We start from the raw sequence: 185,511 nt of genomic DNA, 5'->3' as shown, positions 1-185,511 counted from the left end.
ACGCGGCGTCGAGCGAACGCTGGCCGAGCTCGGCGAGCATCGTCTGGTACATGAGGTCGATGGGTTTCATCAACTCGACTCCGAGTTATACTGTTTCTCAAAAACAGTATAACCAGCGAGAGGGCGCGAAACAAGATGGGTGCTCAACAGCCCTAGCTGCAGGGTGTCGCGTGGCACATACCTGTGTGCTGGTCCTTCCGGGAAGGCAGACACCGAACTGGGTCGCCCTCCCAGGCCTAACCGTATCCAGCGACAACGTTGTCGAGAGCTTCCAGGAAGTCTGGCGCAAACAGCCGCCGCGGGAGGTCCTTGTCAGCGTCAAGCTTGTAAAGAATCACTCGCCTTTATGAATACTGACCGGAACGCATCAGCCACCAGCAAATATCGATAGGCGACACTACCTATTGCACCTTCGCGGCGATTTCAGCGCCAGTGGACGGACAGATTTCAGAAGCTGGTTAGAAGCTTTTTACGCCTTGATAGGACTCGAACCGGCGCCCGACCGGCCCAATTTTTCGTAGTCATCCGGCCGCATATCGTTCTTTCGTTCTGAAACAATAGTCGCTCGCCCGACCAGAAGGCGGCGACAGCAAGCCGGCAACGCCGCCATTGACCCAGAGTGGAGCGGGCACACGTCCTGGGCTGGGCTGAGATCTCCGATGGGTGAAAGTGAAAATTAGCATCGCCTACTGCCTCAGGTTCTTCAGATAGATCGACAATAACTGGGTCTGCGATGATATGCCGAGCTTGCGGTAAACGTTGCGGCGGTGAACCTTTACGGTTCCGGTGGATATGCCGAGCCGCAGACCTATCGATTCCGATGAATGGCCTTGCAGCACAAGCTCGATGATCGAGGCTTCACGCTCCGTTAGATTAAGATTGCGCCAGACCCGGTCAGCTGCCGGATGCGCCGATTTTCGTCCGCCGTTCTTACGCTTTGCCAGTGCCGCGTCGAACCGTCGCCCGAGTTTCGGCCAGGCGTGATGGACGAGCCCGGCCACCATCGGCTCGGCCTTTTTCAAAAGCGCGAATTCGGCGCCGGAAAACACGCCCGATTTTTCCCCGCGCATTAAGGACAGCACGACCGTGATTCCATCCTCCAAAGCAATGAAAAAGCCGATTTCCTCCGCCAGCCCCGTCTGCGTGTAGTAGCTGCGGAAATACTCGCTCGAAAAGAAGCGATCCGGGGCAAGTTCGCGCATGCGCCAGACGCCCGGCTTCGGCTCCCGGGCGGCGTGATAGAACGGGTCGAGCAGGAACGGCCCGGCCTGGTAAAGGCTGACGAAAACAACATGCTCTTCCGGCGTGAACGTGCTGTAGACGTTGATCGGCCGCTCCTTCTCCCGGTAGGCGAAGATTACGGCATAATCGAACGTCACCAAGGACCGCATCAGCGAACAGAAAACGCCGCCGGCCTCTTCGTCGCCGGTGCCGGTATTGCCGATAATCGGACCGATCGTCCTGAACAATGCTTCCAGATCAATGCCCATGTATTCAAGTCCAGCTTTGCAAAAAAAGTGCGGCAGTTGCTTATTGGGTATACACCTTCCAGAGCAGCAAACGTCTTGAAATACCCCTTTCGGGGTATATACCGTAAACAGCCAGCTTGAATAGGTTGATGACAGACGGTGAGAAACGGGGCAGTCGCAGGATTGTCCGGTATTCTAAAAAACAACCGCAGGGAATTAAGACGTGACATCCGCTTCAGCGAACGACATCGAGTTCCGTTCGGTCACAAAGCGCTATGGCAGCGTGACCGCCGTATCGGACATCAATCTGGCCGTGCCCAAGGGCGCGTTTGTAGCGCTGCTTGGTCCTTCCGGCTGCGGCAAGACGACGTGCCTTCGAATGATCGGCGGCTTCGAGCAACCAAGCGATGGCACCGTGCTGATCGACGGTCGCGAGATGAACGGCGTGCCGCCCTACCGTCGCGCCGTCAACATGGTGTTCCAGCACTACGCGCTCTTTCCCCATTTCGACGTCGAGCAGAACGTCGCCTATGGCCTGAAACAGGCGCGGCCGAAGCTGGCCGCATCCGAGATTTCCACCCGGGCGCGAGAAGCGCTCGAGATGGTGCGCCTCGGTGGCTTCGAGAAACGCCGCATCCATGAAATGTCTGGTGGCCAGCAGCAGCGCGTGGCGCTCGCCCGCGCCATTGTCAACAAGCCGTCGGTGCTCCTGCTCGACGAACCTCTGGCGGCTCTCGACAAGAAGCTTCGCACCGCCATGCAAATCGAGCTCCAGACCTTGCAGCGCGAACTCGGCATTACCTTCGTGCTCGTCACCCACGACCAGGAAGAGGCGCTGTCGATGAGCGACATGGTCTGTGTGATGAATGCTGGCCGCATCGTACAGATGGCCAAGCCGCAGGACGTCTACGACAAGCCTTCCGATCTCTTCGTCGCCGATTTCGTAGGCAAGACCAACCGCATCATGGCGACGATCGATGCTGATGGAGCGACGCTGCGTCTGTCGAACGGTATGGCGCTTCAGGCTGGATCCGGCCTGAAGCCGGGCGTTGCGACCGTGGCGCTACGCCCGGAAGCGATCGGACTGACACGACAGGCGGGCAAGGCCGACGGTACGCTTACCGGCACCGTCACCCACCGCATCTTCCTCGGCTCCACTGCCGAATACCAGATCAGCGTCGATGGCATTGGCGAATTCCTCGTCACGGCCGACCGGCGCAGCGTGCAGGAAAGCGACCTCGTCGAACCGGGCGAACGGGTCGTGCTCACTTTCGACCCCGGCAAAGTGCATGTTTTTCCGGCCTGAGGAACGGCCGTACACGTCAAGACAAAAAAGGGAACACAGTCATGACAAAGTGGTACAGAGAAAATGCCCCGATCACTGCCGAAATCCTCACCGATGAATGGATGCGCCTGAAGCGCGGCTCGGTTACCCGCCGCCACTTCCTCGGCGTCACTGGCCTTGGCCTTGCGGCTACGGTGCTGGCCCGCCAGCCTGGTTTGTTCAATTCCGCCGCCTATGCCGAAGACCTCGGCACGACCATGTCGCTCGCCACCTGGCCGAACTACCACGACCCGGCAACCTTCGAGGCCTTCACGGCTGCGACTGGCGTTGCTATCGAAGTCAACGTATTCGGCTCGAACGAGGAAATGCTCGCCAAGCTTCAAGCCGGCGGCACCGGCTGGGACCTGTTCGTCCCGACCAACTATACTATCTCGACCTATGTCAAACTCGGCCTGATCGACCCACTCGACATGTCGAAGCTGCCGGCCTTTTCACAGGCCTCGGAATCCGTCCGCTTCACCTCCGAAGGCGCCGTCGAGGGCACGACCTATGCCCTGCCGAAGAACTGGGGCACGACCGGCATGGCCGTCAATACTTCTAAGATCAAGACCAAGATCACCTCTTGGAAGGACTTCTTCGAAGTTGCCATGACGGAAGCTGACAACCGCGCCATGGTCCACGACTACCAGCTGACCACGATCGGCAGCGCGCTCGTCTCGCTTGGCTATTCCTTCAACTCGATCAAGCCGGAGGAACTGGCCAAAGCCGAGGAACTGCTGATCAAAGTCAAGCCGCATCTCTACGGCATCAGTAGCGACTACCAGCCCGGCATGCGCGCGGCCGACGCGTGGATGACTATGTGCTGGACCAATGACGGTGCTCAGCTCAACCGCGACATGCCGGAGATCGCCTATATCCTCGGCACCGACGGCGGCGAGATCTGGACCGATTTTTACGCCATCCCGAAGAGCGCCGCCAACAAGCCGGCGGGCTACGCCCTGCTCGACTACCTGATGACGCCGGCAAATGCCGTCAAGGAGCACATCGCCAACGGCGCGCCGACGACCGACAGCCGCGTGCTCGCCCTGCTGCCGGGCGACGTCACGTCGAACAAGATCGTTTATCCGGACGAAGCGTCGCTGACCAAGCTTGAATTCGGCGCTGCCGTTACACTGACCGACCCGGCCCGCGCGGAAGTGATGGCCCGCTTCAAGTCGGCTTGATTTCTCTTCTCCCCAGCGGGGATAAGGCCACTATCTAAACACGAAGCGTGGCTCCGGCTACACCGTCGCCCCTCATCGAATCCCTGCGTTCTGCACTTCTCCCTACTGGCGAGAAGTGGCAGTTCGCAGCTGACATCCAATTCATATAACCGACACCAAAGACACATCCCGAAAGTCGAAAAACGCCATGGCCCTAACCCCGGAAAGAAAACGACAGCTGACGACCGCCGCGCTGGTAGCGCCGGCCGGCCTGTGGCTGTTTGTCTTTCTCGTCCTGCCGTTCATGGCCATGGTGGTCTTCGCCTTTGGCGAGCGGGCGCCGGAGGGCGGCTATCGGGCGGCATTCACCTTTGCCCAGTTCGTCAATCTTCCCTCCCGCGCGGCCGCGTTCTGGAACACCCTGATGATCGCGCCGGTCGGTGCCTTTCTCTGCCTGATCGTTGCCTATCCCGTCGCCTATTATCTGGCGATCAAATCCAATCCGAAATACCGGCTCGTGCTCGTCTCTCTGTCGGTCGTTCCCTTCTGGACAAGCCTGCTCGTGCGCACCTATGCCTGGATGTATATCCTTGGCTCGCGCGGCATCCCCAATCTGCTTGGCATGATCGGCATCGAGGATGTACGCTTGCTCAACACGCCCGGCGCCGTGCTGCTAGGCATCGTTTATGGCTACCTGCCGCTGATGATTATGCCGATCTATGTCAGCCTCGAAAAGCTCGACCGCCGGCTGCTCGAAGCCTCCGCCGATCTCGGCGCCAAGCCGGTCTCGACCTTTCTGAGTGTCACCCTGCCGCTTTCGCTTCCCGGCGTCATGACCGGCGTGGCGCTGGTGACCATTCTCCTGCTTGGCGAGTACCTGATCCCGCAGCTTCTTGGCGGCGGCAAGGTGTTCTTCATCGGCAATGCGTTGGTCGATCTCTTTCTGCAATCGCGCAACTGGCCGTTCGGTTCGGCGATCGCGGTGACGCTGGTCGTCGTGGTGGTCATCGTCCTCAGTGTTGCCATGCGCATCGCCTGGAAAGTCTCCGGCTCCAGACAGGTGGATCTCGTCTGATGCGCGCGCTCGTTACCTTCGTCTACCTCTTCCTCTACGCGCCGATCGCGCTAGTGGTGCTATTCTCGTTCAACGCCGGCCGCAATGCCAGTGAGTTCACCGGCTTCTCGACCATCTGGTACGGCAAGGCACTCGGGAACACGTTCCTGATCACCGCCCTGCAAAACAGCCTGATGATAGCCTTCACAAGCGCGGTGCTGGCAGCGGTTTTCGGCACGATGGCAGCGCTCGGCATGCAGCGACTGAGCAGCCGTGTTCGCGCCGTCTTCGACGGGTTGTTTGCCGCAGCCATTGTTGTTCCCGGCGTCGTCATCGGCATTGCCACGCTGGTGGCGCTGGTTGAGGTCTTCTCCTTCCTCAATCCGGCATTGGTTTCGATTTGGCCCGGCGAAAAGCCACCGCAATTCGGCCTCGGCTATGGCTCGATTATCGCAGCGCATGGCCTGTTCTCGCTGGCGCTCGTTACCATGATCGTGAAGGCCCGCATTGCCAGTCTCGGCCACGATATCGTCGAGGCCTCAAGTGATCTCTATGCCACGCCCTTCACCACGTTCCGCCAGATCGTGCTGCCGCAGATCCTGCCTTCGATCCTCGCCGGCTTTCTGCTCGCCTTCACCTTCTCGTTCGACGATTTCATCGTCGCCTTCTTCGTCGCCGGCTCGAAGACAACGCTGCCGATCTATGTCTTCGCATCGATCCGCCGTGGCGTGACGCCGGAAATCAACGCGATCGCCACAATGGTGCTGGTCGCCTCACTTCTGCTCATCCTCATTGCCCGTGTGCTGATGCGGGACAAGACAACAAAAGCGCAGGCCGGGGAGTAGACCATGATCTTGAAAGACCGGGTGGCCATCGTCACCGGCGCCGGCTCCGGCATCGGCCGGGCAGGTGCGATCATCATGGCCAGGGAAGGCGCCCACGTTGCCGTTGCTGACCGTAGTGCTCCGGGTGCCGCCGAGACGGTATCGATGATCCGCGACGCCGGCGGCAGCGCCGAGAGCCTGATCCTAGACGTCACCGACGACATATCGCTGGAGGCCGGCATTGGCGCCGTGCTGCGGCGCCATGGCCACATCGACATTCTTCACAATCATGCCGGTGCGCAGATTGCCGGCGACCTGGAACAGGTCGAAGTTGACGGTTTCGATCGGTCCTGGTGCTTGAATGTCCGGGCCCACTTCATGGCCGCCCGCTTCGCTATGCCGGCGATGAGGGCGCAAGGCTCCGGCGTCATCCTAAATACATCCTCCTCCTCAGGTGTGCTCTACGACCGCGAGATGATTGCGTACACAACCACCAAGCACGCCGTCATCGCCATGACCCGGCAGATGGCTGGCGACTACGCGCGGTTCGGCATCCGTGTGAACGCGCTCTGCCCTGGCTGGGTCGATACGCCATTCAACGGCCCCTTCATCGCCCAGATGGGCGGGCGCGATGCGATCGAAGCCTACGTGCGCGAAAGAGTGCCGATGGGACGATGGGCCCAGGTCGATGAAATAGCCGAGTCGATCCTCTTTCTTGTGTCGAACCGTTCATCCTACATGACCGGCCAAATCTTGGTGGTTGATGGTGGTGAAGCCGTAGTCTGACATTCTGTTTTATTGGCTATCGGCTAAAGCCGCAGCTGCTTTGACGGGATTGAACCGTTGGCCCTCTCACTCAATTCAGCTAAAGTATTGTTTTCATTCGAGTATTTTCACTTTTTTGTGATCGCCAAGTCCGCTACCCCGACAATCCCTGCCCTTAGCCCCAGACTTGCCGCATGTAGTTCCGGCATTGCCAAAGGGCCAATGGCTGCGATCTCAGCCCTCACTCTATCAAGGAAACCTGTGGCAAGACCGACGCCTGTGCCTCCGAGGATCCGTGATGGATTAGCGCTTGCTTGGCCGCAGCCGCGGAAGCTGTAAAGCTTCGATGGAACCAATGCGCTGACTTTCAGTTCAGATGCATCACAAACACGTGAGCGCGAGGAACCAAGGTCAAGACGGCTCCTGTACCAATCAACCTCTTCCATGATCCAGGGTGGGGGCTGCATCATCGGCAAGCGCCGCCCGCAACAAGGTTTCTTGGATATTCGATGTTTCTGCTCGCGACATCTTGCAATTACCAGCCGCTCGCATTGTGCCGGTGGCCTCAACCAAAGAACGGAAATTCCAGTGGCCGAAGCAAAAAAACTCCGAGATCTATTTCTGGACACCCTTAAAGACGTTTACTTCGCCGAACAGAAGATTGTTGAGACGCTTCCCAAAATGGAAGAGGCTGCCACAAGTGTGCAGCTCAAGGACGCTTTCACAAAACACCTTGCTGAAACAAAGGTTCATGTCGAGCGCCTCGAGCAGGTCTTTGAGATCATCGGTGAGGAGCTGGAAGCCAAGACGTGTGACGCAATTCTCGGCATCACAGACGAAGGCGCGGAAATCATGGAGGAATACGAAGGCTCCCCTGCCCTGGATGCGGGCCTTCTCGCCGCAGCTCAAGCGGTCGAACACTATGAGATGTCGCGATACGGCACTCTCCGAACCTGGGCGCTTGAGTTGGGCTTGAACGATGCCGCAGGACTGCTTCAGACGACCCTCGATGAAGAGCAGGCCACCGATCTGGCGCTGACCTCCATCGCGACATCTGTTGTCAATCAGAAAGCCGAAGGCTGAACGACCAATTCCTTGGATCCACCGTTTTGGCGGTGGATCCTCTCATGGAACTTATTGACCGTCCGCGCTGAAGCCCTGTCGAAGTGCAAAAGGGAGGCTTGCGTAAAGGTCCGAGTTGCTGATGACAAACCATTGATCCCTCCTGTCGCTATTGTTTCGCTAAACAGTACATCTATGACGATATCGCCAGGCGATTCAAGGCGTTGGGCCGGTACAGCATTTAACGACCGAAAGAATGCGAGAACGCTCTTACAATATTCTTGTGCAGTGCAGCAACAATCTGGCCTATCCCGCGTTGAGCAGACACGTGGCAGTCGTCCCCAGCCGCGAGGGAGACCTAAGATGCGATCCATTTCCGATACAATCGCACGGTTAAGTAAATTGCGCGGGTCACATGGCCAAACACACGTCCCTGACCACGTATTGGCGGACATTGGGCCTTTCGGCGCCGACCCTGGTGGATTGGAGGCGCTTGCACACATTCCAGCGAGATTGCAGCCCCAATCCGCACTTGTCGTCGTCCTTCATGGATGTACCCAGACTGCCAGCGTCTACGATCATGGCTCTGGATGGTCACGACTGGCAGACGACTACGGCTTTGCGGTTTTGTTCCCTCAACAGACCCGGAGCAACAATGCCAACACCTGCTTCAATTGGTTTGTCCCTGGCGACACCGGGCGCGATCGGGGAGAAGCCGCATCGATCCGCCAGATGATCGAGGCTGCTGCGCTCCGCTACAATATCGACCGCAGCCGAATTTTCATCACCGGCTTGTCAGCAGGCGGTGCCATGGCGAACGTGATGCTCGCAACATACCCCGAAGTGTTCGCCGGAGGCGCAATAATCGCGGGCCTTCCATATGGCACGGCAACAACAATTCCAGAGGCGTTTGACCGGATGCGGGGTCATGGCACTCCCGACGCAAAGACGCTGCAATCTCTTCTGCGCAACGCATCAGTGCATAAGGGGCCATGGCCGGCGATTTCGGTATGGCAAGGGACGCGGGACGTAACCGTCGTTCCGTCCAATGCGGGGTCCATAATTGATCAATGGCGCGGCGTTCATGAGGTGCCTCAGAAGGCCGATCTCATCGAGACGGTTGATGGCCATATCCGTCAAGCATGGAAATCGTCCGACGGAAGGGATGTTATCGAGCATTACAGCATTAATGAGATGGGACATGGCACACCAATCGATCCGAGGTCCGGTTATGGTAAGAGTGCGCCCTATATGCTCGATGTCGGGATTTCCTCTACCCTCCGTATCGCCCGGTCCTGGGGATTGGTCGCATCGTTCGACAGACGAAAGGAGCAAGATCTCCATTTGGATCAACCCAGTCCGTCCATATCTATTACCACGCCAGCGTCGCCGTCCGGCCCAACGAACCGGATTCAAAAGACGATTGAGGATGCGTTGCGTGCAGCCGGTTTGATGAAATAAGCTTCCCCCAAGCGCAGGGAGAAGGTTTCCTGCAAACGTCTCGCAGCGGCTGGTGCATGTTACCTTTGACCTTCAACTGAACACACGTATCGATGAGGCGATACCATTCGCGATAAGAACCGCCTCCCGCCTGGTTTGCATGAAAAAACTGGTCAGTGTCGGCGTCATACCCGTAAACCATAAGCCTGCAACGTCCCCAACCACCTTGCCTTTAAGGTTGGGCGGCGATCCATTGTCACCCAAGACCGGAAGCGAACCGAGCAAAGAGGGAAGCATTGATCCGTAGCCTGAAGCAGCGATGACGATATCGGGTCTAACTTCACTTCCATTGGCGAGCACAACTCCATGTGATTTGAATTCAATTACCTCCGGCACGACGGTTACTCTACCTTTTCGTATCGCCGCTACTGTTCCATCATCAACCGGGATGGCGACATGTTCGCGTTGAAGCCTTGTCGCAGCGTCGGCTTTGCTTGGTGGGAAGCCGAGCAGCTGGAGCTTGCCGAACGCAATAAATTGGGTTAACGCGATGAATTGATCCACAACAACAGTCGGCAGTCGCGCCATGACCGGTGAGAGACGGTGAACCGCGAAACGTCCGAACCGCCTTGGGAGGATCGAGGGTCCGCGCCGCACCGAAAACCACAGCGGCCCGGTGTCCACGCGGCTCAGGTGATTGAGAATATCGAAACCTGAGTTGCCGCCTCCGATAACCAGGATGCTGCAGCTGGCGTACTCTCGAGCATCCCCGAAATTTGCGGCATGAATAACCTTCCCTCGGTAGAGTTCGAGACCCTTCCATGCAGGAATGACCGGCTGCACATCTCTGCCTGTGGCCATGACGACGTTCTTGGCGGAGATTTCTCCGAGACTGGTCTTAATTCTAAAGTGGCCGCTGGACTGGGTGATCGAGATAACCTCGACGCTAAAGCTGATCTTGAAAGCATGTAGGCGGGCAAACTCCTCTATATGCGATACAACGTCATCTCTTTTCGGAAATGCAGCCGTGCCTGGCGGATACCTCAATCCTGGTAGCGACGAGAGATCACGATGGGTGTTAAGCGTGAGACGTGGGTGCCGTCGCGACCAAGAAGCGCCCACTTGCTGATCTTTATCGAGCAAAAGCGGATCCAACCCTCGTTTCTTGAGCATTAAAGCGGTCGTCAAACCAGCCAGCCCAGCCCCGATCACAACCGCGTCATGTATTTTGTCGTCCAAATTCATGTCATTCCACACAGCGTCGAGGCCACGGCTGTTCAAACCGTTTGTTAGCTGTCAATGATACAATAAAAGGACCGCGCGGCATCAGGGTTCGTTTGCTGTGCAACGCAAATACACGAACTTTGGTCTTACGGGAACAGCAGTGCATGATAAGCCTCCGTAAAATGCTGGACGCGCTCCTAGATGCGAGCCTTCCAAAGACCGCCGCGTTTGCTCCCGACGAAGCGACCAAGCTTGAACTCTGTCGTCAATATGGCGACTTTTCACTTGCTTACTCGACAGCAGTTCAGCCGGATTTGAAATATTTTGGTGACGCAGAGGGTTATATCGCCTATGCGACAAAGATGGGACACACCTTTGTCCTGGGCGATCCAGTTGCACATATCGATTTGAGACCAGACTATATCAGGCGTTTCGTAGCATTAACGAACCGGCCCTGCTTCGTCCAGATCGGGCATGAGACGGCGACAGTCTTGGCCGGCCTTGGATATCGTATCAACCACATGGGCGTTGACACAAAACTGTCGTTAACCGGCCATTCTTTCGGCGGGAAAAGAAACGAGACAGTCCGCTATTCGGAGAAGTGGCTTTTAAAAAGAAACTATCGGATCGTTGAATGCGATGGCACAATCGCTGATGCCGAGCAGATTAAGCAAATCTCTGCAAATTGGCGCAACGGCCGCATAGTTAGGCGACGAGAGATGCGGTTTTTGAATCGCCCATTTCTTCCCCAAATCACGCTGCACATGCGGCGTTTCCTCATCATCAATCCAGACGGCCAGCCGACCGCGATTCTTGACTTTGACCCCATCTTCCGCGACGGCATCGTCATCGGTTACACGGCCGCCTTCAAGCGAAAGCTTACCGGAACGACACCGCATGCGGAAATCGGCCTCACCAAGTTCGCGGCCGACCGGTTCAGGGAGGAAGGCCGGACCATCGTAACTTTCGGGCTTTCGCCATTGGCTGCCATCGGCAAAAGCGGCTTTGCTGAGAGCCGTATTTGGCGCGCATCCTTTGAAAGGGCATATCGCTCCAAACGCATCAACGAGAAAATTTTTAACCTACAAGGCCAAGCTGCGTTCAAGCAACGTTTCCACGGTGAGGAAATGGCGACTTACATCGCATTTAAGCGCGGCACCCCACTGGAGATCGTTGCGTTGTTGAGATTGCTCAAGACGCTTTGAATGAGGACAGATAAGAAATAGGTCCTCCTTTCAGCGGCTGGCATTCCTGTTGGACGGCATTTTCGGCATCCCGGCGGCGGAGCTTGGAGTCCCGGTGCTTTGCTCTCTTTAACTTCACAGCTGCAAAATGCTCATGAAGAGCGCATCATAATAGCCCGATGGCGATGCGGTAGGTGGATTCATTCTGCGTCTGAGAGCGTTTCGACCAGGCGCTGTAGTTCCGGCGATAGCGAAGCTGCATCGATGATGTGTGCTTTAAGTCCGCTTTTGTCGGAACCGTTGTCCTGATACCAGTGAATCAGACCGGCCGCCACCTCTTGAGCAGCCCGATCATCGAGGGGCACCGAATTCTCCAAACACCATGCCTCAAGAACGGTTTGCAGGAGAGACAAGTCATCAGGCGCAAGGAACTGGCTGGACGAGATGGCGGAGATCATGGTGGACCCTTGTCGTTAAACCAATTTTTCTGCAATGAGCGCAGGGTCCGACAGCGCGAGAATAGGCCAATAGCAATTGAAGCTTGCGCTACGCTTGGTTCGAGGCAGTAAAGGCCATTGCTCCAGACATTGATGTAAGTGCATTCGCGCCATTTCCCTAGTGAGGATTGCCGGAGCGGGACCATGCCGGCGGCGACCACAACGAGGGTAGCCGTCGAGATCGAGGAAAGGCAGTCCCGTGGTTTGCGGCGGTCTGTGGTGTTTCCTGTGTGAGGACCACGTCAAACCCATCAGCCTAATCGATTTCTCGCGCGCAATCGAGATGCAGGCTGTCCAGTGCTCCCTGCCGTTGCTGTCGAAGATCGTCCCCGCAGTTATTGCGATTTCTCGCCGACCAGTCGGCGCAACCGCCGTTTGCATAGTGCATAAGACAGTCTTATTTGGGCCCTGCCCTAACCGATGATCTCATTAAATTGTTGGTAATTTGCGCTCCTGCTGACGTCGATGGTCCGTTTATTTCAGTAAGAATTGCCGACGCGACGATATCGCCGAGCTCCGCAGCACTGGTAATACCTTGAACAAACGGCAGCTTGTGGAGGAGAAAGGGAATCGACACACAGTATAGATTGTGACACAGCGGCTTTTCGAAACGGGGTCGGAATTGGCTGTCCAAGTCGATCCCGCCTGTTGCGATCATCTCCATGTCTTCCTTGGCTGCCAAGGCCGATGACGTGGTTTGCGTCAGTGCCTCGCGCACCGCGCCTTGACGGATTAACGAAGGAAATGGCACGTCCCAAGCCGACACGGCCTGTTGGCCCGTGGCATCAATAAAGGCTTTAAATGTGTGCTTTTCCCCGCCGATGTCGATAACGGCCCCGCGCTCAACCGTGTCGCTGTCGAGCTTGTACTCTGATCCGAGTTTGAGCACCGATAGTCGGCCAGCACGGTGCAGGGCAAGCAGGCGCTCAATGGACTGATGCGGCACAGTGGCGTAATCATCGACGAATAGCGTTTTGAAGTACTTGTGAAAGCGCTTGAGATCGTTCTCACAAAAATGGGGAACGGCACGCAGCAGCACTTCATGCATGCGCAGGATCGAATAGCGCCAGGCGACCGTCGTGCGGCTCGCCTTATTCATTTTTGCTTCGCCGAGGTTGAGAGACGCCCAGGTGAAGGGGTCGTATGTCTCGCGATCGGCGAAATACGCGTCCGCGACGGTTTCCACCATCAGCATACCGAGCCCTATATGTTCGGCGTATTGCGGATCGTCTGCGAACAGCTGTGCCCGAAACAGGTCGAATAATTCATCGAGAAGTCGATCTGGTTTGGTCTCGATAAGCTCGTCCACGGCTCTTTCAGTGAAGATTGTCGTCGGGACGTAGGGGACGATGCAATAGAAGTCGGCTTCCGGCAATAACCCTTTGCGCGACATCATGGTGATATGGAAGTCATCAGCCGCCGACGTGTGGTATTGCAGCAGGCCGGCCTCATCCAACATGAAGGAGCCGTGCGAGGTTGTCACCGACACAACGGCATCGATGCCGCTAAGCGACGTTCCAAGAACTCCAACCGAAACATCGCCAATAGTATCAAGGTTTGCTGCGGGCCATGGCGAGATGTAGAAGCCCGGTTTCGTCTCAGTCGTTTCAGGCCAATCGTGACCGGTCGCCATTACCACGTGATCGAATGCCTGATGGCTCTGTGCCCCATCGGCTTTCTGCACCTTGACGGCGATATCGGCTTCGCCAAGCGCGATATCGACCACCCGGTGGTTCGCCTTGATGTTGATGACATGGCCGCGGTCGATGGCCTTGGCGAGCAGTCCCTGAAGCTGCGATTGGAAATACTCTCCAAGCACAACGCGTGGGTAAAACTCGCGCTCTCCTATCGTCTCTACACGCACACCCAGCAGTGCCAGTTCAGCTGGGGTCTTGCTGCGCAGCCAGGATACCAAGCTCTCGCCAACGGGAGGAAGTTCAATGCTGGCGATATTTGCAAGCATTGCGCGGTCATTGGCGCGAGGATGGTAGGGCGTGCCCTTACCTGGGTCGGCATTGGCTTCGTAAACGGTGATTGACAGCGGCGTATCGCTCCCGATCAAACCTTTCAGTGTGTAGATTCCTGTCGGCCCGGAGCCGATGATTGCGATATTTGGCAAGGAACACTCTAAAACAGAGGGAAGAGGACAAGGCGGAAAGTTACGGAGCTCGCCTGGCTTTCCATTGCCTGTTGAGAGCATTCGGAGAAACCACGTCGTCAACATCTTCTTCTTAATCGATTGATACGCCGCGAACTCTTGTTGCCCAACCCTCTACAGACCGACTTGTTCCGTCTGTATACTTGATCGGTCTGCGTTATTTTCGACTCTCATCACATAGATGAGTGCAATACCAACGAAGGCGCGATCAATTGGAAAACCTTTTGCCTCGCAATGATTGAGAGAAGCTTTGCACTCCGCCGGGCATCCGATACAGCCAGAAATAGCCCCTCTTTACAACGCTGGCTGCGGTGCGTTGAGCTTTCAAATACGTCAAATCGATCATCAGGCTGCGTTTGCATGTTTTTTCTGCAACTGCCTCAAAATTCGGTTCAAACGCCGAGCTACCCGCAATGAACGAAACAATCAAAAAGCGTCTTCAAGACACCGATCATCCTGTCCGCGGTCAGAAGGCAATAATATTTTCGCGAAGCTCCTGTGGCTATTCCAGCGCACCCAGATCACTGAAGGCCTGCATTTGATCGGCAGAATGCTCGCCATAGGCAACGACGCGAAAAGCTTTGCTCTGATCCTTAAGTTGCCGAGCAGTCTTCAGCGCGTCAGGATAAAGCAGTTTCGGTTCGTCTAACGTGTCGCGTCCGTCCGGGTCTCGTGAACTGAGGGCGATGACGTGAAATGTGGCAGCCATGATTGTAATCCTTTAACTGTGAGGCCAACTCAGCCTTCGTTTCCGTCGGACACGAAATTTTCTGGAGTTTCAGCACGCGCCCGTCTCAGCGCCGTTGCCTGATCGAGCCAGTTAGCTTTCAGCACGTCTTCGATCGCAAAGGCGATTTCGTCGATCTTGAAGTTAGCTTCTTCCAGTTCGAGCACAAGGGATGCGAGTTTAGCCTCGACGATGTCACGCAGATCGTTCTCTGGTCCGAGGGTAGCGTCCGTCATCATTACCACTCCCTTTCAGCGACCGGACACGCGGGTTGCGCCGGCGTCCCCGAAACTGCGTTGTACGGCTGGAATCTGATTGGTCGTTATATCAACCGAAACCTCGATCTCGCCTTGGAGCGCAGCATCATCACGTGCGCCGTCAGGACGGGCGACATCACCTCCGGACGCTGCTGTCCCGGCAGTATTCTGCTCGCCAACGGCTTGAACGAAGATGTCCGGCCGCGACACCCCATGCTGCTGCACCAGGCGCTCGATCGCTAGCTCAGCCGCTTCGCGCGTTGCAAAGCTCGCCCTAATGGTCGTCGTGCTGATGTCTGCCATAGTGGTCCTCCAAATTGAATTGTAATCCGGGTGTGAACGCGCTCGAAGCCTGAGAGTTTCCAGATTTAGCTCCGCCGCCATGTCATAAGCCGAGATCGCTCAACACCGCCTTGGCTTTGCGGACGATCGCATCGACGGTCATATCGAACTTTGCGTAGACGTCACCGATCTTGCCGGATGCGCCGAAGCGATGCATACCGACAAATCCGCCATCAACGCCGATGTACCGGTCCCACGAATCCTGCATCCCCGCCTCGACGGCAACGCGTGCACGTGTCTCACCAAGCACCGATCGCTTGTATGTTGCGTCCTGCTCTTCGAACAACAAACTGCAGGGCATCGAAACGACCGCAGTTGCAATGCCTTCCTTTTGAAGTTCAGCTCTCGCTTCGACAGCCAGATGTAGCTCAGAGCCAGTCGCGAGCAATGTCAGTTGGCGTTCGCCGCCTTCGGCTTCAACAAAAACGTAACCGCCCTTGGCTGATCGGTTTGCGGAGCCGCCCTCCCGCCGCAGGAGTGGCATCGGCTGACGCGACAGGGCGATCAACGCTGCCTGTCGTGGTCGATCGAGGATAGCCTCCCAGCATTCCGCTGTTTCAATCGGATCACCGGGGCGATAGACGGCAAGGCCAGGAATAGCGCGCAGGGCCGACAGATGTTCGACCGGCTGGTGGGTGGGCCCATCCTCGCCAAGTCCGATGGAGTCGTGGGTCATGACGAAGATCGTCCGGACTTCCATCATCGCAGCAAGCCGGATGGCGGGCCGGCAATAGTCGGAGAATGTCAGGAAAGTCCCGCCATAAGGGATGAGGCCGCCATGCAGCGCAATGCCATTCATCGCGGCAGCCATGCCGTGCTCCCGCACCCCGTAATGCAAATAGGAGCCAGCGTACGATTGGGGCTTGATCTCTACCTGATCCTTAGCCTTGGTGTTGTTCGACGGGGTCAAATCCGCCGAACCGCCGAGCAATTCGGGGATTGCTTTGAAGAGGTGGTTGAGAACGGCGCCGCTCGCTTGTCTCGTCGCCAAGTCCTTTTCGCCCGAGAGGAACTCTTGCCGAGCCGTCGCGATCGATGACCGCCAACCATCCGGCATCTCGCCCTCTATCCGCCGCTTGAAGTCCGGGCAATGCTTAGATGACGCGTCCAGACGCGCTTCCCATTGCTGTCTGGCCGTGCGGCCTCTACGGCCAATCCCTCGCCAGTTTTCGAGAAGGCCGCTCGGGATTTCGAACGGTTCTGCCGACCAACCAAGTAGCTTCCGTGCCCCGGCAATTTCTTCCTCGCCCGGTGCGTCGCTATGAGCCTTCTGCGTGCCGGCTTTGGTCGGAAACCCGAAGCCGATGATCGTTTTGCAGGAAATCATCGACGGTCTGTCGTCGATCCGCCGAGCCTCAATAATCGCTGCACGAATTGCGTCGGTGTCGTGGCCGTCGATTTCCTGAACGTGCCAGTTCGACGCCCGGAACCTGGCGCTCTGGTCGTCGGACTCGGCGAGGCTGGTAGCGCCATCGATCGAGATCGAATTGTTGTCGAAGAACGCGATCAGCTTTCCGAGCTTGAGGTGGCCGGCAAGAGAGATCGCTTCCTGGCTGATGCCTTCCATCAGGCAGCCATCGCCAAGGAACACATATGTATAATGATCGACAAGGCTATCCTCAAACTCGGCATTCATAATCCGCTCGGCAAGCGCAAGTCCGACCGAATTGGCAAAGCCTTGCCCGAGCGGGCCGGTGGTCGTCTCGATGCCCGGTGCGAAATGGTATTCCGGGTGACCGGGCGTCTTGCTGTCGATCTGGCGGAAACGCTTGATCTCGTCGATTGTCATGTCTTCGTAGCCGGTCAGATATAGCAGGCTGTAAAGCAGCATCGATCCGTGGCCGTTTGAGATCAGGAAACGATCCCGGTCGAACCATTTTGGATCTTCAGGATCGAACTTCATGAAATCGGAGAACAATACCGTGGCGATGTCCGCCATGCCCATCGGCATGCCGGGATGACCGCTTTCGGCTTTTTGGACCGCGTCCATGGAGAGAAACCGGATGCAATTCGCCAAGTCGCGAAGATGTGGATCCTTGGCTGTTGGCACGGTGGCAGCTGTGTTTGGTTGATCCAGCATTGGGATCTCCTTGGGAATTTGGGCTTGTCAATACGAAGTCCCTAGGGAGATAGAAGTTCCAGTTGGTCGAACTCTCTTCGGAGATAAGATCTGAGGTACTGTCTTTTTCAGCAAGGCGAGGGACAACAAATCGGTGCTGACCCGTCCGGAAGATCACAAAAACCAGTCCGCGGAATGGCATCAATCCCAACATCGCAACACCGGTGAGTGAATCATCATGGACAATCCCCTCCTCCGGCCCGACTGGTCTCCGTTCCCTCGCGCCAAAAGGCGACAAATTTGTGCGATGTGAAAAACCGGCTTCTTGTCAAAGCGTGTTATTGGCTCATTTACAGCAACGTAGACATGTATGGAGCAATTGATGTTCGAACGCCCGGTGGACTGGACGAAAGTGGTCGGCATGATCGGTGACATCGCGAAGGGCACCTCGGCGGTGTCGCTCCGTCAGTACGCCAAATCTTCGGTCGAAAACGAGAATTTGCCAATTCCTGTGTTTGGCTGGGACTATCATCGCGTTCAAGCTCATGGCGCCGATACATCGACCTTGCCAGCCCTGGTCAGCGATGAGCGATTAGCAGATATCCTGATGGGCATGACGGCAGGTGCCATAGAGTCGTTCGTATACGAGGTGGATGGCGCGGAAAAGGTCGATGTCGGCGCTCAGGCGCTCCTTCGGGAATTTACAGCAATCAGGATAACAACTGTCAGTCTATCGGTCGGGGCTGTTTATCTTGGCTGGTTCCTCGTCTCGCTCAACAGCAGTCGCGATATTGTCCACTGGAAGATGCGCTACCACGAGCGCGCACTTAGACCGGGATCACAATCCTCGGCTGAAGCGTGACTCTTGCCGTTATGGCGCCGTTGTGCAGACAAGAATTTCAGCGAGCGAGACGAATTTGCCCTGGGGGTAAGGCTGGATGTAAGCACGAATCATCGCCTCACTTTCGCTGTCGCGGGCAGTTTCCCAAAAAAGAAACTCGATGGCAGGCTCCTCCAACTCAGCTGGGTCACGATCCAATCGGCGTCCGGGCGAAATCGGCGAACGCGCCGCCTGGTTAGTGTTTAAGGGCTAAGCGCAACTCCGTGCCGTCGTCATCATCGCGGATCGACTTACAGAAAGCGACCTCTGTCAAATTGTCATCGCTGGCCAGATTCACTTTCGTTGCCGATTGCGGCACTGGGCGGAGCTGTGACCGAGGCACGCCAACGCTGCGGGTGACGCATCCCACCCATTTCGGCGAGAGCCTCAAGTCGAGCCGCAATACTAACGCAGTTCCCGAAAAGGTCGCCGTTCTTGACCAAGACATCAACGACATTGATGCCAATGCGGAAGTTCATCTAGATTCAACTGGAATGTCCGCGTTGACGCGGGCGATGGCGAGCTGGATGGCAATTGTGCAGTTGAAGGTTTGCACGACGCTCGGGAACTCGGCGAGCACACTGTCCCGGCAGTTCCGAATATCTCGCCATTAGCGCTTTCGATCAAGGCATCGACGATGGTCCATGATTTGTCAGCTGTGCCAGAGGTTATCTCTTCATCGACATGCATAAGGCGAGAGTAGCCTTCGACGCCAGCGGAACGTATGGCGGCAAGCTTTCGTTGCAGTGGGGGCGCTTCCACGATCTCCCAACCTCACATTCTAGAGGTTTGGATCGAACGATAAGCGGGATTAAAGCTTCGTTGTTCCGTCCTCCCTCCACCCGCGTAACTGTGGATGGCATTTCCGAAGCATTAACCATTTTCAATGATCGTCAGCTTTGGCAAATTGCGCCATGTCTCAAGGATTACTCTGATGTCCGGCACGTTTGGCCTCATCGCGCTTGCAAGCTCTATCGCCTATGCATCCATCGCGGCAGCATCCGCAACAAATCTGACAGCAGAGGCAATCAACAGTGCGCCTCTTGACGTCATCCCCGCTGCCTACACACCAACGCCAACGAACGTCGATCCGACGATAACGGCGAGCACCACATCGACGGCGGTCGATCCGGCGACGGTCGCGTTGCCATTCGATACCAACATTCCGTCAGCATCAGTCGCACGACTGCAGGTGCTGCTTGACAGAGCTGGCGCCTCTCCCGGTGTAATCGACGGCCTCGACGGCGGCAATCTCCGCAGCGTGCTCGCTGCTTACGAAACAATGCGCGGCCTTCCCGCCGATGGAAAGATCAGTCCACAGGTTATCGGTGCCATCGAGGACGCCAATCAGGTCATCGGCAGCTATGTCATAACAGCAGCGGATCTGTCTGCGATCGCAGGTGCTATCCCGAAAGATTATGCGCAGATGGCGCAAATGAAATATCTGGGCTATGCCACGGCGACGGAGGCATTGGCAGAGCGTTTCCATATGGGCGAAGACTTACTGAAGGCGCTCAATCCACAGGCCAAGTTCGTAGATGGCGAGACAATTTTTGTTGCCGATCTCGGTGCCAACAAAAAAGGCGCTGCCGTTAGCGTCGAAGTCGATAAGAAACTGGGCCAACTTCGAGCCTATGCCGCCGATGGGTCTCTTTTAGCTGCCTATCCCGCAACGATCGGCAGTGAAACGAACCCGTCGCCGTCGGGCACACATACGGTCAAAACGGTGGTGCTTAACCCGGAGTATACCTACAATCCGAAGGTCAATTTCCAGCAGGGCAGCAACGACAAGGTCCTAACTTTGCCTCCTGGCCCGAACGGTCCGGTTGGAACCGTCTGGATTGATCTTTCCGAACCAACCTTCGGGATACACGGCACACCCGAACCGAGCCGTATCGACAAGACCGGCTCTCACGGTTGCGTGCGCCTTACCAACTGGGATGCTGAAGAGTTGGCGAAGTTGCTGGCGAGAGACGTGCCCGTGAAGTTCATGTGAGCGTGCCGTTTTGGCAAAACCTCAAAGCCTGCTTCAACTCGTTTTTGCAAGCTGATTTCAGCCGGTCAAGGCAAAGCATTTTCGATCCGGCAACTCATTGAAGCTATAGTGGCGCCTTATGATGTTTGACAGGAAGCGTGTTTTTGTCGCCGGTGGCGCCATGGGCAACGTCATGTTCGCTTTGCATCGGGACGTTTTCGCTGGCGATACCGGGTAACGGAAAAGGTCTATGAATCTCGAAACAGCAATCAAGCTCGCCACCGACGCGCACGCCAGCCAGGTCGATGAGGCCGGCGAACCTTATATCCTCCATCCACTCCGCGTCATGCTAGCCATGAAGACTAACGACCAGAGAATTGTCGCCGTCCTGCACGATATGGTCGGTGATAGCCACTGGACTTGCAATGACCTTTCTTCGCAGCACGGCTTCAGGGCAGAGATCGTGGAGGCGGTGGCCGCTCTTACCCGTTTCCGAGGCGAATATTATTTCGACTTCATCCGGCGGCTAGCACCGAACCCAATCGCGCGCGCGGTGAAAATTGCTGACCTCCGAGATAAGCTCAATCACAGCCGGGAAATTTTAGGCGATGCACAGTTGCGTTTTCGCCGGGAAAAGTATCGCTGCGCTCTGGATATGCTCCTGGATATCTGAGCACGGTTATCCCCACGGTCCGGACATAAAAGAATGGGTCTCAACTCCTCAACCAGAAAAAACATTTAATGAGGATGTCGAACGCTGATTTGAGAAATACCACGCATTCGACCATCGCTCATGCGTGGTGGAAAAGAAAACCAGTGAATTCGATTAGTGCCACCTACCCCAAGTTGCCGTCGCCGCAGAGTGGTCACACCGTCCTTTTCTTCGGACGTTGGGCGGTAGCTTCGCGCGCCTCTTCCTGTGCCATCTCGATGAGGTACGCCAGCATCAAATTGTTTTCAGACCTAGCCAGTAACTTTGCACCTTCAAGTAAATCAATGATTGTGCTCATATCGATAACCCGTCTATCAAACGTTGAAATCGTCACCCGTCTTGGTAAACAAACGTCTAACAGACATCCCGTCACATCTTACGGGACGCGCGCCATTTTTGGGGCGATTGCTGTGTTGAGGCGCCCGTTTTGCTAAGTCACAGATTATCGATTGGCCGTGGCTAATGGTCTACATCTGTACGCGTTAGGCTGGGCCGGATATAGCGCAACTGGCTGAACGGCCGATCGGAACAAAAATTTAAAGAGAGCAGAGGATCGAGCTCTTACTGATCATTTGCGCAGGCCTTGGTTGATATGTTAAAAAATAAACACGACATGCGCGCTCAATCTGCCATTGGGGGTTCAAATGATGTCAGAGACAATTCGTTTGTTGGTCTACAAGAATGGACGCCTAAGTCGTAGGCCCGTCACGTTGACAAAAGTCACACTTCGGAAAGTTTTGTTGCTCGCCTCCCATGACTCAGCCCGCGTAGACTTAATTTGTAGGAAGATCGAAGAGGGCGGACGATGCGAGATGCGGGGAACGCCATCAAATGTCCGGTATGTATTGGAAAAAGTACTGCACGCCTGAGAGGCAGGGACCCGCAGCACCGCATCGTCAATCCGGCGCTACAACGTTTTTCTTGGCCTATGTCGATCTGTTCGTCCTTTGTGACCGGAACGCTGGCAACATGGACGAGAATAACCACGATCGCGGACAGGGCCAGTACCGCCAGCACTGCATGATTATAGTTGCGCACAAAAAGCACGCCGTGCAATGCCAATTTAGGCCAACGTTAGCGTGCGCGCGGTCAGCTTGTTTCCATCTGGATCACGGAGATAGGCCACAAAAGATCCATTTGGTCGTTGGCAAGGAGGTGTCTCTGTGGATCGACCTCCATTTCTCACGCCAGCGTCGTGCCATGCTTTCACATGCTCCTGGCTTGAAGCGACAAGACCAATCGTTCCACCATTTGCGACGGTCGCGGGTTTCCCATCAATCGGCACAGTTATCATTAGGCGGCTTCCGCCATGTCCGTAGACAAGCCTCCCTCTGGCATCAACCTCCCCGGGTGCGCCCCCAAGGGCCATGAAGGTGGCGTCGTAGAAGGCTTTGGATCTCGTAAGGTCATTGCTGCCGATCATCACGTGGGTGAACATCGTCTGTATCCAGTGCTGGTTGGGGTGTGCGATGGCACGATTTTAGGTGAAAAAGCATGGAAATGTTAGTTTTCGTGTAAATTTGATCCATTAGGTGGGAAGACTTATCCTGAGGGCGCTTCATGGGCGTAAAGTTTACTCCGTGTGGTCCGCAATCTGTCGATCTGGCCGGTCAATTGGAAAACCGCTTTCAAGACTTGCCGATGATTCCAGATGCCTTGAACCAGTTAGAACCACCGCCCAGTTGTTCTCGACACCGGATAAAGTCTAGCTCGTGGGCAAGGTGTCTGGCCATTCCTGCGCACCATGGAGGACGCGAAGAATACGGACCGCAGTTTCCGTGACTGCATACGGCGCGCCTTACGGCATGCCGTTAATGTCCAGTTCGCGGGTGCCGACAATTCTGCCAACACGACCGCTTGCGGGGAAATCCATCTTACCGGCGGACGGCAGCAACGATCCGCTTAGCACGAGCCACAATACGGAAACCTTTGAAGATTTTACGCTAGCAACAATCGCTTTTCCGTCTTCGCGTCAAACAGATGCAGTTTGCCAACGTCCGGCGCGATGGCCAGTGTGTCGCCAGCGGCAAGGTTTAGCCGTTCCCGGACGGTCGCGATCAGGTGGTTCGATCCAAACTTGGCGGTCACCTGGGTTTCAGCTCCGGTCGGCTCGATCAAAAGGACGTCTGCTGTGACCGGGCCTTGCCCAATCGTCAGGTGTTCCGGTCGGATGCCATAGACGACTTCGGCTCCACGCTCCAAGTCTGCCCCGGCAGGTAATGGCAATTTGCCGCCGCTGTCGGCGATAAAGGCCAGCGGACCGGTGGCGCTGATCCTTCCACGAATGAGGTTCATCCCCGGCGACCCGATAAATCCCGCGACAAAAAGATTTGCGGGGCGGTCGTAGAGGTCGAGCGGTGTGCCGATCTGCTCAACGAAGCCATCCCGCATCACCACAATCCTGTCGGCCATCGTCATCGCCTCGATCTGATCGTGGGTAACGTAGATGGTCGTCGTCTTCAATCGCTGGTGCAACTGCTTGATCTCGGAGCGCATCTGAACGCGCAGCTTTGCATCAAGGTTCGACAAGGGTTCGTCAAACAGGAAAACCTGGGGATTTCTGACGATAGCGCGGCCCATTGCAACACGCTGGCGCTGGCCGCCTGAGAGATTTCGCGGATATCTGTCGAGCAGATGCTCAAGTCCCAGAATTTGCGCGGCGTCCAGGACTCGTTTCCTGGTCTCTTCCTTCGCCGCTTTTGCCAGTTTCAGCGAAAATCCCATATTCGCTTCGACCGTCAGATGTGGGTAAAGCGCGTAGGACTGGAAGACCATTGCAATATCGCGTTCCTTGGGGGCGACATTGTTGACCACCTTGCTACCGATCGAGACCGTTCCGCCGGAAATCTCCTCAAGCCCTGCAATCATGCGCAGCAATGTCGATTTTCCGCAGCCGGACGGGCCGACGAGAATAACGAATTCGCCATCCTCGATATCGACGTCCACCCCATGCAGAACTTCGAAATGACCGTAGCTCTTGCGGACATTCGTAACGCTTACTGACGCCATAACTTTCTCCGGCTGTGTCATCGTATGTTCGTGTATCCGGCAGCAAGCAGCCACCGTTCGTTTATCGGGCTGTTGTGGCATCAAAATAGGGAGCCAATGCCGCATCGATTGCGGCCAGGCAGAGGTCGCGCGGCCGGGGTGCGACACGCTTTTCCACGGCGTCGGCATGAAGCCTTCCCAGATACTGACTGATCAGCGTTTCGGGAATGTCGCCGGTGAACCGGCCGAACAGGTCATCGACTGCAGCAGAGGCCTTGGCGTCCGGCCAATAGTAGCGGATCCGGTCGCTATAGCTGAAATGCCGCTGCAGCAGCTCTTCGTCCGCTCCGCCGCTGTAATGGCCGGCCCAACTTGCAGGCTGCTCGACCATAAGCGCTTCCATGGTTGTCACAAGGTTGGCTTCACCGGCTCTCCGGTCGATCACATCGGCGATCGCGTCGACACCGTATAGAGCTTCACGCAGCGCAAACGTCAGTCCCGGTCCGACCTTTAGGATTGCAAAGCCTCCATCGACAAGGGCAGATAGGGCGGCGGCGGGCTGGTAATCGGTGGAATGCGCTTCGAACAGCAGTCCGGGCATCTCTTCCAGCGCCGCAATCAGTTCGTGCGCCCGGTCCGGCTTGTAAAGCGCCACATTTGCGTTGCCGAATTCGACACCCGGTTGAACGACGATCCCGATGACGCGCTCCATTGCCGAAGCCACCCCGGCTCGAGTAAACGCAGCTCGGTGAACAGCCAGCGTCTTCATGGCGGCATCCGCGCGCGTGACCTCAATTTCGTCGAGCTGGTGCGTCGCTCCGCCGGGTGGCGGAACTTCGGTTCCGATGATATAGACGGGCGGACGCCGTCCCGAGCGAAGCGCTGCATCTTCTGCAGTTTTCGCCAGGCGGGCGGCTCGAGCCGAAGTCAATTCGTCTTCGAGCGCCAGAGGTTCGCCCGCGCAGCCCATCGAGGTATCGAGATGTATCTTCTCGAACCCGGCCTCGACATAGGCTGCAACCATCGCCTCCGCCCGCACCATCGCGTCTTCTGCCGGAAGTTTCCTCCATGGATTGGGACCGAGATGGTCGCCGCCAAGAATGATGCGCTCAACAGGAAAACCTATATCGGCGGCTATGCCTTCGATAAACCTTCGAAAATCCGAGGGCTTCATCCCGGTGTAGCCACCTTCCTGATTGACCTGATTGCAGGTGGCCTCGATAAGCGCGACCTGATCCTCTGCAGCGGCGCGACGGAGCGCTGCCTCTATGACAAGCGGATGCGCCGAGCAGACGGATGTGATGCCACGCGGGAGAGGCAGATGTCTGACGCCGAACAGCTTTTGAAGCGCTACTTCGCGATTGTCGTCGATCGCACTCATGCCAGCGTCACAACCTTGGTCAGGTGCCGGGGGGAGACCGTCTCGATGCCTCTGGCTTGGGCTGCGCGCTCCCCAAGGATCTGCAGCGCCGGAAGCACGGCAAGACCGGCGAGCGAAAGACCGGCGTCAACGGCAAACTCGATATCCCCCGGTCCGCCGAACCCGATGACCACCGCGCCCTTATCCCGCAACTCTTCGACCAGCTTTATTTCGGCCTCCTTCTGATCTGAGCTGTAGAGCATGATGGCGGCCGTCTGTTCGTCAACCAGACTGATCGGGCCATGGCGGTATTCCAGCGGATGGAAGGCCTGAGTCATGATCTGGCTCATTTCCATCAGTTTAAGCGCCCCTTCCAAGGCGACTCCGAACAGCGGGCCACTGCCGAGGAACACGAAATGCGAGCGATCCTCAATGATTTTGGGCAGCGCAGCATCGAGCTCGTCAGCGAGCCGGCGGGCAGAGCCGACCAAAGATGCGGGAATTTCCTGCCCGATCATCTGCAAGCCTAGAAGGACCATGAGGCTGGCGGACACGGTCATGACGATGCCTTCGTCCGGATGGGTCGCGGCCGCGATCAACCGGTCGCAGTTCTTGGCCAGCGCGCTCTCTGCTTCGACGGTAATCGCTGTGACGAACGCGCCGGCGGCCCGGCTTGCCTTGGCGGCGGCCACCGTTTCCGTCGTCTCGCCGCTGCGGGAAAGGGCGACAATGTGGGTCTTGCGCCATTCGGGCCAGAAAGCCGATGGGCGGTTTAGCCATTCGGCACCGGGTGCCGCTATGGCTCTGCGTCCAGCCATATTTGCATAGGCGGCAAGAGAAAGTGCGAGATTGTACGAGGTGCCGCAGCCAACGAAGACGAGCAGTTCCTCACCGCTGGTCTTGACGTTCGCGCCGATGGCTTTTTCCCAATACGGGAATTGTTCGAAAATAACCTTTTCGGTCGTGTTCATGGGGTCTCCGATTATTTAACCGAACCAGCCAGCAGGCCGCTGACGAGGTAACGGTTGAGAAAGATGACGACGAGGGCTGGAATGATGATCGCGATCGAGCCGCTCGCCGTGATCAGGCCGTAGTCGATGAAATTCTTGGTCACGAATTCCGGGATCAGAACCGTCAGGGGCTTTGTTGCCTGCGGCGAGAAGATGAGCGGAACGAGATATTGGCCCCAGGCGCCAAGGAAGGTCAGGATCGCCGCGGCGGTCAGGCCAGGGCCGGCCAGCGGCAGCACGATGTTGAAGAAGATATAGAGCCGGCCCGCGCCATCAAGCTGGGCTGCCTCCTCCAATGCAATGGGAAGCGCCTCAAAGACACTTTTGAGCAGCCACAACGATAGCGGCAGGAATGCCGAGACATAGATGAGTGCGACACCGACATAGGTATCAACGAGATGCAGCTTGATCATGATCTGATAGAGCGGGATCAGCACGGCATATGCGGGGACTGCCAGCGTTGCCACGACGACGATGAACAGCGCCTTGCGGCCGGGAAACTGAAGCCGCGTGAACGCGTAGGCACCAAAGGCTGAAATCGCTACGCAAAGACACGTCGCCGCAACCGACGTCACTACGCTGTTGATCAGTGCCGCGCGGAACTGCTTGAAGACTTCGACGCCGCCGATCCGGGCGATGTTGATACCGAGCAGCCGCGAATAGTGATCGAGCGTGAAGTGCTGCGGAAAGAAGTTGAGCGGCCGGGTCGAAAAATCGGCGCTCGGCGTCACGGAGCTTGCAATCGTCCAATAGATCGGCCCGAGGGACCAGATCAACAGGACGGCAATGCCGGTCCAAATCAAGATTTTATAGGACAAAGTGGTTTTCATCAGTCGAACCGTGTGTTGCGGTAAACGCGAAGGACATAGACAAGCGAGATCAGCAGAGACACGAGCGTGACCACAACCGAGAGCGCCATCCCATAGGAAAACCGGAGGTTCTGGAACGTTTCGAGATAGATCTGAACGAGCACCGGCCGCGTCTCGATGCTCGCTCCGGCAAGCACCCAGGCTTCGTCGAAAAGGTTGAAAGCGTTGACGGTCGCATTCGTCATCGCAACAGCGATCGCGCTGCGAACAAGAGGTAAAGTGACCAGTCCGAACATCTGAACACGGGTCGCGCCATCGATGCGGGCGGCCTCATAGAGGTGCGCCGGAATGCCCTGCATGGCCGCAAGCACGATGACGATCGTCAGCGGCATCATGCGCCAGACGTGCACCACGGTGACTGCGATGATCGCGCTGGTGCGGTCGTTGAACCAGACATGGTTCTCGAACGGCAGTCCCAGAGCCACGAGAATGCCGTTCAGCAACCCTGCGCCCGGCTGATAGATCCAGAGCCAGATGACCGAATTGACGACGCCGGGGAGAGCCCAGGGCAGGATGACTGCCGCCAGCACCCACTGACGCCCGGTCTTGATCTGGTTGATCAGGGCTGCCGCCAGAACACCGAGAATAATTTCCGCAAGAACGGCAAGGACGACATAGGTGAGCGTATTGACCCAAGTCGTTGCAAGCTGTGCGTCGGACAGCATCCGGCTGTAATTTTCCAGACCGACAAACGGCGTGCCGACCTGCATGGGATTAACCCGGTGGAGACTGTCCCAGACGGTTCGCCCCATCGGATAGAAGACCAGGGCCACCATCGTGATCACGATCGGTGACACCAGCAGCAAGCCCAAGGTGGTGTCGGCGTTGAAGCCGACCCCACGCTTTTTTGCAACATAGCCGGAAGCAACCACTCTCACTGCGCCATCGCCTGCTTGGCGGCAGTGGCAATAGCCTCCATTGCCTGGTCTACGTTCATCTGGCCCTTGGCTGCGCTGTTGATCGCGGTGTTGACGCCGCTTGAGAACTGCGGATACCAGGGTGGCGTGCCTTGAGGGAACAGCGCTTCGACAGTCTTCGACTGCGCAACAAGCGCATCGCCGCTGTTTAGCTTTCCGGCTTCATTAAGTTCTGACAAGGCAGATGTCCGTGTCGGCAAGAACCCGTTGACCGCGTTCTTCTTCTGAAACTCCCTGCTTGTAAACCATTTGACGAAAGCGACCGCCGCCTCCTTGTTTTCCGACACGTTCGGAATAGCCAAAGCTTCCGGAAGGCCGAAGCTGCGGGTTTCGCCGCTTTCCGTCGGCACGAGGATCGCTTCAACCTGGCCAGCCACCTTCGACTGCTTGGGGTCGTTCATCTGGCCAAGACGGCCAGGTTCACCTGAAATCATGATGCTGGTGAGGCCTTGGGAGAACATGCTCTCGTTGATTTGGCTATCCTTCAGCCCGGTCGAAGCGGGATCGACGAGCCCGTCCTTCAGAAGCATCAGTTCGAAGGCCAGCGCCTTGTAGCCAGCCGAGTCTGGCTGCAGGAACAGAGGATTGAAATCCTTGTCGAAGAGCTCGCCGCCAAACGCCTTGGTCAGCAGGTACCAGCTTGTGGAAGCGCCTTCCGTCGCCGAAACCGGCAGGCCGATCGGATATTCGGTGATGCCTTTTTCCTTGATCGCCATGGCTGCGGCCACCAGATCGTTCAACGTCTTTGGCATGTTTGCAACACCAGCATCGGCAAAATGCTTCTTGTTGACGAGCATGACGCGGAAGTCGTTGGTGTAGGGGATACCAAGCAGCTTGCCATCGACGGTGAAGATCTTGGCAACACCGATATCTTCAAGTGTGTCGGCATCGATGACGTCGTTCAGCGGCATATACCAGCCGGCGGCACTGAACTGCCCGGTCCATGACCAGTCGAACTCGGTCACATCTGCCGGGGCGGTTCCAGCAACCAGAGCCGTGACCAGTTTGGGCCGGATATCGTCCCAGGACAGCGTCTGCAGATCGACATGAATGCCGGTCTCGGCCTCGAAATCCTCGGCGATATTCGGCCCTTGCGGCGAGGGCATGAGGACCGTGATCGATTGGCCCGCGAGCGGTTTTGCGTCTTGACCAAACGCCGGCATGGCGATGACCAGGGCCGCTGAAGCAAGTAGAGGCAAGATGAATTTATGCATGTTCCCATCCTTATTTGTTCTTGAGCTCAATTCACTTGGATGCGCGGTCACAACCTTTTGCCGTGGCCGTGATTTGCCCGAACCAGCCTTCTTCCAAGGGCCAGTCGAGACGTTGGGCGGCCACAAGGAGCGCGCCGCCGATGGGGGGAAGTTTCGGCTGCACTGGGGGGCTGCCGATGTGACGTTCGAGCGCATCGAGGAGGAAATGGCTTGAAAACGTGCCGCCAGCATACGTCCAGCGCGCATCCGGACCGCAATGCCCGGCAACGGCGCGACAATGTTTGGCGAGTTCGTCCGCAGCCCTTTCGACAAGCCCGGCGGCGCCCTCGTCGCCCTTCATCGCAACCTGATCGACAAGTCTCGAAAGCGCTGCGATTTCGGCGCGCGGATTGGTGAGCGTGCTCACCCATGCACCCAGTCCGTTCATCGGAGCGGCATGGTCGATACACAAATAATCGAGCAGGGCTGCTGCAAGCGCGGTCGGTGGCGCGCGCCCGTCCAGGCTTTGACTGACGAGGCTAAGCGCCTGCCGTCCAATCCAGTGACTGCTTCCCTCGTCGCCGATCACATCGCCCCAGCCACCGCTTCTTGTAGACGCACCTTGGTCGTTGCGCGCCCAGGACATGGAGCCTGTGCCGGAAAGGACGAGGATGCCCGGCCGGCCGGCAAAGGCTCCCTGATGCGCTGCATCGACATCGTTAAGAACCTGCCGGGGAATGCCCGGAAAAGCCTGATCGATCGCGTCGCGCTGCAGAGCGGAGAGATGCGAAACCTCACCATAGGCGGGCAGCGCGGCAGCAACGGCCGACAGCCGCGCTTCATGGCGGAAGGGTTCTAGGTGCCGCTCCAGTTCCTGCCTCCAATTCGGGTTATCCATGGGATTGACCCCACCCCCGATCGATGTCCTCAGGATGCGGCCACTGTGGTCGGCAAGCGCAACCAGTACCTTGCTTCCACCACCGTCGATACCGAGGATCAGCTCGCCGCTCACTCCTTGCCCCCCAGATCCGCAATCGTCATATCGACGCCGAATTTGCCTAGTTCGTCGTGCCAATGCGGCGTCAACCCAGAATCGGTAATGACCTTCGCGGCATTGAGCGGCGCGACTTTGTAGGTTGCCATCGTCCCGAATTTCGAGGAATCGGCGAGCACGAAACGGTTGGCCGATCGCGCAAGCATGCAGCGATTGAGACTGGCCTCAGCGCTGTCTACGCTGTAGATCGCGCCATCTGGGCTGATTGCGCTTGCGCCGAGGAAGAGCTGGTCGAACCATATTGTTTCCAGCATCGCCTCAGCCTGCGGCCCGACAAGCGAGGCGTTTTCGCTGCGCAGCTGACCGCCAAGGACCACCACTTCCAGATTGGGGATATTAAGAAACTCCTGTGCAACCGTCAGGCCGTTGGTGAAGATGCGAAGCGGCACGGGATTGATGCGAATGAGGCGCGCGAGCTGCAGAACCGTCGTTCCCGCGTCGAGAAAGATGGCCGTTCGTGGATGAAGCAGGTCGTATGCAGCAGTCGCGATAGCACGCTTGGCCGACAGATGCCGCTTTTCGCGCTCCTGAAATGCGACTTCGACCGAGGATCCCTCGGCTATCCGCGCTCCGCCATGCACCCGGTCGATTGCGCCTTCCTGCTCAAGGATCTGCAAGTCTCTGCGGACGGTTGCAAGCGACGCGCCAATCGCGTCCGCCAGCGCTTGGATGGTTGAAAAACCGTTCGCGTAGAGATGGCTTCGGATGGCATCGCGGCGATCGACTTTCACTTCCACCACCTGACTCATCCAAAGATTCTCCCGCAAAGCGCATCACAATTTCCATCATATTTTCATTCAAGATAATCAATGTCAATCATGATCATGACGTTTTATGATTTTTTTGTACCTACTTTGTTTGAATTCTCTAAAAGACAAGAGGCGCGCCATCCGATGATGGCGCGCCTCTCGTGAGGACGGTGGATGTTGGTTCAGTGATATTTGGGCAGAAGGTCGCCATGCCGCTCGATCAGGTCATCCACCAGCTTCCAGATCTGGTCGGGCGACAGTTCGGCGGAGGTATGCGGGTCTAGCAGTGCGGCCTGGTAGATACGGTCACGGCTCTTCGTCAAAGCCGCCTCGACAGTAAGCTGCTGCACCGAGATGCTCAGATTCATGACGGCAGACAATTGAGACGGTATACGTCCGATCCGCATCGGCTGGATCCCGTTTCTATCGACATGGCAAGGTACTTCGACGATGCACGCGTCAGGAAGGCTCTCGATCAATCCGTTGTTCGGCACATTGCCGTAGATTAAGGCCGGGTTACCGGTCACGGCGGCGTGAATGATGCCGGCGGCATATTCGTTGCTGCGGCAGACCTCAATCGGCTTGTCGCCTTCTAGGTCCTTGCGCAGGGCATGCCATTCGGTGATCTGCTCTTCGCAGCGGCGGATATATTCATCCAGCGGGATGTTGAGCTGCTCGATGAGGTCCCCCCGTCCTTCTTTGATGTACCAGGACGTATATTCTGAAAAATGCTCACTCGATTCCGTCACAAAGTGGCCGAGCCTCTTCAGGACGTCGAACCGCACCCGATCGTCCTCGGGAACGCGGCCCTCGGCGGCCAAGGCTTTCAGCCGGGGGTAAAGATCCTCGCGACGGCCGTCACGATGCAGCTTTTCGTATTTCAGGAAAAACGCGACGTGGTTGATACCGGCCGACGTGTAGTTCACGTCGGCAACGTCCTCGTCAAGGCATTTGGCAAGATGGGCGGCGGTGTGCTGCACGCTGTGGCAAAGGCCGACCGTGCGGAGTTCCGGGGCAAGTTCCTTGATCGCCCAGCAATTGATGGCCATCGGGTTCACATATTGCATCAGAAGCGCTTGCGGGCACACCTCCTGCATGTCGCGGCAGATCGTTTCCAGAACTGGAATCGTTCGCAGCCCGCGAAAGATGCCGCCGATCCCGAGCGTATCAGCGATCGTTTGTCGCAGACCATATTGTTTCGGGATTTCGAAATCGGTTACGGTAGCCGGTTTATAGCCGCCAACCTGCATCATCAGGATCACGAAGTCGGAGCCCCGCAGTGCCTCGCGCCGGTCCAAGGTAGCTTCGACCCTTACCCCTGAAAGACGCAGCGTTTCGCAAATCCGCCGCGCGACGATCTCTGAGGTTTTCAGGCGTTCAGGATCGATATCGAACAGGCTGATGACATAATCACCGCCTGCTTGAGACGACAGGACATCTCCCAGAATATTCTGAGCAAAAACGGTGCTTCCGGCACCCACCAAGCAAATTTTCGGCATTGCAATCTCCAATCAAATGGTGATTGAGTCATGCTCCTTCCAAATAAGAGTTTCTTCCTGATATTGGGCTATTAATTCCGGGATCTGAGCATGGCAGTGGACAGCAAACGCCAGGAATGGATCTATCCCAAAGACGAATTTATGATCGAACGTCACACGGCAGATACGATGACGGCGGCGCACTGGCACGATCACGTCGAAATAAACCTGCTCCTTGAAGGCACAATGACCTATCTTTTCAATGGCAGACAGGAACGGGTCGATGCGGGGCGCCTGATTACATTCTGGGCGGCCATTCCCCATCAAACAATCGCGGTCAGCGACAGCGCTCCAATTGTCTGCATCTATATTCCCCTTGCCGATTTCCTATCCTTGCCGATCTGCCGGGAGGCAAGGCAATCAATCATGCAGGGACGATTTCTGGTGGAACGGGATCTGGAAACGGTGGATTTCAAGGTTATCCCACGATGGGAGGCCGAGTGGCAGTCGGGAAGCGCGGCGCGGCGCAGACTGATCGCCGACGAAGTGCGCCTGCGGATGCGGCGACTCATCCTGGACAATGTCGAGATGAAGAGCGCGGAGAAAATAGCGTCACCCGCGTCTCTGGCAGGGCACGCGGTCCGCCATGTCGAGCAACTGATCGACCTTATCAATTCCCGGTATGCAGACGAAGTCAGCGTCCCTAAGCTGGCAGAACAGGCGGGCATGCACGCGAGCACCGCCAACAAGGCTTTCCGCACTGTTTTGGGAATGTCGGTATATGAGTATCTGATGCGATACCGGATCACGAGGGCGATGCAGCGCCTGACGGACACCGATGATCCCATTCTCCAAATCGGCTTCGACTGCGGTTTCGGTTCGAGCAGCCGTTTTTACGAGATTTTCAAACAGCGGACGGGAACCACACCACGTCAGTTTAGGGAAGCGGTAGCGTCCCCACCCACATGACAGGAGAATCCAAGGCGTTTATGCGGCCCTTGGGTCTTTGCCACTGAAAAACGATGCCAAATTTTATCGATCGTGATTGAAAAACTCGATCTCAACTTCCCGTCTACGGTTTACGATCTCGACGGTTCGATCGGGTTGAATCTGATAGGTCTCGATCCAGCGGGTGCCATTAGCGCCAAGAAAACGGTGATCAAAGGTGCTGCCGACGGGCGACTTTGTCAGCTTTGTTCGCGGTTGGCCGCCGTACGTGATACTGCCTGGGATAGGCTCGAGCAAACGCGGTTGTGTTGTGCATGACGCGACAAAAGCCGCCATGGCGAAAATGGTAATTGTCTTCATTATGTCTCTCCTTCCAAGCGAGAGAACCAGCACACCGCAAATAGGTTCCGACTATCAGTAAGCCATGCCGCATGGCGCCGACCGGGAGATGGCTTTGATCGACGGTTCCTGTCAAACGAAAAGAAGAGCCGGCGCAGAGGGCGGCGGCAGTGGATGTTGTTTTGGTTAGCGCCACGGAGACTTAGTAGTGATATTTGCGGGCGCACGCCATGGATTCATGTGTCTGCTGAGAGAACACGTACAGTGTCTTCGAAATGATGAAGCGTGCCAACAAAACGCTTCACGATGACGCGTGACGCCAATGTAATTTGGTGACAGAGCGGATGATTTATCTCCGTTGGTGCAACACAACTCCAAGCTCATGCCATTCGCGGCCATCTTTTCGGATCAGATCATCGGCTGAGGCTGGTCCCATGCTGCCGGGATTATAAGTTTCGGGCATTGTATTGTCCAAAGACCATGCGTCCAGAAAAGGCTGAACGGCCGCCCATCCGGCTTCGATGCTGTCTGCGCGCTGAAACAGTGTCTGATCGCCGGCAAATAGATCATAGATCAAGGACTCGTAGCCTGTCGTGTGCCCGATATCGAACCTATCAGCGTAACGGAAATCCAGCGACACCGGGACTGTCTCGACAGATTGCCCCGGACGTTTGATTGAGATCTCCATGCTCATTCCCTCGTCTGGCTGAACCTGGATGACGAGCCTATTTGGTGGCAAACGTCTGGTCACGTCGGTTTCGCGGAACTGAGCAAATGGCACTTTGTTGAACGTGATAACAATTTCGGTGTCGCGCGCAGTCAAAGCCTTTCCGGTTCTTAGATAGAACGGCACGCCAGCCCAACGCCAAGTGTCCGCATAGAGCTTGAGGGCCACGTAGGTTTCGGTTCGACTATCGGATGAGACATCTTTTGTCTCCCGATAGGCGCTCAATGGTTGGCCGTCGATATTTCCGGTGCCATAGGTGCCACGCACGCTATTTGCCGCAGCCTCCTCCTTCGAATAGACACGCAGAGCCTTCAACACTTTGCTCTTTTCATTGCGCACGGCTTCGGCATCGAAACTGTTCGGCGGTTCCATAGCGATCATCGCCAGAAGCTGGAACAAATGGTTGGGCACCATATCCCTTAGTGCCCCAGTCGTGTCATAGAACTTGCCGCGGCTACCGACATCCACGGTCTCTGCGGCCGTGATCTGGACATGATCGATGTAATTGTTGCTCCAAAGTCCTTCAATGATCATGTTGGCAAAGCGTGCCGTCATCAGGTTCTGGACTGTTTCCTTGCCGAGGAAATGATCCAGCCGGTACACTTGTTTTTCGGCAACCTGCGCCAGTATCTGGGCGTTGAGTGCGCGCGCAGACGCATAGTCGGTACCGAACGGTTTCTCGATCGCCACGCGACGGAAATGGACTTCACTTTCCTCCATCAAGCCATGCGTAGCAAGCTTCTCGACAATCGGCCCAAATAAACTTGGCGGCACGGCAAGATAGAAAGCAGCATTTGCAGCCGATCCAATCTGCAATTTAATAGCCTCGTATATCTCGTCCTGAGTGAAGTCCCCCCTGCGATAGGAAATGCGCGATCTCAGCCTGTCCCAAGCTTCATCCCTAGTCGTCGCAAATTCTGCCTGGGGGTTGAGGTGGCTCAAAAACTCGTCGAGGCGTCGCCGAAGGAACTCGTCATCGCCGTCATCAATGCCGACTCCGAGAATAGTCAGATCATCCCCTACAAGGCCACTGCGGGTCAGGTTGATTATCGCCGGAACAAGCAGACGACGAGTGAGGTCACCGGTGGCCCCGAATATGACCAGAGTAACAGGCCGTGCCGATTTTGTGACCATTTACAAAACTCCGTTCCGTGAAACATGCAAGAGATGTAGTGCTGCGTCAACAACCGGCCATGCCTTTGAAAATTGGGATTCCGTAAAGATGTCCAATCTCCATCTTGGACCGGACACACATGCGGTGGGATGCGCGATGCCGACGCTGCCACAACCCTGCTGACCTTCATAGAGCCGTCATGTTCACCTATTTCCCCGCTGCGTCATAAAGAGCATTTTGAGTCGGTTTTACCTGTAAATTAGCCCCCTCATGTGGATGGTAAGCTCTACAGGGAGCTGCTGAGTCCTCTAAAACAGCTGCGACCCAAGTCGCTGACCTCAGTCCTGGTATTTCTCTCCTTCACTCCATTGACGCGAGCGATGTTCAAACGCCGTCGAGCCAGCCGCCGGTAAAGCCGGCTCGACGCAGTCCATTGATGATGTAGGGAGAACGCGACACGATCCCCCAGAGAAGATTGGATCGGTAATTTTCGATCATGAGGGCGATTGGCCCCTGATTGACCCCTATATGCTCTGGTGCGACCCAGCCGCGTTCTGACCCGTCGTCACAGAGGGTCGGGTTGAAACTGGCCGTAAACCCGTAAGGGTGATCGTCGCGCAGTCCGATCTTGTGGAAGTGACGAAGTGCCGGCATCACGATCTCAGGCGCAAACGGAAGGGACGCGGCTGTTGCCCACGGCGACAACGTACCGTCGTCCGGTCCATTGGGCGCACCGCGCGCGATGTACCCATGAAATTCGCGATCTTTGCCATTGATCGTTCGGCGAAATGGACCCGGGCCATCGCTCGCCGTCACACCCCAGCTGTTTTCGTGATAACCGCTGAACCCCTGCGGATTCTCGCAGGCATACCGACGCTGGGCATAGGTTGCGCGGCGGCTGTTTTCGAAATAATCGATGCCGACCTCACGCATCGGCGCGTCCTGGATTCCCCGGAAATCGATCCAGATATGCGACATCTGGTGAATGAAAAGTGGTCCGGCGTGAAAATGCTCTTCACCCCCGACTTCGGCCCATTCGTATCCACTGGAGCGGGCTTGGGGGCAGGTGTCGTGTGGGATGGAATGCGTCGGCGAGCCCAGCGCGAGAACATACATGATCAGGCTCTCGTCAAAGCCGGTCCATCGGTGTCGGAGAAAACCTTGGTCCGGCATCCATCCATGAGTGAGCGTGGCCTCCCCGTTTAGCGCCCAGGCCCAATCGACACGCTGATACAGACGGTCGGCATAGTCGCGGATCAAAACTTCGGTCTCGTTGTCCTCTTGGTAATACGCTCCCGCAGTGACGACACCTGCCATGAGCAGCGCGGTATCGATTGTGGAGAGTTCGCAATCCCACACCCTGCGACCCGTGTCGATGTCGAGAAAGTGGTAGAAGAAGCCCTTATATCCAGCGGCATCAAGCTCACGGCCCTGAGGCAGCTCGTACAGGAAGCGAAGGACCTTCAGCGTGTATTCCGCCGCTTGCTCGCGTGTCACTACGGAGCGAGCGACACCGACTGGGAGGGCGCTCAGCCCCATGCCAGTTGCCGCGATGGAGGCTGGCGTGCCGTTTCGATTTCGGTCGCGAACGAGACCGTTCTTTGAATTGACGACTTCTATGAAGTACTGGAAGGAGGCATCTTGAAGATCGGCGAGCAGGGCTTCGTCTGACCATTCACAGCGCTTGTCCGGTTCGACACCATGATGAAGCAATTTTCGCCACCTTTCGTAAGGGATCCGACTTAAAACTTGTTTGGCGCCCGCTGCCCTGTCATACACCGTAAATATCTGGACACGATTTCCGACTTAACAAGTGTGCGAATGTTGATGGTGAGGATATCGCCGGAGCAGTAGCCTGCCGGGGGCCGGGACGCGGTCAGTCCCGGGTGCGGTCGTAGTCATCCTGCGCACGCTCGAGCTCTGGCCCGTAGGTCATGGACCATTCATAAAGCGCCTCGAACGGTTGCCGAAGCGAGTGGCCGAGCGGGGTGATGGTGTATTCGACACCGACCGGCGTCGTCGTGGTCAGCACCTCACGTCGAATGAGACCGTTGCGCTCGAGACGCTTCAGCGCGTCGGCGAGTGCCTTGTGCGTGATGCCGTCCAGGCGGCGCATGATCTCGTTGAAGCGCGACGGCCGGGTGCACAGGACGGTCAGGATCAGAACCGACCATTTGTTGGCAATCTGCTCAAGCACTGGGCGCGCCTTCTGGACGTCCAGCAACGCTTCGACCGAAACGGGCTTGGGACGACGCGGCAGGCTGACTTTGACGGTCAGGTCTTCGATTATGGCGGACATAGGTATACTCCTCGATATCTGCTTTACTTGTAGTGCGTAATTGATCGTAGGTATAGAGTGTATATCTTAGCTTCATCACATTGATGGAGTTCATATGAGCAGATTAGCAAACAATATCGCCCTGGTTGTCGGCGGTGTCGGCGGTATCGGTGGGGCCGTTTCACAACGGTTTGCCAGAGAGGGAGCGCAGGTTTACGCGACCAGCCGCAAAGAAGCAGATGGTGCGTCTGCAGCGGCGAGCATCGGCGGCATTCGCGCCGTCCAAGCGGATGCGAGCAGTAGCCGCGATTTGAACCGCGTCTTCGAGCAGATAAAGTTGGAACAGGGTCGCATCGACGTCCTCGTGGTGAATGCCGGCCTTTCCGAATACGCTCCCCTGGAAGACATATCCGAGGATCATTTCGATCGGACATTTGGCCTGAACGTCCGGTCGCTGGTTTTCGCGGCGCAAGGTGCCATTGATCTCATGCAGCCCGGCGGGACGATCGTGCTGATCGGCTCCATAGCGGGCTACATCGGCACAAAAGGATACGGCGTCTACGGTGCCACCAAAGCCGCGGTCCGATCGTTCACGCGGACATGGGCCAACGAACTCGCTCCTAAAGGCATCCGCGTCAACGTCGTCAGCCCCGGCCCGACCGATACCGCGATGATGGCCGCGGCCTCGAAAGAAATCCGGGATGCGCTTTCCGGCATGATCCCACTCGGGCGCATGGGCCGGCCGGACGAGGTCGCTGCGGCTGTTCTTTTCCTTGCCAGCGACGAGAGCAGTTTCACAACCGGTGCAGAACTGGTCGTCGATGGCGGAATGGCGCAGGTCTGACAACAGCGGACAATCAACGGTGGGTTTAGGTGAATACGCTGAAGCCCCGCCTTCAAATTGGCTGACCAAGGAACGTTGTTGGTGTCATGGCCGTAACCTGTCGGAAAGCGCTTGAGAAAGAAGCCGTGCTGGAAAAGCCGAATTCCACGGAGACGTGGGCGATGGCATTGCCCCTTGCAAGCCAGTCCATCGCCTGCACGATCCGCGCCCGTTGTCGCCAGGCCTTGAAGGTCATGCCGGTCTCCACTGGAAAGAGCCGACTCATCGTGCGGACGGAAGTCGCGGCGCGTGACGCGAGCTCATCGACGTTCAACCGGTTCTGGCGATCCTCGAAAGCCAAGTCGGCTATACGCCGCCCGACTGGGCTGGTGGGTAAGGGCAGAAAGGTTGGTGCGTGAGCTGTACCCGTCAGTTCATGAAGCATGAGCCTGGCCACAAGTTCGGCCTTTTCCGGCGTGATATCTCCTGTAAACGCCGTCGTCAGCAGCGAATGCATCAGCGGCGTAACCCGCAGGGCAAACGGCCGGTCCAGTTCGGTTTGCGGTGCCCAGGCCTTAGCCACCGATGGTTGCCAATGCACCATCCAAAGTTCTGCATCCGTCAGCACTTCGACCCGGTGCAAAACGCCTGCCGGAATCCACGCGGCAAGCTGAGGCGGGACGAGCCAGCGTCCATCATCCGTATGGACCTGTACCATTCCGGATGCGGCAAAAGTCAGTTGAGCGTCGTCATGAGAATGGGTCGGCATGCCCATGCCGCGCTGCTTGAACCCGCGTTGTAGTGTGAAGGGGTGTTAGGACACGTTTGGCCTCTGCGCGATGCCGATTGGCGTCACATCGGTGAAGCGCTCGTTTATCATGCAGGTTATCAACGGTCGAGCACACACCAAGGGCTAAGCAAAATTATGAGCGAAGAAATGAAAGCAGTCGTCATCAACGAATATGGCGAGAACGACGTGGTCGAATACATCGATGTCGATCGACCGGAACCCAAGGCTGGCGAGGTGCTGATCAAAGTCCACGCAGCGGGGGTCAACCCGGTGGACTGGAAAATCCGCGGCGGTCTGGGCCAGCGCCTGGGTATGTCCTTGCCAATCCACCTCGGCGGTGAAATCGCCGGCACCATCGAAAGGCTCGGAGAGGGTGTCAGCGAGTTTCAGGTCGGCGATGCGGTTTACGGCATCATCACTTCTGGCGGCTTTGCCGAATACGCCGTTGCCAAGGCTGAAGACCTGTCGCCAAAACCCGCCAACCTCGACTTCGTCCAGGCAGCAGCCATACCGCTTGGTGCGCTGACTGCATGGCAAGCGATATTCGACCTGGCCAAGCTCTCCAGCGGTCAACATCTCTTGATCACCAACAGCTCCGGCGGCGTCGGCTCGCTTGCCGTGCAACTTGCCAAGGCTGCCGGCGCACATGTCACCGCCATGGCCTCGGCGCACAACGAGGAATACGTCCGCAGCCTGGCCGCCGACGATTTCATCGATTATCGCACGCAGCGTTTCGAGGATGTGGCCCATGATATGGATGTGGTATTCGACACGGTCGGCGGGGACACGTTTGAGCGGGCATTCTCGACGCTCAGGAAGGGCGGATTTCTGGTGACGGCAGTGGCATTTCCCAAAGACGAGGCGCAACAGCACGGCGTTGATGCTGCCCGCGTCTTCTGCAAGCCCAACGCAGATCAGCTCGCGTCCATCTGCGAACTCGTGGAGGGCGGCAAGTTGAAAAGCCATGTCGCCCAGGTTTTCCCTCTTGCCGACATCAAGGAAGCGCTTGCGTTATCTGAAGCTGGTCGAACACGGGGCAAAATCGTCTTACAGATGATCGCGTAAATCGACGGCATGGCCAACATCGGCCTCGCCGTTGCATCTCGGTATGGTGCTTCGACGAGGCGGGCGCCATGCGAAACCGTCCACCCGTGTCCTTTTTTGATCGAAGATATCCGCCGAGCTTACGGTTCAGATACGACCACTGCCAGATTGGCCCATCGAATGTCGGCGAGCAAATTGCGTCGGCGGGCATCCGACATCTCTCGCAAAAGCCGAGCTGAACGCGCTTGAAGATTGGAAACCGACAGCGTACGCGATCTCCAGAACGCTTTTCAGGCCAGAGCAGAGTTCGTCTTTCGCCAATGCCATTCGCCATTGCAGCAGATATTCAATCGGCCCTAGCCCGATGACGCGTTAAAACCTCGTCGCGAATGTCGATCGAGAGACGCCGCAGAGTTTCGCTAGATCCGCAACTGTCCAACTCCGTGCAACATTTTCATGGATTCCGACGAGCGCATGCCGTGTGACCTTGTCTGCCATGCCTGCGAGCAGACCCTTTCGGTCGTCGGCTGATTGCACCTGCCCCTTGCGAAGGATTTCAAGGAAGATCAGCTCGACCAGCCGAACGATGACGAATTCGCTGGCAGGTCCCGGCTGACGCGCTTCCGTCTCATTCATCTCCAACAGAGATCGCACGCGTCCAAGCGCGGGGTCGCCGGCGGCAAGGTGGATCAGTTGCGGCAGCAAGCCAGACAACAGGCCTTCGTTTACCGATTCAACGACAAACTTGCCGGCATGAAGCGTGACAGGGCGCTCGTCGCCTGAGCCAAGTCGAAGCCTTTGACGTCTGGATGCCAATACGGCCGCCTCGCTATCGATAGGCTCGATCGACCCCATCGACGCAAGCGTAAACGGGGTCACTGTCCGGATCAGAACGAAGTCTTCCTTGCGGACGCGCACGGGCTCGTTGCCCGGCCGTAACAGTTGGCACTCGCCCTCCTCAATCCAGCAGAACATAAGATCGTCGCGTTTTTGGAATGACAACGCCCATTCGCCAGACGCGTCGAAGCCCGCGCCGAACAATGCGCCTCGGGGGCGAAGGACGCGGATAAGGTCCAGTAAGAGATCCACGTCAGTTTGGATGCACGATAATTTGTTTCGGGGCTTTGATTATCGACCGTGTGATGATTGCCACTTATTCTCAAAAGCATTCCGACGTCAACGCTTCGCCCAAGCAGTGCGCAACGGGTCACCAGACCGAACTAAGTAAGGCTCAATTCATGGACACACAGACACTCGAGCAAAACTGGACCGCGTATCTTGCCGCGTACAGCGACATTGCCGACGATGAACGCAAGCAGCTTCTCGAACACAGCGTCTCCGACGATATGGTTTTCACCAACCCAAGCGGACAAGGCGAAACTCGGGCTGGGTTGATCGCTCATATCGAGAATTTTCAAAAGATGATGCCTGGGACATATTTCAGCACCGAGAAGATCTTTGTCCACCATGACGAACTGCTTGCCATCTGGGCAATGCATAAGCCGGATGGCACAAAGGCCGCAACTGGATATAATTTTGTTCGCCCGGACAATGAGGGCCGGTTTATCTATATGGCCGGCTTCTCTTGACGAACCGGCTGGCATCCTCCCGTGATCCAAAGTCATTGAAATGGAGCTAGCGTAGCAGTCGACTCGGACATGGCGCGGGTCTGAGCCCTGCGCACTTCACCAACTCCGAAGCAACGATACCGCATCAATTATTGATGCGGTATCGCTCGCTACCTTAGCTCATGCAGGATGCCAGGCTCCTAGAGCCGCATCCAACCGCCGTCCACCACGAGCGTCTGGCCGGTGACGAAGCGGGCATCGTCGCTGGTAAGGAAGGCGACGGGCCCGGCGATATCGGCCGGCGTCCCAAGACGCTTGATCGCCTGCTGCATGTAGACCTGTGCTTTCTGCTCATTGGGCATGCCGCTCGCACCTTCCGTATCAGTGATGCCGGGATGAACGGCGTTGACGATGATGTTGTCGGTGGCAAGCTCGTTTGCCAGCGCGCGGACAAGGCCGATGACACCCATCTTCGATGCCATGTAATGCGAGAAGCCCATGCCGGGCGGCGTGACCATGCCAACGGCATCGGAGCCGATCGCGACGATCGAACCACCGCCAGCCTTGCGCATCAGGGGCACGATGGCGCGAGCGCCAAGCAGGTGAGCGTCCAGATTGATCGCCATGACCTTGCGCCATTCTTCGGGGGTCATCTGATCCAGGCTCGCCATCGGATAGATGCCTGCGGCATGGACGAGAATATCGGCCCGGCCGAACGTTGCCTCGACTTCTTTCGCGACGTTTGCCCAGTCTGCCTGCTGCGTGACATCGGCTGCGATGGCGATCGCGTTATTGCCGATCGACGACGCGGCATCTGACGCCTTTTCACGGTTGACGAGAACGACCTTTGCACCGCGCTTGGCGAGCAGATCGGCAACGCCGCGGCCGATCCCCTGCTTGCCGCCGGTGACGATCGCGATTTTTCCTTCGTGTGTGCTCATTGTTTTGTTCCTTTTAAGTTTGATGGTGTGGCAAGCGCACGCAGGCGCGGCTCGCCGATTTCGGACAACATGTCCGTATGGCGCGGCGACCAGCCGAGGGCCTTGCGCGTTTGCGCATCGCGCACCCGGCTTGAGACACTCATGATCAGCGCGCCAAAGTCGCCCCAGATATTTGCAGCTTCGGACATGGAGACACTGCGGGTCTCACAGCCAAGGTCGCGGGCAACTGCTTCTGCTATCCAGCGATTGGGGATTTCGCCTGAAGCGGCATGATAGATGGCGCCGGCTTTGCCTTTGGTCACAGCAAGTTCGAACAGCCGGGCGATGTCGTCGACATGGACGTTCGAATAGGTGGCAAGGCCGTCGCCGATGTAGCAGGCAGCACCTGTCGCAGCGACCGAACGATAGACCATCGAGACGTGGCCATGATCGTTCGGTCCCCAGATGAGCGGCGGTCGCATGACGATGCCAAGGATGCCGTGGGATGAGGCTGCGCGAACCAGGTTCTCTGCATCGACGCGGGCGGCGGCCAACGGTTCTGGTGCGAACGCATCGTACTCGCCGAAACTTTCAGAGCTCCACGCCCCTTCCGTGCGCTGGCAAAGCACACCGGAGCCGGACAGGAAAACCAAGGTCTTGCCACTGTCCTTCAGCGTATCCAGCAATGCCTTAACAGCTTCGAGCTCGACCTGAGGCGAAACCTGCGCCGCGAAGACGACGACATCCGCCTGTCTGGCGAATTCGGTGACCGCCAGCAAGCGCTCGGCCAGGTCGCCGATTTGCACTGCCATGCCGGCAGCACGCAGACGCCCTGCGGCCTCGCCGCTGCGCACCAAACCCGTGACCCGGAAACGACGCGAAACGAAATGGCGGGCAATTGCGCCACCGACAAATCCGGTCGCGCCGATGATGAAAACGTGCTGAGCCATCGCAATGTCTCCTTTCGTGACGAAAGATAGAAATTGCAGAACAAGAGCTGTAGCCTATATCATCGGATAGGACCTATCTGGAAAGCGGATACATGCTAGACGGCGTTTCTCTCGATCACCTGCGGACGTTCGTCGCAGCCGCCGATGCCGGCAGCTTCTCGGCAGGTGGGCGAGCGATCGGCCGCGCCCAATCGGTCGTCAGTCAAAGCATTGCAAATCTTGAAGGGCAGCTTGGTGTCAGGCTTTTCGAGCGCATCGGCCGCTATCCTGAATTAACACAGCAGGGTGTCAATCTCCTGGAAAATGCGCGGCGCGTTGTCCTTGAAGCCGACAAGATGAAAGCCAAGGCCAAAAGCCTTTCGGCCGGGCTTGAGCCGGAACTGTCGATCGTTGTCGATGTCATGTTCCCGCACAGCCTCCTCACAAAGGTTTTGTCAGGGTTCAAGCTGGAATTCCCGTCGACCCCACTACGCCTACATGTCGAAGCGCTGGGTGCCGTCTCCCAGACCGTGTTGGACGGACGCTGCAGTCTCGGGATTACCGGCACCCTCCCCTTCCCGCCGCCGACGCTTTCGACAGAACATTTGCTTAGCGAGCCGCTTGTCACTGTGACCGCTCCCGCATCCCGCCTTGCTGGCCTTGACCAGCCGATTCGGCTTCGGGATATCACAGACGAAACCCAGCTCGTATTGACCGATCGCTCGGCGATTACTCAAGGGACGGACTACGGCGTTCAGGGCAAGAACATCTGGCGGCTGGCGGATTTGGGCGCCAAGCATGCGCTGCTACGCGCGGGCCTCGGCTGGGGACATATGCCCCTGTGGATGGTCAAGGATGATCTTGCCTACAAACGGCTCGTCGCGATCATCTTGGAAGGACCGGCCGCCGGGATCATGCCGTTTCAGGCGATCTATCCAACCAACACTTTGCCGGGGCCGGCTGGGCGGTGGTTTCTGGATCGCGTCAAGTCGATTAGTAACCAGAGTTATTAAACGACCCTAATCGTGAGGCATGGAATCGTAGCGCCGCTTTTCTAAACTCGCGCTCGGCAACAATTTCTCTCGCCTCGAACCAGTTCGAATCACCGACCTGGTGTTTCTCAGTACCGAGAACAAAGTCTAGCTCGCGGGCGAAGTGTCTGGCCATTCCTGCGCACCGTGAAGCACGCGAAGAATACGGACCGTAGTTTCGGTAATTGCATACGCCGCGACGTACGGCGTGCCGTTAATAACCAGTTCGCGGGTGCCGGCAATTCTGCCTACACGACCGCTTGCGGGGAAGTCTACCAACCGGCGGACCGCAGCAACAATGCGCTCATCGACCAGAATGGCCGCTGACGGATTTTCGGATTCTATGTACGTAAAGATGGCATCGCGATCCGATAACGCGAACGCAGACCAGGTAAGCCTCACGATTTGCGCTCACCCGCGTTGAGACGGGCTGCGGCTCGGCGTTCAGCGAAATGAACCTCGACTTCCTCATCCGAGACGTCCGGTCGAGTATCGTTCAGCGCTTGAAGTACCTTGGCACGAAACCAAGCGTCATGGGCCTCGCTGCCTGAAAGAAGCTCCAGCGGGAGCACACCCTCGTTGGCAGTCCGGGTGAGTAAGATACGGACCGCGTCCGATACGGTCAGTCCCATATTTCCAAGCACTACGGATGCACGATCCCGAACCTCGGCATCAATACGAGTTTGTACCAGTGCATTTGCAGCCATATCGATCTCCATTTTGGCTGAGACTATAATGCAAATGAATGACAGCGGCCATAGTCTAGAGGGCTATCTTCGCCAATTCTCCAGACTATGAATTGCTCTTGAAGACTTGGGGCAATTTCTTGCAGCTGCCTCAAAACCATTTGTTAAACGTCTGCTCCTATTCCCGCCCGCCCTCGGCACTGGCGCCAGGAGAAATGGAATGAGCATGCCAAAACACGATCTTTTATCCAGCAATTTTCAACGCAAAATATCCCAATTCTGCGAGGTACGCATTGCCCCGATCACATCAAAAAAAGTTCTCGAAACCATCCGCCCATATTTGATAAGCTTGGTCATCTATCGAAAGTTGCCACCTCGCCTCAATGGCCGCATCGACTGGACAACGCTCGGGAAGGCTTGCGGGATCGAAGACGAATTGACGCCCGAGCTGAAAAAACAACTCCGCTTGGGACTGGATGCAATCATCAGATGGCTTGGAGCACCGCCAATTGCCGAAGACGTACGGACAACGAGGCAGGCCGCTCGGTCAGGCAAATCAGAAGTAACTGCTCCTTCCACCAGGAAACCGCAACGCGCAGCGGCGGACGGCGTTTTTGCCCGCAACACGTCCACGCGACGCGGCCCCGCAGCGAAACCGATCAGTGAGTTTCCTGAGCCCCTGTTCGACGCGACCGACGATCCGCCGAATTTTCAGGATGCCCTCATCTATCACATGCGGAGGTTCGGGGACAGCTACTGGCAACTATATCGCGCCGTAGTCCGGTTGCACGAAACTTTCGACAGCAAGACGCTACTGTCTTGGATACAGGGTGAACGTGTGCCGAGATCTGTGGCGAGTTGCGAGATCCTGTCACGCATCGAGCGGCGATTTCGACTGGCGCCAGGCTATTTCCAGGCGAAGTTGCCGCACCAATCCCGTTCCCTTTACGGCCATGATATGGGTGACATCAGTGCTGCGGAACGGCGACGGCTCGCTTGGCATCTGCCGGACGATTTCAGCAGCCTGCCATTCCTCAAGCGGGAGGAAATCATCGAATGGGTGCGCAGGGCAATCATCTCGGGCTCAACCGACTATCGTCGCTACCAGGCGGCGGCAATAAAACAGCGTTATGCAATTCGGTTTCCAGGCGTCACCTATGGCGGAGGCACCCTGTCTCCACGACCACAAATGAACCCGGACAGCACGAGCCACAATCCCGAGGCCATTGAAGATCCTGATCTCCTGTCCGGCGTCGTCGATGCGCCAGGGCGGTTGGCTATGGAGATGGCCGATCTGATCCGCTTCAAGACATCGACGCTGACGGCAATTGGATTTCAACGCAACGGGGTATGGGGCGAGGAAACGGCATCGCAGAAGGTAGAGCATCTCGGGCTGATGTTCGGTGCGCTCGCCGCCTCGCCCGCTGGCATTGTCAAAGGGCGCGGCGTTCCTCTCAGCCAACTGACCTTTGGCCTGCTGATCTTCCCAGGTGTGTGGGATTGGTACCTGCAATGGCGCGAGCAGCGGCGTGGCTTCTATACCAAATGGGAAGAAGACATGCTGATGGTGGCAATGGCGCTAACCCGCGCCGAAGTCGGCTGGATCCGTCAGCATCCGGAATTGTTGAAGAAGGTTCAGCCAATCGAAGGGCTGATCGCGCCAGAGGAGATAGACTTTGCGGCGCGCGACTGGCACAGCGCCTGCGACGCATTCCACCGGCATGCGGCCAATCGCTCGAAGGAAATCCAGCGTGTCATGCGCGTGCATCGCGATCCGTTCGAGCCGATCATGGTGGTCCTTGAGGCAGACAGCCCACTGTCGGAGTATCGCAAGATCACAGATGAGATCTTGAAGCGCATGCCGGATGAACATCGTTATCCTCGAGCAGCAGCCGAAGCGGTACGCTCTTTCCTTTTGCTGCGCCTCGGCCTGCATCTTGGCCTTCGACAAAAGAATCTTCGCCAGCTTCGCTTGTGCCCGCGCGGGCATTTTCCGACATCGGAGCGGCGGCTGGAAGACCTGAAATGCGGCGAACTGCGCTGGAGCGATCGAGAGAGCGGATGGGAGGTGCTCATCCCGTCAGTCGCCTTCAAGAACTCAGCCTCATCCTTCTTCGGACAAAAGCCGTTCCGGCTGATCCTGCCGGATCTGCTCGACCTCTACAAACACCTCGAAGCCTATATCGATCGCCATCGCAGTGTGCTGCTCGGTCCGGCAAACGATCCCGGCACCCTGTTCGTCAAGACGGTGAAGACAACCAGTCTGGACGCGGCATACGATTCCACCAAATTCTATGAAGCTTGGCGAACCGTTATCCAACGCTATGGAATCTACAACCCTTACACCGGCCGCGGCGCGATCAAGGGATTGCTCCCGCACGGACCGCATAATCTTCGGGATATTCTGGCAACGCATATCCTCAAGCAGACCGGATCCTACGAGCAGGCCAGCTATGCCATCCAGGACACACCGGATGTCGTTCAGCAGCATTACGGCCGATTCCTGCCGCAGGACAAGGCGGCGCTTGCGGCGAAAATCCTCAATCAGGTTTGGGAAGCTGCATAGCTGGTCCGATGAACAGCTGATCCAAATCGTCCAGGCAGATGCGGAAACAATCTCCGCATCTGCCTGGACGTCAATCGTCTTCGCCTTGATGGGATTGGACCTCTGTGTGCTGATCTCCGCTAAGAACTGATTTGATTTAAATTTCAATGCTGGCCGTTATAGCGTAAGTTGCGTCCGCTGGCACGATCGAACAGGTGGATGCGAGATGCATCAATCGTCAGCGGAAGCCTGTCGCCGGGATTGAAAACTCCACGTCCCCGATAGGAGACCGTCATTTTGCCTCCGGGATAATCTGCAAGAATCAGAGTTTCCGATCCCATCGGCTCCACGACCGATACAACGGGCGCAAAGTCACCGCTGCTGTCACGACCCGTGAAATCGATGTGTTCCGGGCGCACGCCATAGACAACGGCTTGCCCCTCCCGTGCTGACCCCGCGGCCTCGACCGTTATCGGCAACGCGAAGCCGCCGTTTGCTCTAAACATGACTATTGCGTCCTGCCGTTCTAACTTTCCATCGATGAAGTTCATGGACGGCGAACCAATGAAGCCGGCGACGAAAAGGTTGGCGGGACTGTCGTAGAGATCGAGCGGTGTGCCGACCTGTTCAATGATGCCGCCGTTCATCACAACGATACGGTCCGCCATGGTCATGGCCTCGACCTGGTCATGGGTAACATAGATGCTGGTCGTGCGTAGTCGCTGGTGCAGAGCCTTGATCTCGGCGCGCATCTGCACCCGCAGCTTGGCGTCAAGGTTCGAGAGCGGCTCATCAAAGAGAAACACCTTCGGATCGCGGACGATCGCACGGCCCATGGCAACACGTTGGCGCTGCCCGCCTGAAAGCTGCTTGGGATAGCGGTCCAATAACGTATCAAGGTTCAGCAAGGTCGCAGCCGCGCTGATCCTTTGGTCTGCTTCCGCTTTGGGCGCTTTTGCGAGCCGTAGTGAAAATCCCATATTTTCGGCGACGGTCATATGCGGATAAAGAGCATATGTCTGAAAGACCATGGCGATGTCCCGCTCTTTCGGTGCAATGCCGATCACGCTTTTTCCATCGATCCGGATATCGCCGCCGGTTGCCTGTTCGAGACCCGCCAGCATGCGCAGCAGCGTCGATTTTCCACATCCGGATGGCCCGACGAGAATAACGAATTCACCGTCCGCCACATCAAGGGAGACACCTTTCAATACCTCATGGGCGCCGAACGCCTTGCGGGTTCCTTGAAAACTTACCGTTGCCATATGCCTGCTCCCGTCCGCGCTTCTATTTCCGTTTACCGATCATCGTCAAAAAACGAAGACTGCCTTTTCCGTCTTGCGTTCGTCGAACAGCCGGAACGCCGTTTCCGCCTCGTCAAGCGGGAAGGTATGGGTTGCGAGTTTTTCCAGATCGATATTGCCGACGTCAACGATGCGCAGGATGTCCTCGTATTCGGCCACGCCGAAATACCAAGAACCCATCAGCGTCACCTGCTTGCGAATCAACTGATCGCTCGGCCGGATCGTTGCCTCAAGGCTCTCCCCGACGAAAGCGACCTTCGCGAAGGGCGCAGCAGCATCGAGCGCCATATTCTGCGCCATGCCGTTGCCTGAGCAATCGATGGCCGCGGTCACGCCCTTTCCGCCGGAAAAGTCCATCAATTGCTCGAATGAAGTTCTGTCCAGGGGGTCGAGGACGAGATCGGCGCCAAGGCTGCGTGCGAAGTCCCGGCGCTCTTCTATCGGATCGAGGGCAACGACCTGTCCGCCCAATGCCTTTGCGGCAAGCACGCCCGCCGAGCCCATCGGGCCGAGCCCCCAGATCCCCACGGTGGAAAGACCGTCGATGCCGAGCTTTCGCGCCGCGCTACAAAGCGTGCCGAAGGCGTCCGTGGAAATCGCGCCGGCGACGTAGGACATCGTGTCGGGCAGTCTCAGCAGATTGCGCTCCGGAACGGCGATGTATTCCGCATTGCCTCCATCGGCAGTGAAGCCGATACATTTCCATTCAGAGCAGAGATGAAAGTGGCCCGCCCGGCAATGGCTGCACACGCTGCAGCCAATGGCGAGATGGATGGCGACCCGGTCGTCCTTCTTGAACTGACGGACGGCCGAGCCGACCTCGACGATGATGCCGGATGGTTCATGACCCGTGACACAGCGCCCCGCTGCCTCGCCCCCGACCACGGCATTGCCGTAGTAGAGACTGAGATCGCTGCGGCATATGCAGGATGCCTTGACCTGGACCAGGACCTCGTCCTGCCGCGGCTTGGGGACTTCGACAGCGCGAATTTCGACGCGCTTGTTGCCGGGGAGAAAAACGGCTTTCATGGCGATACTCCAGCTTGATAAGGTTTACTTCACGGCACCGGCCGTCAGGCCGCGGACAAAAGAGCGTTGCAGGACAAGGAACAGGACGACGATCGGCGCGAAGGCGATGATCCCCGCAGCCGCGATCCCGCCGTAATCGACGCCGTAGCGCCCCTGCAGGGTTGCAGCCCCCACCGTCAGCGGTTTGAGGGTCTCGTCCTGTATGACGACCAGCGGCAGCAGATATTCCTGCCAGGAAAACAAAAACGTGATCAATGCAAGCGACAGGAGGCCCGGTTTGACAATAGGAACAACCACTTTCGTAAAAGTCTCGAAAAGCGTTGCGCCATCGATTGTTGCGGCCTCCAGAAGATCGTCGGGCAAATCCTCCATGACCGTGCGCATCATGAAGATGGAAAACGGGAGAAGGAGCGCTGCCTGGGGGAGGATCACGCCGACCCGCGTATTCAGAAGACCGAGCAGCTGCAGATCGCCGTACAGTGCCACGATCACCGAGGGAGCGGGGACGACAAGGCCTGCCAGAAACAAACCGAACAGGATTTCCTTGCCCGGAAATTTCAGTTTTGCGAAGGCGAAGCCGGCCAGCGGCGCCGTTAGCATGACGAGCAGGGTCGAGCCGGTGCTGATCATCAGGCTATTGACGAAAAACTGCGAAAAGCCGCTTTCGAACCAGACACGACGTAAGTTGCCGATATCGATAGGCCACGGCAGTGTAAGCGGTCCGGAAAACAGATCGGCTTCGCTGCGCAGAGAGGCCAGCACCACCAGATAAACGGGAACCAGCGCATAAAGCGCGAAGATTAGAAGCACGGCGTGCTGGAAGAAGCGGGATGTTCTGGTCATGACTGCCTCAGGATGCGGTAGCTCAGCCCGCCGATGGTGAGCACGATGACAAGCAGCACGACCGAAAGGGCCGCCGCGTAGCCGAAGTCGCCGACAAGGAAGAAGGTCTTGTAAATGTGCGTGGTGAGGACTTCGGTGTCGTAGCCCGGCCCCCCCTGCGTGGTGACCCAGACCAGGTCGAAGAAGCGCATGGCTTCGATTGCCGCATAGAGGCCCAGAAAGAGCGTGGTGCTTTTCAGGAGCGGCACGGTGATGAACCGAAACCGCTGTCCCCAGCCGGCCCCATCGAGCGAGGCCGCCTCGTAAAGCGAGGGATCGATAGACTGGATGGCCGACAGATAGATCAGCACGCAGAATCCGTAAAATGTCCAGGCACCGGCCGCATTGAGAGACAGGAGCGCAGAGCCGGATTCCGCGAGCCATGCGCCGCCCAGCGAGCCGAGGCCGATCAGATCGAGAACATAATTCAAAAGGCCGAAGATAGGATTGTAAATCCAGCCCCAGATGATGCCGGCAACGACAAGCGGAATGGTGCGCGGCAGAAAGTAAAGCGCACTCATAAGCCGGATGGTTCGCGGCGACCGTTCAGCGAGTATGGAGGCGAGGACGAGACCGATCAACAGCGGGAAACAGAGCGTCAGAATCGCCCAGATCGCGTTGTGCCCGAGCGCCGTCCAGAACACGCCGTCCGACGTCAGACGCTGATAATTCGCAAGGCCGCTGAAGGCCTTGATCGACCCGTTGTCCCAAGAAAACACGCTGTAGGCTGCGACCTGCAGGATTGGCACCGCGACAAAAGCTACATAGAGCAGCAAGGCCGGCAGCACGAACAGCAGGGCTTGGCGGCTGTTGTACATGAACTTGTCCCAAGGTTGGGGATGGCAGGGGAAAACCGCCACCATCCCATATGGATCCGGGTGACGGGTTAAGGCACCCAGCGCTCGCCATTGGCAATTGCTGCCTGCCACGATGCCTGAATGGCCGCGAGGAAAGAGTCCGGCGTCTCGTCACCGCTCGCGAGCTTCTGCAATTCCGGATAGAGGACCTGAGTCACGCTTTCCGGCACGGTGGTGTGCAGGTCGTAGAAATTCGTATCCGGGGTTTTCAGGCCTTCCGCATAAAAATCCTTGACGACCGGCAGTGTATCCCAGGCTTTCAGGTCTTCGGCCGTCGTGCCGATCGGAACAAGATAACCCTTCTCCACCCATGTCTTGCGGTTTTCCTTGGAGGTCAGGCAGTTGATGTAGCTGGCTGCGGCATCCTTGGCGGCATCGCTCGCCGCTGCGGAAACCTGCCACTGAGACCCTTCGCCCCACATCGTGCCGGGGGGGACGCCGTCGGAGATCGGCGGCAACATGAACACGCCGAGATCGAATTTGGCGCCCCGCGCCATGTCCTGCAATACCCACGTCCCGGTGATATTCATCGCGGCACGCCCGCCGAGGAAAAGCGCATTGGCCTCATCATAACCGATGCCGTTGAAGCCCTTGGGGAAATATCCATCCTTGCCCCATTGCTGGAAGGTCTCCGCAGCCAGCTTGAACTTGGGGTTCGTCCAGGGTTCCTCGCCGAAGAACACTTTTTCCTCTTCCGCCCGGCCGGCCGTCAGACCGAGAATCAGGCTCAGCGTGTTGGTAGCGGGCCAGCGGTCGCGATTGCCGAAGGCGATCGGGATCTTGCCGGCTTCCTTGATCTTGTCCACGACCGTCTTGAATTCGGCGTAGGTCTTGGGGACTTCGAGACCGAGTTCGGCAAACATCGCCTTGTTGTAGTAGACACCCATCAGGTCCTGTTCCATCGGAACGGCGTAGAGCTTGCCCTGATAGGAATTGCGGCCGCGATAGAAGGCGTTGACGTTGTCCCAGCCGTATTTGTCATAATAACTGTTGAGTGGCGCCACTTTTCCGGTACGGGCATAACCCGCCAGAACCGATGCTGCCGGCCAAGTATAACCGAGATCCGGTGTCTTGTCTGCGGAAACAGCGAGACGATAGCTCTCGCGTATGCCGATCGACGGAACCACGGTACGCTCGATGTTCACGTCCGGAAGTGCCGCCTCGCAGACCTTGATCAATTCCTCCATGGCTGGCCCCGCGGCCGTGATGCCGGCATTGGAAAACTGGTCCCATTGCACTACCGGCACTGATTCCGCCATGGCGCCCGATGCTGTCGCCATCACCATGAGGGATAATGTCGCCTGCAGTCGTCGCATATGTGTCTTGTTCGTCTTCATGTGGGTTTCCTCCTCCCGTTGATTGTCATTTCAGTGATTGTTATTTCAGGCTGGCTTCGACCGACTTCAGGTAGGAGAGCGCACTGCGCGCCACGCGATCGGGGTCGAAATTCCGGCCGCTGAAGCCTATTTCCATCGTCAGATATCCTTGGAAATCGATCTGTTTCAGCGCTGCCAGCACACCGGCCCAATCGACCACGCCCTCGCCTGGCGCCAGACGGTCGATATCGGCAAAGTGGACATGGTCCAGATGCCCCGCCATCTCGTGCACATAGTCGGAACTGACCTCGTTGCGGTAGAGCGCGTGGTAGGTGTCGAACATCACCTTGACCGTGTCGGAGCCGACCTGCTCACGCAAGAGCAGCGCCTGACCGGGGGTGTCGATGAGATTGGAATCGGCCGATGTCGGCTCGATGCTGATGCCGACGCCCTTTTCCCGGGCATGGGCGGCAATTTCCCTGAGCGCCGCGAGGCTCCAGTCCCAGGCTTGCTGATAACCCGTGCCGAAGGATCGCCATCCAGCGATGTAAAGCACGCGGTCTGCGCCGAGATCATGGGCGAGGTCTACCACCTCCTTGTAATGCGCGATCGTCGCCTTGCGCTCCTCCGGCATGAGCGATGCCACGTTGTGGCCAGGTCCGCCGCCAGGGGCCGGCAGCAGGCTGACCGGCTTCAGATTGAGATCATCCATCAGAGATTTCAGGTCGCGGCGATGACTGGGCGAAAGATAGGCGGGCCATGCGTGTGGCGCCGCGCAGCCAATCTCAATGCCGTCATAACCGAAACCGGCGATGCGGCGGATCGTTTCCTCGATAGAATACGACGGTACCCAACACGGAAAACTGGAATACGCCCAGGTGTTGAACGCGTATTTGAACGCCATTGATCTCACTCCTCTCGACACGACAGCGCGCTCACCCGGCGTCGCATGCGGCCCGATTCAAATTGCGCTCCCGGCGCAGACATGTTTGTTGAAGATTTACGGTGCCGGCTTTGGGCTCATTGTCCTCAGCGACACCATCTTCCTCCTGATCCCCGCACCTCCCGTGCGTCTGCTCTGAAGCAGTTTGGATGAGGTAAAGCTTAATCGATGCTGATCATCGCACCAGCCGGAGTTTTATCCATTCTGGATGTTTTTGGGGACTTCCGGAGAGGAAGGATCAATAATGCCCTCTTTCCCGCATGATGGCATCTGCCCTGTTCTGAGCGCGGACCAACGCTGCCTCCATGGATTTCCATCCATTGAGCAAATCATGGACTTCCTCCCCCGCGATGGAAATGACGTCCGGAATACCGGCAATGGGCGGACGGGGCCACATGCGCAGATATCCTTTGGCGGCGTAGGCATCGATGGTGCCGATATAGGGCGAGATGGCCTGTACCTCCGGATCGCGGCTGACGCTCGCCCGCGAACTGGCGAGGCTGCCGTTCAGCAGGTAGAGCTTGACCGATTCCGCCGAGGTCAACGTCATCAGCGCCTTCCAGACGGATGGAATCCGTGCTGGCGCGACATTCGAAGGAATGGACAGGGCATACCCGCCGACCGGAACGATCGGCCGCCCGTTGGGACCGGTCGGATGGGGCAGATAGCCGGTTTTGCGATAGGCCGGCGATTGCGGCACCGTTTCGTAGAGATGAGCGAGGAGCGAGTGCGAATAGGCCATTGCTGCATGGCCGTTGGCGTAGGTGCTCGCCCGCTCGTACCACGTCACGTCCAGAACGTTCGGCGGGGAAAATGCCATCAACTCCTGCATGTAGGCCGCGGTCTGCCGGGCCTCTTCGGACAGAAATGTCGGTCGTAGATCTTCCCCTCGGGCGCCGGCGACGTCGAAGCCGTCTTGAGTACGACGAAGGTCCACGATCGGCCGGCCGAAGGCTCCCATCATCATGATGAAGCTGTGCCCGAGCGCCGTCCCACGACCGCCGTTCCAGGTTATGCCGGAAACTCCCCGCTTCGGGTCGTGCAGTTTCCGCCCCGCTGCGATCACCTCATCGGACGTCCTCGGCGGGACGATCGACCGTTCCGCCAGAAGATCCGTCCGATAGGCCAAAACCTCCCCCGTCGTCAGCACGGGAATGCCGAATTGCTGGCCATTATGACGCGAACTCGCCAGCGCATCGGCGTAGATATCGCTGCAATCCAAATGGTTTTCCTGAATCAGCTTGTCCAGGGGCAGGAGACGGCCGTGATGCGCCATCTCCCCGAACCAGGGCAAATCGCATGCGATGATGTCGTAGCGCGACTGCGACCGCCGACTGTTGCCGACGATTTCCTCTTGCAGGCGATCGATCCCCAGCGCGCGCGCCTCGACGGGGACGCCCAGAATGAGCTCGAATTGCCGCTTCAAAGCGCTCATCGCCATGAACGTCGTGTCGGCATGGACGAGGATGCGCAGCCCTCTGCCCAGGGACAGGGTTTCCGTCAGGACCGCGGGCGGCGGGATGATGCTGGCGGGAACATCCAGCTTGGGACGGCGGCCGGCCGGCGTGCGCAGCGGTTCAGTCGCGGCGGTCGCCTCGCGCAGCAGTTTCTCGCCACGATGCGAGAAGGCATGCCAGCGGGAAATCAGGTCGCCGGACGGGTGGAGCGAGTACGACAGACCTGTGGCTGTGCGCGGACGTGTGACGATCAGGCCGCTTTCGAGCATGCCCTCGATCGCCCGCATCGCCGTTCCGTAGGACAGCCCGGATGACGCGACGAGAGAGGACTTGGTAACGGGCCTGCCTGAAAAGTGGCTGCGCATGAGATCGATGACCATGCGCGTGTCCCGCTGCGTGACCCGCGATCCGAAGATTCTGGCGCTTTCGTCGTAAAGCGCGATGACGAAGTCGAGAAACTGGTTGAGGTCACGATTCTGGAGGCTGCCGCGCGCCTGTTCGACGGCAATCTCGTAGGGGCCCTCTGGCGCGCCCTTGATCCTGGCCTTGGCTATGTTTTCCCGTTCCGTCACATCCGCTGCGCCTTTGGTACGATCAGGCGATACCAAGCATCATGTCATACTCGCGTCAATGTCGCACGACAGGGAACCAGGATGAACCGACGCCGCTCGCAATCGGTGCCTTGCGTCAATGCGCCTACTTGGTCCCGCTGAGCATTTGCAAATGGCGGATTTCGACGGGGCTGGAGAGCAGCCTGTCTATCGCGCTCAGGAGCGGCCGCAGATGGGGCATCGTCATATGAGCATCGAGGTCGGCCTGGCTGCGCCAGTTCTCGTAGAATACGAAGACGCAAGGGTCGTTCGCATCCACATGGAAGTCATAGTTGATGCAACCGGGTTCGGCGCGCGTCGGTGCCACCTGGGCCGCGAGGAGCGTTTGCAACTCCTCGCGCGTTTCGGGCTTCGCGATGACAGTACCGATAATCGTTACAGGGGACATGGCTCAGTTCCGCTTCTGCGACAGGGCAACGGCGAGGATGATGATTCCGCCGCGTGCTATGAGTTGCTGCGAGAATTCCAGCCCCATTAGGATCAGGCCGTTGTTGATCATGCCGATCATCAGGGCTCCGACGATGGTGCCGATGATCGTGCCCTTGCCGCCGAACAGGCTGGTGCCGCCAAGAACGGCGGCAGCGATCACAGACAGTTCGTCCCCCTCGCCCAGTTGGAACCGTCCCGACTGGAGCCGCCCCGCATAAAGCATGCCGGCGAAGGCTGCGGCGGTCGAGGAAATGACGAGCACACGGAATTTGATAGCCTTGGTGTCGATGCCGGAATAGCGCGCCGCCGTTTCGCCGCCACCGGTCGCCAGAACGCGTCGGCCGAAGCTGGTGCGGCGAAGGACGACGTGACCGATGGCGCCGAAGATAACCATCCAGAATAACAGCACAGGAACCTTGAAGAGCGATCCACCGCCGAACAGCCAGGAATAGCCGGGACTGAGGATCGGGACGGCAGCGGTGTTGGAAATCCACATTGCTACGCCCTTGGCGATGCCCATCATCGCCAGCGTCGTCAGAAACGACGGTATGCCGACGCGCGTCGTCAGCCAGCCGTTGAACATGCCGACGGCAATGCCCGTCGCAAGCCCCGCAAAGACGCCGGCCACCGGCCCGGCCACCGCAATCGCCATGGCAACGGTAACCGTTGCGAGCCCTGCGACCGCGCCAACCGATAGATCGATTTCGCCGGCGGACAGCACGAAGGTCATAGCAATGGCCATGACGGCGATCATCGCTGTCTGGCGGACGATGTTGAGCAGGTTGTTGGGGTTGAGAAAGCCCTTGTCGGCCAAAGTCAGGGCGAAGATCACGAAGATCACCGCGAAGCCGATATAGATGATGTATTGCCGCCAGTTGGCCTTGAAGCTCTCAGCGAGCGTTGGATTTGCGGTCGTCATGTCAAACCTTCTGCCCTTGCTTCAGGGCCTCCTGAATTTCGATCTGCAGGCGTTGCTCGGCCGCCTGAAGACGGTGGGCCGTGTCGTGTGCATCGATGGCCGGATCATCGAGCCGGTCACGCGGGATATCGGCAAACATGCGGCCTTCCGACATGACGACGATGCGATCGCAGGCCGTCAGCAGTTCGCTCAACTCCGAGGAAATGAAGACGATCGCCTTGCCGGCCGCAGCCAGATCGCGCACCAGCTTGATGATTTCGGATTTCGAACCGATGTCGATGCCAGCGGTCGGCTCGTCGAGCACCAGGATATCGGGATCGGTTGCGAGCCATTTGCCGATGACCACCTTCTGTTGGTTGCCACCCGAGAGCGTCGAGACCGCATGGTCGCGGCTCGCGGTCTTAACCGACAATCTCTTGATCATTCCGTCCGTAACGGACCTGACCCTTTCCGCATCGACGAAACCCGCCGCCGAAATGCTGTCGAGAACCGCAAGCGTCATGTTGGATGCGACGGAATGAGCAGGAATAATCCCTTGCGTTGCCCGCGCCTCCGGCACCAGCGCCACGCCGGCGGCGATCGCATCGCCGGGCTTGTGGATCGCCACAAGCTTGCCGTTGATCAGGATCTCGCCGGACTTTGCCGGCTCGACCCCCGCGATCAGCCGCGCAAGCGCTGACCGGCCGGAGCCGAGCAGGCCCGCAAGGCCGACAACCTCGCCGCGATGGACCGCAAAGGATATGTTCTCCGGCTTGTACTTGCCCGAGACGTTGCGCAGCTCCACCAGAACCTCGCCCTTGACGGCATTGCCGCGCGCCACATCGGAGAGGCCCTTTGAGCGCGTGCCGACGATGTGCTCGATCATCGTATCGATCGGTAACTCCGACAGAGGTGCCGTAATGACATGGGCACCGTCGCGCAGGATGGTCGCCCGGTCGCTGATGCGAGCGATCTCGTCCATCCGGTGCGAGACGTAGATGATGGCGACGCCTTTTGCCTTCAGCTTGCGCAGGAATGTGAACAGGCGATCGACGTCGCTGACGGCCAGCGCCGTCGAGGGCTCGTCGAGCACCAGCACGCGGGCATCCTGCGAGATCGCCTTGACGATTTCGGTCAGTTGCTTCTGTCCGGCGCCGAGATCGCCAACCAGCGCTTTCGGATCGACATCGACCTCCAGCATCGCAAATAGTTCGGCCGCGCGCCGCTCCGCCGTCCGGTCATCGATTAGTCCCAGACCGCCCCTGGTTTCACGCGTCAGGAACACGTTCTGTGCTACGGTCAGCGTCGGGATTAGGCTGAGCTCTTGAAAGTTCATGGCAATGCCGGCCGCGCGCGCCGCCTCCGGCGTCACGTCCTCCAGCAGGTTGCCGCAGACCGTGATCGTGCCAGAATCGGGCTTATGAACGCCGTTGAGCACCTTGAGTATAGTGGATTTTCCCGCACCGTTGCCGCCTAGCAGTGCGTGAACTTCGCCCTGCCGGATATCGAGACTGACATCGTTCAAAGCCCGCACACCGCCAAAGGCCTTTGAAATTCCCTTCATGCTGACGGCCAATGGCTCGCTTGCAGTCAAGGGCATGCTGACGGCTGCGGCTTCGGTGCTCATCTGCCCACGCGCTCCCACGCTCCGGTTTCTCCCGAGCGAATGAGGGCATCCGCGACCAGTTCCGTCAACAGACCGTCGTCGAAATTCGGCGATGGCTGTTTTCCCGTCTTGATGGCCGTGAAAAAATCGAAGCACTCGACAATCTTCGTCTCGGAATAGCCTATGCCGAGCGCCGGGATGGGCCAGAGGCCGTGACCATAGGGGTGCGCCGGACCGGTATAGACCGTGCGAAAGCCGCGACTGTCAGCCGGATCGTCGGCAAACATCACCTGCAATTCGTCACGGCGCTCATAGTTAAAGTGGATCGAGCCCTTGGTGCCATGGATCTCCAGCGTGATGAAGTTGTTGCGGCCATACGCGTTGCGTGTCGCCTCGAGGCTGCCGATTGCGCCGTTTTCGAAGCGCAGCATGCTGATGACTTCATCGTCCACATCCACCTCGCCGCGCTCGACATCGCCGGATGCTTTTTCAGCCGCACCCAGCTTGTCGATCCCGCCCTGCTGCAAGGGTCGCGTCTTGTTATAGGTGGTGGTGATAGCATTCACCGTCTCGATCGGCCCCACGAGATAATGCGCGAGATCGACCACATGGGTGGCGATGTCGCCGACCGTGCCGGACCCGGCGATCTTCTTCTGGAAGCGCCATGACAGTGGGCCGTCTGGGTCGGCGGACCAATCCTGCAGATAGGTGCCGCGAAAATTGAGAATTTTGCCGATCCGGCCGTCTTCGATGTATTTCTTGGCAAGCGCAACAGCCGGGGTGCGGCGATAGTTGAAGGCAACCATGTGGGTCACGCCGGCCTTCTTGACGGCGGCGGCCATGGCGCGGGCTTCCTCGACCGTGCGGGCGAGCGGCTTTTCGCAGATGATGTGTTTGCCGGCTTGCGCTGCTGCAATGGCGATTTCGGCGTGGACATTGTTGGGTGTGCAGATATCAATCACGTCGATATCCGGCCGGGCAACGACGGCGCGCCAGTCACTGGACGCTTCCTCGAAGCCGTAGCGGTCGCGGGCAGTTTCCGCCATCGCGTCCGTCACGTCCACCACGACCTTGCGGTGCGGAATGGCAGGCGCCGGCCAGAAGAACATCGGCATGGAAGCATAGGCCATGGCATGCGCCTTGCCCATGAAGCCGCCACCGATCATGGCGACGTTCATCACTTTGGTCATCGTCTTTCTCCGTCAAATGAAGGGGGGGCCCTGGCCCGATCTGTTCGGAAAGGCCCGTGGGCCTTCCAGGGCGGGCGGCGCAAACGCCGCCCGCAAGAAGGTAAGCGGTGATGGAACCGGCTTACTGTCCGAGGCTGGTTTTCACATTGGCCGTCGGTTCGGTATTGTAGACGGCCTTCCATCCCTCGACCAATGTTTCCTTGGTGACGGGAAGCGCCGGCAACGCCACAAACGCCGGGGCTTCTTTGCCGAGCAGACCGTAACCTGCCAGCATCGCCTCGGTCACGCCCTGTGAATAGGGGCGCTGTGCACCGAGACCCTTGATAAAACCGCCCTGGGCCATGGAGATCGCGACGTTTTCGCCGAGATCGATGGTCGTGATGACGAGATCGTCGCGGCCAGCGGTGCGGGCCGCCGAAATCACGCCCTCGGCCGGCACGTCCCAGACAGCCCAGATCCCATTCAGATTGGGATTGGAGGTCAGCATGGCGCTTGCCGCCTTGTCGGCATCACCGGAAAAATCCGGACCGCCGATGCCCTGCTCGGCCACGATCTTGATGTCCGGGTAGTCCGACGCGATAGTTGCCTTGAAGGCCTCGTAGCGCTGCTTAGTGACGAAGAAGTCAGCGGCGTGAAAGACGAGACCAATCTCGCCCTTGCCGCCGAGCGCTTTGGCCATCAAATGCGCTGAAGCGACACCGTTGCCGTAATTGTCTGCCGAAACGGAGGATACGTATTCCTTGCCGGCAGTGAAGCCGGCCGGCACGTTGTCCATGAACACCAGTTTTACGCCGGCGTCGGCAGCCGCCTTGTAGGCGACAGCCGTTGCAACGGGATCAGTCGGGATCGACACGATGATGCTGGGCTTCTGCGCCATGATGGTTTCCAGGTCCGCCACCTGTTTTTCAGGCTTGAAACCGGCGTCGGTGACGGCGATGACCTTGATGCCCATGGCTGCGAACTGTGTCTGCAATCCGTTGATCTGTGCCTGGCTCCAGTCATTGCCGCCGTAATGCATAACGATGGCCGCCGTGGCATTCATGCCCTTGATCTTGGTCAGTTCCTCATCGGTCAACGTGACCGAGGAAGCGGCGGCAGGCTCTTCGCCGTTCGGCCCCTTCGACAGAACGGTCTCCTGCAGCTTGGCAAGGGCAGCATCCGGATCGGCAAACGCCGGTGCGGCGATCGACAGTGTCAGTGCAAAGGCTGCGCTGGTTGCAAGCAGGGTTCGTCTGGTTATCATGGTTCTTCTCCTCCCAAGAAGTCGAGGCATCATTGCCTCGAAGATTGCCGGGCCGTAACGCCCATTTCAGGTCACCCAGGCCGTCAGGCATGTTTCAGATAATCCATGCTGATGCGGGCGCCTTCGGCGGGATCGGACCATGCATCGAGTTCGGTGCAGACCCAGCCCTTGAATCCCGTCTCCCGCAGGGCGGTAAGGATGGGACCGGTCGGCACATCGCCGCGATCGAGCGGCGTGAAAACAAACGGTTCCGTCTGGAGGCCCTTCAAGTGAACGTAGGAAATGCGCGACGCGTGATCGCGAATAAGCCGCGCCGGATCGCCGCCGGCGGCCGCGAGGTGCGCCGTGTCCGGGCAGAAATCGATCGACGTCAGGCCGAATATCTGGGCCACCGTGTCTGGCCCTTCGACGATCGTCGAAAGATGCGGATGATAATGGCCGCGCAGCCCACGGGCTTCGGCTATTGCCTTGACCTTGTCCAGGGCCGCACCGAGCTTCACATAGTCCTCGTCGCGGATACCGTCGAAACGTTTGGCGCCTCCCCCGACGACCAGATGCGGCGCACCGAGTTCGGCGGCGCGGTCGGCGGCACGGGTAATCCGGGCCAGCTCTTCCGGCAGGATATCGTCGAAGATGAAATTGCCGCCGGCATAGGCGGCCACCAGCGTAAGGCCGGTTTTGGCGAGAAGGTTGCGAAGGTCGGCGGCGCTGTAGTCAAGCAGATTGCCATCGAACAGTTCGACGCCTTCATATCCTGCCGCGGCAATGTCGTCGAAGGCGCGGTCCATGTCGCCGAATGTGCGATAGGTGAGCTCCGTAATCGAGGTCACGCCCTGCGCATTGCCACCAAGCATGCCCCAGCAATTGGCGTGATAAGCCAGCTTCCAATCCGACATTTTGAATTCCTCCGCTGCGGGTCGGATGGGTTCCCGCCCCGCCCGAAATCTCTGCGACACCGCCGCTCTCCGACTGTAACGTTATGAGTGTTTAATTTCGAAGTCAATATTATTTGCGCATAAGTCAGCAAACTTTTGCATATTTACGACATAAGTTTGCACTTGCCCCACACATGCAATCGATTTATCCAATGAAAAGGGGCTGACGGTGCTGAATGACGAAGCCTCCAACGCGAACGCCGAAGGGAATACGGCAACATGCCCATTGCCTCGTCATCCCGAATACGTGGAAAAGGCCGACCGACGACCCGCGACTCGGCTGCAGCGAGCCTTGGTGCGGTCCTCAATCTTATCCGGTCGGGCAAGGCCACGACGCGACAGGAACTGGAACGGGAAAGCGAGCTGGGACGGGCTGCGGTGGCAGACCGCTTGGCAACCCTTTCGGAAATCGGGCTGATCGTCGAAAGCGAACTCGGCATTGCCAGTGGCGGACGGGCGCCGCGCCTCGTCCGGTTCAGGACGGATCTTGGCTGTATTCTCGTCGCGACGCTGGACCAGTCAGCTTTGGGAGTCGGCATCGCCGATCTTTCGGGCCGGCTCTTTACGGAGCACCACGAGGCAATCGATCTGGGCGCGGATGCGGCATCGACCTCTCTTCGCATCCTGTCTCTGTTCGACTGGCTGATCGCCAAGCACGCGCCGGATATGCCGGTATGGGGAATTGCAGTTTCGGTCCCCGGGCCCGTGACCGAGGGCGACGAGATGCCGTTCATGGAACAGACGCCGTCCTTCCTGCCGGCGTGGGAAGGTTTTCCCTTCGTGGAAACCCTTGTCGATCGATTTGGCGCGCCGGTGTGGTTGCGCTCCAGCATTGAGACCATGACGATGGGCGAGCGCTTTGCGGGTGCGGGACAAACTGCTCGCAATATGCTGTTCATCAAAGTTGGAAAACGGATCGGGGCCGGGCTGATCTTCGACGGCCGGCTCTATCGTGGAGCGCAGGGCGCTTCCGGGCTGATCGGCCAGATGCCGGTGCAGGCCGGCGACCGTGCCTCGACGCTCGACGCGCTCGCCGGCAGCGACATGATCGCGCGCGAGGGGCTGGCGGCCGCGCAATCCGGCAAAAGCCCGTTGCTCGCCGATACGTTGCGCCGGGGTGGCGATGTCGGCGCGATCGAAGTCAGCCAGGCCGCACAATCCGGTGATCCGGCCTCCATGGAGATCCTTGGGCTCAGCGGACGCATGATCGGCCATTCGGTCGCGATGCTCGCCAACATGCTCAATCCGGACCTGATCATTCTGTCCGGCACCATGGCCCAGACCAATGACCTCCTTCTGGCCGCCGTTCGTGAAACGGTCTATGGAGAGAGCCACCCCTTGGTGACACGCGACCTGATCATCGCTAAATCGCAGATGGGCAGTTCAGCGGGCCTGGTGGGTGCGGCGATGGTGGTCGTGGAAAGTTTGTTCGAGCCGGGCTGCCTGAAAGACTGGATCGTGCAGGGCACGCCACTCGCCCACCCCGTGTTCCTGGCGCTGCGCAAGTCGTGCGCCGCACGCCGGGCAGGCATTGCTGGCGAGCAAGACCGAAAAGCGATTGCACCTTAACGCATGTCGCCCGAATGTGTCCTACGGTTTCGGAAAAGCCGGTTTCCGACCCATTAAGCTCTTGCCAACTTCCCATTAACAACGAGATCCATACTATGACGATATCTGGATTGGGGCCACATGGGGAACGGGCAGCGCCTCCCGAACGCATCGCGCTGCTTGCCGATGACATTGTCGCCGCTCGTGCGGGGCGCTTTCGTGTTGCGATCGTCCTACACACCATGGCCAGTGATTGGGCAAAACAACAAATTGCCGGCATCATGGCAACTTTCGGCGACTGCGAAACAGCCGTGATCGAGGTAGTCGATTGCGGCTTTGCTCCGGAAGCTCAGGTTGCCGCGCTCGAGCGCTTGCGCGGCGAAAAACCGGACGCGATCATTTCCATCCCGGTTGCCAATTCCACCGTCGCCGATGCGCACCGGCGCATTTCTCGGGATGGCATCCGGCTGCTTCTCCTCGACAATGTCCCGACAGGCCTTCTTCCGGGCTCAGATTACGTCGCGCTGGTTTCTGCCGACAATTTTGGCCTCGGCACGATCGCGGCCGCGTTTCTGGCGAAACGGCTGGCTGACGGCGCTGCCGTGGGCGTGCTGTCCTACCATGCAGAATTCTTCGCCACCAATGAACGCGAAATCGCGTTCAACAAATGGATGCTGATGAACCGCCCGGATATCCGGTTGGTCGTGCGCAAATTCGATAGCATACAAACAGCCGGCTCAGATGCTTCAACGCTGGTATCCGATCACGACGACCTCGCGGGCCTCTTTGTGGTCTGGGACACGCCTGCCATGGAAGTGGTTAAGGCGCTGGAACGGGCAGGCCGCCACCTCCCGGTGGCGACCGTCGATCTCGGTCGAGAAGCCGCTATCAACCTCGCCTCGGGTGGTATGATCTGCGGCATCGGTGCTCAGCAGCCATATCTGCAGGGTGTCGCCGTGGCACAGACCTGTGTGCTGGCCCTTCTGGGAAAGCAGACACCAGACTGGGTCGCACTTCCAGGCCTTGCCGTATCCAGCGACAACGTTGTCGAGAGCTTCCAGAAAGTCTGGCGCAAACAGGCACCTCGGGAAGTCCTTGTCAGCGCCAAGCTTGTAAAGGATCACTCGGCTTCATGAATACTCCCCAGAACGCATCAGCCACCCGTTAATATCGATAGGCGACGCGTTGTCAGGGATGCGAAGGAACACCGCCGAGCTTGCTGATACACGCCGCAAGGTCGACATAGCGAAGACCGCGCTCGGCGAGCGCGGCCCCGTCTGGTGGGTCGATAGGGCGCCGGATGTCAAACGGCATCTCGTTGCGAATACGCCCTATGCCGCCTGGTATGCTGGTTTGGACGAATAGCAGAGGTTGGGATCGTTCAGATTCGGGCTCCACCCGTCGCGTCGATAATCTGCCCGGTTGTCCAGCGCGCGTCATTCGACGCCAGGAAGGCGATGACATCGGCAATGTCGTCGGCTCGGCCAACACGCGAGAAGACTGAAAGCGCCTCGGCGCCGGCGCGTGCATCCGGCGATGCCAGCCATTCGGCGTTCATATCCGTTTCGGTGACGCCTGGCATGACGGCATTGATCGTAATCCCGCGGACCGCAAACTCGGGCGCCAGTGCCAGTGTTAAGGTCTCAAGCGCTCCCTTGGAGGCCGCGTAGGCTGGATGGGTTGGTGCTGCGATCCGGGTGAACCCTGTTGAGACGTTGATGATGCGGCCCTTGTCGCGAATGTGGTCCGCTACCGCCTGGATCAGGAAGAACGGCGCCTTGTAGTTGATGGTCATCACCTCGTCGAAGACAGCCTCGCTTGTCTGTTTCAACGGGACTGCAGGAGCAATGCCGGCATTGTTGACGAGAATATCGAGAACAGCCGATCCCGTCTGCGCACGCGCCGCGTCGCTGAACTGTGCCCAGAGGCTATCGGCAGCTTCCTTGCCCTGTCGCAGATCGGCCCTCACTGCGACAGCCTTGACGCCCAGTCCCTCGATATCGCGCACGGTGGCTTTGGCGGCATCCGGATTAGCGGTGTAGTGCACACCGATCAGCCCGGCACCTTCCTTTGCAAAGGCGAGCGCGACCGCCCGTCCAATACCCCGTGAGCTTCCGGTGATAAGCGCTGTCTTGCCTTCCAATTTCTTAGACATATTTCTTGCTCCGTTGCCAATTAAAATAGTGATCGCTATATTAAGAGTTGAAACCTGCCTGTCAACAATTAAATAGGGATCACTATTTTAATGGAAGAGTCGGTTCGCAAACGAGGAAGGCCGCGCGTACTCGATCGAGACACCGGTCTCGACATCGCGGCGCGCCTGTTCTGGGAGCGTGGCTACGAAGGCACGTCGACCGCCGACCTGACCAAAGCCATGGGGATCAATCCGCCGACGCTCTATTCCAACTTCGGCTCGAAGGAGGAATTGTATCGCCAAGCACTGGATTTCAGCATCGCCCGCGAGAGTGGCTGCCAGGGTGAAATCCTGGCATCCGCCCTACCCGCCTATGAAGCGCTCAGCCGCTACCTCTACAATATTGCCGATGGCGACACGCAACCAGGCAAGCCCGCAGGCTGCATGGTCTCGACCGCGGTCCTGCAGCATGCGGAAGAAAATGCGTCGGTCGCTCGAATGACTGCAGCTCTTCGCGAGGCATCGATGCAGGTTCTGAAAGCCCGCTTCGATCGCGCCGTCATTGAGGACGAATTGCCGGTCGGGACCGACACGGACACGCTCGCGCGCTTCTACGGTGCGATCATCCAGGGCATGTCGGCCCAGGCCTGCGATGGTGCCTGCAACGCACTCCTGAAACGGTTGATCGACCTTGCCCTGACGGCTTGGCCCGGGAATCGCACGACTGCCACCGGAAGTTCGGATTGAAGATGCGTCGGCTACTCATCGTCACCGCGAGGGTTTCCCGATTGTTTCGTTACTTTCTGACGACCGCGGATTCCACTATATAGCTTTGATACAGGACGGTATTTGGAGTGAACGTGACGATCAACGAACGAATGAACGCCTTGGACGAAGCGCGCTCTGATGCAGCTTCGCTATTTTCGGGTCCCGGCGAAGTGCGTTCGCTCGCAAGAGAATTGGACTGGTCGAAGACGCCCATGGGGCCGACCTCGGGATGGTCGCCTGCTGTCCGGCTGATCGCGCGGTCGATGTTCGACTCTCCCTTTCCGATCTGCCTCTGGTCCGGTCCCGACTTCGCTCTCGTCTACAATGATCCATATCGACGAATCCTGGCCGCCAAACATCCTGCGGCGCTGGGGCAACCTGGCTCCGTCGTTTGGGCAGAAATCTGGGACCAGCTCAAGCCCCAATTCGACGACGTCCGCTCCGGCGGCGACACCGTTTACTTCGAGGACGCGCCGTTCGTCATGGCGCGGCTTGAAGGCGGTGGCACGGAGACCGCCTGGTTCAATTATTCCCTTTCTCCGTTACGGGACGAGGACGGGAGTATCGCCGCCGTCCTCAATATTACGCCCGAGAACACGTCCCGTGTCCTCGTCGAGCGACGCCTGATCGAAGAGCAGGCCGCTTTGGCAGCCAGCGAAGAACGTCTACGTCTTGCGGTCGCCAACGCCGATGTCGGCCTCTGGGACGTTGACCTGGTCGAGGACACGCTGATCTGGCCCGAGAGGACCAAGGCGATGTTCGGGATTTCCGCCGATGTTCCGGTGACCTTGGACGACTTCTACAACGGTCTGCATCCTGCCGATCGGGAAGCCACCACGACGGCTTTCCTCGCCGCCGCCGACCCTGAACTGCGAGCCCTATACGACGTTGAATATCGAACGGTAGGTAAGGAAGACGGGGTTGAGAGATGGATCACCGCCAAAGGCCGCGGAGTGTTCGACGCCTCGGGGCGGTGTCTGAGGGTAACCGGGACAGCGCTCGAGATCACCGCCCGCAAGTCAGCTGAAATCCGCCGCGCCGCACTTGCCGATCTGACGCAGGCCATCCACGATCTGGAGGAACCGGGCGACATCGCTTACGCCGCCGCCAAGGTTCTCGGGGAAACCCTCGGCAGTAGCCGGGTCGGCTATTCGGCTATCGATCCCGATGACGATACGCTTCATACCGATCGCGACTGGACCGCGCCCGGGGTGGATTCGCTTACGGGCATCGTGCCGCTTCGTGATTACGGCTCCTTCGTTGACAATCTCAAGCGCGGTGAATTCACCGTCATCAACGATACCCGCTCGGACGCCAGAACAGCTGGATCCGCTGCCGATGGCTTGGCGGCGAAGAATACGCGAGCCTTCGTCAACGTGCCCGTTCTCGAGCAGGGACGGCTCGTCGCGGTGTTCTTCGTCAACCACGGTAACAAACGCAACTGGAGCGACGGTGATTTCGCACTGATCAAGGAATTCGCTGAGCGCACCCGGAGCGCCGTCGAACGCGCACGCGGCGTGCATGCATTACGGGAAAGCGAAGCGCGTCTGCGTGAACTCAACGCGACACTGGAAGCACAGGTCGAGGCCCGCTCCGCAGAGCGTGATCGATTGTGGAACCTGTCCCAAGACTTGCTGGCACGCGCCGACTACAGCGGAATGATGTCGGCGGTCAGTCCCGCCTGGACGCAGGTACTCGGTTGGAGCGAACGTGAGTTGCTGACAAGGGGCTACGCGACGTTCATGCACCCTGACGACGGGCCGCCGACTCTCAAGGCTATCGGCCGTATGGCGGAGACGCGTCTGCCGACCCGGTTCGAAAACCGCATCGCCACCAGCGACGGTGGCTGGAAGCATGTTGAGTGGACCGTCGCGCCGGAGCCAGACGGCATCAACTTTGTTGCCATCGGTCGCGACCTTAGCCATGTGAAGGCCCGCGAGGCGGAACTGGAGCAAGCGCAGGACGCGCTTCGCCAGAGCCAGAAGATGGAAGCGGTCGGACAGCTCACGGGCGGCCTCGCCCATGACTTCAACAACCTGCTGGCGGGCATCTCCGGCTCTCTCGAACTGATGGAACGGCGCATCGAGCAAGGCCGTTTCGACGAAGTCGAACGCTACATGAGCGGCGCGCAGGGAGCGGTCAAGCGCGCGGCCGCGCTGACACATCGACTGCTGGCATTTTCCAGGCGGCAGACGCTGGAGCCCAAGCCGACGGATGTGGATAGGCTCGTGGCTGGCATGGAGGATATGGTCCGCCGTACCGTCGGCCCGCAGGTAGCGGTCGAACTGCATGGCACCGAAGCCCTGTGGCCGACGCTCGTCGATCCCAACCAGCTCGAGAACGTGCTCCTAAACCTCTGCATCAACGCACGTGACGCCATGCCTGACGGCGGCCTCATCACTGTCGAGACGGCCAATCGGACGATAAACAGGGCCGCGGGCAGCCTTAGGGAAATGCCTGCGGGAGACTATGTCTCGCTGGCGGTCTCAGACAACGGGGTCGGCATGACACCGGAGGTCGTGAAGCGCGCTTTTGAGCCGTTTTACACCACAAAGCCGATCGGTCTCGGCACTGGTTTGGGTCTTTCCATGATACACGGTTTCGTGAACCAGTCGGGTGGACACGTCAGAATCCACTCGTCGGTCGGCCAAGGCACGACGGTGACGGTGTTCCTCCCGCGCCATGCGACCGCCGAAGCCGCCCCAGCCGCCGTCGAGGCAGAAGCTGGAGACCTTCACGCAGACAGCGGAGAGACCGTATTGGTCATCGACGACGAGGCCCTGATCCGTATGCTCGTCACCGACGCCTTGGAGGAAGTGGGATACCGCACGATGGAAGCGGGCGACGGTCCCGAAGGATTGAAGATACTGCGCTCGGACGCCAGGATCGACCTGCTGATTACGGACGTCGGATTGCCGAACGGGATGAACGGCCGACAGGTGGCCGACGCCGCGCGGGAGTTGCGCCCAGGCCTCAAGGTCATGTTCGTGACCGGCTATGCCGAGAACGCCGTCCTCAGCCATGGTCATCTTGATCCCGGAATGCAGGTCGTCACCAAGCCCTTCGACATTGGCGCTCTGACGAAACGGGTCCAGGAGTTCATTCGGGACTACACGATGTAATCACACGCCTTGAACGGAATCGAACCACAGGCCCGATGTGGGGAATTTGACTCGTACTAAGACCTGATAATCGGCTGTGTGATACACCACCTGCACTCCTGAAGAGGAGCGCTGATTCATGGGTTGGAAAACGCCGAAGATCGAATACGTGAACGGCTACAAGATTATTGAAGTCGATGGCCCTGCCTTCAAGGTCTACGAGGGCGACCGACAGCTTGGGGATGATTTCCCTTACTCCGGCGAAGCTGCTGCCCACGCGAACTCCCTTCCAAAGCGGGATCCTCCACGCGACTGATAGATCATGGATCACACGATACGACGGTCCAGCCGGTCACAGCAGCGGGAGTGCGGCAAAACTGCATGCAGTGCCCGACCGTGATCAGGATCGTTGGGACGCCGAAAGCTTCGGCCGCCTTCGCCAAGCCCACAGTGTTGTTGATCATCATTTGCGGCTCGTGGCTGTTCAGGTTCGCAAGCTGGTAACGCTGGTGGTCAATCAGAGCGGGTACCGAGTCTTCGAGGCGAAGGAGCGACGGAAGGCCGTGACGAAAGGTCATGAAAAAATACTCTACACTCATTTTGTCAGTGTGGTTTGTGACGGCAGTGCGCCAGATCGAAACACGATGGGGAAACGCAAGGTTTTCTGGACACCATGTTTGCGCTCTACCGATATGACATGCGGAATGATCGCGACTTTTCAATTCTACACCCCATACTGCTTAGACAATTTGTCTCCGACCACACCGGAGACTGCGACGGTTCTCCCACTGGATATGGCATTTGGTGAAAATCGTGCCCTCTTCTCAGGGGGTCTGTCCAACGCGGGGGACATTCCATGCCGATGAAGGAAGCCTACACAGGCGGCTGGTGGCTGTATTCGGGCCTAACGGCCGATCAACTCGGTGCAAAACTATCCGAGCATGACGCACATATCAGCGACATCGAGGCCTTTATGGATGGCAACATCCTCCGGTTTTCGGCCATTCTTCTCAAGAATCGAAATACCAGCCACTGGTGGTACTTTGGCCTAACCGGAGATCAGGTCGGCGCCAAGCTTGGCGAGCACGGGGCTGTTCCGACCAGCCTGTGCGCTTATGGACAAGGAAGCAATGTACGCTTCGCGGTGGTCATGCAGAAGCGTCCGGAGCAGGGTTACTGGTGGTATTTCGGCCTTACCGCTGACGAGCTTGGAGCTAAATTCGGCGAACACGACGCCATGCCGGTCGAAATCACCCCTTACGACACCGGCGCCGGTCTCCGTTTTGCAGCGATCATGGTGCCGCGTGGAACGTCTGGTTCATGGTGGTATTTTGGGCAAAAGGCTGCCGATATCGGCGAGCGTCTGAATGAAACCGACGGACAGCTCGATCTTATCCGTTCATACCCAACGCACGACGGCAACCGCTATGTGATCGCGATCAAGAAGCCGGCATCACCGCCTGCTTGGTGGTGGTACTTCGGACAGTCCATTGACGACATCTTTACTAACGCACGCATCAACGGGACCTATGTCAGCGATCTGACAACCTATTTGGAAGGATCGAACAGGCGCTATGCTTGTGTTATGCATCCCCGGACATTTGCGACAACCAATCCTGCGCAGCACGCAAAGATTCGCGACATGCTGGGAGCGAGCCATACAGGCGGCTGGCACGGTTTCTATCTGCGGCGTATCGGTGGACACGTCATTCAGGCGTTCAACGAAACCACCGTCTTCGATCCTGCAAGCGCGATGAAATCGCTCGTCTACGCCCACGCGATGCGGGCGGTTCAGGACAAGCAGACGATCGGCAATGCCGTGGTCACCCTCAACACAACCATCCCCGTGCCACCTGGCATCGGTTCATTGCCGACGCAGGGAACCGATTGCCCGTTCGACGAAGTCAACACTGCGGCGGCCGACCAGATACCCTGCGCCTTGTCGACAGCGATGGAATCGATGATGCAACGATCGCGCAATGCGACTACCGAGGCAATCCGGCGCTACTTCGGAATCGCAGCGGTCGCGGCGACGGCGGCCGAATTCGGTATGGGCAACACGCGGCACAATGGACCAACCGGCTGCGCGAGGAATGAATCGACGCTTGTCGACTTTGGCAAGCTATATGAGAGATGCAGCAACGGCTATCTCGATGCCACGCATTGGCAAGCCTTCCAGACCCACGCACTTGGTCAACCGCTCAACGAAGTCGTCGATATCTGCCGCACACTTGCTACCGCTGCAGGACTACCTTCATCCTTTGGCAACGCCTATCGGGCCCAAATGCTGAGCGTTCACAAGGGCGGCCGCGGAGCGGATTCGATCGAGAAGAAATGCGTCGTCGGTTACATCGCCATCCCCTTCTGCGAGAACGGCCACGTCACCAGACGAGACTATGTCTACGGCGTCTTCGTCGACTATGCCGACAGCGGAAAAATCGACGACGGTTTCAATCAAAACCTGATCGCCGCTGAGATGTTGCGCGATGAGATCGAGGCCTCTGTCGCTTCCTTCGTCAGCGGCACGTGTACAATTTGATCCCAATCAGAAGAAGGGGCTGCTACCCTGTTTCGGCACGGCTATCTGCTCATGGTGTGATCACGGGCACGCTGCCGGGCCGCCTAGCCGATCGATGGCTCGGAACGAGAGTACCCCTCACCAGTTCATAAAGACGATCCGCCAGTGCCTCGTTGGCCCCATCAGATTATCGATGGCTGATCACTGCCTGTCGTTCAGCGCCTTGGCGCGACGATGGCAGCGGTAGAAATACGTGGGCGATATCGTCCGCGATCCGGCGCGGTCGCCGCGTCGAAGCGTCCACGCAGCACCATGAACTGTGCACCTCCGCCGCGAGATCGTCACCGCGTTTAAACATCGTCGTAAAGGATGCCCTTGATCCGCGTGTTCCAGTGGCGGTGACCTTGTCTCCAAGGAACAATGGCATCCGATACTTGATTTCGTGCTGGAGTGCGACCCAGAGAAGCCCGCCTCGTACGGCGGAAGGAGATACCTGTTGCCAGTATTGTACCACGGCGTCCTGTACCCATTTAAGGTACACCGTATTGTTGACATGGCCCATATCATCGATATCGGCTGCAGATAGGTGTCGATCGCAATAGGGTAAGAGCATGGCAAAACACGATCTTTCACATCATTTTCAGCGAAAAATCTCGACTTTTGCGCTGTGCGCATTGCACCGATCGTATCGAAACGGTCGCTGGAGAAAATCAGGCCGCACCTCATCGGCCGGGGTCGCCCCGCCTGAATTCACCATGGTCGATGCTTTGGTGCACGACCATGGCACCTATATGCACAACTAGGGTATCATTGACGAGTGGTCGTTGACCTGGACGGAGTTTGTCGGGATCCCGAGGTGGTCGAATAATCTGCGGTCAGGTCGTTGCACTATCACATTGTGACTTTGGTTTTCGCAGTTAGATCTGTTCGATTTTGACCGCAGCGTACTCCCCGGCATTCTTTTCCAAACGAAACGATCTGTGATCGGTCTGGTAGCCGATGAAAATAACGACCTCAAAGACCCGTGAAAACGAGTGATGTCCAACTTGGGCCCGAATCGCCTCTCCGCGTTCGTTTCACCACCGATCTGTGATTGTGGACCGATAAATTGCTGGGGCGTTCAGCGGAAAATCTTATCGCGAGAAAATGCCACTTTATCTCCAGCAACAGGCGGGAAAAAATGAATCATAAATTTGCCTTGGTTACCGGAATAGAGCCATCACGTTCTCGGAGTTAGAATTCGCGATCTGCAAAGCCTGAATGCCCAACTGCTGTTGCGTCTCAAGCGCCTTTAGTCGGGTCGATTCCTCGTTCATGTCGGCATCGACCAGCCGGCCGATGCCCTTGTCTATTGTGTCCATAAGCTCTGCGGAAAACTTAGACTGCATATCGATACGGGACTGCAAGGCACCCAGGACCGAGGCGCCAGAAACGACGGCTTCCGTCATAACGTCTACGGCGGAGATCAGGTCATCGATGTCCGTAATGGGATCAGTAACGTCGATGGACAGGAAGTCGAACCCACTTATGGTGACATAGGTGGAGGTCGTTTCTACGGTCAGGATATCGGTGACGGTCATGTTCGATACGCTGAAGATCGCATGCCGACCGATATGTGGACCGGACGGATCAGGCGATATCCAAAGATTACCACTGCTCTGAGAGAAGGTCAGGTCGCTTACCACCGAACCAAGAACCGTCGTGAAATCGGTTAAGTTGCCCACGATACCGTCACTGGTGCCGAGGGCGGCATCCACGTCGGCCTTTGTCACAGTGTAGCTCTGGCTTGTGCCCGCCGTTGGGAAATTCACGTCAAAGGAGAACTGCGAGGTGGCGGTCATCTGGAACTGGAAGCCGGCCGTGAATGGTACGTAGGCGGAAGGCGTGATGTTGTTGTGGCTGCTGATTTGGGACATGCCGAAGTTATAACCGCCAGCAAGCGTCGAGGTTACATTGCTGATCGAGATGCTCGATCCCAGACCCGGCGAAAGTGCCTCGACTGAGAAAATATCTACGAGGCTACTACCGCTGGACGTTGGCAAGTAATGATAGTCACGGGAACTGTCCGCAGGCGCTCCCGCAGCCGCCAGGGCAGACTTGAGGGCGATCGACATTTCGGAGGAGTTTGTGATCGATCCGTCGCTTTTGCCCAGCGCCGCGTTCACCAGTGCCTGGTCTATCGTCACACTATAGCTGCTGCCGGCGGTATAGGCGCCGTTGGCATCAACCGAAATGTCGAAGGCAATCTGGTCCGTAGCACTGAGGCTGCGGGCGCCAGAGAAAATGAACCACGAGTGCCCGTAGTGGGGCAGATCGGAGGCCGCACCATTCTGAAGGCCGCCAATATTGGATACCAGGCCACCCGGAGTGCTGACCGTCTTGGTGATCTTCGCTGACTGCAGAAGGCCACCGCCCGTCTTGTTAAACAGTGATATTTCGTCGAGGCCGAGGTCAGCAGTCTCCACTGCCACGGAGCCGCCGCGCGATCGAACAAAGGAGGAAACGAACGATACCTTGTTTAGGGTGGGGTCAACGAGTTCGGCGATGTCGGTGTTCAGCCAATTTTGCCCGCCGAAACTGGCCGACGTGGAGATGCTAACCACCTGTTCTTTGAGTTGCTCCAACTCCTTCTGAATTTTGGCCTTGTCAACGCCCGGCTCCTTCGCTGCGACGAGCTTAGCCTTAAATTCAGACATGACGTCGATCACCGCATCCATACCAGAATAGGCCACATCGATTTTCGCTGCCCCAAGCCCAAGCGCGTCGGCCACTGCGGAGAGCGCCTTATTATCCGACTTCATTGTTGTTGCGATCGACCAATAGGCAGCGTTGTCGTCTGCGCTTTCAATTCGTAAGCCCGAAGACACTTGACCCTGAGTAGCTGCCATGCTGGCATTGATTGATCGCAGTGTTTGGAGCGCAGAAATTGCGCCGACATTCGTGAGAATGCTCGTCATTTTAGCTCATCTTAAAATTGATTGAAGATCCCATCATGGGCGGTGTAGTTGCACGGAATATGTTGCCGCAATGGTTAATCTTTTACTAACAAGCGAAAATTACTCAACGATTGCATTATTTTAGCCGATTCTTTATTTAACTCTTGCTGATATTATGGGTTGGTTGGTCGCAGCGTTTGGTGTGGTCAGAGAGCCGGTGGGCGAAACCTGCTCCCTTTTTGTCATGAGCCAAACGAGCTACCTGGCAGCTCTACTCTGAATAATGTTGGGTGACGTATTGTCGGCAAAGCCCTAGCCGAGACTTTTATATTCGAATAATCTAATACTGCCGAAACCAAACTATGGGATGTAAAACCCACCAGCCCGGAGTGACAACATGGCAGAGATACACATCGACGACATTCAACGACTTGCCAGGCTATCGGAGGAAGTCCGTGGGCGCTTGGCGGAAATTTCAATGATTTTGTCCAGAGCTACTGGAGAAGCCAGTGTCGAAAAGGGACAAATCCTCAAGTTCACCCCCAAGGGTGTGAGGAACAAGACGACCAGTAACCGAAGCGGCGACTGGATGGAGATCATCGACGTGGATGGCGTCGAGGCATGCTATGGCGTGATAGACGGCAAACCATTTGCTGAAAGCCCTTGCGGCGGCTGAGTAACAGCTCCTGCGCATGCCTCGCACTTCGCTGCGAGTGCGAGGCAACCCGAACGAACTACGCGCGACTCCCTTCAAGGGCGGCGGCTGCGTTGGGGTCTGCACGATTTTGAGCTGGCAGGGAAGCCTGCAGCTGGTCGACCCTCATCAACATATGCATGTTCCTTTGGTTGGAGGCGTGAGCACAACCAGTCGTCGAAGCTATTGTTCCGCGTCCACCGAGCAGAAGGATCAGGCGACCACCTTCCGCACAACGTCGAGACCGAACTCGGTGCTCGCGGCATCCTCCAAGATGGCCTTCGCCACAAGGCTCCCGAGTTCCTCGGCGCTCGTAATTCCCTGGACAAACGGCAGTTTGTGAAGAAGGAACGGTATCGACACACAGTAGAGATTGTGACTGAGCGGCTTTTCGAACTTTGGCCGGAACTGGCTGTCGAGATCGATGCCGCCCGTCGCGACAGTGGCCGTGTCGTCGTTGGCGGCGAGTGCGGTGGATGCTTTCACCGTCCGCGCTTCGCGCACGACACCCTGCTCTATCAGACTTGGAAATGGGACATCCCATGCGGAAACGGCGTGCTGACCCGTCGCGTCGATGAATGCCGTGAAAGCGTGCCGCTTATCTCCGATCTCAATCACGGCTCCCCGTTCGACGGTGTCGTGGTCGACCTTGTAGTCCGGTCCAAGTTTGAGAACCGACAGCCGCCCAGCCCGATGGAGCGCCAGAAGCCTTTCGATCGACTGGTGCGGCACGGTCGCATAGTCGTCGACGAATAGCGTCTTGAAATGCTTGTGAAAGCGTTTCAGATCGACGTCGTTGAAATGCGGGACGGCCCTTAGCACGGTCTCGTGCATGCACAGTATCGCGTATCGCCAGGCAACAGTGTTGCGCGTTGCCTTATTGGCCTTGGCTTCTCCAAGGTTAAGTGCGGCCCAGGTAAACGGGTCGTAAGTCTCCCGTTCCGCGAAGTATGCGTCGGCCACGGTCTCGACTGTCAGCATGCCGAGCCCGATGCGCTCGGCATAGGCCGGGTCGCTGGCGAACAGCTGGGCACGGAAGAGTTCGAACATCTCGTCGAGTAGCCTGTAGGGAACCGTTTCCACCAGGCGGTCCACGGCCGCCTCCGTAAATATCGCGAGCGGTTCGTAGGGGATGGGGCAGTAGAAGTCAGCTTCAGGGAGAAGGCCTTTCCTCGACATCATCGTCAGGTGGAAGCCGGGGCCGGAACCAGAGTGAAACTGCATCGTTCCCGAGTTATCGAGCAGGAACGACCCGTGGGACGTGGCAACCGACACGACAGCGTCTATACCGCTCAAAGACGTTCCAAGTACGCCGACCGAGACATCTCCGATCGTGTCGAGATTTTTGGCTGGCCACGGAGAAACAAAGAATCCCGGTTTCGTCTCGCTTTTCTCCGGCCAGTCATGACCCGTCGCCACCACGACATGGTCGAACGCGTTGCGCTCGGTTGTGCCGTCAGCGCTCTCGACCTCGACATCAATGTCGCGTTCTCTGAGCTGAATATCCACGACCCTGTGACTTGCCTTGACGTGAACGACATGCCCGCGCGACACCGCCTTCGCCAAAAGGCCGTTGAATTGCGCCTCAAAATACTCCCCAAGAACGACCCGCGGATAAAACTCCCGTTCGCCGATGGTCTCGACTGGAACGCCTAGCATCGCGAGTTCGGCCGGGCTCTTGACCCGGAGCCAGTTCGCCAGGCTCTCGCACACGGGTGGTAACTCGATACTTGCGATGTTTGCGAGCATTGCCCGATCGTTGGCGCGTGGGTGATATGGAGTTCCCTTCCCCGGATCGGCATTGGATTCGTAGACGGTTACAGACAGCGGTGTATCGCTTTCCATCAGCCCCTTTAAAGTATAAATTCCGGTCGGCCCGGAGCCGATGATAGCGATGTTGGTCATTTTTGAACCTATTTGTTCGACGCAGTTACAAATCGTCGGCTCTGGCAAATCGCTTACGGTCTCGAATTGCCGTCGGTAAGGATTGCTGGTTTGCTCTCCTCGATCTCTACCTCTTCTTCCATGGCAGAGAGTCGCGGGTTCGCCGCGTCCATCACTACTGTGAGGAATTCGATCCGTTGCCATCCGACAGATGTGCTTCCTCCACGAGTAATTGGACCACGTAGTCCACGGCCTGAATGGATTCGAACAATCGCCCCGTTCCAGAGATCTGCTAAAATATTTGTATTTCGTATTATTACTACCGCCGACCTTCAATGCTCGTTTTTCATCCGAACACACAGGCCTAATCTGGTTTCAATAACCACAGCTTGGCAGTGTTTAATGTTTTGAAGCATGCCAAATCTTCACGCGTGATCGAAGGCCCTCCGGGCGCGCTCACCACTAGGCTCTCGTGTATTTTATCTGAATTACGTTTGCTCCAATGCGGCGGCTTCCCCGAGGTCGATCAGCGCCCGCAGTTCACGACCTTGTCCGACCCGCTGGCCCAAGCCGGGCGAGGTGTCAACCGTCATGGTTGATCAGGATTGGGAGCTCCGGTTTTGTGTCCTGAGGGTCAAGAGCGTGACGAGCCTCTCGTCATCCTCGGGGGTACCGTCGACTTGCGCATTCCGTAGCGTCGGAAGCGCAGCTATTTCCCGATCTTTTTGAGCCGCGCCTACATTAAGCGATCGCGCACCATCCGAATTTGCCAAAGCTAGCGATCAAAGGCAGGTCGAGGCGGCAAGTACCGGCATCATGGTCCACACCGCCGCGATAACGGCGGTCGCAGCAAGTGCTGTGGCCGCCGTCTGCACAAAACGGGCAGGGGATGGAGCGTAGAGGACTGCAATCAGCGCTATAAGCTGAAGGACAATCGCAATAGCCCAGGCGGCAAGCAGAACGGGGCGCGCCTCGAGGTCCGCGGGCCAATGGCGCGAACAAGACAGCCCCTGCAGCGCGTAGACTGCGCTAAAGCCGGTAAGCCAAACTGTAATCGGCAGCGAAAGGCGCAGGATTTCGATCATGCAAATGCTCCTGGTAACTACGCCGCCGCCAGCGCTACGAGCCCGGTGGCGACGGTAAAATCCGCCCAGAGCCTCACGATCCGTGCCTCGCCAATGCGAGCGGGCGAGGCATACCCCGCAGCCCCCCTCGCAGCCAGATAGAACAGCATGATTGAGGACAGGAATGTGTGCAGCCCCACATGGCCCGCTAGTAACCACAGCGTGGCATCATAGGCATGGCTGGCAGGGTCGGGCCGATCCAGTATCACGCTCGCCGCACCGATGGCCAGTGCCAAGGCACCGACAATTCCAAGGGTGATCGTGGGCCACACAGCGCCGCCCCTCGCAATCGCACGCACCGCAAGGCGCGGTCCCGCGGTCAGCGCCAACGCACCCGTCAGCGCAAGGATGACGGCCCATAGCTGTGGCTGAAGATAGGAGTGTGGAGGCCAGTTCGGAGCAACGGTCCACAGGAACGCGTAGCCAAACAGCAGTGATCCGAAATGCACGCCGTCCGCAAGCAACAGGAACACCGATCCCCACCACCCCGGCGGGTCGGGACTTTCGGATGCCAGCGGCAGCTTCGCTCCATGTCCCGCGTCAACGGGCCCTTCGTCCGCACGCGCGCCCAGGCCCCATGCCCAGACAAGCGCAAGCGCAACCACGCCCACAAGCGCAAGACCCGCGACGATATAGGCGTCGAACAGGGGGGCCAGAAAGGATGTGCTGGTGACCACGGCCAGAAGGAAAGGCAGCACCGAATTGCCTGGCAGCACCACCACTTGCGATGGCTCACCGCGCGCAGTTGAAACGATCAGCGTCTCGCGCCGGTTCCGGGATGAATCGCCCAGATAGCCCTCGCCCCGCGCAATGTGCAGTGCAAGGTCCGGTTCGTCGTGCAGCGGGTAGCGGCCTTCCACGATGGGGATTGACGCAAAGCCGTACGCAGGCGACGGGATTGCCGCCGCCCATTCCAGCGTTCCCGCCCCCCACGGGTTGCGCCGCCCCCGCACGGCGACAAACGCATTCACCGCCACATCAAGGATGATCAGCGCAAAACCGATGGCCATCACGAAGGATGCGATGGAGGCGACGAGGTTCAGTGCCGTCCATCCCTGATCCGCGTCATAGGTCCAGGTCCGCCTTCGCTGACCCAGCAACCCGCCATGTGAATCGAAAAAAACGTGATGTGGAACGACGGCACCACCAACCAGAACGCCGCCTCTCCGAGTTTGAAAAACCGCGTCCGCCCGGTGAGCAGAGGCATGAAGTAATAGATCGCCGCGACCATCGGAAAGACATAGCCGCCGATCAGCACATAATGCAGATGCGCCACCACGAAATGTGTGTCGTGGACCTGCCAGTTGAACGGCACCACAGCCAGCATCACCCCTGTCAGCCCGCCTATCACGAAGGTTGCAAAGAATCCCATGATCCACAGCATCGGCAATTCCATCCGGGCGCGGCCTTTCCACAAAGTTCCAATCCACGAAAAAATCATGACCGAAGTTGGCACCGCGACGAGCGTGGACGCCGCTGAAAAGAACGCGAGCCCCATATGCGGAATACCGGTCGTGAACATGTGGTGGACCCAGAGGCCAAAGCTAAGCACGGCCAGCGACACAGCCGCCGCCACAACCCAGCCGTAGCCCAGCAAGTTGGTGCGCGCCATCACCGGCAAGATGGTGGCTATCATGCCCGCAGCGGGCAGAAAGATGATGTAAACCTCAGGGTGACCGAACAGCCAGAACAGGTGCTGCCACAGCAGGGGGTCGCCGCCGTTTTCCACCTTAAAGAACGGCCAGTTCAGCGCGCGTTCCACCTCCAGCAGTAGCGAGCCAAGGATCATCGGCGGAAACGCCGTCAGAATCATCACCGACACGACCAGAATATACCACGCAAAGATCGGCATTCGCGACAGACTCATCCCCGCTGCGCGGTAGCGCAGCACAGTCACGATCACCTCAATCGCCGTCGCGATAGCCGAAACCTCGATCGATGTAATACCCAGCAACCAGACATCGGCCCCAATCCCCGGCGAAAATGCCGCCGAGGACAGCGGCGGATACATGAACCAGCCACCATCGGGGGCAAGGCCCATCAGCATGGCGATAATGACCGCACTGCCGCCGAAGATATAAACCCAAAGTCCGTAGGCCCCAAGGCGCGGGAACGCCAAATCGCGGGTGCCCAGCATGCCCGGCAGCAGTAGCATCGACATCGCCTCGAAGAACGGGATCGCGAACAGGAACATCATCACAGTGCCATGCATCGTAAAGATCTGGCTGTAGACCTGCGGCTCCATGAAGGCCGAGTCCGGTGTCGCAAGCTGTGTGCGGATCAACATGGCAAGGATGCCGCCGATGACAAAGAACGAAGTGGCGACAATCAGGAACAAGGTGCCGATGTCATTGTTGTTGCTGGTGGTAAACCAGCCACGAAAACGCTGATCGGACCCCCATATGCGCGCAAGGCCCCTGTGTAGGCGTAGCGCCTTCCCACGCGGCTGTGAGACGGATGAAGGACGGTCATCGGTCATTGTGTGCCTCCTACCAGGAATGTGGCCCAGGACGCCGCATCATGCGCCTCAACCTTAAACACATGCTCCCGGTATCCGCGTCCGCTGAACTCGGCACTTTGACCGTCATATGTGCCCGGGCGTGCGGCCTCGATACGCAGGACGTTCACATGGCCAGGTATCGCATCAAGCTTGCCCGCCAGACGTGGCACCCAGAACGAATGGATCACATCAGTGCTGGTGATCTCGACATTCACGGGGCGGCCCGCAGGAATGTGCAGCACGCCTTCGGTTGCAATTACTTGGTCCTCGCCATAGCGAAACGTCCACGCCCATTGCCGCGCCTCGGCCTGAACGGTCACTAGATCGAGCGCCTCGCGTGGTAGCAATCGCTCACCGATGGAAAGACCATATCCTGTCAGCGCAGCCAGCGTTACCAGCGGAAAGCCAAGCCCAAAACCCCAAATCCAGACACGGGTTCCGCTCTCGTCCTTGCCGTCAACTGACGGATTGGCAGGGCGATAAGAGGCGGCAATCAACAACGCCATAACCAAAAGAAAGATTGCCAACCCGCAAGCCAGCATGACCCACCACAAATCTGCAATAGTATGTGCTGCCGGTCCCGCAGGATGCAGCATCGAAAGCCGTGCTTGGCAACCAGTTGCGATCTGAAGCATTGTCACAAATGCAGCACCGCGAAGGAGTCTCTGGTGACACAAAAGATGAAGCAAGTGGCAGAGGATATTGCCCCGTTGGAAGACCCGATCACCAGCGATCCCGCATTTCAGCAAACCGAAAGCCGCGTCGCGATCTGGGGTCATCCGTTGCATGCCATGACCGTGGCCTTCCCGGTGGCGCTGACGTTTTGTGCCTTTGGGGCCGACGTGCTTTACTGGTGGTCGGGGCAGGAACGTTGGGCTTGGGCGGCGCTTTGGGCTACAGGCACCGCCTTTCTTTTCGGCCTGCTGGCAGGGGCCAGCGGCACGATGGAATTGCTGATGGTCCCCGGCATCCGAATTCGAGCTGCAGCCTGGACGCATTTCGTCATCGCCGTCATGCTGCTGTCCGTGCTGGGGCTGAACTGGGGGTGGCGGCTGAACGGATACGAGTCCGCCATTCTGCCTTGGGGTATCCTCATGTCCGGCTTTGCGGTCATTGTCGTGGCGGCAACGGGGTGGCATGGCGGTAAGCTCGTTTTCGACTATGGTTTGGGGGTATCAAAGGGCAACTGACGACCGAAAGGTTGCAAAAGCCACGACGGCATCGGCATTTCGCCCAGTTCGGGCTTGGCCAGAACAAGAAACAGAACGCCGACCACCAGACCGAAAATAAAAATGGTTGGAACCAGAGGCTCGGGAGGTTCGTGCTCGCCTTCCGTTTCGGCCACGGCAACGATCGTATGCCCCACCCATGCGTGCATTCCAACAAGCCCTGTGACAAGGATGAGTTTTCCAAAAATCCACACGGTGAAAACCTCACGAATGAAGATCAGGGTTGATCCTGTGACAATTGCCAAAACCGCCACTGGCGTGATGATCCAGACATATCCGAAATGGGTGGCGCGGCGGATTTGCGCGAATTCGGCCTGCACGATCGTGCGGTCGTGGCGGGCTAACATGCGGGGCAAGGCGATCAGCCCGGCAATCCAGACCGCGACGAAACTCAGGTGTAGCGCCTTGAGATGTGGAACCAGTCCTTCAAACCAGATCACTGGAGTTCTCCCATCTCGCGCCACGCCCGTTGTGCCAGCATCCACCCCCACACAGCAAAAGGCAGGCCCGCGGGCATCCACATCAGGAGCCCGCCAAGCTGCTGGTCAGACAGCGGCGACAGCCCCCAAAGCAGCGGTGCCGTTGCGTGGGTTGCATAGACCGCATTCGGCGCAAGGGTCAGGATCGCGCCCAACAGTCCCATCGCAAGATAGGCCAGAAACACCCACCCCACGCCCGACCCTCCGGGTTGCGAAAACACTGCACGCCAGAAGAGATATGCAGACCCAAACAGGGTCGCCTGCATGGCCCAGAAAACCGCCATATGCCCCAGAGCCGCGTCATAAGCCATAGGCGCATGCCACAGCCATAGCGCGACCGTGGCTTGAAGAAATGGCAGACCCACCCCCGTTGTCGCCCGCGCGGGGCGCGAGAGTGCAAAAAGCGGGGCTGCCACCGCCACCAGAAGAACATGATGTACCACCCGCGCTGAAAACAGCGCCGAGGACAGAGCGCAAAGCGGTGATAGGAACGCAAATGCCAACACGACTATGGCCGCAGCACCGGGGCGGTTCCGCCCTGCCCAAAGTGTCAACGTGACCAAGATTGCAAGTGCCCAAGGCTCGATATTCCAGCGTGATAATAGATCCGCGGGTACCGGCGCAGGGCCACAATAGCTGCCCTGCCAATTGCTCACGTCGAAGCCGGAAAAGCGGGTGTTGCGACACTCATTTCTTTACTCCTGTGCGGGGAGGCTGTCTGCAGCCATATCATCGTCTACCTGCGGCTTTCGAATTTACCCCCAACGCCCCAGATCACTACAGCATGTCAGTGCGCGGATCGACTGCCGCACCGCCCCAAATGTTGCCTCTGCGGTCGCGCAGCACAGGAACCTACCTTGAACAGACGGCGGGGTATAGAGCCAAAGGGCAGTGCGTCGGGCAGCGTCCAAAGCTCGGCAGCGTCGTGTGATTGATGGTCGCCTCAAGCACATCGGCAAAGGGCTGCGCTGGCGACAGTAGCTTGCCCTCAGCCTCGCTAGCCGCACGGCGCGCTCCTCAACAAGGAACAATAGTTCCCCGGTGCTGCAATCCAGGACGAAGGTGACACTTGCTTCGTCGTCTGCACCGGCGCGGTACGCTCACGCCGTCGCGCATGATGGACCCTCATTGCTCGCCGAGACAAGGTCTTCGACCAGCGTATGTCCAGAACATGGTCAAGCTTGTCGCCGCCGGCAATGACCGTGCCAAGGTCCTACAGCATTCCAGCATTCGCTTCGAAGAGGGCGACGCGAGCGATCTGGTCAACCTCGAAGATGGGGAATTTGACGTCGTCTCGATCTTCGGCGCCATGTTCGCACCCAGGCCAGGCGATGTAGCCCCGGCGATCCCACCCTCGTGGCGCAGATACTCAGGATCAGCTCTGGCTACTCACCGCCGCCGCCGGAAGGCTTCGTCAGTCCGATGACCTGGGGCGTGGAAGCCAGTGTGATCGAGCGCTTCGAAGCCGCCGGCATTCCCCCTAATAACATCACCTGTGAGAAAGATACTTACATATTCAATTATATTAGCATTCACGCGCACATCATGCCGAACCGATCGTTTTTCACCCGAAGCTGACAGCTTCGAAATTTGCGACGTGGCCTGTTCGAGATCCCTTTGGGAATTATGGCAAACTCGACTCTCTCTAGTGACAGTGTGATTTCACGTAGGTGGCGGAGATACCGATGGGTTATGAGTGGAATGACAAACGCGCAAGACGAGCGCGGTCCCGCAAAAGCTGCCGCGATCTGGATCGCAGCCGTGGTGGGTGTGCCCACGTCCATGGTCATGGCATTTGCACCACCTCAATCAAATGCCATGCTCACCGATGTCCAAGTAACCCCCCCAACTAAATTAATGACAAGCTGAAAACATGCCTCTCTAGAATGTCTGGTTTGGGGCTGGTGGCAGACTGCCCGCTTCTGGGTGCTTCGAGCAAGAAGCCAAAGATGTACCCCTAGCGCCGAGTGCGGTGACTAAGCGTCTTCAGCGGCTGGCGTCAATCGATTTGGTTTTCGACAATTTCATATCCAAGAGCGCCGCCAGAAAAATTCTTATTTTTTCGCCTCTGCCGGCGCCAGTTTCCAGCTCGTCAACCCCCACATCGTCCCGAAGTTCACGCAAGCCTGCTTATAAGTCTTGCCGCCGTCGAACCAACGCGGCAGAAAGTATGCATTTCGGATCAAGCGCCGTCACCGATTCCCCAAGACGGGAGATAGGCGAAACTGGCCATATGACGAGGTGAATTTTGTTTGCAATCAAAGATCAGCGAATATTGCAGGAAGCTTCGCCAGCCACCTAAACAGGCCTCATTGTGCCAGCCGCGTGCTTTGAACAATGCTGAAAGGCGCTACATTGGTGGCGTTCTTTATGGGAGGAAAACCTCCGTGCGCACGAACGGGGCCGATCAGGCCCCATTCGCTTAAACTTAAACAATCTGGATTAAACAGATGATGCGCGGCCCGCATAACGCGCGCGCTCCTCATCGATTTCCGCCTTTGAGTAAGGATTGGCGCTGTCGTCGAAGGCGGTCCAACCCTGACCTTCATAAGCAGTACGCCGCGCCGAAAGATCGACCCAGTTCGAACGCTTGAGAATGGCTTCTGCCTCGGTGGCACGGGCATCATCGACCTTAGCTGTGACGAGGGTACCGCCACGACGCACACCTTCAGCGTAAACATGGGCGTCTCGTTCGTCGACGCCGGACTCCGTCAGAGCTCCTACGATGCCGCCCGCCGCACCACCGACGACCGCGCCGGCAACAGCGCCAGCAGCCGTGGCGGCAAGCCAACCTGCGGCAACGACCGGGCCGACGCCTGGGATGGCCATAATGCCAAGACCAGTCAGAAGACCGCCTACGCCGCCAACGGCAGCGCCGATCCCTGCCCCTGTTCCTGCATCCTCGGCGACATCATTGTCATTGTCGTCGTCGTTGTAGCGTCCGTCTGAATTGTTAGAGACGATGCTGATGTCACTGTCGGAAATACCTGCCGCCTTGAGCTGATCAACTGCTGAGGTCGCATCAGAGTAGTTGTCGAAAAGACCTGTCACTGTTTTCGTCATGGTGATTCTCCTCGTTATTGTTCTTGATCGCGCTTACTTGGCGACGACGTTGCCCTGGTAGTCCAATGACACCACTACGGCCTTGCCGTCCTTGGTCGCCTTGCCCTGCCAAACTCCCTTGTCGTCGAGCTTCAGCTCGGTGACGTCGGCATAACCGGCTTCGGTAATGCGCTCTTTTGCCTGATCTTCCGTGAAGCTGTTCGCCCCTTCGACGGGTGCGGTTGCGTTCTGCTCGGAAGGTGTGGCGACGGCCGGAGTATCGCCGTCCGGATTCGCGGCAGGCTTGGTTTCCTGTGCAAATACCGAGGTCGCGGAAAAGGCGATGGCCGCTGTTGCGATAAGAAGTTTTTTCATGAGGTTCTCCTGTTGGGATCGTTGGTTGATCCTGGCGATCACAACACGCCTGATATTATATAGTTCCAGTACAACAGGCCGTCGAACCGCCACCGAGACCTATGCCTTACGTGTCGTAGACCAAAGTCCTACATTAGAGTCGGATCATTCCAAAGATCTGACAAGAAGTCCTTTGGAACTGAACAGACAGAGCGCGTAAAGCTGAATGGGTCGGCAACAAATCCGTCGCCATAAAGGTTATGCATAGGGCCAATATCTGAGGAGGTCGGTGTCGCTTCAACATTGGAGGGAATGACTGTGGGGATGGCGGCGTCTTTCGCCTCGATATTATGATGCCTTTCTTAATATGTTACGGCGGCGGCGTGAGCGACAAAGCATCGCATTAGAACTTCGCCTGGAGCATTGATTAGGGCAATCAATTGCAGGGCCGACATGATTATCCAAGCTGCGCGGACAATCGGGCAATACGCGTTAAAACCAGCGACGTGATCCAGGGCATCATCGCCGAGGGTGATGAGGTCAGGGAAGCACCGTCGCGCTCGATGCTGACCTGACTTCCTCGGCATAGCCTATTGAGCGCGACGAGATCGTCCATTAAGTTGCCCTCCAAGTCTTAGGCTGAACAGTTTGGGTACACAGAAACCGTTGCGCTGCACGACACTATGCACTCGTAAGTTGCTGAAAATGCAACCTTCACCCCGCTGGGCAAAGACTCTGCGATCCTAAAAAGGTGCAAAACAGAGGTTCGTCTGATACTTTCTCGGACAAGGGAAGCGCGGGCCCGCCCCGGCGGGCTTTTTTGTCTATGAGGTATCCATGAGCTTAGAGAGCCGACGATCAACGATCCGAAAGCTGATCATCAGCGAGGGCATCGCTGGACGCCCGATCGAGGATGACGCGGACTTCTTATCGCTGGCGGAACGTTGGATCCACCGCGAAATCGACATGATGGAAATGCGTAGGCTGTATAAGGGCGTTCGGGATGAACGGCGTCGACGAAAGTGGGGTGGTGCGGACAGTGCAAGCGCAGTTTCCCCCTCGGTGAACGAACCGCCATCGTCGACTAATGAACTGTTGCCTGAGATCGCGCGGATCACACGAGCCATTGAGGAAAGGTAATGCCCGTAAGCTCGCTGCCTTTCCGTGCAGCACGGCTATCAGGCCCGGCAGACTATGCCGGGACCATCGCCGCAACCGGCTCCAACGCTATGCAAATCTCACGCGTTTGAAAAGCTTCGTGAAGGACTTTGACGGGAAGCATAGCCCGTATCTTTGCTGGAGGTACCGAAAGGCGTGACAAGAAAACGTCACGTCTCAGGCCCGGCCGCGAGGTCTGGAGATTCTGAGATTGTTCCTCGAGATTTCGTAACGCGTGTGAAAACCTCGCCGCCGTGCGCCGCCATATTGTCCCAACATCGTGGCGCAGTGCAGATAAGAGTTGCTGAACTGCTGGCCGGCTTCGTCCAAAGGGTGGCCACAGATCCTCTTTCGCGGTGGAAAGGATGGCTGTATCGGTTGATTGCGCAACCTCAACGCTCGCGGGCTGCGACTTTTCGGCTTCTTCAGGACCTGTTTGCGGTGTACCCGACTTCCCGGAGTCAGGCCCTCCGCGACGACGTTTTGGCTTTGAATCGTCCTCGGTGCCGGGCATTCATATCACTTTCATGTCTCTACATCCAATCCAGTGCCTAATGCGCGTCTGGGAAGGCATGCAGTTCTGCAATGATTTTTTTCGTGACCAACGTGGGATTCGTTTCGGCTCGGGTCGAGCCTAGCGACTAACAGGTCGCGGGCATCGGTCGATGCTGCACCGGACTAAGGTCTTGTGCCGGAAGCGCAAAGGTCCCGGACGCTGGATTTAAGGAACATAGGCGGAAGTGGGTCGTTCAAGTGGCGGTGAAGTAAACGGCATATAGAAAGGCTAAAACGATGCAAATATTAGGTTTGAATATCGCTCCCCTCGCGCTTTCGGTAGCATTGTTCGCGACCTCATTCTCGCCCGCAGAAGCTTTTACGGGACCTCAGCATACTCAAATCGCTCAACTCGGGCAAGATGTTGAAATTGTACAATATCGCCGACGCGATGGTGACTGGCGCCGACGGGACGGATTTTACCGTCGTGGGAATGAGGCTTACTATAATGGCCACCGTGGATATTACGAGCGTCGCCGCGGTTATCGTCGATATAACGGCGTATGGTTTCCCTTGGGTGCGTTTGCCGCCGGCGCCATTATTGGGGGCGCGGTTGCAGATCGGCCGGTTCGATACGGAGGGAGCCATGTGGAGTGGTGCGCCAATCGTTACCGCAGCTACCGGGCATATGACAATACTTACCAGCCCTACAACGGGCCGAGGCGCCTGTGTAATTCCCCATATTGAACAGCATCAATCGCAAAAGATGAAGAACGGCCGGGGATAAATTCCGGCCGTCGAATGCGTAAAAAAGACATTCCGGACTGCGTGCTGCTGACGCGTTATTCGGTCATCGTCTTCTCGGAGATTTAGCCTCGAAATCGGTGCGCGGTTATCGACACACCTGCGTGTTTCACATCACCATGAGGCTAATGGCGAGCGTTGGAAACGCAGTTGCGGGGGGGAGCCTCTATCAAGCATGACGAACCAAGAGGGCTGAAGGCCTGCGGTTTACCCAAACCCCGAAGAAGGAAATATAATGACCATTCGATCCAGACTTTTTGCGACCGTCGCATTTCCACTGCTGACGATGGTTGTCGCGATCGAGCCTGCTCTAGCAGACAGCCTGATGAAGCCGTTTGAGGTCGCGCAGGAAGGCGGCATCTCAAAGGACGGCGGTGAAGAGGCACCGGAGGAACCGTTGCGCAAGAAGCGCAAGCAAGGTGCCGAACGTTCCCAAGAGGAGCCGGCTGCCGAGGACGTTGAGACGAGCCGCGCTGAGCCAAAAAAGCGCCAGCGGCCCGAGCAGCGGCAGGAAGCAAAGCCGCCTGAAGAAGAACAACCGAGCCATGCCGAGCGGAACAAGCGCCAGCGGGCGGAACAGCAACAGCAGCAAGAAATCCAGTCCTCCGGCGACAACGACGTAGGCAAGGCAGCTGATAAGAACGCCAAGGCGCGTGCTGAACGCGAGAAGTCTCAAAATGCCGACCAGCAACAGCAGGAGGAACCCCTGCCCGCCCCCGACGACGAGGCGGCCAAGACTGCAAAGGAACGGGCGACGGCACGTCCCGAACGCCAGGAGCGCCAGGATGCAGAAGGCCAGCAACAGAAAGATGCTCAGCCTTCCAGTGAGAATGAGGCTGCTCAGAAGACTGCCGAAGAAAATCGACGTATTCGCGCCCAGCAGAAAGCCCCGGCCAAACAAGAAGATGGACAGCAGCCGGTGGCTGAAGGCGATCTGCGCCCGGCAATTGACGCCGATGCGAGTGAGACTCGACCCAAGCCTATCCCGGATATCGTAGATACGCGCAGCAATGGAGAAAAGCAGAAAGTTGCTCGCGATCCCGCAGCTTCCGACGATACGATTGTGCTGCCCGTCGACAACGGTGCCGCCGTTCTGGACAGCGACAAGGATGCCGACAACGCCGACGGCGATGCCCGCGAAACGCGCCGCACGCAGCGTGAGCGTGCCCGCGCCAAAGAAGAGAATGTGGAGGTTCCGAAATCGGATGAGGAAGCTCAGTCGAGCCTCAACGAACGTAGTCCAAGCCGCGAGGAATTGGACGCAAACATCAAGGAACAAGGTCGCCGTGTCGATGGCGTTCCCGAATTCAACGCCAAAGACTTAATTGATGCCTTTACCGGCAACGACGGCCGTCGGCTGCGGATTGACGACAGCCGCGACAACAGGTTGGTTCTCGATTTTGACAACCAGCTCATCGTGCGAGGCGACGACCGTCCGCGCCTGCGCCTCAACGCCCGCGAAACCTATTATGAAGAACTTTCAGGCGGGCGGTCCCGCGAGGTCATCCAACGGCCGAACGGTATTCGCATCGTGACGATCTATAATCGCTACGGCGATATCATTCAGCGTACGCGCATCGCCCAGGACGGGCGCGAATATTTGATGATCTATGCGGCCGAGACCGACAACGATCCACGTCCGCCACTTTACGATGTCGGCCAGGACCTGCCCCCGATGCGCCTGCGCGTGCCGGTTCGCGACTACATCATCGACACGTCGAGCGAGCCAGATCGTGACTACTATGACTTCCTTGCGGAGCCGCCGGTGGAACAAGTCGAGCGCACTTACTCGATCGACGAGGTGAGGAACTCCGCCCGTATCCGTGACAAAGTGCGTCGTATCGATCTCGATACAATCATCTTTGCCACGGGCAGCGCGGAAGTGCCGATGTCGCAGGCGAATACCCTGCGGAAAGTCGCAGACGCGATGCTGCAGGTGATCAAGAAAGACCCCGGTGAAACCTTTTTCATCGAAGGTCATACCGATGCGGTCGGTGGCAACGAGCCGAACCTCGTACTCTCGGACGAACGTGCCGAATCGGTCGGTTCTCTGCTGACCGAAGTCTACGACATCCCGGCTGAAAACCTGGTGACGCAAGGTTATGGCGAGCGCTTCCTCAAGGTCCGCACAGAGGAAGCCGAACAACAGAACCGCCGGGTGACTGTCCGTCGCGTCACGCCGCTTGTGCGTCCCGTAGCCCAGAATTAGGGAAGGCATTTCAAACGGACACAACCGCGAAACATTCCCTGCGGTGGATGGGCAGCGCGGTGTCCGCTAACTGCGCTGCAGGACAGGCACCGTTCACCAAACTTATTTTACCCAGTCGGCGAGGCAACCGGATTGACCCCTCACAATTCAAGGAAGAACACATGCATATCGAAGCCCCGAACCTACGCGAAAACCATCCTGATCGTGACCTGCAATGTCAAGACTGCATAGAAGGTATTGTGCAGGAGATCATCGCCGAAGCGACAAGACAGGGGTGGGAGTCGGTCGAGACGGTGCAGGCCATGCAAGAAGTACTTATGAGATTGCGTCTCGGCTTTGCCGGAGGTCTTGATCCGGAAGATCCACTGAACCTGGCGCCCCAGCCATACTATGATGAAAAAATCGAATCTTCGACCCTTCCACCGGGTCGTCAATTATCGGGTTACCATCTCCGCAAACCTGCCTTGAGGCGTCAGCAAGATCTCCCTCTAACCTGAAAGCGAGGTTCGCATCGTAGACCTAGAGTCAATCCAGAAAGCTGGCAGTCTCGAAGCGACTACCGAGTAGTTTTGTCCATGAAACGTATGTTGTCCGCAGATTCCGAAATTAGCCGTCAAGGCGACGACGAAACACGCTTTACGAGCCTCGTGAGACGCCGAGCCAAACATGCTTGAAGTAACTCGCCACAGGAGTGTTTTATGAACACAACGATTTGGGACGCAAACGTCGAGGTAAAAAAGGAGTGCGTGGATCATTTTGACGTTATTCGGAATCCGCGCGAGGCACTCGCCTACTTGTTGTCGCAGTGGCCAGAAGGCAAAGGAGCTAGCCATGCCAATGCCAAGCGGGCGTGCTTGGGTGCTCTGGCGGGAACAAACACGAACGCCGAAGCTCGAGCTGCATTTGAATTCGCTGCGCGTGAAGCCGGCATTCTCCGGCGGAACTGAAGGCGGGCCTCTTGTCCGCGTGTGTGACGGCCGTGTCTGCTCACTACGATTTCTCGGCTAAAGTGCCGCTTAAACTAGCGAACGATTGGGGGGCGTTCGATCGGAAGGCGGCGGGCGCCGTTCACCGAAAAATAGAACCCCCGTTGGCGCCGGTCCTGCAGACATCGAGCCCGCCTGAACTCGACTGGAGCCGTCGGTACACTTCGGTGAATTTAAGTCTGCGACGATATTTCCGCGATCGATGCTGACAGCGTCAACGCATGTAGCGGGGATCGCCGCCTTCACCCCGGCGAGAAAAACCGAGTTTATAGCAGCGCTTCCTCAAGGTCCGGACACGAAGGCCAAACTCCAGAGCCGTCGGTAGACCATCCGTCGCCCGACGCCGCTGGTCCGCACCATGGCCTAGGATGAGACACCCTCGACCCCCACTGGCCATCAGCTGCGCTGATGGGTAAACAAAGCTAATCGCGAAGTATTCTTCTGCATGTAGGTACGAGGTAGCATCAGCGGGAAATCCCTAACCGCCCTAGCCCGGTTGCTGACGCGGCAACATCGCCTTTGCCGGTTGCTGGGAGGCCTCTCCTATTGATGTTGCGACCGGGTGCGATGATGCTCAGACACGCCATGCCAAGGAATGGCTGTATCAGACCATCTTGATAATGGTTGGCGATGACGTTCAGTAACCGTCGATGACTCGTACCAATTCGCCGGTGACATAGCCGAAACATCGTGGCGATGCGAGGAGGACATATACGGGACGATCTCTTCCGGGTGCGCATCGAAAGCACCGGTGCCCGGTGGATGATCAGCGGCCGGCATTTTACTTTGAATGCGTCGGACCTTTCGCGGAAAATCGACCAGACCTAAGCCCTAGACACAACAGTAATGGTCTGGGGCCGGTAGAAGCAATCCCCCGCACCAACTAGTCTCCCGGTGAAGGTGTCCCGTCCTTACAGAATGGTTCGGGAAACCTGAATGGAGAGACTTATGTCTATCACGAAAATAATCGGCCGTAGCGTCCTCGCGTTGACCATCGCGCTGGCCCCAGCCGCAGTCGCTACATTTGGCGGCACAGGCGTAGCCTACGCAAAAGATGGTACCGGCGGCGGAGGCGGACGTGGCAACGGCAACGGTGGAGGGCGCGGCAGTAGCGCGAGCTCCGACCACGGTAAATCGGGTGACACCCGCTCAGAAAAACAAGGAAAGGCCGACCGCACCGACCGCACTCCGACGCTTAAGTCGTTTTTCACATTCGGAAAGAAATCCGACAAAGCAATCGAGGCGGAAAAATCGGTGAAGACGGTCAACGTAAATGCAGCCCACTCCAAGACTGCCGGAATAAACTCGCTCAACCGCAACTATCACGCATATCTGAATTCGAATGATCCTCGCATGGCGGCCGTTTCAGCCTATGCAATCGCCTATGCGGCGTTTGAAGCCGAGAATGGCACGGACGTTGTTCCGACTGATCCGGCCTTGAGCGACGAGGCATTGCGCGACGCGCTCGCCACCTTCACGAAAGACGGTGTCGTAACCGACTACACTCTGTATAGGGCCAAAGATATTCTCGGTGTCGGACCCGAGTTTGGCAAAATCGATCAAATCCGCGACACGTTTCCGAAGCAGGCGCCCTATGCCGAACCAAATACTGTGGACTAAAGCTAATGTGACCAGACGCTGATTAAGCTGCTCAGGACAAAGTTCGGCAGAATTCGCCCGACGGTCTCAGGGTCCGCCTCAACGCTCTCCATGTCACCACGACACGGAAGACGGAAAATGCAATGGGCGGCCAGAACAGCACTGGCGGGTGGGCGCTGTAGAGGAGAGTGTCTGATGGAAGCTGATCGCCGAGGGGTGTCATGCTGAATACACAGGACCGGCAAGTTGGATGGGCTTCGGGCCATTATCGTCACGGTGGTGCTATACGCACATCTTTACGCTGCTGCGCTCGGCTCTCTTTCTGGCGGCGGTCGTGATGGCTGTTAGAGCTGGCTCGGGAAATCTGCACAGCGGGGATAAGTGGAATTTCTGCCTGACTTCGGCTTAGATGCCAGGAACAGGAGATACCATGACGAGACGACCGCGCCGGAACCATAGCCCGGCTTTCAAGGCAAAAGTGGCGCTCGCCGCCATTCGAGGCGAGCAGACGCTGGTGGAACTGTCCCAGCAGTTTGACGTGCACGCCAACCAGATCAAGCAGTGGAAAGACCAGCTCCTTGAGGGGGCGACAGGCGTTTTCGGCGATGAAGCGAAGGCGGAACCGGCGGGTCCAACCGTCGATGTCAAAACGCTGCACGCCAAGATCGGGGAGCTGACGCTGGAGAATGATTTTTTAGCCGGAGCGCTCGGCAAGGCGGGATTGCTGAGCGGAAAGAAATGATCGACCGCGAGCATAAGCTATCCGTCGTGCGCCAGGCGAAGCTTCTCGGCTTCAGCCGTGGCAGTGTCTATTATTCGCCGCGTCCGGTGCCTGACGGCGATTTGGCTCTGATGCGCCGGATCGACGAGTTGCATCTCGACTACCCATTTGCCGGAAGTCGGATGTTGCAAGGGCTCTTGAGGGGAGAAGGGCTGGAGACTGGGCGGCTTCATGTCGCCACGCTGATGAAGAAGATGGGCATCGAGGCGATCTATCGTCGCCCGAATACCTCCAAACCCGCGCCAGGGCACAAGATTTACCCTTATCTCCTACGCAAACTGGCGGTCACAAGGCCCAACCAAGTCTGGGCGATGGACCTGACCTATGTTCCGATGGCTCGCGGATTTGTCTATCTTTGCACCGTTGTGGACTGGTTCAGCCGGAGGGTTCTGTCGTGGCGACTGTCGATCACGATGGAGGCAGCCTTCTGCATCGAAACAGTCGAGGAAGCGCTGGCCCGTTATGGCAGACCCGACATATTCAATACCGACCAGGGTGCGCAGTTCACCTCGATGGACTTCACGACGGTGCTGAAGAAGGCGGAAATCGCCATCTCGATGGATGGCAAGGGTGCGTGGCGGGACAACGTCTTTGTCGAGCGGCTCTGGCGTTCGATCAAATACGAGGAAGTCTACCTCCACGCCTATAAAACAGTGTCCGAGGCCCGCGCTGGCATCCGCCGCTATCTGACCTTTTACAATAGCCGACGCCCACATTCATCCCTTGACCGGAAGACGCCGGATCAGGCCTACTTCAACGCGCTGGCACCAATGATGGTGGCGGCATAATCGAGGCGGAAATCCACTTAGCGAAACGCCCGAAACTGTTCAGACAAACCGAGCCAGCTCTGTTGGAGGTGAGCTTTTCGGTCATCGTCGCTTTCGTCGTCCTGCTCTACCGGTGGCAGCCGCACATGCGTGCCATGCAGCTGTCATGGAGCCAAATGCAGGATTGGAGCGGCTCTTTAGAAAGGTCCGATGGCTGTTGGATCTCTCCGACAAGCCTCCGCCGCCGGCAGGCGAAGAGTCGGCCCGGGACTTACCCAGCAGATCAAATTTGACGGTGCAACGTTCAAATATCCCGGCTCAGTGAACAGCCGGTGGTACTGCACGCCGCCACATTTTACATCCGTCCGGATTGCTCGACTACGATCATCAGTCGATCTGGTACGGGGAAAATGATGATCGTCAATCTTCTGTGTCGGCTGTTGAGCCCGACCAGCGACATATTCTCGTTGACGGATACCGCTGGACAGAATCGACCCCAAGAAGTGGCGGCGCCAGACTGCCCTTGCCAGACATGATCTTGAACTGGTGGATTGAACCATTCTGGAAAGATCACCTGTCGCGAGAGCTCTTCGATCCGGGATGCAAAGCGTGCTGCCGGCCCTGCGAGCGCACGAACTTATCGAAAGAACCGCCGCAAGGGTATGTAACGATTGTCGGGTACCGTGGCGCCGGTCTATCGGCCGGTCAGCGCCAGCAGATAAAGTTTACAAGGGCTTGATGCCGGATCCCGAGATCGTATTGACGAAGCGACAAACGCCACGGATGGCCTGTCGGAAGAAGCCATCATCGACATCCTGAGATCAAGGGTAGCCCGCCGCACGACCATCGTGATCAGCCACCACCGCAGCAAGATCTCGTTCTGCGACGACGTCTTCATTATCGATGAAGGCTACGAAGCTAACCAGGCTCCTTTCGGCGAATGGCGTTTACGGGCACGGATCATCGTACGAGCACGCAGGGCGACCGGCGTCGTTAGGTTTTAGAACTGTTCGCCCGAGCGCGACACGTTGTGGCTTCCCCGTCGCACAATCGTAGGCTTGGCATGCCGGCGATTAGTTATCGGGATCGAGTATATAGAGGTGCGTTCCGGGTCGGCCTTCGCTTTGACTTTACAACTTCCCAGCTCAGTTATGAAACGCCACAACGCCTCGTCGATTTGGCGTTGCGCATCGGCCAGAACCCTGGCGCTTCTTCCGCTGTAGCGTAAGCAGCTATAGGTGACCGCGTTGCTTATCGCGACATCGGCAAAACGGCGACAAGCAGGCGAGACTTCCACCAGTCGCAAGGCCGCCCGGATGTTGATGGCAAAAGCCAGTTCGAATTCGATCGCAGTAAAATCCCCGTCGAGTGACGCTGGATGGAAGCGCTCCAGGAAGAGGCACCAGGATGGATCGGCTTTCATCAGCATGACTTGCCTCGGTTTCTTGCCATTCGAGGTATATTGGCCGATATCCAGCCAGCGCGCCTGAGGCTTTGGTCGTGTGCGGGCGGTGACATTAGTCCAAGGATCGAGCTCGCAGTGCGCCGGGTCCCGCTGACACGAAAGTGTCAGCGGATATTGCAGTCTGGAAGGTGTGTGCTCACAAGCGATGACCTGGAAGATATGCAACGGTCTTTAACATGCTGAAAGTTCAGATCGTCTCCATGGAGCGACGCGGAAACGGTACACAAGTTTAGGACGGCAGCCTCGCCAGCAATTCCCCCATTCGACGTTGCAACGAATATTTTTTTCTGTCGGTCCGGCATTATTGACGAATAGCGTCGACGCCTTATTTTGTGACGCTTGATAGCGCGCCGGAATAAGAGAGTGCGTTTGGGAGCTGAATCGATCATGCGGTTGTTCGCGGAGCGTTACCGCTGGAATACCCCCAGTCTGGCCCAACAATTTCTCCTCATCGGAGGTTTGGTGTCGCTTGGGGCGACGATCATAGTTGGAGCGTTCGTTACCAGTCTGATTGAAGCTGCCGTCACCAGGAACACCGGGGCTGCGACCGCTCTATACGTCGACAGTGTCATTGCGCCCCTCCTACCCGACATGCAAACCAACGACGATCTCAGCGAATCGGTGCAACGAGCACTCGACGAGACTTTGGGCCAGGGAACTCTGGGGAAACGGCTATTGTCGTTTCGTCTTTGGCGCCCCGACGGCACCATTCTCTATTCAAACGAAAAAGCTCTGATTGGAAGAAAACTACCGATCAGCGATGGGCTACAAACGGCACTATCTGGGACGATGGTTGCTGAGTACGACCATTCCGACGATGTCGGCAGTGAAACTGTTCGTGATAGCGGCTTTCCGGTGCTTGAAATTTACAATCCGGTCCTACAGCCGTGGTCCGGTGAAGTCGTCGGCGTCCTCGAATTTTATGAAATCGCCACCGACTTTCAGCACAGTCTGAACCACGCCCGCCTGCAGAGCTGGCTCGCGGTTGTGGCATTCACGACGTCTTTTTTCGCAATTCTGTCGGTCCTCGTCTTTAAAGGCAGTAGGACGATTGACAGTCAAGACAAAGCGTTAAAGCAGCGAATTCGCGAACTGTCTGAACTTCTATTGCAGAACGGCGAGCTTAGCGCGAAGCTCCAGCGAGCAAGCCAGCGCACAACAGCGCTCAATGAACGATACCTCAGACGCCTTGGAGCCGAACTCCACGATGGCCCGGCGCAGCTAGTCGCCTTGGCCGCACTGAAGGTCGACAGCGAGGCCATCAGCAATCCTCGAACTTCGCGTAAGGCACGAGATGGCGAGATCGCGTCAATCAAATCCAGTCTTGATGACGCAATGCAGGAGATCCGCACAATTTGCAGCGGTCTCGTCCTGCCGCAGATCGAAGGCGCCAATTTGCGGGAAGTAGTTGAACGCGCCCTCAAAGCCCATGCTGAGCGAACAGGCGCACTGGTCGAGCTTTCCCTATCACCCGCGTCTCCTCAGCTCTCAATCTCAGCGAAAATCTGCGTGTTTCGGTTTTTGCAGGAGGCGCTCAACAATGGGTATCGTCACGGCGGTGGCGCTGAGCAATATGTCACCCAGACCTACGACGGTCGAATTGTCTCGGTTACAGTCGGCGATAGCGGTCCGGGTTTTGACCCAACTAAAATCAAGCATTCAAGCCTGGGCTTGTCGGGTCTGCGAGAACGGGTTGAAAGCCTTGGGGGAATATTTGAATTGAAGACGTCTCAACGGGGAACCGAGCTGTTTATGTCCTTAAATCTAGATGAAATGGAGCCCTCATGATGGGAGAAATTACGATCGCAGTCATCGACGATCACCCGCTTTTCCGTGAAGGCGTCATGCGGATTCTTTCGGACATCCAAGGTTTCAAAATACTTGGTGAAGGCTCAACAACGGAGGACGCGCTTGAGATCTGCGCCACCCTGAAGCCCGATATCCTGCTCATGGATATCTCGATGCCAGGAGGTGGGCTGAATGCGATCCTGCCTATCCTGGAAATCAACTCCGAGCAAAAGATAATGATGCTGACAGTCTCGGAAACAAGCGACGACGTCATGAGCGCCCTAGACAAGGGGGCGAAGGCCTATGTTTTGAAGGGCGTCGGATCACGGGTGCTGGCGGACATAATTAAATCGGTCGCCGCAGGAGAGACATATGTTTCCCCGACTCTGTCAGCTCGGCTCCTCTCTGACATGTCATCGGCGGCCGCCTTGGCAAAGCAGCCCAATCCAATCAATGAGCTGACGAGCCGAGAACATGAGGTCCTGAACCTAGTTGCGGAAGGGCTTAGCAACAAGCGGATAGCGCTCCGGCTTGGGGTCCATGAGAAGACCATCAAACAGCATATGACCCATATTTTCGCAAAGCTCGGGACAAGCAATAGAACGGAAGCCGCAATGGTTCTGCGCAATCGCACTGTCGTTTAGAGAGCTTCGGTTCAACCTGCAACAGTCCGGTTGCCAACATCGTAGAAATTAGGCCTTCGACCGGCATTAGAAACCATCGAACTTCATGCAAACTCGTGTCCATTGTCGCCTCCTATGTCCAATCGAGCTTGAGTCCAACGCGCCGGAAGGTGCTCCCCAAGATGGCGTGCAAGCCACTCTTACTGTGTTACTACAGGACTTTAGACCTACCAGTTTCCGCCGATCGTCTCAGAGAATTCGGACTGTAGCCCTAAGCGGGAACAGCTTTCTAAATATGGCGTTTTGCTGGTGTAAACGAAAAAAGGAGACTGTCATGAAATCGAAACTCATTCTCGTATCAACCCTCGTCACAGTCGCGCTCACTGGCACCGTGCTCGCCGAGGACGCAAGCGGAACAGTCACAGGCGCCGCCGGTGGTGCCATCACCGGTGCGATCGTAGGTGGCCCCGTGGGCGCTGCAGTCGGCGGTGTGGCCGGTGCAATCGCCGGCACGGCTATTGATCCGCCGCCAGCCCGCGTAGTCACCTATGTTCAGGAGCAGCCTGTACAAAATTCGGTCGTGGTCAAACAACCGATCGTCGTTGGTAAGCCGGTGCCCCAAGAGGTCGTTCTAATGCCGATCACTGAAGATCCGCGCTATTCCTACACTATTGTCAATGAGCAACGTGTCATCGTCGATCCGCAGACACGCACCGTCGTCCAGGTGATCCAGTAACTGTGGCCACCCAGCCCCACGGTCATCTTGAAGGAGTGAAGCTATGAACAGTTTGATCTGGCTCATTGGAGCAATTGTGATCGTCGGCGCAATCCTGTCGTTTATCGGGTTCGCGTAAATCTTGGCAGGGCGATACGCAACGTACCGCCCTGCCTTCCCGCCCCAATGAGACCCAAAAAATGTCTTATCAACACACGCCGAAGTCCGGTGCCCCACTAAGCGGGGTTTTCATCTTTGTTTTTCTGGCCATGGTTGGATTGACCCTCACGTGTTCTCCACGAGCATGGCCGGACGGTCTCAACGGCAGGTAACGGTGGTTTTGCCGGTCGATAGCACTCAGTTGAGCCAGGAGAAATGATATGCACCATTCACAGCTCGTCCTCGCGTAGTCCAGCGCCCGGTTGATAGTGGTTCTAACGAGACATGACCTAGCAGCACTGCACTTTCGCTTGAGCTGACATTTAAAACACATAAAAATACATAAATGAGCGTTAGTCAGCTGATTGTCATTTATCCGGTAGACAAAAGACCAACTCACGCGGATTCTAACGTCGGGGGGGGCCGCCCACTATCAAGGATCTGATGGCATTTCTCCAGTGAAAGCTTGAAGGTGCGGGCGGCAAACAGTAATCCATCTTGCTGCAATTCCCTACGTTTAGGGCCGGATGTCTTCGAGACGCACGCCAACAGCTTTTAATGCAGAAATCTCAGACGGATCTCATCTGCGAGGGTGGCCTGACGGTTCACGATAGTGCGACCTTTCGAATCCTTCATGATATATCGGCCATCGCGCACGACTTCGCTGATCCCGTCGCTATGGCGAACAGATAGTCCGGCAGAACCGGTCTTGCCTTGCGAACCCTGACCCTTTGCGCCTTGAGAGTTTCCCCGAGTTTCGCTTTTGCCCGCGCCAGAATTGCCATTGCCGCCGCCGTTCCCGTTACCCCCACCGTTTCCATTGCCGCCGCCATTTCCATTGCCGTTATTGCCATCTTTTGCAAAAACAGAATGGGAGGCAAGCTCCGGGGTAAAATCCGAAACCTTTATTGTGTAGGGGGTTGCCGCAAGCAATACGCTCAAGAGAATGCCGAGTTGAGGGTGAACAATTTTTCGGCCCGTCGTCATGTGGGACTCCTTAAAAGCGAATCTATCTAGCGTCCATCGCCTAAAAGCACGCAGGCATGCGTGTTATAGTACCGTATACTCTGAATTTGATCACTCAGATCGTCAACTTAATGAGATCGTTGTCGTCCTCCCTACCACTTCTCCATCTCGCCCAGGCATAAGCGGTTTCTGTTTGTGTTGATTTTCGGGCAACGATAAGAGCATCTGTCGTTCACGCCGATTTCGAGGCAAAACTTGTTGTTCGCAGCATAGGTAGGACCTTTGCTCTGATTTTGTTCCAAAGGTCTTGGTTCGTTATAGGGCCGAAGCCGGATGGCGGCATGATCTACGAGAGCTATATCGATAGAAGCCTGTCTTGCGAACTAGCTAGCGCTGAATAAATTGCTGGTTGTTACGAGGGTCTGAAATGCCCGAGGGATATACGATTTACGCTCACACCTTGAAATCTGGGAGTTCCTCGTTGGACGAAGCTAGGGACTATGAAAATCGTCGTCACTGTCTCTTCCTTCTCGAAGATCCTAATCGAAACCTTCCGGCGTCTACGCTTGTCTATAGGGTTTTGCTTCACCCGTTCGAGATTGGAGCCCTCCTCGGTATTCTGAATGACGGAGGGTGTGCGTTGAGAGGTTAATGGACACCATAGTGCCGGTTGGGGAGGTCTTTTGATCATGCATCACATTTTCGTTGGTGAGCATCTTCCAGGCCCAGACCGTTTACACAGGGACGCGAAGGTGGTTGCCTCCAGGGAGAGAATCGGCGAGCGGTTGGCCTGTCGCATCTTGGATGTCCGAAACGATTGAAGTTCTTCACCCAACGCCAGCCCAATACTCCATTCCCGCGTCGACATGGAAGGAAACTGCACGATGACGCATTATGCCTGGACAATTCGAGGCAGCGGCTTGCAAGACTTACAAAAGGTCACCACGCTGCCGGAGCTTCACGACGTTCTTCAGTTGTTGAAGCTACCGGGAATAGCGCCGCCGGCATGGCTGACTATGGATCCTTGGCGCGAAGAGCTTTCCGGGGATGGCCGCTACGTCTATGATGAAGGTGGCTCAGATGAATGGTCTGTTGTCTGGACAAAAGTCTACTACGGGCCCGGTGACGTTGCCTAAGAGTGACGCTGTTTACGAAATCTCATCGGCTCTATCCTACAGGATGACCCGCCGCTCGAAAGAACGCCGGGTCTGGCTGGGGTGGCAGTGCCGCCGTGTCTGTGCAATCCACCGGCGAAGGTTGAAACAGGAACTTACGACTCGATTCCTGCGTGAGCGACGCACAGGACCTTTGCCAGTCCAGGATGGACTTTGGTCCGGCCCTTAAAGCCACCTTTTGGATGTCAGAGTTTGCTATATCGCCCAAGGGGTCATCGAATCGCTCAGTCGGATGATAAACGTACGCACTTTTAACAGGTTAAATTCCAGAGGTGAGGCATCTATCGTTCTCGAACATCAACGATGGAGGAAAAAATGCCCACTCCCCGCGATCGCTCACTCAAAACGCAGCTGGCACGGCGCCATTTCTTGGGCATTGCTGCAGCCGCAGGCGCCAGGGTCGCCGCAGCAACAGGTGCGGCAGGTGCGATTCTATCAGCTTCAAGCGCCCACAGCATGGGGAGAAACTGGGGCAAGCGTGGGGGAAAAGGACAACACGGGTCAAATTGCTTTCTGCGCGGGACCACCCTCTCCACGCCGACCGGCGAGGTAAATGTCGAAGAGCTTGCCATCGGCGACATGCTAACGACGGTGACTGGGGATGCGATGCCCATCCGGTGGATTGGTCGTCGGACCTACAAGCCAACCCGTTACCCTGCGACCGAAACCGTAATGCCAATTCGGGTCCGACGGCATGCCTTGGACGGACAAGTCCCTCATTGCGACCTCTATTTGTCGCCGGGGCATGCTTTGCTCGTTGACGGGGTTTTGATCCGGGTGATGGACCTCGTTAATGGGGTGTCCATCGCTCCCGCTCTTCCGGAGGGCATAACGACCATTGAATACTTCCATATTTTACTCGATGGTCATCAGGTAATCCTTGCTCAGGGTGCCCCAACCGAAACTCTGCTCTTAGACGGGCAAAATGACGAACACTTTGCCAACTTCGCTGAACTGCGGCACCTGATTCCGGGGATTTTGAATACTCCAATGAAGCCTGTAGCGCCGATCGTTGGCTACGGAGGGAAGGAGCATCTGACGGCGCTCTTACGGATTGCGGCTAGCCTAGTCGGGGGACGTCGAGTAATATGGGATAACTACGAAAAGATCGCGGCTCGTGCGTATTCGGTTGACCAGCACTGAACTCTTTCGAACGCGTTGGCCTCTTTCGCCGTGGAACTGTTTGTTGGCAAGACTGGAGGAAAAATTAATCTATTGGCTGCAGTTGGTCCTGCGGCATTCATTCTCGCTTTTCAAAAATTCAAGTTTACCTATATCGCAGAAGACGTCGGGCTATAAGACCGAAAACAATAAACACTCCAATCTTTCCTGTGAAGCCAGTGAGCGATTTGACAGAATTGTGCTTCTGGTTCGCGTGCAAGGAGATCGCGGGCTTACCCGAGACTATTTCTCGAAGCCGGGCGACGGAAGCTATCAGCCGGCGAATCTCTTCAATATCGGAGAGGCCAATCTTGCCTTGAACCGGTTGAGAGACATGGCCAGTATTTAAGGCCTCGCTCTTCAATTCTGCGAAGTATTCGTCGATCTCGTTTTCACCCTTCGAAAGAACGCGCTTAAATCGTTTGTCATCGCTGTGCACGATTGATTTGCTCCAAAATAAATGTCTGAACTCCTAGTAAGACAAAGGATTTACAAAGAGTCTGCCCCACACCGTTAGGCACCGAGGGGGCACCTCACTGTCCGTGTCTACGCGCTGGGTTTGTTTGTCCTGATATCCTTTACTACTTCTTCGACCGCCATCAGAGCCTCCTCTACGGTCCAGCCAGATGATGTGGCTGCAGATACGATCGCGTCTATAAGGGGGTGGACAAGCTCTTCGCACTCCATCGTACGCTGCATTTCGCCAAGTTCATGAGTCGGTGGGGGGATTTGCATGCTGGTCTCCTTCGCATGGAAACCCCGGGCTAGATAGAAGGTTCCTCAAAGGTTAATTCGATCCAATCGATGTATATTGTGCGGCTAAGGCGCAGAACTTGACAAAGAAAGGCCGCGCTATGCGCGACAATATCCGGATAGCGGCCGACGACGAGAATCTCACGATGATACCGGTGACCAATAAGACAATCCGTCCCCGGCAATCGCGCCAAAAATTGCTGCGGCCGACCAGAGCCTCAGGACCAGAACACTGCTCGGCACGTACGCGCGTGCGGCAAGATGTCTACCGTTCCCGAACAGCGAAGCCAAGGATTGGGATGGCCTTAAGCGCAAGCAGGAACTCCCCGCGATCTAGGCAATGTTGGGACGCGCTCAGCCATTGAATCACCGAAACAAGAGACGCGACGATGCCGGTGGTCCTACAGGATGTTGGTGGTCAGCGGCGGCTCTACTGAAAGCTGGCTCCCAATATTAAGCCGTTGGCCCCTGCTTTCCATGGAAAGGCAAGATTTTCTTGCAGGGTGTTTTTTCGCTCGTCCCGGACCCTCAGCCGCGGCGCTCGACGAAATTCCCTGGAAGCCACCCTGCCGACGGACGCGTCTTAAAATCTGCACGACAGTTGACCCCGGATGAAAGAAGCATATTCCAATCAACCCCGCCCATGTTTCGCGTTGCCTGTATTAACAAGCGCCATGACCTCTTCACGAGCTATTGGGCGAGACATCAGAAATCCCTGAACGTTGTTGCAGCCCAACGACTTTAGTGCTTCCCTCTGTTCGTTCGTCTCGACCCCTTCTGCCGTTGTCTGAAGGCCTTGCGCCCGTGCCATATTGATGATCGCTTCCACAATCGCGCTGTTTTGACCTCCGCTTATCCCTTCTATGAAAGATTTGTCGATCTTGAGCCTGTCCACGGTGACGTTCTGAACCCGGGAGAAGGAAGAATATCCTGTACCAAAGTCATCGATGGCAAACTTTACGCCCGCAGTTCTCAACATGGTAATGTTTCGCTCAGTTTCCTGTTCGCCATTGATGGCAAGGCTCTCTGTGATTTCGATCTCGAGTCGACTCGGTTCGACCCCCCATTTTGCCAACGTGGAGAGAACGCGAAGCGGGTAGCCGGGCGAGCTTAGTTCCGCTGCGGAAGCGTTTACGGCAGCACTGATTGACGGCAGAAATGCAATCAGGCTGCACGCGTCTTCAAGCACCAGACTGCCGATTTTGTGGATGAGGCCAATTTCCTCTGCGAGCGGAATGAAAACGTCAGGACCGATTGGGCCCAACTCCGGGTGTATCCACCGTGCGAGCGCTTCAACTGAGCAAGGTCCCGAACTGTCTGCTAGGTAGACAGGTTGATAAGCCACCTCGATCTGTGTCCCCCCCGCGAGTGCGTCACGAAGACTATGTTCAAGTTTTCGTCGCGTACGAAGAAGTTCGTCCATATGATCGCCGAACACGGCATATGCGTTTCGCCCGGCAGCCTTGGCATGATAAAGTGCTATATCGGCCTGGCGCGTTAGTTCGTTCGCCTCGGCGCCCGGACCGGTTGCAGTCGCTACACCGACACTCGCCCCTATCGTAATATAAACGCCTTCTATCTCAAACGGCTCGCGCAGGCTCGCCACTATTCGATTGGCTGTGTCGGCAACTTCACTGCTCCCTATCATTTCGAGTAAGACAGTGAATTCATCGCCACCGATCCGTCCGATCAGGGCGTTCGGTAGAATATCTCTCATTCTCTCTGCAACGAGAGCAATCAACTTGTCACCTATCGGATGTCCGTACGTGTCATTCACTGCTTTAAACCGGTCAAGGTCTATGAAAAGCACGCTACGGACATCTTCGGGCTTTGAACGCTGGAGCCGCACGACAAGTTCGTTTTGGAAATGAGCCCTGTTTGCAAGTCCCGTTAGAGTGTCACGAAGCGCTAGGCTCTGAAGTTCCTGGCGGTTGGAATTGAGTTTGACCGAGCGCCCCCAGATAGCATGGCCGGCCAAACTTGCCGCGATAAATATAGCAACGACGGAAAGACCTATGACCGGCAAGGTCGCGTCCAACACGTTTGTTCCGGGTTCAAATGGATGCCAGTTGAAATACCCGATGATCTCCCCCGATTTCGACCTGAGGGCGATCTGCGAGTGACCCTTGTCGTGAGGCATTGTGGTCATGAACTGCATTTCGGCGAATTGATATTCGCCACCGATCTGGATCGGGAGATCGCGATCAAGGAACCGTACGGCTATATGAAGGTTTTCTTCGCCGGCCCGCTGCTTGATCTCGCCAGTGTCGGAAACAATCGGTTTGACGCTGATCACAGCAGGTCGTCCACCCACGAATGTCAGATCGCTTTCGCCGATCGAAAGAACCCTGTCCGATATGCCCTCCTGATCTGCGGCAGCAAGTCGTTTATGCAGACGACTGGCCAATGGACTATAAGCCCGATAAAAGTCGGTCGCCGTGGAGGCGCCGAATGGCTTCGCAATGAACTCGTAGATTGGCTTTCCATCCGCTGAGAGTACGAAAGCAGCGTCATGGCCGAAGTAGGTGTTCATCCATTGTCCGAGGTTAACGTCAAGCCACTCGAGATCACGCTCCCTCGTCTTGACCACCGCGTCGTCCCAGACGGTAGCGCTCTCTTGATCATGGGCGACCGATGACTGCAACTTCGACACAATGAGCGTGACGAGATCTTTCTGCCGCGCCGCGGCCACTTCATCCGTTCTGGCTGCCGCCCAGTATAAGGTGCCGAGTAGCATCGCCCCTACCAATGCCGATACGCTTGCGGGAACAATCCATTTCACCAACAACTGCGACTGCTTCATGATGCGCTATCTGCCTTTTCATTGGGCAGGAACCTAGGGCCTCTGAGTTAAACCGGCGGGAATGGATACGGTTAATAAAAAATAATTTGTCACTTTACGTGTTACACAGTGAATTGCGGCGGCGATACTGGTGCTGGTTATCCACTCACGAATGAGCTTTGCCCCGACATGGCTCACCGATGGATTTTATTCAGCGGCGACGTCATCATCTCCTGTCGCAAGCGCTTTGCTCTGCGGCTTGCAAGGATAATCCTCGGCGCATGGAACCTCAATGAACACCTTTACACTGAATTCTTTAAGCTGACGGCATAGACCAATTTTGGACGAGGCGAGTTACCGTCACTGGCCTGTAGGGTAATCTAGAACGGTGGAACCTGGGTACAGCACAAGAGTTGTCGGGGTGTGGCGATGCATTGCCGTATTGATTGCTTAACCCAGTGAGGTCCCATGCAAATCCAGTCACCGTTGATATGGCTTTCCCGATCCGGCTATGCCGCACGCGGCCTCGTCTACGTGCTCGTTGCCGGGCTCGCGCTGTCTTCATCAATCGGTGGCGGTGAGCCAAACTCGAAATCCGCTCTCAACGTAGTGCTTGGACAGCCATTTGGACGTGTCTGGCTCGGGGTGATCACAGTAGGGCTGTTTGGCTTCATCGCGTGGCGTTTCGCACAGTCATTAGCCAACTCTGATGGTCACCCCGCGACCCTCAAAGGGTATGGCATACGAGTAGCCCTACTGATCAGCGCAGTGACCTACAGCAGCTTAGCAATTTATGCAGCGAGTTTGGCCCTTGCTTTCGACAAACAAGGAGGTTCTGAAGGCGAGGCGACCCTCGCTGCCTGGCTGTTTGAACAACCCTTCGGTCGATATTTGGTGACGGGCGTGGGCTTGGCTATCGTCGGCGCGGGAGCGGCACAGATCGTTAAAGGGGTAGGCCACGGATACCGGAAATACCTAGAAATCCCCGATACCGCCAGAACTGCCGTAGATTGGATTTGCCTCTACGGCCTTGCGGCCCGCGGCGGCGTATTTATCATCACCGGGATGTTCTTCATCTATGCGGCCTTCACAGTAGATCCAGGCCAGGCAGGCGGCATTTCGGAGGCCTTGTCATGGGTCCGCCAACTTCCCTTCGGTGCTGGCCTTTACGCCATCGCTGCAGTTGGTCTCCTTGCGTTCGGCATCTACGGCTTCGTAGAGGCAGCCTACAGACGTATCCGGCCACACGCCGTTGCGGCGATGGCGATATCTTATTAGCGGTCTATTGCCTGACTCCGATAGTCAATCCGTCATGGAACAGCCCGCCCCCGGTTGACAGTCGGTGTCAAACACATCGAGCCCTTATGGTCCGTTCGATCTAGGACTTTAGTCCTGCTTTGCCGCAGCAAAGGACCAACAGACGCGGTATCGACACTTCAAGGCGGAACTCCATAACAGCAGTTGCGTTTGATGGCCCAATGACCACGCTATCAGGATGCGGCAGCTCGTTTTGAGACATTCTGAAGCCTTACCAGCATGACCGTTCTCCCTCGCCTCTACTCGGGACCAGTCGGAACGCAGGAGCTAAACGATGAGCTATCCAATCGCGCCCGTGTTGGGCATCGCACTCTCGCTGACCGCAATTGCCGGGAGTGTCATGGCCATCCCCAATTACCTTCCGGAGCGTGAAATCGAAAAGCTGGGGAATATTGACATCACATCATTTTGGACATCCCGTCCAGTGTCAGTCGATCCCAGCAAGCAAAATTTTGAGCGCCTTCCCGCTCTCGTCGTTGAACTGCCGAAGTCGGCGGTGATGAGTTTCAGCGCGGACAACATCGTCGCGAAAGAGATCCAACCTTCGATGCGCGATGTACGACCCGGCTCAACCGACGAGGGCGAAATGGCAGGCGTTGGGCTGACCTCAAATTACCAAGCCGACACGGAAGTGGCGGCATGGTGCGCAGAGCGTTACAGGTCGTATCGCGCCTCAGACAACACATATCAGCCCTACATAGGTGTACGCCGTGAATGTGAGCCTCCTTTTGCAGCTTCGGTTCATAACCCTGCGACAAACGCTGAGGTCGACCACGCCGCTGACATCAGTGACCTCAGATACACCGGAGACACCCATTCTCAATGGTGCTTCGCGCGCTATCGCTCCTATGACCCGGACAACAATACTTACCGGGCGTTCAGCGGGGAAATTCGCGCTTGCGTTTCTCCTTACATTTGACAGCAAACGGCGACAGTGTGTCGCGTCGCGTAATTACCTCCACCTTCGCGCCATAAGCTGCATTGGCAGTGAGCTGGCCTATCTAATCATCGATCTGATCCAACAGGGCAACAGTTGCGAGGCATCTCCAGCATCCAATCATCTCGCCATTGTCGGCATCATCAGTAAGGTGCAGTCTTCCCCAGCTACGTCGAAACTTCGCTCCGTGCGTTTCTTCCAGCCATTGGCCCGCGCCATAGACTTTCAGCCCGGTACCGTCGACCAGAACGTGAATGGCGCCGTCCGGAGGATGCTGCCGGTCGTTGCCGCTATCCAGTGGCTGCCAGCCATGTTTGGATCTGCTGCTGAGCGTGGCGTGATCGTGCACACGCAAATCCAATCCCAACATATCAAAGACAAAACTCAAAAGCCCTCCGCTCGGGCGCAGCCGTAGCCCACACACAATGCTCAGCACCAGCGTCGTTTCGATAGCCAGATCCGAACGGAGAGGCTGTCCCCGCGCGGTTTGCGCGCCGTGGAGATGCCCCACACGCCACTGCGTTCGTCTTTCTCCAAAGGGTTAAAATGCCAAGGCGGCGAAGCCCCCTCATACTGCTGCCAGTTCGCCACCTTAACTTCATCTTGCCCATGGCATGACGGCGGGCGTCGTTATCTTTGTGCGGCATGCGGGATCGATCACGCTATTTTCTCATCTCGGCCGCATAGATGCAGAACGTTGAATATGGTCTTTGCACACTTTAGCCTAAGACACTCTGCCGTGGAATAGGACGTGGTGGGCCTGGGGCGCTGCCCCAAGCCCACGTTTGGCTTATTTCGCAGCCTTGATCTTGGTGACCTCTTCGGCACTCAGTTCGCCTACCGTTCTCACATCGCCATTGGTTATCTTCCAAAGGCGGAACGGGCCGGTGATATCGCCATACTGGTCGAAGCTTACTGGACCGATGACGCCTTCGTACTTGACGGGCTTGCCGTCTTTGATCAGCTGCAGGGCCTTTGCAAACTCTTCCTTACCGGCATGGATGGGGGATCCACCTTCGGCGACTACTTCAGGCATCGCGGCCTTGATGGCAGCAGCATCCGACTTGCCGGCCTTCGCAATGGCGAGCGCAACGATCGCACCTGCATCGTAAGAACGATCCGCAGCCGGCGCGGTCGGAGAAATGCCGCCTGAGAAAGCCTCGTAGTTGCTGTTGAAATACTCGGTCGATGCTGTCGGGCTGGTACCGGACGACGTGCCATAGGCATTTTCGAGATACTGCGCACCGACGCTCTCGATGAAGTCCTTTGAGTTCATGCCGTCGTTCAGGAGGAAGGTCTGCTTGCCTCCGCCGGAGATCCATGCGCGAGCGATCGTTGCGCCGTCAACCGGAGTGCTGACGAGATAGAGCGCATCCGGCTCACCCGCCATGGCAGCACTGGCTTCAGACGCATAGCTCGACTGCTTCTCGTTGTAAGGCGTGGTCGAGCTGATGGTGCCGCCAAGCTTTTCGTAGGCGGTGATGAATTCTTTCACCATATTCACGCCAAAATCGTTGTTGACGTTGATGATTGCGATCTTCTTCAGGCCTTGGTCCAGTGCATACTTGGCAGCGGCGGTCCCCTGGAGGGCATCTGATGTGATGGTGCGGAAGAACACACCATTGGTCTTGCCCTCGCGGCCAAGCTCGGTGAGCGTTGGCGACGACGAAGCCGGCGAGACCTGCACGATGCCGGCCGGTGCGGTGACCGAGGTCAGGATCGGGATGGAAACTGACGAGATGATGCCGCCGATGATGACGGGAACTTTCTTGATGTTAACCAGCTGGGTTGCCTGATCGACGGCGACGTTGCCCTGGCTCTGGCTGTCGCGCGTATCGGCCACAATCTTGCAGCCGTCGACGCCACCGGCATCGTTAAAATCGCGAAAGGCCATTTCGACGGACTTGGCACCCGCCTGGCCATATTCGCCGGCAGGGCCTGTCAGCTCCATGACGAGACCGACGGTGATGTCGCAGTCGGCTGCGAAGGTTGGCGCCGTGGATGCGGCGAGGGCAGCGACCATGGCGGAAAGCAGAAATGTGGTTCTCATTGTTATTCCCCTTTGTTGAGATTGTATTTCATGATGCTGCCGTGGCGGCCCTCCCGGTCCCGCTCCAGCGTATAGACGTCGCCATCCAGAGGATGTGCTTGGCTTCGGATCGCCTCGATCTCCGCCAGATCGGTTACCGTAAGCGCGATATCGGCAATCGCGAGATTCGATGGCAGGTGATTGCGATTGCGGGCGCCGACGATGACTGCGGCCGCGCCCGGCTTGGTGAGCATGGCAGCGCTTGCAACGGTGGCGATATCCACCTGATGGCGGTCGGCGATTTTTCTGAGCGTCGAGAGCAGCGCCTGGAACAGGTCCCAGCCGCCAAAATCGTCGATAATCAGCTTGTACTTGGTCAGTGACCTGTTTTCGAGCGGATGATCCGGCTCAGGCTTGCCGAGCCAGCGATCGCCGAGGAAGCCGCCGGCCACCGTGCCATAGCAGAACAGCGCGAAATTCTTCTCGGCCGCTAGCTGCACCATGCGCTTTTCCGGGCGCCGGTCGAGCAGCGAGTATTGTAGTTGCAGCGAGGTGAATGGCACGCCAGCGCCAACGATTGCCTCAATATGGTCGCTGTCGAAATTGGTGCCGCTGATCTTGCCGATCTTGCCGGCCTGGTGCAGCTCCTTCAGCCAGCCTGCCGTTTCCAGCCAGCCCGGGATGTCATAGGCCCACCAGTGAAACTGCACGAGATCGAGGCAATCAAGATTGAGCCGCTGGCGCGATGTGTCGATGACACTCTCGACATAGGCCTTGCTGATAATGGGCAGCACCGCCAGATCCGGCACGAATTTGGTGTGTACGCGGATGCGCGCCAGCGCCTCGGCGCCGCGCAGGTTCCTGTAGGCCAAACGAAAGCGACCGATCAGTTCCTCGACGCCGGTGTAGATATCCGCACAATCGAACGTGGTGATGCCGGCATCGGCAAAAGCGATCATGTCCTCGACGGCGCGGTCGGCATCAACAGCGCCATGCCCGCCCGCCAGCTGCCAGCCACCGCGTATGACGCGGGAGATGTCGTAGTTAGGGGCGATGGTAATGCGTTGCATGATGTCGGTCCTATTCGTCAATCAAGGGAACAGCCGTCGTCGCGGCATGGCTGAAACGGCGGATGCCCGTGCGGGTGATCCTCAGCCGGGTAGAGCAATTCGGGTCCGGGCAGGCGATATCGGCATCCGTGGTCATCCAGTCGTTACGATGCGTCGGGCGCTGCTTGGCGGCCAGAAGCGGCAGGACGGACGACAGCGAGTAGAGGGAGATGCCCTGCCCCGGCGGCAGGTGCAGCATCTCGCCCTGCAGCTCGAAATGATCGCCGGGCTTTGCGCCGCAATAGACGTTACCGCCTTCGGGAATGATGATATCGACACGCAGGTCGAACAGGTCGAAACCATCGTCCACGGGGTCAGTCATGGCTCGCGCCCTCCACTGTGATATAGGGTGCCCTATCAAGCCGACCGCGGATAAGGTCGAAGGATCGACTGATATCGTTGGACAACGACTGCATCGCGCTTTCGACATCGCGCCTCTCCAGTGCATCTATCAGGGCCCAGTGGTGGTTGGTCGCCGCCAATCCCCCCTGTTCATCATGGATATGCGCCGCCTTGCGAATTATGGCGCCCGATTGCAGCCAAAGGCTCTCGACGATCGGGATCAGCACCTGCGAGCGCGCAGCTTGATAAATGTGGAAATGAAAGCGCTGGTTCAGTGCCGAGGTGACATGCCCGATGTCTTTGCCATGCTGATCGAAGGCTTTGTCGCAATCGACGTTGATCTGTTTCAGTATCGCGAAATCGTCATTGGTGAGATTGGGCAAAGCCAGCGCCACCATCTGCCCCTCGATCAAGATACGGGCGCGGGCGAGGTCGTTGAGGCGGTCACGGGTGATCAGCGGCACGCGCACCGACCGGTTGGGCAGGGATTCCAGCGCCTGCTCGGAAACAAGCCGCCCCAGCGCCTCGCGCACCGGCATCGTACTTGTCTGCAGCCGTTCAGCGAGATCGACGATGCGCAGAACATCTCCGGCGTCGAACATACCGTTGATCAGCGAATTACGCAGCTGCGCATAGACTCGGTCCTGCAGAGTCTCGCGACCGACCGGCGACAGGGCGTCGTCGCGATCAGGGCCAGCAATAACAATTTCGGAGGCTTTCCTCATTTGGACAGACATCCCACCAGCTCCGGCCGCTTTTTTGGGTTGCATTTCTCTATGCAGTAAAGTTTGATCAAACATCACCGATCAAATCAAGAGCCTTCTTTCAATCATGCCCTCTCCCGTGTCACAAGCAACATTGAACGCTACGCCCACTGCCCGGGCGGTGATCGATGCCCTCAATCTGGTGAAGACATTCGAGGGCAACACTGCGGTTGCCGGCATGTCGCTCAGCCTCGCCGCCGGCGAGATGGTCGGGCTGATCGGGCCGAACGGCGCGGGCAAGACGACGCTCTTCAACCTGATCGCCGGCAGCCTGAAGCCGACATCGGGCGAGATTTGGGTCGACGGTTTGGATGTCTCGCAGGAAAGCCCTGAAAAGCGCATCAGCCGCGGCGTCGGGCGTACCTTCCAGATTCCCAAACCCTTTCTCGACATGAGCGTGCTCGAAAATGTTCTGGCCGGCGCGCAGGCGCAGGACGGCGAAAACCTTCTCGCAAACTTCCTGCGCCCCGGTCATGTCCGTCGGCAGGAAAAGCTGGCGATCGACAAGGCGCGCGCACTGCTGGAATTCGTGACGCTGTCGGGCCTCGAGGCGCAGCCTGCCAGGGTGCTTTCCGGCGGCCAGCGCAAGCTTCTGGAACTGGCGCGCATCCTGATGGCCGATCCGCAAGCCATCCTGCTTGACGAGCCGGCCGCTGGCGTCAATCCTGCGCTGCTTGAGATCATCATGGAGCGCGTTATTTCGCTCAATGCCGAGGGCAAGTCGATCCTGCTGATCGAACACAACATGGATATGGTCTCGCGGCTCTGCTCGCGTGTCGTCGCCATGGCGCTGGGCAAGCCGCTGGCCGAGGGTACGTGCGCCGATGTCGCCTCCAATTCGGATGTGATCGAGGCCTATCTCGGTGCGGTGGCATGACGGTGCCCGCTCTTGAAACCCGCGCACTTGTTGCCGGATACGAGCCCGACCTGCCGATCGTGCGCGGTGTCGATCTCTCTGCCTCGCCGGGCGAACTGCTGGTGCTTCTGGGGCCGAACGGCGCCGGCAAGTCGACGCTGGTCAAGGCGATCGCCGGCGTCGTGCCCTTGCACTCCGGCAGCATATGGCTCGGCGATCGCGACATCAGCCGCGTCGCCGCCCATCGCAAGATCGGTAAAGGCCTCGCCTTCGTGCCACAAACGGAAAACATCTTCGCAACGCTGACCATCCACGAAAACCTGCAGCTTGCCGTCGCTATATTGCCGAAACCTCTGCGGGCGGAAAAGATCGCGGCGCTCTACCGGCGCTTTCCCGATCTAGCGACAAAGCCGTCGCGACTGGCGGGAGCGCTTTCCGGCGGGCAGCGGCAGATGCTGGCTGTCGCCCGGGCGCTGGCCGTCGATCCGACGGTGCTCATTCTCGACGAGCCCTCGGCTGGCCTGTCGCCGAAGATCGTGGCGGAGGTCTTTGCCATGCTGAAGCAAATCAATGCCGGTGGCGTTACCGTCATTCTGGTCGAACAGAATGTGAAGGCGGCGCTGGCCATCGCCAGCCGCGCCGTCATCCTGGTAGAAGGCAAGATCCGCCATGAGGGCGAAGCGTCTTCCCTGCTCGGCGATCCGCTGATTGCCAGGCTCTATCTCGGCACATCACAGTCGCAGGAGGCGAAGCGGCCATGAACCCGCAATTTCTGATGGACGGTCTGATCGCCGGTGCGATGATCGGCCTGGGTGCGATCGGCGTGACGTTGACCTATTCGATCCTGCGATTTGCAAATTTTGCCCACGGCGAAATGCTGTCTTGGGGCGCCTATCTTGCGCTGGCGGTAAGCGGTGGTCTCGGACTGCTCTCGACCACGCTTACGAAGCCTATCGGCCCGTTCTCCTTCGGCTGGTCCCTGCCGCTTGCGGCGATCCTTGCGATTCTTCTGACTGGCTTACTGGCGCTCGCCGTCGACGCCGTTCTGTTCGGTCGCCTGCGGGCGCGCGGCGGCGTCGTGATCATTCTTGTAATGGCGAGCTTCGGCGCTTCGCTGGCGTTGCGCAGCCTGCTCGAATTCATTTTCACGTCCAAACCCGCCTACTACACCAAGGCGCTGCAGATAGCCGTCCAGATCGGCGGCGGCCTACGCGCGACGCCGGATCAGCTTCTATCGCTCGGCGTCGCGCTCGTCGCCGTCATCGCGATTCATCTATTGATGACGCGTACCGACATCGGCCGTTCGATGCGGGCAGTAAGCGAAAACCCGGCGCTTGCGGGCATTGCCGGCGTGGATGTGCGGCGGGTGATCTGCGTGGTCTGGTTCGTCGGCGCAGTGCTCGCCTGTATCGCCGGCATCATGACCGGGCTTCTTGTGCAGATCCGCCCATATCTCGGCCACGACCTGCTGCTGCCGCTGTTTGCCGCAGCGATCCTTGGCGGCATCGGCAGCGTGCCCGGCGCGATGATTGCCGGGTTGATCGTCGGACTGTCAGAGGCAGCAGCCGTGCAACTGGTCGGTGCGGAATGGCGCGCGGCCGTCTCTTTCATTATTCTTGTTGCGGTTCTGCTTTTGCGTCCCCGCGGCCTGTTCGGGAGAGCGGCATGAGCCTCGACCTGATAGCCTATGTCTCTTTCTTCCTCACGATGGCGCTGACCTATGCCATTATGTGCCTCGGCCTTAACTTACAATGGGGCCAGACGGGCCTGTTCAACGTCGGCATCGCCGCCTTTGTCGCTATCGGCGCCTATATATCGGCACTGCTGACAACACCCGATGCCGCCGATCGCGTTGGCGGCTTCGACCTGCCGATTGCCGTCGGCTGGATCGGAGGAGCGATGGTTGCCGGCTTTGCTGCCTGGCTTGTCGGCGCGCTCACCATCCGGCTGCGGTCCGATTATCTTGCAATCGCCACGTTCGGCGTTGCGGTCACCGTGCAGCTCTGCGTCCTTAACCTTCAGCCGCTCACCGGTGGCGCCTTCGGCATCGGCTTCATACCCCGGCCGTTCAGCAGTCTGGCAGGAAATCCACTCGCCTTCGGCCTCTCCAATCTCGCGCTGATGGCAGCCGTCGTACTGGCGCTTTACCTTGCGCTGCAGCATCTGGCGAAAAGCCCTTGGGGGCGTGTGCTCCGGGCAATCCGCGAGGATGAGGCGGCAGCGCAGGCGCTCGGCAAGCGACCCATCCGTTTCCGGCTGCAGGCCTTTACCATCGGTGGCGCAATTATGGGGCTTGCAGGTGCCGCGCAAGGGCACTTCATCGGCTTCATCGCGCCGGACAATTATCTGCCAATCCTGACCTTCCAGGTCTGGGCGATGCTGATCGTCGGCGGCTCTGGCAACAATCGCGGCGCGATCCTCGGCGCCGTGCTTGTCTGGGGTCTCTGGGCGCTGTCGGCGGCCGCCGTTTCCGCTTTCGTACCACCGGAGCAACAGGCACGTGCCGCATCGCTGCAGATCGTCATGATCGGGGTCGGCCTTTGCCTGATCCTCCTGATGCGCCCCCGCGGCATCCTTGGCGCTTCCAGCGCGCTGGCATCGCAGACGCGCAAGCTCGCACAAAAATCCAAGGAATAAAACCATGCCTCACCTGCCCGACCGCGTCGCAATCACCGAAGACCTCACCATAAGCCGCGTCGTCTGCGGGCTCTGGCAGGTGGCCGACATCGAGAAGGGCGGCACGACCATCGATCCCGACAAGGGCGCCGATGCGTTGCAGGCCTATGCCCGTGACGGATTCGACACCTTCGACATGGCCGATCACTACGGCTCGGCCGAACTGATCACCGGTCGGTTGCTGGCGCGTTATAAAGGCGGCAACCGACCGGTTGCATTTACCAAATGGTGCCCCGAACCGGGTCCGATGACGGCGGATGTGGTACGGCGCGGCGTCGAGGAGCGCCTGATCCGGCTTGGTGTTGACAAGGTCGATTTGCTTCAGTTCCATTGGTGGAGCTTCGAGCACCCCGGCTGGCTCGATGCCCTGCACGAAATGCAGCGCCTGCGCAAGGAAGGCCTGATCGGCGCGCTGGGGCTTACCAATTTCGACGCCGGGCATCTGGCACTGGCGCTGGCCGACGGCATCGACATCGCCACCAATCAGGTCTCGTTCTCGCTGGTCGATCGCCGGGCGGCTGAAGCATTGTCGGATCTCTGCGCCAAAAGCGGCGTCAGGCTGCTCGCCTATGGCACGCTCTGCGGCGGCTTTCTCTCGGAAAAATGGCTCGGCCAACCGGAGCCCACGACCATCGCCGACTGGAGCCGCTCGAAATACAAGCGCTTCATCGATACCGCCGGCGGCTGGAGTGCGTTTCAGGGTATTCTGCGCACAGCCAGCAGTATCGCGGCAAAGCACGAGGTCTCGATCTCGAACGTCGCCAGCCGCTGGGTTCTCCAACATCAGGCAGTCGCAGCGACCATTGTCGGCGCGCGCATCGGGGAGAACGAGCATCGCGACGACAATCTCAAGGTATTTTCCTTCGCGCTGGATGGCGATGACCACGCGGCCCTTAACGCCGCCTTTTCGGCGACACGGCCAATTCCGGGCGATTGCGGCGACGAATACCGCAAGCCACCTTTCCTCACCGCATCGGGCGACCTCAGCCATCATCTGGACGCGATCCCGTCGATCTACACAGCGCAAGCCGTGCCCGGTCGGCCCGGCCGTTCCCGCGTTTCCTCCCGCAGCATCTGGGAGCCGATCGCCGGCTACAGCCGCGCAGTCCGGATCGGCAATCGCATCCTCGTCTCCGGCACCACCGCCACCCACGGCGCCGACCGCTGCGTCGCTCCCGGTGACGCAGGTGCGCAGGCAACCTACATCCTCGACAAGATCGCCGCATCCATCTCGGCGCTCGGCGGCAGCATGGAAGACGTTATCCGTACCCGCATCTATCTGCGCGATGCCAACCAGTGGGAGCCTGTCTCCCGCGCCCACGGCCGGGTTTTCTCATCCGTGCTGCCGGCCAATACGCTGCTGGAGGCCGGCAACCTGATCGGAGACTATGAAGTCGAAATAGAGGCGGAAGCGCTCTGTGACTGAACGCGGGGCAATTCAAATATGGCAAGCCGGAAACTTGCTCTTCTGGCTATTCTCAACTCCGATTGATGCCTTCACATCATCTCAATATTGCCACCTTGGACGCTTGCAGAAAGTTGGTGCGGCATCTAGTTCGTGCGGCATCTTGGATTTTCAACACTTGCAAGTAGCCTATTGGTAATCGAATCGCGGCGCAGTGTTGCGACCAAATCAAAATACACCTCTGCCCGCCTTGAAAGGATGTGAACCATCGGCCCTGTTATTGTAAATGAGCTAGCATACCGAAATTCCTCAACGCGGCGTCTGTTCGCCTCTCGCGGTCATTGGCATCGCATGAATTCCGGTATCGACAAGAAGAAGCCGCCATCAAAGCAGCAGCGGTGCCTCGGGTGCAGACTTCTTTTTCGCCCACAGCTCGTTGGTCCGCTCCATTGTCACCAGCTCAGGCGGAAATGTCCGTTTTTGAAATGCCAGCGCATCATCGAATGTACCGTGCAGCCATTGTTCGTACTCATCGGGCTGTAACAGAACAGGCATCCGGTTGTGCACGGGTTGGATCGCCGCATTGGCGTCCGTCATGACCCCGGAATAGACCGGACCCCACTCGTCACTGATCCGCCACAGCCCTGCCCACGCGAAGACCGGCTGGTCCTTCAGGGAAAACCAGGTGCGGGTCATCCTGCCCTTCTCCCCCTCGGCTTCGGCAAAACCCGTGACTGGAATCAGGCATCGCCATTGGGGTTTTCGGGCAAGACCGATCCACATCCCTTTCGCGAGGTCAGCGATGTTATTGACCGGCTTTGGCTTGGCTTCTGGTTTCATGCCTTTGAGACGCAGGGGAAAGCCCCAGACCATCGAGCGAAGCTCTCGAACACCGTCATTCTCCGTCACCACCATCCCGGGGGTGCCCGGATAAACTTCCTCGGGCGCGTTCGATTGCATCGGGTTCGGCACACGAAAGTGCGCAGCCACTTCCGCGGCGGAAAGACGGACGGTGTACAAGTTGCACATATGGCAGACCTTTCAACACGAAACCCCAACGCCAACCCTTGTTACATAAGCATGTTGTCCCGACGGGGTGAAGCCTTGGAGGGTGAAACGCCGCTTTGCCAGCGGTCGCGGCTATGCAGGATTTCGAAGTCATCGGATGATGGCGGCTCGCGAAACTGGAAGGCGATCACATCTTCGATTGAACCGCGAAGCCAGCGCTCGTATTCTTGCCGCTCGAGCAAAACGGGCATCCGATCGTCGAACGGCCTGATCTTTTCGTTTGCGGTCATGGTCATGCCGGCGAACACCGGGCCGAAGTCTGGAGTGTTCTTGGCAAACCCCGCCCAGGCCATCAAGGGTTGCCGGTTCTTCGAGAACCACGATCGGGTTTTCTCGCCTTTGACACCGTCGGGGTTTGCAAAATGCGTGAGCGGGATCAGGCAGCGGTATTTGGGGTCGACGACGATCCGGTCCCAGAGCGGATTGGTAAGATCCGCAACGAGGCCGATGCGGCTCGGTGGCTCGCCTTCACGCCTCATGTCGCGTGTCTGTCGCGGAAAACCCCATGGGACCGACTTCAACAGCCGCAATTCGTCCTTCTCAAGGACCATCAGTCCTGGGGTGCCTTCGATGGTTTCGTTCGGAACATCAAGCGCCGGCGCGATGTCGACCGCGAAATGGGCGACAATCTCCTCCAGGCTTTTGGTGACTGCAAACAGACGCGACACACCGGCCTCCTCAGTGGAAGTTTCTGGATTTGATCTTCAGATTATCGATGTGAAGGTCAGGAATATAGATGTCGCGCGCCTGCACTGCGGGCTTGGGATTGTCCCGTGTATCGGGGCCTCCTCCGTGCTTGACCTGGTCGCCGCGACCGTGCGGAAGCGGGAAGTCGCCGTCCCGATTACCAACGCTCGACAGGTCGGCGGAGAAATCGAACAGGCGCTGGGCTACGAGGTGAACGACCTCACCTTCCCGCTGGATACGGCCATTGATGGCCATCATGCTCGCTGTCATCAGAATCCGCCGCTGGCGTTCGAACAGGGATGGCCAGACCACGGCGTTGACGATGCCGGACTCGTCTTCCAGCGTGAGGAACATGACGCCCTTTGCTGATCCTGGCCGCTGTCGCACGAGAACCAGACCAGCAGTCCAAAGCCACCTCCCGTCTCGTTGTCCCATCGCCTCTGCGCAGGTGACGATACCTTTCCGGTCGAGGTCTTTCCGGAGAAACGAGATCGGGTGTGCTCGCAGGGTGAGGCCCGTGTGTGAGTAGTCCTCGACGACCTCCCTGCCCTCGGTCATCGACTTCAGCGCCACGTCGGGCTCCTGCATCTCGGCGATCACCTTGGCTTCGCGCTCAGCGGCGGCCGCCCAAAGCTCCAGGGGTTCATCCCGGAGCGCCTTGATATCCCAGAGTGCCTGGCGCCGCTCCAGTTGCAGCGACGGCAGGAAAGCATCCGCCTCCGCAAGCTTGACCAGCGACGACGGCGATACGCCGGAACGCCGCCACATGTCATCGGCCGATGCAAACGGCTGTTCGGCCCGCGCCAGGATAATGCGGGCGGCCTCGTTGGTGGACAATCCCTTGACAACACGCATGCCAAGCCTGACGGCAAAGCGGTCGGAAGTGCCGATCCGTTCCATGGTGCAGTCCCAACGCGAGCGGTTGACGCAGACCGGCCGGACTTCGACGCTGTGGTTCCGGGCATCCTGGACGATCTGGGCAACGCTGTAGAAACCCATCGGCTGGCTGTTGAGCAGGGACGCGCAGAAGACATCTGGATGGTGGCATTTCATCCAGCTGGAGGCATAGGCGATCAGCGCGAAGCTGGCGGCGTGGCTTTCCGGGAAACCGTAGCTTCCGAAGCCTTCGAGCTGGGTAAACGTCTTCTCGGCAAATTCGCGGGTGTAGCCGTTCTTGACCATGCCCTCGACAAGCTTGTCCTTGAACTTCGAGACCCCGCCCGTGAACTTGAACGTCGCCATTGCCCGGCGCAACTGGTCGGCCTCGCCTGCGGTGAAGCCCGCGCAGGTCATGGCGACCTTCATCGCGCTCTCCTGAAACAGCGGTACGCCGAGCGTCTTTCCGAGAACAGCTTCGAGCTCGGGCGTCGGATATTCAATTTTTTCCTTGCCCTCACGCCGCCTCAGATACGGATGGACCATGTCGCCTTGGATGGGTCCCGGCCGGACGATGGCCACCTGCACGACGAGGTCATAAAATGTGCGAGGTTTCAGGCGCGGCAGCATCGCCATCTGGGCGCGGCTTTCGATCTGGAAGGTACCGAGCGTATCGGCCTTTCGGATCATAGCGTATGTGGCCGGATCCTCCTGCTCTACATCAGACAGGCCCATCGGAATGTCCTTGTGGTCGCGCAGCAGCTCGAAGGATTTCGCCATGCAGGTCAGCATCCCGAGCGCCAACACGTCGACCTTCATGAATTTGAGCGCCTCGATATCGTCCTTGTCCCATTCCACCACCTGACGATCCTTCATCGAGGCCGGTTCGATCGGCACCAGATCGTCCAGCCTGTCCTGGGTCAGAACGAAGCCGCCCGGATGCTGGCCGAGATGGCGGGGGGCACCCATGAGCTGGGACGAAAGATCCAGCGCCAACTTCAGGCGGTAGTCGGCGGTGTTCATATTGTTTTCTTTGAGCTGCTTTTCGCCCACGCCTTCCGACCAGCCCCAGACTCCCGAGGAAAGCTGGGTGATCAGATCTTCCGGTAGCCCCAACGCCTTGCCAACATCCCGCAGCGCGCCCTTGGCTCGGTAGCGGGTGACCGTAGAGCAGAGCGCCGAGCGTGAGCGGCCGTAGGTCTCGTAGATCCACTGGATGACCTCCTCGCGGCGGGCGTGCTCGAAATCGACGTCGATATCCGGCGGCTCGTCTCGTTCCATCGAAACGAAGCGCTCGAACAGCAGATCACCCGTTTCCGGATTGATGCTGGTAATACCAAGGCAGTAGCAGACCGCCGAGTTCGCTGCCGACCCCCGCCCCTGGCACAGAATTCCCTGAGACCGGGCAAACCGGACGATGCTGTAGACTGTGAGAAAATACGGTGCGTATTTCATCACCCGGATGAGTTCGAGTTCGTGCAAGATCGCCTTGCGGACCTTGTCGGGGATTCCCTCTGGGTATCGGGTGGTAGCCCCTTCCCAGGCGAACTTCGTCAGCGACTGCTGCGCGTCGAGACCCGGCACAAGGGCTTCTTCCGGGTATTGATACTGAAGCTCGCTCATGTCGAAGCGACAGCGTTCGACAATTTCTCGCGTTCGCGCCAGCGCCTCCGGATAGTCCGAAAACAGCCGATGCATCTCCTCCGGTGTTTTTAAGAACCGATCGGCGTGCCGCTCGCGATCGAAGCCGACGCTGTCGATGGTGGTGCGGTTGCGGATGCAGGTGACGATCTCCTGCAACTGCCGGCGACCGGGATCATGAAACAGGACGTCGTTGGTGACGACCGTTTTAACCTTGTGACGGGCGGCCAGGTTCGACAGATTGTGGAGCCGCAAGCGATCATTCGGACGACGTCGCAGGCAGAGCGAAACGTAGGCCCTGTCTCCGAAGATCGCAGCGAGCTTCCTAAGCTGGCCTGCAGTGGTCTCGTCAGCCTCATCAGGGATAAGGATCGCAATCAGTCCGCCGCTATAGGCTTCCACATCGGAGAGATCGAGGATGCACTTGCCCTTGCCGCCACGGCTCTTTCCAAGCGAAAGCAACCGGGTCAATCTCGAATAGGCTGGCCGGTCGGTTGGATAGACCAGGATAGAGATGCCGTCGGAAAGATCGAGACGACAGCCGACAACCAGTCGCACGCCCGTGGTTTTCGCGGCTTCCCAAGCGCGCACGATCCCCGCGAGCGAGTTGCGATCGACAACACCCAAGGCATCGATGCCAAGCGCTGCAGCCGCGGCGAACAGCTCCTCCGCCGAACTCGCACCGCGCAGGAACGAGAAATGTGTGGTGACCTGCAGTTCGGCATATCTCATCCGAACACCCCGTGGAGGAACCAGAGATGCGAGCCCGTGTCGGTGTCCACGCCGTCGCCGGCGCGGTATACCCAGTAGCGTTCACCGGCCTCGTCCTCGACGACAAAGTAATCCCGCACCGCATTGTGTTCTCTCGGGCGAACCCACCATTCGCCAAAGATACGCTCGGGTCCGTCTGCCCGTTTCACCCGCCGGCGCTTGCCGCGCCAGGTGAACACGGCAGGTGGCTGGTCGGGGAGCAAAGCGGTTACGTCGATGCGTTCCGGGTTCGCCAGCAGCCGCGACGGCCGTGGCCATTTTGCGGCCCATGTCGCGCCGGTCTCGTCGGCCGTCGGACCGACGCGCATCACCGATCGCTCGGGCACATCGGAGGCGACGGGCGTGACCCGGTAGAGACGTTGGCCGCGGTTGCCGAGAATGTCGACGAGCGGTGTGACATCGACTACCTGCTCCTCGATCAGCGAGGATGCGACCTGTCGCTCCTCCAGTGGCTCGGCCAGGATCGCGACAAGCACGAGCCGCTCTATCCCGAAGCCCGGGTCGATTTTTTCGATGCGGTCGCAGAGGAGCTTTGACAGACGCGCGGAGTCTCGGACCGGTTTTGCCAGCCCGGCTCGAATGCACTGCCGCGTGTTGTCGACGCGGTGGATGACAAGATCGGAACGTCTGACGCCAAGACCGCGTGTCTCCAGTTTGGAGGTCAGCTCGCCAACCAGTCGGCGCACATATTTGGCGATCGTCTCGGCGGCGCCGATCGGCTCCTGAAAGTTCTTGGCCACCTCGACCAGCTCTGGTGTCCGCAGAGGCTCGATAGGTTCTGCCATCCGGCCGAACAGTTGGTCCAGCCGCCGACCGACCTCCGGGCCGTATCTCAGCGTCAACGGGGCGCGCGGCATCGCAGAGAGCTCACCGACGGTCTCGACGCCGATCACCCGAAGGCCGTGGATCGTGTCCGGGGCGAGCCGGAGACAGTGAATCGGCAGGCGCGCGACTGCTTTCGCAATGCCGCCTAGCGAAACAACGGTCGTCTCCGCCGAGGTCAGTCGGGTGATCGCGTGCGCTGCTCCCCACGTATCGGCGACCGCTGCACGAGCGGTGAGGCCTCGTCCTCTCAAGCCGTTGACCAGCCCGGAAATCAGCAGGGCTTCGCCGCCCTGAAGGTGATCGGCACCTTCGGTGTCCATGACGATACCGTCCGTGCCGTCGACGGCAACGACAGGGCTGTATTGCCGGAGCGCCCACAGCGCCAGGCGTTCAAGGGCAGCCGCGTCGGCGGCAGGATCTGCATCGATCATGGTCAGATTGGCAACGACGGCCTGGGCTTTGCTCGCCGGCATACCGAGCTTGAGGCCAAGTTTGCGCGCGGCGGTGTCGGCAGCAGAGACCCAGCGTTTCGAGCCCGATTTCGAAATGACGACGAGAGGCTGGTCAACTGGCACGGTTCCCTCTCCATGCCGACGTATCCGGTCTGTTGGCAGAGTGGGGAAGTAGACACAGACGACCCTTGGCATCACAGGCTCCAATTTCGAACTCGGCACACTCGCCTGCTTTCACGCGCATCAATTCCGCGAGCCACCTCGGTCGGCCAACGCCCGCGACTGGCAACGCCTCCGACGGCAGCACGCTCACCCTCCATCGTGTCGTCGAGGCTGTGGGATTGCCGAAGTCCGACGCCTCCGTCTGTCGCCGCCATCGGCGGACAACGAGGCCCATGGTCCCTGTCTTCTCGGCAGCCAACTGCAGCCGCCGGGATGCGACCATCGGCAGTCGGACCAGTTCCCCGACCACTGCTGCCAATCCACCGAAGGAAAGTCCGTCTTCCATGGACGCCAACACGTCCTCCTCCTTGTCGCCTTCGCAGAAGATCACCCGGTCGGGATGCAAGCCTGCCTGGGCGATAGCGGGGAAAAAGAGATCGGGCCTCGTCAGGCACCAAAGCACCTTGCCCTTTGAGCGCGCGGCAATGCCGGCGGCGAACAATGCTGCCGCTGCTCCATCCACCGTGCCGGGCCCGCCACCCGCGATCTCATGGAGAGCCCCATAAGGCAGGCCGCCTCCCGGCAAACGCTCGTCCATCTCGCGAACGCCGAAGGGCAGCACCACGGCCTTTTTCGTCGCGCTGCCCTCAAGGTGCGCGATACGGTCTCTAAGTTCCTCGATGACCCGAGGATTGGTGGCGCGCGACATCGTTCACGGACCTCCCCGGCTCGCGTTGCATGGACTTCATGTCCCCGAAAATTGTTGGCGTTCGTCTTTTGTTCCGACCCCTTGAAAGAGTCAAGGCAGTCCTAGCGGGCTTATTTAGGCTCCGCTAAAGCGCTGTCGGGGCAAATATTGAGACGAATCAGGCGTCTAGGTGGATCCTAGCTAAGTAACTCCGCCGATTCATTTATTTACAATTTCTCTGAATTCATGCGATCCGAAACGAAGGGTTGCGAAACCATCCGTGCTGCAACGTGTCAACGGCGCAGGTAAAAGCCTTCAACTCGGTGTCTAAATCTGGTGTGGTTGGCGATCGGCGGCTGGAAGTCCAGTCGGAACGGAATTGACACAACGATCGACAGGATCCGGTTACACTGCCTCGCCCACCGTTGGGAGGGAGCCTGAAAAGAGCTTTCAGGATAGCGTCGGTCAGAAAGCCGGGAAAGCGGGAACTCGCAACGCGTTTTAGCCGGGAGATGGGTAGCCTTTACTGTGAGGCTGCAAACAGGGTCCGGCAGGCATTTGGGCGAGGAGAACAAAGTGACGGCATTCGACTGGCATAGCGGGGAAGTCACCCGTGCCACCCCAATTACGCACTCGTATAGGAATACTCAGAAGGTCCGACGATTTTTCGTGGCAGAATGCGGCTCCGATTTCAAGTTTGACCGTGAATTCATGGGATGGATGAAATCGGCCGTGGGTAAGACGATGGGTGACGCGATCGATGAATGGAAAGCTCGCAAAGCCAGGAAGCGACCGGCATAGTTGCGGCCTCCGCAAGGTCGGTATCGACGTCCAGTTCGAGCCAAGAGCAATATCAAGCGGGGCGAACGCCGCAAATGACCTCAAGTTGGATGTCTGTACCGAAACGTATCTCGTATTCGTTATCAACTCGTACGCGAAAACATACCAACGATATGAGTCACCCGCTCTTTGCGGAACGCCGCCCTGATCCGACCATGGCGCTCAAGTTCTGCTAGACCATGAAGGGTAGCCCAGAAGGCCTCGGTCGCGAGTTCAGCATTTGCGCAAAATGGCTCAACGACCGCCATCATGGCCCCGAATGTATCGCGCAACGACTGAGGTGTATCGGACTTTGCAAACCGCAGACCGCTTGGAAGGACGAACATGGCTTCGTACAAAGCCGGCCGCTCAAAGGCGAATTCCAGGTAGGCCATAGCAATGTCCTCAATTGCTTGCGCTGCACTTGCGCCGCGGCGAACCGATGCCCGCAGCACCGGCCCCAGTTCCCCAAATCCTTCCAGAGCAACCGCCCCGACAATCGCGTCGCGGTTTTCGAAATGGGCGTACAGGACCGGCTGACTGTATTCGATCTCCTCAGCAAGTCGACGAACTGTCACCGAAGCCCATCCGTCTTTTTCCGCAAGCATCTTTGCCGCGCCGATGATCCGCTGCTCTCGCTCGGCTTTCTCCCGCTCTTTGCGTTCACTTATGCCCATAACTTCACCTTCATTCGTTTCAAAGCATCATAGCGACACAAATAATTTAAGGCAACGGTTGACAATCTAGCATTGCTATATTTATTTATAACGCTATCGGCTTCGCGACGATCGCGAGCGTCACCGTTAGGATTGTCCAATGTCCAACTTCATATCGCTTTCAGTCGCCAATGCTGCAACGCTGCTGGCCGCCGCCGCATTCCTTCTCGGTGCGGCCATCAACGCGTCCGGGCGCAAGGCTGTTCAAGGCGAGTTCGTTCGTTACGGATTTCCATCGTGGTGGTGTTGGATCACCGCAATCCTGGAATTCCTGACGGCAATTTTGTTGGTCTTGCGGCCAACCTTCGTACCCGGCGTGGCGCTCGGAGCCTGCATCATGGTCGCCGCCATTATCGCTATCATTAGGGCCCGCGATTTCCGCCATCTCCCTCCGCCATCGGTGTTCCTCCTGCTGCTCATTATTGCAGCTCTCGTCCAGTTCTCAATTTAGCTGCGCGGAAACCGCCAGCTCAATCACAGCAATCGCTAAATCCGAACCGCGCTGAATTCCATCGGCGAGGCGCATAACCACGGCATAAGGAGCCAGTCATGACTACATCGAGTTCCGTCCCAAGCACCGTTATCGTCTACCATTCCGGCTACGGCCATACGCACCGCATGGCTGAAGCCGTCGCAGAAGGGGCTGGCGCAACGCTTCTCGCCATTGACGCGGAAGGCAACCTGTCAGACGACGCATGGGCGGCGTTGGATGCCGCCGACGCGATCATCTTCGGCTCGCCGACGTATATGGGCGGACCGAGCTGGCAGTTTAAGAAATTCGCTGATGCATCTTCAAAGCCATGGTTTTCCGCGAAGTGGCAGGACAAGGTCTTTGGCGGCTTCACCAACAGCGCCAGCCTCAATGGCGATAAGCTCAACACGCTGCAATACTTTGTCCTTCTTTCCGGGCAGCATGGCGGCCTATGGGTGAGCCTAGGCGTCAAGCCGTCGAACGTGAAAGCGTCTAAACGCGATGATGCGAACCGCATGGGATCCTATATCGGCCCGATGGCGCAGTCGGACGCTGACGCAGCCCCGGATGAAATGTCCTCGGGCGATTTAGAAACAGCGCGTCTCTATGGGGCACGGGTCATGAAAGTCGCTCGGCGGAACCGTGTATCCGATCTCGATTAAGTCGGGTACATCGAAAATTGTCGTGCGTCCTGTTTCCGTCTCGGCGTTTCAACAGGCTGAGTTGGAACAAAATGCAGGCTGGACGCTTCTGAGTTCCGAGGTCGCGTGCCGTGTCAACCGGACGTGACAGGGATGATGAACGCGAGGATTTTTCCGGTTTCTCCTTGCGGCCAACGAATTGGCAGTCGAGCGTCCCACCTGTCCGGCCCGCGCCTCAGCTCCGCGTCATTCGATGCGGATGGCGGAAGTGTATCGGGGACCGCGATGGCCAGCGACAAGCTCTCAACCTACAAGCAGAAACGTGATTTTCAGAAGACCCAGGAGCCGAGCGGTCAGGCAAAGCTGAAAGCGTCCGACCGTCGGCGCTTTGTCATCCAGAAACATGACGCGACACGTTTACACTACGATCTTCGGCTTGAGCTCGATGGCGTGTTCAAATCCTGGGCCGTGACAAAAGGGCCGTCGCTCGATCCACACGACAAGCGTCTGGCCGTCGAGGTCGAGGACCATCCGCTCGACTATGGCGACTTCGAAGGCACCATCCCGAAAGGCCAGTATGGCGGTGGCACGGTTATGCTCTGGGACCGTGGTTACTGGGAGCCGGAGGGTAACAAAAGCCCGGAACAGGCTCTCGCCAAAGGCGACTTCAAGTTCACTCTGGAGGGCGAGCGTCTGCATGGCAGCTTCGTCCTCGTGCGGATGTGCAACGATCGTGACGGCGGCAAGCGCACCAACTGGCTGCTGATCAAGCATCACGACGATTTTTCTGTCGAGGAAAACGGCGCGGCTGTCCTTGAGGACAACGCCACCTCCGTCGCGTCGGGCCGGACGATGGAGGCGATCGCTGCCGGCAAGGGTAAGAAGCCAACGCCCTTCATGATCGAAAGTGGTGACGTTCAGGCGGATGCCGTCTGGGACAGCAATCACGGTCTTGCTGCTGAGGAGCGCAAAGCCGAAACCAAAACCAGGAAGAAAGCCGCGCCGGCCAAAGCTGCCAGGCAAGCAAAGTCCACAATGCCCGACTTCATCCCACCGCAGCTCTGCGACACGCGCGAACGCCCACCCACGGCGGACGGCTGGATCCATGAAATCAAGTTCGACGGCTACCGCATCCAGATACGTATCGAGAATGGCGAGGTGACGCTGAAGACCCGCAAGGGCCTCGACTGGACAGCAAAATATCCGGCCATCGCGGCCTCCGCCGCAAACCTGCGCGATGCCATCATCGATGGCGAGATCTGCGCGCTTGACGAACACGGCGCGCCGGACTTTGCCGCGCTGCAAGCGGCATTGTCGGAAGGTAAGACCGATGCGCTGGTGTATTTCGCCTTCGACCTGCTGTTCGAGGGCGATGAGGATCTCCGGGAGTTGCCGCTGACTGAACGCAAGGAACGGCTGCATAAGCTACTTGATGACGCAGGCGAAGATCCGCGGCTGCGCTTCGTCGAGCATTTCGAAACTGGCGGCGACGCAGTTCTGAAGTCGGCCTGCCGCCTGTCGCTGGAAGGCATCGTTTCGAAGCAAGCCGACGCGCCCTATCAATCCGGCCGCACCGAGACCTGGGCGAAGTCCAAGTGCCGGGCCGGCCATGAGGTGGTGATCGGCGCCTATGCCAAAACCAACGGAAAGTTCCGGTCGCTGCTGGTCGGTGTCTTCAGGGGCGATCATTTCGTCTATGTCGGCCGGGTCGGGACAGGTTACGGCGCGAAGGTGGTCGACACGATCTTGCCAAAGCTTCGCGAGCTGGAAACCACCAAGTCGCCATTCACAGGCATCGGCGCGCCGAAGAAGGATCCTGACATCGTCTGGCTGAAGCCGGAGCTTGTCGCCGAGATCCAGTTCGCCGGCTGGACGGCCGATGGTCTCGTGCGTCAGGCGGCGTTCAAGGGCTTGCGGGAAGACAAGCCGGCCGGCGAAGTCGTCGCCGAGAAGCCTTCCGCACCCGCAGAAGCCGATGTCCTTGATCCCGAGGCAGAGGCCGAAAAGCCAACCCCGGCCAAGTCTTTCCGGAAAGGTGGCAAGGCAAATGTGATGGGGGTGCTCATCTCAAATCCGGAGAAGCCGCTGTGGCCGGATGCCAGCGACGACAAGCCGGTGACCAAGGTCGAGCTTGCGCAATATTACGAAGCCGTCGGCCCGTGGCTCATCGACCACATCAAGGGTCGGCCGTGTTCAATCATCCGAACCCCCGATGGTATCGGCGGCGAGCAGTTCTTCCAGCGCCATGCCATGCCCGGAACATCGAACCTGCTGGAGCTGGTGACCGTGTTCGGCGACAAAAAGCCTTACCTGCAGATCGATCGCGTCGAGGGGCTTGCGGCAATCGCCCAGATCGGCGGCGTCGAGCTTCACCCTTGGAATTGCGAGCCAGACCAGCCAGAAGTTCCGGGCCGCCTGGTCTTCGACCTGGATCCCGGTCCGGACGTCCCCTTCTCCACCGTCGTTGAAGCTGCCCGCGAGATGCGCGACCGGCTGGAGGAGCTTGGTCTTGTCAGTTTCTGCAAGACCACCGGCGGCAAAGGGCTGCACGTGGTGACGCCGCTTGCGGTGGCTAAGGGAAAGAAACTGGCCTGGCCAGAGGCGAAGGGTTTCGCCCATGACGTCTGCCTGCAGATGGCGCGCGAGAACCCCGACCTCTACCTGATCAAGATGGCAAAGAACCAGCGCAACGGCCGCATCTTCCTAGACTACCTACGCAACGATCGCATGGCGACCGCTGTTGCGCCTTTATCTCCGCGTGCCCGTCCCGGTGCCACCGTATCGATGCCGCTGACCTGGGCCCAAGTGAAGACGGATCTTGATCCGAAGCGCTTCACGATCCGCACCGTGCCGGCTCTTCCTGAGAAGACGAGTGCCTGGCAGGATTATTGCGACGGAAAGCGCTCGCTGGAGCAGGCAATCAAGCGGCTGGCCAAGTCGATGAAGCAGGCCGCCTGAACGCACAGTCCATCAGACACCATAGCGCCGATCGAGCGCCTTGAGGGCAGACTGCACGTCATCGATCGAGACCGGCTCCGGTGTACCCGGCAGTTGACGGAGCGCCGGCCTGGAATCAACAGCGTAAAAGTCAGACGCCCAGGCCGCGAGAATCGCGCGCTTGTCGTCGATGGAAAGAGCCGACGCTCTCACCACATCGGTTGGCCGCCGAAGCTGCATGCCCTGAAGCAGGACCGTTGGTCCCATCGCGATCGCACTGTCGGCGGCCTGCTGCAACATATCGTGCCTCATCTGACCACCTCACCGCACGTGCGGATCTCTGTCCCGCCGCAAGCGCGATGCGACGATCTCGTCGATTTCCGGGGCCAGCAGGTCGTGTTTCTCGGCAAAAGCAGTAAACAGACCGCGTGCGGTTTCTGCTTCGATCTCACCGCGCAGCGCAGCACTGCATGCCTTTAGCGCAATTGAGTGCGCGCCATCCCTTTGTGAGGCTGGCCATTCGACGAGATGCCGGTAGGCGTCCATGGCACTGCGGACCTCTGCCGGAAAGCCAAGGCCAACAAGAATGGAAACAGGTTGTCTGAACATATCGGGTTTCATCGCTCTCTCCTTTCCAACCCGGAATGTCGATGGGCGCCGTCGCAACGGCGCCCTCTTTGAGCGGACGATGTCGATTAAGCTGCCTTCTGCGCTTCGATCTGCGCCGGAGCAGCCGACGTCAGTGCGGGTCCGCTTTCGATGGTGATTTTCCGAGGCTTCAGTGCCTCGGGGATCTCGCGGAGAAGATCGATGGACAGCAAGCCGTTACTCAGATCCGCTCCGTTCACCCGGACGTGGTCGGCCAGCTCGAACCGATGTTCGAACGGCCGGCCGGCGATGCCGCGATGCAGGTAGCCTTCATTTGCTCCCTCCTGCTTCTTGCCGGTGACGGTCAGAAGGTTGGACTGGAAGGTGATGTCGAGATCGTCCTGGGAAAAGCCAGCCACCGCAATGGAAATCCGGTAGCTGTCGTCGCCGGTCTTGACGATGTCATAGGGCGGCCAGTCGCTGATGGAGCGGGCGCGCTGGGCGTTTTCCAGAAGATTGAAGACCCGATCGAAGCCGACGCTCGAACGGAAGAGAGGTGCGTAGTCATAAGATGTTGCCATAGCCATATCCTCCTTGAAGCAACATGGGGGTACGGAAGCGCCGAAAGACGGTGCCTCCAGCAAGGCCAGCCCTTCATCAGCGGCTGGCGACAATCGATTTGGTTTTTGGGATTTTCGGATTCAAGAGAGCGGCCGGAAAAATTTGTGGTTTTTTTGCTTCTGCCGGCCCAAGTCAATCGAGCTCGAAAACCGCGGCGTTATCCTGGACTTCGCGCAAGCCTTTGTAAGAGGCATGGCGCAGATTGCCATCGTCGGTCCAGCCCCGGAATTCGATTTCGGCGATCAGCGTCGGCTGGGCGAAGACATAGTTCTTGCCCTTCAACGGAACGACCGGCGTCCTCGTCTTCAGCGTGTCGAGCGTCTTCTTGAGATAAATGGCATCTTTTTCCTTGAACCCCGTGCCGACGGCGCCGACATAGACCCAGTCATGACCACGACGAGCGGCGAGCAGCAGGCTGCCAATCCCCCCGCGCGCGGCGGCCGACTGCTCGTAGCCGACAATCATGAAACTCTCGCTCTGGACGCATTTGATCTTCAGCCAATCCCCGGTACGCCCGGATCGGTACCGGCTGTCGCGGTGCTTGGCGATGATGCCTTCAAGTCCGAGAGAGCGGGCATTTTCCAGAAGTGCGGCGCCATCGCCTTGCACTTCCTCCGAAAGCTGGATCGCGCCAACCGCACCCTCGAGCAGATCAGTCAGCAGATGCCGTCGGACCGAGAGCTCAGTCTTCGTCAGATCATGCCCATCGAAATACAGGAGGTCGAAAGCAAACAGGATGGACTCCGTCGAGGCTTTCTTGCCGCCGCGTCCACCGAGCGACCGCTGTAGGGCTCCGAAGTCGGATCGGCCCTCAGCGTTGAGGACGACAGCCTCCCCGTCGAGGATCGCTGTTCCAACGCCAAGGTCCCTGGCGGCCGCGGCAATCGCCGGAAAACGGTGGGTCCAGTCATGGCCGCCACGGGTGATAATCCGCACGCCCTTGGGTTCGATATGGATGGCGAGCCGGTATCCATCCCATTTGATTTCGAAGGCCCAATCCGGATCCGTCGGCGGGACCGTCTTCAATAGCGCCAAGCAGGGTTCGACGCGATCGGGCATGGGGTCGAACGGTAAGTTGGGCTGCGCCGGATCCCGCTTGCGTCTCGGCTGCGACTTTGCGGTGAAACTATCGTCCTGAAGAAGGGGCTTAGCGCGTTTGCTCATTTGCCGGCCCGGGTTTCGGCTGCGACCGACTTCTTCAAGGCATCCATGATGTTGATGACGTTGCTCGGTGCAGGCGCCGAGGCGGGTGCTTTGCCCTTGGTCTTCGACGGCTTTTTCAGTGCCTTTTTCTTATTCGCGATGATATCGAGCAGCCGGTCCTGAACCGGGTCGATGACCATTTTCGGGTTCCAGTGCTGGGTCTGCTTTTTGATCAGTTGCTGGATCAGCGGCATCATATCGGAATCCGCTGTCTCATCACCGATGTCCTCGAAATAGGTCTCTTCATCGCGCACCTCGTCACCATAACGCAAAGTCCACAAAACGATACCCTTGCCGCGTGGCTCCAGCATGACGGCGCGCTCGCGTCGCGTGATGACTAGCCGCGAAATGCCGACCATATCCTGGGATTCCATCGCGTCGCGGATGACCGAGAACGCTTCCTGCCCGACCGGATCGTTCGGCGAGAGATAATAGGGCGTGTCGAGCCAGATCCACTCGATCGTATCGCGGGGGGTAAAAGTGGAGATGTCTATGGTCTTGGTGCTGTCGAGCGCGACGTTCTCGAGCTCCTCGTCCTCCAGCATGACATAGTCGTCCTCGCCGCGCTGGTAGCCTTTGACCTCGTCCTCTTCCGGCACTTCCTTTCCCGTGACCGAGTCCACATAGTGGCTGACGACGCGGTTCTGGGTCTCGCGGTTGAGCGTGTGAAAGCGAACCTTCTCGTTCTCGGAGGTCGCCGGCATCATCTGCACCGGGCAGGTGACCAGAGACAGCTTGAGATAGCCTTTCCAGTAGGGACGGACTGCCATGATATCCTCCGATCAGCTTGCGCGGCGCGCTGGCGTCGTCGCGGCCTTCGACTTCGCTGCAGTCGCAGGTTTCGCAGCCTTTTGACGGCTGGTGCCTTTGTTGGCATTGGCGGCGGTGCGTTTCGGCTCGGCTTTGGCTCCGAGCCCGGCACTTTCGCGCAGTGCCTGCAGCAGATCGCTCGGCTTGGAAACAGCGGGCGCCTTCTTCTTCGGCAGTGAGCGGCCTTCGATCTTGGCCTTCACCAGTTCGGCGACCGCGGCCTCGTACCGGTCATCGAAAGTGCTGGCGTCAAAACTGCCCTTCTTTTTCCCGATGATATGTTCGGCGAGTTCTAGCAACTCGCCCTCGATCTTCAGATCCGGCAGTTCCTCGAACGCTTTCTCCGATGAGCGAACTTCGTAGTCGAAGTTCAGCGTCGAGGCGATCAGGCCCTTGCCGTGCGCGCGGATCAGGACTGTGCGCATCCGGCGAAAGAGGACGGTGCGAGCGATGGCGGCGACCTTTGCTTTTTTCATTCCGTCGCGCAGAAGCACGAAAGCATCCTTACCCATCCGGTCAGGCGCCAGATAATAGGGCTTGTCGAAATAGACGTCGTCGATTTCGTTGCAGGGAATGAACGCGTCGATCGTCAGGGTCTTGTCGCTCTCGGGTACGGCGGCCACGACTTCATCGGGCTCCAGAACGATGTACTGGCCGTTCTCAATCTCGTAGCCTTTGACCTGATCATCGCGCTCGACGGGATTGCCGGTTTCGCTATCGACGAATTCTCGCTTCACCCGATTGCCAGTCTTGCGGTTCAGCGTGTTGAAGGCAATTCGCTCCGACGAGGAGGCGGCGGTGTAGAGCGCCACCGGGCATGAGACCTCTCCGAACTTGATGAAGCCTTTCCAATTGGCTCTTGGGGAAACCATGACGCTGAACTCCTAACGCAACTTAGGCGATTCAAGCGAATCAGAGGGCAATTGTTCCGAGTCGAAACGAATCATTTTTCAATGGCTTAGCCCCCCGGACGTGCCCGTTTTACGAGTCCCAGTTAGGCGGCTGATTCTATGCATCTTTTAGACGCTAGGTGCGTTTATGACCAGCAGCAACCATGAAGGAGTCCCGCCATGACCAAACGCGAACTGATCGATACAGGAAGCGACAAGCGGTATGTGCGCCGCGACGAAGAGGGCAAGTTCAAGGAGAGCGTTGACGTCTCCCGCTCCCTCTCTGCCGACGCTCGCCACGATGCCAAACACGACGCAAAACCCGGTCAGGGTGACAAGGGCGACCATAAGCGCTGATCCCGCCGTGAAGCCCGCTAGATGATGATGAGCGGTGCGGCAACATGTTTTTGCCGCCAGCAACTACAGGAACTCTTGATGTCCGAAAACATCTCCTACCGTGACCCTCCGCCGAAGATCATTACCTTCGACTGCTATGGCACGCTCGTTCAATGGTATGAAGTTCTGTCGCGAGAGATCGATGTCACGCTCCAAAAGCTCGGCGTGACAGACGTGAGCGCGACGATGGTAATCGACAGCTTCTCGGTGCAGGGCCGGCGCTTGACGGCCGAAAAACCCCACCGTCTCTATAAAGACATCCTGCGGGTCGGCTTTGCCGCCGCGTTTGCCGAGCACGGCCTGACCCCAGACAAGGGTGAGATCGAGCGTATCGCGTCATCGCCGATGACAATGGGACCGCATCCCGAAGTCCCAGCTGCCTTGCGCCGCCTGCGTGAACGTTACCAGCTCGCGATCTTTACAAACTCCGACGACGATCTCATCGCGCCGACCGTTGAGAGCATTGGCGTGCCGTTTGACTACGTCATTACCGCTCAACAGGCTGGTGCCTACAAGCCGTCACGCGAACTCTTCGAATATGCCTATCGTAAGATGGGCGTGCGACTTGGCGAGACGGTGCACGTGGCGATGGGCATGTACTGGGACATGAAAGCACGCCATGAACTGGGACTGCGCGGCATCTGGGTTAACCGGCGCGGCGATGTTGGCAACGCCGACTGGCTTCCTTATGCGGAAGTACCGGACTTGGACGGAGCCGCCGCACTGCTCTTGGATCGCGAATGATTTAACAGGAACTCGCGCACGTTCACTTGGCGAGTTTTTCGACGCTTAATCTCAAGACGACGACCACGCCTTTTTCCGACCAGTCATAGGTGATCGTTCCGCCGAGTTGACCCGATACACTTCGGTTGAGCAACTTACTTCCATAGCCTTCGGCACCAGTGGGCGGTTCTACCAGTGGCCCGCCGCGCTCTGTCCAGGTCAGCATTAGCTCGTCGCCGTTGGTGGAGCCGGACAAATCGAGAGTGCCGATATCCTCCGACAAGGCGCCGTATTTCATCGAGTTGGTCGCCAGTTCATGGAAGATGAGCGCCAAGGCAGTCGCGGCAGCTTCGCCAACGCCCATGCGTGGCACGGCGACCCGAATGCGGCCTTTGAAGGCACCGAGATCCTCGTATGGCGCCAACAGAACGGACAGAAGGTCGCCCAAAAGTGCCGCATGTCCCTGCTCGCCCGGGATTGGACGCACCAGGTCATGTGCTCGTCCCAGAGCGGCCAGTCGAGCGGTAAGTTCCTTGGCCATTTCCTTAGCAGTTGTCGTCGACTGCGACGTGATGTTGGTCAGGCCCATGGCAATCGCCAGCAAGTTCTTGACCCGATGGCTCATTTCGCCGGCAAGTAGTTCGTTGCCTTCCTCCGCCTGCTTTCGCCCGGTGACATCCAGAAACACGCCGAACATCTGGCCCTCATGCAGCGCAGCGTCATCGCCCAGTCCCCGCGCCGAGATCCAGCGTATCTCTGTGCCAACCATAATTCGAAAATCGATCTCATAGGCTCCAATTATCCCACGTGTTGCGGTAAATGCAGCGCGGACACGATCCCGGTCGGCCGGGTGGATATTTGCCGAGAGATCCTCGAATTTCACCTGTCCGCTCTGCTCTAGCCCCCAGAGCTTGAACCCCTGCTCATCCATCGCGAAACGGTCGTTGGTGACGTTCCATGACCAAAGAGCCACGCCTGCCGCGTGGATTGCGCGGCGCAGATTTTCCGGCTTCCAGAGCGTATGACTGGGATCGCTAAACGGCATCGAGCATCTCCATGTGAGGGGTTTTTGCTTATTACGGATATTCAGGAAAATCTATTACTCTCAACATCGCGAACTCGGTATCCCATGGGAAATCCTCATGCGCTTCGGCCCGGCGCTAAAGAGCGACTAAGCATAGCCTTTAGCTCGTTCTTCGCCGCATCCGACAGGTACGGCTTGAACAGGCTCGCGACCTGCTTCAGTCCCCAGTCGAGATGTTCCGGCCCCAGGTCTTCGATGCCTTCCTGCAGGCTGAGATAAACCGCCCAGTAGGTGGAGACGATCCAGACATTGGCGAGCAACTGCGGGGCGTCCTCGTCCGAAACGTCTATCAGCCGCGCATTCGTCATCTGACGCAGCGTTTCCTCGACCACCAGCCGCATGCCTGCGCTGAGCGTGCGGGTTGGCTCACGCAGCGACGGCGCGATAGCGATGATGCCCGGAAGGTCGCGGAATATGTAACGATGCGTCCAGACGATCGAAAACCAGCGCTGCATAAATCCTGAAAAAATGCCGGGGTCGGTCGCGGTATTAGAACGGGCCTCCGCCATGAAAGCCGTGGCGTCAGCCTCAAGTCTTCCGAACAAGGCTTGGAGCAGGGCCTCTTTGGTTTTGAAGTAATAATAGAGGTTGCCCTCGTTGATGCCGACCGAACGCGCGATTTCCGCGGTTGTGACCCGGTCCGGTCCCTTGTCGTTGAAGAGTGTGAGACTGGCATCGAGGATCCGGTCACGCGTACTGACCTTTTGGCTTTTCTCGCCGTCGCCGCTCTTCGCCTTTTCCATGCACGCCCCTTGCAGAAGTAAGGTAATCACCTTAGATAACTTTAAGGCATACACCTTAGATAATTGAACAATTGGTCAAACGCAATAAGGGATCCGATCATGAAGATGACAGCGTTGAGAGATGGCGAACTTAAAACAACTTTCCCCCTTACTCGGCAATCGACGCTCGGCGCCCTCGTCGCGATCGTCCGCAACCCCCTCGACGCGCTTCCTCCGTCGATCTTCATCGATCCGATTGTTTTTTCAAAAACCGCAGGTGAGGTGAAGGTCTATCTGGCCGATCCCGCGCTCATCCATGAGGCGCTGGTGAAAAACGCCGACGCGCTGGGCAAGGGCGATCAAGTCCGCCGGGCGCTTGGACCAGCGCTCGGCCAAGGCCTGTTGACCGCTGATGGTGCACATTGGAAATGGCAACGGCAGTCGGTCGCAGGTGCTTTTCGGCACGACAAGATTCTTGAGCTGCAACCGACCATGATCGCAGCGGCAGAGCGTGCGCGTGACAGGTGGCTGGAGATGGGCAAGGGTGCGGTCGATGTCGGCCACGAGATGATGCGCACGACGTTCGACATCATCGTCGAGACCATGATGTCAGGCGGCCATGGAATTGACGTCGGCGCGGTGGAGAAAGGCATATCCGATTTCCTCAAGCCGACGGGCTGGAGTTTCGCACTCGCGCTGTTGCACGCACCGGAGTGGTTCCCCTATCCGGGTCGCGGTAAGGCAGAGGCAGCTGTCGAGTTTCTGCGATCCAGCCTTTTCAGCGTGATCGAGGAGAGGCGGAAGAGCCCGGATGACCGCCACGATCTTGTTAACATGCTTCTGGCGGCTTGCGACCCGGAAAGCGGGAGGACGATGAGCGACGCGGAGATCGTCGACAATCTCATGACCTTCATCACCGCCGGCCACGAGACGACGGCGCTTGGGCTTGCATGGACATTCGATCTTCTTGCCCGGCACCCGGGGGTCGAGAGCCGAGTTCTCAAGGAGATCGACGCGGTGACGGAGGGCCGGCCGGTAACCTCAGATGACGTTTCAAAGCTGGTCTATACCCGGCAGGTCTTTTCCGAAGCCATGCGCCTTTATCCGCCCGCCCCGATCATTACGCGGACGGTGCTCAAGGATTTTCAGCTTGGCGAGTACCTCATTCCGGAAGGCACGGTCTTGATCGTTCCAATTTACGCGGTTCATCATCACGCCGCTCTCTGGTCTGATCCTGAACTGTTCGATCCCGATCGCTTCAGCCCGGAGAACTCCAGAGCGCGGCACCGTTATGCCTATATGCCGTTTGGCGCCGGACCGCGTGTGTGCATCGGCAATGCTTTTGCGGTCATGGAAGCCGTCGCCATCCTGGCTGTGTTGCTCCAGAAGGTTCGCCTTGCCGCCATTGAGCCACAACCGCCGAAGCCTGTCATGAAAGTGACGCTACGCCCCAGCAAGACGCTCACCATGAGATTGGTCGCGCGCCAGGGTGACAACAGAAGCACGGCTTAACTGTCCATCAGTCCGCGTTCGTTCGAAGCGTCGAACTTGCGGACATCGCCCTGCATCCGTACCTGCCAACGGTTGACGAACGCAACGGTCTCGGCAGCATCCAGATGAGCGCTGAGCGCTGCCTGATCTGTCCATCGTTCCGATATGAGCAGCAGCCCGGCCTGTGGATCCTCCATGGCAATATCATAAGCGCTGTTTCCGGGGCGCTTGCGAGCGGCCATCGCAAGCTCCTTTAGATCGGCGAGAAACTGCGCCCCGTCAGCGGGATCGACGTGTATGTGTCCGGCAATTATGAGCATGACGCCTCCTTCTGCTGCCGGGCCGCCCCTCCACGGCCGACTAACGTGGGTTTGGTGGGTGGGACTCGCGGTCGTTAAACGACTGAAAGCACGATTTTTCCTTGAATACTTCCTCGCGACGCGCGCTGATGCGCAACGGACGCTTCCGCTAACGGATAGACGCTATCGATCACGACGCGAATGGTGCCGTTGCCGAGCAGTCGACCGGTCTCGGCCAGTTGCGCACCGTTCGAACGAACCTGTGTCGACGACACCGTGATTCCACGTCTCGCCGCTTCCTCATGACCCGAAAAGCCCAGAGGATTGACGAGATACAGCGCGCCCCCACGCTTCAGGACCTCCAAGAGGCGCTCCATGTTCGGGCCGCCGAAGGCATCGATCACAAGATCCATATCCTGCACGGATTTCTCAACCGACGTCGTGGTGTAGTCGATGAATTGGTCCGCGCCCAGATTGCGCAGAAGCGCCTCATGCTTGCCTGACGCGACGGCGATCACGCGCGCCCCTTTCCACTTCGCGACCTGCACGGCCAGGTGCCCCACGCCACCGCCCGCGCCGTTGACTAGAACCGTCTTGCCGTCGAGCGGGATTGGCGCATGAGGAAACGACTGGAACGGGTTCGGCGCATCATGGCCGAGTTCGACCAGAAACTGCCATGCTGTCAGCAGGGACATCGGCGCCCCGGCTGCCTGGATGTGATCGATGCCCGTCGGCTTGATAGCCAGTTCCGATAGGGGCACGCGGACATACTCGGCATAGGCGCCACTGCCTTTCATCACGTCCTCCGGAAAACGCACCATCGCATAGACCTCGTCGCCGACATTGAATTCCGAAACACCGTCGCCGACCGCCTCGACCACCCCCGAAACATCGGTGCCAAGAATGAGAGGAAAGACAGGATCAGGCTGCCACTCTGGCGGCAGTGCGCGATATCCATCACGCAGATAGAGGTCGGGTGGATTGAGGCTTGCCGCATGAACGCGAACCAGGACCTCACCGTTCGCCGGTGCAGGTCGCGGCGCATTCCCGTAGTGCAAGACTTCAGGGCCCCCAAACGCGTGTAGCAGAACTGCCTTCGTCATCTCAGTCATCATAGCCTCGCTAAAAGGTTCATTGTTTCCATCAGAAGATAGCCCCACGTCGTCCTGTTGATAATTGCGCTGTCATTCGCTTTAATAGTGCCATGAAGGAACAAATGGGTTTGGAGAGGCTGACCGGTCTCATCGCGTTCGCAAAAGCCGGATCTCTGGGGAGCTACACCGCGGCCGCCCGATCGCTGTCTGTTTCGCCGTCGGCGATCAGCAAGAGCGTCCAGCGGCTTGAGCAGCATCTCGGCATCTCGCTGTTCACGCGCACGACGCGCTCGCTAACGCTGACGGCCGAGGGGCGTGACCTGCACGAGCGCGCCTTGCGCCTGTTGCGGGATGCAGAAGAGATCGAGCAGGTGGCCAAGGCGGCGCGCGCGGAGCCGTCCGGCACACTTCGGATCGCAGCGTCACTGCCGATCGGCCTGCATGTCATTGCGCCGGCGCTTGCCGCATTCCGGAAGCTGCACCCGAAGGTGACAATCGACTTGCGGCTGAGTGACCAAATGGTCGACCTTATCGAAGAGGGTATCGATCTGGCTGTCCGCATCGGTGAGCTCGGTGACTCGCGCCTTTTGTCACGACGGCTCTCGCCGCATCGGCTCGGTTGCTATGCTTCGCCCGAGTATCTCGCAACGCGCGGCTTGCCGAAGCATCCCGATGACCTTGATGCGCATGAGACGGTCAACATGCGCTACCAAAGCACGGGCCAGTTGTTCCGCTGGCCTTTCCGGATTGGGGAACGGGAGATCGAGATCGTGCCTTCGTCCGGCGTCGTCGTCGATGCAAGCGAAGCGGTTATAGCAGCGATCACTGCGGGTGCCGGCATCGGAATGGGCACGAGCTTTACGGCTGCGCCCTGGATCAAACGCGGCGAGTTGATCCCCATTCTGTCCGAATTTGCCGTGGACCGGCACAACATCACTGCCGTCTGGCCAGAAAGCCGCCGCACCAACCCATCGGTTCGCGCCTTCCTGAACATGTTGATCGAGCTCGTCTAGATCATACAGGCGACGCGCTGGTGATGACTGCAATTCAAAATCGGAGCTCTGTTCCAGAGCAATTGCCATGCGCCATACGCGTCCTATCGGTCCTTGGCTCTCCTCCACCTGACCAGATAACCGAAGCCGGGTCCTATCAGGACCCCAGCGATCACCCACTCGATCAGGGTGAGCGGGCTCTCGTCAGGATCGTGTCCCGTGAGATAGAGGAAGAGGAAAAAGGCCAGGATACCGCCGACTATCATCGCCAGGGCAAAGATCAGGCTTTTATGGGAACTCTGCATAGGACCTCATTCTTCAGTAATGCGTGCGGGGCAGATCGCGATCTCTATGACATCCGAGAGCGAGGATGTCGTCGGTGATGTCCAGATGTTTGGCCGCAACCGCAGACGGCTTACAGAAGAGACAGCGGTTCGGCTTTGCCTTTCCCCTGTAACAAACCTCGTCGGTGCGACCTACGTCCTTACCTGGCTCGTCGGCTAGTTTCGTGAGCAGTGGGAACGCCGCCTTTAACGTCGGCGTAGCGCTTCGCGCCAACTGAATTAGTCTTGCCGCACCGGATCGGCTCGCAGGGTCATCGATCCGTCAACGGTCTCGTCGGCGAGAGCCGTTTCGAGGGGGTACTTCAGTTCCGCGCCCAGTTCTTCCACTGCGTTGTCATGTGCAACGGCTGGCCAGATCGCAATATCGATGATGTCCGGATCGACCGGGACGCTGTCATCCCTTCCGCCCTGGAATTCCATCCAGTTGATCTGGATCACGCAGTCGACGCTACCCACGAGGAAGATCGGGCCGTACGGTAACGGATCGGGCAACGAGGGGCTAGATATCCCGAACGACCCCGAAGGGAACGAGGCTTGTGTCTGCTCTATTCGGGTCCAAAGATTGCCGCTCATGGGCTCGGTTACCGGATGCTCCGGTTCGCTGTCGTAGATAGCGATCCTGATATGTTGCTGAAGGCTGGACTGGGTGTAGATCACGAGACCCCTGGGCATCACGCACAGGCTGCGTGCCTCCATCTCCACCGTGATCTCCACGGGAGCCTCGAAAGCTTCGTCCTCCCTATCCACAAGGTAGAACTGACCGTAGTCGGACTGCCAGGCTAACGTCGCCCAGCCTTTCGGCGAAGGTGCCATTCCCGTCATCCTGCATGCGCCTCCGCCCAATGAGGATAGGTCACGTATGCTGTCAGCGCGCCCTCGCCCTCCGTCGTGATCGTCACAGCCTCACCCTTGGGCATGTAGACGATGTCGCCAGGTCCTGCCGTCACGGTTCCTTCCCCGGTGGAAACCGAGAGCCTGCCCTCTAGGACGATCATGGGGTCGTGGACGGCCATCGTCTCGGTCAGGGACTGGTCCGGCGCGTAGCGGCCGTAACCTATGGTGACCGGGCCGCCGTGGCGCTCGTCGACCAGATTTCCGACAAAGATATCGGCATTCTGGCCGGGAGACTTGACCAGTCCCGCGTCGGACAGGCTGAATTTCTGAACCTTCATATCTACCTCCCTATTCCAAACCGGAGGTAGTGCGGTTGCCGAGATCGCCAAGGCCGACAGTTAAGGAGACACAGATGACGAAGAGCTGCCCCATCCCGACACCCGAACAGCGCCAGTACATGGAAATCAGGGAGGCAGCGGAGCGCGCGATGCTAGACAAGGTCGACAAGGCTATCGACGACGCGACAGCTGAAGTGGCCGACAGGTTCCGGGAAGCCGGGCTGGAATTCGAGCCTACGAGCAAGGATTACTTTACTTTCGCAACACAGCAGGTCCTCTTCGTACGGCTCTGCGGCGGCAACCCAGAGACGCTGGAGGGCGGCGATCCCGAGATCGGAGCGAAGATCGTCCGCAACGGACAGCACATCATCGACCACTACTGGAGAAAGGGGCCTCGACTGAGAAGACCAAGTAGTTAGTCTTGCGGGTACGAAAGGTCTCTTGCCCCCTGAAACTGCTGAGCAATTCCCGCGTGAACTCAGTTCCGAATGACTTTTCTGGGCCACGGGATGCTCTATATATCGGTAAGAACGCGGTGAGGGTTGGACGTGACGGGCGAGATTACGGAGAATTCGGGGAGGGAAGCAACTTTCGACGCAACGTCGCTTTTTGCAGGTCCTGGCGAAGTACGTGCGTTAGCAAGAAGTCTGGACTGGGCCACGACCCCGCTCGGTCCGACCACAAGCTGGTCGCCGGCGCTCCGGACAATGTCGCGGTCCATCTTCGATTCACCGTTTCCGATCTGCTTATGGTCGGGTCCCCATTTCTGTCTCGTCTATAACGACCCATACCGCCGCATCCTCGCCGCGAAACATCCTTTTTCCCTCGGTCAACCAGGCTCCGTTGTCTGGGCAGAGATTTGGGATGAGCTTCGACCTCAATTTGAGAGTGTCCGTGCCGGAGGCGACCCGGTCTATTTCGAGGATGCTCCGTTTGTCATGGCGCGGCTCGAAGGCGGCGGGACGGAAACGGCATGGTTCAACTATTCGCTTTCGGCCCTGCGCGACGAGGACGGAAGTGTGGCCGCAGTCCTCAACATCACCCCCGAGACGACCACCCGCGTCATCCTTGAACGCCAGTTGACCGAAGAACAAGCCGCGCTGGCGACCAGCGAGGAGCGCCTGCGCCTTGCCGTAGACAACGCCGATGTCGGCCTCTGGGATGTCGATCTGGTCAACGACAGGCTGATCTGGCCTGCCCGCACCAAAGCGATGTTCGGCATTTCCGCAGATGTGCCCGTCAGTATGGACGACTTCTATAACGGCCTTCATCCTGATGACCGTGAGGTTACCACGGCGGCGTTCCTTGCCGCGGCCGATCCAGCGCAACGAGCCGTATACGATATCGAGTACCGCACGATCGGCAAGGAAGACGGTGTCGAGCGCTGGGTGGCCGCAAAAGGACGCGGCGCTTTCGACGCGTCCGGGCGCTGTTTACGGGTCGCTGGAACAGCGCTCGAAATCACCGCACGGAAGACCGCGGAAATTCGCCGTGGTGCGCTCGTCGAGTTGACCCAGGCCACCCGCGACCTAGAGGAGCCAGCCGACATCGCCTATGCCGCCGCCGAGGTCCTCGGTCGAACCATCGGCAGCACCCGGGTGGGATATGCCGCGATTGATCATGATGCTGAGACGCTCCACACGGACCGGGATTGGACTGCGCCGGGAGTCCAGACACTTGCGGGCACGCTGTCCTTGCGTAACTACGGTTCCTTCATCGACAGTCTGAAGCGTGGCGAATTCACCGTCGTAGAAGATGTGCGCACCGATGCAAGGACGGCTGGCCCGGCGGCTGAGGCATTGGAAGGTAAAAGCACCCGGGCCTTCGTGAATGCCCCGGTCCTGGAACAGGGAAGGCTCGTCGCCGTCTTCTTCGTCAACCACGGTGAAAAGCGCAACTGGACCGAAGGCGACCTCGCCCTGATCAAAGAGTTCGCAGAGCGTACGCGGATCGCCGTGGAGCGCGCGCGTGGTGAACATGCGTTGCGTGAAAGCGAAGCGCGCCTACGGGAACTGAACGAAACTTTGGCGGCACAGGTCGAGGCGCGCTCCGCCGAGCGTGATCGGTTGTGGCACCTGTCCCAGGACATGCTGGCCCGAGCCGACTACAGCGGGATGATGTCGGCGGTCAGTCCTGCATGGACACAGGTACTGGGCTGGAGCGAGCGCGAGTTGCTATCGCGCGGTTACGCAACGTTCATGCATCCCGACGATGAGCCTCCTACGATCGAGGCGATCGGCCGAATGGCTGAGACCCGCCAGCCGACGCGCTTCGAGAACCGCATTGCCACCAGCGACGGCGGCTGGAAGCACATCGAATGGACAGTCGCCCCAGAACAGGATGGCTTCAACTTCATCGCCGTCGGCCGTGATCTCAGTCACGTGAAAGCCCGCGAAGCGGAGTTGGAGCAAGCTCAGGAAGCGCTCCGGCAAAGCCAGAAGATGGAGGCGGTCGGACAGCTCACTGGCGGCCTGGCCCACGACTTTAACAACCTGCTGGCCGGTATCTCCGGTTCCCTCGACCTGATGCAGACCCGTATAGAGCAAGGTCGTTTCGATGAACTCGACCGCTACATGACGGGTGCGCAGGGTGCCGCTAAGAGGGCCGCCGCGCTCACCCATCGCCTGCTGGCCTTTTCACGGCGACAGACCCTTGAACCAAAGCCCACCGATGTGGACAGGCTCGTGGCCAACTTGGAAGACCTAGTCCGCCGGACGGTTGGGCCTGAAACCGCCGTCGAAATCCATTTCACCGATGGCCTTTGGTCCACGCTGGTCGATCCGAACCAGCTCGAAAACGTACTTCTCAACCTCTGCATCAATGCCCGCGACGCAATGCCGGACGGAGGGACCATTTCCATCGAGACGGGCAACCGGACAATCGACCGGGCCGCCGGGAGCCTACGGGAGATACCTGCCGGAGATTACGTGTCACTGGCGGTGTCCGACAACGGAGTCGGTATGACACCAGAGGTGGTGAAGCGCGCATTTGAACCTTTCTACACGACAAAGCCGATAGGTCTTGGCACGGGGTTGGGCCTGTCTATGATCCACGGGTTTGTCAACCAGTCGGGCGGCCACGTCAGAATTCATTCAGCGGTCGGGCAAGGGACGACCGTCACTGTCTTTCTTCCACGTCATGCTATCGCCGAAGCTGCTCCCGCTAATGTTGAGGTGGAAAACGCCGATCCAGCGGCCAAAGGCAGCGCAACGGTACTTGTGATCGACGACGAGGCACTCGTTCGTATGCTCGTCGTCGAAGTGCTCGAGGACCTTGGCTACCGCACGCTGGAAGCAGGCGACGGTCCTGACGGTCTCAAGGTTCTCAGATCGGAGGCAAAGATCGATCTACTGATCACGGACGTCGGCTTGCCGAACGGCATGAACGGACGGCAGGTCGCGGACGCAGCACGCGAAATTCGACCCGACCTCAAGGTGATGTTCGTAACTGGCTACGCCGAAACGGCGGTCCTCAGCAACGGTCACCTCGATCCCGGCATGCAGATCGTCACCAAGCCGTTCGAGATGAACGCATTTGCGAAACGCGTTCAGGAGTTCATCAAGTCCTGAATGCGCTAAGCGTCCTGAAACGATCTGCGGACGGCTGACAGCCGGATCTAGTTGTTCTTGATGAATGATGCCGGGACGCGCCTAACGCGGTTTATCTCTACCGACGTGTCAGCGCTCGTCGCGGAACTTTGACGATGAGACATCGTTTTCTTTTCTTCATCGAAGCAAGAGGAGATGTTCCATGCCGCAGGGCGACAAATCCGCATATACCGACAAGCAGAAGCGCAAGGCCGAGCATATCGAGGAAGGCTACGAGGACCGTGGTGTTTCCGAGAAGGAAGCCGAACGCCGTGCCTGGCCCACCGTCAACAAAGAAAGCGGTGGTGGCAAGAAGTCAGGGTCCGGCCGGGGCCATGCCGAAAACCACGCCTCTTCCGAAAAGGGCGGACATAAGGGCGGCGCAGCTGCCGCGTCACGCACCAAGGAAGAGCGCTCGGCATCCGCCAAGAAAGCTGCAGCCACGCGCAAGCGGAACGAGCAGCATGCACATCATTGATAGGACACGGCGACACGACAGTGGCGCCGTTTCTTCTATGGAGGAACGTTCATGCCGAAGAAGAAATCCAAACAGAAATGGTCGCAGGATGTGACTGACAACAGCGATGCAATGGACCTGAAAGACGGCGTCTTCAAACAGCGTAGCGCCAAGAAGATCGCCGACTCGCTGAAGGCCTCGGCCGAACATAGCGACCGTCGCAAAGCCAGCCCTTTCCAGTCCGCCATGTCGATGCTGAATTTCTACATCAATCGCGCTGGCAAGCAGCTGTCGAAATCGAGATTGGCGACGCTCGACAGGGCCAAGGACGAGTTGCGCAACGATTTTGACAAGCAGCCGAAACACTGATCATCGGGCGGCATCGCCAACAGCCCGGCTACCGCCAAGCGATCCGCCGACAGATGAATCGGCGCATTGCCTGGCGGTTCGTTTCAAAACTTACTCTCGAGCTTAAAGGAGACCGATTATGCAAGCTGTCCGTATCCATCGCTTCGGCGGTCCGGAAGTCATGGCAATCGAGGAAATCGATCGGCCAACACCTGCCGCCAATGAAGTTCTCATCAAAGTCTTTGCTGCAAGCGTCAATCCGGTCGACGCGAAGATACGCGAGGGAAAATATCCGGTCGTTACCGACAAGGATCTTCCCTATGTGCTCGGCCGCGATGTCAGCGGCGAAATTGCTGCCACCGGTTCCGACGTTGCCAGCTTCCCGGTCGGCGACGAGGTCTTTGCGTTCCTGTCGCCGGAGCATGGAGGCTACGAGGAATTTGTATTGGCACGGGCTGACGAGGTGGCTGCAAAGCCGCAATCGCTCGATGCAGTGGGCGCCGCCGCCGTACCCTTGGCCGGCATCACCGCCTGGCAGGGCCTGTTCGATCATGGTGGGCTTCGATCTGGCCAACGCGTCCTTATTCATGGTGGTGCGGGCGGTGTCGGCCATTTCGCCATTCAGTTCGCCAAGGCGAAGGGCGCATGGGTGGCAACGACCGTGTCCTCGTCCGACAAGGATTTCGTGACTGATCTCGGCGCCGACCAGGTGATCGATTACAAAGCTGAGAAATTTGAAGAGCTTGTCGAGCCCGTAGACCTGGTGTTCGACCTGATCGGCGGCGAGACACAGGACCGTAGCTTTGGTGTCGTCAAACCGGGAGGAGCGCTAATCTCGACACTCGAGGAGCCGGACAAGGCACGCTCCAAAAAACTGAAGATTCGGGCGGGACGATACACGGCTCAGCCGAATGGATCCCAGTTGCAGGAGATCGCGGCGTTGATCGATGAGGGCAAGGTGAAAGTCGTCGTTGCCAGCACTTTTGAGCTTCGTCAAGCCGCAGAAGCACAGTCTGCCCTTGGGGAAAAGCACATCCGCGGCAAAGTCGTCCTGACGGTCGTCGAGCAGCAGGCAAGAACCGTGATTGACGACGAGGCACGGAGATTGCGGGCATACCAAATCTGGGAAGACGAAGGGCGACCGGAGGGTCAGGACCTCGCGCATTGGTATAGAGCCGGTGATCTCGACGCGCCAGAGGAACGCCCTGACTATCGGCGATACTCTACCGGTGTCGCGCCTGCTGGGTCGCTAGTGATCAAATTCTATCATTCCGGCGATCAGATTCGCGGATACGTGCGCAAGGTCGCGGACACAGCTGCGGACGATACGATCTTTCCCGGCGAGGAAATGGAGCCGGATGCGGCCTTCAAACTGGCAGATTCTCACAAGGCCGATAGCAGCGACCCTGTCTTCGTCGAGCTTGTCGAAGGCGTCGAATGGAACCCCGCCTGGGGTCGATTGGGGTAACCGCAAAAAGGAGGTCGACAATGACGACACGCGAAACGCCGCCTGAAGCCATCCCGGCCGAGACAGATGATGCCCGCTCGATAGACAGCCCCGCCGCCGATCGTCACCGCAACGATCTGGCCAAGGCGGCGGCGAAACGATTGCACCGGGCCATAAAAGGAACAGACCAAGCATCAGACAAACACACATTGAAAATGAAGGAACGGCAGCAACATGGAAATAGATAAAGAGCCATCGAAGGCAGAAATCGAGAACGACGCTAGAGGACAGTCCGAAAGCAATCACGCCGGAGGATCCAACAACGGCGTGAGCAGCGCCAAGCCAAGGTCATCACGCATTCGGACGACGCGACCGTCAATAAAAAGACGCCTGGCAAGGATGAAGACGCCAAGGATTGGGACATCAATTACGACGAGCGTGACATGAACGAAGGCGAGTTTCGGGGCTGAAAGCCGCGAGAGTCGCCGCCACTTGTGTCAACGACAGCCGGACGCCCCGCAATGGCTTAGCCAATCCATCTCCTGTTCGAACCCGTTACAATTCCCTACGGTCTCGATATGCCGACCAAGGAAGCGCAACATTCCGTTGCGGTCACAGCCGTTCTGGTGCACGCGTCGTGAAAGCTCACTCGAATTGCCACACGTTACGCTGAGACATTAAAGCGTTGCGTCTGGACAAACGACATCGGAGAACAGACGAATGAACCGATTACCGACAAACGAGCGCCAGGACGATGTCAGCGATCCGCGCCCTCAACAGCGTATGATTAGGTCGTCTGACGGTCTGCCCGGATCGGCTCAACCGTTTCTTTCACAGCGTCAGCACGCCAATGCCGCGATCATGGTGACAAAAGACGCGGGGCTCAGCGCCGAAATTGAGATCACCAACGGCGGCCTGCTGTCTGTCGCGGCATTGGTCTCATCCATCTTGTTGTCAACCGCAGTGCTGGTCCACGTGGCGACGCGGGACGCAAAGTTCAGGAAGCTCTCGTAGCTACACCTGCGACCATTGCCGGGATTGGCCGGATAAGAGCGCCGTGAAAGCCACTCAGACTGTTAGAACGCGGGTTGCTTTGCGAGCAGCATACGCAATGTGACGCAGGTCGCAGCTTCGTCGGAGACAGCATGGATCCTCCCAATATGACGGGCAGCGGTCTGCAGCGCGATACAGTCCAAGCTCCAGTCCCTGCTCATTCGATTGGGAGCGGTGGTTTTGATCATTCAGTCCGACTGCTACTCTGCTGCGACCATTTCCCTAATGGCACTGGATACCCGTAAATGATCGTAGGGTTTGCTGAAAAACCTGCCCTGGACTGGCAGCTGGTCGTCACGCAACTGTCGATGCCCAGATGTGACAATAATTTGTACAGGTGGCCATCTATCGCGTACCGCCGCCGCCAGCTTCAGCCCGTCCATTGTGCCTGGCATGTCGATGTCCGTGAACATGGCCCGAATTTCGGAATGGGTGTTCAAAATCGCAATCGCCTCATCGGCGTCAGCCGCCTCATAGACCGTGAACCCCTGATCCTCAAGCAAAGTGGTGATATCCATTCGAATTAGCGTTTCGTCTTCGACGACGAGAACTGCAATTACATCATGCGCCATCCCGAACCATCCCCTGCCCACGGTTATGTCTTTTTTTAATGGTGGACGAACTCTGGTAACGCACCCCGAGCGGAATGGGTCCGTAAGAAGAGGAAGGTCCTCATTTAATTCTGCTGTCCGCTGGTTTGAAGCTGCAGAAGCGCTCAGCCGGGAGACATCAACTGGCCCCAGCGGCTGGCCAGTCATTGGAGGGCTCCTCCGAGCCAGAGTCATCATCGGTGCGTGACATGGAATCAATCACCTCACGAAGCTGCGTAGATTCCTTCTCGATCATGTAGATCACGGCACTTTTCTCAGCGCCTTTCGCGACAAGCTCCTCCACAATAGACAAAAGGCGCGGTCTTACGTCTTTCAAAATATTCTCGTTGTTTGTCATTTTCTCCTCCTGCGACATAAATTCCGCGCGTACCGAAGCCATTAACTTTGGGGCTTTGCAGGTGTCACATCTTCCGCCAAGACAAGGCTGACAGGCGGAGAACCGCTTGCGTCGCCTGCAATAACAGCGGACACGTAGGCAAGTGCGTTCTTCATTCCGTTCATCGTGTACGGTTTTTCAATTGCGCCGAGCGCGCCGGCGAAATCCTGCGGGATCTTCTTGATGTTGCCACTTACAAAGACGTAAGGAATACCGGCAGCGGCCAGTTCGCGTCCGACATCGACGCCAGTCGGCCCGTCCATGAGATGGATATCGACGAACGCGAAGTCGGGTTTCGATGAACCAATCTGCTCCTGGGCCTGACTTCTGCTCATGGCGAGCCCTGTGACCTCGTGGCCCGCCATCTCCACTTCGCTCTCCAGCTCCATGGCGAGCAGCATCTCATCTTCGACGATCATGACTTTCAATGTGTATTCTCCTGATGATCGTCGACCAACAAAACCACGTCGACGATCGTTTTGCGACCATCCTGCTTCCGTTCAATCTCGGCTCCGAGCTGACGAGCTGACGCCTCCAGTAGCATCTGGCCAAGCTCGGCATTTTCGATATCCGGCTCGACCGGCTCGGATGTATCCTCGATCCTGATCAGGAAATGCCCGTTTAGGCGTCGGACGACGACGTGAATATCGCCTCCTCCGTCACTCAATCCTCGGCGGACCGCGTCTCCGACCAACTCATTCACGATCAGCGAAAGCGGAGTGGCCTTGACCGCGGGCACCAGCAGCGGCGAAAGATCGAGGGTGAGGCGTATATCCTTGCGGCCGGTTGCATCGACGAGGTCGGTCACCAGCTCGCGCGCGAACTCGGATATATCGAACTTCGAGACGTCGTCGAGTGTGAACAATTTTCGCTGGACGGTACTGAGCGCCTCGATGCGATTAAGCACGGACATCAGCGTTTGCCGGCGACCGTCGTCCTTGGTAACCCGTGCCTGCATCTTCACGATGGACGCCATCGTCAGCAGGTTGTTTTTCACGCGGTGGTCGACTTCGTGGACCAGCAATGTGCGAGCCTCGAGCGCCGAGCGAAGGTTGGCCGTGTGTTTGGCAACCTCGGCTTCCGCCTCATGCCGGGCCGCCGCTAGATCGGCTTCGCGGCTTTTGACATTGGTGAAGTCGAGTTGTGAGGCAAAGAAATAGATGATCGCACCGGCCTCATCTCGTACCGGGCTGATGAACACCGCATTCCAAAACTGGCTACCATCTTTCCGGTAGTTGAGAATATCGACGGCGACGTCTTGCCCGGCTGCGATCGCTTCTCGGACCTTCGAGATCGTTTCCTGATCTGTTTCTGGTCCCTGCAGAAAACGACAGTTGCGGCCGATGACCTCATCGTCGCTATACCCGGACAGCCTTAGAAAAGCATTGTTGCAAAAAATAATCGGGTTATCGCTCTGGTTCGGATCGGTGACGATCATCGGCATCCGCGTTGCCTTAAAGGCCGCGGCGAAGGGGTCTTCGCTGACATGGCCTGCGACAAGGCGGTTGCCCGCGTTCCGGGCGTCGGTTTGAAACTGATCCTTTTCCGGCATAAAGGTCCTGGCGATGTTTTCCCGCAAATAAAGTCGCGACAGCTGAAAGGGTTCCTACGGTATCCTCAAACGTGAGGATGCAGCTGCGCTTCGATGTCACAGATCACGCCGGATGGATCATAGATGATCGTCGAGCGCCCATGCATTTCTGCAGCCAACAGGCGTTCGACAAGTCGGGAACCAAACCCTTTCCGCGTCGGAGGCACCACGGGCGGGCCATCTTTTTCTTGCCAGCGGAGGTTGAGCGCTCCCGTTTTGTCATCGTAGGTCCAGCTGATCGCGACCTTTCCTTCCGAAACCGAAAGAGCCCCATACTTTGCTGCGTTTGTGCCCAGTTCGTGAAGTGCAAGTGACAAGGATGCGACGGCCTTTTGCGGCAGCAGCACCGGCACACCGATGATTTCGAACCGCTCCGGGGGATAGGGGGCGACGGCCTGTTCGACAACCGCCGTGAGTTCCGCACGTTGCCAGTCGTCCTGAGCAAGAAGATCGTGGGCATGGGCCATGGCTGATAGGCGTGCCTCGAATGCGCTGACGGCCTCGCCTTCGCTGTTGTCTTTTCCAAACGTCTGTCTGGCGATGGCGATGACTGTTGCGAAGACATTCTTGACGCGGTGGTGCAACTCACCGATCAGGACCGACTGGAGACGTTCGGCCTCCTTTCTCGCCGAAATATCATGGGCGATCTTCGAAGCGCCAACGATCTGGCCGGCGCTGTCAAAAATCGGCGAGACACTGAGAAGCACGTCGACCAGACGACCGTTTTTATGCCGCCGCTTCGTCTCGTAGGGTTCAACCCGAAATCCCGCTTTGATCTGGCTAAGAAGAGCCGGCTCCTCCTCAAGCCGATCCTCGGGGACAAGACCCATGACCGACCTTCCGACAATCTCTTCAGCTTTGAAGCCGTACAGGCGTTCAGCCGCTGTATTCCAGGATGTGATGGTCATCGCCAGATCGATACCGATAATGGCATCGTTGGACGAGGCAATGATGGACGCCAACAGGCGTTCGACTTCCTGGTTCTTCTTTCTCTCGCTAATATCGATGGAGACGACGGCCACCTGAAGGATTTTACCGGCCTCGTCTCGTAGTGGCGACACCGTGTTGTTGACCCATAGGACATTGCCGTCCTTTCGGAGGTAGCGTTTCTCGATGTCGAAGCTTTTGCCTGTTTCCACCAAAAGCCTGTATAGCCTGCCCTGCTCAGTAAGATCCTCGGGGTGTGTGATATCGCGGATGTTTTTGCCGACCAGCTCATGTTCGTCATAGCCAAGCATTTCGCAAAACCGGCTGTTGACGTGAAGGATCTCGCCGTCGAGACTGCCCTGGCCGATCCCGGCTGCTGACTGCGATACCACAGCCCGCAGCCGTTCCTCGCTTTGCCCTAACGCGTGTTCGACGCGGATGCGATCGGTGGTTTCGCTGACGATGCAAAACACGCCCCGCACATTTCGATCCTCATCAAGGATCGGTGAATAGGAGATGTCGAAATACACCGTCTCGGGATGCCCGTGGCGCTCGATGTAGAAGGGACGATCCTTGGCGGCTACCGTCTCGCCGGTGTCAAGCACCTGACGCAGGAGAGGCTCAAGGTCGTCCCAGAGTTCGCTCCAATTCTCCTGTGCCGGTCGACCGAAGGCCTTGGGGTGCCGCAGTCCAATGCTCGGCGCATAAGCCTCATTGTAAAGTGCCGCGAAGGCAGGCCCCCAGAAAAGGACGATCTGCGCCTTCGACGGCAACATGATATCGACTGCTCTCCGGAGACAGTCCGGCCATGACGACGGCGGACCGAGCACGCTCATATCCCAGCCGCCGCTCTCGATCATGCGAGAGATTTCGTCTTGCCCCCAACGCGTTTTTTCTGCCCCGTCCAACTTTAGCACTCGCTCTACATTTCCAGGACGACCTTGCCAGTGCCGCACTCGATTTAACCGAGAAATAAATTATGGAGTTGGCGCAGTCTTGCAAGAGTTTTTGCCACGATCTCTCAGAGACCTGGCTTTTCGAATTGCTTCAAGCAGGTCTAAAGGGACAGCGGGAGTGTGTTCCGCAGATCCAAAAAAACGGTGCTCGACTTCGAAATGATGAAAAGCAGCTCCTAACATTCGGCGAGCATCTGCTTGAATATCAAGGCCTGCGAAGTCGTCGATGCTATCGTGCGCGCGACAGGGTCTTACCCCTGAGATTGCTGGACCTTGGTGGCTTTTTGCCCGCGTTGAGACAGGAGGGTAGTCGCTACCTCTCGATCGACGGCTTTAGAGAACAGGTAGCCCTGCCCTAGCATGCAACCGAAGGACAGGAGTTGGGCGAGTTGGGAATCCGTTTCTATACCTTCTGCCACGACCCGCAAACCGAGCTTGGTCGCGATACTCATTACGCCTTCAACGATAATCGCCGCACCGTCTCCCGGAACCAGCCGCTCAACAAATGACCTGTCAATCTTGATGATATCGACAGGAACGGACAGAAGGTGGGTCAGGGACGCAAAACCAGTTCCGAAATCGTCGAGCGCGACACGCATGCCACAGGCCCTCAAGGACTTGATCTCGTCAGCAACGACATGATCACGCTGGCCGAGATAGACCGATTCTGTCACCTCGAGGATGACGTGCTTCAGTGGAACACCTGCTTCACTGAACACCATGCAAACCCGCTCCAGCAAATTGCCCGCGTGGAAATCCGCGGCGGCGAGATTGATTCCGACATGCTGAAGCGGTAGCCCTCGATCCAGCCATCGACGCATATCTGTAGCGACTTTCCGGAGCATGCATTGGGTCAGCTCCGCAGCAACATGCGCATCCTTCGTCGCTTCATGGAAGTTTGCCGCGGCGATAATCTCGCCCGACAACGTCCTCATCCGGCACAAGGCTTCGAAGCCTACAATTTCACCAGTATCGAGTCGGACGATTGGTTGATAGTGGGCATCGATCCGCTCTTCGGCCAAGGCCCGACTGACCTCTCGAATAGCCCTAAATCTTTTCGTGAAGGCGGTCCCTAATCCGCCAGTGTACTCGACGTACTGGCCCCGGTTATTCTCTTTGGCGTGATAGAGGGCTATGTCAGCGCATTGGCGGGCTTCATCCGGGCTTTGATCTTGCCTCACAAGTACGCCCCCGACAGTTATCCCCGGAACGACAACATGGCCATGGCATCGCGCAGGCTTCTTGACCGCATCAATGAGCCTCGTAGCCTGTGTTGCAAGGTCGGGCCGCGTTGCAGCGTCCAGTATGATTGCGAATTCGTCACCTCCGATCCGGAAGACCCTTTCCGGCGGCGTGACCGATGCGATGCGCTGCCCGACGGTGCTGATAAGCTCGTCCCCTGTCGAATGCCCGAACGTGTCATTGACGACCTTCAGGTTATCGAGATCCGCAAGCAGAATGCCCCAAGACGGGAGTGGGGACAAATGTTCTGCAAGCGCCTTGTTGAAGCTGGCGCGGTTCGGAAGTCCGGTGAGGGCGTCGACATAGGTTAGACGCTGGCGCTCCCGGACGCGCTGATCCCTTTCTATCGCGATGGCGCAAAGATGGACGCAAGCGTCGACAATCAACTTTTCCAGATCGCTTGGCCCACGCTGCTCACGATAATAGAAAGCAAAAGTCGCGACGACACGGCCGCCGCTGCAGATCGGAGTCGACCAGCAGGCTTTTAACCCAAGCGGCAAGGCAAGCCCCTTGAAATCCGCCCATTTGGGGTCGTTCGCTATATCCGTGACCGTGACTGGTGCTGCCAGATATGCGGCAGTGCCGCAGGAGCCAACAAAAGGTCCGATTTCAAGATTATCGAGGGCCGCGGAGTAATGCCCCGGAAGAGACGGTCCCGCCAGGGGATGTAGGCGTCCTTCATCGACGAGCAGAACGGAACAAACGGCGCCCGGTGCCATGGCTTCGACTTCAAAACACAATCTCTCAACCGTCGCTGATAGCGGCTCGCCCCTAGCGATCATCTCCAGAATGATGTTTTGCAGCTCGATGGTCATGTTGCGTCGGTTCGTTTGAAAAAGGTTATACAGTGGCAGCCTTCATTACCGGTTGCCCAAAACCATAAAGCTTTACCGACCCGTCAAGTTCCTTTCTTCCGAGATCAGCTTCGTTCCTTCTGGCCGGTGGTACGGCGACCTTTATGCCCAAGGCGTCATCGACCCCGCGAAGGTGGTGCGCACCGCGCTGCAGGATGCGGCCTCGGTCGCGGGCCTTCTGGTCACAAACCGAGGCGATGAATGCCAAGAAGCCGAAGAAGGACGCCGCTCCAGCGCTGCCCGCAGGCGGCGGCACCGACTTCTAATCAGTAACGGGCCCGCCCCATCCGCCGGGGCGGGCATTTCTGAAGGACGAAATGACGTCTGGACCGATTTCGAAAGAAGATGCACGTCTATGCGCCTGTGTCGTCAAGGAGATTGCTCAAGCAAAGGTATCGTTAAGGACCCGGGCGCGATCGCAAGCCTGACAGCATTCGTCGCCAGGCTCTACACCAGAGGCATGCGCGATCGCGATCAACCCTTGACGGCTGCCATGCAGTTTGTCCCTATGCTGCCGATTACTCCGCGAGAACTGACCCCGCTGCTTTATGCCGTCCAGGGCGATAAAGGTGGCTAGCTCGCGGCGCTTTCCTCCCCTTTTTAAGAAAACTGAGGAGGGCCGCCACTGTCGCAGTGGCCAGATAATGCCTGGTTAAACGTCGTCTTACTGTGGCTGCGCCTTGAGATATTCCATTGCCTTCCTTCTTCCTGGCCTGGTCTCACGTTTCCATCACTGCGGGTTTCGTCGTCGTGGTTTCGGCCATGGCGAGATAGGCGCCGCTGAGCATGACGATAATCCCGATCACGTCGAAGGCCGTGACTTGTTCGGAAAAGAAAAGTGCCCCGAGTGCGACGGCGATCACTGGAGATACGAACGCATAGCTGCCGGCACGCGAGGCTCCAATGTCTCTCAGCAGCCGCATATAGGTCGTGTAACCGATCAGCGATCCGAAGATCACCAGAAAGAGCCAACTGGCCCAGGCGGTTGTGCCCCAATTACGTGATAGCGCGGAAATAGCACCAGGCTCGAACGCCAGCGCTACAGCGACCAGGGCGATACCGCCAACCAGTGTCGTAAAACCGGCGACGAACAAGGCTGGATAGGTTCGCAACACAGGTCGAGCCAGCACCGAGCCGTACCCATAGGTAAATGCCGCAGATGCCACCGCCAAGCCGCCCCAAAGGCTGGCTCCAGCAAAGGTCTCCGGCGTCGAGACTTGTCCGTCAGTTGCCGAAGGCCAGAAGAGGACGATCAGCCCTGAGACACCAAGTACAATCGCCACGATCCGCCTCACGTCGAGCGTCTCTTCGCGCAATAGCAGAGCAAAGCACAAGAGCGCGATCGGCGTCAGCGACATTTCCAAGACAGCGGCAGTCCCGGTATCGATGTACTGCATGCCCCAGAACAACGGCCCGTAGCACAGCGTGATCATCAACATGCTGACGGCGGCGAACCGCCCACAGTCTGCGACTTTGAAGCCCGCCGTTTCACCTTTCGTCCAAGCATAAACAAGCAGCAGCGCGCCTGCAGCCGTAAAACGCGTCCCGGCAAACAGGAGGGGTGGCACGACTTGGATACCGGCCTTGGTTCCGATCCAGGTGCTTCCCCAGATGCCGCATAACATCAAAAAGCGGAGCTGGTTCTTATTGAGGGCGAAGGACATAATGGCTCCGATACTGTAACGCTCAAAGGACCAATAGACCGTTACAACTCACTCTTGCTTAAATCGTTCCGCCATCCAATATTCAAAAGATGACCAGTCAGAAAACCATCGAGGACATCAGCCTGCTCGGCGGACACCCCGCGCTCGATTTCGTCAACACCGTTGACAGTCGAGGTGAGCGCCGGGGGCCGGAGTTTTTGAACACCTACGGCGATCTGGTGACCTGGGCGCGGCGTCTCGACGTGATTGACGACGAAGAGCGAAACGTCTTGCTTGCGAGGGCGACCGCATCTCCCGCCCAAGCCCAGAGGGAGCTGATCCATGCCCGGGGAGTACGCGAGGCATTGCATCGCATATTCCTGACTGAATCTGGCGAGGTCTCGGTCGGAGAGGAGGATTTGGCACTTCTCGACCGCGCGGTACAGGCTGCCCAGTCACAACGAAGATTGGTCAGTATCGCAGGCACCATCAGGTGGCGGCACTCAGCTGCAGAACAAATGAACGCTATCGTGCACCGTATTGGCTGGTTGGCAGCTGAACTGCTCACGTCAAAAACCGAGCGTCGGCCAATCCGGGAATGCCAAGGCCCAAATTGCGGATGGCTGTTTCTCGACCACTCTCGTAACGGCCATCGTCGCTGGTGTTCGGACAGAACATGTGGATCGCACGCAAGAGTACGGAAGTTCCGGGCTTTGCAGTCCGATTGATGTCTTAAGGGAAATGAATCGCGTCCTTAAAAGCACGCGAAAAAAGGGCCGGAGACAGTGTCTCGCGGCCCAGGTTTTTCATCGACTGAGGAGGGAGGAGAACCACGTCGAGACGATAAGACTGGCACGTCATGGTTAACAAACCGTAACCCCTGATCGGGCCAGGGTGGGCCTAGCCGCAGAATTCATCGAGCAGAGTGCAGTCTGCCTATCTCTTGAGAGCTGAAACCTGCCTCTCGAAATCGCCCAGATCGAAATAGTCACGCCAGACCGTGATCAACCCGCCCTCCACGGTGACTGTACCCATGACCGGCAATGTGATCGTCCCGCCGCTCTCATGCGTGAACACATCAATGCGCTCGTTGAGGACAACGTTTCCTGATGCCGCGATGTTGGCCACGGTCCAGTCGACCGTGAACGCCGTTCCTACACCGAAGTCCTGATGAAATTTCCGGACGTTGTCTCGGCCCGTGATGCTGGGCAGAGGCACGTTGTCGTAGAGGACGTCATCCGCCAGCATAGCGAGGGCATCCTCGATGCGATTGGCCGTCCAGTGACCGAAGAAAGTGGTGGCGATATCGATCGGGTTGGTGGACATGCTTGTTCTCCAGAGAGTTTAAGCGAACTTGACGAAATTGTTTGCGGGCAAGGGTCCGCCTGGAAACTGCGTGAGCCGACCGCCGATCGAGAGAGGTCCAAGATCAACGCCGGCGAACCCGAGCTTTGCAATCAAAGCCGCCACCTCCGCCTTCGCGGTCTCGTCGTCTCCCGAATAGAAGAGCACACGTTCCCCACCTTCCGCATGCGGGTCACCGGACAGAATGGCAGCAAGGAGATGATTGAATGCCTTTACCACCCGCGCGCCCGGCACCAGGCTGGCGACGATCTCGGTCGAAAGCCGTCCATGGAGATCAGCAGGCTTGAACAGCGGCGCCTCGATCGGGTTGTTGGCATCGATGACGATTCGACCATTCCAGTTCGGCAGCCCCGCGAGCGCCGATGGTAGTTTAGACCACGGAACGGCAATAAGTACGATATCGGCTTGTGCCGCAGCCTCGATGGTACCAGCTGTGACATCAGGAGCGAGCTCCTGTGTCAAGCTTGCAAGCGTTTCCGGCCCGCGACTATTGGCGATGGTGGCTGCGATACCGTTTCGGGCGAGGATTCTTGCAAAGGCCGCGCCGATGTTTCCAGCGCCGATGATGCCGATGGTGGTCATGTCTTTTCTCCTGTTGGATTGGGTGAGGCTCAAGCGGACTGGCCGCCATCGACGTTGAGGGTGGCGCCGGTGATGTAGCCGGCGTCCGGTCCCACGAGGAAGGCGACGGCCGCGGCAATATCTTCCGGCTGTCCGTAGCGACCGAGTGCTGCAAGCTTGTTCAAGCTTTCGGCGAATGGGCCGTCCTGTGGGTTCATGTCGGTATTGATCGCACCGGGCTGGATAATGTTGACGGTGATGTTTCGCGGGCCAAGGTCGCGGGACCACCCGCGCGTGTACGCAGCGACTGCAGCTTTGGTGGCGACGTAATCGGCAGCGCCGGCGAAGGGAATGTGTACAGCGCCTGTGGTGCCGATCGAGACGATCCGGCCGCCATCATTCATCAGCGGTACCGCGGCCCGTACAGCGGCTGCGACGCCTTTCACGTTGACATCAATCTGACTGTCAAAAGCGGCCAGGTCCGCTTGGGTGTCGTCGACCATGCCGGTTATGAAAACACCGGCCGAATTGACCAGGATATCGAGCCTGCCGAAAGCCGTAAGGGCTGTATGGACCAGTGCGGCTACCTCCGCTGGAATCGCCTGGTCTGCCTTGACGGCGAGCGCACGACGGCCGGTGCCTTCGATCTCCTCGACGAGTTCATCCGCGATTTTGGCCGAAGCGGCGTAGCTGAATACGACATCGGCACCGTCATGAGCAAGGCGCCGAACAATGGCGGCACCGATCCCGCGTGACCCGCCGGTGACAAGTGCAACCTTGCCAGAGAGTGGTTGATGTACCTGGGTCATTAAATTCATTCCTTTTGTTCGATGACCTCAAGATGGCGCAACGAATTCGGTTTGATTAGCCGCCAATAGGCGCTATCCGTTTCAAGCGATTGTTGAAGGTGGAATGATGGAAAGTCTCGCTAACCTGGAGTCATTCGTACGCAGCGCCGAGCTCGGGAGCTTCTCGGCTGCAGCACGGCGCCTCGGATTGACGCCAGCGGGCGTTAGCCGCAACGTCGCCGCGCTCGAAACCAACTTGGCGCTGCGACTGTTTCACCGCAGCACTCGTAGCTTGACGCTCACGGAAGCTGGCGAACGGTTTCTTATTGCTATTCGCGACCATCTTGAAAACCTGCAGGGTGCAATTGCTGAAGCTGCGCAGCCGGACGGCCAACCTGCCGGCACACTGAAGATCAGCATGGGTCCAACCTTCGGTATCGGCTATATCCTGCCGATGCTACCCGAGTTCAGGCAGCGATATCCTCTCATACGGCCTGAATGGATGTTCGAGAACCGTCAGGTGGACCTGATCGCCGAGGGGTATGACGCTGCGATCGGCGGCGGCTTCGAACTTGCGCAAGGTATTGTCGCCAGAACGCTTGCACCAGCACACCTTGTGGCAGTTGCCTCCCCCGGCTATCTCGAGGCCCGACCGCGGATTGCTGGGCCAATCGAACTTGCTGAGATGGACGGGATAGTCATGCGGTCGCTGCGCACAGGGCGCGTGACCCAGAGGCAGATGCGCAACGCCGCTGGGGAAGAGGAGGCAATCTCCCTGAAAGAAACGATCGTCGTCAACGATCCTGCCGCAATGCGAGCGGCTGCTATCCTCGGGCTGGGGGTAACACTTCTTGCCAAGCCGGACGCCCTGCCGCATCTAGAGAGAGGCGAGCTCGTGCGGCTGCTCCCCGCCTGGTGGGTGGATGCCGGGCCGATATCGATCTACTATGCCAGCAAGACCCTGCTTCCCGCAAAGACACGCGTATTCATCGACTTCGTCGTCGAATGGTTTCAGCGCGAGCGGTATCCGGAGCGATTTGCGGGTAGCTTAGGCTGATCGCGGGCGTTGTTCTCGCCTGCTGCGCTTCCCGAAAGAGCTGATTGGTGGCGACATCGGTAGTGGGCCCGAACGCTAAAGCGTGTTGGCCTTCAACGCGTCTACAACAACCCTGAATGCTGGTGAGTTCTGCCGGCGGCTTGGATAGTAGAGGTAGTAGCCTGGAAACATAGGCGACCAGTCATCGAGGACCTGGCTAAGCTGCCCCGAAGCAATTTCATCCATCACGAGACTTTCCGGCACATAGGCGATTCCGTACCCGCTGGCGGCTGCGTCGATCATCGCGTAGGACGTGTTAAAGGTGAGCTGACCATCCACCCGAACCCGAACTTCCGCACCGTCTTTTTCGAACTCCCACACATAGAGGCCGCCGGCTCGGGCTTGCCGGTGGTTGATGCAGTCGTGAGCAACGAGGTCACGGGGCGTTTCTGGAGCGGCGCGCTTTGCGAGATAGTCCGGAGAGGCGACTGCGACCAACCGCCAATCGGGACCAATGCGAACGGCAATCATATCCTTGTCTAGGCTCTCACCAAGGCGCACGCCGGCGTCGAACTTCTCCTCGACGATATTCCTGAAGCCGTTATCGCTGTTCAGTTCCACCTTGATGTCCGGATACTGCCTGAGCACAGGCCGAAGCTTCGGCCAGACGACGCTCTCCAGGGCGTGATCCGACAGGGTGATGCGAACCGAGCCGGTCGGCTTGTCCCTGATTTCCATCAGTTCGTCGATCTCGTTTTCCAGCTCCTCGATACGCGGCGCCAATGAGCGGATGAGCCGCTCTCCGGCTTCTGTTGGAACGACGCTTCTGGTGGTCCGTGTCAAAAGCCGCAGTCCCATCCGGGCCTCAAGCTTCTTGATCGTGTGGCTGATTGTCGACTGCGATGTCCCGAGCTTTGCTGCGGCCTTGGTGAAGCTTCGCTCTTCTGCCACCGCCAGAAACCAGAGCATGTCGTTGAGATCTTCGCGTTTCATCGCCACCTCCAGGTATCGCCCATTCATGTCATAGGCCGATAAGTCCAAGCGAATTGCAATGACTAATCATCGAACTGCACCCGGCATATATTGCCGTCATGACACAACAAGCTTTCACACGATCCGAATTTCTCGATGACGAAGCCGAACCGAACGGGGTGGCGTCTGCCAACTCGGCTGTGCCCGTTGCTGCCTGGGGCGCGGTCATCTCGATGGCTCTATGCGTCGCCGTGCTGATCGCATCGGAATTCATGCCGGTCAGTCTCCTGTCGCCGATCGCCACCGAACTCGGCGTGACCGAAGGACGGGCAGGACAAGCGATCTCGATCTCCGGTATTTTCGCCGTCCTGACCAGTCTGTGTGTGGCCGGTCTGACGCGACGGCTGGACCGGCGATTGGTTCTTGCGTCCTTCTCGCTGATCCTGGTGATCTCCGGAACAATCGTCACTTTTGCCCCGAACTATCTCGTGCTGATAATCGGCCGCGCCATGCTGGGGGTCGCTATCGGTGGCTTCTGGTCGATGTCGACCTCGATCGTCATGCGGCTGGTTCCAGAGGAGTCTGTGCCCAAGGGACTGGCCATGCTGAATGCGGGCAATGCCATTGCCGCGACGATCTCCGCGCCGCTTGGAAGTCTGCTTGGTAGCTATATCGGCTGGCGAGGTGCCTTCTTCGCCGTCGTTCCGCTCGCCCTTCTAGCGCTCGTTTGGCAGTGGATCAGCCTGCCGTCTTTGCCACCGCCGCGTAACGAGGGATCATCCAACGTCTTTCGTTTACTTCGGCGCCCGCAGGTCGCGATCGGCATGGCCTCGATCATGCTGCTGTTCATGGGCCAGTTCGCGCTGTTCACCTATCTGCGGCCATTCCTGGAGATGGTAACGGAAGTGTCGATATCGACCCTATCCCTTTTGCTGCTGTTGATGGGGCTTGCGGGTGTCGTCGGGACGTATCTCGTCAGCCATCTGCTTGAGAACCGGCTGTTTCCTATTCTCGTGGCAATCCCGCTGATCATGGCCCTAATCGCCTTGAGCCTGATTGCCGTCGGATCATCCACTACCTCCACTGCCGCCCTTCTGATCGGCTGGGGTCTGTTCGGCACGGCCGCCCCGGTCGGGTGGGGCACGTGGCTTAGCCGCACCATGCCTGACGACGCGGAGGCCGGCGGCGGATTGCAGGTCGCAACCATCCAGCTTGCCATCACCTTGGGTGCTTCAACAGGCGGCGTGCTGTTCGACGCAACTGGCTGGTGGTCCACCTTCCTGTTCGCCGCAGTCCTGCTTGCCGGGTCATCCCTGCTGGCCGTCGCGGCCTGGCGGTCAACACGCCGGTGAACACCCGCGGTCACTCCATTCGAACCCTCTTCCATCGAAGCACTACCTCAGGAGATAAGCAAATGACGAACAACACCATCCAATACGACGACACAAACGCCAGTAGCACCGGTATCGATCGCCGCAACCTTCTCAAGATGACTGGCGCAGGCGTAGCCGCGCTTGGCGCGATGTCAATGTTCGATATCATGGAAGCAAGAGCGCAAGACATGTCCAACGGCGCATCCAATTTTTACACCAGTGACAAGGTGACTCTGCACAAGGTCACGTTCAAAACCCAGTACCAGACGTCTGTCGCCGGCAACCTCTACCTCCCCAAAGGCCTCGACCGGGCCGCCAAAAGCCCTGCTATCATCGTCGGTCACCCGATGGGAGCGGTCAAGGAACAGAGCGCAAACTTCTACGCCACAAAGATGGCCGAGCAAGGTTTTGTCGCCATGTCGATCGACCTGCCCTTCTGGGGTGAGAGTGAAGGCCAGTCGCGTAATCTGGTTTCACCGGAAGCCTATGCCGAAGCGTTTAGCGCCGGCGTCGACTTCCTCGGATCGAGCGACTTCGTGGATCGACAGAATATCGGCGCGATCGGTGTCTGCGGTAGCGGCAGCTTCGTCATCAGCGCCGCCAAGATCGATCCGCGCATCAAAGCCGTTGCCACGGTCAGCATGTATGACATGGGTGCAGCCTTCCGCGATGCGCTCAACAAGTCGCAGACGGTCGAGCAGCGCAAGCAGTTCATCGCGACCGCGGCCGAACAGCGTTGGGCCGAGGCCGACGGCGCAAATATCCAGTACATCGGCGGCACCACGCTCGAACTGACGGCCGAGACAGATCCAATCCAGCGCGAATTCTACGACTTCTACCGCACGCCGCGGGGCGAGTTCACACCTGCTGGTGTGACCCGAGAAACGACGACGAAGCCGATGCTGAGCAGCAGCGTCAAGTTCATGAACTTCTATCCCTTCAACGATATCGAGACGATCTCGCCGCGGCCGATGCTATTCATCTCTGGCGACCAGGCCCACTCGAAGGAATTCAGCCAGGACGCCTATAACCGCGCGTCCGAGCCGAAGGAACTCGTATGGGTCAAGGGGGCTGGTCACGTCGATCTCTATGACCGCGTCGATCTCATCCCCTTCGACAAGGTGAAGGGCTTTTTCGATCAGCACCTCGCATAGAACTGAGCAAGAACGAGCCTCCTGAGTCTTCTTGCTTCGTTGCCGCCACGCGAGCTTTGCCGTCTGCGTGGGGGCTGTTCCAGTCCGCCTCGTTTTAGAGCGATGGCCGGTGCGGCGGTTGTTTTGACCGCACGACTTGAAGGAAAAGATATGAAACTGTTTCGCCGGTCCGCCTTGCTGGTTGCGCCGCTCGCCATTGTCCTGACGGGCTACTTCATTGTTGACACCGAGGTGTCGCCAACCCCAGCGCTTGCAGCGTCCAACTCCGTGACGTTTCCGCCGCTTGAACAGCTCGTGCATTACACAACGGTTCGGCGAGGGATCACCCGCGAGCATATGCTGACAAACCCGGCGGCTCTTGCAGCACTCAAGGCCGGCCAACCTGTTCCAACCGGCACCCATATGGTTCTCGTCGATTATCAGAGCGATGTTCTCACCCGTTACCTCGTGGCCCAGAAGATCGGTGCCGGCGCGGATCAATGGGAATACCAGTGGTTTTGGCCGGATCGCACCGTCAAGTTAGACGAAAATGTCGCCCGTTGCTACTCCTGCCACCGGTCGCAACAGTCCGAGCAGTTCATGTTCACCATGAGCGGCGCGATGTCCAACGATGATCCGCTGTGACGAAAAGGACAAGCTACGATGTTGAGGTTAGCTAGGGATCGCCTCCTCCTTCCTGTCGCAATGGCGGCCCTCCTGATATCGGCCCTCGCCTATTGGTGGCTCGACAACGGTCCGCATGAAATCTTCGGCACAGCCATGTTCGGGCTTCTTGGGTGGCACCTGACCATGAACAGGCGCTGGTTCCTGAAGCTCCGCAGCGGTCATTATGATGCCCGCCGATGGGTGGTCCTGATGATACATGTCTGGCTTGGCATAACCATGGCGGCGCTGGTCGTCACCAGCGTGTTGATCTCTCGTTCGGTCCTGGGCTTCGCGCAATTCACCAATAGCGTGAGCGTCATCGAACTTCACTGGTTCTCGGCATACTGGGTTGTCATCATTGTTGCCATTCATGCAGGGACCCATTGGACGCGTGTCATGACGGTGGCAGCAAACCTTTTGAGGCTTTCTCCGTCCCCGATCAGGTCTGGCGTACGTCGGCTGGCGGCCCTCTTGCTTCTGGGCTTTGGCGCATGGAGTTTTGCCGTTCTCGGCGTGTCGACCAAGCTTACGTTCAGCTACAGCCTTGAGTTCTGGGACTTCACCAGTGCGGTCTCGCCATTCTTCGCACACTGGACAGCTGTGATGGCAAGCGTTGCCGTACTTTCGCACTACACCATGGCTGGCCTGAGATCGCTTGATAGGACCCGTATTCGTAAAACGGAAGATCAAACATGAAACAGATTTTTGGCGCAGGCTTCATCGCCGCTACTCTCACGCTCAACCTTGGAGGACCCGCCTTGGCGCAGGACCGTATTCGGATTTCGTCTGATTGGGGCAATGTTTCTGCCGAACTGGCGGATAACGACGCCACTCGCGCGCTCGTTGCCATGCTGCCGTTGACGATCGAAATGGATGATCATCTTCTTCAGGAGAAGACCGGGGACCTGCCGGCCGCCTTGCCGGCCGCTCCCCGTCAGCGCGAATTTTCTGCGGGTACTCTTGGTTTGTGGAGCTCGGGCGATTTCGTGATCTACTACCGCGACGGGCGCGTGCCGCAGCCCGGCATCGTGATACTGGGGCAGGTCCAAGGCGAAATTTCGGTGTTTGACCGACCCGGTAAGGTCACCGTCAAGATCGAAAAGGCTCAATGAGCCGGCGTGATGGGCCCTTTAAACACAATCCACTGGTCTAGGGCGGATTCGATCCCCTCAATCAGGCTTCCAATGGCGTCCCGAATTGACATCACGCCTCCGGCGAATTCCTTATTTCGGGAGAAGCCCTGCCCCCCGGTAGCTCTTGATCGTTGAGTCAAAGATGGAAATGTCCGAACGGCTGCGGGCGAGAAGCTGGGCACCGACAATCGCCGCAAAGATAGCACGTGCCCGCTCCTCGCCGTCCTTAGCGGTTACCAGTTCGGCTTCGATCAAGCGTTCATGGAGCCAAGCGACGTTGACATCGGCAAAGGTCTGAACTTCCTTTTTGACGTGTTCGGGAAGATCGTCGTACTCTGCCCCCAGAAAACTACCCAAGCAAAGGCGATTGCCGTTTTCGAGCGACATGCGGAATGTCGCAGGATACTCGCGGAGACTCTCCTTCGGGTCACTATTACGGCTCGCCACATCGTCCAGCCATGCCTTCGTGTCCTGCCAGTAGCGCTCGGCGATCGCCGCCGCCAAATCAGCCTTGTTTGGGAAATGATAATAGATGCTGGCGGCCTTGATCCCGACCTCCGCCGCTAAGTCGCGCATGTTCAATCCACCGTAGCCGTGTGCTTGAGCACTTAGTTTGCCCGCCGCCAAAATTGCCTCTTTCGCATTCGCGCTCATGCTCTCTACTCCAACTTTACCTACCGAATGTTAGATAGGGGTTGACGGGCCAAAAAGAAAAGCCCTGCTTTTGCCTACCATTTGTTAGTTAGGGACGCACATTATGATAAACGACCTGATCTATTCCGACGCAACCAAACTCGCCGAGCTCGTCCGGACCAAGGACGTCTCCCCTGTTGAAATCATGCGGGCGCATCTCGATCGCATCGAAGCGGTCAACGGCGACGTCAATGCAATCGTCACTGTCGCCGACGGCGCACTGGAAGCAGCCAGGCGCGCAGAAGCCGCCGTTCTCTCGGGAGGGGAGCTCGGTCCGCTGCACGGTGTGCCGTTTTACGGCAAAGGATTCGATCGACACGGCAGGTGTTATGACCCAGCGTGGATCCCCGATCTTCAAGGGACGACTTCCAATAGAAGATGCAACGAGCGTAGCCCGCCTGAAGACGGCCGGTGGCATCCTGCTGGCGAAGACCAACCTGCCCGAATTTTCTTACTGGATCGAGAGCGACAACCTTCTCTCCGGCCGTTCAAACAATGCGTGGAACCTCGAACGCACGCCGGGCGGGTCAAGCGGAGGCGAATCTGCGGCAATCGCCGCCGGAATGTCGCCGATCGGTCTTGGCACCGACCTCGCTATCTCCGTTCGCGGCCCGGCAGCCCAGACCGGGATTACGTCGATGAAGGCGACCCACGGCCGCGTGCCGATGACCGGCATCTGGCCACGTGCACCGCGCCGCTTCTGGCATGTCGGCCCGATGGCCCGCTCAGTCCGAGATATCGCGCTTGCCTTTTCGCAACTGGCAGGACCCGACGGCAAGGATGCATTTTCCAGCAGCACGACGATGTTCGATGCCGGCATTGGTCGCCAGCCTTTCCGCCAATTGCGCGTCGGTTGGATGGTTGGCCCGGGCTTTGGGCCGGTCGATCCGGAGGTCGCAGCCACCGTCAAGGCAGCCGCCGAGGCGCTGAAGGACGTCGGCGTTTCCGTCGAGCATGTCGGTATCCCGGCGCTGGAACGCGACTTCGCACTCGATGTCTTCAACCGGCTGCATGTGATGGAGATGAAGCCCGCATTTGAAGAGGCAACCGCTGGCCGCGGTGAGGACGAAATCTACAAGATGGCGAAGACCATGCTGTCCCTACCGAATACGTCGATGACGGACTATATCGACGCCGAGCAGGCCGCCGAGCGAATCCGGGACGGCTATGCCGACTACTTCTCCCGTTACGACGCGCTCATTACCCACGTGCTTCCAATTCCCGCCCACATGCACGGGGTCGAGGAGTTCGTCATCGACGGAAAGACCGTCGATGCCACCTACCTGCAGGGCGCGACCGTGCCGTTGAACGTTACCGGCTTACCGGGCGTATCAATGAGGTTCGGCACAAGCAGCGAGGGCATGCCGATCAACGTCCATATCGTCGGTGCCTGGCAGGCGGAGTCGACGATCCTGCACGTCGCATCACTGCTTGAAAGCATAAGCCCAGTTCGTGGCCTTCATCCAGACCTGTGAGCAGCAGATATAAAGTTTAACGGCGACGAGCTGCCGTCGTTAGGCCTGTGCAAAAGCAACACCGCCGCGGATTGCTGCGGTGTTGCCACATACTTGGTGATGACGCGGCATGTGGTCACGATGTGACTACTGCATGGAAGCCCATTGTAGACTGCCCGTCATGAGGCCGCTATTACTTCGCGGCCTCGATGATCAGCTTCGCCACCACATCCGGGTGCGACAGCATCACGACATGGCTGGCGGCCACGTCGACGGCTGTTGCCTTGAGACGCTTGACCTGGTCTCGCTGCAGTTGGGGCAGGATCACCCTGTCATCGGTCGAGACGACCTCGAACGAGGGAACGGTGTGCCACGCGGCCTGGGTCAGGGGGGTCGAGATCGCCTTGACGCCAAACGCGCCCTGTGTCGCTGCGATCAGTTCCTGTTCGTCGCGAGGCAGGTCCGGTGCGAAGTAGTGGAAGATGCCTTCGTCGGTGAATTTCAGATATCCGGCGTCATCTTTCACGATGAATGGCCTGCCGGGCGCATCCGGATATGGCTTCTGCGTATCGAGTACCGACTGGCCGACCTCTGGCGCATACGCCGCGACGTAGACAAGCGAGTGTACCTTCGGGTTGACACCTGCTTGCGTGATGACGGCACCGCCATAGGAGTGCCCGACCAGCACGACCGGTCCTTCGGCATCGGCAATTGCCCGGTCGGTAAAAGCAACGTCATTTTCCAGGGTATCCAACGGGTTCTGGACAGCCACGACCTTCAATCCTGCCTTTTTGAGAAGCGGGATGACCTTGTTCCAAGAAGAACCATCGGCAAATGCGCCGTGAACGAGGACAACGGTCTTGGCGCTAAATTCTGCCGCAGCCGCCGGCAGGGCGACACTGGCTGTGATTGCAACAGCCGAGATGAGCGAGTTCAGGAGTTTCATTTCATGCATCCTTTTTGAGAAATCATGGTGATCGGAAGGGAAACTGAGCGCGCAGTTGTCCGATCCCGAAACAACCTTTGTTGAATCGGGCGCTACAATGCGCGATGAAGGGTCAAGCCACGGACATGCGGCCTTCAGAATGGGATCAGATTACGGTGCCGATGGTTATTTGGCTTCGGCGCCATGTTTGGCCTAAGAGCGAGCGGGGACGAGAAGGTCGGCCAGAACCCCTGCGCCAGCCTCCTCGATGGCAACGTCTTCTGCGACGGTGCCACCGCTAACGCCGATCGCGCCGATTACCTGCCCCCAGAATAAATCCAAGGCGGTCGCCTTGGATTTTGATGTCTCGATCATCTCTCGGGCATGCGAAATCGAGAGCGTTCGTTTGAGGCTGATCATTTCGGTATCCGATTTTAGGTGGCCGACCGCCGGCTGTCGGCGGCCCCACGATGCTGAATGCTCAGGCTGCCCGGACCCGTGCCTGGCTCAAGGCGGTGAGCAGAGCTTCAGCGGCCTCGCCGGAGGAACCCGGGTTCTGCCCGGTGATGAGTTGGCCGTCGACGACCGTGTGGACGCCCCAGTCCTTCACCTTGGAGAACACGGCTCCTTGGGCGATGAGCACGTCCTCGACCAGGAAAGGGACCACCTTGGTCAGGCCAACGCCGTCTTCTTCGGTATTGGTGAAACCTGTGAGGTAGCGTCCCTGAGCAAACGGCGAGCCATCAGCATTCTTGACATGGCGCAGTACACCCGGAGCGTGGCAGACCAACGCGATGGTCTTGCCGGCGGCGATGAAGGATTCGATCAACGCAATGGAATTCTTGTCTTCAGCGAGATCCCACATCGGGCCGTGACCGCCGGGATAAAACACCGTGTCGAAATCCTTCTGGTCAACGCTGTCGAGGCGTACTGTCTGGGAGAGCTGGGCGTTGGCGTCGGCGTCTGCCTTGAAACGAGCCGTGAGTTCGGTCTGGAACATCGGTTCGTCGCTCTTCGGGTCGAGCGGCGGCTGGCCGCCCTTGGGCGAAGCAAGCGTGATCTCGGCGCCGGCGTCCTTGAAGACGTAATAGGGAGCTGCCAGCTCCTCCAACCAGAACCCGGTCTTGCGGCCGGTGTCGCCAAGCGTGTCGTGCGAAGTCAGCACCATGAGAATTTTCATCGTCTTATCCTTTGTTGGTCGCGGCCGGACCGGCCTGGATTGTCGATCGGCGCTGCTGGCTTTTCGATGAAGTGATCATGTCAGCTGGAGAGATATTTGAGAAATTTACTTGTTGGATTTTAGATATTCACGTGCAATTACATCTGGATGAAATACGATCTGAATCTTCTGCCAGTCTTTCTGGCTCTCATGGAGGAGCGGAGCGTCACCCGCGCCGCCAGCCGCTTGGGCATTACGCAGCCTGCGCTGTCGAATTCGCTCAATCGGCTTCGCGACATGCTGAAAGATCCGCTGTTCATCCGGGAGCGCTATGGCATCAGACCGACACAGCTTGCCGAGGAGATCGCGCCGACGATCGAGGCCGCATTGGCGCAGCTTGATGATCTCGTCGTCCACCAGCAGGATTTCGATCCGGCAAGTGCGGAGCGGCTGTTCCTGATCGCTCCGAACAGCTACGTCGAACTGGTGTTGATGCCAGCGCTGGTGGCAAGGCTGCGAGAGCAAGCTCCAGGGATCAAACTTCGCATGACCCCATTCGGCAACGATCTGGCGGAGACTGGCGTGATCTCAGGGACGACCGCAATAGTGCTGGGCAGGGTCATCGATCCGCCTGACAACCTGGTCGTCCAGCATCTGATGGACGACGGCCTTGCCTGTATCGTCCGTCGCGACCATCCGGACGTCGGCGCCAGCCTGACGCGAGACCTTTACGAGAGCCTGAAACACGTCAACGTCCTACCGCCAGGTCGAATTCGCGCGGGCGTGTTCCAGGCCTTAGGGCAACAGAACCTCAAGCGCGACGTTGCCGTCTCCGTCACGCATTTCCTGTCAGTTCCCGAGATGGTCGCGGTCACTGACTACTGCGCAACCCTTCCTCGGCTGATCTGTCGCAGCCTCGAGCGCGATCCTCGGCTGAAGGTCGTTGAAGCCCCTGTCGACCTCGGAACGTTCCCGGTCGAGATGGCTTGGCACGTGCGCTATCGCCACGATCCAGCACATCGATGGCTCAGGGGTGTCGTCAGCGAACTCGCCAAAGACCTGGTAGTGTCATAGAAAGCGACGCTGCGTTTCACTAAAGAGTGCGATAGCGTTCGCCTTGAGCAGATTCGAACAGCCGACCCCGCGAGAAGTCAAAAATGTAAGCTATATCAATGGAGCGAAGCGTAACGCCTATTTATGGAATTTTAGCGATAGGGTAACGGAGAAGCGGCTGTGGGCATGCAAAAGGCACGGTTTCAGATCCGCTTTGGCATCGCTGCTCGCTGCAAGGATGGATGTCGCCCTGCTGAATTTGCATGGACCGCTTTAGAAGCCGACACCACCGCTTTAGCTCGAAGTGCCAACGCCATGTTTCAACGCGCGGACAAGGGAGACAAGTGACTGGGAGGTGCCTTCATACCCTCTTAGAAGATATGCCATGCCCTCATCGGCGAGAACACCGCGTTCCAGCAAGCCTGCAATGACGCCAACTTTGTCGTCCGGTATTTCGCCTGGGCTCAGCTTTGCAGTGAGATCAAAACTTTCGATCTCGAGCCGATATCCCTGGATGAGCCTGCGCCAGCCCTGCCAGAGGTCGGGAGCCAACTCCTCGGTTCGCCAGCCACCCTCTGGTTCACTGGCTAACACCAGGTCCCTGATCTGAGTCTGTAGCGCGAGGTCATCCAAGAACTCCAGCCTGCCGGTCATAATCAAACTGATGTAGTTATACGTCGGTGCAGTCCTGCTTCGATCGGAGTCTGGTTGCGGAAAGCTGGACGTAAACCAACTCGGCGAAATCGCGGCGCCAGGACCTTGAACCAGAATAGTAACAGGTACGCCGATTTTCATGTCCCGCGCGATCGGGTTGGCTTTCGCCAAATGAAATTCGAGGGCGCCTGCGGGAAATTGACCGTTTCTGAAAGTAAGGGGTGCATGCGCAATGCGCGGTCCTTTTGATCCATTGACCGAGATGGCCGCGAAGGAAAATACATCCACCAGGGCATGGACGAGATGTGGATCGGTGTGCTTATATTCAGCGTAGTGCATGTTTTGCCCTCAAAGGTTTGCCTCGACCGCTGTCAGCGATTACGGGGCGTGCAACTCGAAATCAGCGTACCTGGACTTCTTTGTGGCTGATTGTCTGGGATCAGCAGCGCACAGTCGGCGGAACCTGGCGCCACTCATCTTCAATCTACTCGGGCATCTAGCCTTCCCTAGTTAACGACATCCAATGCGGTTCACGCATCGGCTCTTGCGGTTTCCGCATTTAAAGCCGTCATGTGGCAATGTGGTAGAGAGTGCTAACTCGGATGTCGCTGGCCTTTGTCCCAATACTTCGTCTGAAACTAGCGCACGAGCCAACGTATTCATTTCGGTGTGCATCGGTAATGGCGGCTGCATATTTTGCCACTTCTATCAGGATGGCGCTCAATTCGCCCCCGCCCGGGTCTTGATCAAGCTTTCCCCCAGCACAGCGAGACTGATTCCAAGGAGGGCAATGTCTTTGATCAAGAATGATCCAACGAAATTGAGGTACGGAAAACCACCCGAGGCTGCTTCCCAAATCGGTAGGGCGAATAACGTCGAGGCCGTGGTCGCAAACGTCAGCGCTCCGAGGAACCCGGCAGCAAGTCCGGCGCGGACCGACCAGAACGATGCGATGAACATTAAGGCGGTGAAAAGCTCCACTGTACCGAGCAAATAGCTGGTGCCAGCGAATCCGAATACCGAGTAAAGCCATGCTAACCACGGCGTGCCGTTGATCAGCGGCTTGAGCGCGTCAATTTCAACTTGGGTGAACTTCAGAACGCCGATTAGGAGAAGCGGCAAGACGACGCCGAGCAGGCAAGTAACGCGGCCAACGTTGAGTGTCAGGCGATCTGCTGGCCGAGCATTCTTGTAAGCTTTGGCAGCGGTGTGGGTACTGATGTTAGACATCTGAACCGATCCTTTCTCATGGAAAATCTCGCAAATTTGTATGCGCTACACATATAAACATACAAGTAGCTTGATGTCTATGCACCGTGCATATATGTTTGGGAAATGAACGAGGGTAAAATCGAGAACGTCCTGGGTGCATTCCTGCTTGCACTGTCGGACTCCATGGTTCGGGATATGGAAAGCCATGCCCCGGAGCCGGGGCCTGCGGTTTCCGCGTTGGCGTTGTTGGGAGATGCGCCTGGGATGTCCATTGAGAAGTTACGCCGCATCCTTGGCTTGTCGCATCCTGGGGCCGTCCGTCTCGTCGATCGCTTATCCGCCGAGGGACTGGTTCGGAGACAGCCGAGTAAAAATGATCGGCGTGCGGTCGAGGTGCATCTGACAGATGTGGGCAGGAAAAGCTCCGCGGCGATCCTCTGCGCGAGGCGACGGAGGATGGCGGCGGCTTTGCAGCATCTCGAGCCATTTGAACGTGTTGCGTTCGGTGAACTCACCGAGAAAATGCTTGTTCAATTCATAAATGGTATAGAAGACGCCTGTTCTATATATCGGCTATGCGATCATAACTCGTGCACCGATTGCCCGGTCAACCAAGCATTGTTCTTAGAGGAAGGAACGCCGACCGCCAACACAGCGGCCGAACGATGACTCAAATTCGGCGACTTGATGTCACAGGGTGCGTCGATGCGGTCCAAGTCACCAATGAATTCTGCGTCGCTGGCCTAAACAATGAAAATCGAGCGCACTTTCTGGGACTTATTTACGCAAAGAGTTGGTAGCCCAGATAAAGCTTCGCTCACTGTTAAATGCCCTGCCGGGTCGATCGTACGGGGCGGACAATGCAAAGGAAGTAATTTTGGCTCAAAGAATATCGGACTTTGATGTAGGCCTTTTGGTTACGCTTGATGCCCTTTTAAAGGATCCAAACGTGACCCATGCCGCCGATCGCCTTAACATCACACAGTCTGCACTCTCCGCGCGATTGACCCGGATGCGTACATTACTCAACGATCCGTTATTTGTCCCCGCCGCATCTGGACGAGGCATGGTTGCGACGCCACACGCTTCTTCTCTGCAGCCTGAGTTGACTCGCTTACTTGAGCGCTTCAACGACTTCGTCAACACAGCTCACTTGTTCGATCCCATGACTACGAGGAGGGTTTTTCGTATCGCGGCGACCGACAATCCCGCCGCCATCCTCGCTCCAGACCTGATCCCATTATTTCAAGCCCAGGCGCCGTTGGCCAAGATTGCGTTTACACTTCCCAACAAGGCGCTGATCGCAGAGCACCTAGAGCAAGGCGATGTGGACTTGTTCGTAGGCGCGGCGGAAGACGGTTCCGCTGAACTTATCGGGCAAACACTCTTCCAAGAGGAATTCCTGACTGCTCAGCGCCGAAACCATCCCCGTGGGACGAAACCGTTGACCATCGAGGAGTTCTGCGACGCCCAGCACTTGTTAATTTCGACCACCGGCGGACATTTCTCTGGAATGATCGATGATGCTCTCGCTGAAATGGGACTTGAGCGTCGCGTATCGGTATCCATTCAGAGCTATGCCCTCGCGCCGCTGGTTCTGTCGAACACGGATTGTATATGCACCTTGCCGAGGCGTTTCCTGAAAAGATTTGAGGACACGCTCGATCTTTTCCCTCCTCCACTTCCTGTGTCCGTGTTTGGGATGAACCTATTCTGGCACACTAGAATGAGGACCGATCCCGCCCATATGTGGCTTCGGAAAATGGTGTTGCAGGTCGCCAAGAACAGCACTTCTCAATAGGCAGCCCGTCGGTTTTTTATGCCATGCAATTTGCTGAAATTGATGTAGCGAAAGTCGGTCACTTGTCTGCCAAATGGCTTCAAACAATGTGACCAACAGCCAGCATCTTTGCCGGCTCTGAGGTATTGCGGCGCCTCGTCATTGATTGCGCCGACATTTCGCGCCAGACCGCTTCCGAGCGCTTGGCCAGATCCCTGTTGGCACGGAAAACCCTCACCTCGAGATCAACGTCCAGGTGTTCGGGTCCAGCCCGGACGAGCTTGCCGTTCAGGATGTCTTGATGGGTCATGCTCAAAGGAAGCCATGCGGCCCCTATCCCAAGAAGGGTCATGCAACGCAAACCGTCAGCCTGCGCATTTTGCACGATGCGACGCAACCGGGAGAGAGACCCGTCCCGTCCAATCGCATCGTCGATAGCCCAGCCCAGAGCGCACGCCGTCTCATAACCTAGATAGGGAACAACGGTTTCGCTACCGCCATCCAGGCGATGGCGTGGTTCCCCTGCCCTCGACGGCACTGATAAGGGAACGAGTTTATCTCTTCCTACGAGTATCGAGTCGCACTTAGATAGAGGGAGGGAGCCGTAGGCCCCGTTCCGGGCAGTTCGAGCGTCTACGAAGCACACAACAAAATCAACATCGCCATGCTCCAGAGCCTCGCAGCAGCAACCGAGGCTATCGGATCGGACGTTGAGGGGAAGTGACCCGACCTGACGTTGGAGAACCGGAAGCCACTTCGGAAAAAATGTAACGGAAAGGACATGCGGCGCGGCGAAGCGAACGGCTGTCATCCTTTCGTCAGCATCGTCGCGTATCGCCCTGCGTGTTTCGTTCAGCCGCGCAACGACCTCGCCTGATGTCGCCAAAAGCTCTTCGCCGGCCTTCGTAAGACAGATAGGGTTTTTGCTTCTATCGATAAGCGACGCACCTGCCCATCGTTCCAGAGATTGAAGCCTGCGGCTTAGCCCAGACTGGGTAACATTTCGTTTCTCGGCTGCCTTGGTAAGATTTCGGTATTCCGCTATTGCCGCCAAGTCTACTAGCCATCTGATATCAAGCATTTATGCCTCCGCTGGCTTCAGACTACGCGATGATTTCCATTGTTTCCCATGCGAATTTTGCAGTCTTTAATGCTGCATCCGCATACTGCGCGCTCTGTTCCCGCCTTCACAAATACCAAGGGAATAAGTAGTTTAATCAAGCCGATTGCTTAACTTAGACGCGCAGGTCACACTTTAGCTTGGAGAGTGCATTGGACTGGGCAGTCTGGACAAGCACTGAGGTCGCATAGTCGACAAACTGAATAAGCGTGATCGAGATCTTCTACGAAGTTGGACAGAAATTTTTCTGTAAGCAATCGAAACGTCTCTTTTTCAACAGGATCGAAGCTCTCCAGAGCTTTGGCTATACGCTCGAAACGAGACGACAGGATTGCATTGCACCTGGTTTCACCCGCTTCCGTTAAATGCAGAGCGACGGCTCGCCGGTCGCTTACACCCGGTCGTCGTACGACCAAATCATCGGTCACAAGCCGATCAATAAGGCGAACCGTTGCGGAGTGCGAAAGCCCCAAAGCGCGGCGCATCCGCTCGATGGGCATTGCAGGCTCGTGCCTCAATAGCGCTATCGCCGCAGCTGCCTGCCCTTTCTCCGGAGCTTGGTTTTCCGTCTCTCTTATTACTGCGTCTGCGAGGCCTAAAGCCATCGCACCGATTACGTTTTCAGTTTTTTTCTCGTCCATTGCGAAAATATATATGCGTCACGCATAGACATCAAGTGAAATTAATATATGCTTGGTGCATACAAATCGCAAAAAGGAGAGCGAAATGACACAGAACATCACATCAGTCGCCGATCGCGCTATCACTGGCCTGGATCGGATTGCACCCGCCGCCACGATAACGAAGGTCGGCCGCGGTATCGCGCTCGCAGGGGTGGTCTTGCCGCTTCTGTTGATCGGCCTTCTTAAATTTACCCAAGTCGAAGTCGATGCGCTCAAGCCTCTGATTACGAATACCCCATGGCTGTCATGGCTCTATCCCGCTTTCGGAGAAGTGGGCGCCACGGCACTCTTGGGGACTGCGGAGATCTTTACCGCCATCCTCCTGATCGCATCGCCCTGGTCGGCACGCGCTGGGATACTTGGTGGCGCGATCGGGTCGCTCACGTTTCTCACCACGGTTTCCGTGATGCTCGCGCTACCAATCTTTTACGCCGAAATTGGTGGCTTCCCCTGGCTCAATCCTGTTGGCCAGTTCCTGCTCAAAGATGTGTCGCTTCTTGGCGTGAGCATCGTCATTTTCGGCGAAAGCCTCACACGTGCCAAGGCCCAGATTTCCCGGGCCTGATCGGCCGGCGCCATCAAGGACAGGTTTCATGACCAGCGTCGCAAAGCGGCGATTCGAACCTTCCCGGCAAAAAACTTCGCACGCTATGACGAACTCGTTTTTCCCGACAGACGGGGAAGATTAGATCGGAGGCTTTGTCCTTTTCGATCGCACTGAACGCCACACGGGGCTGGACAAACCCATGCCCCGGATAGCCAGACTTATCTAAGGATAACCACAATGAAAACCGAGAAACTGGAATTCACGGGCCACGCGGGCGGCATCCTTTCCGCCCGGCTCGACTTGCCAGACGGTGACATCCGCGGCTATGCGCTATTCGCGCATTGCTTTACCTGCTCGAAGGATCTGATGGCCGTGCGCCGGATATCCGCCGGGCTTGTACGGCATGGGATTGCTCTCATGCGGTTCGATTTTACGGGTTTGGGCGGCTCGGATGGAGAATTCGCGTCCACGAACTTCTCATCCAATATCGAGGACCTTAAGCGGGCAGCAACCCATCTGGCCGATATCCGCGAAGCACCCCGCCTCCTCATCGGCCACTCGCTTGGAGGGGCAGCAGTGTTGGCAGCGGCCTCTTCTATCCCCGGCATCGAGGCTGTAGTCACCATTGGTGCTCCGGCAGACGTCGCTCATGTCCTGCACAATTTTGGATCCGACCTGGCCGAAATTGAGGGAGAGGGCGAGGCGACGGTTTCATTGCATGGACGCGAATTCACGATTGAGAGGCAGTTTATAGAGGATGCGAGGACGGCCAATTTGTCGGCGCGGATTGCAACTCTGCGCAAGCCGCTTCTTATCTTGCATGCACCGCTGGACGACACCGTCGGAATTGAAAATGCCGCATTGATTTTCGCGGCAGCAAAACACCCCAAAAGCTTCGTCTCCCTCGACGGAGCGGACCATCTTCTGACACGCGCCCAGGATGCCGAGTATGCCGCCAGTGTGATCGCGGGATGGTCATCGCGTTACATCGGTGTAACAAAAGAGCCAGTCACGCGTCATTCCGGTCCGGTGCTGGTCACCGAGACCGGGCATGGTCGATACCAGCAGAGAGTGGATGCTCATGGCCATCTGCTGATGGCCGACGAGCCTAGCGGTGCCGGTGGTACGGATACTGGGCCGACCCCTTACGATTTTCTCGCGATCGCGCTTGGTACATGCACTTCGATGACGTTGCGAATGTACGCGGAGAGAGAAAAAATGAAGCTTGATCAGATCTCGGTCGAAGTCGATCATACGAAAATCCACGCATCCGACTGCTTGGAATGTATTGAAAAGACCACGGCAGGACCCAAAATCGATCGTTTTGAACGCCGCATTCGCATCCGCGGCGGTGTCGACGACAGGACTTCCGCCGATTTGCTTCGCATCGCCGACCGCTGTCCAGTTCACAGGACACTTGAGGCATCCTCGGTCATCGTCACACACATCATGGATCAGTGATGAACGTTCTTCACGGACTTCCCATTCCAGCACTCGCGGTACTTCTGTTCGCGGCAGCGTTCGCGTTAGGCGTGGCTATTCAGCACGGCACGACCTGTGCCGTTCGAGCGATGTCTGATTTGCTCCGCGAACATCGAGCTGACGGACTCTTGGGATTTCTCGAATGCGGTCTCTGGGCGTTGTTGGTCGCGTGGCTATTGACACCAGAGATGGCAGTACCTCAATGGGAGCCCGTGGGATGGTTGTGTTTTGGCGCTGCTCTTTTTGGCGCCGGCGCGACGATGAACGGCGGCTGCGCCTTTGGCTCAATTGCCCGCCTGGGCGAAGGTCGGCTCGAGTTTCTACTGACAGGAGCCGGGGCATACCTCTCTTTTCGCATTCTCGATGCGCTCGGGCAAGGTCGCGCTACTTTTCCAGAAAAGAGCCCGGTTCCGGAAAATGCAGTGCTGATTGTCGCCGTCGGTCTGCCGCTTCTCATAGCATTGCGGTTTCTCCTATGGCGACGGCCCATAGGCATCGTCATGCAGCTTTCCATTCTGATGGCGGTCATAGGGATCATCGGCGCATTCGTTGGTACGCTGCACCAGCCCTGGCCATGGATGCTGGCATTGAGATACATCGGGACGTCGGACTGGTTGACTGGGCTAGGCCTCGTTGGCCTTGTTTCTGGCAGCATCGCAACCGGTGTGGCGCGGGGACGGTTTCGACTAGCACGGCCTAAACTCGGCGCCGTGTTGGACCGGTTTGTGGGAGGGATGTTAATGGGTGCCGGAAGCGCATTGGTCCCTGGAGGCAACGACAGCTTGATCCTTCAAGGAATTCCCTCCGGCAGCCCGTTGGCTTTCCTGGCCTATGGAATTCTGCTCACGACTATTGGCGTTTTGCTGCTCACCGTACCGCGCTTCAACGTCCATTGAAGAAAGAGAGAAACGGAATACAGTTAGCGGGCTCTGGCTTTATGTTTCAGTCGAGAAGCATCGGCACCCGACATAGAACTCGTCACCACAAGCATTTAAGCCGCAAGCGCTGTTTTCCTCGCGCATTGACCAAGCCCGAAAGGCGGTTTTCGAAACTATCGCTGGAACATTGTTGGCTGGATTGTACCAATTGCAGGCATGTGGCAGACCGACCAGTCGCAGGGCGCGCCTTTCACGATCGATTGCGCCTTTGCAGCAGACCAGATCAGGCCAGGGCTGCGGCCGCTTCGATCTGAGGCGCAAACGTTTCCAAGAACGCGCTTCGGGATTTTTGCCCCATATCGACCGACTTGGCGTTTCCACCTGCAACAACGGTGACGTCCTCGATGCCGATCACCTTGAGGATGAGCTTCAGGTATTTTGTCGCGATGTCGCGGTCGCGGATGGGTGAGCCCTCCGTATAGACACCGCCCGATGCCAACACGATGGTACAGGCCTTGCCATGGACAAGTCCTTCGCCAGCAAAGCCGAGCGTCTTTCCTTTGCGGACGATGTGATCGATATACGCTTTTAGAACCGCCGGGACGTTGTAGTTGTAGACCGGGGTCCCGATAACGATGTGATCGGCATTTAAAATTTCGCTCACGAGTTCGTCCGAAAGACGCAGAATCTCCCTCATTTTCGGCGAGTGCTGATCTACGGGAGTAAAATATGCGCCAAGCCATGGCATGGTGACGAAAGGCAAATTGCTCTCCATCAGGTCGCGCTCGACCACTGTGCCGCCGGGATTTTTCGCCAACCATTGCTCGACGAACATTGCGGTCAGTCCGCGGGACATCGAATGGTTTCCACGGGGACTGGATTCTACGACGAGCAAAGTGGGCATGGGCTACTCCTTGATGATATGTCCCGATGGCTGGGCGCACTTCAATGGCGCGCTTGGCAAACATTTACGGGATGACTTCAATCAGGAGAACTGATTAAATAGTGATCGAAGCAATCATAATCGGAGATGGGCGTGATTGAGAGCCTGACACTGGATCAGCTGCGGATTTTGGTAACAGTGAGCGACGAAGGCGGGTTTTCAGCGGCCGGGCGGACACTCGGCCGGGTTCAATCGGCCATAAGTCAATCGGTCAAGGCGCTGGAAGAAAACCAGGGTATCAAACTCTTCGATCGCAGCCGTCAGCGGCCCACTTTGACGGCGGTCGGCCGCGTGCTTGTCGAGCAGGCACGTGCCATCCTGGCAAGCACAGAACGCTTCGAAGCCATCGCCGCTGGAACTAGGCAAGGGCAGGAGGCATCGCTCACTCTCGCTATCGATCCCCTGGTTCCGACCGAACCGTTGATCGACAGCATGCGCGCGGTCAGGGACGCGTTTCCCAACTTGCCGGTCTCGTTCTACACCGAAGGGTTGGGAGGGGCGGAGCGTCGGCTGCGGACAGGGTCAGCGTCTCTGGCATTCTGTCTGCTGCTGCCGTCGGTCCCGGATGACCTGACGGCATACCCTCTCATGGATCGGACGCTGATCCCCGTCGCCGCGGCGGCGCACCCGCTGGCGTGTCTTCCTCGCCCGCTGACCCGCGAGGACCTCGATGCGCACATTCAACTTGTGTTGGCCGACGCCTTAGACACCGATGGTCCCAATTATGGGGTCATTAGCAGTCGAGTGTGGAGGTTTGTCGATATCGCGCGCCGCCTGGACTTTCTGCTTGCAGGGTTCGGTTGGTGCAAGATGCCGCCATACCTCGTCGAGCAACACATTGCCGCAGGACGCCTGAAAGAACTGGACCTTTCCGGAGACGGCCCATCGCCCACGGATACGCTGCCAATCTATGCGGCACACATGCGCAATCGCGCCTTGGGACGGGCGGGAAGCTGGTTGCTTGACGATCTCCGGAGGCGCCTTACACAATGAGGCATGACAGGGTGCATGTGAGGAAGGTGAGCGGCAAGCTTCAATGGCCTGACTTTTGACCGCTTTATCCCCCCGGCGTAGATTGAAGCAATGCCTAAAGGGCATCCTGAATATCGAAGCGAACGATCTTTTCGCCTTCCGTCCGGAAGATGTGCGTCACGGTCTTGTCCTTCAGACCATGGGTTTGTCCCTCCAGGGGCTGACCGTTCAGGTCGAACACAGACTGGATCACCTCGACAGCCAGAACTCCATCCTCGCTATCGTCAAATGCCACCGGCACAACGTGCGGATTGACGACAGCCCACTGACGTGTCCAATAGTCGCGCACGGCCTCACGACCATGAACGTGGCCACCATCCATGCCGTTGGCCCAGGCAACATCCTCGGAAAGAACGCTAAGTACCCCGTCGATGTCTCTGGCGTTGAAGCTCTGATAGATACGCTTGTTCATTTCTAAGTTATTGTTCGGCATATTGTTTCTCGGTGGCGGTTGAAAGACGAGTTGGGCGGCACCGGATCGAGATTGATAATGCCGCTCGTAGATGTATACGTACATATGTAATTTCAAGTCAAGTGCAGGCCAATAGGGGTGAACTGAATGGACGAAGATGTGCTTGCGACGCCGGGGCATCTCATCAGTCTCGCAGCGCGGGGATTTACCCGCCTAAGCGAGGCACGCCTTAAACCTCTCGGCTTCGGTGTTGGCCAGTTGCCTGTATTGGTCGCACTGCGAGATGGAAAAGCAAGCACGCAGCGGGACCTCGCCCGCTTCGCCAAGGTCGAACAACCGCCGATGGCGCAAATGCTCGCGCGCATGGAGAGGGACGGCTTGATCGAACGGGCGCGCGACCCGGCGGACGGTCGCAGCAGCCGTATCGTGCTCACGAAGGCTGCACAGCAACGCATGCCCGAGGCGATGACAGCCTTGTTCCATGGCAATCGCGAGGCATTGGTCGGTTTCACGGAAGCAGAAGCTTCGCGACTTGTCGATCTACTGACCCGTCTGATAAAAAATCTGGATCAAATTTCGAGCGCAGAGTCTCCGTTAGGCGATTCAGGCGTTTTGTGATGAACACGAAGCCGCGACCGGCGATGTCCGGATTGGGCCGCAAGCCGCCAATTAGCGATAAGCGGGACCGCAACCGACGTTTAGGAGGGCACGGATATGTCCTATCAATGCAGTAGATGCAACTCAGATATGGAAGAGGGGTTTTTGCTTGAAAAGGGGGACGGCTGTTGATTTCCACTGAGAGCTGACCCGGCGGGGGTGCGGATAAAAACTTGGACTGTTTTAAATGCTCAGGCCGAGGCTCTTACGATATTC

At 57.9% G+C, this 185,511-nt stretch carries 180 protein-coding genes and 7 pseudogenes; 82 read left to right on the top strand and 105 right to left on the bottom strand.

From position 1 onward, the window contains the following. Positions 1-686: 686 nt before the first annotated feature. A complete protein-coding gene (locus ASD32_RS24690; RefSeq protein ID WP_060640678.1) occupies positions 687-1,490 on the bottom strand; it encodes a LuxR C-terminal-related transcriptional regulator in 804 nt (267 codons plus the stop codon). A 202-nt stretch (positions 1,491-1,692) separates the two neighbouring features. Here ASD32_RS24690 and ASD32_RS24685 point away from each other — a divergent pair, with 202 nt between their 5' ends. The 7 genes from ASD32_RS24685 (at position 1,693) to ASD32_RS24655 (ending at position 9,122) form a co-directional block, all read left to right on the top strand. Next, positions 1,693-2,775, top strand: a complete 1,083-nt coding sequence (locus ASD32_RS24685) for an ABC transporter ATP-binding protein (RefSeq protein WP_060640677.1) — start codon at positions 1,693-1,695, stop codon at positions 2,773-2,775. A gap of 41 nt (positions 2,776-2,816) precedes the next feature. Beyond that, positions 2,817-3,977: a spermidine/putrescine ABC transporter substrate-binding protein gene (locus tag ASD32_RS24680; protein WP_060640676.1), complete on the top strand. Its 1,161-nt coding sequence runs from the start codon at positions 2,817-2,819 to the stop codon at positions 3,975-3,977. Positions 3,978-4,164: 187 nt separating this feature from the next. Continuing rightward, entirely contained in the window at positions 4,165-5,031 is an 867-nt protein-coding gene (locus ASD32_RS24675; protein ID WP_060640675.1) for an ABC transporter permease, read from the top strand. Then, entirely contained in the window at positions 5,031-5,855 is an 825-nt protein-coding gene (locus tag ASD32_RS24670) for an ABC transporter permease (protein WP_060640674.1), read from the top strand. The genes ASD32_RS24675 and ASD32_RS24670 overlap by 1 nt, the downstream gene beginning before the upstream one ends. Positions 5,856-5,858: 3 nt before the next feature. Further along, positions 5,859-6,620 carry an SDR family oxidoreductase gene (locus ASD32_RS24665; RefSeq protein WP_060640673.1) on the top strand — a complete coding sequence of 254 codons (762 nt, stop codon included), beginning with the start codon at positions 5,859-5,861 and terminating at the stop codon, positions 6,618-6,620. A gap of 567 nt (positions 6,621-7,187) precedes the next feature. Next, positions 7,188-7,682 carry a DUF892 family protein gene (locus tag ASD32_RS24660; RefSeq protein ID WP_060640672.1) on the top strand — a complete coding sequence of 165 codons (495 nt, stop codon included), beginning with the start codon at positions 7,188-7,190 and terminating at the stop codon, positions 7,680-7,682. Between the two features lie 342 nt (positions 7,683-8,024). Further along, positions 8,025-9,122: a PHB depolymerase family esterase gene (locus ASD32_RS24655; protein ID WP_060640671.1), complete on the top strand. Its 1,098-nt coding sequence runs from the start codon at positions 8,025-8,027 to the stop codon at positions 9,120-9,122. Positions 9,123-9,194: 72 nt separating this feature from the next. On the opposite strand, the gene ASD32_RS24650 is transcribed toward ASD32_RS24655, so the two are convergent. Continuing rightward, on the bottom strand, positions 9,195-10,346 hold the full coding sequence (locus ASD32_RS24650) for an NAD(P)/FAD-dependent oxidoreductase (protein ID WP_060640670.1): 1,152 nt from the start codon (positions 10,344-10,346) through the stop codon (positions 9,195-9,197). Between the two features lie 143 nt (positions 10,347-10,489). Between ASD32_RS24650 and ASD32_RS24645 the strand changes: the two genes are divergently transcribed. Then, positions 10,490-11,530: a phosphatidylglycerol lysyltransferase domain-containing protein gene (locus ASD32_RS24645; RefSeq protein ID WP_060640669.1), complete on the top strand. Its 1,041-nt coding sequence runs from the start codon at positions 10,490-10,492 to the stop codon at positions 11,528-11,530. 179 nt (positions 11,531-11,709) lie between these two features. Here ASD32_RS24645 and ASD32_RS24640 read toward each other — a convergent pair whose 3' ends face one another. The 6 genes from ASD32_RS24640 to tkt form a co-directional block, all read right to left on the bottom strand. After that, positions 11,710-11,967, bottom strand: coding sequence for a hypothetical protein (locus ASD32_RS24640; protein ID WP_060640668.1), 258 nt, complete (start codon positions 11,965-11,967; stop codon positions 11,710-11,712). 436 nt (positions 11,968-12,403) lie between these two features. After that, positions 12,404-14,125: an FAD/NAD(P)-binding protein gene (locus tag ASD32_RS24635; RefSeq protein WP_060640697.1), complete on the bottom strand. Its 1,722-nt coding sequence runs from the start codon at positions 14,123-14,125 to the stop codon at positions 12,404-12,406. A gap of 541 nt (positions 14,126-14,666) precedes the next feature. Continuing rightward, the gene (locus tag ASD32_RS24630) at positions 14,667-14,873 is read right to left on the bottom strand and encodes a hypothetical protein (RefSeq protein ID WP_060640667.1); all 207 of its coding nucleotides are present in this window, start codon (positions 14,871-14,873) and stop codon (positions 14,667-14,669) included. A 29-nt stretch (positions 14,874-14,902) separates the two neighbouring features. Continuing rightward, the gene (locus ASD32_RS24625; RefSeq protein ID WP_244490260.1) at positions 14,903-15,130 is read right to left on the bottom strand and encodes a hypothetical protein; all 228 of its coding nucleotides are present in this window, start codon (positions 15,128-15,130) and stop codon (positions 14,903-14,905) included. A 12-nt stretch (positions 15,131-15,142) separates the two neighbouring features. Next, positions 15,143-15,451: a hypothetical protein gene (locus tag ASD32_RS24620; RefSeq protein WP_060640666.1), complete on the bottom strand. Its 309-nt coding sequence runs from the start codon at positions 15,449-15,451 to the stop codon at positions 15,143-15,145. Positions 15,452-15,533: 82 nt separating this feature from the next. Continuing rightward, a complete protein-coding gene (tkt, locus tag ASD32_RS24615; protein WP_060640665.1) occupies positions 15,534-17,570 on the bottom strand; it encodes a transketolase in 2,037 nt (678 codons plus the stop codon). 361 nt (positions 17,571-17,931) lie between these two features. Between tkt and ASD32_RS24610 the strand changes: the two genes are divergently transcribed. From ASD32_RS24610 to ASD32_RS24600, 3 genes are all read left to right on the top strand, one after another. Then, positions 17,932-18,411: a hypothetical protein gene (locus ASD32_RS24610; RefSeq protein WP_060640664.1), complete on the top strand. Its 480-nt coding sequence runs from the start codon at positions 17,932-17,934 to the stop codon at positions 18,409-18,411. A gap of 952 nt (positions 18,412-19,363) precedes the next feature. Next, a complete protein-coding gene (locus tag ASD32_RS24605) occupies positions 19,364-20,425 on the top strand; it encodes a L,D-transpeptidase (RefSeq protein ID WP_060640663.1) in 1,062 nt (353 codons plus the stop codon). Positions 20,426-20,654: 229 nt separating this feature from the next. Further along, positions 20,655-21,077 carry an HD domain-containing protein gene (locus ASD32_RS24600; RefSeq protein WP_060640662.1) on the top strand — a complete coding sequence of 141 codons (423 nt, stop codon included), beginning with the start codon at positions 20,655-20,657 and terminating at the stop codon, positions 21,075-21,077. 193 nt (positions 21,078-21,270) lie between these two features. Here ASD32_RS24600 and ASD32_RS30390 read toward each other — a convergent pair whose 3' ends face one another. The 12 genes and pseudogenes from ASD32_RS30390 to ASD32_RS24555 all read right to left on the bottom strand — a co-directional run bounded on the left by ASD32_RS30390 (position 21,271) and on the right by ASD32_RS24555 (position 32,755). Beyond that, on the bottom strand, positions 21,271-21,414 hold the full coding sequence (locus tag ASD32_RS30390; RefSeq protein ID WP_200953646.1) for a hypothetical protein: 144 nt from the start codon (positions 21,412-21,414) through the stop codon (positions 21,271-21,273). Between the two features lie 765 nt (positions 21,415-22,179). Then, positions 22,180-22,554, bottom strand: a complete 375-nt coding sequence (locus ASD32_RS29205) for a VOC family protein (RefSeq protein ID WP_082546917.1) — start codon at positions 22,552-22,554, stop codon at positions 22,180-22,182. Positions 22,555-22,821: 267 nt separating this feature from the next. Further along, a pseudogene (locus tag ASD32_RS30840) lies at positions 22,822-22,986 on the bottom strand (type II toxin-antitoxin system RelE/ParE family toxin); the annotation flags it as partial. Between the two features lie 68 nt (positions 22,987-23,054). Further along, positions 23,055-24,125, bottom strand: coding sequence for a sn-glycerol-3-phosphate ABC transporter ATP-binding protein UgpC (gene ugpC / locus ASD32_RS24595; protein ID WP_060640661.1), 1,071 nt, complete (start codon positions 24,123-24,125; stop codon positions 23,055-23,057). Positions 24,126-24,186: 61 nt separating this feature from the next. After that, positions 24,187-25,485, bottom strand: a complete 1,299-nt coding sequence (locus ASD32_RS24590; protein WP_060640660.1) for a D-tagatose-bisphosphate aldolase, class II, non-catalytic subunit — start codon at positions 25,483-25,485, stop codon at positions 24,187-24,189. Next, positions 25,482-26,435, bottom strand: a complete 954-nt coding sequence (locus ASD32_RS24585) for an SIS domain-containing protein (RefSeq protein ID WP_060640659.1) — start codon at positions 26,433-26,435, stop codon at positions 25,482-25,484. Before ASD32_RS24585 ends, ASD32_RS24590 begins: the two co-directional genes overlap by 4 nt. Before the next feature lie 11 nt (positions 26,436-26,446). Beyond that, positions 26,447-27,304 (bottom strand): carbohydrate ABC transporter permease, encoded by an 858-nt coding sequence (locus tag ASD32_RS24580; RefSeq protein ID WP_060640658.1) that lies wholly within the window; start codon positions 27,302-27,304, stop codon positions 26,447-26,449. Further along, on the bottom strand, positions 27,304-28,221 hold the full coding sequence (locus tag ASD32_RS24575; RefSeq protein ID WP_060640657.1) for a sugar ABC transporter permease: 918 nt from the start codon (positions 28,219-28,221) through the stop codon (positions 27,304-27,306). The genes ASD32_RS24580 and ASD32_RS24575 overlap by 1 nt, the downstream gene beginning before the upstream one ends. Then, the gene (locus ASD32_RS24570; protein WP_060640656.1) at positions 28,218-29,474 is read right to left on the bottom strand and encodes a sugar ABC transporter substrate-binding protein; all 1,257 of its coding nucleotides are present in this window, start codon (positions 29,472-29,474) and stop codon (positions 28,218-28,220) included. Before ASD32_RS24570 ends, ASD32_RS24575 begins: the two co-directional genes overlap by 4 nt. Positions 29,475-29,505: 31 nt before the next feature. Continuing rightward, entirely contained in the window at positions 29,506-30,465 is a 960-nt protein-coding gene (locus ASD32_RS24565) for a BadF/BadG/BcrA/BcrD ATPase family protein (protein WP_060640655.1), read from the bottom strand. Continuing rightward, positions 30,462-31,256: a DeoR/GlpR family DNA-binding transcription regulator gene (locus tag ASD32_RS24560; RefSeq protein WP_060640654.1), complete on the bottom strand. Its 795-nt coding sequence runs from the start codon at positions 31,254-31,256 to the stop codon at positions 30,462-30,464. Before ASD32_RS24560 ends, ASD32_RS24565 begins: the two co-directional genes overlap by 4 nt. Positions 31,257-31,438: 182 nt before the next feature. Continuing rightward, positions 31,439-32,755 (bottom strand): alpha-glucosidase/alpha-galactosidase, encoded by a 1,317-nt coding sequence (locus ASD32_RS24555; RefSeq protein ID WP_060640653.1) that lies wholly within the window; start codon positions 32,753-32,755, stop codon positions 31,439-31,441. Positions 32,756-32,845: 90 nt separating this feature from the next. Here ASD32_RS24555 and ASD32_RS24550 point away from each other — a divergent pair, with 90 nt between their 5' ends. Beyond that, positions 32,846-33,703: a helix-turn-helix domain-containing protein gene (locus ASD32_RS24550; protein ID WP_060640652.1), complete on the top strand. Its 858-nt coding sequence runs from the start codon at positions 32,846-32,848 to the stop codon at positions 33,701-33,703. Positions 33,704-33,766: 63 nt separating this feature from the next. On the opposite strand, the gene ASD32_RS24545 is transcribed toward ASD32_RS24550, so the two are convergent. The 4 genes from ASD32_RS24545 to ASD32_RS24530 form a co-directional block, all read right to left on the bottom strand. Then, entirely contained in the window at positions 33,767-34,042 is a 276-nt protein-coding gene (locus ASD32_RS24545; RefSeq protein WP_060640651.1) for a hypothetical protein, read from the bottom strand. 328 nt (positions 34,043-34,370) lie between these two features. Then, a complete protein-coding gene (gene zwf / locus ASD32_RS24540; RefSeq protein WP_060640650.1) occupies positions 34,371-35,882 on the bottom strand; it encodes a glucose-6-phosphate dehydrogenase in 1,512 nt (503 codons plus the stop codon). 364 nt (positions 35,883-36,246) lie between these two features. Further along, positions 36,247-37,575, bottom strand: a complete 1,329-nt coding sequence (locus ASD32_RS24535) for a glucoamylase family protein (protein WP_060640695.1) — start codon at positions 37,573-37,575, stop codon at positions 36,247-36,249. Between the two features lie 163 nt (positions 37,576-37,738). Then, positions 37,739-38,161 (bottom strand): helix-turn-helix domain-containing protein, encoded by a 423-nt coding sequence (locus tag ASD32_RS24530; protein ID WP_060640649.1) that lies wholly within the window; start codon positions 38,159-38,161, stop codon positions 37,739-37,741. 94 nt (positions 38,162-38,255) lie between these two features. Here ASD32_RS24530 and ASD32_RS24525 point away from each other — a divergent pair, with 94 nt between their 5' ends. Continuing rightward, positions 38,256-38,984 carry an SDR family oxidoreductase gene (locus ASD32_RS24525; RefSeq protein ID WP_060640648.1) on the top strand — a complete coding sequence of 243 codons (729 nt, stop codon included), beginning with the start codon at positions 38,256-38,258 and terminating at the stop codon, positions 38,982-38,984. 52 nt (positions 38,985-39,036) lie between these two features. Here the strand turns inward: ASD32_RS24525 and ASD32_RS24520 are convergent, their stop codons facing one another. Then, positions 39,037-39,738 carry a helix-turn-helix transcriptional regulator gene (locus ASD32_RS24520; RefSeq protein WP_060640647.1) on the bottom strand — a complete coding sequence of 234 codons (702 nt, stop codon included), beginning with the start codon at positions 39,736-39,738 and terminating at the stop codon, positions 39,037-39,039. A gap of 150 nt (positions 39,739-39,888) precedes the next feature. Between ASD32_RS24520 and ASD32_RS24515 the strand changes: the two genes are divergently transcribed. Next, positions 39,889-40,818, top strand: a complete 930-nt coding sequence (locus tag ASD32_RS24515) for an NADP-dependent oxidoreductase (RefSeq protein WP_244490259.1) — start codon at positions 39,889-39,891, stop codon at positions 40,816-40,818. Between the two features lie 351 nt (positions 40,819-41,169). On the opposite strand, the gene ASD32_RS24510 is transcribed toward ASD32_RS24515, so the two are convergent. Continuing rightward, the gene (locus tag ASD32_RS24510; protein ID WP_200953644.1) at positions 41,170-41,886 is read right to left on the bottom strand and encodes a cupin domain-containing protein; all 717 of its coding nucleotides are present in this window, start codon (positions 41,884-41,886) and stop codon (positions 41,170-41,172) included. 149 nt (positions 41,887-42,035) lie between these two features. Here ASD32_RS24510 and ASD32_RS24505 point away from each other — a divergent pair, with 149 nt between their 5' ends. Beyond that, on the top strand, positions 42,036-42,386 hold the full coding sequence (locus ASD32_RS24505; protein ID WP_060640646.1) for a nuclear transport factor 2 family protein: 351 nt from the start codon (positions 42,036-42,038) through the stop codon (positions 42,384-42,386). A 179-nt stretch (positions 42,387-42,565) separates the two neighbouring features. Here ASD32_RS24505 and ASD32_RS24500 read toward each other — a convergent pair whose 3' ends face one another. Both ASD32_RS24500 and ASD32_RS24495 read right to left on the bottom strand, forming a co-directional pair. Continuing rightward, positions 42,566-43,306: an SDR family NAD(P)-dependent oxidoreductase gene (locus tag ASD32_RS24500; RefSeq protein ID WP_060640645.1), complete on the bottom strand. Its 741-nt coding sequence runs from the start codon at positions 43,304-43,306 to the stop codon at positions 42,566-42,568. Beyond that, positions 43,303-44,235, bottom strand: coding sequence for an NAD-dependent epimerase/dehydratase family protein (locus ASD32_RS24495; RefSeq protein ID WP_060640644.1), 933 nt, complete (start codon positions 44,233-44,235; stop codon positions 43,303-43,305). Before ASD32_RS24495 ends, ASD32_RS24500 begins: the two co-directional genes overlap by 4 nt. Positions 44,236-44,327: 92 nt before the next feature. Between ASD32_RS24495 and ASD32_RS24490 the strand changes: the two genes are divergently transcribed. After that, on the top strand, positions 44,328-45,227 hold the full coding sequence (locus ASD32_RS24490) for a LysR family transcriptional regulator (protein WP_060640643.1): 900 nt from the start codon (positions 44,328-44,330) through the stop codon (positions 45,225-45,227). A 126-nt stretch (positions 45,228-45,353) separates the two neighbouring features. Here the strand turns inward: ASD32_RS24490 and ASD32_RS24485 are convergent, their stop codons facing one another. Beyond that, on the bottom strand, positions 45,354-45,647 hold the full coding sequence (locus ASD32_RS24485; protein WP_060640642.1) for a type II toxin-antitoxin system mRNA interferase toxin, RelE/StbE family: 294 nt from the start codon (positions 45,645-45,647) through the stop codon (positions 45,354-45,356). After that, the gene (locus tag ASD32_RS24480) at positions 45,644-45,952 is read right to left on the bottom strand and encodes a type II toxin-antitoxin system RelB/DinJ family antitoxin (protein WP_060640641.1); all 309 of its coding nucleotides are present in this window, start codon (positions 45,950-45,952) and stop codon (positions 45,644-45,646) included. The genes ASD32_RS24485 and ASD32_RS24480 overlap by 4 nt, the downstream gene beginning before the upstream one ends. 205 nt (positions 45,953-46,157) lie before the next feature. On the opposite strand from ASD32_RS24480, the gene ASD32_RS24475 reads away from it, so the two are divergent. Beyond that, positions 46,158-48,497: a hypothetical protein gene (locus ASD32_RS24475; RefSeq protein ID WP_200953648.1), complete on the top strand. Its 2,340-nt coding sequence runs from the start codon at positions 46,158-46,160 to the stop codon at positions 48,495-48,497. A gap of 143 nt (positions 48,498-48,640) precedes the next feature. On the opposite strand, the gene ugpC (ASD32_RS24470) is transcribed toward ASD32_RS24475, so the two are convergent. The 6 genes from ugpC (ASD32_RS24470) to ASD32_RS24445 all read right to left on the bottom strand — a co-directional run bounded on the left by ugpC (ASD32_RS24470) (position 48,641) and on the right by ASD32_RS24445 (position 54,768). Beyond that, positions 48,641-49,741 (bottom strand): sn-glycerol-3-phosphate ABC transporter ATP-binding protein UgpC, encoded by a 1,101-nt coding sequence (ugpC, locus tag ASD32_RS24470; protein ID WP_060640639.1) that lies wholly within the window; start codon positions 49,739-49,741, stop codon positions 48,641-48,643. A gap of 45 nt (positions 49,742-49,786) precedes the next feature. Continuing rightward, positions 49,787-50,809: an alcohol dehydrogenase catalytic domain-containing protein gene (locus ASD32_RS24465; protein WP_200953643.1), complete on the bottom strand. Its 1,023-nt coding sequence runs from the start codon at positions 50,807-50,809 to the stop codon at positions 49,787-49,789. A gap of 24 nt (positions 50,810-50,833) precedes the next feature. Further along, positions 50,834-51,652 carry a carbohydrate ABC transporter permease gene (locus tag ASD32_RS24460; RefSeq protein WP_060640637.1) on the bottom strand — a complete coding sequence of 273 codons (819 nt, stop codon included), beginning with the start codon at positions 51,650-51,652 and terminating at the stop codon, positions 50,834-50,836. Next, on the bottom strand, positions 51,649-52,509 hold the full coding sequence (locus ASD32_RS24455) for a sugar ABC transporter permease (RefSeq protein ID WP_060640636.1): 861 nt from the start codon (positions 52,507-52,509) through the stop codon (positions 51,649-51,651). Before ASD32_RS24455 ends, ASD32_RS24460 begins: the two co-directional genes overlap by 4 nt. 68 nt (positions 52,510-52,577) lie before the next feature. Continuing rightward, on the bottom strand, positions 52,578-53,885 hold the full coding sequence (locus ASD32_RS24450; RefSeq protein WP_060640635.1) for an extracellular solute-binding protein: 1,308 nt from the start codon (positions 53,883-53,885) through the stop codon (positions 52,578-52,580). A gap of 40 nt (positions 53,886-53,925) precedes the next feature. Beyond that, positions 53,926-54,768: a sugar phosphate isomerase/epimerase gene (locus tag ASD32_RS24445; protein WP_060640634.1), complete on the bottom strand. Its 843-nt coding sequence runs from the start codon at positions 54,766-54,768 to the stop codon at positions 53,926-53,928. On the opposite strand from ASD32_RS24445, the gene ASD32_RS30485 reads away from it, so the two are divergent. Continuing rightward, positions 54,677-54,946 carry a hypothetical protein gene (locus ASD32_RS30485; protein ID WP_210171117.1) on the top strand — a complete coding sequence of 90 codons (270 nt, stop codon included), beginning with the start codon at positions 54,677-54,679 and terminating at the stop codon, positions 54,944-54,946. The genes ASD32_RS24445 and ASD32_RS30485 overlap by 92 nt on opposite strands. A 99-nt stretch (positions 54,947-55,045) precedes the next feature. On the opposite strand, the gene ASD32_RS24435 is transcribed toward ASD32_RS30485, so the two are convergent. The 7 genes from ASD32_RS24435 to ASD32_RS24405 all read right to left on the bottom strand — a co-directional run bounded on the left by ASD32_RS24435 (position 55,046) and on the right by ASD32_RS24405 (position 63,137). Further along, a complete protein-coding gene (locus ASD32_RS24435; RefSeq protein WP_060640632.1) occupies positions 55,046-56,836 on the bottom strand; it encodes an extracellular solute-binding protein in 1,791 nt (596 codons plus the stop codon). 124 nt (positions 56,837-56,960) lie between these two features. After that, positions 56,961-57,263, bottom strand: coding sequence for a putative quinol monooxygenase (locus ASD32_RS24430; RefSeq protein ID WP_060640631.1), 303 nt, complete (start codon positions 57,261-57,263; stop codon positions 56,961-56,963). Between the two features lie 3 nt (positions 57,264-57,266). Continuing rightward, positions 57,267-58,223 (bottom strand): ABC transporter permease, encoded by a 957-nt coding sequence (locus tag ASD32_RS24425; protein ID WP_060640630.1) that lies wholly within the window; start codon positions 58,221-58,223, stop codon positions 57,267-57,269. Position 58,224: 1 nt separating this feature from the next. Continuing rightward, the gene (locus tag ASD32_RS24420; protein WP_244490257.1) at positions 58,225-59,829 is read right to left on the bottom strand and encodes a sugar ABC transporter ATP-binding protein; all 1,605 of its coding nucleotides are present in this window, start codon (positions 59,827-59,829) and stop codon (positions 58,225-58,227) included. Beyond that, positions 59,826-60,998, bottom strand: a complete 1,173-nt coding sequence (locus ASD32_RS24415; protein ID WP_060640629.1) for a Gfo/Idh/MocA family oxidoreductase — start codon at positions 60,996-60,998, stop codon at positions 59,826-59,828. Before ASD32_RS24415 ends, ASD32_RS24420 begins: the two co-directional genes overlap by 4 nt. A gap of 121 nt (positions 60,999-61,119) precedes the next feature. Continuing rightward, positions 61,120-62,241: a substrate-binding domain-containing protein gene (locus tag ASD32_RS24410; protein WP_060640628.1), complete on the bottom strand. Its 1,122-nt coding sequence runs from the start codon at positions 62,239-62,241 to the stop codon at positions 61,120-61,122. 83 nt (positions 62,242-62,324) lie between these two features. After that, positions 62,325-63,137 (bottom strand): sugar phosphate isomerase/epimerase family protein, encoded by an 813-nt coding sequence (locus tag ASD32_RS24405; protein WP_060640627.1) that lies wholly within the window; start codon positions 63,135-63,137, stop codon positions 62,325-62,327. Positions 63,138-63,395: 258 nt separating this feature from the next. Between ASD32_RS24405 and ASD32_RS24400 the strand changes: the two genes are divergently transcribed. The 3 genes from ASD32_RS24400 to ASD32_RS29820 are packed head-to-tail and all read left to right on the top strand — an operon-like array spanning position 63,396 to position 66,089. After that, positions 63,396-64,745 (top strand): ROK family protein, encoded by a 1,350-nt coding sequence (locus tag ASD32_RS24400; RefSeq protein WP_060640626.1) that lies wholly within the window; start codon positions 63,396-63,398, stop codon positions 64,743-64,745. Further along, a complete protein-coding gene (locus ASD32_RS24395) occupies positions 64,685-65,860 on the top strand; it encodes a substrate-binding domain-containing protein (protein ID WP_244490256.1) in 1,176 nt (391 codons plus the stop codon). The genes ASD32_RS24400 and ASD32_RS24395 overlap by 61 nt, the downstream gene beginning before the upstream one ends. 58 nt (positions 65,861-65,918) lie before the next feature. Further along, the gene (locus tag ASD32_RS29820) at positions 65,919-66,089 is read left to right on the top strand and encodes a hypothetical protein (RefSeq protein WP_156383333.1); all 171 of its coding nucleotides are present in this window, start codon (positions 65,919-65,921) and stop codon (positions 66,087-66,089) included. Positions 66,090-66,105: 16 nt separating this feature from the next. Here the strand turns inward: ASD32_RS29820 and ASD32_RS24390 are convergent, their stop codons facing one another. Then, positions 66,106-66,879, bottom strand: a complete 774-nt coding sequence (locus tag ASD32_RS24390) for an SDR family oxidoreductase (RefSeq protein ID WP_060640624.1) — start codon at positions 66,877-66,879, stop codon at positions 66,106-66,108. 90 nt (positions 66,880-66,969) lie between these two features. Here ASD32_RS24390 and ASD32_RS24385 point away from each other — a divergent pair, with 90 nt between their 5' ends. The 3 genes from ASD32_RS24385 (at position 66,970) to ASD32_RS30380 (ending at position 71,043) form a co-directional block, all read left to right on the top strand. Beyond that, the gene (locus ASD32_RS24385) at positions 66,970-67,605 is read left to right on the top strand and encodes a TetR/AcrR family transcriptional regulator (protein WP_060640623.1); all 636 of its coding nucleotides are present in this window, start codon (positions 66,970-66,972) and stop codon (positions 67,603-67,605) included. 113 nt (positions 67,606-67,718) lie between these two features. Then, positions 67,719-70,748 carry a PAS domain-containing protein gene (locus tag ASD32_RS24380; RefSeq protein WP_156383332.1) on the top strand — a complete coding sequence of 1,010 codons (3,030 nt, stop codon included), beginning with the start codon at positions 67,719-67,721 and terminating at the stop codon, positions 70,746-70,748. 118 nt (positions 70,749-70,866) lie between these two features. Continuing rightward, positions 70,867-71,043: a hypothetical protein gene (locus tag ASD32_RS30380; protein ID WP_200953642.1), complete on the top strand. Its 177-nt coding sequence runs from the start codon at positions 70,867-70,869 to the stop codon at positions 71,041-71,043. A gap of 76 nt (positions 71,044-71,119) precedes the next feature. Here the strand turns inward: ASD32_RS30380 and ASD32_RS24375 are convergent. Next, positions 71,120-71,305: pseudogene (locus ASD32_RS24375) on the bottom strand (hydrolase); the annotation flags it as partial. A 278-nt stretch (positions 71,306-71,583) separates the two neighbouring features. On the opposite strand from ASD32_RS24375, the gene ASD32_RS24370 reads away from it, so the two are divergent. Together ASD32_RS24370 and ASD32_RS29815 are read left to right on the top strand one after the other, a co-directional pair. After that, positions 71,584-73,266, top strand: coding sequence for a serine hydrolase (locus tag ASD32_RS24370; RefSeq protein ID WP_060640620.1), 1,683 nt, complete (start codon positions 71,584-71,586; stop codon positions 73,264-73,266). A gap of 590 nt (positions 73,267-73,856) precedes the next feature. After that, positions 73,857-74,048, top strand: coding sequence for a hypothetical protein (locus ASD32_RS29815; protein WP_156383331.1), 192 nt, complete (start codon positions 73,857-73,859; stop codon positions 74,046-74,048). Between the two features lie 399 nt (positions 74,049-74,447). Here ASD32_RS29815 and ASD32_RS24360 read toward each other — a convergent pair whose 3' ends face one another. Further along, positions 74,448-76,202 (bottom strand): flagellin, encoded by a 1,755-nt coding sequence (locus tag ASD32_RS24360; RefSeq protein ID WP_060640618.1) that lies wholly within the window; start codon positions 76,200-76,202, stop codon positions 74,448-74,450. A gap of 376 nt (positions 76,203-76,578) precedes the next feature. Here ASD32_RS24360 and ASD32_RS24355 point away from each other — a divergent pair, with 376 nt between their 5' ends. Further along, the gene (locus ASD32_RS24355; protein WP_060640617.1) at positions 76,579-76,857 is read left to right on the top strand and encodes a hypothetical protein; all 279 of its coding nucleotides are present in this window, start codon (positions 76,579-76,581) and stop codon (positions 76,855-76,857) included. A 231-nt stretch (positions 76,858-77,088) separates the two neighbouring features. Here the strand turns inward: ASD32_RS24355 and ASD32_RS24350 are convergent, their stop codons facing one another. The 5 genes from ASD32_RS24350 to ASD32_RS24335 form a co-directional block, all read right to left on the bottom strand. Then, positions 77,089-78,780, bottom strand: coding sequence for an FAD/NAD(P)-binding protein (locus ASD32_RS24350; RefSeq protein ID WP_060640616.1), 1,692 nt, complete (start codon positions 78,778-78,780; stop codon positions 77,089-77,091). Positions 78,781-79,541: 761 nt separating this feature from the next. After that, positions 79,542-79,844, bottom strand: a complete 303-nt coding sequence (locus ASD32_RS24345; protein ID WP_060640615.1) for a hypothetical protein — start codon at positions 79,842-79,844, stop codon at positions 79,542-79,544. A 17-nt stretch (positions 79,845-79,861) separates the two neighbouring features. Continuing rightward, entirely contained in the window at positions 79,862-80,893 is a 1,032-nt protein-coding gene (locus ASD32_RS31035; RefSeq protein WP_348270751.1) for a hypothetical protein, read from the bottom strand. A 29-nt stretch (positions 80,894-80,922) separates the two neighbouring features. After that, positions 80,923-82,362: a cbb3-type cytochrome c oxidase subunit I gene (locus tag ASD32_RS31030; protein ID WP_348270750.1), complete on the bottom strand. Its 1,440-nt coding sequence runs from the start codon at positions 82,360-82,362 to the stop codon at positions 80,923-80,925. Next, positions 82,359-83,018, bottom strand: coding sequence for a cytochrome B (locus tag ASD32_RS24335; RefSeq protein WP_244490255.1), 660 nt, complete (start codon positions 83,016-83,018; stop codon positions 82,359-82,361). Before ASD32_RS24335 ends, ASD32_RS31030 begins: the two co-directional genes overlap by 4 nt. A gap of 33 nt (positions 83,019-83,051) precedes the next feature. Between ASD32_RS24335 and ASD32_RS24330 the strand changes: the two genes are divergently transcribed. After that, the gene (locus tag ASD32_RS24330) at positions 83,052-83,573 is read left to right on the top strand and encodes a DUF2231 domain-containing protein (protein ID WP_060640614.1); all 522 of its coding nucleotides are present in this window, start codon (positions 83,052-83,054) and stop codon (positions 83,571-83,573) included. Here the strand turns inward: ASD32_RS24330 and ASD32_RS24325 are convergent. After that, positions 83,543-84,052, bottom strand: a complete 510-nt coding sequence (locus ASD32_RS24325; protein WP_060640613.1) for a CopD family protein — start codon at positions 84,050-84,052, stop codon at positions 83,543-83,545. The genes ASD32_RS24330 and ASD32_RS24325 overlap by 31 nt on opposite strands. Next, positions 84,049-84,597: a cytochrome c oxidase assembly protein gene (locus ASD32_RS24320; RefSeq protein ID WP_244490254.1), complete on the bottom strand. Its 549-nt coding sequence runs from the start codon at positions 84,595-84,597 to the stop codon at positions 84,049-84,051. The genes ASD32_RS24325 and ASD32_RS24320 overlap by 4 nt, the downstream gene beginning before the upstream one ends. 850 nt (positions 84,598-85,447) lie before the next feature. Between ASD32_RS24320 and ASD32_RS30375 the strand changes: the two genes are divergently transcribed. Next, positions 85,448-85,669, top strand: coding sequence for a hypothetical protein (locus tag ASD32_RS30375; protein WP_200953641.1), 222 nt, complete (start codon positions 85,448-85,450; stop codon positions 85,667-85,669). A gap of 864 nt (positions 85,670-86,533) precedes the next feature. On the opposite strand, the gene ASD32_RS24310 is transcribed toward ASD32_RS30375, so the two are convergent. From ASD32_RS24310 to ASD32_RS29810, 3 genes are all read right to left on the bottom strand, one after another. Then, positions 86,534-87,154: a general stress protein gene (locus ASD32_RS24310; RefSeq protein ID WP_060640610.1), complete on the bottom strand. Its 621-nt coding sequence runs from the start codon at positions 87,152-87,154 to the stop codon at positions 86,534-86,536. Between the two features lie 33 nt (positions 87,155-87,187). Beyond that, positions 87,188-87,508: a PepSY domain-containing protein gene (locus ASD32_RS24305; RefSeq protein WP_060640609.1), complete on the bottom strand. Its 321-nt coding sequence runs from the start codon at positions 87,506-87,508 to the stop codon at positions 87,188-87,190. A 436-nt stretch (positions 87,509-87,944) separates the two neighbouring features. Further along, positions 87,945-88,103 (bottom strand): hypothetical protein, encoded by a 159-nt coding sequence (locus ASD32_RS29810; protein WP_156383328.1) that lies wholly within the window; start codon positions 88,101-88,103, stop codon positions 87,945-87,947. Between the two features lie 221 nt (positions 88,104-88,324). Here ASD32_RS29810 and ASD32_RS24300 point away from each other — a divergent pair, with 221 nt between their 5' ends. The 8 genes and pseudogenes from ASD32_RS24300 to ASD32_RS30835 form a co-directional block, all read left to right on the top strand. Then, positions 88,325-88,627: a hypothetical protein gene (locus ASD32_RS24300; RefSeq protein ID WP_060640608.1), complete on the top strand. Its 303-nt coding sequence runs from the start codon at positions 88,325-88,327 to the stop codon at positions 88,625-88,627. A gap of 810 nt (positions 88,628-89,437) precedes the next feature. Next, on the top strand, positions 89,438-89,887 hold the full coding sequence (locus ASD32_RS24295) for a BA14K family protein (protein WP_082546913.1): 450 nt from the start codon (positions 89,438-89,440) through the stop codon (positions 89,885-89,887). Between the two features lie 292 nt (positions 89,888-90,179). Continuing rightward, positions 90,180-92,153, top strand: coding sequence for an OmpA family protein (locus ASD32_RS24290; protein ID WP_060640606.1), 1,974 nt, complete (start codon positions 90,180-90,182; stop codon positions 92,151-92,153). A 161-nt stretch (positions 92,154-92,314) separates the two neighbouring features. Continuing rightward, a complete protein-coding gene (locus tag ASD32_RS24285) occupies positions 92,315-92,650 on the top strand; it encodes a hypothetical protein (protein ID WP_060640605.1) in 336 nt (111 codons plus the stop codon). Between the two features lie 201 nt (positions 92,651-92,851). Then, positions 92,852-93,100 (top strand): DUF982 domain-containing protein, encoded by a 249-nt coding sequence (locus tag ASD32_RS24280; RefSeq protein WP_060640604.1) that lies wholly within the window; start codon positions 92,852-92,854, stop codon positions 93,098-93,100. Between the two features lie 987 nt (positions 93,101-94,087). Next, positions 94,088-94,759, top strand: coding sequence for a hypothetical protein (locus ASD32_RS24275; protein ID WP_060640603.1), 672 nt, complete (start codon positions 94,088-94,090; stop codon positions 94,757-94,759). Positions 94,760-95,168: 409 nt separating this feature from the next. Next, positions 95,169-96,307, top strand: a protein-coding gene (locus tag ASD32_RS24265; RefSeq protein WP_200953640.1) for an IS3 family transposase whose coding sequence is annotated in 2 segments (ribosomal slippage) — positions 95,169-95,436 and positions 95,436-96,307 — 1,140 coding nt in all. Because the reading frame shifts where the segments join, the coding sequence is not laid out codon by codon here. A 68-nt stretch (positions 96,308-96,375) separates the two neighbouring features. Next, positions 96,376-97,290: pseudogene (locus ASD32_RS30835) on the top strand (ABC transporter ATP-binding protein); the annotation flags it as partial. Here ASD32_RS30835 and ASD32_RS24260 read toward each other — a convergent pair. Continuing rightward, positions 97,287-97,715 carry a hypothetical protein gene (locus ASD32_RS24260; protein WP_060640600.1) on the bottom strand — a complete coding sequence of 143 codons (429 nt, stop codon included), beginning with the start codon at positions 97,713-97,715 and terminating at the stop codon, positions 97,287-97,289. The pseudogene ASD32_RS30835 and the gene ASD32_RS24260 sit on opposite strands and share 4 nt — an antisense overlap. A 423-nt stretch (positions 97,716-98,138) precedes the next feature. Here ASD32_RS24260 and ASD32_RS24255 point away from each other — a divergent pair, with 423 nt between their 5' ends. From ASD32_RS24255 to ASD32_RS24245, 3 genes are all read left to right on the top strand, one after another. Continuing rightward, the gene (locus tag ASD32_RS24255; RefSeq protein WP_156383326.1) at positions 98,139-99,539 is read left to right on the top strand and encodes a sensor histidine kinase; all 1,401 of its coding nucleotides are present in this window, start codon (positions 98,139-98,141) and stop codon (positions 99,537-99,539) included. Continuing rightward, entirely contained in the window at positions 99,536-100,183 is a 648-nt protein-coding gene (locus ASD32_RS24250; protein ID WP_060640598.1) for a response regulator transcription factor, read from the top strand. The genes ASD32_RS24255 and ASD32_RS24250 overlap by 4 nt, the downstream gene beginning before the upstream one ends. 313 nt (positions 100,184-100,496) lie before the next feature. Next, a complete protein-coding gene (locus tag ASD32_RS24245) occupies positions 100,497-100,898 on the top strand; it encodes a DUF1236 domain-containing protein (protein WP_060640597.1) in 402 nt (133 codons plus the stop codon). A gap of 693 nt (positions 100,899-101,591) precedes the next feature. On the opposite strand, the gene ASD32_RS29190 is transcribed toward ASD32_RS24245, so the two are convergent. After that, on the bottom strand, positions 101,592-102,023 hold the full coding sequence (locus ASD32_RS29190; protein ID WP_082546911.1) for a hypothetical protein: 432 nt from the start codon (positions 102,021-102,023) through the stop codon (positions 101,592-101,594). Positions 102,024-102,886: 863 nt separating this feature from the next. Between ASD32_RS29190 and ASD32_RS24235 the strand changes: the two genes are divergently transcribed. Next, positions 102,887-103,138, top strand: coding sequence for a hypothetical protein (locus tag ASD32_RS24235; protein WP_060640595.1), 252 nt, complete (start codon positions 102,887-102,889; stop codon positions 103,136-103,138). Positions 103,139-103,492: 354 nt separating this feature from the next. After that, positions 103,493-104,320, top strand: coding sequence for a Hint domain-containing protein (locus tag ASD32_RS24230; protein ID WP_060640594.1), 828 nt, complete (start codon positions 103,493-103,495; stop codon positions 104,318-104,320). Positions 104,321-104,444: 124 nt separating this feature from the next. Here the strand turns inward: ASD32_RS24230 and ASD32_RS30135 are convergent, their stop codons facing one another. Together ASD32_RS30135 and ASD32_RS24215 are read right to left on the bottom strand one after the other, a co-directional pair. After that, complete coding sequence (locus ASD32_RS30135; protein ID WP_060640593.1) at positions 104,445-104,777, bottom strand: hypothetical protein; 333 nt, start codon at positions 104,775-104,777, stop codon at positions 104,445-104,447. Between the two features lie 945 nt (positions 104,778-105,722). Next, positions 105,723-107,894 carry an EAL domain-containing protein gene (locus ASD32_RS24215; RefSeq protein WP_060640591.1) on the bottom strand — a complete coding sequence of 724 codons (2,172 nt, stop codon included), beginning with the start codon at positions 107,892-107,894 and terminating at the stop codon, positions 105,723-105,725. 447 nt (positions 107,895-108,341) lie between these two features. Between ASD32_RS24215 and ASD32_RS24210 the strand changes: the two genes are divergently transcribed. Together ASD32_RS24210 and ASD32_RS24205 are read left to right on the top strand one after the other, a co-directional pair. Beyond that, entirely contained in the window at positions 108,342-109,151 is an 810-nt protein-coding gene (locus ASD32_RS24210) for a DUF1206 domain-containing protein (protein WP_060640590.1), read from the top strand. A gap of 313 nt (positions 109,152-109,464) precedes the next feature. Beyond that, entirely contained in the window at positions 109,465-110,109 is a 645-nt protein-coding gene (locus tag ASD32_RS24205; protein WP_060640589.1) for a BA14K family protein, read from the top strand. Between the two features lie 85 nt (positions 110,110-110,194). Here ASD32_RS24205 and ASD32_RS24200 read toward each other — a convergent pair. The 5 genes and pseudogenes from ASD32_RS24200 to ASD32_RS24180 all read right to left on the bottom strand — a co-directional run. Further along, a pseudogene (locus ASD32_RS24200) lies at positions 110,195-110,718 on the bottom strand (transposase); the annotation flags it as partial. Between the two features lie 199 nt (positions 110,719-110,917). Continuing rightward, entirely contained in the window at positions 110,918-112,150 is a 1,233-nt protein-coding gene (locus ASD32_RS24195; RefSeq protein WP_060640691.1) for an ABC transporter substrate-binding protein, read from the bottom strand. A gap of 29 nt (positions 112,151-112,179) precedes the next feature. After that, the gene (locus ASD32_RS24190; RefSeq protein ID WP_060640587.1) at positions 112,180-113,226 is read right to left on the bottom strand and encodes an aldo/keto reductase; all 1,047 of its coding nucleotides are present in this window, start codon (positions 113,224-113,226) and stop codon (positions 112,180-112,182) included. Between the two features lie 10 nt (positions 113,227-113,236). After that, positions 113,237-113,587, bottom strand: coding sequence for a TIGR04076 family protein (locus ASD32_RS24185; RefSeq protein ID WP_060640586.1), 351 nt, complete (start codon positions 113,585-113,587; stop codon positions 113,237-113,239). Continuing rightward, positions 113,580-114,332, bottom strand: coding sequence for a GntR family transcriptional regulator (locus tag ASD32_RS24180; protein WP_060640585.1), 753 nt, complete (start codon positions 114,330-114,332; stop codon positions 113,580-113,582). The genes ASD32_RS24185 and ASD32_RS24180 overlap by 8 nt, the downstream gene beginning before the upstream one ends. A 106-nt stretch (positions 114,333-114,438) precedes the next feature. Here ASD32_RS24180 and ASD32_RS24175 point away from each other — a divergent pair, with 106 nt between their 5' ends. Genes ASD32_RS24175 through ASD32_RS24155 form a run of 5 tightly spaced genes read left to right on the top strand, consistent with a single transcriptional unit; the run spans position 114,439 to position 119,329 of the window. Further along, the gene (locus tag ASD32_RS24175; protein ID WP_060640584.1) at positions 114,439-115,248 is read left to right on the top strand and encodes an ABC transporter ATP-binding protein; all 810 of its coding nucleotides are present in this window, start codon (positions 114,439-114,441) and stop codon (positions 115,246-115,248) included. Further along, a complete protein-coding gene (locus ASD32_RS24170; RefSeq protein WP_060640583.1) occupies positions 115,245-115,988 on the top strand; it encodes an ABC transporter ATP-binding protein in 744 nt (247 codons plus the stop codon). The genes ASD32_RS24175 and ASD32_RS24170 overlap by 4 nt, the downstream gene beginning before the upstream one ends. After that, complete coding sequence (locus ASD32_RS24165) at positions 115,985-116,896, top strand: branched-chain amino acid ABC transporter permease (protein WP_060640582.1); 912 nt, start codon at positions 115,985-115,987, stop codon at positions 116,894-116,896. Before ASD32_RS24170 ends, ASD32_RS24165 begins: the two co-directional genes overlap by 4 nt. After that, on the top strand, positions 116,893-117,864 hold the full coding sequence (locus tag ASD32_RS24160) for a branched-chain amino acid ABC transporter permease (protein ID WP_060640581.1): 972 nt from the start codon (positions 116,893-116,895) through the stop codon (positions 117,862-117,864). The genes ASD32_RS24165 and ASD32_RS24160 overlap by 4 nt, the downstream gene beginning before the upstream one ends. Before the next feature lie 4 nt (positions 117,865-117,868). Next, a complete protein-coding gene (locus tag ASD32_RS24155) occupies positions 117,869-119,329 on the top strand; it encodes an aldo/keto reductase (RefSeq protein ID WP_060640580.1) in 1,461 nt (486 codons plus the stop codon). Positions 119,330-119,692: 363 nt separating this feature from the next. Here ASD32_RS24155 and ASD32_RS24150 read toward each other — a convergent pair whose 3' ends face one another. The 5 genes from ASD32_RS24150 to ASD32_RS24130 are packed head-to-tail and all read right to left on the bottom strand — an operon-like array spanning position 119,693 to position 126,499. Then, entirely contained in the window at positions 119,693-120,337 is a 645-nt protein-coding gene (locus ASD32_RS24150) for an SOS response-associated peptidase family protein (RefSeq protein WP_082546910.1), read from the bottom strand. 41 nt (positions 120,338-120,378) lie between these two features. Then, positions 120,379-121,044, bottom strand: coding sequence for an SOS response-associated peptidase family protein (locus ASD32_RS24145; protein WP_060640579.1), 666 nt, complete (start codon positions 121,042-121,044; stop codon positions 120,379-120,381). 10 nt (positions 121,045-121,054) lie between these two features. Continuing rightward, positions 121,055-124,312, bottom strand: a complete 3,258-nt coding sequence (locus ASD32_RS24140; RefSeq protein WP_060640578.1) for an error-prone DNA polymerase — start codon at positions 124,310-124,312, stop codon at positions 121,055-121,057. Further along, a complete protein-coding gene (locus ASD32_RS24135; protein ID WP_200953639.1) occupies positions 124,309-125,823 on the bottom strand; it encodes a DNA polymerase Y family protein in 1,515 nt (504 codons plus the stop codon). Before ASD32_RS24135 ends, ASD32_RS24140 begins: the two co-directional genes overlap by 4 nt. Beyond that, entirely contained in the window at positions 125,741-126,499 is a 759-nt protein-coding gene (locus ASD32_RS24130) for an ImuA family protein (protein ID WP_060640576.1), read from the bottom strand. The genes ASD32_RS24135 and ASD32_RS24130 overlap by 83 nt, the downstream gene beginning before the upstream one ends. A 507-nt stretch (positions 126,500-127,006) precedes the next feature. Here ASD32_RS24130 and ASD32_RS30830 point away from each other — a divergent pair. Next, positions 127,007-127,279: a DUF6434 domain-containing protein gene (locus ASD32_RS30830; RefSeq protein WP_348270749.1), complete on the top strand. Its 273-nt coding sequence runs from the start codon at positions 127,007-127,009 to the stop codon at positions 127,277-127,279. Positions 127,280-127,401: 122 nt separating this feature from the next. Here the strand turns inward: ASD32_RS30830 and ASD32_RS24120 are convergent, their stop codons facing one another. Continuing rightward, the gene (locus tag ASD32_RS24120) at positions 127,402-127,974 is read right to left on the bottom strand and encodes a TetR/AcrR family transcriptional regulator (RefSeq protein WP_060640574.1); all 573 of its coding nucleotides are present in this window, start codon (positions 127,972-127,974) and stop codon (positions 127,402-127,404) included. Positions 127,975-128,113: 139 nt separating this feature from the next. Between ASD32_RS24120 and ASD32_RS24115 the strand changes: the two genes are divergently transcribed. The 3 genes from ASD32_RS24115 to ligD (ASD32_RS24105) all read left to right on the top strand — a co-directional run bounded on the left by ASD32_RS24115 (position 128,114) and on the right by ligD (ASD32_RS24105) (position 132,084). Next, positions 128,114-128,464, top strand: coding sequence for a DoxX family protein (locus ASD32_RS24115; protein ID WP_060640573.1), 351 nt, complete (start codon positions 128,114-128,116; stop codon positions 128,462-128,464). Between the two features lie 98 nt (positions 128,465-128,562). Then, positions 128,563-129,147 carry a flavodoxin family protein gene (locus tag ASD32_RS24110; RefSeq protein WP_060640572.1) on the top strand — a complete coding sequence of 195 codons (585 nt, stop codon included), beginning with the start codon at positions 128,563-128,565 and terminating at the stop codon, positions 129,145-129,147. Positions 129,148-129,411: 264 nt separating this feature from the next. After that, a complete protein-coding gene (ligD, locus tag ASD32_RS24105; RefSeq protein WP_060640571.1) occupies positions 129,412-132,084 on the top strand; it encodes a DNA ligase D in 2,673 nt (890 codons plus the stop codon). A gap of 12 nt (positions 132,085-132,096) precedes the next feature. On the opposite strand, the gene ASD32_RS24100 is transcribed toward ligD (ASD32_RS24105), so the two are convergent. From ASD32_RS24100 to ASD32_RS24075, 6 genes are all read right to left on the bottom strand, one after another. Beyond that, complete coding sequence (locus ASD32_RS24100; RefSeq protein ID WP_060640570.1) at positions 132,097-132,375, bottom strand: hypothetical protein; 279 nt, start codon at positions 132,373-132,375, stop codon at positions 132,097-132,099. Positions 132,376-132,384: 9 nt separating this feature from the next. After that, positions 132,385-132,684: a DUF982 domain-containing protein gene (locus tag ASD32_RS24095; RefSeq protein ID WP_060640569.1), complete on the bottom strand. Its 300-nt coding sequence runs from the start codon at positions 132,682-132,684 to the stop codon at positions 132,385-132,387. A gap of 74 nt (positions 132,685-132,758) precedes the next feature. Continuing rightward, positions 132,759-133,232, bottom strand: a complete 474-nt coding sequence (locus ASD32_RS24090) for an Hsp20 family protein (RefSeq protein WP_060640568.1) — start codon at positions 133,230-133,232, stop codon at positions 132,759-132,761. A 172-nt stretch (positions 133,233-133,404) separates the two neighbouring features. Beyond that, complete coding sequence (gene ligD, locus ASD32_RS24085) at positions 133,405-134,436, bottom strand: non-homologous end-joining DNA ligase (RefSeq protein ID WP_060640567.1); 1,032 nt, start codon at positions 134,434-134,436, stop codon at positions 133,405-133,407. After that, positions 134,433-135,245, bottom strand: a complete 813-nt coding sequence (locus ASD32_RS24080) for a Ku protein (protein WP_060640566.1) — start codon at positions 135,243-135,245, stop codon at positions 134,433-134,435. The genes ligD (ASD32_RS24085) and ASD32_RS24080 overlap by 4 nt, the downstream gene beginning before the upstream one ends. A 12-nt stretch (positions 135,246-135,257) precedes the next feature. Beyond that, entirely contained in the window at positions 135,258-136,157 is a 900-nt protein-coding gene (locus tag ASD32_RS24075) for a Ku protein (RefSeq protein WP_060640565.1), read from the bottom strand. A 198-nt stretch (positions 136,158-136,355) separates the two neighbouring features. Between ASD32_RS24075 and ASD32_RS30370 the strand changes: the two genes are divergently transcribed. Then, positions 136,356-136,532, top strand: coding sequence for a hypothetical protein (locus ASD32_RS30370; protein ID WP_156383323.1), 177 nt, complete (start codon positions 136,356-136,358; stop codon positions 136,530-136,532). Between the two features lie 78 nt (positions 136,533-136,610). Then, positions 136,611-137,315 (top strand): haloacid dehalogenase type II, encoded by a 705-nt coding sequence (locus tag ASD32_RS24070; RefSeq protein ID WP_244490253.1) that lies wholly within the window; start codon positions 136,611-136,613, stop codon positions 137,313-137,315. A gap of 22 nt (positions 137,316-137,337) precedes the next feature. Here ASD32_RS24070 and ASD32_RS24065 read toward each other — a convergent pair whose 3' ends face one another. Together ASD32_RS24065 and ASD32_RS24060 are read right to left on the bottom strand one after the other, a co-directional pair. Further along, a complete protein-coding gene (locus ASD32_RS24065) occupies positions 137,338-138,339 on the bottom strand; it encodes a sensor histidine kinase (protein ID WP_060640564.1) in 1,002 nt (333 codons plus the stop codon). A 95-nt stretch (positions 138,340-138,434) separates the two neighbouring features. Further along, positions 138,435-139,121, bottom strand: coding sequence for a TetR/AcrR family transcriptional regulator (locus tag ASD32_RS24060; protein WP_060640563.1), 687 nt, complete (start codon positions 139,119-139,121; stop codon positions 138,435-138,437). Positions 139,122-139,220: 99 nt separating this feature from the next. Between ASD32_RS24060 and ASD32_RS24055 the strand changes: the two genes are divergently transcribed. Further along, the gene (locus ASD32_RS24055; RefSeq protein ID WP_060640562.1) at positions 139,221-140,612 is read left to right on the top strand and encodes a cytochrome P450; all 1,392 of its coding nucleotides are present in this window, start codon (positions 139,221-139,223) and stop codon (positions 140,610-140,612) included. Here ASD32_RS24055 and ASD32_RS24050 read toward each other — a convergent pair. Then, on the bottom strand, positions 140,609-140,911 hold the full coding sequence (locus ASD32_RS24050; protein WP_060640561.1) for an antibiotic biosynthesis monooxygenase: 303 nt from the start codon (positions 140,909-140,911) through the stop codon (positions 140,609-140,611). The two genes, ASD32_RS24055 and ASD32_RS24050, sit on opposite strands and share 4 nt — an antisense overlap. Positions 140,912-140,985: 74 nt before the next feature. Next, on the bottom strand, positions 140,986-142,002 hold the full coding sequence (locus tag ASD32_RS24045; protein ID WP_060640689.1) for an NADP-dependent oxidoreductase: 1,017 nt from the start codon (positions 142,000-142,002) through the stop codon (positions 140,986-140,988). Between the two features lie 104 nt (positions 142,003-142,106). Between ASD32_RS24045 and ASD32_RS24040 the strand changes: the two genes are divergently transcribed. Continuing rightward, positions 142,107-142,997 (top strand): LysR family transcriptional regulator, encoded by an 891-nt coding sequence (locus ASD32_RS24040; protein ID WP_060640688.1) that lies wholly within the window; start codon positions 142,107-142,109, stop codon positions 142,995-142,997. A gap of 83 nt (positions 142,998-143,080) precedes the next feature. Here the strand turns inward: ASD32_RS24040 and ASD32_RS24035 are convergent, their stop codons facing one another. The 3 genes from ASD32_RS24035 to ASD32_RS24020 form a co-directional block, all read right to left on the bottom strand. After that, positions 143,081-143,281 carry a hypothetical protein gene (locus ASD32_RS24035; protein WP_060640560.1) on the bottom strand — a complete coding sequence of 67 codons (201 nt, stop codon included), beginning with the start codon at positions 143,279-143,281 and terminating at the stop codon, positions 143,081-143,083. A gap of 258 nt (positions 143,282-143,539) precedes the next feature. Further along, a complete protein-coding gene (locus tag ASD32_RS24025) occupies positions 143,540-144,133 on the bottom strand; it encodes a hypothetical protein (protein WP_156383321.1) in 594 nt (197 codons plus the stop codon). A 5-nt stretch (positions 144,134-144,138) separates the two neighbouring features. Beyond that, a complete protein-coding gene (locus tag ASD32_RS24020; protein ID WP_060640557.1) occupies positions 144,139-144,492 on the bottom strand; it encodes an AraC family ligand binding domain-containing protein in 354 nt (117 codons plus the stop codon). A gap of 74 nt (positions 144,493-144,566) precedes the next feature. Here ASD32_RS24020 and ASD32_RS24015 point away from each other — a divergent pair, with 74 nt between their 5' ends. The 8 genes and pseudogenes from ASD32_RS24015 to ASD32_RS23990 all read left to right on the top strand — a co-directional run bounded on the left by ASD32_RS24015 (position 144,567) and on the right by ASD32_RS23990 (position 151,345). Beyond that, positions 144,567-144,911, top strand: a complete 345-nt coding sequence (locus ASD32_RS24015; RefSeq protein ID WP_060640556.1) for a hypothetical protein — start codon at positions 144,567-144,569, stop codon at positions 144,909-144,911. Between the two features lie 519 nt (positions 144,912-145,430). Beyond that, positions 145,431-148,061: a PAS domain-containing protein gene (locus tag ASD32_RS24010; RefSeq protein ID WP_060640555.1), complete on the top strand. Its 2,631-nt coding sequence runs from the start codon at positions 145,431-145,433 to the stop codon at positions 148,059-148,061. A gap of 181 nt (positions 148,062-148,242) precedes the next feature. Further along, entirely contained in the window at positions 148,243-148,557 is a 315-nt protein-coding gene (locus tag ASD32_RS24005) for a hypothetical protein (protein ID WP_060640554.1), read from the top strand. A 51-nt stretch (positions 148,558-148,608) separates the two neighbouring features. Continuing rightward, positions 148,609-148,905, top strand: coding sequence for a DUF3175 domain-containing protein (locus ASD32_RS24000; protein ID WP_060640553.1), 297 nt, complete (start codon positions 148,609-148,611; stop codon positions 148,903-148,905). A 118-nt stretch (positions 148,906-149,023) separates the two neighbouring features. Next, entirely contained in the window at positions 149,024-150,352 is a 1,329-nt protein-coding gene (locus ASD32_RS23995; protein ID WP_060640552.1) for a zinc-binding dehydrogenase, read from the top strand. Positions 150,353-150,372: 20 nt separating this feature from the next. Continuing rightward, positions 150,373-150,579: a hypothetical protein gene (locus ASD32_RS29185; protein ID WP_082546907.1), complete on the top strand. Its 207-nt coding sequence runs from the start codon at positions 150,373-150,375 to the stop codon at positions 150,577-150,579. After that, a pseudogene (locus tag ASD32_RS30825) lies at positions 150,566-150,801 on the top strand (hypothetical protein). Before ASD32_RS29185 ends, ASD32_RS30825 begins: the two are co-directional and overlap by 14 nt. A gap of 250 nt (positions 150,802-151,051) precedes the next feature. After that, on the top strand, positions 151,052-151,345 hold the full coding sequence (locus tag ASD32_RS23990) for a hypothetical protein (protein ID WP_060640551.1): 294 nt from the start codon (positions 151,052-151,054) through the stop codon (positions 151,343-151,345). 239 nt (positions 151,346-151,584) lie between these two features. Here the strand turns inward: ASD32_RS23990 and ASD32_RS23985 are convergent, their stop codons facing one another. From ASD32_RS23985 to ASD32_RS23960, 6 genes are all read right to left on the bottom strand, one after another. After that, on the bottom strand, positions 151,585-151,956 hold the full coding sequence (locus ASD32_RS23985; RefSeq protein ID WP_060640550.1) for a response regulator: 372 nt from the start codon (positions 151,954-151,956) through the stop codon (positions 151,585-151,587). A gap of 157 nt (positions 151,957-152,113) precedes the next feature. Beyond that, on the bottom strand, positions 152,114-152,332 hold the full coding sequence (locus ASD32_RS23980) for a hypothetical protein (protein ID WP_156383320.1): 219 nt from the start codon (positions 152,330-152,332) through the stop codon (positions 152,114-152,116). A gap of 41 nt (positions 152,333-152,373) precedes the next feature. Further along, the gene (locus ASD32_RS23975) at positions 152,374-152,799 is read right to left on the bottom strand and encodes a response regulator (protein WP_060640548.1); all 426 of its coding nucleotides are present in this window, start codon (positions 152,797-152,799) and stop codon (positions 152,374-152,376) included. Beyond that, complete coding sequence (locus ASD32_RS23970; RefSeq protein ID WP_060640547.1) at positions 152,796-153,923, bottom strand: PAS domain-containing protein; 1,128 nt, start codon at positions 153,921-153,923, stop codon at positions 152,796-152,798. Before ASD32_RS23970 ends, ASD32_RS23975 begins: the two co-directional genes overlap by 4 nt. A gap of 65 nt (positions 153,924-153,988) precedes the next feature. Then, on the bottom strand, positions 153,989-155,749 hold the full coding sequence (locus ASD32_RS23965; RefSeq protein ID WP_060640546.1) for a PAS domain S-box protein: 1,761 nt from the start codon (positions 155,747-155,749) through the stop codon (positions 153,989-153,991). A gap of 347 nt (positions 155,750-156,096) precedes the next feature. Then, positions 156,097-157,902: an EAL domain-containing protein gene (locus tag ASD32_RS23960; RefSeq protein ID WP_060640545.1), complete on the bottom strand. Its 1,806-nt coding sequence runs from the start codon at positions 157,900-157,902 to the stop codon at positions 156,097-156,099. 130 nt (positions 157,903-158,032) lie between these two features. Between ASD32_RS23960 and groEL the strand changes: the two are divergent. Continuing rightward, a pseudogene (gene groEL, locus ASD32_RS29795) lies at positions 158,033-158,207 on the top strand (chaperonin GroEL); the annotation flags it as partial. Positions 158,208-158,660: 453 nt separating this feature from the next. On the opposite strand, the gene ASD32_RS23945 reads toward groEL, so the two are convergent. Beyond that, complete coding sequence (locus tag ASD32_RS23945; RefSeq protein ID WP_060640543.1) at positions 158,661-159,605, bottom strand: EamA family transporter; 945 nt, start codon at positions 159,603-159,605, stop codon at positions 158,661-158,663. 89 nt (positions 159,606-159,694) lie between these two features. On the opposite strand from ASD32_RS23945, the gene ASD32_RS23940 reads away from it, so the two are divergent. Next, positions 159,695-160,312, top strand: coding sequence for a CGNR zinc finger domain-containing protein (locus ASD32_RS23940; protein WP_060640542.1), 618 nt, complete (start codon positions 159,695-159,697; stop codon positions 160,310-160,312). A gap of 208 nt (positions 160,313-160,520) precedes the next feature. Here the strand turns inward: ASD32_RS23940 and ASD32_RS23935 are convergent, their stop codons facing one another. Genes ASD32_RS23935 through ASD32_RS23925 form a run of 3 tightly spaced genes read right to left on the bottom strand, consistent with a single transcriptional unit; the run spans position 160,521 to position 162,319 of the window. Beyond that, the gene (locus tag ASD32_RS23935; protein WP_060640541.1) at positions 160,521-160,910 is read right to left on the bottom strand and encodes a limonene-1,2-epoxide hydrolase family protein; all 390 of its coding nucleotides are present in this window, start codon (positions 160,908-160,910) and stop codon (positions 160,521-160,523) included. Positions 160,911-160,928: 18 nt separating this feature from the next. Further along, positions 160,929-161,564 carry an NADPH-dependent F420 reductase gene (locus ASD32_RS23930; protein ID WP_244490252.1) on the bottom strand — a complete coding sequence of 212 codons (636 nt, stop codon included), beginning with the start codon at positions 161,562-161,564 and terminating at the stop codon, positions 160,929-160,931. Beyond that, positions 161,561-162,319, bottom strand: coding sequence for an SDR family oxidoreductase (locus tag ASD32_RS23925; protein WP_060640539.1), 759 nt, complete (start codon positions 162,317-162,319; stop codon positions 161,561-161,563). The genes ASD32_RS23930 and ASD32_RS23925 overlap by 4 nt, the downstream gene beginning before the upstream one ends. Positions 162,320-162,425: 106 nt before the next feature. Here ASD32_RS23925 and ASD32_RS23920 point away from each other — a divergent pair, with 106 nt between their 5' ends. Next, positions 162,426-163,355 carry a LysR family transcriptional regulator gene (locus tag ASD32_RS23920; protein ID WP_060640687.1) on the top strand — a complete coding sequence of 310 codons (930 nt, stop codon included), beginning with the start codon at positions 162,426-162,428 and terminating at the stop codon, positions 163,353-163,355. 75 nt (positions 163,356-163,430) lie between these two features. Here ASD32_RS23920 and ASD32_RS23915 read toward each other — a convergent pair whose 3' ends face one another. Further along, positions 163,431-164,327, bottom strand: coding sequence for a LysR family transcriptional regulator (locus ASD32_RS23915; RefSeq protein ID WP_060640686.1), 897 nt, complete (start codon positions 164,325-164,327; stop codon positions 163,431-163,433). A 98-nt stretch (positions 164,328-164,425) separates the two neighbouring features. Between ASD32_RS23915 and ASD32_RS23910 the strand changes: the two genes are divergently transcribed. The 5 genes from ASD32_RS23910 (at position 164,426) to ASD32_RS23890 (ending at position 168,590) form a co-directional block, all read left to right on the top strand. Continuing rightward, complete coding sequence (locus tag ASD32_RS23910; RefSeq protein ID WP_244490251.1) at positions 164,426-165,658, top strand: MFS transporter; 1,233 nt, start codon at positions 164,426-164,428, stop codon at positions 165,656-165,658. A 62-nt stretch (positions 165,659-165,720) separates the two neighbouring features. Further along, positions 165,721-166,833, top strand: coding sequence for an alpha/beta hydrolase (locus ASD32_RS23905; protein WP_060640538.1), 1,113 nt, complete (start codon positions 165,721-165,723; stop codon positions 166,831-166,833). 150 nt (positions 166,834-166,983) lie between these two features. Then, positions 166,984-167,457 (top strand): hypothetical protein, encoded by a 474-nt coding sequence (locus ASD32_RS23900; RefSeq protein ID WP_156383318.1) that lies wholly within the window; start codon positions 166,984-166,986, stop codon positions 167,455-167,457. Positions 167,458-167,475: 18 nt separating this feature from the next. Next, positions 167,476-168,174: a hypothetical protein gene (locus ASD32_RS23895; protein WP_082546906.1), complete on the top strand. Its 699-nt coding sequence runs from the start codon at positions 167,476-167,478 to the stop codon at positions 168,172-168,174. Beyond that, positions 168,171-168,590: a cyclophilin-like fold protein gene (locus ASD32_RS23890; RefSeq protein ID WP_060640537.1), complete on the top strand. Its 420-nt coding sequence runs from the start codon at positions 168,171-168,173 to the stop codon at positions 168,588-168,590. The genes ASD32_RS23895 and ASD32_RS23890 overlap by 4 nt, the downstream gene beginning before the upstream one ends. Positions 168,591-168,701: 111 nt before the next feature. Here ASD32_RS23890 and ASD32_RS23885 read toward each other — a convergent pair whose 3' ends face one another. Continuing rightward, entirely contained in the window at positions 168,702-169,265 is a 564-nt protein-coding gene (locus ASD32_RS23885; protein WP_060640536.1) for a TetR/AcrR family transcriptional regulator, read from the bottom strand. Between the two features lie 103 nt (positions 169,266-169,368). Between ASD32_RS23885 and ASD32_RS23880 the strand changes: the two are divergent. Then, a pseudogene (locus ASD32_RS23880) lies at positions 169,369-170,779 on the top strand (amidase). A gap of 172 nt (positions 170,780-170,951) precedes the next feature. On the opposite strand, the gene ASD32_RS23875 reads toward ASD32_RS23880, so the two are convergent. The 3 genes from ASD32_RS23875 to ASD32_RS23865 form a co-directional block, all read right to left on the bottom strand. After that, complete coding sequence (locus ASD32_RS23875; protein WP_060640682.1) at positions 170,952-171,704, bottom strand: alpha/beta hydrolase; 753 nt, start codon at positions 171,702-171,704, stop codon at positions 170,952-170,954. Positions 171,705-171,896: 192 nt separating this feature from the next. Further along, positions 171,897-172,103, bottom strand: coding sequence for a hypothetical protein (locus tag ASD32_RS23870; RefSeq protein ID WP_060640535.1), 207 nt, complete (start codon positions 172,101-172,103; stop codon positions 171,897-171,899). A 61-nt stretch (positions 172,104-172,164) separates the two neighbouring features. Next, the gene (locus tag ASD32_RS23865) at positions 172,165-172,863 is read right to left on the bottom strand and encodes a type 1 glutamine amidotransferase domain-containing protein (RefSeq protein ID WP_060640534.1); all 699 of its coding nucleotides are present in this window, start codon (positions 172,861-172,863) and stop codon (positions 172,165-172,167) included. Positions 172,864-173,010: 147 nt separating this feature from the next. On the opposite strand from ASD32_RS23865, the gene ASD32_RS23860 reads away from it, so the two are divergent. Beyond that, positions 173,011-173,916, top strand: coding sequence for a LysR substrate-binding domain-containing protein (locus ASD32_RS23860; RefSeq protein ID WP_060640533.1), 906 nt, complete (start codon positions 173,011-173,013; stop codon positions 173,914-173,916). Positions 173,917-174,189: 273 nt separating this feature from the next. On the opposite strand, the gene ASD32_RS29175 is transcribed toward ASD32_RS23860, so the two are convergent. Together ASD32_RS29175 and ASD32_RS23850 are read right to left on the bottom strand one after the other, a co-directional pair. After that, positions 174,190-174,888 carry an FMN-binding negative transcriptional regulator gene (locus ASD32_RS29175; RefSeq protein WP_082546905.1) on the bottom strand — a complete coding sequence of 233 codons (699 nt, stop codon included), beginning with the start codon at positions 174,886-174,888 and terminating at the stop codon, positions 174,190-174,192. 381 nt (positions 174,889-175,269) lie between these two features. Beyond that, positions 175,270-175,779, bottom strand: coding sequence for a DUF417 family protein (locus ASD32_RS23850; RefSeq protein ID WP_060640532.1), 510 nt, complete (start codon positions 175,777-175,779; stop codon positions 175,270-175,272). Positions 175,780-175,884: 105 nt separating this feature from the next. Between ASD32_RS23850 and ASD32_RS23845 the strand changes: the two genes are divergently transcribed. Further along, on the top strand, positions 175,885-176,430 hold the full coding sequence (locus ASD32_RS23845; protein ID WP_060640531.1) for a MarR family transcriptional regulator: 546 nt from the start codon (positions 175,885-175,887) through the stop codon (positions 176,428-176,430). 208 nt (positions 176,431-176,638) lie between these two features. Continuing rightward, entirely contained in the window at positions 176,639-177,562 is a 924-nt protein-coding gene (locus ASD32_RS23840; RefSeq protein ID WP_060640681.1) for a LysR family transcriptional regulator, read from the top strand. A gap of 79 nt (positions 177,563-177,641) precedes the next feature. Here the strand turns inward: ASD32_RS23840 and ASD32_RS23835 are convergent, their stop codons facing one another. Both ASD32_RS23835 and ASD32_RS23830 read right to left on the bottom strand, forming a co-directional pair. Continuing rightward, complete coding sequence (locus tag ASD32_RS23835; protein WP_244490261.1) at positions 177,642-178,352, bottom strand: substrate-binding domain-containing protein; 711 nt, start codon at positions 178,350-178,352, stop codon at positions 177,642-177,644. A gap of 437 nt (positions 178,353-178,789) precedes the next feature. Continuing rightward, entirely contained in the window at positions 178,790-179,302 is a 513-nt protein-coding gene (locus tag ASD32_RS23830; RefSeq protein ID WP_082546904.1) for a MarR family transcriptional regulator, read from the bottom strand. A gap of 85 nt (positions 179,303-179,387) precedes the next feature. On the opposite strand from ASD32_RS23830, the gene ASD32_RS23825 reads away from it, so the two are divergent. The 3 genes from ASD32_RS23825 to ASD32_RS23815 all read left to right on the top strand — a co-directional run bounded on the left by ASD32_RS23825 (position 179,388) and on the right by ASD32_RS23815 (position 182,269). Continuing rightward, positions 179,388-179,909, top strand: a complete 522-nt coding sequence (locus ASD32_RS23825) for a DUF417 family protein (RefSeq protein WP_060640680.1) — start codon at positions 179,388-179,390, stop codon at positions 179,907-179,909. 219 nt (positions 179,910-180,128) lie between these two features. Beyond that, positions 180,129-181,352, top strand: coding sequence for a bifunctional alpha/beta hydrolase/OsmC family protein (locus tag ASD32_RS23820; protein WP_060640528.1), 1,224 nt, complete (start codon positions 180,129-180,131; stop codon positions 181,350-181,352). Next, positions 181,352-182,269, top strand: a complete 918-nt coding sequence (locus tag ASD32_RS23815) for a YeeE/YedE thiosulfate transporter family protein (RefSeq protein WP_060640527.1) — start codon at positions 181,352-181,354, stop codon at positions 182,267-182,269. Before ASD32_RS23820 ends, ASD32_RS23815 begins: the two co-directional genes overlap by 1 nt. Before the next feature lie 265 nt (positions 182,270-182,534). Here the strand turns inward: ASD32_RS23815 and ASD32_RS23810 are convergent, their stop codons facing one another. Further along, positions 182,535-183,155 carry an NAD(P)H-dependent oxidoreductase gene (locus tag ASD32_RS23810; protein WP_060640526.1) on the bottom strand — a complete coding sequence of 207 codons (621 nt, stop codon included), beginning with the start codon at positions 183,153-183,155 and terminating at the stop codon, positions 182,535-182,537. Between the two features lie 132 nt (positions 183,156-183,287). Between ASD32_RS23810 and ASD32_RS23805 the strand changes: the two genes are divergently transcribed. After that, positions 183,288-184,187 carry a LysR family transcriptional regulator gene (locus ASD32_RS23805; RefSeq protein WP_200953638.1) on the top strand — a complete coding sequence of 300 codons (900 nt, stop codon included), beginning with the start codon at positions 183,288-183,290 and terminating at the stop codon, positions 184,185-184,187. A 94-nt stretch (positions 184,188-184,281) separates the two neighbouring features. Here the strand turns inward: ASD32_RS23805 and ASD32_RS23800 are convergent, their stop codons facing one another. Then, a complete protein-coding gene (locus tag ASD32_RS23800; RefSeq protein ID WP_060640679.1) occupies positions 184,282-184,659 on the bottom strand; it encodes a nuclear transport factor 2 family protein in 378 nt (125 codons plus the stop codon). Positions 184,660-184,785: 126 nt separating this feature from the next. On the opposite strand from ASD32_RS23800, the gene ASD32_RS23795 reads away from it, so the two are divergent. Beyond that, a complete protein-coding gene (locus tag ASD32_RS23795) occupies positions 184,786-185,256 on the top strand; it encodes a MarR family winged helix-turn-helix transcriptional regulator (protein WP_060640524.1) in 471 nt (156 codons plus the stop codon). Positions 185,257-185,511 lie beyond the last annotated feature (255 nt).

It is taken from the genome of Rhizobium sp. Root483D2 (assembly GCF_001426685.1).
Classification (GTDB): domain Bacteria; phylum Pseudomonadota; class Alphaproteobacteria; order Rhizobiales; family Rhizobiaceae; genus Pararhizobium; species Pararhizobium qamdonense.
Note: the sequence above shows the minus strand (reverse complement) of the source record. Positions and strands in the feature narration are given on the sequence as shown.

Coding starts and splice junctions, on each gene's coding strand:
- ASD32_RS23915 (WP_060640686.1), bottom strand. CDS start 164,327: ATGAAACGCGAAGATCTCAACGACATGCTCTGGTTTCTGGCGGTGGCA.
- ASD32_RS24400 (WP_060640626.1), top strand. CDS start 63,396: ATGCCCATTGCCTCGTCATCCCGAATACGTGGAAAAGGCCGACCGACG.
- ASD32_RS24420 (WP_244490257.1), bottom strand. CDS start 59,829: ATGAGCACCGAAGCCGCAGCCGTCAGCATGCCCTTGACTGCAAGCGAG.
- ASD32_RS24650 (WP_060640670.1), bottom strand. CDS start 10,346: ATGAATTTGGACGACAAAATACATGACGCGGTTGTGATCGGGGCTGGG.
- ASD32_RS24160 (WP_060640581.1), top strand. CDS start 116,893: ATGAGCCTCGACCTGATAGCCTATGTCTCTTTCTTCCTCACGATGGCG.
- ASD32_RS24335 (WP_244490255.1), bottom strand. CDS start 83,018: ATGCTTCAGATCGCAACTGGTTGCCAAGCACGGCTTTCGATGCTGCAT.
- ASD32_RS23795 (WP_060640524.1), top strand. CDS start 184,786: ATGGACGAAGATGTGCTTGCGACGCCGGGGCATCTCATCAGTCTCGCA.
- ASD32_RS24250 (WP_060640598.1), top strand. CDS start 99,536: ATGATGGGAGAAATTACGATCGCAGTCATCGACGATCACCCGCTTTTC.
- ASD32_RS23985 (WP_060640550.1), bottom strand. CDS start 151,956: ATGGCGCATGATGTAATTGCAGTTCTCGTCGTCGAAGACGAAACGCTA.
- ASD32_RS23900 (WP_156383318.1), top strand. CDS start 166,984: ATGAAACTGTTTCGCCGGTCCGCCTTGCTGGTTGCGCCGCTCGCCATT.
- ASD32_RS24655 (WP_060640671.1), top strand. CDS start 8,025: ATGCGATCCATTTCCGATACAATCGCACGGTTAAGTAAATTGCGCGGG.
- ASD32_RS24570 (WP_060640656.1), bottom strand. CDS start 29,474: ATGCATAAATTCATCTTGCCTCTACTTGCTTCAGCGGCCCTGGTCATC.
- ASD32_RS24215 (WP_060640591.1), bottom strand. CDS start 107,894: ATGAAGCAGTCGCAGTTGTTGGTGAAATGGATTGTTCCCGCAAGCGTA.
- ASD32_RS24120 (WP_060640574.1), bottom strand. CDS start 127,974: ATGGGCATAAGTGAACGCAAAGAGCGGGAGAAAGCCGAGCGAGAGCAG.
- ASD32_RS24405 (WP_060640627.1), bottom strand. CDS start 63,137: ATGTCGGATTGGAAGCTGGCTTATCACGCCAATTGCTGGGGCATGCTT.
- ASD32_RS30485 (WP_210171117.1), top strand. CDS start 54,677: ATGCGGCGGATCGTTTCCTCGATAGAATACGACGGTACCCAACACGGA.
- ASD32_RS24235 (WP_060640595.1), top strand. CDS start 102,887: ATGACGCATTATGCCTGGACAATTCGAGGCAGCGGCTTGCAAGACTTA.
- ASD32_RS24390 (WP_060640624.1), bottom strand. CDS start 66,879: ATGTCTAAGAAATTGGAAGGCAAGACAGCGCTTATCACCGGAAGCTCA.
- ASD32_RS24680 (WP_060640676.1), top strand. CDS start 2,817: ATGACAAAGTGGTACAGAGAAAATGCCCCGATCACTGCCGAAATCCTC.
- ASD32_RS24165 (WP_060640582.1), top strand. CDS start 115,985: ATGAACCCGCAATTTCTGATGGACGGTCTGATCGCCGGTGCGATGATC.
- ASD32_RS23960 (WP_060640545.1), bottom strand. CDS start 157,902: ATGACCATCGAGCTGCAAAACATCATTCTGGAGATGATCGCTAGGGGC.
- ASD32_RS24260 (WP_060640600.1), bottom strand. CDS start 97,715: ATGCTGATGAAAGCCGATCCATCCTGGTGCCTCTTCCTGGAGCGCTTC.
- ASD32_RS23850 (WP_060640532.1), bottom strand. CDS start 175,779: ATGTCTAACATCAGTACCCACACCGCTGCCAAAGCTTACAAGAATGCT.
- ASD32_RS23995 (WP_060640552.1), top strand. CDS start 149,024: ATGCAAGCTGTCCGTATCCATCGCTTCGGCGGTCCGGAAGTCATGGCA.
- ASD32_RS24140 (WP_060640578.1), bottom strand. CDS start 124,312: ATGAGATATGCCGAACTGCAGGTCACCACACATTTCTCGTTCCTGCGC.
- ASD32_RS24675 (WP_060640675.1), top strand. CDS start 4,165: ATGGCCCTAACCCCGGAAAGAAAACGACAGCTGACGACCGCCGCGCTG.
- ASD32_RS23830 (WP_082546904.1), bottom strand. CDS start 179,302: ATGGACGAGAAAAAAACTGAAAACGTAATCGGTGCGATGGCTTTAGGC.
- ASD32_RS23860 (WP_060640533.1), top strand. CDS start 173,011: ATGAAATACGATCTGAATCTTCTGCCAGTCTTTCTGGCTCTCATGGAG.
- ASD32_RS24520 (WP_060640647.1), bottom strand. CDS start 39,738: ATGGGCATGCCGACCCATTCTCATGACGACGCTCAACTGACTTTTGCC.
- ASD32_RS23980 (WP_156383320.1), bottom strand. CDS start 152,332: ATGACAAACAACGAGAATATTTTGAAAGACGTAAGACCGCGCCTTTTG.
- ASD32_RS24095 (WP_060640569.1), bottom strand. CDS start 132,684: ATGAAACCCGATATGTTCAGACAACCTGTTTCCATTCTTGTTGGCCTT.
- ASD32_RS23895 (WP_082546906.1), top strand. CDS start 167,476: ATGTTGAGGTTAGCTAGGGATCGCCTCCTCCTTCCTGTCGCAATGGCG.
- ASD32_RS24190 (WP_060640587.1), bottom strand. CDS start 113,226: ATGCAACGCATTACCATCGCCCCTAACTACGACATCTCCCGCGTCATA.
- ASD32_RS24645 (WP_060640669.1), top strand. CDS start 10,490: ATGATAAGCCTCCGTAAAATGCTGGACGCGCTCCTAGATGCGAGCCTT.
- ASD32_RS23945 (WP_060640543.1), bottom strand. CDS start 159,605: ATGTCCTTCGCCCTCAATAAGAACCAGCTCCGCTTTTTGATGTTATGC.
- ASD32_RS24450 (WP_060640635.1), bottom strand. CDS start 53,885: ATGAAGACGAACAAGACACATATGCGACGACTGCAGGCGACATTATCC.
- ASD32_RS24425 (WP_060640630.1), bottom strand. CDS start 58,223: ATGACGACCGCAAATCCAACGCTCGCTGAGAGCTTCAAGGCCAACTGG.
- ASD32_RS24130 (WP_060640576.1), bottom strand. CDS start 126,499: ATGTCGCGCGCCACCAATCCTCGGGTCATCGAGGAACTTAGAGACCGT.
- ASD32_RS24480 (WP_060640641.1), bottom strand. CDS start 45,952: ATGGCTGCAAATGCACTGGTACAAACTCGTATTGATGCCGAGGTTCGG.
- ASD32_RS24585 (WP_060640659.1), bottom strand. CDS start 26,435: ATGAACACGACCGAAAAGGTTATTTTCGAACAATTCCCGTATTGGGAA.
- ASD32_RS24300 (WP_060640608.1), top strand. CDS start 88,325: ATGAGCTTAGAGAGCCGACGATCAACGATCCGAAAGCTGATCATCAGC.
- ASD32_RS24245 (WP_060640597.1), top strand. CDS start 100,497: ATGAAATCGAAACTCATTCTCGTATCAACCCTCGTCACAGTCGCGCTC.
- ASD32_RS24155 (WP_060640580.1), top strand. CDS start 117,869: ATGCCTCACCTGCCCGACCGCGTCGCAATCACCGAAGACCTCACCATA.
- ASD32_RS24090 (WP_060640568.1), bottom strand. CDS start 133,232: ATGGCAACATCTTATGACTACGCACCTCTCTTCCGTTCGAGCGTCGGC.
- ASD32_RS24345 (WP_060640615.1), bottom strand. CDS start 79,844: ATGATCGAAATCCTGCGCCTTTCGCTGCCGATTACAGTTTGGCTTACC.
- ASD32_RS31035 (WP_348270751.1), bottom strand. CDS start 80,893: ATGGCCATCGGTTTTGCGCTGATCATCCTTGATGTGGCGGTGAATGCG.
- ASD32_RS24625 (WP_244490260.1), bottom strand. CDS start 15,130: ATGATGACGGACGCTACCCTCGGACCAGAGAACGATCTGCGTGACATC.
- ASD32_RS24180 (WP_060640585.1), bottom strand. CDS start 114,332: ATGAGGAAAGCCTCCGAAATTGTTATTGCTGGCCCTGATCGCGACGAC.
- ASD32_RS24500 (WP_060640645.1), bottom strand. CDS start 43,306: ATGAGCACACACGAAGGAAAAATCGCGATCGTCACCGGCGGCAAGCAG.
- ASD32_RS24355 (WP_060640617.1), top strand. CDS start 76,579: ATGGCAGAGATACACATCGACGACATTCAACGACTTGCCAGGCTATCG.
- ASD32_RS23885 (WP_060640536.1), bottom strand. CDS start 169,265: ATGAGCGCGAATGCGAAAGAGGCAATTTTGGCGGCGGGCAAACTAAGT.
- ASD32_RS23810 (WP_060640526.1), bottom strand. CDS start 183,155: ATGCCCACTTTGCTCGTCGTAGAATCCAGTCCCCGTGGAAACCATTCG.
- ASD32_RS24515 (WP_244490259.1), top strand. CDS start 39,889: ATGAGCGAAGAAATGAAAGCAGTCGTCATCAACGAATATGGCGAGAAC.
- ASD32_RS23925 (WP_060640539.1), bottom strand. CDS start 162,319: ATGACCCAGGTACATCAACCACTCTCTGGCAAGGTTGCACTTGTCACC.
- ASD32_RS30390 (WP_200953646.1), bottom strand. CDS start 21,414: ATGAGCACAATCATTGATTTACTTGAAGGTGCAAAGTTACTGGCTAGG.
- ASD32_RS24630 (WP_060640667.1), bottom strand. CDS start 14,873: ATGGCTGCCACATTTCACGTCATCGCCCTCAGTTCACGAGACCCGGAC.
- ASD32_RS23815 (WP_060640527.1), top strand. CDS start 181,352: ATGAACGTTCTTCACGGACTTCCCATTCCAGCACTCGCGGTACTTCTG.
- ASD32_RS23845 (WP_060640531.1), top strand. CDS start 175,885: ATGAACGAGGGTAAAATCGAGAACGTCCTGGGTGCATTCCTGCTTGCA.
- ASD32_RS29175 (WP_082546905.1), bottom strand. CDS start 174,888: ATGCACTACGCTGAATATAAGCACACCGATCCACATCTCGTCCATGCC.
- ASD32_RS24465 (WP_200953643.1), bottom strand. CDS start 50,809: ATGAAAGCCGTTTTTCTCCCCGGCAACAAGCGCGTCGAAATTCGCGCT.
- ASD32_RS24560 (WP_060640654.1), bottom strand. CDS start 31,256: ATGAGTCAGGTGGTGGAAGTGAAAGTCGATCGCCGCGATGCCATCCGA.
- ASD32_RS24295 (WP_082546913.1), top strand. CDS start 89,438: ATGCAAATATTAGGTTTGAATATCGCTCCCCTCGCGCTTTCGGTAGCA.
- ASD32_RS24285 (WP_060640605.1), top strand. CDS start 92,315: ATGCATATCGAAGCCCCGAACCTACGCGAAAACCATCCTGATCGTGAC.
- ASD32_RS24670 (WP_060640674.1), top strand. CDS start 5,031: ATGCGCGCGCTCGTTACCTTCGTCTACCTCTTCCTCTACGCGCCGATC.
- ASD32_RS24555 (WP_060640653.1), bottom strand. CDS start 32,755: ATGCCGAAAATTTGCTTGGTGGGTGCCGGAAGCACCGTTTTTGCTCAG.
- ASD32_RS24150 (WP_082546910.1), bottom strand. CDS start 120,337: ATGTGCAACTTGTACACCGTCCGTCTTTCCGCCGCGGAAGTGGCTGCG.
- ASD32_RS24580 (WP_060640658.1), bottom strand. CDS start 27,304: ATGAAAACCACTTTGTCCTATAAAATCTTGATTTGGACCGGCATTGCC.
- ASD32_RS23970 (WP_060640547.1), bottom strand. CDS start 153,923: ATGCCGGAAAAGGATCAGTTTCAAACCGACGCCCGGAACGCGGGCAAC.
- ASD32_RS24495 (WP_060640644.1), bottom strand. CDS start 44,235: ATGGCTCAGCACGTTTTCATCATCGGCGCGACCGGATTTGTCGGTGGC.
- ASD32_RS23910 (WP_244490251.1), top strand. CDS start 164,426: ATGACACAACAAGCTTTCACACGATCCGAATTTCTCGATGACGAAGCC.
- ASD32_RS24280 (WP_060640604.1), top strand. CDS start 92,852: ATGAACACAACGATTTGGGACGCAAACGTCGAGGTAAAAAAGGAGTGC.
- ASD32_RS23835 (WP_244490261.1), bottom strand. CDS start 178,352: ATGACAGCCGTTCGCTTCGCCGCGCCGCATGTCCTTTCCGTTACATTT.
- ASD32_RS24070 (WP_244490253.1), top strand. CDS start 136,611: ATGTCCGAAAACATCTCCTACCGTGACCCTCCGCCGAAGATCATTACC.
- zwf (WP_060640650.1), bottom strand. CDS start 35,882: ATGGTCACAAAATCGGCACGGCCTGTTACTCTGGTCATATTCGGGGCC.
- ASD32_RS24350 (WP_060640616.1), bottom strand. CDS start 78,780: ATGACCAACATCGCTATCATCGGCTCCGGGCCGACCGGAATTTATACT.
- ASD32_RS24115 (WP_060640573.1), top strand. CDS start 128,114: ATGTCCAACTTCATATCGCTTTCAGTCGCCAATGCTGCAACGCTGCTG.
- ugpC (WP_060640639.1), bottom strand. CDS start 49,741: ATGGCAACGGTAAGTTTTCAAGGAACCCGCAAGGCGTTCGGCGCCCAT.
- ASD32_RS24175 (WP_060640584.1), top strand. CDS start 114,439: ATGCCCTCTCCCGTGTCACAAGCAACATTGAACGCTACGCCCACTGCC.
- ASD32_RS24385 (WP_060640623.1), top strand. CDS start 66,970: ATGGAAGAGTCGGTTCGCAAACGAGGAAGGCCGCGCGTACTCGATCGA.
- ASD32_RS24170 (WP_060640583.1), top strand. CDS start 115,245: ATGACGGTGCCCGCTCTTGAAACCCGCGCACTTGTTGCCGGATACGAG.
- ASD32_RS30370 (WP_156383323.1), top strand. CDS start 136,356: ATGACCAAACGCGAACTGATCGATACAGGAAGCGACAAGCGGTATGTG.
- ASD32_RS24605 (WP_060640663.1), top strand. CDS start 19,364: ATGTCCGGCACGTTTGGCCTCATCGCGCTTGCAAGCTCTATCGCCTAT.
- ASD32_RS24080 (WP_060640566.1), bottom strand. CDS start 135,245: ATGGCAGTCCGTCCCTACTGGAAAGGCTATCTCAAGCTGTCTCTGGTC.
- ASD32_RS24415 (WP_060640629.1), bottom strand. CDS start 60,998: ATGACCAAAGTGATGAACGTCGCCATGATCGGTGGCGGCTTCATGGGC.
- ASD32_RS24210 (WP_060640590.1), top strand. CDS start 108,342: ATGCAAATCCAGTCACCGTTGATATGGCTTTCCCGATCCGGCTATGCC.
- ASD32_RS29185 (WP_082546907.1), top strand. CDS start 150,373: ATGACGACACGCGAAACGCCGCCTGAAGCCATCCCGGCCGAGACAGAT.
- ASD32_RS24020 (WP_060640557.1), bottom strand. CDS start 144,492: ATGAAGGTTCAGAAATTCAGCCTGTCCGACGCGGGACTGGTCAAGTCT.
- ASD32_RS24055 (WP_060640562.1), top strand. CDS start 139,221: ATGAAGATGACAGCGTTGAGAGATGGCGAACTTAAAACAACTTTCCCC.
- ASD32_RS24455 (WP_060640636.1), bottom strand. CDS start 52,509: ATGTACAACAGCCGCCAAGCCCTGCTGTTCGTGCTGCCGGCCTTGCTG.
- ASD32_RS24460 (WP_060640637.1), bottom strand. CDS start 51,652: ATGACCAGAACATCCCGCTTCTTCCAGCACGCCGTGCTTCTAATCTTC.
- ASD32_RS24690 (WP_060640678.1), bottom strand. CDS start 1,490: ATGGGCATTGATCTGGAAGCATTGTTCAGGACGATCGGTCCGATTATC.
- ASD32_RS24525 (WP_060640648.1), top strand. CDS start 38,256: ATGAGCAGATTAGCAAACAATATCGCCCTGGTTGTCGGCGGTGTCGGC.
- tkt (WP_060640665.1), bottom strand. CDS start 17,570: ATGCTGGATCAACCAAACACAGCTGCCACCGTGCCAACAGCCAAGGAT.
- ASD32_RS24035 (WP_060640560.1), bottom strand. CDS start 143,281: ATGCAGAGTTCCCATAAAAGCCTGATCTTTGCCCTGGCGATGATAGTC.
- ASD32_RS23965 (WP_060640546.1), bottom strand. CDS start 155,749: ATGATCGAGAGCGGCGGCTGGGATATGAGCGTGCTCGGTCCGCCGTCG.
- ASD32_RS24185 (WP_060640586.1), bottom strand. CDS start 113,587: ATGACTGACCCCGTGGACGATGGTTTCGACCTGTTCGACCTGCGTGTC.
- ASD32_RS29205 (WP_082546917.1), bottom strand. CDS start 22,554: ATGTTCACCCACGTGATGATCGGCAGCAATGACCTTACGAGATCCAAA.
- ASD32_RS24490 (WP_060640643.1), top strand. CDS start 44,328: ATGCTAGACGGCGTTTCTCTCGATCACCTGCGGACGTTCGTCGCAGCC.
- ASD32_RS24040 (WP_060640688.1), top strand. CDS start 142,107: ATGGGTTTGGAGAGGCTGACCGGTCTCATCGCGTTCGCAAAAGCCGGA.
- ASD32_RS24600 (WP_060640662.1), top strand. CDS start 20,655: ATGAATCTCGAAACAGCAATCAAGCTCGCCACCGACGCGCACGCCAGC.
- ASD32_RS24610 (WP_060640664.1), top strand. CDS start 17,932: ATGTTCGAACGCCCGGTGGACTGGACGAAAGTGGTCGGCATGATCGGT.
- ASD32_RS24360 (WP_060640618.1), bottom strand. CDS start 76,202: ATGACGAGCATTCTCACGAATGTCGGCGCAATTTCTGCGCTCCAAACA.
- ASD32_RS23935 (WP_060640541.1), bottom strand. CDS start 160,910: ATGTCCACCAACCCGATCGATATCGCCACCACTTTCTTCGGTCACTGG.
- ASD32_RS23920 (WP_060640687.1), top strand. CDS start 162,426: ATGGAAAGTCTCGCTAACCTGGAGTCATTCGTACGCAGCGCCGAGCTC.
- ligD (WP_060640571.1), top strand. CDS start 129,412: ATGGCCAGCGACAAGCTCTCAACCTACAAGCAGAAACGTGATTTTCAG.
- ASD32_RS24475 (WP_200953648.1), top strand. CDS start 46,158: ATGCCAAAACACGATCTTTTATCCAGCAATTTTCAACGCAAAATATCC.
- ASD32_RS24060 (WP_060640563.1), bottom strand. CDS start 139,121: ATGGAAAAGGCGAAGAGCGGCGACGGCGAGAAAAGCCAAAAGGTCAGT.
- ASD32_RS24010 (WP_060640555.1), top strand. CDS start 145,431: ATGGCGCGGCTCGAAGGCGGCGGGACGGAAACGGCATGGTTCAACTAT.
- ligD (WP_060640567.1), bottom strand. CDS start 134,436: ATGAGCAAACGCGCTAAGCCCCTTCTTCAGGACGATAGTTTCACCGCA.
- ASD32_RS24195 (WP_060640691.1), bottom strand. CDS start 112,150: ATGGTCGCTGCCCTCGCCGCATCCACGGCGCCAACCTTCGCAGCCGAC.
- ASD32_RS24430 (WP_060640631.1), bottom strand. CDS start 57,263: ATGTCCCCTGTAACGATTATCGGTACTGTCATCGCGAAGCCCGAAACG.
- ASD32_RS24275 (WP_060640603.1), top strand. CDS start 94,088: ATGTCTATCACGAAAATAATCGGCCGTAGCGTCCTCGCGTTGACCATC.
- ASD32_RS30380 (WP_200953642.1), top strand. CDS start 70,867: ATGGGTTGGAAAACGCCGAAGATCGAATACGTGAACGGCTACAAGATT.
- ASD32_RS29190 (WP_082546911.1), bottom strand. CDS start 102,023: ATGACGACGGGCCGAAAAATTGTTCACCCTCAACTCGGCATTCTCTTG.
- ASD32_RS24445 (WP_060640634.1), bottom strand. CDS start 54,768: ATGGCGTTCAAATACGCGTTCAACACCTGGGCGTATTCCAGTTTTCCG.
- ASD32_RS24075 (WP_060640565.1), bottom strand. CDS start 136,157: ATGGTTTCCCCAAGAGCCAATTGGAAAGGCTTCATCAAGTTCGGAGAG.
- ASD32_RS24550 (WP_060640652.1), top strand. CDS start 32,846: ATGGCAGTGGACAGCAAACGCCAGGAATGGATCTATCCCAAAGACGAA.
- ugpC (WP_060640661.1), bottom strand. CDS start 24,125: ATGGCGTCAGTAAGCGTTACGAATGTCCGCAAGAGCTACGGTCATTTC.
- ASD32_RS23870 (WP_060640535.1), bottom strand. CDS start 172,103: ATGATCAGCCTCAAACGAACGCTCTCGATTTCGCATGCCCGAGAGATG.
- ASD32_RS29815 (WP_156383331.1), top strand. CDS start 73,857: ATGGCAAAACACGATCTTTCACATCATTTTCAGCGAAAAATCTCGACT.
- ASD32_RS24050 (WP_060640561.1), bottom strand. CDS start 140,911: ATGCTCATAATTGCCGGACACATACACGTCGATCCCGCTGACGGGGCG.
- ASD32_RS24370 (WP_060640620.1), top strand. CDS start 71,584: ATGCCGATGAAGGAAGCCTACACAGGCGGCTGGTGGCTGTATTCGGGC.
- ASD32_RS24015 (WP_060640556.1), top strand. CDS start 144,567: ATGACGAAGAGCTGCCCCATCCCGACACCCGAACAGCGCCAGTACATG.
- ASD32_RS24590 (WP_060640660.1), bottom strand. CDS start 25,485: ATGAGTGCGATCGACGACAATCGCGAAGTAGCGCTTCAAAAGCTGTTC.
- ASD32_RS24065 (WP_060640564.1), bottom strand. CDS start 138,339: ATGCCGTTTAGCGATCCCAGTCATACGCTCTGGAAGCCGGAAAATCTG.
- ASD32_RS24310 (WP_060640610.1), bottom strand. CDS start 87,154: ATGACGAAAACAGTGACAGGTCTTTTCGACAACTACTCTGATGCGACC.
- ASD32_RS23905 (WP_060640538.1), top strand. CDS start 165,721: ATGACGAACAACACCATCCAATACGACGACACAAACGCCAGTAGCACC.
- ASD32_RS24530 (WP_060640649.1), bottom strand. CDS start 38,161: ATGTCCGCCATAATCGAAGACCTGACCGTCAAAGTCAGCCTGCCGCGT.
- ASD32_RS29820 (WP_156383333.1), top strand. CDS start 65,919: ATGCGAAGGAACACCGCCGAGCTTGCTGATACACGCCGCAAGGTCGAC.
- ASD32_RS24110 (WP_060640572.1), top strand. CDS start 128,563: ATGACTACATCGAGTTCCGTCCCAAGCACCGTTATCGTCTACCATTCC.
- ASD32_RS23875 (WP_060640682.1), bottom strand. CDS start 171,704: ATGAAACTCCTGAACTCGCTCATCTCGGCTGTTGCAATCACAGCCAGT.
- ASD32_RS24620 (WP_060640666.1), bottom strand. CDS start 15,451: ATGGCAGACATCAGCACGACGACCATTAGGGCGAGCTTTGCAACGCGC.
- ASD32_RS24255 (WP_156383326.1), top strand. CDS start 98,139: ATGCGGTTGTTCGCGGAGCGTTACCGCTGGAATACCCCCAGTCTGGCC.
- ASD32_RS29810 (WP_156383328.1), bottom strand. CDS start 88,103: ATGGACGATCTCGTCGCGCTCAATAGGCTATGCCGAGGAAGTCAGGTC.
- ASD32_RS24410 (WP_060640628.1), bottom strand. CDS start 62,241: ATGATAACCAGACGAACCCTGCTTGCAACCAGCGCAGCCTTTGCACTG.
- ASD32_RS23890 (WP_060640537.1), top strand. CDS start 168,171: ATGAAACAGATTTTTGGCGCAGGCTTCATCGCCGCTACTCTCACGCTC.
- ASD32_RS23800 (WP_060640679.1), bottom strand. CDS start 184,659: ATGCCGAACAATAACTTAGAAATGAACAAGCGTATCTATCAGAGCTTC.
- ASD32_RS31030 (WP_348270750.1), bottom strand. CDS start 82,362: ATGACCGATGACCGTCCTTCATCCGTCTCACAGCCGCGTGGGAAGGCG.
- ASD32_RS24640 (WP_060640668.1), bottom strand. CDS start 11,967: ATGATCTCCGCCATCTCGTCCAGCCAGTTCCTTGCGCCTGATGACTTG.
- ASD32_RS24135 (WP_200953639.1), bottom strand. CDS start 125,823: ATGCCAAGGGTCGTCTGTGTCTACTTCCCCACTCTGCCAACAGACCGG.
- ASD32_RS23825 (WP_060640680.1), top strand. CDS start 179,388: ATGACACAGAACATCACATCAGTCGCCGATCGCGCTATCACTGGCCTG.
- ASD32_RS23865 (WP_060640534.1), bottom strand. CDS start 172,863: ATGAAAATTCTCATGGTGCTGACTTCGCACGACACGCTTGGCGACACC.
- ASD32_RS23940 (WP_060640542.1), top strand. CDS start 159,695: ATGACCAGTCAGAAAACCATCGAGGACATCAGCCTGCTCGGCGGACAC.
- ASD32_RS24045 (WP_060640689.1), bottom strand. CDS start 142,002: ATGACTGAGATGACGAAGGCAGTTCTGCTACACGCGTTTGGGGGCCCT.
- ASD32_RS24100 (WP_060640570.1), bottom strand. CDS start 132,375: ATGAGGCACGATATGTTGCAGCAGGCCGCCGACAGTGCGATCGCGATG.
- ASD32_RS24205 (WP_060640589.1), top strand. CDS start 109,465: ATGAGCTATCCAATCGCGCCCGTGTTGGGCATCGCACTCTCGCTGACC.
- ASD32_RS24505 (WP_060640646.1), top strand. CDS start 42,036: ATGGACACACAGACACTCGAGCAAAACTGGACCGCGTATCTTGCCGCG.
- ASD32_RS24305 (WP_060640609.1), bottom strand. CDS start 87,508: ATGAAAAAACTTCTTATCGCAACAGCGGCCATCGCCTTTTCCGCGACC.
- ASD32_RS24545 (WP_060640651.1), bottom strand. CDS start 34,042: ATGAAGACAATTACCATTTTCGCCATGGCGGCTTTTGTCGCGTCATGC.
- ASD32_RS24665 (WP_060640673.1), top strand. CDS start 5,859: ATGATCTTGAAAGACCGGGTGGCCATCGTCACCGGCGCCGGCTCCGGC.
- ASD32_RS24290 (WP_060640606.1), top strand. CDS start 90,180: ATGACCATTCGATCCAGACTTTTTGCGACCGTCGCATTTCCACTGCTG.
- ASD32_RS24230 (WP_060640594.1), top strand. CDS start 103,493: ATGCCCACTCCCCGCGATCGCTCACTCAAAACGCAGCTGGCACGGCGC.
- ASD32_RS24005 (WP_060640554.1), top strand. CDS start 148,243: ATGCCGCAGGGCGACAAATCCGCATATACCGACAAGCAGAAGCGCAAG.
- ASD32_RS24000 (WP_060640553.1), top strand. CDS start 148,609: ATGCCGAAGAAGAAATCCAAACAGAAATGGTCGCAGGATGTGACTGAC.
- ASD32_RS23820 (WP_060640528.1), top strand. CDS start 180,129: ATGAAAACCGAGAAACTGGAATTCACGGGCCACGCGGGCGGCATCCTT.
- ASD32_RS24025 (WP_156383321.1), bottom strand. CDS start 144,133: ATGGCACCTTCGCCGAAAGGCTGGGCGACGTTAGCCTGGCAGTCCGAC.
- ASD32_RS23990 (WP_060640551.1), top strand. CDS start 151,052: ATGAACCGATTACCGACAAACGAGCGCCAGGACGATGTCAGCGATCCG.